At 37.7% G+C, this 230,686-nt stretch carries 252 protein-coding genes, 7 tRNA genes, 2 pseudogenes and 3 riboswitches (2 of these 264 running past the window's edge); of the genes and pseudogenes, 39 read left to right on the top strand and 222 right to left on the bottom strand.

Features of this window, described 5'->3' with window-relative positions; all coding sequences use genetic code 11:
- The 7 genes in view from RGB74_RS08815 to RGB74_RS08785 are tightly spaced (at most 11 nt apart) and all read right to left on the bottom strand, a layout consistent with a single transcriptional unit that may run on beyond the window.
- Positions 1-224 carry the beginning of a biotin--[acetyl-CoA-carboxylase] ligase gene (locus RGB74_RS08815; protein WP_310762611.1) on the bottom strand. It extends 763 nt beyond the left edge of the window, so 224 of the gene's 987 nt are visible here — the first part of the coding sequence; the start codon lies at positions 222-224; the stop codon falls past the left edge of the window.
- The gene (locus tag RGB74_RS08810; RefSeq protein WP_310762610.1) at positions 209-1,393 is read right to left on the bottom strand and encodes a CCA tRNA nucleotidyltransferase; all 1,185 of its coding nucleotides are present in this window, start codon (positions 1,391-1,393) and stop codon (positions 209-211) included. Before RGB74_RS08810 ends, RGB74_RS08815 begins: the two co-directional genes overlap by 16 nt.
- Positions 1,394-1,400: 7 nt before the next feature.
- Positions 1,401-2,531, bottom strand: coding sequence for an N-acetyl-alpha-D-glucosaminyl L-malate synthase BshA (bshA, locus tag RGB74_RS08805; protein WP_310762608.1), 1,131 nt, complete (start codon positions 2,529-2,531; stop codon positions 1,401-1,403).
- A 10-nt stretch (positions 2,532-2,541) separates the two neighbouring features.
- Positions 2,542-3,234, bottom strand: a complete 693-nt coding sequence (gene bshB1 / locus RGB74_RS08800) for a bacillithiol biosynthesis deacetylase BshB1 (protein ID WP_310762607.1) — start codon at positions 3,232-3,234, stop codon at positions 2,542-2,544.
- A complete protein-coding gene (gene mgsA / locus RGB74_RS08795; protein ID WP_310762606.1) occupies positions 3,234-3,647 on the bottom strand; it encodes a methylglyoxal synthase in 414 nt (137 codons plus the stop codon). The genes bshB1 and mgsA overlap by 1 nt, the downstream gene beginning before the upstream one ends.
- A gap of 11 nt (positions 3,648-3,658) precedes the next feature.
- The gene (gene dapB / locus RGB74_RS08790; protein ID WP_310762605.1) at positions 3,659-4,462 is read right to left on the bottom strand and encodes a 4-hydroxy-tetrahydrodipicolinate reductase; all 804 of its coding nucleotides are present in this window, start codon (positions 4,460-4,462) and stop codon (positions 3,659-3,661) included.
- Entirely contained in the window at positions 4,455-4,835 is a 381-nt protein-coding gene (locus RGB74_RS08785) for a nucleotide pyrophosphohydrolase (RefSeq protein WP_310762604.1), read from the bottom strand. The genes dapB and RGB74_RS08785 overlap by 8 nt, the downstream gene beginning before the upstream one ends.
- Before the next feature lie 136 nt (positions 4,836-4,971).
- Between RGB74_RS08785 and RGB74_RS08780 the strand changes: the two genes are divergently transcribed.
- Positions 4,972-5,844, top strand: a complete 873-nt coding sequence (locus RGB74_RS08780) for a YitT family protein (protein WP_310762603.1) — start codon at positions 4,972-4,974, stop codon at positions 5,842-5,844.
- Between the two features lie 279 nt (positions 5,845-6,123).
- Here the strand turns inward: RGB74_RS08780 and RGB74_RS08775 are convergent, their stop codons facing one another.
- The 17 genes from RGB74_RS08775 to RGB74_RS08695 form a co-directional block, all read right to left on the bottom strand.
- Positions 6,124-6,804, bottom strand: coding sequence for a zinc metallopeptidase (locus RGB74_RS08775; protein WP_310762602.1), 681 nt, complete (start codon positions 6,802-6,804; stop codon positions 6,124-6,126).
- Between the two features lie 82 nt (positions 6,805-6,886).
- The gene (locus RGB74_RS08770; RefSeq protein WP_310762601.1) at positions 6,887-7,687 is read right to left on the bottom strand and encodes a sporulation protein YpjB; all 801 of its coding nucleotides are present in this window, start codon (positions 7,685-7,687) and stop codon (positions 6,887-6,889) included.
- Between the two features lie 63 nt (positions 7,688-7,750).
- Positions 7,751-8,329, bottom strand: a complete 579-nt coding sequence (locus tag RGB74_RS08765) for a lipoprotein heptaprenylglyceryl N-acetyltransferase LhaT (protein WP_310762600.1) — start codon at positions 8,327-8,329, stop codon at positions 7,751-7,753.
- A 58-nt stretch (positions 8,330-8,387) separates the two neighbouring features.
- Entirely contained in the window at positions 8,388-9,149 is a 762-nt protein-coding gene (locus tag RGB74_RS08760; RefSeq protein WP_310762599.1) for a menaquinol-cytochrome c reductase cytochrome b/c subunit, read from the bottom strand.
- A gap of 50 nt (positions 9,150-9,199) precedes the next feature.
- Positions 9,200-9,871, bottom strand: coding sequence for a menaquinol-cytochrome c reductase cytochrome b subunit (gene qcrB, locus RGB74_RS08755; protein WP_310257820.1), 672 nt, complete (start codon positions 9,869-9,871; stop codon positions 9,200-9,202).
- A 3-nt stretch (positions 9,872-9,874) separates the two neighbouring features.
- Positions 9,875-10,378 carry a Rieske (2Fe-2S) protein gene (locus RGB74_RS08750; protein WP_310762598.1) on the bottom strand — a complete coding sequence of 168 codons (504 nt, stop codon included), beginning with the start codon at positions 10,376-10,378 and terminating at the stop codon, positions 9,875-9,877.
- Positions 10,379-10,497: 119 nt separating this feature from the next.
- On the bottom strand, positions 10,498-10,971 hold the full coding sequence (locus RGB74_RS08745) for a YpiF family protein (protein ID WP_310762597.1): 474 nt from the start codon (positions 10,969-10,971) through the stop codon (positions 10,498-10,500).
- 208 nt (positions 10,972-11,179) lie between these two features.
- Complete coding sequence (locus tag RGB74_RS08740; RefSeq protein WP_310762596.1) at positions 11,180-11,731, bottom strand: ReoY family proteolytic degradation factor; 552 nt, start codon at positions 11,729-11,731, stop codon at positions 11,180-11,182.
- Between the two features lie 90 nt (positions 11,732-11,821).
- The gene (locus RGB74_RS08735) at positions 11,822-13,075 is read right to left on the bottom strand and encodes a tetratricopeptide repeat protein (protein WP_310762595.1); all 1,254 of its coding nucleotides are present in this window, start codon (positions 13,073-13,075) and stop codon (positions 11,822-11,824) included.
- Positions 13,076-13,115: 40 nt separating this feature from the next.
- Positions 13,116-13,988 carry a hypothetical protein gene (locus tag RGB74_RS08730; RefSeq protein ID WP_310762594.1) on the bottom strand — a complete coding sequence of 291 codons (873 nt, stop codon included), beginning with the start codon at positions 13,986-13,988 and terminating at the stop codon, positions 13,116-13,118.
- Between the two features lie 352 nt (positions 13,989-14,340).
- Positions 14,341-15,447, bottom strand: coding sequence for a histidinol-phosphate transaminase (gene hisC / locus RGB74_RS08725; protein ID WP_310762593.1), 1,107 nt, complete (start codon positions 15,445-15,447; stop codon positions 14,341-14,343).
- A 14-nt stretch (positions 15,448-15,461) separates the two neighbouring features.
- On the bottom strand, positions 15,462-16,268 hold the full coding sequence (gene trpA / locus RGB74_RS08720; RefSeq protein ID WP_310762592.1) for a tryptophan synthase subunit alpha: 807 nt from the start codon (positions 16,266-16,268) through the stop codon (positions 15,462-15,464).
- Positions 16,265-17,470: a tryptophan synthase subunit beta gene (gene trpB / locus RGB74_RS08715; RefSeq protein ID WP_310762591.1), complete on the bottom strand. Its 1,206-nt coding sequence runs from the start codon at positions 17,468-17,470 to the stop codon at positions 16,265-16,267. Before trpB ends, trpA begins: the two co-directional genes overlap by 4 nt.
- Positions 17,471-18,097, bottom strand: coding sequence for a phosphoribosylanthranilate isomerase (locus RGB74_RS08710; protein ID WP_310762590.1), 627 nt, complete (start codon positions 18,095-18,097; stop codon positions 17,471-17,473).
- Positions 18,081-18,860, bottom strand: a complete 780-nt coding sequence (trpC, locus tag RGB74_RS08705; RefSeq protein WP_310762589.1) for an indole-3-glycerol phosphate synthase TrpC — start codon at positions 18,858-18,860, stop codon at positions 18,081-18,083. Before trpC ends, RGB74_RS08710 begins: the two co-directional genes overlap by 17 nt.
- Positions 18,850-19,878 carry an anthranilate phosphoribosyltransferase gene (trpD, locus tag RGB74_RS08700; RefSeq protein WP_310762588.1) on the bottom strand — a complete coding sequence of 343 codons (1,029 nt, stop codon included), beginning with the start codon at positions 19,876-19,878 and terminating at the stop codon, positions 18,850-18,852. The genes trpC and trpD overlap by 11 nt, the downstream gene beginning before the upstream one ends.
- Positions 19,879-20,207: 329 nt before the next feature.
- Complete coding sequence (locus RGB74_RS08695) at positions 20,208-20,981, bottom strand: CheR family methyltransferase (RefSeq protein ID WP_310762587.1); 774 nt, start codon at positions 20,979-20,981, stop codon at positions 20,208-20,210.
- 208 nt (positions 20,982-21,189) lie between these two features.
- Between RGB74_RS08695 and RGB74_RS08690 the strand changes: the two genes are divergently transcribed.
- Positions 21,190-21,372 (top strand): hypothetical protein, encoded by a 183-nt coding sequence (locus RGB74_RS08690; RefSeq protein WP_310762586.1) that lies wholly within the window; start codon positions 21,190-21,192, stop codon positions 21,370-21,372.
- Positions 21,373-21,566: 194 nt separating this feature from the next.
- Here RGB74_RS08690 and ndk read toward each other — a convergent pair whose 3' ends face one another.
- From ndk to prsW, 25 genes are all read right to left on the bottom strand, one after another.
- A complete protein-coding gene (gene ndk, locus RGB74_RS08685) occupies positions 21,567-22,010 on the bottom strand; it encodes a nucleoside-diphosphate kinase (RefSeq protein WP_310762585.1) in 444 nt (147 codons plus the stop codon).
- Positions 22,011-22,099: 89 nt separating this feature from the next.
- Positions 22,100-23,065, bottom strand: a complete 966-nt coding sequence (locus RGB74_RS08680; RefSeq protein WP_310762584.1) for a polyprenyl synthetase family protein — start codon at positions 23,063-23,065, stop codon at positions 22,100-22,102.
- A 22-nt stretch (positions 23,066-23,087) separates the two neighbouring features.
- On the bottom strand, positions 23,088-23,915 hold the full coding sequence (locus RGB74_RS08675) for a menaquinone biosynthetic enzyme MqnA/MqnD family protein (RefSeq protein WP_310762582.1): 828 nt from the start codon (positions 23,913-23,915) through the stop codon (positions 23,088-23,090).
- A gap of 6 nt (positions 23,916-23,921) precedes the next feature.
- Positions 23,922-24,512, bottom strand: a complete 591-nt coding sequence (locus tag RGB74_RS08670; protein ID WP_310762581.1) for a UbiX family flavin prenyltransferase — start codon at positions 24,510-24,512, stop codon at positions 23,922-23,924.
- Positions 24,509-25,411, bottom strand: coding sequence for a UbiA-like polyprenyltransferase (locus RGB74_RS08665; RefSeq protein WP_396136058.1), 903 nt, complete (start codon positions 25,409-25,411; stop codon positions 24,509-24,511). Before RGB74_RS08665 ends, RGB74_RS08670 begins: the two co-directional genes overlap by 4 nt.
- Complete coding sequence (locus RGB74_RS08660) at positions 25,389-26,093, bottom strand: demethylmenaquinone methyltransferase (protein WP_310762578.1); 705 nt, start codon at positions 26,091-26,093, stop codon at positions 25,389-25,391. Before RGB74_RS08660 ends, RGB74_RS08665 begins: the two co-directional genes overlap by 23 nt.
- A gap of 4 nt (positions 26,094-26,097) precedes the next feature.
- Positions 26,098-26,805 carry a heptaprenyl diphosphate synthase component 1 gene (locus RGB74_RS08655; RefSeq protein ID WP_310762577.1) on the bottom strand — a complete coding sequence of 236 codons (708 nt, stop codon included), beginning with the start codon at positions 26,803-26,805 and terminating at the stop codon, positions 26,098-26,100.
- Between the two features lie 112 nt (positions 26,806-26,917).
- Positions 26,918-27,136, bottom strand: coding sequence for a trp RNA-binding attenuation protein MtrB (gene mtrB, locus RGB74_RS08650; protein ID WP_066241872.1), 219 nt, complete (start codon positions 27,134-27,136; stop codon positions 26,918-26,920).
- An 11-nt stretch (positions 27,137-27,147) separates the two neighbouring features.
- Positions 27,148-27,714 carry a GTP cyclohydrolase I FolE gene (folE, locus tag RGB74_RS08645; RefSeq protein ID WP_310762576.1) on the bottom strand — a complete coding sequence of 189 codons (567 nt, stop codon included), beginning with the start codon at positions 27,712-27,714 and terminating at the stop codon, positions 27,148-27,150.
- 519 nt (positions 27,715-28,233) lie between these two features.
- Complete coding sequence (locus RGB74_RS08640; protein WP_310257842.1) at positions 28,234-28,506, bottom strand: HU family DNA-binding protein; 273 nt, start codon at positions 28,504-28,506, stop codon at positions 28,234-28,236.
- Positions 28,507-29,016: 510 nt separating this feature from the next.
- Positions 29,017-30,495 (bottom strand): stage IV sporulation protein A, encoded by a 1,479-nt coding sequence (spoIVA, locus tag RGB74_RS08635; RefSeq protein WP_310762575.1) that lies wholly within the window; start codon positions 30,493-30,495, stop codon positions 29,017-29,019.
- A gap of 261 nt (positions 30,496-30,756) precedes the next feature.
- Positions 30,757-31,467, bottom strand: a complete 711-nt coding sequence (locus tag RGB74_RS08630) for a hypothetical protein (RefSeq protein ID WP_310762574.1) — start codon at positions 31,465-31,467, stop codon at positions 30,757-30,759.
- A gap of 19 nt (positions 31,468-31,486) precedes the next feature.
- Positions 31,487-31,687 carry a DUF2768 domain-containing protein gene (locus tag RGB74_RS08625; protein WP_310257845.1) on the bottom strand — a complete coding sequence of 67 codons (201 nt, stop codon included), beginning with the start codon at positions 31,685-31,687 and terminating at the stop codon, positions 31,487-31,489.
- Between the two features lie 371 nt (positions 31,688-32,058).
- Positions 32,059-32,325 carry a stage VI sporulation protein F gene (locus RGB74_RS08620; RefSeq protein ID WP_396136038.1) on the bottom strand — a complete coding sequence of 89 codons (267 nt, stop codon included), beginning with the start codon at positions 32,323-32,325 and terminating at the stop codon, positions 32,059-32,061.
- Positions 32,326-32,447: 122 nt separating this feature from the next.
- Complete coding sequence (locus tag RGB74_RS08615; RefSeq protein WP_310762572.1) at positions 32,448-33,473, bottom strand: NAD(P)H-dependent glycerol-3-phosphate dehydrogenase; 1,026 nt, start codon at positions 33,471-33,473, stop codon at positions 32,448-32,450.
- An 88-nt stretch (positions 33,474-33,561) separates the two neighbouring features.
- On the bottom strand, positions 33,562-34,875 hold the full coding sequence (gene der, locus RGB74_RS08610) for a ribosome biogenesis GTPase Der (RefSeq protein ID WP_310762571.1): 1,314 nt from the start codon (positions 34,873-34,875) through the stop codon (positions 33,562-33,564).
- A gap of 139 nt (positions 34,876-35,014) precedes the next feature.
- Entirely contained in the window at positions 35,015-35,617 is a 603-nt protein-coding gene (locus tag RGB74_RS08605; protein ID WP_310762570.1) for a YphA family membrane protein, read from the bottom strand.
- Between the two features lie 248 nt (positions 35,618-35,865).
- The gene (gene rpsA, locus RGB74_RS08600) at positions 35,866-37,005 is read right to left on the bottom strand and encodes a 30S ribosomal protein S1 (RefSeq protein WP_310762569.1); all 1,140 of its coding nucleotides are present in this window, start codon (positions 37,003-37,005) and stop codon (positions 35,866-35,868) included.
- A gap of 69 nt (positions 37,006-37,074) precedes the next feature.
- Entirely contained in the window at positions 37,075-37,656 is a 582-nt protein-coding gene (locus tag RGB74_RS08595; RefSeq protein WP_310762568.1) for a lysophospholipid acyltransferase family protein, read from the bottom strand.
- Positions 37,657-38,331, bottom strand: coding sequence for a (d)CMP kinase (cmk, locus tag RGB74_RS08590; RefSeq protein WP_310762567.1), 675 nt, complete (start codon positions 38,329-38,331; stop codon positions 37,657-37,659). It lies immediately after the preceding gene.
- 134 nt (positions 38,332-38,465) lie between these two features.
- Positions 38,466-38,642 (bottom strand): DUF5359 family protein, encoded by a 177-nt coding sequence (locus tag RGB74_RS08585; RefSeq protein ID WP_310762566.1) that lies wholly within the window; start codon positions 38,640-38,642, stop codon positions 38,466-38,468.
- Between the two features lie 54 nt (positions 38,643-38,696).
- Entirely contained in the window at positions 38,697-39,356 is a 660-nt protein-coding gene (locus RGB74_RS08580) for a flagellar brake protein (RefSeq protein WP_310762565.1), read from the bottom strand.
- Positions 39,357-39,463: 107 nt separating this feature from the next.
- Positions 39,464-40,813 carry a germination protein YpeB gene (gene ypeB / locus RGB74_RS08575; protein WP_310762564.1) on the bottom strand — a complete coding sequence of 450 codons (1,350 nt, stop codon included), beginning with the start codon at positions 40,811-40,813 and terminating at the stop codon, positions 39,464-39,466.
- A gap of 18 nt (positions 40,814-40,831) precedes the next feature.
- The gene (gene sleB, locus RGB74_RS08570) at positions 40,832-41,695 is read right to left on the bottom strand and encodes a spore cortex-lytic enzyme (protein ID WP_310762563.1); all 864 of its coding nucleotides are present in this window, start codon (positions 41,693-41,695) and stop codon (positions 40,832-40,834) included.
- Between the two features lie 186 nt (positions 41,696-41,881).
- Positions 41,882-42,562, bottom strand: coding sequence for a glutamic-type intramembrane protease PrsW (gene prsW / locus RGB74_RS08565; RefSeq protein ID WP_310762562.1), 681 nt, complete (start codon positions 42,560-42,562; stop codon positions 41,882-41,884).
- A gap of 82 nt (positions 42,563-42,644) precedes the next feature.
- Between prsW and RGB74_RS08560 the strand changes: the two genes are divergently transcribed.
- Entirely contained in the window at positions 42,645-43,613 is a 969-nt protein-coding gene (locus RGB74_RS08560) for an asparaginase (protein WP_310762561.1), read from the top strand.
- A 32-nt stretch (positions 43,614-43,645) separates the two neighbouring features.
- Here RGB74_RS08560 and RGB74_RS08555 read toward each other — a convergent pair whose 3' ends face one another.
- The 6 genes from RGB74_RS08555 to RGB74_RS08530 all read right to left on the bottom strand — a co-directional run bounded on the left by RGB74_RS08555 (position 43,646) and on the right by RGB74_RS08530 (position 50,207).
- Positions 43,646-44,632: a YpdA family putative bacillithiol disulfide reductase gene (locus tag RGB74_RS08555; RefSeq protein ID WP_310762560.1), complete on the bottom strand. Its 987-nt coding sequence runs from the start codon at positions 44,630-44,632 to the stop codon at positions 43,646-43,648.
- Positions 44,633-45,178: 546 nt separating this feature from the next.
- A complete protein-coding gene (locus RGB74_RS08550; protein WP_310762559.1) occupies positions 45,179-46,462 on the bottom strand; it encodes a Glu/Leu/Phe/Val family dehydrogenase in 1,284 nt (427 codons plus the stop codon).
- 235 nt (positions 46,463-46,697) lie between these two features.
- Positions 46,698-47,615, bottom strand: a complete 918-nt coding sequence (locus tag RGB74_RS08545; RefSeq protein WP_310762558.1) for a D-alanine--D-alanine ligase family protein — start codon at positions 47,613-47,615, stop codon at positions 46,698-46,700.
- Positions 47,616-47,783: 168 nt separating this feature from the next.
- Positions 47,784-48,374, bottom strand: coding sequence for a genetic competence negative regulator (locus tag RGB74_RS08540; RefSeq protein ID WP_310762557.1), 591 nt, complete (start codon positions 48,372-48,374; stop codon positions 47,784-47,786).
- Between the two features lie 109 nt (positions 48,375-48,483).
- Positions 48,484-49,392: a MerR family transcriptional regulator gene (locus tag RGB74_RS08535; protein WP_396136037.1), complete on the bottom strand. Its 909-nt coding sequence runs from the start codon at positions 49,390-49,392 to the stop codon at positions 48,484-48,486.
- A gap of 50 nt (positions 49,393-49,442) precedes the next feature.
- A complete protein-coding gene (locus RGB74_RS08530) occupies positions 49,443-50,207 on the bottom strand; it encodes a metallophosphoesterase (RefSeq protein ID WP_310762555.1) in 765 nt (254 codons plus the stop codon).
- 173 nt (positions 50,208-50,380) lie between these two features.
- Here RGB74_RS08530 and RGB74_RS08525 point away from each other — a divergent pair, with 173 nt between their 5' ends.
- The gene (locus RGB74_RS08525; RefSeq protein WP_310762554.1) at positions 50,381-50,599 is read left to right on the top strand and encodes a hypothetical protein; all 219 of its coding nucleotides are present in this window, start codon (positions 50,381-50,383) and stop codon (positions 50,597-50,599) included.
- Positions 50,600-50,603: 4 nt separating this feature from the next.
- Here RGB74_RS08525 and RGB74_RS08520 read toward each other — a convergent pair whose 3' ends face one another.
- From RGB74_RS08520 to RGB74_RS08500, 5 genes are all read right to left on the bottom strand, one after another.
- Positions 50,604-51,056, bottom strand: a complete 453-nt coding sequence (locus RGB74_RS08520) for a DUF2663 family protein (RefSeq protein ID WP_310762553.1) — start codon at positions 51,054-51,056, stop codon at positions 50,604-50,606.
- A 113-nt stretch (positions 51,057-51,169) separates the two neighbouring features.
- On the bottom strand, positions 51,170-51,481 hold the full coding sequence (locus RGB74_RS08515) for a hypothetical protein (protein WP_310762552.1): 312 nt from the start codon (positions 51,479-51,481) through the stop codon (positions 51,170-51,172).
- Between the two features lie 6 nt (positions 51,482-51,487).
- The gene (locus tag RGB74_RS08510) at positions 51,488-52,090 is read right to left on the bottom strand and encodes a CPBP family intramembrane glutamic endopeptidase (protein WP_310762551.1); all 603 of its coding nucleotides are present in this window, start codon (positions 52,088-52,090) and stop codon (positions 51,488-51,490) included.
- Complete coding sequence (locus RGB74_RS08505; RefSeq protein WP_310762550.1) at positions 52,087-53,592, bottom strand: RecQ family ATP-dependent DNA helicase; 1,506 nt, start codon at positions 53,590-53,592, stop codon at positions 52,087-52,089. The genes RGB74_RS08510 and RGB74_RS08505 overlap by 4 nt, the downstream gene beginning before the upstream one ends.
- On the bottom strand, positions 53,582-54,643 hold the full coding sequence (locus tag RGB74_RS08500; RefSeq protein ID WP_310762824.1) for a YpbB family protein: 1,062 nt from the start codon (positions 54,641-54,643) through the stop codon (positions 53,582-53,584). The genes RGB74_RS08505 and RGB74_RS08500 overlap by 11 nt, the downstream gene beginning before the upstream one ends.
- Positions 54,644-54,876: 233 nt before the next feature.
- Here RGB74_RS08500 and RGB74_RS08495 point away from each other — a divergent pair, with 233 nt between their 5' ends.
- Both RGB74_RS08495 and serA read left to right on the top strand, forming a co-directional pair.
- Entirely contained in the window at positions 54,877-55,125 is a 249-nt protein-coding gene (locus RGB74_RS08495; protein WP_310257871.1) for a ferredoxin, read from the top strand.
- Between the two features lie 189 nt (positions 55,126-55,314).
- The gene (gene serA, locus RGB74_RS08490; RefSeq protein ID WP_310762549.1) at positions 55,315-56,889 is read left to right on the top strand and encodes a phosphoglycerate dehydrogenase; all 1,575 of its coding nucleotides are present in this window, start codon (positions 55,315-55,317) and stop codon (positions 56,887-56,889) included.
- Between the two features lie 96 nt (positions 56,890-56,985).
- Here serA and RGB74_RS08485 read toward each other — a convergent pair whose 3' ends face one another.
- The 17 genes from RGB74_RS08485 to RGB74_RS08405 form a co-directional block, all read right to left on the bottom strand.
- On the bottom strand, positions 56,986-57,798 hold the full coding sequence (locus RGB74_RS08485) for a histidinol-phosphatase (protein ID WP_310762548.1): 813 nt from the start codon (positions 57,796-57,798) through the stop codon (positions 56,986-56,988).
- A gap of 820 nt (positions 57,799-58,618) precedes the next feature.
- Entirely contained in the window at positions 58,619-59,164 is a 546-nt protein-coding gene (locus RGB74_RS08480; protein ID WP_310762547.1) for an ECF transporter S component, read from the bottom strand.
- Positions 59,136-59,537 carry a DUF4430 domain-containing protein gene (locus RGB74_RS08475; protein WP_310762546.1) on the bottom strand — a complete coding sequence of 134 codons (402 nt, stop codon included), beginning with the start codon at positions 59,535-59,537 and terminating at the stop codon, positions 59,136-59,138. Before RGB74_RS08475 ends, RGB74_RS08480 begins: the two co-directional genes overlap by 29 nt.
- A 147-nt stretch (positions 59,538-59,684) precedes the next feature.
- A riboswitch (cobalamin riboswitch) is annotated at positions 59,685-59,869 on the bottom strand.
- 104 nt (positions 59,870-59,973) lie between these two features.
- Entirely contained in the window at positions 59,974-61,764 is a 1,791-nt protein-coding gene (locus RGB74_RS08470) for an ATP-binding protein (RefSeq protein ID WP_310762545.1), read from the bottom strand.
- Positions 61,761-62,477: a response regulator transcription factor gene (locus RGB74_RS08465; RefSeq protein WP_310762544.1), complete on the bottom strand. Its 717-nt coding sequence runs from the start codon at positions 62,475-62,477 to the stop codon at positions 61,761-61,763. Before RGB74_RS08465 ends, RGB74_RS08470 begins: the two co-directional genes overlap by 4 nt.
- Before the next feature lie 149 nt (positions 62,478-62,626).
- Positions 62,627-63,814, bottom strand: coding sequence for a c-type cytochrome biogenesis protein CcsB (ccsB, locus tag RGB74_RS08460; protein WP_310762543.1), 1,188 nt, complete (start codon positions 63,812-63,814; stop codon positions 62,627-62,629).
- Positions 63,815-63,842: 28 nt separating this feature from the next.
- Positions 63,843-65,450, bottom strand: coding sequence for a cytochrome c biogenesis protein ResB (locus RGB74_RS08455; protein ID WP_310762542.1), 1,608 nt, complete (start codon positions 65,448-65,450; stop codon positions 63,843-63,845).
- Between the two features lie 12 nt (positions 65,451-65,462).
- Positions 65,463-65,987 carry a thiol-disulfide oxidoreductase ResA gene (gene resA / locus RGB74_RS08450; RefSeq protein ID WP_310762541.1) on the bottom strand — a complete coding sequence of 175 codons (525 nt, stop codon included), beginning with the start codon at positions 65,985-65,987 and terminating at the stop codon, positions 65,463-65,465.
- Positions 65,988-66,040: 53 nt separating this feature from the next.
- Positions 66,041-66,787 (bottom strand): pseudouridine synthase, encoded by a 747-nt coding sequence (locus RGB74_RS08445; RefSeq protein WP_310762540.1) that lies wholly within the window; start codon positions 66,785-66,787, stop codon positions 66,041-66,043.
- Positions 66,788-67,257: 470 nt separating this feature from the next.
- A complete protein-coding gene (locus RGB74_RS08440) occupies positions 67,258-67,791 on the bottom strand; it encodes a spore maturation protein (protein WP_310762538.1) in 534 nt (177 codons plus the stop codon).
- On the bottom strand, positions 67,792-68,385 hold the full coding sequence (locus tag RGB74_RS08435; protein ID WP_310762537.1) for a nucleoside recognition domain-containing protein: 594 nt from the start codon (positions 68,383-68,385) through the stop codon (positions 67,792-67,794).
- Complete coding sequence (locus RGB74_RS08430) at positions 68,379-69,551, bottom strand: serine hydrolase (RefSeq protein WP_310762536.1); 1,173 nt, start codon at positions 69,549-69,551, stop codon at positions 68,379-68,381. The genes RGB74_RS08435 and RGB74_RS08430 overlap by 7 nt, the downstream gene beginning before the upstream one ends.
- 80 nt (positions 69,552-69,631) lie before the next feature.
- Complete coding sequence (locus RGB74_RS08425) at positions 69,632-70,186, bottom strand: isoprenylcysteine carboxyl methyltransferase family protein (protein WP_310762535.1); 555 nt, start codon at positions 70,184-70,186, stop codon at positions 69,632-69,634.
- Between the two features lie 4 nt (positions 70,187-70,190).
- On the bottom strand, positions 70,191-71,270 hold the full coding sequence (locus RGB74_RS08420; RefSeq protein WP_310762534.1) for a type III polyketide synthase: 1,080 nt from the start codon (positions 71,268-71,270) through the stop codon (positions 70,191-70,193).
- Between the two features lie 497 nt (positions 71,271-71,767).
- The gene (locus RGB74_RS08415; RefSeq protein ID WP_310762533.1) at positions 71,768-72,127 is read right to left on the bottom strand and encodes a hypothetical protein; all 360 of its coding nucleotides are present in this window, start codon (positions 72,125-72,127) and stop codon (positions 71,768-71,770) included.
- 15 nt (positions 72,128-72,142) lie between these two features.
- Positions 72,143-72,736 carry an SMC-Scp complex subunit ScpB gene (gene scpB, locus RGB74_RS08410; protein WP_310762532.1) on the bottom strand — a complete coding sequence of 198 codons (594 nt, stop codon included), beginning with the start codon at positions 72,734-72,736 and terminating at the stop codon, positions 72,143-72,145.
- A 7-nt stretch (positions 72,737-72,743) separates the two neighbouring features.
- Positions 72,744-73,487 (bottom strand): segregation/condensation protein A, encoded by a 744-nt coding sequence (locus RGB74_RS08405; RefSeq protein WP_310762531.1) that lies wholly within the window; start codon positions 73,485-73,487, stop codon positions 72,744-72,746.
- A 130-nt stretch (positions 73,488-73,617) separates the two neighbouring features.
- Between RGB74_RS08405 and RGB74_RS08400 the strand changes: the two genes are divergently transcribed.
- Complete coding sequence (locus RGB74_RS08400; RefSeq protein WP_310762529.1) at positions 73,618-74,130, top strand: DUF309 domain-containing protein; 513 nt, start codon at positions 73,618-73,620, stop codon at positions 74,128-74,130.
- A 204-nt stretch (positions 74,131-74,334) separates the two neighbouring features.
- Here RGB74_RS08400 and RGB74_RS08395 read toward each other — a convergent pair whose 3' ends face one another.
- The 22 genes from RGB74_RS08395 to RGB74_RS08290 all read right to left on the bottom strand — a co-directional run bounded on the left by RGB74_RS08395 (position 74,335) and on the right by RGB74_RS08290 (position 93,112).
- The gene (locus RGB74_RS08395) at positions 74,335-74,769 is read right to left on the bottom strand and encodes a peptidylprolyl isomerase (RefSeq protein ID WP_310762528.1); all 435 of its coding nucleotides are present in this window, start codon (positions 74,767-74,769) and stop codon (positions 74,335-74,337) included.
- A gap of 68 nt (positions 74,770-74,837) precedes the next feature.
- The gene (gene lysA, locus RGB74_RS08390; protein WP_310762527.1) at positions 74,838-76,163 is read right to left on the bottom strand and encodes a diaminopimelate decarboxylase; all 1,326 of its coding nucleotides are present in this window, start codon (positions 76,161-76,163) and stop codon (positions 74,838-74,840) included.
- Positions 76,164-76,257: 94 nt separating this feature from the next.
- A riboswitch (Lysine riboswitch) is annotated at positions 76,258-76,434 on the bottom strand.
- 63 nt (positions 76,435-76,497) lie between these two features.
- Positions 76,498-77,973, bottom strand: coding sequence for a spore germination protein (locus tag RGB74_RS08385; RefSeq protein ID WP_310762526.1), 1,476 nt, complete (start codon positions 77,971-77,973; stop codon positions 76,498-76,500).
- A complete protein-coding gene (locus tag RGB74_RS08380) occupies positions 77,942-78,532 on the bottom strand; it encodes a stage V sporulation protein SpoVABEA (RefSeq protein ID WP_310762525.1) in 591 nt (196 codons plus the stop codon). The genes RGB74_RS08385 and RGB74_RS08380 overlap by 32 nt, the downstream gene beginning before the upstream one ends.
- A 7-nt stretch (positions 78,533-78,539) precedes the next feature.
- The gene (gene spoVAE, locus RGB74_RS08375) at positions 78,540-78,890 is read right to left on the bottom strand and encodes a stage V sporulation protein AE (RefSeq protein ID WP_310762524.1); all 351 of its coding nucleotides are present in this window, start codon (positions 78,888-78,890) and stop codon (positions 78,540-78,542) included.
- A gap of 1 nt (position 78,891) precedes the next feature.
- On the bottom strand, positions 78,892-79,908 hold the full coding sequence (gene spoVAD, locus RGB74_RS08370) for a stage V sporulation protein AD (protein WP_310762523.1): 1,017 nt from the start codon (positions 79,906-79,908) through the stop codon (positions 78,892-78,894).
- Between the two features lie 12 nt (positions 79,909-79,920).
- Positions 79,921-80,376: a stage V sporulation protein AC gene (spoVAC, locus tag RGB74_RS08365; protein ID WP_310762522.1), complete on the bottom strand. Its 456-nt coding sequence runs from the start codon at positions 80,374-80,376 to the stop codon at positions 79,921-79,923.
- Positions 80,377-80,402: 26 nt separating this feature from the next.
- Positions 80,403-80,825, bottom strand: coding sequence for a stage V sporulation protein AB (locus RGB74_RS08360; protein ID WP_310762521.1), 423 nt, complete (start codon positions 80,823-80,825; stop codon positions 80,403-80,405).
- On the bottom strand, positions 80,815-81,435 hold the full coding sequence (locus RGB74_RS08355) for a stage V sporulation protein AA (RefSeq protein ID WP_310762520.1): 621 nt from the start codon (positions 81,433-81,435) through the stop codon (positions 80,815-80,817). The genes RGB74_RS08360 and RGB74_RS08355 overlap by 11 nt, the downstream gene beginning before the upstream one ends.
- A gap of 475 nt (positions 81,436-81,910) precedes the next feature.
- Positions 81,911-82,669 (bottom strand): RNA polymerase sporulation sigma factor SigF, encoded by a 759-nt coding sequence (gene sigF, locus RGB74_RS08350; protein WP_310762519.1) that lies wholly within the window; start codon positions 82,667-82,669, stop codon positions 81,911-81,913.
- A 13-nt stretch (positions 82,670-82,682) separates the two neighbouring features.
- Complete coding sequence (gene spoIIAB, locus RGB74_RS08345; protein ID WP_310257901.1) at positions 82,683-83,123, bottom strand: anti-sigma F factor; 441 nt, start codon at positions 83,121-83,123, stop codon at positions 82,683-82,685.
- 1 nt (position 83,124) lies between these two features.
- The gene (spoIIAA, locus tag RGB74_RS08340) at positions 83,125-83,475 is read right to left on the bottom strand and encodes an anti-sigma F factor antagonist (RefSeq protein WP_310762518.1); all 351 of its coding nucleotides are present in this window, start codon (positions 83,473-83,475) and stop codon (positions 83,125-83,127) included.
- A gap of 105 nt (positions 83,476-83,580) precedes the next feature.
- On the bottom strand, positions 83,581-84,753 hold the full coding sequence (locus RGB74_RS08335) for a D-alanyl-D-alanine carboxypeptidase family protein (protein WP_310762517.1): 1,173 nt from the start codon (positions 84,751-84,753) through the stop codon (positions 83,581-83,583).
- Between the two features lie 174 nt (positions 84,754-84,927).
- A complete protein-coding gene (locus RGB74_RS08330) occupies positions 84,928-86,232 on the bottom strand; it encodes a pyrimidine-nucleoside phosphorylase (protein WP_310762516.1) in 1,305 nt (434 codons plus the stop codon).
- A 369-nt stretch (positions 86,233-86,601) separates the two neighbouring features.
- Positions 86,602-87,417, bottom strand: a complete 816-nt coding sequence (locus tag RGB74_RS08325; RefSeq protein WP_310762515.1) for a purine-nucleoside phosphorylase — start codon at positions 87,415-87,417, stop codon at positions 86,602-86,604.
- Between the two features lie 20 nt (positions 87,418-87,437).
- On the bottom strand, positions 87,438-88,622 hold the full coding sequence (gene deoB, locus RGB74_RS08320) for a phosphopentomutase (RefSeq protein WP_310762514.1): 1,185 nt from the start codon (positions 88,620-88,622) through the stop codon (positions 87,438-87,440).
- A 114-nt stretch (positions 88,623-88,736) separates the two neighbouring features.
- Positions 88,737-89,627 carry a site-specific tyrosine recombinase XerD gene (gene xerD, locus RGB74_RS08315; protein ID WP_310762513.1) on the bottom strand — a complete coding sequence of 297 codons (891 nt, stop codon included), beginning with the start codon at positions 89,625-89,627 and terminating at the stop codon, positions 88,737-88,739.
- An 11-nt stretch (positions 89,628-89,638) separates the two neighbouring features.
- Entirely contained in the window at positions 89,639-89,866 is a 228-nt protein-coding gene (locus RGB74_RS08310) for a YqzK family protein (RefSeq protein WP_310762512.1), read from the bottom strand.
- A 220-nt stretch (positions 89,867-90,086) separates the two neighbouring features.
- Entirely contained in the window at positions 90,087-90,554 is a 468-nt protein-coding gene (locus RGB74_RS08305; protein ID WP_310762511.1) for a ferric iron uptake transcriptional regulator, read from the bottom strand.
- A gap of 116 nt (positions 90,555-90,670) precedes the next feature.
- Positions 90,671-91,309 carry a stage II sporulation protein M gene (gene spoIIM / locus RGB74_RS08300; RefSeq protein WP_310762510.1) on the bottom strand — a complete coding sequence of 213 codons (639 nt, stop codon included), beginning with the start codon at positions 91,307-91,309 and terminating at the stop codon, positions 90,671-90,673.
- A gap of 65 nt (positions 91,310-91,374) precedes the next feature.
- Positions 91,375-92,562, bottom strand: a complete 1,188-nt coding sequence (locus RGB74_RS08295; protein ID WP_310762823.1) for an endonuclease Q family protein — start codon at positions 92,560-92,562, stop codon at positions 91,375-91,377.
- Between the two features lies 1 nt (position 92,563).
- Positions 92,564-93,112 carry an NUDIX hydrolase gene (locus tag RGB74_RS08290; protein ID WP_310762509.1) on the bottom strand — a complete coding sequence of 183 codons (549 nt, stop codon included), beginning with the start codon at positions 93,110-93,112 and terminating at the stop codon, positions 92,564-92,566.
- Between the two features lie 97 nt (positions 93,113-93,209).
- On the opposite strand from RGB74_RS08290, the gene mciZ reads away from it, so the two are divergent.
- Together mciZ and RGB74_RS08280 are read left to right on the top strand one after the other, a co-directional pair.
- Complete coding sequence (gene mciZ, locus RGB74_RS08285; RefSeq protein ID WP_310762508.1) at positions 93,210-93,344, top strand: Z-ring formation inhibitor MciZ; 135 nt, start codon at positions 93,210-93,212, stop codon at positions 93,342-93,344.
- A 426-nt stretch (positions 93,345-93,770) separates the two neighbouring features.
- Positions 93,771-94,685 carry an aldo/keto reductase gene (locus tag RGB74_RS08280; RefSeq protein ID WP_310762507.1) on the top strand — a complete coding sequence of 305 codons (915 nt, stop codon included), beginning with the start codon at positions 93,771-93,773 and terminating at the stop codon, positions 94,683-94,685.
- Positions 94,686-94,717: 32 nt separating this feature from the next.
- Here the strand turns inward: RGB74_RS08280 and RGB74_RS08275 are convergent, their stop codons facing one another.
- The 4 genes from RGB74_RS08275 to RGB74_RS08260 all read right to left on the bottom strand — a co-directional run bounded on the left by RGB74_RS08275 (position 94,718) and on the right by RGB74_RS08260 (position 98,898).
- Entirely contained in the window at positions 94,718-95,890 is a 1,173-nt protein-coding gene (locus RGB74_RS08275; RefSeq protein WP_396136034.1) for a thiolase family protein, read from the bottom strand.
- Positions 95,891-95,905: 15 nt separating this feature from the next.
- Entirely contained in the window at positions 95,906-96,559 is a 654-nt protein-coding gene (locus RGB74_RS08270) for a CoA transferase subunit B (RefSeq protein ID WP_310762505.1), read from the bottom strand.
- A 15-nt stretch (positions 96,560-96,574) separates the two neighbouring features.
- Positions 96,575-97,267, bottom strand: a complete 693-nt coding sequence (locus RGB74_RS08265) for a CoA transferase subunit A (protein ID WP_310762504.1) — start codon at positions 97,265-97,267, stop codon at positions 96,575-96,577.
- A gap of 431 nt (positions 97,268-97,698) precedes the next feature.
- A complete protein-coding gene (locus tag RGB74_RS08260; RefSeq protein WP_310762503.1) occupies positions 97,699-98,898 on the bottom strand; it encodes an acetyl-CoA C-acetyltransferase in 1,200 nt (399 codons plus the stop codon).
- Between the two features lie 145 nt (positions 98,899-99,043).
- Between RGB74_RS08260 and RGB74_RS08255 the strand changes: the two genes are divergently transcribed.
- Positions 99,044-99,949 carry a hydroxymethylglutaryl-CoA lyase gene (locus RGB74_RS08255; protein WP_310762502.1) on the top strand — a complete coding sequence of 302 codons (906 nt, stop codon included), beginning with the start codon at positions 99,044-99,046 and terminating at the stop codon, positions 99,947-99,949.
- A gap of 15 nt (positions 99,950-99,964) precedes the next feature.
- Here RGB74_RS08255 and RGB74_RS08250 read toward each other — a convergent pair whose 3' ends face one another.
- Together RGB74_RS08250 and RGB74_RS08245 are read right to left on the bottom strand one after the other, a co-directional pair.
- Positions 99,965-100,303, bottom strand: a complete 339-nt coding sequence (locus RGB74_RS08250; RefSeq protein WP_310762501.1) for an iron-sulfur cluster biosynthesis family protein — start codon at positions 100,301-100,303, stop codon at positions 99,965-99,967.
- A gap of 10 nt (positions 100,304-100,313) precedes the next feature.
- Entirely contained in the window at positions 100,314-100,853 is a 540-nt protein-coding gene (locus RGB74_RS08245) for a PadR family transcriptional regulator (protein ID WP_310762500.1), read from the bottom strand.
- A gap of 160 nt (positions 100,854-101,013) precedes the next feature.
- On the opposite strand from RGB74_RS08245, the gene RGB74_RS08240 reads away from it, so the two are divergent.
- Both RGB74_RS08240 and RGB74_RS08235 read left to right on the top strand, forming a co-directional pair.
- On the top strand, positions 101,014-104,133 hold the full coding sequence (locus RGB74_RS08240; protein WP_310762499.1) for an efflux RND transporter permease subunit: 3,120 nt from the start codon (positions 101,014-101,016) through the stop codon (positions 104,131-104,133).
- Positions 104,134-104,320: 187 nt separating this feature from the next.
- Positions 104,321-104,581 carry an HPr family phosphocarrier protein gene (locus RGB74_RS08235; RefSeq protein WP_310762498.1) on the top strand — a complete coding sequence of 87 codons (261 nt, stop codon included), beginning with the start codon at positions 104,321-104,323 and terminating at the stop codon, positions 104,579-104,581.
- 3 nt (positions 104,582-104,584) lie between these two features.
- On the opposite strand, the gene RGB74_RS08230 is transcribed toward RGB74_RS08235, so the two are convergent.
- A complete protein-coding gene (locus RGB74_RS08230) occupies positions 104,585-105,238 on the bottom strand; it encodes a TVP38/TMEM64 family protein (protein WP_310762497.1) in 654 nt (217 codons plus the stop codon).
- Between the two features lie 90 nt (positions 105,239-105,328).
- On the opposite strand from RGB74_RS08230, the gene RGB74_RS08225 reads away from it, so the two are divergent.
- Positions 105,329-105,577, top strand: a complete 249-nt coding sequence (locus tag RGB74_RS08225; protein WP_310762496.1) for an HPr family phosphocarrier protein — start codon at positions 105,329-105,331, stop codon at positions 105,575-105,577.
- A gap of 110 nt (positions 105,578-105,687) precedes the next feature.
- Here RGB74_RS08225 and RGB74_RS08220 read toward each other — a convergent pair whose 3' ends face one another.
- Positions 105,688-107,079, bottom strand: coding sequence for an N-acetylmuramoyl-L-alanine amidase (locus RGB74_RS08220; protein WP_310762495.1), 1,392 nt, complete (start codon positions 107,077-107,079; stop codon positions 105,688-105,690).
- Positions 107,080-107,218: 139 nt separating this feature from the next.
- Between RGB74_RS08220 and RGB74_RS08215 the strand changes: the two genes are divergently transcribed.
- Positions 107,219-107,950, top strand: coding sequence for a ZIP family metal transporter (locus tag RGB74_RS08215; RefSeq protein WP_310762494.1), 732 nt, complete (start codon positions 107,219-107,221; stop codon positions 107,948-107,950).
- A gap of 393 nt (positions 107,951-108,343) precedes the next feature.
- Here RGB74_RS08215 and RGB74_RS08210 read toward each other — a convergent pair whose 3' ends face one another.
- Both RGB74_RS08210 and RGB74_RS08205 read right to left on the bottom strand, forming a co-directional pair.
- A complete protein-coding gene (locus tag RGB74_RS08210) occupies positions 108,344-108,685 on the bottom strand; it encodes a YolD-like family protein (RefSeq protein WP_310762493.1) in 342 nt (113 codons plus the stop codon).
- A gap of 12 nt (positions 108,686-108,697) precedes the next feature.
- Positions 108,698-109,954: a Y-family DNA polymerase gene (locus RGB74_RS08205; protein ID WP_310762492.1), complete on the bottom strand. Its 1,257-nt coding sequence runs from the start codon at positions 109,952-109,954 to the stop codon at positions 108,698-108,700.
- Positions 109,955-110,113: 159 nt separating this feature from the next.
- Here RGB74_RS08205 and RGB74_RS08200 point away from each other — a divergent pair, with 159 nt between their 5' ends.
- Positions 110,114-110,314 (top strand): YqzH family protein, encoded by a 201-nt coding sequence (locus tag RGB74_RS08200; protein WP_310762491.1) that lies wholly within the window; start codon positions 110,114-110,116, stop codon positions 110,312-110,314.
- A 67-nt stretch (positions 110,315-110,381) separates the two neighbouring features.
- On the opposite strand, the gene RGB74_RS08195 is transcribed toward RGB74_RS08200, so the two are convergent.
- Together RGB74_RS08195 and RGB74_RS08190 are read right to left on the bottom strand one after the other, a co-directional pair.
- Positions 110,382-111,173: an SDR family NAD(P)-dependent oxidoreductase gene (locus tag RGB74_RS08195; RefSeq protein ID WP_310762490.1), complete on the bottom strand. Its 792-nt coding sequence runs from the start codon at positions 111,171-111,173 to the stop codon at positions 110,382-110,384.
- Positions 111,170-112,147 carry an MBL fold metallo-hydrolase gene (locus RGB74_RS08190; protein WP_310762489.1) on the bottom strand — a complete coding sequence of 326 codons (978 nt, stop codon included), beginning with the start codon at positions 112,145-112,147 and terminating at the stop codon, positions 111,170-111,172. Before RGB74_RS08190 ends, RGB74_RS08195 begins: the two co-directional genes overlap by 4 nt.
- Before the next feature lie 398 nt (positions 112,148-112,545).
- On the opposite strand from RGB74_RS08190, the gene proC reads away from it, so the two are divergent.
- Entirely contained in the window at positions 112,546-113,322 is a 777-nt protein-coding gene (proC, locus tag RGB74_RS08185; protein ID WP_396136057.1) for a pyrroline-5-carboxylate reductase, read from the top strand.
- 4 nt (positions 113,323-113,326) lie between these two features.
- Here proC and RGB74_RS08180 read toward each other — a convergent pair whose 3' ends face one another.
- Positions 113,327-113,665 (bottom strand): DUF3889 domain-containing protein, encoded by a 339-nt coding sequence (locus RGB74_RS08180; RefSeq protein ID WP_310762487.1) that lies wholly within the window; start codon positions 113,663-113,665, stop codon positions 113,327-113,329.
- Positions 113,666-113,800: 135 nt separating this feature from the next.
- Between RGB74_RS08180 and RGB74_RS08175 the strand changes: the two genes are divergently transcribed.
- The 3 genes from RGB74_RS08175 (at position 113,801) to namA (ending at position 116,281) form a co-directional block, all read left to right on the top strand.
- Positions 113,801-113,980, top strand: coding sequence for a hypothetical protein (locus tag RGB74_RS08175; protein ID WP_310762486.1), 180 nt, complete (start codon positions 113,801-113,803; stop codon positions 113,978-113,980).
- 110 nt (positions 113,981-114,090) lie between these two features.
- Positions 114,091-114,825: a glycerophosphodiester phosphodiesterase gene (locus tag RGB74_RS08170; protein ID WP_310762485.1), complete on the top strand. Its 735-nt coding sequence runs from the start codon at positions 114,091-114,093 to the stop codon at positions 114,823-114,825.
- Positions 114,826-115,264: 439 nt separating this feature from the next.
- Positions 115,265-116,281, top strand: coding sequence for an NADPH dehydrogenase NamA (gene namA, locus RGB74_RS08165; RefSeq protein WP_310762822.1), 1,017 nt, complete (start codon positions 115,265-115,267; stop codon positions 116,279-116,281).
- A gap of 51 nt (positions 116,282-116,332) precedes the next feature.
- On the opposite strand, the gene RGB74_RS08160 is transcribed toward namA, so the two are convergent.
- From RGB74_RS08160 to RGB74_RS08130, 7 genes are all read right to left on the bottom strand, one after another.
- Entirely contained in the window at positions 116,333-116,989 is a 657-nt protein-coding gene (locus RGB74_RS08160) for a phosphatase PAP2 family protein (RefSeq protein WP_310762484.1), read from the bottom strand.
- Positions 116,990-118,183 (bottom strand): DNA polymerase IV, encoded by a 1,194-nt coding sequence (locus RGB74_RS08155; RefSeq protein WP_310762483.1) that lies wholly within the window; start codon positions 118,181-118,183, stop codon positions 116,990-116,992.
- A gap of 193 nt (positions 118,184-118,376) precedes the next feature.
- A complete protein-coding gene (locus tag RGB74_RS08150) occupies positions 118,377-118,877 on the bottom strand; it encodes a MarR family transcriptional regulator (RefSeq protein ID WP_310762482.1) in 501 nt (166 codons plus the stop codon).
- A 194-nt stretch (positions 118,878-119,071) separates the two neighbouring features.
- A complete protein-coding gene (locus tag RGB74_RS08145; RefSeq protein WP_310762481.1) occupies positions 119,072-120,208 on the bottom strand; it encodes a M20/M25/M40 family metallo-hydrolase in 1,137 nt (378 codons plus the stop codon).
- A 17-nt stretch (positions 120,209-120,225) separates the two neighbouring features.
- The gene (locus tag RGB74_RS08140) at positions 120,226-121,773 is read right to left on the bottom strand and encodes an acyl-CoA carboxylase subunit beta (protein WP_310762480.1); all 1,548 of its coding nucleotides are present in this window, start codon (positions 121,771-121,773) and stop codon (positions 120,226-120,228) included.
- Positions 121,773-122,615: a methylmalonyl-CoA epimerase gene (mce, locus tag RGB74_RS08135; RefSeq protein WP_310762479.1), complete on the bottom strand. Its 843-nt coding sequence runs from the start codon at positions 122,613-122,615 to the stop codon at positions 121,773-121,775. Before mce ends, RGB74_RS08140 begins: the two co-directional genes overlap by 1 nt.
- Positions 122,616-122,637: 22 nt before the next feature.
- Positions 122,638-124,278: an acyl-CoA mutase large subunit family protein gene (locus RGB74_RS08130; protein WP_310762478.1), complete on the bottom strand. Its 1,641-nt coding sequence runs from the start codon at positions 124,276-124,278 to the stop codon at positions 122,638-122,640.
- Positions 124,279-124,452: 174 nt separating this feature from the next.
- On the opposite strand from RGB74_RS08130, the gene prli42 reads away from it, so the two are divergent.
- A complete protein-coding gene (gene prli42, locus RGB74_RS08125) occupies positions 124,453-124,545 on the top strand; it encodes a stressosome-associated protein Prli42 (RefSeq protein WP_310762477.1) in 93 nt (30 codons plus the stop codon).
- 165 nt (positions 124,546-124,710) lie between these two features.
- Here the strand turns inward: prli42 and RGB74_RS08120 are convergent, their stop codons facing one another.
- The 5 genes from RGB74_RS08120 to RGB74_RS08100 all read right to left on the bottom strand — a co-directional run bounded on the left by RGB74_RS08120 (position 124,711) and on the right by RGB74_RS08100 (position 128,515).
- Positions 124,711-125,214, bottom strand: coding sequence for a L,D-transpeptidase (locus RGB74_RS08120; protein ID WP_310762476.1), 504 nt, complete (start codon positions 125,212-125,214; stop codon positions 124,711-124,713).
- 39 nt (positions 125,215-125,253) lie between these two features.
- Positions 125,254-126,228, bottom strand: a complete 975-nt coding sequence (locus RGB74_RS08115; protein WP_310762475.1) for an aromatic acid exporter family protein — start codon at positions 126,226-126,228, stop codon at positions 125,254-125,256.
- Between the two features lie 110 nt (positions 126,229-126,338).
- Complete coding sequence (locus RGB74_RS08110; protein ID WP_310762474.1) at positions 126,339-127,052, bottom strand: amino acid ABC transporter ATP-binding protein; 714 nt, start codon at positions 127,050-127,052, stop codon at positions 126,339-126,341.
- On the bottom strand, positions 127,045-127,704 hold the full coding sequence (locus tag RGB74_RS08105) for an amino acid ABC transporter permease (protein ID WP_310762473.1): 660 nt from the start codon (positions 127,702-127,704) through the stop codon (positions 127,045-127,047). The genes RGB74_RS08110 and RGB74_RS08105 overlap by 8 nt, the downstream gene beginning before the upstream one ends.
- 22 nt (positions 127,705-127,726) lie before the next feature.
- Positions 127,727-128,515, bottom strand: coding sequence for a transporter substrate-binding domain-containing protein (locus RGB74_RS08100; RefSeq protein WP_310762472.1), 789 nt, complete (start codon positions 128,513-128,515; stop codon positions 127,727-127,729).
- 125 nt (positions 128,516-128,640) lie between these two features.
- On the opposite strand from RGB74_RS08100, the gene RGB74_RS08095 reads away from it, so the two are divergent.
- On the top strand, positions 128,641-129,114 hold the full coding sequence (locus RGB74_RS08095; protein WP_310762471.1) for an NUDIX domain-containing protein: 474 nt from the start codon (positions 128,641-128,643) through the stop codon (positions 129,112-129,114).
- A 61-nt stretch (positions 129,115-129,175) separates the two neighbouring features.
- Here the strand turns inward: RGB74_RS08095 and RGB74_RS08090 are convergent, their stop codons facing one another.
- The 9 genes from RGB74_RS08090 to RGB74_RS08050 form a co-directional block, all read right to left on the bottom strand.
- Positions 129,176-129,604 carry a BrxA/BrxB family bacilliredoxin gene (locus RGB74_RS08090; RefSeq protein WP_310762470.1) on the bottom strand — a complete coding sequence of 143 codons (429 nt, stop codon included), beginning with the start codon at positions 129,602-129,604 and terminating at the stop codon, positions 129,176-129,178.
- Positions 129,605-129,757: 153 nt separating this feature from the next.
- Positions 129,758-131,077 carry a dihydrolipoamide acetyltransferase family protein gene (locus RGB74_RS08085; protein WP_310762469.1) on the bottom strand — a complete coding sequence of 440 codons (1,320 nt, stop codon included), beginning with the start codon at positions 131,075-131,077 and terminating at the stop codon, positions 129,758-129,760.
- Between the two features lie 19 nt (positions 131,078-131,096).
- Positions 131,097-132,080 carry an alpha-ketoacid dehydrogenase subunit beta gene (locus tag RGB74_RS08080; protein ID WP_310762468.1) on the bottom strand — a complete coding sequence of 328 codons (984 nt, stop codon included), beginning with the start codon at positions 132,078-132,080 and terminating at the stop codon, positions 131,097-131,099.
- 15 nt (positions 132,081-132,095) lie between these two features.
- Positions 132,096-133,088 carry a thiamine pyrophosphate-dependent dehydrogenase E1 component subunit alpha gene (locus tag RGB74_RS08075; RefSeq protein WP_310762467.1) on the bottom strand — a complete coding sequence of 331 codons (993 nt, stop codon included), beginning with the start codon at positions 133,086-133,088 and terminating at the stop codon, positions 132,096-132,098.
- A gap of 13 nt (positions 133,089-133,101) precedes the next feature.
- Positions 133,102-134,523 (bottom strand): dihydrolipoyl dehydrogenase, encoded by a 1,422-nt coding sequence (lpdA, locus tag RGB74_RS08070; RefSeq protein WP_310762466.1) that lies wholly within the window; start codon positions 134,521-134,523, stop codon positions 133,102-133,104.
- A gap of 23 nt (positions 134,524-134,546) precedes the next feature.
- Complete coding sequence (gene buk / locus RGB74_RS08065; protein ID WP_310762465.1) at positions 134,547-135,659, bottom strand: butyrate kinase; 1,113 nt, start codon at positions 135,657-135,659, stop codon at positions 134,547-134,549.
- A 28-nt stretch (positions 135,660-135,687) separates the two neighbouring features.
- Positions 135,688-136,788, bottom strand: coding sequence for a branched-chain amino acid dehydrogenase (gene bcd, locus RGB74_RS08060; RefSeq protein WP_310762464.1), 1,101 nt, complete (start codon positions 136,786-136,788; stop codon positions 135,688-135,690).
- A gap of 12 nt (positions 136,789-136,800) precedes the next feature.
- Positions 136,801-137,703 carry a phosphate butyryltransferase gene (gene yqiS / locus RGB74_RS08055; RefSeq protein ID WP_310762463.1) on the bottom strand — a complete coding sequence of 301 codons (903 nt, stop codon included), beginning with the start codon at positions 137,701-137,703 and terminating at the stop codon, positions 136,801-136,803.
- 130 nt (positions 137,704-137,833) lie between these two features.
- Entirely contained in the window at positions 137,834-139,894 is a 2,061-nt protein-coding gene (locus RGB74_RS08050) for a sigma-54-dependent Fis family transcriptional regulator (RefSeq protein ID WP_310762462.1), read from the bottom strand.
- A gap of 149 nt (positions 139,895-140,043) precedes the next feature.
- Between RGB74_RS08050 and RGB74_RS08045 the strand changes: the two genes are divergently transcribed.
- Positions 140,044-140,280 (top strand): DUF2627 domain-containing protein, encoded by a 237-nt coding sequence (locus RGB74_RS08045; protein WP_310762461.1) that lies wholly within the window; start codon positions 140,044-140,046, stop codon positions 140,278-140,280.
- Positions 140,281-140,342: 62 nt separating this feature from the next.
- Here RGB74_RS08045 and spo0A read toward each other — a convergent pair whose 3' ends face one another.
- From spo0A to RGB74_RS07910, 27 genes are all read right to left on the bottom strand, one after another.
- The gene (spo0A, locus tag RGB74_RS08040) at positions 140,343-141,137 is read right to left on the bottom strand and encodes a sporulation transcription factor Spo0A (RefSeq protein ID WP_310762821.1); all 795 of its coding nucleotides are present in this window, start codon (positions 141,135-141,137) and stop codon (positions 140,343-140,345) included.
- Positions 141,138-141,395: 258 nt separating this feature from the next.
- On the bottom strand, positions 141,396-142,682 hold the full coding sequence (gene spoIVB, locus RGB74_RS08035) for a SpoIVB peptidase (RefSeq protein ID WP_310762460.1): 1,287 nt from the start codon (positions 142,680-142,682) through the stop codon (positions 141,396-141,398).
- A 130-nt stretch (positions 142,683-142,812) separates the two neighbouring features.
- Positions 142,813-144,504, bottom strand: coding sequence for a DNA repair protein RecN (gene recN, locus RGB74_RS08030; protein WP_310762459.1), 1,692 nt, complete (start codon positions 144,502-144,504; stop codon positions 142,813-142,815).
- Positions 144,505-144,529: 25 nt separating this feature from the next.
- A complete protein-coding gene (gene ahrC / locus RGB74_RS08025) occupies positions 144,530-144,979 on the bottom strand; it encodes a transcriptional regulator AhrC/ArgR (RefSeq protein ID WP_310762458.1) in 450 nt (149 codons plus the stop codon).
- Between the two features lie 388 nt (positions 144,980-145,367).
- The gene (locus tag RGB74_RS08020) at positions 145,368-146,186 is read right to left on the bottom strand and encodes a TlyA family RNA methyltransferase (protein WP_310762457.1); all 819 of its coding nucleotides are present in this window, start codon (positions 146,184-146,186) and stop codon (positions 145,368-145,370) included.
- Positions 146,183-148,081, bottom strand: a complete 1,899-nt coding sequence (gene dxs / locus RGB74_RS08015; protein WP_310762456.1) for a 1-deoxy-D-xylulose-5-phosphate synthase — start codon at positions 148,079-148,081, stop codon at positions 146,183-146,185. The genes RGB74_RS08020 and dxs overlap by 4 nt, the downstream gene beginning before the upstream one ends.
- A gap of 20 nt (positions 148,082-148,101) precedes the next feature.
- Entirely contained in the window at positions 148,102-148,698 is a 597-nt protein-coding gene (locus RGB74_RS08010) for a hypothetical protein (protein ID WP_310762455.1), read from the bottom strand.
- A gap of 704 nt (positions 148,699-149,402) precedes the next feature.
- The gene (locus tag RGB74_RS08005) at positions 149,403-150,284 is read right to left on the bottom strand and encodes a polyprenyl synthetase family protein (protein WP_310762454.1); all 882 of its coding nucleotides are present in this window, start codon (positions 150,282-150,284) and stop codon (positions 149,403-149,405) included.
- Complete coding sequence (locus RGB74_RS08000; protein WP_396136056.1) at positions 150,281-150,499, bottom strand: exodeoxyribonuclease VII small subunit; 219 nt, start codon at positions 150,497-150,499, stop codon at positions 150,281-150,283. Before RGB74_RS08000 ends, RGB74_RS08005 begins: the two co-directional genes overlap by 4 nt.
- Positions 150,489-151,874 carry an exodeoxyribonuclease VII large subunit gene (gene xseA / locus RGB74_RS07995; RefSeq protein ID WP_310762452.1) on the bottom strand — a complete coding sequence of 462 codons (1,386 nt, stop codon included), beginning with the start codon at positions 151,872-151,874 and terminating at the stop codon, positions 150,489-150,491. The genes RGB74_RS08000 and xseA overlap by 11 nt, the downstream gene beginning before the upstream one ends.
- Complete coding sequence (gene folD / locus RGB74_RS07990; RefSeq protein WP_310762451.1) at positions 151,874-152,737, bottom strand: bifunctional methylenetetrahydrofolate dehydrogenase/methenyltetrahydrofolate cyclohydrolase FolD; 864 nt, start codon at positions 152,735-152,737, stop codon at positions 151,874-151,876. The genes xseA and folD overlap by 1 nt, the downstream gene beginning before the upstream one ends.
- 20 nt (positions 152,738-152,757) lie before the next feature.
- Positions 152,758-153,153 carry a transcription antitermination factor NusB gene (gene nusB / locus RGB74_RS07985; protein ID WP_310762450.1) on the bottom strand — a complete coding sequence of 132 codons (396 nt, stop codon included), beginning with the start codon at positions 153,151-153,153 and terminating at the stop codon, positions 152,758-152,760.
- A gap of 175 nt (positions 153,154-153,328) precedes the next feature.
- The gene (locus tag RGB74_RS07980) at positions 153,329-153,733 is read right to left on the bottom strand and encodes an Asp23/Gls24 family envelope stress response protein (RefSeq protein ID WP_310762449.1); all 405 of its coding nucleotides are present in this window, start codon (positions 153,731-153,733) and stop codon (positions 153,329-153,331) included.
- A gap of 19 nt (positions 153,734-153,752) precedes the next feature.
- Positions 153,753-155,111, bottom strand: a complete 1,359-nt coding sequence (gene accC / locus RGB74_RS07975) for an acetyl-CoA carboxylase biotin carboxylase subunit (RefSeq protein ID WP_310762448.1) — start codon at positions 155,109-155,111, stop codon at positions 153,753-153,755.
- 11 nt (positions 155,112-155,122) lie between these two features.
- The gene (gene accB, locus RGB74_RS07970; protein ID WP_310762447.1) at positions 155,123-155,623 is read right to left on the bottom strand and encodes an acetyl-CoA carboxylase biotin carboxyl carrier protein; all 501 of its coding nucleotides are present in this window, start codon (positions 155,621-155,623) and stop codon (positions 155,123-155,125) included.
- A 261-nt stretch (positions 155,624-155,884) separates the two neighbouring features.
- On the bottom strand, positions 155,885-156,397 hold the full coding sequence (locus tag RGB74_RS07965; RefSeq protein WP_310762446.1) for a SpoIIIAH-like family protein: 513 nt from the start codon (positions 156,395-156,397) through the stop codon (positions 155,885-155,887).
- Between the two features lie 3 nt (positions 156,398-156,400).
- Positions 156,401-157,036, bottom strand: coding sequence for a stage III sporulation protein AG (gene spoIIIAG, locus RGB74_RS07960; RefSeq protein ID WP_310762445.1), 636 nt, complete (start codon positions 157,034-157,036; stop codon positions 156,401-156,403).
- Positions 157,033-157,653: a stage III sporulation protein AF gene (spoIIIAF, locus tag RGB74_RS07955; RefSeq protein WP_310762444.1), complete on the bottom strand. Its 621-nt coding sequence runs from the start codon at positions 157,651-157,653 to the stop codon at positions 157,033-157,035. Before spoIIIAF ends, spoIIIAG begins: the two co-directional genes overlap by 4 nt.
- Before the next feature lie 10 nt (positions 157,654-157,663).
- Positions 157,664-158,851 (bottom strand): stage III sporulation protein AE, encoded by a 1,188-nt coding sequence (gene spoIIIAE / locus RGB74_RS07950; protein WP_310762443.1) that lies wholly within the window; start codon positions 158,849-158,851, stop codon positions 157,664-157,666.
- Positions 158,852-158,868: 17 nt separating this feature from the next.
- Complete coding sequence (gene spoIIIAD, locus RGB74_RS07945; protein ID WP_310762442.1) at positions 158,869-159,294, bottom strand: stage III sporulation protein AD; 426 nt, start codon at positions 159,292-159,294, stop codon at positions 158,869-158,871.
- Positions 159,272-159,478 (bottom strand): stage III sporulation protein AC, encoded by a 207-nt coding sequence (gene spoIIIAC, locus RGB74_RS07940; RefSeq protein ID WP_310762441.1) that lies wholly within the window; start codon positions 159,476-159,478, stop codon positions 159,272-159,274. The genes spoIIIAD and spoIIIAC overlap by 23 nt, the downstream gene beginning before the upstream one ends.
- Positions 159,479-159,493: 15 nt before the next feature.
- Positions 159,494-160,006, bottom strand: coding sequence for a stage III sporulation protein SpoIIIAB (spoIIIAB, locus tag RGB74_RS07935; protein ID WP_310762440.1), 513 nt, complete (start codon positions 160,004-160,006; stop codon positions 159,494-159,496).
- The gene (spoIIIAA, locus tag RGB74_RS07930) at positions 160,006-160,935 is read right to left on the bottom strand and encodes a stage III sporulation protein AA (RefSeq protein WP_310762439.1); all 930 of its coding nucleotides are present in this window, start codon (positions 160,933-160,935) and stop codon (positions 160,006-160,008) included. Before spoIIIAA ends, spoIIIAB begins: the two co-directional genes overlap by 1 nt.
- Positions 160,936-161,382: 447 nt before the next feature.
- On the bottom strand, positions 161,383-161,940 hold the full coding sequence (gene efp / locus RGB74_RS07925; RefSeq protein ID WP_310762438.1) for an elongation factor P: 558 nt from the start codon (positions 161,938-161,940) through the stop codon (positions 161,383-161,385).
- A gap of 21 nt (positions 161,941-161,961) precedes the next feature.
- Positions 161,962-163,035, bottom strand: coding sequence for a M24 family metallopeptidase (locus RGB74_RS07920; protein WP_310762437.1), 1,074 nt, complete (start codon positions 163,033-163,035; stop codon positions 161,962-161,964).
- Positions 163,036-163,046: 11 nt separating this feature from the next.
- Positions 163,047-163,490, bottom strand: coding sequence for a type II 3-dehydroquinate dehydratase (gene aroQ, locus RGB74_RS07915; protein ID WP_310762436.1), 444 nt, complete (start codon positions 163,488-163,490; stop codon positions 163,047-163,049).
- 78 nt (positions 163,491-163,568) lie between these two features.
- Positions 163,569-164,084, bottom strand: coding sequence for a YqhR family membrane protein (locus RGB74_RS07910; RefSeq protein WP_310762435.1), 516 nt, complete (start codon positions 164,082-164,084; stop codon positions 163,569-163,571).
- A gap of 190 nt (positions 164,085-164,274) precedes the next feature.
- On the opposite strand from RGB74_RS07910, the gene RGB74_RS07905 reads away from it, so the two are divergent.
- Both RGB74_RS07905 and RGB74_RS07900 read left to right on the top strand, forming a co-directional pair.
- Entirely contained in the window at positions 164,275-165,216 is a 942-nt protein-coding gene (locus RGB74_RS07905) for a DUF1385 domain-containing protein (RefSeq protein ID WP_310762434.1), read from the top strand.
- An 18-nt stretch (positions 165,217-165,234) separates the two neighbouring features.
- Positions 165,235-165,606, top strand: a complete 372-nt coding sequence (locus tag RGB74_RS07900) for an SA1362 family protein (protein WP_310762433.1) — start codon at positions 165,235-165,237, stop codon at positions 165,604-165,606.
- A gap of 3 nt (positions 165,607-165,609) precedes the next feature.
- On the opposite strand, the gene RGB74_RS07895 is transcribed toward RGB74_RS07900, so the two are convergent.
- The 7 genes and pseudogenes from RGB74_RS07895 to RGB74_RS07865 all read right to left on the bottom strand — a co-directional run bounded on the left by RGB74_RS07895 (position 165,610) and on the right by RGB74_RS07865 (position 172,509).
- Entirely contained in the window at positions 165,610-166,533 is a 924-nt protein-coding gene (locus RGB74_RS07895) for a patatin-like phospholipase family protein (protein WP_310762432.1), read from the bottom strand.
- A gap of 85 nt (positions 166,534-166,618) precedes the next feature.
- Complete coding sequence (gene mntR / locus RGB74_RS07890; protein WP_310762820.1) at positions 166,619-167,035, bottom strand: transcriptional regulator MntR; 417 nt, start codon at positions 167,033-167,035, stop codon at positions 166,619-166,621.
- 111 nt (positions 167,036-167,146) lie between these two features.
- Positions 167,147-168,184: a spore photoproduct lyase gene (splB, locus tag RGB74_RS07885; RefSeq protein ID WP_310762819.1), complete on the bottom strand. Its 1,038-nt coding sequence runs from the start codon at positions 168,182-168,184 to the stop codon at positions 167,147-167,149.
- Positions 168,185-168,278: 94 nt separating this feature from the next.
- Positions 168,279-168,884: pseudogene (locus tag RGB74_RS07880) on the bottom strand (ribonucleotide-diphosphate reductase subunit alpha); the annotation flags it as partial.
- Positions 168,885-168,980: 96 nt separating this feature from the next.
- Complete coding sequence (locus tag RGB74_RS07875; protein ID WP_310762818.1) at positions 168,981-169,112, bottom strand: HNH endonuclease; 132 nt, start codon at positions 169,110-169,112, stop codon at positions 168,981-168,983.
- Positions 169,113-169,353: 241 nt separating this feature from the next.
- Positions 169,354-171,309: pseudogene (locus RGB74_RS07870) on the bottom strand (vitamin B12-dependent ribonucleotide reductase); the annotation flags it as partial.
- A 363-nt stretch (positions 171,310-171,672) separates the two neighbouring features.
- On the bottom strand, positions 171,673-172,509 hold the full coding sequence (locus RGB74_RS07865; RefSeq protein WP_310762431.1) for a lipoate--protein ligase family protein: 837 nt from the start codon (positions 172,507-172,509) through the stop codon (positions 171,673-171,675).
- Between the two features lie 151 nt (positions 172,510-172,660).
- Between RGB74_RS07865 and RGB74_RS07860 the strand changes: the two genes are divergently transcribed.
- The gene (locus tag RGB74_RS07860; RefSeq protein WP_310762430.1) at positions 172,661-173,038 is read left to right on the top strand and encodes a rhodanese-like domain-containing protein; all 378 of its coding nucleotides are present in this window, start codon (positions 172,661-172,663) and stop codon (positions 173,036-173,038) included.
- Between the two features lie 340 nt (positions 173,039-173,378).
- Here the strand turns inward: RGB74_RS07860 and gcvPB are convergent, their stop codons facing one another.
- The 3 genes from gcvPB to gcvT are packed head-to-tail and all read right to left on the bottom strand — an operon-like array spanning position 173,379 to position 177,301.
- Positions 173,379-174,836, bottom strand: a complete 1,458-nt coding sequence (gcvPB, locus tag RGB74_RS07855) for an aminomethyl-transferring glycine dehydrogenase subunit GcvPB (protein ID WP_310762429.1) — start codon at positions 174,834-174,836, stop codon at positions 173,379-173,381.
- Entirely contained in the window at positions 174,812-176,176 is a 1,365-nt protein-coding gene (gene gcvPA / locus RGB74_RS07850) for an aminomethyl-transferring glycine dehydrogenase subunit GcvPA (RefSeq protein WP_310762428.1), read from the bottom strand. The genes gcvPB and gcvPA overlap by 25 nt, the downstream gene beginning before the upstream one ends.
- A 24-nt stretch (positions 176,177-176,200) precedes the next feature.
- Positions 176,201-177,301 carry a glycine cleavage system aminomethyltransferase GcvT gene (gcvT, locus tag RGB74_RS07845; protein ID WP_310762427.1) on the bottom strand — a complete coding sequence of 367 codons (1,101 nt, stop codon included), beginning with the start codon at positions 177,299-177,301 and terminating at the stop codon, positions 176,201-176,203.
- 174 nt (positions 177,302-177,475) lie between these two features.
- A riboswitch (glycine riboswitch) is annotated at positions 177,476-177,562 on the bottom strand.
- 118 nt (positions 177,563-177,680) lie between these two features.
- Between gcvT and RGB74_RS07840 the strand changes: the two genes are divergently transcribed.
- Entirely contained in the window at positions 177,681-179,378 is a 1,698-nt protein-coding gene (locus tag RGB74_RS07840; protein ID WP_310762426.1) for a DEAD/DEAH box helicase, read from the top strand.
- Entirely contained in the window at positions 179,347-180,126 is a 780-nt protein-coding gene (locus tag RGB74_RS07835; protein WP_310762424.1) for a YqhG family protein, read from the top strand. The genes RGB74_RS07840 and RGB74_RS07835 overlap by 32 nt, the downstream gene beginning before the upstream one ends.
- A gap of 145 nt (positions 180,127-180,271) precedes the next feature.
- Here the strand turns inward: RGB74_RS07835 and RGB74_RS07830 are convergent, their stop codons facing one another.
- From RGB74_RS07830 to comGA, 9 genes are read right to left on the bottom strand one after another with little or no spacing between them, the layout of a single operon-like run.
- The gene (locus RGB74_RS07830) at positions 180,272-180,460 is read right to left on the bottom strand and encodes a YqzE family protein (RefSeq protein WP_310762423.1); all 189 of its coding nucleotides are present in this window, start codon (positions 180,458-180,460) and stop codon (positions 180,272-180,274) included.
- Positions 180,461-180,514: 54 nt separating this feature from the next.
- Positions 180,515-181,027 carry a shikimate kinase gene (locus tag RGB74_RS07825; RefSeq protein ID WP_310762422.1) on the bottom strand — a complete coding sequence of 171 codons (513 nt, stop codon included), beginning with the start codon at positions 181,025-181,027 and terminating at the stop codon, positions 180,515-180,517.
- A gap of 3 nt (positions 181,028-181,030) precedes the next feature.
- Positions 181,031-181,411 (bottom strand): competence type IV pilus minor pilin ComGG, encoded by a 381-nt coding sequence (comGG, locus tag RGB74_RS07820; RefSeq protein ID WP_310762421.1) that lies wholly within the window; start codon positions 181,409-181,411, stop codon positions 181,031-181,033.
- A complete protein-coding gene (locus RGB74_RS07815; RefSeq protein ID WP_310762420.1) occupies positions 181,408-181,866 on the bottom strand; it encodes a competence type IV pilus minor pilin ComGF in 459 nt (152 codons plus the stop codon). Before RGB74_RS07815 ends, comGG begins: the two co-directional genes overlap by 4 nt.
- Positions 181,829-182,161, bottom strand: a complete 333-nt coding sequence (locus RGB74_RS07810) for a hypothetical protein (RefSeq protein WP_310762419.1) — start codon at positions 182,159-182,161, stop codon at positions 181,829-181,831. The genes RGB74_RS07815 and RGB74_RS07810 overlap by 38 nt, the downstream gene beginning before the upstream one ends.
- Complete coding sequence (comGD, locus tag RGB74_RS07805) at positions 182,145-182,588, bottom strand: competence type IV pilus minor pilin ComGD (protein WP_310762418.1); 444 nt, start codon at positions 182,586-182,588, stop codon at positions 182,145-182,147. Before comGD ends, RGB74_RS07810 begins: the two co-directional genes overlap by 17 nt.
- The gene (gene comGC / locus RGB74_RS07800) at positions 182,585-182,896 is read right to left on the bottom strand and encodes a competence type IV pilus major pilin ComGC (RefSeq protein ID WP_310762417.1); all 312 of its coding nucleotides are present in this window, start codon (positions 182,894-182,896) and stop codon (positions 182,585-182,587) included. The genes comGD and comGC overlap by 4 nt, the downstream gene beginning before the upstream one ends.
- A 14-nt stretch (positions 182,897-182,910) precedes the next feature.
- Positions 182,911-183,942 carry a competence type IV pilus assembly protein ComGB gene (gene comGB, locus RGB74_RS07795; RefSeq protein WP_310762416.1) on the bottom strand — a complete coding sequence of 344 codons (1,032 nt, stop codon included), beginning with the start codon at positions 183,940-183,942 and terminating at the stop codon, positions 182,911-182,913.
- Positions 183,939-185,006 (bottom strand): competence type IV pilus ATPase ComGA, encoded by a 1,068-nt coding sequence (comGA, locus tag RGB74_RS07790; RefSeq protein WP_310762415.1) that lies wholly within the window; start codon positions 185,004-185,006, stop codon positions 183,939-183,941. The genes comGB and comGA overlap by 4 nt, the downstream gene beginning before the upstream one ends.
- Before the next feature lie 123 nt (positions 185,007-185,129).
- On the opposite strand from comGA, the gene RGB74_RS07785 reads away from it, so the two are divergent.
- Positions 185,130-185,204: transfer RNA gene (locus RGB74_RS07785), tRNA-Gln, on the top strand.
- A gap of 37 nt (positions 185,205-185,241) precedes the next feature.
- On the opposite strand, the gene RGB74_RS07780 is transcribed toward RGB74_RS07785, so the two are convergent.
- Positions 185,242-185,631 (bottom strand): Spx/MgsR family RNA polymerase-binding regulatory protein, encoded by a 390-nt coding sequence (locus tag RGB74_RS07780; protein WP_310762414.1) that lies wholly within the window; start codon positions 185,629-185,631, stop codon positions 185,242-185,244.
- 184 nt (positions 185,632-185,815) lie between these two features.
- Here RGB74_RS07780 and RGB74_RS07775 point away from each other — a divergent pair, with 184 nt between their 5' ends.
- Positions 185,816-186,064, top strand: coding sequence for a DUF2626 domain-containing protein (locus tag RGB74_RS07775; protein WP_310762413.1), 249 nt, complete (start codon positions 185,816-185,818; stop codon positions 186,062-186,064).
- 38 nt (positions 186,065-186,102) lie between these two features.
- On the opposite strand, the gene RGB74_RS07770 is transcribed toward RGB74_RS07775, so the two are convergent.
- A complete protein-coding gene (locus RGB74_RS07770) occupies positions 186,103-187,188 on the bottom strand; it encodes an SAM-dependent methyltransferase (RefSeq protein ID WP_310762412.1) in 1,086 nt (361 codons plus the stop codon).
- 3 nt (positions 187,189-187,191) lie between these two features.
- Positions 187,192-187,824 (bottom strand): MBL fold metallo-hydrolase, encoded by a 633-nt coding sequence (locus tag RGB74_RS07765; protein WP_310762411.1) that lies wholly within the window; start codon positions 187,822-187,824, stop codon positions 187,192-187,194.
- 70 nt (positions 187,825-187,894) lie between these two features.
- Between RGB74_RS07765 and RGB74_RS07760 the strand changes: the two genes are divergently transcribed.
- Positions 187,895-188,302: a hypothetical protein gene (locus RGB74_RS07760; RefSeq protein ID WP_310762410.1), complete on the top strand. Its 408-nt coding sequence runs from the start codon at positions 187,895-187,897 to the stop codon at positions 188,300-188,302.
- A gap of 110 nt (positions 188,303-188,412) precedes the next feature.
- Positions 188,413-188,598 carry a DUF2759 domain-containing protein gene (locus RGB74_RS07755; RefSeq protein ID WP_310762409.1) on the top strand — a complete coding sequence of 62 codons (186 nt, stop codon included), beginning with the start codon at positions 188,413-188,415 and terminating at the stop codon, positions 188,596-188,598.
- A 48-nt stretch (positions 188,599-188,646) separates the two neighbouring features.
- Here RGB74_RS07755 and RGB74_RS07750 read toward each other — a convergent pair whose 3' ends face one another.
- From RGB74_RS07750 to RGB74_RS07725, 6 genes are all read right to left on the bottom strand, one after another.
- The gene (locus RGB74_RS07750) at positions 188,647-189,840 is read right to left on the bottom strand and encodes a M14 family metallopeptidase (RefSeq protein ID WP_310762408.1); all 1,194 of its coding nucleotides are present in this window, start codon (positions 189,838-189,840) and stop codon (positions 188,647-188,649) included.
- 95 nt (positions 189,841-189,935) lie between these two features.
- Entirely contained in the window at positions 189,936-191,807 is a 1,872-nt protein-coding gene (locus tag RGB74_RS07745) for an LTA synthase family protein (protein WP_310762407.1), read from the bottom strand.
- A gap of 322 nt (positions 191,808-192,129) precedes the next feature.
- Positions 192,130-193,089: an ROK family glucokinase gene (locus tag RGB74_RS07740; RefSeq protein ID WP_310762406.1), complete on the bottom strand. Its 960-nt coding sequence runs from the start codon at positions 193,087-193,089 to the stop codon at positions 192,130-192,132.
- 21 nt (positions 193,090-193,110) lie between these two features.
- On the bottom strand, positions 193,111-193,302 hold the full coding sequence (locus RGB74_RS07735; protein ID WP_396136032.1) for a YqgQ family protein: 192 nt from the start codon (positions 193,300-193,302) through the stop codon (positions 193,111-193,113).
- 112 nt (positions 193,303-193,414) lie between these two features.
- Positions 193,415-194,902 carry a spore germination protein gene (locus tag RGB74_RS07730; RefSeq protein ID WP_396136031.1) on the bottom strand — a complete coding sequence of 496 codons (1,488 nt, stop codon included), beginning with the start codon at positions 194,900-194,902 and terminating at the stop codon, positions 193,415-193,417.
- Positions 194,903-194,978: 76 nt separating this feature from the next.
- Positions 194,979-196,022, bottom strand: coding sequence for a M42 family metallopeptidase (locus RGB74_RS07725; RefSeq protein WP_310762404.1), 1,044 nt, complete (start codon positions 196,020-196,022; stop codon positions 194,979-194,981).
- Between the two features lie 120 nt (positions 196,023-196,142).
- On the opposite strand from RGB74_RS07725, the gene RGB74_RS07720 reads away from it, so the two are divergent.
- Entirely contained in the window at positions 196,143-197,006 is an 864-nt protein-coding gene (locus RGB74_RS07720; protein ID WP_310762403.1) for a hypothetical protein, read from the top strand.
- Here RGB74_RS07720 and RGB74_RS07715 read toward each other — a convergent pair.
- From RGB74_RS07715 to RGB74_RS07670, 10 genes are all read right to left on the bottom strand, one after another.
- Positions 196,987-197,718 carry an HAD family hydrolase gene (locus RGB74_RS07715; RefSeq protein WP_310762402.1) on the bottom strand — a complete coding sequence of 244 codons (732 nt, stop codon included), beginning with the start codon at positions 197,716-197,718 and terminating at the stop codon, positions 196,987-196,989. The two genes, RGB74_RS07720 and RGB74_RS07715, sit on opposite strands and share 20 nt — an antisense overlap.
- 1 nt (position 197,719) lies before the next feature.
- Complete coding sequence (locus tag RGB74_RS07710) at positions 197,720-197,896, bottom strand: hypothetical protein (RefSeq protein ID WP_310762400.1); 177 nt, start codon at positions 197,894-197,896, stop codon at positions 197,720-197,722.
- Between the two features lie 63 nt (positions 197,897-197,959).
- Positions 197,960-198,562 (bottom strand): molybdenum cofactor guanylyltransferase, encoded by a 603-nt coding sequence (locus RGB74_RS07705; protein ID WP_310762399.1) that lies wholly within the window; start codon positions 198,560-198,562, stop codon positions 197,960-197,962.
- Entirely contained in the window at positions 198,547-199,335 is a 789-nt protein-coding gene (locus tag RGB74_RS07700) for a DUF92 domain-containing protein (RefSeq protein ID WP_310762398.1), read from the bottom strand. Before RGB74_RS07700 ends, RGB74_RS07705 begins: the two co-directional genes overlap by 16 nt.
- A complete protein-coding gene (locus RGB74_RS07695; RefSeq protein ID WP_310762397.1) occupies positions 199,336-199,893 on the bottom strand; it encodes a 5-formyltetrahydrofolate cyclo-ligase in 558 nt (185 codons plus the stop codon).
- Between the two features lie 536 nt (positions 199,894-200,429).
- Positions 200,430-200,579, bottom strand: a complete 150-nt coding sequence (rpmG, locus tag RGB74_RS07690; RefSeq protein WP_066242361.1) for a 50S ribosomal protein L33 — start codon at positions 200,577-200,579, stop codon at positions 200,430-200,432.
- Positions 200,580-200,698: 119 nt separating this feature from the next.
- The gene (locus RGB74_RS07685) at positions 200,699-202,663 is read right to left on the bottom strand and encodes a glycoside hydrolase family 15 protein (RefSeq protein ID WP_310762395.1); all 1,965 of its coding nucleotides are present in this window, start codon (positions 202,661-202,663) and stop codon (positions 200,699-200,701) included.
- Positions 202,664-202,666: 3 nt separating this feature from the next.
- Positions 202,667-205,078 carry a sugar phosphate nucleotidyltransferase gene (locus RGB74_RS07680; RefSeq protein WP_310762394.1) on the bottom strand — a complete coding sequence of 804 codons (2,412 nt, stop codon included), beginning with the start codon at positions 205,076-205,078 and terminating at the stop codon, positions 202,667-202,669.
- Positions 205,078-207,876: a 1,4-alpha-glucan branching protein domain-containing protein gene (locus RGB74_RS07675; protein ID WP_310762393.1), complete on the bottom strand. Its 2,799-nt coding sequence runs from the start codon at positions 207,874-207,876 to the stop codon at positions 205,078-205,080. The genes RGB74_RS07680 and RGB74_RS07675 overlap by 1 nt, the downstream gene beginning before the upstream one ends.
- 12 nt (positions 207,877-207,888) lie before the next feature.
- Positions 207,889-208,533 carry a DUF4912 domain-containing protein gene (locus RGB74_RS07670; RefSeq protein ID WP_310762392.1) on the bottom strand — a complete coding sequence of 215 codons (645 nt, stop codon included), beginning with the start codon at positions 208,531-208,533 and terminating at the stop codon, positions 207,889-207,891.
- Between the two features lie 372 nt (positions 208,534-208,905).
- Here RGB74_RS07670 and RGB74_RS07665 point away from each other — a divergent pair, with 372 nt between their 5' ends.
- Together RGB74_RS07665 and RGB74_RS07660 are read left to right on the top strand one after the other, a co-directional pair.
- Positions 208,906-209,097: a hypothetical protein gene (locus RGB74_RS07665; RefSeq protein ID WP_310762391.1), complete on the top strand. Its 192-nt coding sequence runs from the start codon at positions 208,906-208,908 to the stop codon at positions 209,095-209,097.
- 21 nt (positions 209,098-209,118) lie between these two features.
- Positions 209,119-209,574, top strand: coding sequence for a hypothetical protein (locus tag RGB74_RS07660; RefSeq protein ID WP_310762390.1), 456 nt, complete (start codon positions 209,119-209,121; stop codon positions 209,572-209,574).
- Between the two features lie 44 nt (positions 209,575-209,618).
- Here RGB74_RS07660 and phoU read toward each other — a convergent pair whose 3' ends face one another.
- The 8 genes from phoU to RGB74_RS07620 form a co-directional block, all read right to left on the bottom strand.
- On the bottom strand, positions 209,619-210,278 hold the full coding sequence (gene phoU, locus RGB74_RS07655) for a phosphate signaling complex protein PhoU (protein ID WP_310762389.1): 660 nt from the start codon (positions 210,276-210,278) through the stop codon (positions 209,619-209,621).
- A gap of 18 nt (positions 210,279-210,296) precedes the next feature.
- Positions 210,297-211,073 carry a phosphate ABC transporter ATP-binding protein PstB gene (pstB, locus tag RGB74_RS07650; RefSeq protein WP_310762388.1) on the bottom strand — a complete coding sequence of 259 codons (777 nt, stop codon included), beginning with the start codon at positions 211,071-211,073 and terminating at the stop codon, positions 210,297-210,299.
- 12 nt (positions 211,074-211,085) lie between these two features.
- Positions 211,086-211,895 carry a phosphate ABC transporter ATP-binding protein PstB gene (pstB, locus tag RGB74_RS07645; protein ID WP_310762387.1) on the bottom strand — a complete coding sequence of 270 codons (810 nt, stop codon included), beginning with the start codon at positions 211,893-211,895 and terminating at the stop codon, positions 211,086-211,088.
- A gap of 20 nt (positions 211,896-211,915) precedes the next feature.
- On the bottom strand, positions 211,916-212,803 hold the full coding sequence (gene pstA, locus RGB74_RS07640; RefSeq protein WP_310762386.1) for a phosphate ABC transporter permease PstA: 888 nt from the start codon (positions 212,801-212,803) through the stop codon (positions 211,916-211,918).
- Positions 212,803-213,741, bottom strand: coding sequence for a phosphate ABC transporter permease subunit PstC (gene pstC, locus RGB74_RS07635; protein WP_310762385.1), 939 nt, complete (start codon positions 213,739-213,741; stop codon positions 212,803-212,805). The genes pstA and pstC overlap by 1 nt, the downstream gene beginning before the upstream one ends.
- A gap of 94 nt (positions 213,742-213,835) precedes the next feature.
- Complete coding sequence (locus RGB74_RS07630; protein WP_310762384.1) at positions 213,836-214,735, bottom strand: phosphate ABC transporter substrate-binding protein; 900 nt, start codon at positions 214,733-214,735, stop codon at positions 213,836-213,838.
- A 211-nt stretch (positions 214,736-214,946) separates the two neighbouring features.
- Entirely contained in the window at positions 214,947-216,998 is a 2,052-nt protein-coding gene (locus RGB74_RS07625) for a penicillin-binding transpeptidase domain-containing protein (RefSeq protein ID WP_310762383.1), read from the bottom strand.
- A 124-nt stretch (positions 216,999-217,122) separates the two neighbouring features.
- Entirely contained in the window at positions 217,123-218,409 is a 1,287-nt protein-coding gene (locus RGB74_RS07620; RefSeq protein ID WP_310762382.1) for an MFS transporter, read from the bottom strand.
- Positions 218,410-218,511: 102 nt separating this feature from the next.
- Here RGB74_RS07620 and RGB74_RS07615 point away from each other — a divergent pair, with 102 nt between their 5' ends.
- A complete protein-coding gene (locus RGB74_RS07615; protein ID WP_310762381.1) occupies positions 218,512-218,751 on the top strand; it encodes a hypothetical protein in 240 nt (79 codons plus the stop codon).
- A 94-nt stretch (positions 218,752-218,845) separates the two neighbouring features.
- Here RGB74_RS07615 and RGB74_RS07610 read toward each other — a convergent pair whose 3' ends face one another.
- From RGB74_RS07610 to RGB74_RS07570, 9 genes are all read right to left on the bottom strand, one after another.
- Positions 218,846-219,457 carry a superoxide dismutase gene (locus RGB74_RS07610; protein WP_310762380.1) on the bottom strand — a complete coding sequence of 204 codons (612 nt, stop codon included), beginning with the start codon at positions 219,455-219,457 and terminating at the stop codon, positions 218,846-218,848.
- Between the two features lie 212 nt (positions 219,458-219,669).
- Positions 219,670-219,745, bottom strand: a tRNA-Phe gene (locus RGB74_RS07605).
- Between the two features lie 385 nt (positions 219,746-220,130).
- Positions 220,131-220,223: transfer RNA gene (locus tag RGB74_RS07600), tRNA-Ser, on the bottom strand.
- Positions 220,224-220,230: 7 nt separating this feature from the next.
- Positions 220,231-220,307: transfer RNA gene (locus RGB74_RS07595), tRNA-Ile, on the bottom strand.
- A 26-nt stretch (positions 220,308-220,333) separates the two neighbouring features.
- Positions 220,334-220,409: transfer RNA gene (locus RGB74_RS07590), tRNA-His, on the bottom strand.
- Between the two features lie 19 nt (positions 220,410-220,428).
- Positions 220,429-220,505, bottom strand: a tRNA-Met gene (locus RGB74_RS07585).
- Positions 220,506-220,509: 4 nt separating this feature from the next.
- Positions 220,510-220,584 (bottom strand) — tRNA-Asn (locus tag RGB74_RS07580).
- 140 nt (positions 220,585-220,724) lie between these two features.
- Complete coding sequence (locus tag RGB74_RS07575; RefSeq protein ID WP_310762379.1) at positions 220,725-221,213, bottom strand: DUF456 domain-containing protein; 489 nt, start codon at positions 221,211-221,213, stop codon at positions 220,725-220,727.
- A 505-nt stretch (positions 221,214-221,718) separates the two neighbouring features.
- Positions 221,719-223,338 carry a Na/Pi cotransporter family protein gene (locus RGB74_RS07570; protein ID WP_310762378.1) on the bottom strand — a complete coding sequence of 540 codons (1,620 nt, stop codon included), beginning with the start codon at positions 223,336-223,338 and terminating at the stop codon, positions 221,719-221,721.
- A gap of 175 nt (positions 223,339-223,513) precedes the next feature.
- Between RGB74_RS07570 and RGB74_RS07565 the strand changes: the two genes are divergently transcribed.
- A complete protein-coding gene (locus tag RGB74_RS07565) occupies positions 223,514-224,059 on the top strand; it encodes a DUF1189 family protein (RefSeq protein WP_310762377.1) in 546 nt (181 codons plus the stop codon).
- 29 nt (positions 224,060-224,088) lie between these two features.
- Here the strand turns inward: RGB74_RS07565 and RGB74_RS07560 are convergent, their stop codons facing one another.
- Positions 224,089-224,964: a DUF1002 domain-containing protein gene (locus RGB74_RS07560; protein ID WP_310762376.1), complete on the bottom strand. Its 876-nt coding sequence runs from the start codon at positions 224,962-224,964 to the stop codon at positions 224,089-224,091.
- 169 nt (positions 224,965-225,133) lie between these two features.
- On the opposite strand from RGB74_RS07560, the gene RGB74_RS07555 reads away from it, so the two are divergent.
- The 3 genes from RGB74_RS07555 (at position 225,134) to RGB74_RS07545 (ending at position 227,219) form a co-directional block, all read left to right on the top strand.
- Positions 225,134-225,466, top strand: a complete 333-nt coding sequence (locus RGB74_RS07555; RefSeq protein ID WP_310762375.1) for a LysM peptidoglycan-binding domain-containing protein — start codon at positions 225,134-225,136, stop codon at positions 225,464-225,466.
- 99 nt (positions 225,467-225,565) lie between these two features.
- Entirely contained in the window at positions 225,566-226,666 is a 1,101-nt protein-coding gene (ispG, locus tag RGB74_RS07550; protein WP_310762374.1) for a flavodoxin-dependent (E)-4-hydroxy-3-methylbut-2-enyl-diphosphate synthase, read from the top strand.
- A 124-nt stretch (positions 226,667-226,790) separates the two neighbouring features.
- Entirely contained in the window at positions 226,791-227,219 is a 429-nt protein-coding gene (locus RGB74_RS07545; protein WP_310762373.1) for an HIT family protein, read from the top strand.
- Positions 227,220-227,257: 38 nt separating this feature from the next.
- On the opposite strand, the gene RGB74_RS07540 is transcribed toward RGB74_RS07545, so the two are convergent.
- The 6 genes from RGB74_RS07540 to RGB74_RS07515 form a co-directional block, all read right to left on the bottom strand.
- On the bottom strand, positions 227,258-227,623 hold the full coding sequence (locus RGB74_RS07540; RefSeq protein WP_310762372.1) for a DUF308 domain-containing protein: 366 nt from the start codon (positions 227,621-227,623) through the stop codon (positions 227,258-227,260).
- Positions 227,624-227,761: 138 nt separating this feature from the next.
- Positions 227,762-227,974, bottom strand: a complete 213-nt coding sequence (locus RGB74_RS07535; RefSeq protein ID WP_310762371.1) for a DUF1540 domain-containing protein — start codon at positions 227,972-227,974, stop codon at positions 227,762-227,764.
- Positions 227,975-228,039: 65 nt separating this feature from the next.
- Positions 228,040-228,465 carry a Fur family transcriptional regulator gene (locus RGB74_RS07530; RefSeq protein WP_310762370.1) on the bottom strand — a complete coding sequence of 142 codons (426 nt, stop codon included), beginning with the start codon at positions 228,463-228,465 and terminating at the stop codon, positions 228,040-228,042.
- On the bottom strand, positions 228,462-229,310 hold the full coding sequence (locus tag RGB74_RS07525; protein WP_310762369.1) for a metal ABC transporter permease: 849 nt from the start codon (positions 229,308-229,310) through the stop codon (positions 228,462-228,464). Before RGB74_RS07525 ends, RGB74_RS07530 begins: the two co-directional genes overlap by 4 nt.
- Before the next feature lie 12 nt (positions 229,311-229,322).
- Entirely contained in the window at positions 229,323-230,099 is a 777-nt protein-coding gene (locus RGB74_RS07520) for a metal ABC transporter ATP-binding protein (RefSeq protein WP_310762368.1), read from the bottom strand.
- Positions 230,100-230,225: 126 nt separating this feature from the next.
- Positions 230,226-230,686, bottom strand: partial view of an HAD family hydrolase gene (locus RGB74_RS07515; RefSeq protein ID WP_310762367.1) — the 3' portion only. It continues 187 nt past the right edge of the window; 461 of the gene's 648 nt are visible here — the last part of the coding sequence; its start codon lies beyond the right edge, outside the window; it ends in the stop codon at positions 230,226-230,228.

The following is a 230,686-nucleotide window of genomic DNA, read 5'->3' as shown; positions in this document are numbered from 1 at the left end:
AGGGAAACTTCTTCAGGTGTTACGAGGTCCGGAGAGGTTAAAAGCCGGTAACCCCTTTTTTGAACTGCTTCAATGCTGTATCCCGATTTCCTTAATTCTGAAACATGCTTCCAGATCGCCGTTCGCGAACAATTCAGTTTATCGCTGATTTGCTGTCCCGAAACGAATTGTCCTTCATTTACGGTAAGCATATGTAATAATGCTTCTTTCATTTCTGTTCCCACTTTCTTACCCAGTCTGTAAGCAGGTCTTTAGAAAGAGACAGATTGCCTTCTACAATCTCTTTTTCCATCTCATCATATAGCTGGCCAAGCCAAACACCTGGAGTTTCTTGCTTAATACGTAAAATATCGACTCCATTTAAAGGTATTTCATTTCTAGAAGCGATAGGAATTTCCAAAGCTAAATCTTTTACTCGTTGTATATGATTTTCATAAGATATTAACTGATTGGCATACTTTAATTGAATTCCTAAAACTGCAGTTTCTAGTCCGAATCGATAAACGTCCATCTTTGTCCAATAATCAACGTTATAAGCATTCAATATTTTTAACACACGATTGATTACTGTATTGGGAAGCTTCCATTTTTTCAAGAACTCCCTATGATCTTTTACATCTCCTAAAATAAGAAAAGCTGCCCACTTTTGTTCTATTTCCTGCAGAAAATTCCAATTGAATTCCAGCATATCGCCTTTCGTTTTTTCTTCAACCGGAGAAGGAAGATACATAAAAATGCCAGCGTACTTCATAAAAGATAATGCAGGACCGGCCCATTCCCCTTCAAGAAGCTTTCTAAATTCATCTGTTATTCGTTCTACAGAGATGCGTTTTAGCAAGGGGGCGTTCTTTTGAACGGCTTTTTTCGTCTTTTCTTCGATCGTCAGATTATAAGTACTCATAAAACGGCAAGCACGCATAAGACGAAGAGGATCTTCATAGAAACGCTCATCAGGATGACCGACAGTCCGGATCTGCTTTTTAGCTAAATCCCCTCTTCCGTCGAATGGATCAAATAAATTGTATGATTTATCCATCGCCATAGCGTTAAAAGTGAAATCACGTCTGGCGAGATCTTCTTCTAAATCAGATACGAACCAAACTTTAGATGGTCTTCGGAAATCTTCGTATTTGTCTTCTTTCCGAAAAGTTGTCACTTCATATGATATGTGATTGTGCCTTACGATTACCGTTCCATGCTCTATCCCTACAGGAATCGTCTTAGGAAAAATTCTTTGAATCTCTTCTGGTTTTGCACTTGAAGCAATATCTATATCTTTAATCGGCTTATCCAGCCAGTGATCTCTTACACAGCCACCGACAAAATAAGCTCTAAATCCGTTTTCTTCAATTCTGTTTAATAAATATGAAGCTTCTTTAAACAACCCGTTCATATTAAACTCAACCCTTTACTAAAGAGTTATATATATCTTCATAGGCATTCACTATATTTTCAGAATGAAAGTTTTCTCTTACATGCAGTACCGCTTTTTGTGCAAAGCGTTTATGCTTTTCATCATCATTTAAAAGGTCGATCGCTTTTTCGGCAACCTCTTTCGTATTTCCTACTTCAACTAAATAGCCTGTTTCATTATCCACGATAACTTCAGGAATTCCACCGATGTTTGTTCCAATTACAGGAACACCGCAAGCCATCGCTTCTAATAATACGAGACCAAAGCTTTCTTTTTCAGATAACAAAAGCTTTAGGTCACAGATTGAAAACAGTTCACCCACATTTTCTTGCTTACCTAAGAATAAGACATCATCTTCAATTTTGAGCTTTTTGACCATCTCGCACGCAACCGTTAATTCCGGCCCGTTTCCGATCAAAAGCAATTTTGATTTTATCTCTTTTCTAATATGTGCAAAAGATTGTATAACATCTTGTATTCGTTTAACTGGTCTGAAATTTGAAATGTGAACGATTACTCTTTCATCATCACCGATTCCGTATGTATTTTTCAGTTCATGATTATTTTCACGTCTGTAATAGACGCGTTCATCTACAAAATTATGAACAGGTTTAATGTTGTTCTTTATGTTTAATAACTTTTCAGTATCTGCTTTCAGCTGATGTGATACTGCTGTAACAACATCGGATTTATCAATGCCGAACTTGATCATTTCACTTAGAGAAGGATCATAGCCTAATACTGTAATATCTGTACCATGAAGGGTAGTAACGATTTTTATATTGTCATCAAGCATCTGCTTCGCTAAAACCGCACAAACCGCATGCGGCACAGCGTAGTGCACGTGCAGAATATCAAGTTTTTCTCTTTTGGCTACTTCTGCCATCTTACTAGCTAAAGCAAGATCATACGGTGGATACTTAAATACTGAATAATTGTTCACTTCTACCTCATGGAAGAAAATGTTCGGATAAAACTTTCCTAAACGAAAGGGCACACTAGACGTAATAAAATGGATTTCATGTCCTCTCTCAGCAAGTAATTTCCCAAGTTCTGTCGCAACTACACCAGATCCTCCGACAGTAGGATAACATGTGATGCCTATTTTTAACTTCATATTGTTCTCCTTACAAATGGTTTGTAACATATATCTGTTCTGTAATAAATCCTTCCGCAAAAACTGTACCTGCATCAAAACCATTTAACCGGTCACGTGCTTCGACTCGCTCGATATATCCGTTTGTCAGTGGAGTATCCACGCTGTTCTCTGATTTGATGAATTGTGACGGGTACGCTTTTAAAGCTTCTATTTTTTCAGCATAGGTTTCGCTTACATCCACATAAAGAGAAGGTTTTTCGGTACTGTTAATCATGTAATAAAACATTTTTTTAACTTTGTGCGCCGGTAATTGCTGCAAATCTGTGATCTTTTTAATGCCTGCGGAAAATACAGCTTCTTTCACAAGCTTTGCACAATTCCCATGATCGGGATGCCGATCTACCCAATATGGTGCGAATACATATTCAGGTTTCTCCTTACGGATGCAAGTAACAATGCGCATAATATATTCGTCTATTAAATGAAGTCCCCGATCAGGAAGCCTTAAGTTCATCCTTTTTGATACTCCTAATATCTCTGCTGCCTTTCCTGCTTCTTTCTTTCGAGTCACAACATCTCCATTAGATGACCGTTCAGCTTCTGTCAGATCACATATAATTACATTGCGTCCTCTATTTGTTTCTTTTTTAATTGTTGCACCCATTCCGATTTCTACATCATCCGCATGTGCACCTATCGCCAGCCAATTAGAAAGTTCCATTAATTACCCGGCTCTCTTTCATCGATAATTTTTCGCCAGTCTAAATCTCCCCGGTCTAATGAACGGATAAACAACTCAGCACTTGCGACATTGGTAGCAAGCGGTATTTGATATACATCACATAAACGCATTAATGCCGAAACATCCGGCTCATGAGGCTGTGCTGTCAATGGGTCTCTAAAAAACAATACAAGGTCCAGTTCGTTTTCGGCGATTAGAGCACCAATTTGCTGATCTCCGCCTAGCGGACCTGATTGAAACCTTTTAATCGGTAAATTAGTTGCTTCATTAATTTTAAAACCTGTTGTTCCTGTTGCAAAAAGCGTATGTTCCCTCAGAATAGGAGCATATGCTACCGTAAAATTGATCATGTCGTTCTTTTTCTTATCGTGTGCAATAAGAGCTATTCTCATGTTTTCCCCTCTTATTCCATAATATTTTCAAGGCCGTATACCAGCCCTTCTATTTTCATAACACTTTCAGCCGCAAGCCTAACACCAGGCATAAAAGAAGTTCTATTCATAGAATCATGTCTTATTGTTAACAGCTGCCCTTCACCGCCAAATAAAACTTCTTGATGTGCAACAAGACCTGGCAATCTGACACTATGAATTCTTATTCCCTCTAGTTCTGCCCCTCTTGCACCCTGTAAATCTTCTTTTTCATCCGGGTGGCCCTGTGTTTTTTGCTGACGAACTTCAGTAATTAGCTGAGCGGTTTTTAATGCTGTACCAGATGGTGCATCTAATTTTTGGTCATGATGCTTTTCTATAATCTCAATATCTGGCAAATACTTGGCTGCCATTTGAGAAAATTTCATCATCAATATTGCCCCAATAGCAAAGTTTGGAGCAATGATGGCACCTGTTTTCTTTTCATGAGCAAGTTCCGATAACCTTTCAAGGTCATCGCTGCTAAAACCAGTTGTACCAATTACCGTTCTTAAACCATGATTCAATGCCAGCTCAAGATGTTTTTTTCCGATGTCTGGACGAGTTAAATCAATAAGAACATCCGCTTCAACAGACTGGATACAATTTTCTGCATCATCATATACGGGTGCTTCTATAGTAGAAGGACATCCATCGAGATCTTTTACTTGCATCCCATCATTTTTTGAATCAATAGCAGCTGCAAGTACAAAATGCGGAGTTTGTTCAATCATCTTTAATGCTTCCTGCCCCATTTTACCGCGTGGACCAGCTAAAATTATTTTTATATTATCCATTGTTTTTCTCCTCTTCATCAATACGTGTCCATCTATCTTTATCACGTGTATTGAATTTTTTCATTACTGCAGTAAGTGCTTCATCTATGTCAATATCCAATGAGTTTGCAAGACATATTAATACAAAGAATAGATCGCCAAGTTCTTCTTCTATTGTGTTGGCATCTTCAGTATTCTTCTTTGGTTTTTCACCATGATAGTGGTTAATTTCCCGTGCGAGTTCACCAAGCTCTTCTGTCAGTCTTGCAAGCATGGCTAAGGGACTAAAATAACCCTCTTTAAATTGTGATATGTATTTATCTACGATTTCCTGACTTTCTTTTAGTGTACGATTTGACAAATATCTCACTCCTACCTGATCAGACTGGTACATTTCTTATATATGAAAAAGATACTCTTTCTTTATGTTATCGGTATTTTTTTAGTTTGACAAATTTCATGGAATTTTGATTATAATAGGAAGGCATGAATTTTACACATTTGGCATTTTTACAGAAAAGAGGCATTATATGACTTATCCGATCAAACTCAAAAATATTTTTTTCATTCTTTTGGGATCAGCCATTTTTTCATTCGGCATTGTACATTTTAACATGACAAATAATTTGGCAGAAGGCGGTTTTACAGGGATTACCTTAATCCTCTATTTCTTATTTTCAATTGATCCTTCCTATTCCAACCTAGCTTTGAATATACCTCTGTTCTTCGTAGGATGGAAATTACTTGGAAAGAATTCGTTTGTTTATACGATTATTGGTACTGTTGCTGTATCTATATTCTTATATATTTTTCAGCATTATTCCTCAATTACAATCGATCTAAAAAAAGATATGACACTCGCAGCACTATTTGCAGGTGTTTTCATCGGCGTGGGTCTAGGCATTATCTTTCGATACGGAGGCACTACTGGCGGTGTAGATATAATAGCCCGGCTTGGTCATAAATATTTGGGATGGAGTATGGGAAAAACGATGTTTACATTTGATTTTGTCGTGATTGCTGTATCTCTTATATATCTTGACTATCGGGAAGCGATGTATACATTAGTAGCTGTATTTATCGGTGCAAGAGTAATTGATTTTATGCAAGAAGGTGCATATGCCGGCAAAGCCGTTATGATCGTTTCTGAACGAAATGCTGAGATTGCGGCGAACATCATGAAGGAACTTGACAGAGGAGCTACAATATTAAACGGTAAAGGAAGCTTTACAGGTCAACTTCGAGAAGTTCTTTATTGTGTAATTGCAAAAAATGAAATCGTTCGTTTAAAACAAGTTATTGAAAGAATCGATCCGCATGCATTTGTAACAGTAAACGATGTTCATGAAGTAATCGGCGAGGGTTTTACGCTGGATGCTGATAAAAATCCAATTGGAAGATAGAAAAAAAGACTCATTAATGTGTGCTATCACACTTAATGAGTCTTTGTTTTTGGCTCTTTTCTAAAAGATTGTTGCTACAAAGAGATTATTAAAAGTTCTTCATTGAATAGTTAATTGGAGTGGAAGGGTGAGACTCCTGCGGGACGAGTGGGACAGGTGAGACACTTAAAAGTGAAACGTACGAATGTGGCTCACCGCCCGCCCCGCGGAAAGCGAGCCACTGCAACGGAAATTAACCTCTTTCAAAAGCAACAAAGTTTACGAAAACAGCCTTGTTTTTTAATCGTCATTATTCATCCCCATAAACATAAAGATAAATCGTGCAAGTTCGAGCAGTGCTACAAGTGCTCCCGCAACATACGTTAACGCTGCAGCGTTAAGGACTTTACGAGCACCTCTCTCTTCATTGTTGCGGATTAAGCCAGTCGCTACAATTTGATCCATTGCCCTGCTGCTCGCATTGAACTCAACAGGAAGGGTGATCAGCTGGAATAATACAGCTGCTCCCATAAAGATGATACCGAGTAAAAATAAATTAGCGGCGTGCAGAAGCATACCACCCAATATTAATAAAAATGAAAAATTCGAACCGATGTTAGCTACAGGTACGAGCGCATGTCTAAAACGTAAGAAAGCATACCCTTCAGCATCTTGAATCGCATGTCCTACCTCATGGGCTGCAACTGCCGCTCCTGCAATCGAACTTCCATAATAATTTTCCTCTGATAATCGAACGACTTTTGAACGGGGATCATAATGATCTGAAAGTCTCCCTCTGACAGGTTCGATTTGAACATCATACAATCCATTTTGGTTCAATATTTCTCTAGCAACTTCTGCTCCAGTTCTTCCTGTAGAATTTGCTACTTTTGAATACTTTTTGTAAGTTCCTTTTACTCTACTTTGTGCCCATAAAGGGATGATGAGTAAAAAGGCAAAGTAGATTAAAAATCCACCCATTATTTGCATTCCTCCATGTATAAAGCTTTTGTTTAACAACATTTTACGTTTATTTCGTCTTTGTTGTCAAAGAATAAGCATGTTACCTCTTTTGAGGAACACGCAGCTCTTCTTCCTTATCACCTTTATATTTTCTCCATCCCACATAAAATAATGTAGATGAGATAATACCGCCAATTGAAAAGATCAGCCAGAACAAAGAAGGTTCAGAATCGTCCTTTTTTGCAAAAAAGAGGGCTTCAAAGTCTGCAGCAGCTACCTCCAATTGTTTTTGATGATTCTCGTCTGTAAGTATTGCAGATCGATTATGATCAACAAATGATACATGTTCATCGAGTCGGTCCATTTCTTTAGAACTTAGATCTACGGACAAGGCAGGCCGTACGGTTTCATAACGCTGAAGCAGTAAATTTACAGCTTGGTGAAAATATGAATAATCATTCTTATTTATACCTTTTTCCATGCTTATAAACGGTTCCAATATCATCAAACCGGTTTTCTTCCATAATGGCTCATAATCTGTTTGGAGAGCATCTACCAAAAGCCGGACTTCAGTTAATTTATTCATTTTCTTCTCTTTTGTCCATTCTGGGTTTTGAATAGACATTAATGCCTCAGATAACGTATATTCCACCAATCGCTGCTGATCCGGTCTGAGCGTAATTACTTCCCCGGTCTTTGAGATATCTGCTGCGGCAAATTCAAGCACATCAGCAGCCTCGTCGAAGCGTTCAATCTTTCCGAGTTCCCATATTTCAGCAGTAAGTTCATTTATTTCTGACCATTCTTTTTGTTCATTAGAAGTATGATTGCCAGCAATTGCTGGAATAGCAAGTCCAAACGCTAAACATAAAACAGTAAATGCCCATCCTAACCTTTTCATCCGTAGCCCTCCCGTACCCTTATACTAAAACGTATGAGTACTTGGACAAGGTTAGACCTAAATTCAATTTAATAGATTGCTGCGGCTCTTCATTCTCCACAATAATAGAATCGTTATCACAGACAGCCAGAATGTCAAGTAGCCGATTAAGTGTCCGTAAGGTGCTAACACTGAATAAGTTGGCATCATTCCATAGACATAGTCTATGATTTCATTATGTACTAACCAAAGTGCCGCCATTCCTACATGCCATTCTTTTATCTTATAATACCGCGCATATAAGATACCTTGAAGAGCCATGCCAAAATGCGAAAAGATCAGCATATAGTTTGTAGCATCTAAAGGAGTACCGACTAGTGCACCCCCCAGGTTCATTCCAACAGCCCAGATTCCATATTTAAACAACGAACCCGCTGCCAGAGCTTCAAACAAACCTGATTGCTTTTTCGTCAAAAAACCAATTAAAACAAATACAAAAAATAAACAGGCAGTCGGACTATCCGGAACGAAGGGCAAAAAATACCACGGCGTTTGCTCCAATTGATATCCATACCAGTAATAACCGTAAATCGTCCCTAAAATATTGACGAGAAGAAGAGTGGAAAGAAACCATTTCTCTTTCAATATCGTGAAAAACCACATACAGATTACTCCTTTGCAGTTAGAAAAAGCCGGCCCTAACCGAGCCGGCTCTTGCATATTATTTCTCAAGTTTTGAGATAAACTCCGCTAATTTCTTTAGATCTTCATCAGAACCTTTAAATGCATTAGCTGGCATTGCTGGCGGTTTACCTTCTTTAGCGATCTTCATAATCTCCTCAGGCTTTAAACCTGTACCGATTAACGAAGGACCGGCTCCACCGCCAAGTGTATTACCGTGACAGCCTACACAGCTTTGTTTTTGATAAATTTGATAACCAGGATCATTTTCATCAAAAGTCACATGAACGATTTTACCTTGAGTTTTTGCTTTTTCCCAATCATGGGTCACGACGGATTCCCATGTTAAATATGTAATGGAAATCAGACCTAATAGCATCAATCCAGTTGCAATCGGACGTCTGGATGGACGTCTTTCTACACCAGAATCAAGGAACGGCGCTAACATTAAAGCACCAAATGCTAAACCAGGTATAATTACAGTACCGATAAGAACATAATCCCCTGCCGCATACTTGTACTTCAAGAGCTGGTATAAAAATAGGAAGTACCAGTCTGGAAGAGGAATATATCCGGCATCGGTAGGGTCAGCTTTTTTCTCCAAAGGAGATTCATGAACGATGGTTAAAATTAAGTAACCGATTAAGAATACGGCACCAACCATCCATTCTTTTAAAAGAAAGTTCGGCCAGAACGCTTCCGTTTTTCCAGGATACTCCGAATAATCTTTTGGAATATTCGGCTTACGTTCTACTGGAACACGAGAGTCTCCGACAAACTTCATCCCTTTACCGCGATGCATATATTTCCCTCCTTTGCTCTTATGAAACTTTTAAAATTCGTGCTGGTTTTTTACAATGGTCCGGAAATACCTTGTTTACGAATCATTAAGAAGTGAGCTCCCATTAACCCTAACAATGCTGCTGGAAGGAAGAATACGTGAATCGCAAAGAACCGCGTAAGCGTCTGTGCCCCAATAATCTCTCCACCGGCAAGGAATGTTTTTGCAATAGGGCCAACAACAGGAATCGTTTCTGCAATCTGGATTCCTACTTTTGTCGCAAATAGCGCTTTCATATCCCAAGGTAAAAGATAACCTGTGAAACCTAAACCTAACATAACAAAGAAAATAAGTACTCCAACAATCCAGTTTAACTCTCTTGGCTTTTTATAAGCTCCCTGGAAAAATACGCGCAATGTATGTAAGAACATCATTACAATTACTAGGCTCGCGCCCCAGTGGTGCATACCACGTACGATCACACCAAATGCCACTTGATTTTGCAGATAATACACAGATTCCCATGCATTCACAATATCAGGTACATAATACATGGTTAAAAACATTCCTGATAAAATTTGGATGACCGTAATAAAGAAGGTTAATCCGCCAAAACAGTAAACAAACGCAGAAAAGTGATGCGCAGGGTTAACGTGTTCTGGTACTTCGTGATCTGCAACGTCTCTCCAAAGCGGCGTAATATCCAAGCGCTCATCTACCCAGTCATAAACCTTTTGTAGCATTCATTACGCCCCCTTTCTTGGTTTTGCCTTTCCTAAATAAAGCTTTCCATCTTTCACCTTGCTCTCAAATACATCAAGTGGTGCAAGTGGTGGGGTACCCTTTACGTTCGTACCATCCTTCGTATAACGGCCAAAATGGCAAGGACAGTAGAATTGTCCAGGGTGCGACGGATCTGTATTCCAGTCTACTGTACAACCTAAGTGTTTACATACCGGAGATAGTGCGATAACATCACCATTCTTCGCTTTATAAACCCAGGCAGACAGTGTTACATCAGACTCGTACCAGCCGTCTTTTTGTTTGACTTTGTAGTCAAAACGCTTCGGTTCGTTTGTTAGCTTATCCACTTCAGTAACCGCTACCATTTTTTGATCTCCGCTCGGTTCTAAAATCGGATCCAGAGCAAAACGGACCATTGGCATCAGCATACCGGCAGCCATAAATCCACCTACGCCAGTTAACGTGTAGTTTAAGAACTGACGTCTTGAAATATCTTCCTTTGACATTGTTTTCCCCCCCTTATGCTGTAAATGACGGTCCAACCGGACTTTACACACATATTACTAGGACATAAACATGATAGCCTAAGTTGTCTTTTACTGTCAATATGAACATGGAGTGAAAATCAAGAATTAACATCCCTCTGCCACTCGTTAAAGATAAGCTGAAAAAGCGGTTTCACTTGTTCTTTTATGACTTCGAGCTTATATTTTTCATCCATATTTTCTAAAGGCAATGCAGGTATCCAAAAAAGTTGTCCATTCATAGTATGCTCAAATTCCTTCCAGCTCACATCGCTCGTCATTAAAAAGATATGTTTAAAATGCCCGGAATCAGCTATATGTTTCAGCAAATTATTTAAATTTTCTAATGGTGAGGTGTCACTCATTTCTTTCACATATGTAAATTTCGGTCCTAAAAATAATCTTCCTTGCAGCTGCCTTTCAATTTCTTCACAGAGCAGATCTGTATATTCACCCATGGAGACACTGCTTTTAAAGTCTTGTTTGAAATCGACAGGTGTTAACGGGATTAATAGACTATCAACATATTCGCCAGATTTTAAAAACAAATCAGCATCCTTCGTTTTCCATTTCATGTAAACTATCTCCTTCACAAATAATTCCTGCTCTTTATCGTATCACATTTTACTCATGAAAATAGGCTGGAGTTTATATGTACACATTATTCTTTTTAGAGTTCTTTGTATGGGAATTTTTATCTGGTTCTTAATGTATATATATTTAAAAAAACAAAGCTGACTTAAAGTGCTGTATAAACACTTTAAGTCAGCTTGATAGGTTTATTTATGAAGGCTGTTTTTCTAAATCCTTTAACTCTGCGGTCCATTTTGTAAAACTTTCATAGTCTTTTTGATCTAGTGCTTCATCGATCTTAGCCATAAGATCATTTCTGCGATAAGTTTCTATCGATTTCTCCAATACCATTTCAGCCCAGATGCCATATTTTTTATCCATAGACATATTTTGCGGCAGGTGGGGATTCTCTTCTAATACAGAAGCGTATTCTGGGGTGAGCCGTGAAGCATTAAAATTCAGTTCCAAATAAATTTCTTCTTCTTGATTCAGTCGGATGTCATGAAATGATTTTTCGGCATCCGTAGTTAACACATTTTGTTTGTAAAAACGAAACGGAACTCCATCTGTACATTGAGTTGACATTATGATTGCCTTAGGACAATATTCGGCTTTTTCAACAAAATGAACTTTTTCCATCAACTGATCGTCACTAACTAAATAATTTAGCAACCATACACATTCGCGTTTCTTTAACTGATAATGATTAAGGAACCATTTTATAAAATCCTTTTTCTCTAGGACCGAAACGGTGCTGCTCATTGCAATCCCCCCATCATTTAAAACACGTCATTTTTATAAATATTTATATTCTCTTACTTACGTTAAAATCCTTCTTACCTTCAGAAAGTTTTAAAAATCTTCCAGTCTGGCTAAAACGTCTGAAATATCTTCCCTTTCCGGGTTTTTCTTCAGAAGTTTACCAAACATTTCTTTTGCCTCATTCTGATTCCCTTCTTCAATAAGAAAATAGGCATGTTCTTCTAAAAATAAGTCATCGTCTTGGAAAAATTCAGCGGCTCTTTTATACCAGTCCAAAGCTTCCTCAAAATGTTCCATTTCTTTACTTGCCGTTGCAAGATGCCAGTACATGAGAGGAATTTCTTCCTTCATCTCAGTAAGAGGTTTGTATAAGCTTATTAAATCTTCAAATCTTTCTTCGCGTAAATATTGATCGCCTAAACGGAGCAGCGGTTCAATACGTGCTGGATTTAGCTGAAGTGCTGTTTTTACCCATTCTTCACCTTGCTCTGGATTATGCATCTTATAGGCGAGCCTGGCAGCCTGAATGTAGATATTCTCGTTATGCTCGTCTCTCTTTAAGCCTTCTTGTATGACTTCAAAAGCTTCGGGTATAGCGCCTTCTTCTTCATATGACTCTGAAAGAATACTATAGAGAGTCGTGTAGTCAGGATCCATATCCTTTAATTCTTCTAGAGCTGCGATTGCTTCTTTAAACTCGCCTGCTTTATAAGCCGTTATGCCATGACCGAATAAACTGTATAAGTCTTTGTTATGTGCGAGGGCTTTTCTGTACATTGGAAGAGCTTCTTCAAACTTTCCTGCCCTGCTCAATGCCTCAGCTAGTTTAAGAGTAAGATCATCTATTTCATCTGTCCCTTTTTCAGCTTGATGAAGCAAAGGCAAGCTCGAATCAAATTTACCTTGTCTCAAGTAAAAATCCCCTAATGCATAAGCGAGAACTGGATGATTTTTATCTTTTTCATACGCTACAGTCAGTTTCCGTTCTGCTACTTCTGAAAGTCCAAGGCTTTCATATAGGTCAGCTTGTAAAATTAATGCTCGTAAATACTCATCATCAATTTCTTGAACCTGCTCTAGATAAGAAATTGCTTTTTCATCCATTCCTTCATCTAAACAGCATTCAGCTATGGACACCAGCAATTCACCATCACCAGGATACGATTCAAGCAAAGTATTAAAAATAGTCATTGCTTTTGAAGTGTGTCCCCAATTTAAATAAAGTTCAGCAATTTCAAATTGCTCGTCATCTGTTGCTTCATTCGTTAATTCTTCTAATAAAGAAATTCCCTTTTCAACTTCTCCGTGCTCAACAAGTCTTATTGCATCCTGGATTGTTTTCAAAACCTAAAACTCCTTTTTCCCCTGTTTTTACTTGCTTTTATTATACACGAGAAAAAGAGGATTCTCCAAAACGACGAGGTTGAATGATTGAAATTTCTTTTCCGTATCCTTGCTTGTTCTCAGCGAGATTTTGTGAATAAACAATCGTCCCTCTGACAACGACAGTTTGTGGCAGATCATCCTGTCCAGTATTTGAAACTAAACAATAGTCCACATCACTTCCAGTAAACAATCCGCCTTTTAAAGGATATATTCCTAGCAATTTCAGAAAAGGCAGAGGTATTGGCTCATCTTCTTGAAGTGATTTGTAGAAAGTCGGAATCATTTTACGGCTAGCAAGTTCATTCCATTTTGTTTGCCATGTTTTTTTCTTTTTCTCTTCTAGCGTATCTGGGAATTTTGGAATAATAACAGATTGATAAGGAAAATTGGCTTCAGCAATTCTTTCCCACACGACGGATGCTAATTGTTTGAAATCCTCAACGATTAATTCTATAAAAGGAACTCTTTGTTTTTTGCAATATCGTAAAATCTCAGGAGTCAATTTTTCGGGTGAGAGGGATAAACCAATACAATAGTCGATCGGACTTGATATGAGCATATGTCTTGCCCGCTTTAATTGATGATCTGCTTCATAAAGAAAATTAATTTCTGCTGAAGCTAATAAGGTAGTTGTACCATTTTTCATTTTTTGGGATATGCGTTGTTTAACAATATCAAGTTTCATCGTATTTATGGACATTAATGAAGTAATTTGGCCAGGAATCATTTTAAATCCGTGCATAGACATTTTTATCACATTCATCCTTAGAGGACCTTGAGAAACATATGATATTTTTTGAGAGTCTACTAGATAGGATAGAACAGTACTCGTTCCGAGTGAATCGATCGGCCGCTCTATTATATATTTCATAGCTCGCCTCCTTTTACTCTTTAAGACAAGCTATGATTTGATTTAACAATTTATGTGAAAAAGTAAAATTGGACAAAAAAAAGACCTGACATGTAAGCGTTGTCAGGAAAGAATAATATGGATAGGAGTGGAGAGAAACCATATTAACTACATTATAAAGAGAGCACGTATAAAATGCAATACTTTTTTGAAAATTAAGAAAATAATCAATCGACGTTTCGTGTAAACCTACTTAGTCTTACTTTTTATATACTTCGGGAAGGTTACGTTATAAGACATTACCAAGATCTCTCAAAATGAAAAAAGACCCAAAAGGAGCAAAAAAGTCAATCCATTTGGGTCTTTCGTTATTTTATTCGTTTACATTTTGAACAAGTGCAGCTAAATAAGACTCGAGATGAGCAATAATCTCTTTGTTCTGTTCTTCTTCTCCAATTGTGACACGAATCATTGTCGGGAAACCAAGAGCGTTTCCTGAACGAACGATATAGCCTTTCTTTAAAAGATAATTAAAGGCTAGGTCAGCATCAGATTGAATATCCAATAATATAAAATTAGCTTCTGAAGGATAGTATAAGAGACCTTTTTTATCACAAAACTCATAAAAAAGCTCAAGTCCTTCTCTGTTCTTTTGTTTGCAATCTTCGATAAAGCCGTGATCATCCAGTGCACCGATTGCAGCAGCTTGTGCAATTCGGGAAGTATTGAAAGGTTCACGTGCAGGTTCGATCGACTGGATGATTGTGCTGGACCCTATACCATAACCAATACGAAGGGCAGCAAGTCCATGTGCTTTTGAAAACGTTCTTAGGATCATGAGATTAGGAAAGTGATTTAAATAGGAAATCGTATTCGGATAATCAGATGCAATAACATATTCAAAATAAGCTTCATCACTGACAACAACAACTTCAGACGGAACTTGTTTCATAAATTGAACAAAATCAGCTTCAGGTATATAGTTCCCTGTAGGATTGTTAGGGTTGCACAGCCAAACGATTCTTGTGTTTTCGTCAATAGCCTTTAGCATAGCATCTAAATCATGATTGCCATTTATAAGCTGTATCTCTCTTACTTCTGACCCCTCAATCACGGCATTGTGACGATATTGTGGGAATGTAGGAGTTGCCATAACTGTATTTGTCTCAGGTGAAAGGTATGCTCTGCATAAAATTTGAACCACTTCATCAGAACCATTGCCAAATATAAGCTGATCATTACTTACACCTAAAAAACGCGCTAACTTTTCTCTTATTTCCGCAGAATATCCATCTGGATAGACATTGAGATTCGACAGCTCTTCGACAATCTTGTCTTTAGCAAGCTGTGAACAGCCATATGGATTTTCATTAGATGCAAGTTTGACAATTTTTTTTAATCCCAACTCGCGTTTAACTTCTTCCACCGGCTTCCCTGGTTTGTATGGACTTAAATGTAATAATTGCTGTTTCGGCTGCATGTTCCCTCTCCTTTTTAACGACTATACATAGGTATCAAAGACTGTAAAAATTCCTTAAACTCATAGATCGCGTTCTGTCTGTCATGTAACAGCTGTTCCTCTAAGGATTCGATCTTCTTTACGATGGCACTGCCTATAATATAGCCATCACTGTTTTCTTCAAACTTCTCAATCTGTTCTCTGGATGACAACCCGAACCCAACTAAGACTGGAACATTCGATTTAGATCTTGCTTCTTGTAAGAAATCATTCAATCCATTTCTAAACTCGCTTCGAATACCAGTAACACCTAATGAAGAGATGCAATACAGAAATCCTTCAGCTTCTGATGCAAGCTTATGAAGTTTAGCCAGCTGTGTAGTAGGAGCTGTTAGTGAAATAAGTGCAAGTTCATGCTCTTTGCACATTTCATTTAAATAGCCGCTTTCTTCATATGGCAGGTCAGGAACGAGTAATCCATCTGCACCGTTTTCTTCAGCGAGTTCCATGAAGCGATTTTCTCCTAATTGTAACAAAAGATTGTAATAAGTAAAGATGATAACAGGTATCTTTAATCCTCGTTCCCGAAGTTTCGAAACGAGTTTTAACGTTTTTTCAAGCGTCACATTCTGCTTTAAACCGCGCATACCTGCACGCTGTATAACAGGTCCGTCAGCAAGAGGGTCTGAATAAGGAACACCGAGCTCTAAAGCAGCCGCGCCGCATTCTTCTAGTGCCAGAGAGAGTTCGATCGTTGCTTCTTCACATGGATCTCCTGCCATAATATAAGGAACGAAACGAAAGTCAGATGTGTTTTGAAAAGTCTCCCATCTCTTATTCATTCAGGATCTCCCCCTTCCATTTTTTCCATAAGCGTATGAACATCTTTATCTCCTCTTCCAGAGAGACAAACGATAATTGATTCATTTTTGCTCATCGTTTTGGCAAGTTTTAGGCTATAAGCAACTGCATGAGCACTCTCAAGTGCACACAGAATACCTTCAGTCAAACATAATTGTTCTAGTGCATCGAGCGATTCTTGATCGGTTACTGCTTCATACTTCACTCGTTTTGTTTCATGAAGATAAGCATGCTCTGGACCAATGCCTGGATAATCCAGACCAGCTGAAATCGAATAAGGTTCTGTAATCTGGCCTTCGCTTGTTTGCAAAAGCTTTGTAAGTGATCCATGGATTACTCCGTTGCGTCCTTTTGAAAGTGTTGCAGCGTGCTTATCCGTTTCAACTCCAAGACCTGCAGCTTCTACTCCGTATAACTGGACATTTTTATCGATAAATGGAGCGAACATTCCAATCGCATTACTTCCCCCTCCAACGCATGCTACAACTGCTTCAGGTAATTTACCATCTCGTAGATGCGTAAACTGTTCCAGCGTTTCGTTACCAATCACTTGCTGGAATTGTTTAACCATCTTCGGATAGGGATGAGGACCAACAGCAGATCCGATCAGGTAAAAAGTATCCTCAACAGCCGCTACCCATTCTCTAATTGCTTCATTTGTCGCATCTTTAAGCGTTTGACTCCCGCTTGTCACTTCTACCACTTCAGCTCCTAAAAGCTTCATACGGAACACATTCAACGCCTGTCTTCTTATATCCTCTTTCCCCATATACACTTTGCATGTCAAACCATACTTTGCCGCAACCGTCGCTGCAGCGACACCATGCTGGCCAGCCCCAGTTTCAGCTATGATTTTTTTCTTCCCCATACGTACTGCTAAAAGGGCTTGTCCGATCGCATTATTTATCTTATGCGCACCTGTATGATTAAGATCTTCTCTTTTAAGGTAGATATTTGCACCATTGTTTGATTCACTTAATCTCGTTGCTGGTGTTAAAGGTGTCGGTCTGCCCGAATAAATTGCAAGCTCCTTCTGAAATAGTTTATTGAATCCATCATCTACTATCGCTTCATCAAAAGCCTTCTCGAGTTCTTCCAATGCAAACATAATTGTTTCGGGTACATATTTTCCGCCAAAATCACCGTATCTTCCTCGAAGATTTGGAACAGTTGTAGTTAACATTCAAATCATCCCTTCCAATTCAGTTATTCGTTGTTCGCATTTTCTACCATCTTTCTCGATTCCGCCGCTCAAATCAATTCCATGTGGCTTGTATTGGAGGAGAGCTGAAATATTCGACGGCGTGATGCCTCCTGCTATAAACACCGGAAGATTAAGTTTTTCAGCTTCATTTATAATCGCAGGCACTTTACTCCAGGAAAATGGAATACCAGTCCCGCCGAACTGTCCCTCAGACATACTATCGATGATAATAGCATCCGAACTTGAGGAATAATATTTGATCTGCTCAAACACTTGCTCATTAAAAGGAATAGCCTTATATATATCTGTACTTAATTTATTTTTAAGCTGCAAGAGTGTTTCGGGTTGTTCTTGTCCATGACATTGAATAATATCTAAAGGTATTTCATTTGCTGCGTTCACTATTGTTTCTACCGAAGCGTTTTGAAACACTCCCGCTAATTTCTTTTGTTTTCCATAAAGTTCAATCCAGCGCGAAACATCGTTGGTCGATACTCTTCGTTTACTGTCTGCAAATACAAAACCAATAATATGTGCCTTTGAAGAAGATAATAGTTTGTAGTCTTCTTCTGATTGACAACCACAATATTTAATTTGAAATGTCATTATATAACTCTCTTATTTTTTTCCCAATATGATCTGCACGCATTAACGTTTCCCCAATGAGCATTCCGTCTATACCTTCTTCCGATAACCGCCCAACATCTCCACTAGTTTTGATTCCGCTCTCGCTTATGACAATCGTTTCGTCTTTAATATAAGAAAGCAATGAGAAAGTATGGTCAATACTCGTTGTGAATGTATTAAGATCACGATTGTTGATGCCAATCATCGCAGGATTGCAAACCTCATATACCTTTTTTATTTCTTCCTTTGAATGAACTTCTACTAAACACTCTAATCCACAATCAACTGCAAATTCATGTAAAGCTTTTAATCTTTCATTAGGTAAGCAAGCTGCTATCAATAATATTGCATCTGCCCCATACTCAACACTTTCGATAATTTGCCGTTCATCCAATATGAAGTCTTTCCGCAGCAAAGGAATTGAAACATGACTGCGAATTTCTTTTAAATAATCCAAGCTGCCTTGAAAAAACTCTGTATCCGTTAATACTGATAAACAAGCTGCACCGCTTTTTTCGTATTCAACAGCAATTTTTACAGGATCAAATTCTTCTTTAATAATTCCCTTTGATGGTGAAGCCTTTTTTACCTCTGCAATTAATCCAGGTTTATGATTGGATTGCTTCAGTGAAGCAGAAAATGGACGATGATCTTTTGTTTTGTAGTGTAAATCCATCGTATTTGGAATATTTGGAAGTATAGCGATTTCTTTTTGTTTTTGTTTCATGATTTTAGTTAACAAGGGCTTTAGCCTCCTCCTTAGTAATCTGCAGCAGATGATTATAAGCCGTTTTAGAACGAAGGCAGTCCTCAATAATTCCGACACCATCTTTTATTGATGGAACACGATTAGATGCATATAATGCAGCAGCTGCATTTAAGATAACGATATTTTTAGCCGAATCACTGCTCTGTCCTTTAAAGATGTCAGTAATGATATGAGCACTTTCCTTTTTATCCTTAACAGTAATATCTTGTAAGTTTCCTCTTTCTAATCCAGCTTCTTCTGGTGAGTAGGTAAAGGATGAAATTGTACCATTATCGACGAGTATCATCTTCGTTTCGTTTGTGATCGAACACTCGTCTAAACCGTCTTTACCGGTTACTAGAAGCGCCCTTTTTATTCCCAGCATCGTGATAGCTTTTGCCATGCGTTCCGCTAGGCTTTCATCACTAACACCGATCAGTTGATAAGACGGGCTCATAGGATTGCATAATGGACCAACAATATTAAAGATGGTTCTGAAAGATAGCTGCTGTCTGATCGGAGCCACTTTTTTCAATGCTGGATGAAAATTAGGTGCGTGCAAGAAAGTGATGTCGTGCTTTATCAATTGTGTCTCAGCTTCATAACCATTTACAGCTGTATTAATTCCTAAAGCACTTAATACATCTGAGCTTCCACTGCTTGATGTCACGGCTTTATTGCCATGCTTGGCAACTTTAACACCAAGCGAAGATAAAATGAAACTCACAGCGGTTGATATATTAAAAGTCGAAGCTCCATCTCCGCCAGTACCGCAAGTGTCTAGCATTTCGTCGCTAAACTTGTTTGGAACTTGCTTAGAATACTTCCGGATCACTTTAACAAAACCGACGATTTCCTCTGGTGTTTCTCCACGAAAGTTCATAATACTTAGTAATGAACTTGCTTGAACATCTGAAACTGAACCAGTGATCAGTCCCTCCATTACTACGGAAGCTTCATTTTCAGTTAATGTTTCATGATTGATTGCTTTTTTCATTATTTTTCGGATCATATGAACACCCCTTAACGTTTAAATTTACGAATGACGCAATTAGACGTTCAAGGAGGTCTTTTTGAGAAGATTTTCAAAATCAAATACACCTCCGTAAATTACGGAGATTTGAGGGGTAAATAAGAGGATCGAATGCTAGGAATACAAAAAAACCATGCGGAAATAACCGCATGGCATATGTACAATCCCATTCTCGGCTCTGCTCCACTCAAACTCTCTCAACTTGTCTCAACTAGGCTCTAAAACTCAAACTATAAAAACTTATCAGTTAGAATAAACTATACAGCTTATTCTGTCAACTAAACAGATGGTTAACCTTTATTCAGCATTCATTTTTTCCTATAAAAGAAAGGTTCTTCTGATTCCAATCCATATAAACCAGGATTGAAAATTTGTTCTGTGCTTCCTACAAATAGTATTCCGCCAGGACGGAGCGCATTGCTGAATTTCTTATAAAGAACACATTTTGCTTCTTCCGTAAAATAAATCATGACATTCCGGCAAAGGATGAGATCAAAACCAGATATAAAAGGATCTGAAAGAAGGTTTTGTTTTTTGAAAACTACTTTCTTTTTAATTGACTCATCAATCCTATATCCCATTTCTTGCTTTGTAAAATAATTTCTTTTTTTGTCTATTGGAACATCTTGAATAGATCTTTCAAAATAGTATCCTTTTTTAGCACGTTCTAAAACAATTTCGTCAAGATCTGTAGCAAGGACTGAAAATTGAGAAAGACCTTTATAATCAGATAGTAACATGGATAACGAATAAGGTTCTTCCCCAGTTGAACAAGCTGCACTCCATACCTTTAATGACGTTTTATCATGAATTAAAATAGGCAGAATTTTTTTCTCTAACACTTCCCAGCGAGATGGGTTTCTGTAAAACTCTGAAACGTTAATAGTCATCCTGTCTAAAAACTCTTCTAGCATGTCTCTGTCTTTTGAAAGTGAAAAAAAATAATCTGAAAAAGACTGAAAAGAACGTTTTTCTCTTAAAGCAAGCAATCTGCGTTTCATCTGAGCTTCTTTATAGAGTGATAAATCAATTCCTGTTTTATCATATATGTTTTTCTTAAATCCTTCGTAATCAATGTCCAAGCTGCTTCTCTCCCTATAGCCACTTTCTTCCACTAACTTATTTCTATTGTATAAAGAAACGCAACGTTACTCCAGCTTTTTTCTGAACAAAATAAAAAACTAGCAAAAATGCTGTTTTTTTAAGATCATACATCATTTTCAACTGGCCATCTACTTCGAACATGTGAAACATGACCATAAAGACGGAAGAATATCGGATTGGTGTCGAATGTTGTGGGCTCGTGGTTATTCAGAAATTGACGGGGATATATTCGGGATTACCGTGGATAAATGGTTTGTAGAGCCTTACAAAGGCAAAAAAGTTCTTTTATTAAATTTTGAAATTGTAACGGAGCATCATCTTCCATTTTGGTCTGTTTTTTCACCTTTTTTGACTGGAATCTTGCTTTAAAATCCGAAATTATTATGATAAATCTTGAATGACTAGTTAGCAACGCTTTTGTATTTGTTATTACTCATATCGTTATCCAAATAATGATACGAATATTTTAAAGAACAACTTTCCATAGATCTAGTTTTTATAATTTCCTAAAAAAATAAAACCGGCAGGACGCCGGTTTAAAAACGCTTTCATTTATAAATAAATTAAATCCAAATAGAAACAGCTTTCTCATAAGAAACTAACTCTTCTTCTTTGAAGAATAAACCGATTTCGCGCTCCGCACTCTCAGCTGAATCTGAGCCGTGGATGATGTTATTGCTTACTTGAACGGCATAATCACCGCGGATTGAACCTGGAGCTGCTTCAGCTGGGTTTGTTTTGCCCATCATGTTACGAGCAGTTAAAATAACGTCTTTACCTTCCCATACCATTGCAAATACAGGACCAGATGTAATAAAGTTCACTAACTCTCCGAAGAAAGGACGCTCTTTATGTTCTCCATAATGTTCTTTAGCTAAGTCTTCTGAAATGTTCATTAGTTTAGCACCAACTAATTGAAAACCTTTCTTTTCAAAACGAGATACGATTTCTCCGATTAACGCACGTTGAACGCCATCAGGCTTGACCATCAAAAACGTTTTTTCCATGTATTCCCTCTCCTATCGTCTATGTATAGTTTATGTGGGACAAGTTCCCCAGAGAAATCGTACCAAAAATTTAAATAATTAGCAATGGCTCAAAATTTCCTGCCAGCGATAAAATCAGCTACCTTTATTAAGCTTTCACGTGCTGATGTTTCAGGCAGTGCACTTGCTGCTGACTTTGCTCTGTTTAAATAAGTAGCAGAAATTGATGATGCGTATTCAATGCCGCCATTACGTTTGATCAGCTTTAGAATATCGTTTAATAACAAGTTATCACCATTCTCGTAATAGAGATTCAGTTTCTCTTTAAACTCTGGAAACCGTTGAATCGTATATAAAGCTGGAAGGGTAATATTGCCTTGTTTCAAATCACTTCCAGCAGGTTTTCCGAGTTGTTTCTCAGATGCTGTGAAGTCCAGAATATCGTCAGTAATTTGAAATGCCATTCCAACGCTGTAACCAAATTCATACAATAATTTTTGAATTGGAATATCTGCTCTGGATGTGATAGCTCCTAGCTGACAGCTTAAGGCAATCAGCAAGGCTGTTTTTCGTTTGATTCTCTTGAAATATTTTCTTACATTTTGATCTGTATCATATTGTTCTTTAATTTGTTCAATTTCACCAAGACACATTTCTTTCATGCCTTGTGCCAATATTTGATGAGCTCTTGGAATTTCGATGTCAGTCATCAGTTTTAATGCCGAAGCAAAAATGTAGTCGCCCGTATACATAGCTACTTTACTATCATATTTAGCTTTAACTGTTTCTCGTCCTCTTCTCATATCAGCATCGTCTACAACATCGTCATGCACTAAAGACGCCATATGAATTAATTCCAGTGCAGCTGCGGTTTTCTTAATCTGATGAATATCATAAGTTCCAAATTGGGCTGAAAGCAGAACAAATACAGGGCGGATTCTTTTCCCCCCTGCTTTTAACAATTCCATGCCCGCAGTATTGATCAATGTTTGATCGGAACTTACTGATTGTACGAGCTGATCCTCAATTTGCTGTAAGTCTCTTTTTAAAAAGGAGTATAAGTCTTTTAACTTCACTTTTAGTTCACCCTATCGCCCATTACGTATAAGAAAATTTTAAAATAGAGGGGATTGTCTGCAACAAACCGCACTCGTTCGCTAATTGAAAATATAGGTTGAGTCCCTTTTCATGTTCGCCATTAAATTGATAATTTAACCCATTAAAATAGGAATCCCAAAAGTCATAATCCCCTCCATGCTCCAGCATGGCTTTATGAATAACAGGGGTGAATTTTTCAAACTGGCATCTTTCTTTACTTTCGATCATGCTCTTCATTACATAGGCTAGCAGATCTTTCTTTTCAGTTTCCATTACTTTTCTGTAGGCCATCACGGCAAACACCATCGGCAATCCTGTTTGCTGATACCAGATCTCACCAAGATCATAAACATGATATCTTGTATTTTTTCGATTAGCAGAAATAGCATCATCACCAATCAGCAAACATGCATCATATTGGGTCATCATCTGTTCAAAAAGAGGAGATTCTACTTGGTATGTTGCTGCTACATTATAAAAGTGGTGTAGGATTACTTTTAACAAAGCTACAGATGTCTCAGAACTAGAAGTAAGGGCTATACGCTTTCCGCTTAATTCTTCAATCGGATATTTTGAAAATAAAAAAATGGAGTTGACTTTACCGAACGCAGATACTGATAAATCAGGCGCGAGACTGTAACGATCCGCATTTTTTCCAAAAGAAAAAGAGGAAATTCCTCCAATATCCACTTTATCTTCTTCCATCAAGCGATTGATCTTTGATGGTACAGCAGCCTGAATCCTTACTCCTTCATTTATTAAACGTTCTCTGTCTAAATAATAATAAAGGGGTATTATGTTTGTATAGCTGATTTCCCCAATGTTCATAATCTATCAATCTCCCCAGCGTGTGAACAATTCGTGATGAACACCCAAGTTATCCAGCACTTTTCCGACTAAAAAATTAATAAGATCATCCATGGATTTCGGTAAATGATAAAAACCAGGCATTGCAGGAACAATCTTGCCTCCTGCATCTGTCACCTTAATCATATTTTCAAGATGTATCTTGTGAAGAGGTGTTTCTCTTGGGACTAATACAAGTTTTCTGCTTTCTTTCAGCATAACATCCGCTGTACGTTCCAATAAATTTCCAGATGCACCATGAGCAATCCCAGAAAGAGTTCCCATTGAACAAGGAACAATGACCATACCATCATTCTGATAGGAACCGCTCGCAATAGGTGCGTTAAAGTCACGGAGCGTATGGTAAAAGAATCTCTCTTTCCCAAACGATTCAAAATGTTCCTCTATAACAGCAGCACGATCTTTCGTATCCCACTGCAGTTCTTCCCGAAACACTTGCCAGCCAGCTTCTGTTACGACCAAGTGAACTTTATGACCGCTCTTAAGAATCTCTTGTACAAGTCTTACACCATATATAGCTCCGCTAGCCCCTGTAATTCCAACAGTAAATGTTTTCATAGCAAAAGGTCCCCTATAGAAAATATAAACATAACGATACTCAAAATTCCGTTCATCGTAAAGAATGCTACATCCAATTTGGAAAGATCATGCGGTTTCACAAGCGAGTGCTCATAAATCATGATCGCACCTGATACAGCAACACCAAGGAAATAAATCCATCCCATACCAGTAACTAAACCAAAGGAAATAAATGCTATGAAACTAGCAACATGCAGCCATCTTGCCGCAATAAGTCCTTTTGCTACACCAAAAAATGAGGGGATGGAATACAACCCGTGAGATTTATCATAATCAGCATCTTGTGTAGCATAGATCACATCAAAACCTGCGATCCAGAATAAAACACCAAAAAATAATAAAAAGGCCTCCAAACTTAAAGTCCCGGTAGCACCAACCCAGCCTCCTAGCGGAGCGATCGCAATTGTGATGCCTAATACTATGTGGCACAAGTAAGTAAATCGTTTCGTGTAAGAGTATATAACTAAAAAGAAAACAGCAAGCGGCAATAATTTCACAGATAGCATGTTTAATTGATAGCTGCTAACAAACAATAATGCCAATGATGCGAAGATAAAAAGATAGACTTCACTTTTTTTAAGAAGTTTTGCCGGAATTGCCCGATTGATTGTCCTTGGGTTGACACTGTCAATGTTGGCATCAATAGCACGGTTTAAAGCCATTGCTGAGCTTCTAGCACCTACCATCGCCAATGTGATCCAAATCCATTCGACTAATGTCGGCAGTGTCCCCTCTTCTACGATATTCCCTATAATTGCTCCTAAAAAAGCAAAAGGCAAAGCAAAAACGGTATGCTCAAATTTAATCATCTCTAATATTATTTTACATTTATTCCACACACTACAACGCTCTCTTCTATTGCGGTTTTTGGCCAGCATGCATGGCGGCAGCACCGCATGCGTAAGATTTAACTTCAACTTTTATTAAACCAGCCTGTTGAAAAAGCACTTTTAATTCTTCTTTCGTCAAGAAGGCTTCTGTAGATTCCTGAAGCCAGGAATATTCTTGATAGCTTTTAGCAAACAATCTGCCGAACAGTGGCATGATGTACGTAAAATAAAATTTAAATGCTTGCTTGAAGCCTGGAACAGTTGGATGAGATGTCTCTAGACAGATCACTTTGCCTCCGGGTTTCACAACTCTCGCCATTTCACGCAATACGGTTAAATAATCCGGAACATTCCGCAGTCCGAAACCGATTGTTACAAAATCAAATGAGTTATCCTCAAAAGGAAGTTCCATCGCATTTCCATGGATAAAAGAAACTTGTTTCAAAGGACGATTCTTTAATTTTTCACGACCGACTTTCAGCATATTTTCACTGAAATCCAGCCCAATAACATTGCCCTGTTCCCCTGTTGCCTGTGCAAGAGCAAATGTCCATTCACCTGTTCCGCAGCATAAGTCCAAACATTGATCGCCTTGTTGTACTTGCATGCGCTTCATCGTATCGTTTCGCCATTTCGTATGCTGTTTAAAGCTGATAAGGTCATTCATATAATCATATTGTTCGGATATCTTTTCAAAAACAGAGTGAACCCGTTCTTCTTTGCTCAACATCGGATTAACCCTCTCCTAACATTAAGTCATTTTCTATTTCTTCATGCATACTGCCATTTTCCCGTTCAACCAATTTTGGAATCTCTACATTCTTTTCTTTAATATCTGTTTCACATTTTTTTAAGTACGCTGACTGCTTCTCATTCAAACTATTTCTCATTCTATTATTTTGATAATGGGAGAGCAGTAAATAACGTTCAATAAAAGGTATATACTTTTGTAGACCTAATGACTCTGCTGCTTTTGTATACAATAAACTTTCAATCTGCCCGACGATTTCAATGAATTCCAAACCGCTATGCTGTTTAGAATTCTGATTATGGAGCATCGTTTTGTGCTCATTTATCTTCTGTACCGCTTGGGAAAGATAGGAAATCAATTGTAAATTCTCACATCGAGACAATAGCAGATAATAAAGACTGCTAAAGTAATCACCCGACAAGACAACGAGCTGACGTTTCTTTTTATTAGATATAACTTCCTGATTTAAAATCTCTTCATGACGGTCCAGTGCCGACTGGATCATTAAGATTGAACTGAAAATCTCTGTTTCAACCGCTTCTTCCATTTCTAGTTCTTGAAGCAGGCAATATGTAATGAACACTTTTGCTTCATTTAACGCTGGCAGCGGTATATATTCACTGACATAACTATGCTGCATGAGTAAAAGTGTATGCTGTTTTAACCGTTGAATATGTTCCATGGTGTTCATCATGTGCCTCCATTGATACAACTGAATATGCTCATTATTATACCATAGTAATCAATTTTTTAGTTTTTTTAGGCATAAAGAAAACTAGGCTGCCGCCTAGCATTATGTTTCTTTAGGATTCTGTATCCACTTCACCATGCTTCGTATAGATTACAGCTTTCCCTCTTACCTTTACTGCAGAAGTATGCTCCGTAAATTGAGCAATCATCACTTCTCCTTTGTCCAATTTTTCGGAGTGATGAAAGCGTGTTTCGGTTCCTCGTGTTAATCCAATTACATTGACACCGTTTTCTTTTGCTTTAATTACAAAAAAGTCAAATTCTGATTTCATGCCGAAACCTCCTAATTTCGAATTAAACTCAATACTTCTGCCCTTGCAGCTGCATCTTTCTCAAAAACTCCCCGAACGGCTGAAGTTACTGTCATCGACCCAGGTTTTTTAACCCCTCGCATCGTCATGCACATATGTTCTGCTTCAATTACGACGATGACACCATGCGGCTCCAGCGTTTCAAGCAAACTGTTCGCAATTGTAGATGTAATTCGTTCCTGCAGCTGCGGCCTTTTTGTTACGGCTTCAACAGCTCTTGCCAATTTACTTAATCCTGTAACTTTCCCGCCTTTCGGAATATATCCTATATGCGCCTTCCCGAAGAACGGTACAAGGTGATGCTCACACATTGAATAAAACGGAATGTCTTTTACAAGTACGAGTTCTTCATGATCTTCTCCAAAAATAGTCGCAAAATGTTCTTTAGGATCCTGGTTCATTCCTTGAAAGACTTCTTCATACATTTTAGCTACTCGTTTTGGCGTATCTAATAAGCCCTCTCTTTCAGGGTCTTCTCCAATTGCTTCTAAAATCATTTTTACTGCCAACTCAATTTTTTCACGTTGAACTTCTGCCACTCTCTTTGTCCCCCAATTCCAATAACACAATAGAAAAATTTTAGCATACCCATAAAAGAATAGCAAAACGGGAAAACCCTTACAACACAGCTTAAGCAAAATTGTGATTATCGAATCAAAATTGTAGAAATAAACCATTTATTGAACGAATTAGAACCGATTCATGGGCCAGTATGACTTAGTAATTAAATAATATCCTGAAAAAATACAGGAAGTAGCTAGCAGTTGTAGATTTAACATGATGGTGACTGACAAGAGATTGAGGTATTCTTTCTGAGAAAAACAAAACGGGTTAAGGAAGTTTACTAACAAACAAAAAATGGCTATAACAAACAAAAATCACCAACATTAAGACAAAAAAAGTAGTCTTTCAAACAAAAATGGGTTGATTTTAAACAAAACCACCAATCTGTTCCTTTGTATGTCCACCTAGTAAAGACATTTCAAAAAAATATGAAAAGAGGCTGACTCAAAAGTAATAATTACTTTTAAGCAGCCTCTTTTTGCCCTATGTATTAATTATTTAACAGCATCCTTAAGGGCTTTACCTGGTTTGAAAGCAGGAACTTTGCTTGCAGAGATTTCGATTTCTTCACCAGTTTGCGGGTTGCGCCCTTTACGAGCAGCACGCTCACGTACTTCGAAGTTACCAAACCCGATAAGTTGTACCTTGCTTCCGCTTTGAAGAGTACCAGTAATAGCTTCAAAAACAGCGTCAACTGCTTTAGATGCATCTTTTTTAGATAGCTGAGCTTGCTCAGATACTGAATTAATAAGATCAGTCTTGTTCATTACATTCACCTCCTCTCAAGGATGTTTCTAAAAATATATCGGCAATCAAATCATTCTTTGAAGTGTATTTATAGATGTAATATACAAGATTTTACTAATTTAATCTGTAACAAGCCTTATATTATACGATTCGAATAAGAAATTCAATCTTTTTTCGACGATTTTAGTGTTCCTGCCCTTAATTTTACTTATATTTTGACCTTATTTTACAAATTTTTTGTTTCACAAGGTAAAAAAGACCTCACCATTTCTAAAGTCATTCGTACTAATTTTTCACCTGATTTTCCCTGGCCATTCTAAATTTACCCTGAACCAATACTTAAAAAGAATTCCTGCTTATCAATCAAATAGTTTGTTGATTCAGAAGCAAGAAGGCCGAGGAAGTGAAGTTTTCGAGTAGCGGAGTTTAGTATACCTAAATGAGCAACGAGAAAATGAAAATGACGACGAGATTCGCTGCTTATCAATCAACAAAACAAAAAAAGACTCCTGTTGTAAGGAGTCTCAAAACTATAAAATAATGGCAATTAATCCACCTGATCCTTCATTAATAATGCGTTCAAGCGTCTCTTTTAATTTGTATCTTGCGTTTTCTGGCATTAAAGATATCTTACCTTGGATTCCTTCTCTTACAATGGAATTTAAGGAGCGCCCAAAAATATCAGAGTTCCAGATTGATAGTGGATCTTCCTCAAAGTCCTGCATTAAATATCTCAGCATTTCTTCACTTTGCTTTTCTGTACCGATTATTGGCGCAAACTCAGATTCTACATCTACTTTTATCATATGGATCGATGGTGCGATCGCCTTGAGTCTTACACCGAATCTTGAGCCTTGACGGATGATTTCAGGCTCATCTAAACTCATATCTGTAATGGCTGGAGCAGCAATCCCGTATCCGGTCTGCTTTACCATTCTTAGTGCGTCTGCCACTTGATCGTATTCTGTTTTTGCGTATGCAAATTCCTGCATCAGCTGCAGCAAATGATCTTTTCCTCGAATCTCTACACCTACAACTTCTTTTAGTATTTGATCGTATAGATAATCTGGTGCAAACAAATCGATCTCAGCTATGCCTTGCCCCATTTCAATTCCAGCAAGTCTCGCATCGTCAATGAAATCGTAGTTTGCAAAAAAACCAACAACTTTATCAACATCACGAAGACGCTTAATATCTTGAACTGTTTCTCTTACTGCCTCTTCATAACTTTGACGAAGCCAGTGATTCTCACGAAGTACCATTACCCAGCTAGGAAGGTTTACATTTACTTCTAGTACCGGGAACTCATATAGAGCTTCTCTTAATACATTGTTGATGTCATGTTCAGTCATGCCTTCTACACTCATCGCCAAGACTGGTATATCATATTTCTCACAAAGCTCATTGCGGAGCTGCTGTGTATCTGGGTGATGCGGATGAGTTGAGTTAATGAGCATAATAAACGGTTTGCCGACTTCTTTTAATTCCTCAACTACCCGTTCTTCTGATTCTACATAATCATATCTTGGAATTTCTCCAATAGAGCCGTCCGTTGTTACGACAACTCCTAATGTCGAATGTTCTTGAATGACTTTTCTTGTTCCGATTTCCGCAGCTTCATGAAAAGGAATCGGTTCATCATACCAAGGTGTGTTGATCATTCTAGGTCCGTTTTCATCCTCATAGCCTTTTGCACTTGGGACCGCATACCCTACACTGTCAACAAGACGGATATTTACATCAAGTCCATCTCCTACATTGATTTTTACCGCGTTGTTTGGAACAAATTTGGGTTCAGTGGTCATAATGGTACGTCCAGCTGCACTTTGCGGTAATTCGTCTTGAGCACGTTGACGTTCTGCTTCACTTTGAATATTTGGAAGCACAACAAGTTCCATGAATTTCTTAATGAAAGTAGATTTACCTGTTCTTACTGCTCCTACTACTCCCAAGTAGATATCTCCGCCCGTCCTTTCGGCGATATCTTTAAAAATATCGATTTTTTCCATTCGTTTCCCTCCCGATCCAAATAAAGTTCCGGATGCTAGTCTTGGACAATACATCGTATGATTTTGTCCTATGGATTATGACAAAGGAATGGAAATTTTTATTGGAACCTATCTCTTGGGGCTTTATATAGTTCCGAAAAATCGGGAGGGCGCACAATAGTGCCTACCGATGAAACTATGAAGCTTGTTCCGTTTAAGGATTTCCAAAAAAAATCTCTCCGCCTTTTCTATGAATGTATTAGAAAAAGGGAGAGTTCATGCCTATTTTATTAAAAAAACAGGTTTATTGTTTTCAACTGTATACGGAACAGAATAAATAGGAACAAAAAACGAGTGATCCGCAAGTAAATATCGGATATCTTCATGTTTCTTTATATCCTTTGGGTTGCTGCTCATAGCGACTCTTAAATCTTTTCGGTAATCTATGAAAAGTTTCGTATCGTTATTAATCATCAGCGGAAGCTGCTTCCCAGTGAAGGGACTTTTCACAGTTGGATCCTTTTTATACCCTAGTTTCTTATAATCAAGCGTATACCTTCCTGATGCTACGATTTCCTTAAATGGCGGATATTTATGTTTAGACATATAAACTTTTAGTGCGACCTGTATATCTTGAACTTTATCTGTCATGACTAAGTCAGCTAATTTTACTGTAGGATTTGTTTCTACATCTGTTAAAACATAAAGAAAGGTTCCGCCTTTTTCAAAAGAATTTCCTGGTGGTTCTTGCATATATTTAGGAACCAATTTATTAAAATCTATTACATATTTTTGAAAAACATCTGTATTTCCGTCTTTCGTTTCAATCGGCAATACCCCAGTATCTTTCTGAAAGCTGTCTATTGCTTTCTGAACCGCTGTAATCTGGTCTTGATAGGGTATTCTATTTTGCAGTTTACGCTCTTCCGGATATAAGCATCCTGAGAGAGTCAGCAGGATAAGACAGAAAGGAATGAACCACTTTTTTGACATATATTTATCCTCCTTCTCCTTAACCTTTGACGGGGCCGCTCAAGACGACTATTAAGATTAGTATTCCCGCTGTAATCATGCACAACCACGCAAATATTGATACGATAACTTGAATAATACCTGATAATTTAGAACGGCTGAACATAATTGAAAAAACTGCAATAAACATTAAACCGATGGACGAAAGCGCCACCCACATTTTCATTAAACCTTCACTCATATGTATCCTCCTTATCCACAGCGTACATTATAGCATAATCCTGTTCATTTCCTTTACTTTTTATGGACTAAAAAATATGGCTGTTTTCGAATTCATCGTTGCTTTTGAATGTAGTTGATTTCCGTTCCATGTTGCTCGCTTTCCGTGGGGCAGACGGTGAGCCTGTCCCGTAGGACAAGGAAAGCAACGACCGCGATACATCGCACGAAGAAAATGAATACCCTATTAATGCGGCCGTTGCTTTTTTTGCCACTCCTTTTAAAAACAAAAAAACACCTGGAATGCCCAGGTGTTTGACTAAATACTTCCCACTTATTTTGTTCAACATCAAAATGAATAGACGGACCCTTTAACTAACAGTTCGCATTTAATTATTTATTCCCATTTTCGAACATTTTTGATAGCGTAGCCATATCCAAAGGGATATTATTATTAAGCACCGCCTGCACGATTTGATCTTCCTTTTGTTTAGTGACAGCCACTCCAGCCATAGAAGATACTTGGGATATCAGCATTCGAATCATTCTTTCATCACGCAGATTGTACCCGCTTACGGATTGTGCAAGTTTGAAAATATCATCTTTTTTCACACTTGTTTTCTTTTCGATTTTGTCAAAAAACTGCTGTTCGCGTTCCAATTGAAAGTCCTCCTCCCGCTTCCTTTTCATCCCTATCGTATGCAAGAAAAAAAGAAGCGTGAAAAGAAAAAAAGGCGATTGCCTAATATTTTTAGACATTCGCCTATCATGATGCATGTGTGTCAGCTCTTTAAAGAGGATACATCTTCTACTTCATGAGTACGTGTTCGCTGCATCAGTTCATCTACCGCTTGCTTTGCACCTTTATTATTAAATAAAACATCAAATAGCACGGCAGTAATCGGCATTTCTACTTTTTCTCTTTTACTTAATTCATAAGCTGCTTGAGTTGTTCTGACGCCTTCAACAACCATTCCCATTTTAGATAGAACATCATCTAAATCCATACCTTTGCCGAGCATATTTCCTGCACGCCAATTCCGGCTATGTACACTTGTACAAGTAACGATTAAGTCACCAATACCTGTAAGACCAGAAAACGTGAGAGGATTCGCTCCCATATGAGTACCTAAACGGGCAATTTCAGCAAGTCCCCTTGTAATCAACGCGGCTTTTGCATTATCTCCATATCCTAAACCATCAGAGAGACCAGCACCTAAAGCAATAATATTCTTTAGTGCGCCACCAAGTTCGACACCTACAACATCGGGATTTGTATATACACGGAAATTTTGATTGATAAATAAATCTTGAACCTTTTCTGCTACTTCATTATTTTTTGAAGAAACTGTTACTGTCGTCGGCTGTCTCAAAGATACTTCTTCTGCATGGCTTGGTCCAGAAAGAACTACAACAGCCTTAAGAAAATCATCAGGAATTTCTTCTTCTATAATTTCAGAAATTCTTTTATATGTACCCGGTTCAATCCCTTTGCTTGCATGTACGATCGTAACTGGACGAGTCAGCAGTGATTTAAGCGGCCCTAGTACATCACGCATCGCTTTTGTGGGTGTTACAAGAACTAGGGTATCTGCATCTTGCACACAATCTTTTAAATCTACCGTCGCTTCTATGTTTTTGGGAATCCCGATGCCAGGCAAGTACCTTTCATTGCGATGCTCTTCATTTATCTCCTGCACCTGTTCTTCTCTTCGTCCCCATAAACTTACATGATGGCCATTATCAGCTAATACAATAGCAAGAGCTGTTCCCCAGCTGCCTGCTCCTAATACAGCAACTTTCTCCATACACGTCACACTCCATACGATTTAATTTTCCCATTTGCATATAAAGCCGAATAAGAAAAGAGGATGATATAAAATCACCCTAATCTTCTTAATCATTCTTTTTTCTTGCGAAGATTTTAATCGGTGTTCCTATAAAACCAAATGTCTCACGGATTCGATTCTCTAAAAATCTTTTGTATGAAAAATGGAACAGTTCAGGGTCATTTACAAAAATAACAAATGTCGGCGGTTTTGATGCAACTTGAGTAGCATAGTTAATTTTTAAACGTTTCCCATTATCCATCGGTGCAGGGTTCATGGCAACTGCATCCATTATTACTTCATTAAGCACATTCGTTTGTACTCTTAATGAGTGATTTTCAGCAACTTGGTTAATTACAGGGAACAACTGATGCAAACGTTGTTTCGTCAATGCAGAAACAAAGACAATTGGTGCGTATGACAAATACAAGAAGTGATCACGAATTTTTTGTTCAAACTTCTGCATCGTCTTGTCATCTTTTTCAACAGCATCCCATTTATTCACAACAATAACAACCGCTTTTCCTGCTTCATGAGCAAAACCGGCTACTTTTTTGTCTTGTTCAATAATGCCTTCTTCAGCGTCTATTACCATAAGAACAACGTCTGAACGTTCAATTGCTCTCATCGCACGCATTACACTGTACTTTTCTGTAGTCTCATATACTTTTCCGCGTTTACGCATACCTGCAGTATCAATAATTACATACTTTTGGCCTTCACGCTCAAAGTTTGAATCGATCGCATCTCGTGTCGTTCCGGCAATGTCACTTACAATTACACGGTCTTTACCTAAGATAGCGTTCACCATAGAAGATTTACCTACGTTCGGTCTTCCAATTAATGAGAAATAAATCGTATCTTCGTCTTTTTCCTCTTCGGCATGTTCAGGAAAATGACTGACGACTCGGTCTAGCAAATCTCCCAGTCCAATACCATGTGTACCTGATACCCCTACAGGTTCGCCCATCCCTAAACTATAGAATTCATATAAAAGTTCTTTACGTTCAGGGTTATCAATTTTATTTACACCTAGAACAACTGGCTTTTTCGAACGAAAAAGCATTTTAGCTACTTCTTCATCCGCGGCAGTAATGCCATTCATACCATCTACTAAAAACAAAATCACATCTGCTTCTTGAATGGCTAGCTCTGCTTGCTCTTTCATCTGACTCATAAATGGCGCATCGCTGATCTCAATTCCGCCCGTATCGATCATATTGAACTCTGTATTCAGCCATTCAGCGGAACTGTAAATACGATCACGTGTTACGCCTGGTATATCCTCTACAATAGAAATACGGTCGCCCGCAATTCTGTTAAAAATAGTAGACTTTCCAACGTTCGGTCTTCCTACTATTGCCAAAACTGGTTTAGTCATGTTGACACTTCCCTTTTTTCCTGATCAGATCAATCATCTTTTTCCTATTAAATATACATCATACCATTTTTCAGACTATAAAAATTGACAAGTCCATTTATTTTAGCAAATAACACTTTTCCAGACAACTTAAAATCTTTTAAATTTGTTTTGCAGAGCCTGTCTTTTTATATGCAGGGGATTTCATTTTTTTCAGCATATCAAGTGACGAGAGGATAGTAATGAGAACAGAAGAGTTAAGTACGAGTAGATCCAACACATAATCCGAACCTATGTCAACGAATCCTTGAAGCTGATAAATTAACATCTGATATAAAAAGTCACCAATAAATAGCCCTATAAAAAAAATAAAAAGAGTATCATTATTTCGTTTAGATATGAGCAGAAGTACTATTATTAAAATAAAAATCAAAAGATATTTCTTATTCACGATCAGTTTGACCGGGTCGTAAAGAGCGAATAACTGCAAAGTAACATACGAAGTTGCCACGACAAAACTGCTGATTAAATAATTGCTTAGACGCTTATGATTCCTGATAGCATAAACAAAACCCATACATAAAATAAAAAGGAACGCTGCATTTATTTTACCTAGTGAAAAGGATACAGAATGTCCAGATAAAATAATTCCAAGCAAAATAAAAAAAGAAAGTTTTGATCTAAAAGGGCTCTTCTTCATTAAGAAGGTAGAAAAAGCCCAACCCATCCACATTATCCAGTAAAAAAGGACACCCTCATTCATGTTTTTCACCTCGGTAGCATTATGCCACTTTCCAGCTACTCTTAACCTTTTATATGGCTGTTTCCCTAAACTTTAGTGCCATAAAAAGGTGGTGTGTCCTTATATCCGCTTCTTAACGCTCGCTTTTCTTAGAGATTTGTTATGAGCATCCTCCGTCCCATCAACATTTTTTAACGGGAAGCTCTCACAAAACTAAATAAAAATACAAAAACAGCTCGCGATCAAGACGAGAGCTGTTTGTTTAAAACTTATTTATATTCTTTAAGCTGATCACCGATCATTTCGGCTAACGAGAAGCCTTTCTCTTCTTTCGGCAAGTTTTGCTTTAGATTTTCTTTATCTTTTTCGTCTTGAACGGCTTTCATGCTCAAGCTCATTCTCTTTTCTTGGCTGTTAACCTCAAGTACTTTCACAGAGACTTTTTGGCCGTCTTTTAGAACTTCACCAGGATTGCCAATGTGCCGGTTTGCAATTTCAGAAATATGCACAAGTCCTTCGATTCCTGGTGCCACTTCTACGAACGCACCAAATGAAACGAGTCTTTTTACAGTGCCTTCAACAACACTTCCTGCTTTTATTGAAGTACTGGCTTCCTCCCATGGTCCCGGCTGTGTTTCTTTAATTGAAAGGGAAATACGGTCATTATCGCGGTCAACTGACAGAACCTTAACTCTTACTGTTTGTCCTTCACTTAACACTTCAGAAGGACTCTCAACACGGTTATGTGAAAGCTGAGAAACATGGACTAATCCATCAACGCCTCCAATGTCTACAAAAGCACCGAAATCAGTCAGTCTTTGGACTTTTCCTTCTATTATCTCACCTGGAGATAAACGATCTAGAATCTCCTGTTTTCTGCCCGCTTCTTGCTCTTCCGTAACGGCTCGGTGAGAAAGAATAACACGGCCTTTTTCAGGATCTAATTCAACAATTTTAACAGAAAGCTTTTTACCTTTGTAATCAGAAAAATCTTCAACAAAGTGTGATTCGACCATAGAAGCCGGAATGAATGCACGGATTCCTAAATCAACTACTAGTCCGCCTTTTACAACATCATGAACTGCGATTTCAAAAGTTTCTTTTGCATCATATTTTTCCTGTAATTCAGACATTGATTTTTCGCTATCTACTGCTTTTTTCGATACGAGCAGTTTGTCCTCTGTATTGGAAAGAACTCGAACAGTGATTTGATCTCCTTCATTTAACACATCACTCACCTTTTCGATAAAAAGGCTTGAGACTTCATTAATTGGCAAAAACGCGTCTTGTTTAGCGTTGATATCAACCAATGCATGTTTTTCTTCTACTTTTAGTACCGTACCAGTGACAATATCACCTTCTTCGGCCATAGCAGCATTTGTTAAACTTGTGCTCATTTCGTCTGTCATGATCGTGCCCTCCTCAAAAATTAGAAAAGTAATTTATTGAACTTTCACTATGAAAGAACATAAACGCAATTATTCATTTTCCTTTTTCAACTGAGCTATATGATCCATTATAAGCTGAGTCGCTTCTTTTGCGGAAGCTTTTTGCTCTCGTAAATCTGTAAAATCGATCGGTTTACCGAAAATGACTTTTAACTTTTTGCCTCTTTTATACTGGCCAACAATCGCACATGGAACTATATGTGCTTCTGATTTCAGGGCAAAAAATCCTGCCCCTGCAAGTCCTTCACCAATTTCTCCAGTCTTGCTTCTTGTTCCTTCAGGAAAAAGGCCAAAAACTTTTCCATTTTTTAAAAGCTGAATTCCAGTTTTCAGAGCTGTTTTATCACTCATCCCCCTCTTAACTGGAAAAGCGTTAACTCTTGGCAAAATACTTTTTAAAACTGGAATTGAAAATATTTCAGCCTTCGCCATAAAATGAACATCACGCGGAGATGCTACCCCAACAAGCGGGGGATCAAAGTTATGGATGTGGTTGGCACAAAGCAGTATACCGCCTGTTTCAGGCATGTTCTCAACACCAATAATTTCAGGCTTATACACCGCTTTAAAATAAGTACCACACAACCATTTCCCAAAAGAATAAAGATTCATCTATATGGCCCTTTCTTTAGCATAATGAAGGATACTTAGAACAACTTCATCAATACTCATGCTTGTTGTGTCGAGCTCAATGGCATCCTCTGCTTTTTTAAGGGGAGCTGTTTCCCTCTCACTATCTCTTTTATCCCTCAATGCGATTTCACTTTTTAATTGTTCAAAATCAGCTGAAATACCTTTTAAACTGATCTCCTCGTATCTTCTTCTCGCACGTTCTTCAACTGAAGCGATCAAAAAAATCTTAAGTTCAGCATTAGGCATAACATGTGTTCCGATATCACGACCATCCATGACAACCCCGCCTGATTCTGCAAGCACTTGCTGCCTTTTTACCATCTCAATACGCACTTCTCTTTGCCGAGCAACAAACGATACATTATTTGTAACTTCTCTAGATCTTATTTCTTCCGATACATCATTTCCATCAAGAATTACAGACTGGCCAACTTCTGTTTTCACTAGTTCGATTTCGGTTTCGTTAAGGACAGATTCAAGCGCTTCTCCATTATTCAAATCTGCTCCAAGAGTAATGGCTTTATACGTTAATGCCCGATACATAGCGCCAGTGTCGATATAAATAAAAGATAGCTTTTCTGCAACTTGCTTAGCTACCGTACTTTTTCCCGCTCCAGCTGGACCATCGATGGCAATTGATATTAATTTTTTCATGTTTCCTCCTACCCGTACCTTTACAATGCATACATAGCAATAAAAGCAGGTAGATTGCTCCCTGCTTTTTCTCTGTACTTAACCTGTTTTTTATCAACAGATTAATTCTATATCTATATTACCACAGTTATTCCTCAGTGGTCTATCGTTTCCAAAGTTGGTTCTTTCTTGTCTTTGATTACTCCTTCATAATAGATACTCTTATTAGTAACCAGTTTAAAAGACGGAATTTCCAATAAAAATTGAGCGATCATTAATATAAAAAAATGAGCGATCGCCAGCTGAATTAGTAATTTTTCTACGCGTTTCATATGTATTGTCACCTTCTTTAAAGGAATATTTTTCCCAAAAAGAAGATAATTATGCTATATTTTCATTTCCTTTTTTTTCATTTGAAGCTGCTGTTCAAAACAAAACCGTATAATATGCTGCCTATCTCGTGCTGTAATTTGATTAAACTGCAAAGGTGCCCTTTGTCTATTATTATCCCCATCTAAAATTCGCAAAACGCTGCATTCAAGGTCTAAATACACTTTTTCCCCTGAACGCATCGGAAGAACTACTAAACAGTCCAGCACGTCTCCCTTTGCTACCTTGTGCCCGATAGGCAATGACAAGAGCATCCCGCCTGCACTCATATCAACAATTACTGAATTAAAAGCCGGATCAGAATTAGCTATAATGTCAACTGAGACATCCACCATAGTCTCAACTCTGACATATTCTCTTCTTTGAACTTTATGCACGTCTTCGTTTTTTGGTGCTGTAATAATTAATACAGGGATTTTCTCGATTTTTCGGCCTAATAGTTCTGTCCGGAATGTATAAACTACTTTTTCTTTATCAACAAAGGATACCTTAAATTGTGTACCATCAAAAAAGTATTCCGTTCTGTTTGTAGCCTCATTACTGGGATAGTCAATATATAAAACATCATCTTTCATTTCGTATATTTTTGATTTGTATGTATCTTTTTTATCTGAAAATAACGGTACTAAAGAAATTGATTCTCCAATTGCCAACATAAAACTTCCCCCATATACGTTCTAACCTGACACCTATATTATGACAGTAATGGAAAAAAAGAAAAAGCAAAATTTCATTAAGAAAATTTTGCTCTTTCATCATTTCATTAAATTTCATTATAAGAAGGCTCTGCTTCTTTTAATTTTTTCACTTCTTCTTCATTGCCATTCTCTGAGTTTATAAAAACTTGATAAGTTTCATTTCCGAGAACACCAAGGAATTCATAACAAAATACTTCTTCATTGATATCATTTCTAATTAGCGCTTTACTGACTTCCTTCACTTGGAACTTAGGATTTAAATTTGTCCGAGCTTCTTTTTCTGAAATTTTAAATACTGGAATGCGGCGATCTTGGTGCGACAACAAAAATTCAGTACCCTCGTACCCCATGATATCCCCGTTATCGAGAGCTACTTTCACAGTTACGACTTCTGGATAGATCCGGACTCCATCTTGTTCCCTTGCATAAGTAAATACAGCAATATTATCATATTGATTACTTGATACAACCACCATTTTGCTGTCCATATGTTTTTTCAGGAAGTCTTGAGCTTGGAACATAGCTTGGTTTAATGAGATTTTAGGTTTTCCTACTTTCCGATCATATAATTCCCATAATGGATAACCGCCTTTTTTCGTTAAATCCATATAGGTAGTTCCTTTAGTTTCAGGATTATACAAAGTAAGTGAATAAGCATCATATTTTGCTTTTTTACCTGATTCCTCAACTGTAATCTTTACGTTCTTTTTCAAATCAAAGAATTTTATCGCAATATTTCTTGCATCTTCTTTCGTTATCTCTTTTCCTTTTAGTTGATTAAAATTACGATTTTTCATTTTCATCATATTGGATACTTCAGGACCAAAATTTGCCTCCGAATATCCTTCTGATGTTTTATCAACCGTTTTGAATCCATCAATAATTGTGTTGTCTTCAGCTGTTTTATTCGTTGCCAAAGCCATTTCGACATCCATCCAGCGCAGATTGTTCTTTTGAGCTAAAGCTTCAGTTTTTCTCAGTTCATTTTGTATTTCCGTTGCGTTCGCATACAGCTCTTTTAACCTGTTATGTTCTTCGCCGCTTAACGGCTTCTTTTCTAAGTCACGTACTGCTGTACGATAACTGAACTCTCCCATTTTTGATAAAAATTCTTCTGTTTTGTTAAATGGAAGTAATGCTAACGGCAATTGCCCTACATCATTATGTGCTTCAGAAGTGAGTCTCCATACTTGAGCAAGTGCTGGAGAAAGCTGGCTTCTAGAGTTCATGGCAAGAGTTTCGCCGATTTTGTCATGCAATGAATCCACATGAAAGTTTAGATCATGAAAAGCCCGCTGATAGTTATTTTCTGCCTGCAAAAGAATAGCATTTTTTTCTTGGTGCTCTGTATAACCCCAATAGCCTGTTCCTGCAATAGCAACGAACAAAAGTACAATAAGGATTGTGCGTATCATTTATATGTCACCCCTTTATTAGTTGCAAAAAATATGCTTTCCGATTTTCTTGATTTGAGGACGTCCCCAAATCCATCCTGATGTTGCGGTATCCGGGTTAAAGTAATAAATAGCTTCACCTGTTGGATCCCATCCATTTAAAGCATCCATTACAGCTTTTTTTGCTTGATTATTAGGCGTTAAATAAATTTGGCCATCCGCTACAGCCGTAAATGCACCAGGTTCAAATATTACCCCAGAGACAGTATTAGGAAAAGCAGAACTTTCTACGCGATTAATAATAACTGCAGCTACTGCAACTTGCCCGATATACGGTTCTCCTCTGGATTCACCATAAACAGCATTAGCCATTAGATTAATATCATTTTGAGAATATCCATCTGGTATGTTTTTTGCAGGTTTTACTTGAGCCGGCGCAGCTTGTTTAGTTTTACCTTTTACAGCTGTTTTTCCTTTAGGTGCAACTCCTTTAGCAGTTCCTCCCTTTACTTGATTGTTCTTAGAAACTCCTCCATAATGAGTAAATTTCTTGCCTGAACGAATTTGTTTATTCACCCAAGCTTTGTCATATTTAGATGCTTTAACAAGCTTTTGTTTAGCTGTAGTCCCTGCTAAACCATCAATATCTAAACCAAACTCGTATTGGAAGTTTCGTAAAGCCCAATATGTTCTCCATCCAAATACGCCATCAATATTTCCCGTATAGTATCCTAAATACTGAAGACGTGATTGAAGTTCTATAACATCATCACCCGTTGCACCTTTTTGAATGACCTGGTTTGAAAACGCATGTGCTGCGCTTTGCCCAAATCCAGCAAAAAAGCCAAAACAAAGGGCGATTGCAAAAAACGCTCCTCTTATGTAAGCTGAATTTCTTTTCATGAGAAGTCTAGCCTCCTGTAATTTTTTCTCCATTTTCTTTTAATACTTGTATCATTTGTAATCCGTATTTTTTTATTCAATTTCAAAGACTCATTGTAAAAACATTTGTTCAAAAAAATATGTACACGAAAAAAACGTTGCTGACCTAGATATATGACATATATCAAGGAATAAAAAAAAGACCGGCTATATACCGGTCTTCGCATCCGCGTGTGCAAAATGTTTCATTGATGAATTGGCGAGTTTTACTTTTCGTAATGCAAACCACCATAAGAAAATCATGAATGGAAACATATAAAAGAAAATATATTTGGTGTTTGATAGGAGCAAGAAGTTAAAAGTACCATGAAGAAGTACGGGCACAAGCAATGATAAAACCAGATAGACAACTTTTTTTCTGCCGGAAGAGAACTTGCCTTTCCCTAAGTAAAAGCCCATGATTACACCGAATAAAGCATGACCGCTAACCGGCAGCAACGCGCGTACCAATGCTTCTTCAATCCCGAAAGTATATAAATAAAAAATATTTTCTAATGAAGCAAATCCAAGCGAAAGTGCTGCCGCATAAACAATGCCGTCATATGGTTCATTGAATTCCTCATGCAGATAAGCACCATAAAAAATTAAAAACCATTTAAAAAATTCTTCTAGTAATCCACTAGTTAAAAAAGCATCAGCAAATAAAGGGATATTCAACTCTTCTTTAAACCCGAATTGAAGCACCATAATGGGAAAAACAAGGAGAACTCCAAATATATAAACCTTTACAACTAATGATAAAGGTTCTGTTTCGTATTTATCTTTCAAATAAAAAAATGATAATAGCGCAATGGCCGGAGCCACCGCTGCAGAAATTACAGCCAGCATGTCCTGCCTCTTTTCTACTGTTTTTTTCTATCGTAACATGATATTTTAAGAAGTGGAATAGTGAACAAGGAGGGCAGCACTTATGAAAAAAATATTACTGATACACACAGGCGGTACAATCGCGATGGAAGAAAACAAAAACACAGGCGGCGTCAACACGAAAGAAACCCATCCGCTTGAATCAACCATTGCAGAACTGGCAGATATTGCAGAGGTCATTTCAAAAAATTATGTTAATCTGCCTTCTCCGCATATTACTCCTGTACACATGCTTGAACTGGCATCTTTCATCAAAGAACAAACGGAAACAGAGCATTTTGACGGAATTGTCATTACTCATGGAACAGATACACTAGAAGAGACAGCTTACGTCCTTGACCTTGTACTCGGAGCAACAATACCTGTAATCGTTACAGGTGCGATGCGATCAAGCAATGAACATGGCTCTGATGGGCCATACAATCTAATATCCTCTGTCAAAGTAGCGTCTGATCAGCAATCATTAGGCAAAGGCGTTCTTGTTGTTTTTAATGATGAAATTCACACTGCAAAAAATGTAACCAAAACACATACCAGCAACATTGCGACATTTCAAAGTCCACAATATGGTCCTATTGGAATTGTAACTAAAAGAGGCGTTCTTTTTCATCATACACCTCTACAATCGAACCGCTTTCAAGTAAAAAGCGTTTCTAAAAATGTAGTGTTATTAAAAGCTTTTGCAGGTATGGATGGGACTTTAATAAATGCAGCTGCTCATGGAGCTGATGGTATCGTTATTGAAGCACTTGGACAGGGAAACATGCCTCCAGCGACAGTGCCTGCTATTGAAAATCTCATTAAAAAACAAGTTCCTGTAGTACTTGTATCTAGATGCTTCAACGGTATCGCCCAAGATATCTATTCTTATGAAGGCGGAGGAAAACATTTAAAAGAATTAGGCGTGATTTTCTCTAATGGATTGAATGGTCAGAAAGCGCGGCTGAAACTCATGATTGCATTAGAAAACACAAATTCCTCTGAAAAATTGCAGCACTTATTTTTTGATTAAGATTAAAAAAAGCCGATATCCGCAATGCAGGATTATCGGCTTTTTTCTCTTTCATGAATGGTTCTGGCAATCATATCTCCATGAAACCTTCCATTTTCAATAAAAATTTCATTGGCGTTGTTACCTGCTGCAATAACTCCTGCAATAAAAAGTCCATCTACATTTGTTTCCATTGTTTCTGGAGAATAAATAGGTCTTCCAGTATATGAATCAATTGATACCCCAATTTTTCTTAAAAAAGCGTGATCTGGATGATAGCCAATCATAGCAAAAACGGAATGAAATGGATAATATTTCTTCTTTCCTGAAATGGTTGCTAACAAACCATCTTTTGTAAGTTCTTCTACTTCCGCATTAAATGACATTTGTATCGTCCCGGCTTTCACACACGCTTCAAAATCCGGAAGAACCCATGGCTTAATACTCGGAGAATAATCTTTTCCTCTATAAAAAACATGAGGTCTTGCACCACATTTTTGAAGTTCTAATGCAGCGTCTATCGCTGAATTCTTACCTCCAATAACTGCAATATCCAAGTCGTAAAAAGGATGGCCCTCTTTGAAATAATGATATACATGAGGCAATTCTTCCCCTTTAATATTCAGTAAATTAGGGTTGTCATAGTATCCAGTTGCAATGATTACCCAGCGAGATTTATAGATGGTTTCATTTTTATAACGATCCGTCGTCTTAATAATAAATAGTCCCTTTTTATCTTTTTCTACAGATTCTGCTTTTTCGAACGTCCGGATCATTAACTCTTTTCGCTTCACTACTTCTCTATAATAAGTTAATGCATGTATGCGGTTCGGTTTTCTTTGTTCATGAACGAACGGAAATTGACCGATTTCTAATTTCTCGCTAGAACTAAAAAAGGTTTGATGTGTTGGGTATTTATAGATCGTATTGACTACGTTCCCCTTCTCAATAACACAATAGGAAAGACCTTTTTCTTTTAGTGCAATAGCTGCAGCTAAACCACAAGGTCCGCCGCCAATAATACAAACATCTATATCCACTGCTTCACCACTTTCAATAACGCTTTATCTAATAAGTATAGGTTATACAAAGGCTGTTTTAGCATACATTGTTGGTTTTGTAGGTAGTTGATTTCCGTTCCAGGTTGCTCGATTTCCGCAGTGTAGGCGGTGAGCCACATTCGTAATTTTCACGTATAAGTGTCTCACCTGTCTAGCTGCAGGGGTTAGACCCTCGAGGTCAAAAGTTTATTGGTCCCGAAGGCAAAAAGCGCCTTCTTAGTCCATTTCCCTTTTGCATGTCGGGGCTGATCAAACCGTTTCCGCTTTTCGGACTGTGCGCCAGTCCCACAGTACAAGAAAATCTAGTGCAGCGTAACATCGCACGAAGAAAATGTGATTTTTATTTTCGAGGAGTTTCGCACCTTCCCCTTTAACCAACTTTACAATGAAAAACTTCAAAATCTCTTTGTAGCAATAATCTTTTAGAAAAGAGCCTTTTAAAAAAAGCCTGTGTAAAAAAGTCTATACATACAAAAAATCTCCTATCATCATATGATAGGAGATTTGCGTTAGGTTTGCAAAAAATTAAATCCAGCCTCTGAATCTAGATGCTTCGGCCATCTTACGTACACCAACCATGTAAGCGGCTAGTCTCATGTTTACTTTTCTGTTCATAGCAGTTGTATAAACAGTCTCAAACGATTTCACCATTACTTTTTCAAGCTTTTCTTCTACTTCTTCTTCTGTCCAGTAGTAACCTTGGTTGTTTTGTACCCATTCAAAATAGGATACGGTAACACCGCCTGCACTTGCTAACACATCAGGTACGAGCAGAATTCCTCTCTCAGAAAGAATTCGAGTCGCTTCGAGAGTAGTAGGACCATTCGCAGCTTCAACAACGATAGTCGCTTTAATATTGTGTGCATTTTTTTCAGTAATTTGATTTTCTATCGCAGCAGGAACTAATATATCACAATCAAGCTCTAACAACTCTTGATTCGTAATCGTGTCTTTAAACAATTTCGTTACTGTACCGAAACTGTCTCTGCGTTCTAGTAAATAATCGATATCTAACCCTTCAGGATCGTAAAGTCCGCCATAAGCATCAGAAATAGCAATGACATTAGCCCCTGCATCATGCATAAATTTAGCTAAGAAGCTTCCTGCATTCCCGAAACCTTGTACAACTACACGCGCTCCTTCAAGCTGAATACCTCTTTTTGCTGCTGCTTCTCGGATACAAATCGTAACACCTTTTGCAGTCGCTGTTTCTCTTCCATGCGATCCGCCTAATACTAATGGTTTTCCAGTAATGAATCCAGGTGAATCAAACTCTCTGATTCTGCTGTATTCATCCATCATCCAAGCCATAATTTGTGAATTTGTAAAGACGTCTGGCGCAGGAATATCTTTTGTTGGCCCTACGAGCTGACTGATCGCTCTTACATAACCGCGGCTTAATCTTTCGAGTTCTCTGAAAGACATCGTACGTGGATCACAAATAATTCCACCTTTTCCGCCACCGTATGGCAAATCTACAATTCCTGCTTTTAAACTCATCCAAATCGATAATGCTTTTACTTCTGTTTCAGATACATTCGGATGAAAACGAACGCCGCCCTTTGTTGGACCAACAGCATCATTATGCTGGGCACGATATCCTGTAAATATCTTAGTGCTTCCATCATCCATTTTTACCGGAATTCGAACTGTAAGCATGCGAATCGGTTCTTTTAACAACTCATAAACTTCGGAAGAATATCCTAATTTATCGAGCGCATCCGCTATAACGGACTGCGTGGATGTCAGCACATTGTCATTTTCATGATGATTGTCGGATTTTTGGTCTGTAGTATTTTGGGCTGTCATTTGTTTACCTCCCATATTTGTCACCTCTAAAGTTTAGTCAAGCTTCAGAGACAGTATACACCTTTGTACGAGTATTGAGAAGAAAAATTTAGTGATTTCCGCCTAAAAAGAAAACGCTTTCTTATATACCGACAGTTAAGAAAATAGCTAATATTCTGCCAATATAATCAGCTCTTGTGCAGTCTGGGATAAAATAGAGAAGCCCCATGCAAAAAATAAATGGGGCTTGAAAGTTTTATTTTTTTAATGAAATTTCGATTAATTTCTCAATCATGGATGGATAGTCTAATCCGATCTCTTTTGCAGCATCGGGATAAAGACTTGTCGGAGTCATTCCAGGCAAAGTATTCACCTCTAAAATGACAGGTTCTGATCCATCATGAGGAACGATAAAATCTACGCGGGAATATACTTCACATCCTAATACTTCGTGAGCAAGCACTGCATTTTTTTGCAGAAGTGCTGTGGTTTGATCATCGACTCTTGCCGGTACATAGTGAATACTTCCGCCTTCTGCATATTTTGACTCATAGTCATAGTAAGCATTCTTTGGAACGATTTCAACTACAGGCAATGCCTGCATATCTCCATGCTCACCCATTACTGCAACTGTCACTTCTCTTCCGCTTACAAACTGTTCCACAAGAATAGTATCGTCGTGAAGAAATGCTTCCGTAATCCCTTTTAGCATTTCTTCTTTATTTTGTGCAATGGTTAATCCGATTGTAGATCCTTCTCGGTTCGGTTTTACGACTACTGGAAAATCAAAAGACAAATCAACTTGTTCTTCTGAATATGACTTTTTATAAAGTACTTTTTCTTTTGCAATCGCTATGCCGATCTCTTTAAAAAATTGTTTTGATTTTGCTTTATCCATTGCAATTCCAGATGCTAAAGCACCTGAACCTACATAAGGAATATTCAGCATATCCAACAACCCTTGAAGACGTCCATCTTCTCCGTATTTACCATGAAGTCCAAGAAATACTATATCAGCTTTCAGTTCTAACAATTCGTGCAATCGGGAAGGATGAAAATCAATTCCAATCACTTCATGCCCTTTGCTTTCAAGAGCTGCTATTATTTGTTTTCCAGTAGATAGTGAAACTTCTCTTTCAGCAGAAACTCCGCCATATAAGACTGCAATTTTCATTTATGGTCACTCCTAGCCCAAATATTATGTATATATTATATTCCCTGAAATATTTCCTGTTCAGCGGATAAAAAATATTACTTATCATATCATGTTTTGCAGTTAAAATCAGTAACAGGACAATAAATAAAAAGAGCGCATATAAAATTGCGCCCTTATCTGTGTTTGTTATTTAAAATAATGAACCAGCTGGTCTACAGCTCCTTCTTTCATAAGCTCTTTCCCATACTCAATCACTCGATAACTCGTAATTGTAGATGAACTTCCGAATTCAGCCAATATTGCAATAAACAAATCAAGATCCAGCTTGTTTAATTCTTCTTCTTCAAACTTTAAGTAAAAATGATTATTATATGAAAATAATCTGCCTCCGCCAATATTCATGGTATGCAGACGTTTTGCAAGCAAAATTACATCTTCAAATGATGAAAATTCATAAAAAATTTCATCATTTTCATCTAACGTAACTTGCATTTCTATATAATCTTCATCATATTCGTCATCAATTTCATATTCATTAATGCCTTTCGTCACAATAACGACCATACCTTGTGCCGGAAGCGAAAAAACTTCAACTGCAATAGGACCGTCAGCTTTAAATCCAACCTCATCATCAGCTTCAGTCATCATGTCGCGAAAAAGCTGATGTACTTTCGGAATGTCCTGCCATATTTCTTCCTTTGAAATACCTCGTTCATTCAGATCATCAAAAGTTAGGAAGATTTTTATTTTGTTATAGGTTAACCGTTCTACCCGCATCTATGGTCCCCCTTACGATCGGCTCTATTATGTCTTTGTAACAATATATGAGTTTGTGAAAAGTTGGTGATTACTAGACAAGATAATTCTTATACGATAATTTATATAGCTAACTCTTTAGCTTACTTGTTATCCAACTATCCCATTCTTCTTTACTGTTTCCGATTAAGAATTTCTCAAAAGTTTCTTGTAAAGTCAGCGTTAAATGATTGAAAGCTGAGCCGCCAATACCAAAAGATGTTTCCGGAAATTTTTCATAAATGGTATTAACCCATTCGAGCGTCTTCAATGCAGGATCACTTAAAGTACAAGATAAGAAAACCAGCTTAGGCTGGACTTCATCGATTACTTTTTCAAAATCTTCTTCTGGAATGCCATGTCCTAAATAAATAACTTCGAAACCTCTTCTTCTTAAAAACAATGTAAACATAAGAAGCCCCAGTTCATGCTGTTCATCGATTCCACACCCGACAATAACTCTCGGTAAATATGGATCTGAAGGCAGCCAATGCATAAGTTGTCCTATTTTCATACGCAAAAAAGAAGAAGTAAAGTGTTCGTGCGCAACTGTAATTTTCTGTTCTTCCCATAAATGGCCAACTCTTACTAATAATGTGCCCAAAATATCAATAATGACTTTTTCCAAATTATACATACTAAAAGCCTGACTTAATAAATCACTGGCTTTTCTCTCTTGAAAAGATAACAAAGATTCTAATATTTGATCAGACATCTCAATAGCACGATCAGTATTTTCTACTGAAAAAGGAGAGGTTTCCTTGTAAAGATCTCCATTCTGAGCAACGTCGACCGCCTGACTGATTGTAAAACCTTGATTCACTTTATTTACAAGCCACTTTAAGATATAGACTTGTTCATCCGTATACAATCGGTGGCCCGCTTCATTTCTATGAGGTTGAACGATAGAATAGCGTCTTTCCCAAGCTCTTAACGTTCCAGCCTGTATGCCAAGCATCTTGGAAACGGCTTTAATATTATATTTCCCTTCACAAGGCATCAAACTTCCTCCAATTGATAAGTTAAGAAAAGTATATATGAAAAAACATTCTAGTGTAAACTTTTTACCTGTTTTAGGGTGATAAGGTTCGTTTCACTCTGCGCTCCAAGACGTAACGGCAAATGTCTTGTTCCATACCCATTGCTAATAAATAGTTGACAGCTGTCTCCAGCATACCAGCCCCCTCTTTTAGCAATTCCTAATGGCCCTAGACGGATTTGTCCACCATGTGTATGTCCCGATAACACTAAACTTATATTGTCTTTTTTGTTTATTTTTTTTACTATATCAGGATTATGACTAATTAAAATTTTGCAGGAAGAATAACTTGTGGCTAACGCTTGCCTCAGATCATCTTTTTTCAAAGACAGGTCGTCAACCGCTGCAATATCTATTATTTCATTCCCTTGCTCCAATGAAATACACCCATTTTTTATTATTTTAACACCACAATCTTGAATGGTATCACATAATTCAGTCGTATTTAACTCGTAATCATTATTTCCCCAAACAAAATAGGAAGGACCGATTTTCTTTAATTTCATTAAATTATGTTTAACTCTTTCAATAGGAACTCCTTTTTCTGCTAAATCGCCCCCAATAATAACGATATCTGCCGCACGTGCCTTCTCAATAACAGAATCTTGGATGATTCTCCGATGAATATCAGATACAAAAAATATTTTAAAATCGTGAAATGACACCGGTAATCTGTTTATTTCCGTATTAATTTGATTAACACGATTTCTATTCGCTTCTATATACATGTAGATAAGCAGAAATATACAAACGATAAACAATATTAAAAAAAGCATGGTTTCCTCCAGTAAAAGATTGAAATGATCATACCATAAAACAAGTTGTTCTAATAAAACAACAGCTTGTAAATTTTTAGAATATTTAAAAAGATTAGTTGAAAAATTTGTAAATTTAACATATGATAATAGTATGTTAATTAAAAATATTTTTAAATTGGAGAGGAAACATCATGACGTTAACTAAATTAAAAAATAAATCTCTCGTGACAGACCTTGAGTTATCATACAGCCTGAGACTTGGTCTTCCTATAGAAGTATACTGCCCCGATAAACATGAAACTGTTGCATTTGGAAGAATCGATCAATTTTGTGACAGCACAGTTGTGATTCAAGGTAATCACTTTAAAAGGGATTCTAGTCTTTTCTTTGGCTGTCCTTGTCAATCATAATTCATTATTTATGAAAAATATTTATATTATATTGCTTCTTCATAAATTCAAAAACAATATGCCTCTTATCCCATTGCTTTTCATCACTCCACCATTCTTCATTTCTGTCAATAAAATCAGTCCGTATCGCTTCATAATCATCATCTGCTTTTTTATATTTCTTTTTCATCCAAATCATTTGAAAACCAGAATAAATTAAGAATATGGTACAGATCCAGACCATTTCATCGCCAAACAATAATGTAACTGGATTAACATATGAAGAAGCGGTTCTCACTCTAAAATAATATAGGTACACAAAGGTAGCAATTACGACAAAAATCATAGATGCACCCCATTGATTTAAAGCTTTTTTCCATCTCTCTTTTTCTGCCTTTTTTTCCACAAGCTGACCCAGTACGATACTTGTCAGTTCATTCACAAAAGGTTTTATCTCCCAATGATTTATTGTCTTCATACGCAAAACCTCCTGTAAAATAACTATGCAAAAATAAGCTTGTTCATGCATGAGATAGTTACATGTCACATAGTTATCAAAAAAAACCGTCAAAGATTTACCCTGACGGTTTTTCATCGTTCAATTTTTACTTGTTCTATTCCTTTTTTTATGTTGCTATGTACTGGTAAAAATATTTTGTCGGACCAATATTGATAAGTTACCATCACACCCACTAAAGCAATGAACGCAACCAATAAGATCTTTGTCAATAGAAAAGTCGGTTTAAATGATTTTTTATGATTTTTAGATTTTTCTTCTGTTTCTTCCTTTTTTCGATCATTTCTTCTTTGATGTACTTCTCTTCTAGAAGGTAATGAGGTCGTATGAAGAACATCATAATTTGCCGTCTTATTTCTCAGTTGTTCTGCTTGATCATTTTCCATCTTCAATCACACTCCATCAACGCTGTCTGACAAACTTTTTTTGAATTGTCCTGCGATCCAGCAGCCAGAAATGAAATCAATTAAAAAATGCGCCAAAAAAGGAATCCAAATGGTATTGCTTATTTCATATAAAAGCCCCAGCCAAAAGCTGATCAATGTAACGAAAATAAATAAAACCGGTTTTTTTATATATCTCACATGAAGAATCGAAAATATAACACTTGTTATAAATAAACCTGCTAAATTTTGAATAACACCTCTGAAAAGCCACTCCTCTGCAAATGCAATAAGAATCGTAAGTACAAAAACATGAGAATAAGAAAGTGGTCCAAAGATTTTTTCATTAATTCCACCGTCATCAAAATACTGATCGGAAATCTTTTTCTTAAGCTGTATGGACAATATGGGTAAAAGTATCCCTGTCATTACTGCAAGAATAAAATAGAAAAGAGGCATCGGAAAATCATTTGTCCATGGAAATGGGACTTTAAAAAATAAACCAATTCCAATTGCGATTAACAAAAATAGACCTTGTGAGACATATACATTTAACAGCAATTGTTTGGATGTAAATTCTTCAATCCTGTTCTTTTTTTCTGGCTGGCTCATACTTGCTGTAACACTTCCTGTCTGAATAAACGTTTAAGTTCTTCTTCCCATACTTCATATGATACACTTTTAAATTCATTTTTCCCAAAGAAGTTTTCTATTTTGGCGCGGCAATTACTGCAGCAGTCCCCTTTTTCAACTCTGCTATTCTCTCCAAAATAGTTAAGCAACCCTTCACGTTTGCAGGCATCTTGATTAATCCATTTGTCCATTTTTCTTAGTGATAATAATTTATCCATTTTTCGGTTCTCAATTTTTTCATTTAGTTCTTTTTTTAATATTTCACCTTTTTCTGCATTTAGATGTTTTTGAAATAAGATTCCTTCTTTTTGAAGATGGTAATCCAGAAACCTTTGACCTGTTTCAGAAAGTCCAGTCATAGATATTCTTTCCTTTAGTGAATAACCAATTAAAACCTCATCTTCTGAGAAAATATAGTCTAAGTGATTCATATCGGGAAGTTCATTATCAATAAAATGTAACGGTATATCCATGTCTGCTGGGTGATAAAGCATAATGGCTGCTGAAGGTTTCATATCTCGGCCTGCTCTGCCAATTTCCTGCACATATCCTTCTATCGTTGAGGGGGCTTGATAATGAATAACATATCGTATATCTGATTTATTTATTCCCATACCAAATGCGTTCGTACAAACGATCAGTTCCAGTTGGGAATGAACAAATTGTTTTTGAACGAGCAATCTCTCCTCTTGCTCCATACCTCCATGATAAAAGGCAACTTTGGAAATCCCGTTTTCATGAAGTAATGACACGAGATGTTCTGCTGCATTTCTAGTGTTCGTATAAACGATTCCGGGACCTTTTAATTTTTTAATAAGATCAATGATTCTGTTTTGTTTTTCTCCCAAGTCTGAAAAAGATTCAACAAACAGCGTTATATTTGGTCTGTTTACACTGTGAACATGAATTTTCGCCTGATTCATACCTAAATGATTCAGAATATCCTGCTGAACTTTCTTAGTTGCTGTTGCGGTTAGCGCCAAACATACAGGATTCCCCATTTCTTCTTTCATTTTCATTAAATCCAAATAATGCGGACGGAATTCATGGCCCCATTGCGAGATACAATGGGCTTCATCTACAACAAAAAGGGACCATTGGATGGATAACAATACATCCCTTACATAAGAATTTTGAATGATTTCGGGACTAACAAATACGAATTGATAGTTTTCTATCCTACTTAAGATTAATAGTTTATCAGAGTAATCGAGAAAACTATTCAAAGCGATCGTATTCTTAAATCCCGCAAGCTTAAACTGTTCAACTTGATCTTCCATCAATGATACCAAAGGAGAAACTATCAATGCTCTGCCTTTTAATAAAGTTGCAGTTAACTGATAAATAAGTGTCTTACCTGTTCCAGTCGGAAGCATTCCTAATACATCATGACCACTTAATAAATCAGTAATAATCTCTTTCTGTCCTGGTCTGAATACATCAAAAGAATAATAGTGTTTGAGAGCTTCTTCAAGTTCCATTACTTCCACCTTCCTTGGCAAGAACAAGCCTGATTTGCAGATAAGATAAGTGAGGAAAAGCTTCTTTAATCGGACGCAGTTTATTTTCCTTATTCGTATAAAAATAAGTGACCACCTGTTTAATTTCCTCTTCGCTTATGAACGGCTGAATTGAAAAACTTGGAATGGTACGAGCTATTTCCACAAGATGATCTTCCAATGTACTCATCTTTAACCTTCTGATTCTCATAATTTCTGAAATTGATTTTTTCTTCCTCAGCAATTCATAAGTAAGTGAAGCAGAATTTGTTAATGGCGGAGCTGCAATAAACATACTTATAAGAGAGAACAAAACTGGAAAAGATTCAGGATCCTGGTCTGTTAGGCTTATCAGCTGGTGCAGAACAGCACGAAACCGAAGCATACATTCCAATTTAGTAAGATCTAATTCTTCTGCAATTTGCTCATATGTAAATCCGATGCGATCATAGCCTGATAGTTTTCTTACAAAAACTTCTGCAGAAACGCCATCAGCTTCTGAGAGAACTAGAAACAATTCAGAAAAGAGCTGTTTTGCAACCGTTTCTCTATTCTGGGCAGATTTCGGAAAAACTTCCTTGACTTGCTGTACCGCAAATCTTTCTCGTACAATTGGAGAATATTTTTTAAATCCATAAATAGAATTAGATAATGCCTGGCAGTATAAAGAAATAACTTGCCAGCAAAGCCGATCAATCGAAGAATACTTTAACCCATTCAGCTTTTCCAAAAAAATGAAACGTTCTTTCTCAGCTTCTAATGCAGAAACCCCAAGTTCAGTAACAAAATACTTGTCTTCTTCTCCTTTTGTTTCAATCCAGTTTAAGTGTAGTAAACGTTCAAGTTCCTCTTGAAAATTTACGATTGATATCCCTTTTAAAGAAGAATAATAAGGTTCAAGTCCGAACCATTGGCTATCTGATAATGATTGGGATGTCTTTTTACCTGTTAGTATATAATAGACACCTGACCATTTTCGGCTTCCGTTAATTTCCCGTAATACGTTCAGAATTATGGTATTGCAAATATTCATTTTGATCACCACACTATCACCTATTTTATCAGATTATACGGATTTAAGAGAATGAGTTTCATTCAATGGGTTTATTTCAAGGGAGGTTGGGATATAGAGATAGATGAGGAATCTAATTTTCTATTGAAATGTGTACTGATACTTATTACAATATGATTAGTACACACTTATTTAAAAATGGTTAAATATGTATTATCGGATCAGTTTTCCAATTCCATAGGAGGTAATTTTTTATGCCAAAGTACACGATTGTTGACAAAGAAACTTGTATTGCATGCGGAGCTTGCGGAGCAGCTGCACCAGACATTTATGATTATGATGATGAGGGGATTGCATTTGTTACTCTAGATGATAACCAAGGAATTGTGGAAATTCCAGATGTGCTTTTAGAAGATATGCAAGATGCTTTTGAAGGCTGTCCTACTGATTCTATTAAAGTATCAGATGATCCTTTTGATGGTGATGCACTAAAATTTGAATAATTCATATTATGCCCTCTTTTTATAAGAGGGTTTTTTATTTATTTTATTAAGGATGATTCTCATTGTCAATTAGTTTTCTTTTTTTAAATGAAAGCGCTATCCTTAAAAAACATGGTTGTACACCCTCTAGGAATGTGTTAAATTATCAAAATATTGATACTACTTATAAACAATACAAGGGGTGGAAACGTGACAACTACTGTTTTAGTATGCGATGGAATAAAGAAAGATGGCGTAGAACCTTTAGTAAATTTAGATGGAGTCAAACTGATCTTCGGAAAACTCGACGAAATAAAAGAACCGGAGTCAATTAACGGCCTCATGGTTCGAAGTGCGACAAAAGTGACTGAAGATGTATTAGATAAGCTGCCTAGCTTGAAAATAATCGCCCGTGCTGGGGTAGGTGTTGATAACATCGATGTAGCAGCAGCCACAAAAAAAGGGATACTTGTCGTAAACGCTCCAGAAGGTAATACGATTTCAACCGCTGAACACACATGGGCCATGATGATGTCTTTGCTGAGAAATATTCCGCAAGCAAACCACTCTTTAAAGACCGGAGAATGGAACCGAAAAAAATATACTGGGCAAGAACTTTATCAAAAAACACTTGGCATAGTAGGAATGGGAAGAATCGGCTCAGAACTTGCTAAACGGGCAAAAAGCTTTTCGATGAACGTCCTTGTTTTTGACCCTTACTTTCCGCTTGAAAAACAAAAAGAACTCTCTGTTACATCTGTTGATCTTAACACACTCATTCAGCAAAGTGACATTATTACAGTTCATACTCCATTAACGAAAGATACCCATAAACTTTTAAATGCCGACAACCTGAAAAACGCAAAAAAAGGGGCATTTATCCTTAATTGTGCACGCGGGGGCATCATTGACGAAGAAGCTCTTCTTTATTACTTAGACAATGGTCACCTAGCAGGCTGTGCTCTCGACGTGTTTGAACAAGAACCACCTGTTAATCGGTCATTAATTGAACATGAGAACGTTGTCGTCACCCCTCATATTGCTGCATCTACCGTTCAAGCACAACTGAACGTAGCATTTATGGCCAGCGATGAAATAAAATCATTTATTCTCAACAAACCTTTGAAACATGCAGTTAACTTCCCTTCCTTATCAAAAGATACGTATGAAAAACTAATCGCCTATTATGATTTTTCTAATGACCTAGGTTCCTTTACTACTCAATTTTTTAAGGAGCCAGTTCAGGAAATTTCAATCGGTTATGGAGGAACTTTATCTGAAACAGATACAACTCCATTAACACGCAGTTTTCTTTGCGGATTTTTACAAACGAGACTAGGCAGACCAGTTAATGATGTGAACAGTATGATCGCTGCAAATGAACGAGGTATTGTAGTCGGAGAAAAACATGGTACAGACGATTTTGGCTATCCAAACATCATCCACGTAAAAGTAACCGGTCAAAACCATACTTTCACACTTTCCGCCACTTTAGTAAAAGGGTTTGGAGGACGAATCATTCGATTAAATGGCTATACGGTTGATTTTGTGCCTCAAGGTTCACTTTTATATATCGAACATCGTGATACACCAGGAATCATCGGTAAAGTAGGAGCTTTTTTAGGGCAAAGAAATATAAATATCGCAACTATGCACGTTGGAAGAAAGACAGCCGGAGGAGAAGCAATGATGGTGCTGACGTTTGATAGCCAGCCATCAGAAGATATTCAAAAGGAACTTGCGGGGATCGAGGATCTAATAGTCTGCAAACCTCTTGAACTTTAAATAAAAATGTTAAAAGGAGCTGCTACACATCATGTGGCAGCTCCTTTCTTCTCTAGTTATCGTTGATTTTGCTGTTTTAATGATACTTTATTTGTTTTACCCTAATTCAACTTCTTTGCGTCTGCCTTCTTTAAATGTCATGAGAGATTTGTAGCCTGCCTCTTTTGCTAATTTGATAGACGCTGCGTAGTTTTCACCGACTTGATGCGGCTCATGTGCATCTGAGGAAAGAACGATTGGTATTCCTTTTTTATAGCACATAGATAAAAGCTCTGGCTCAGGATATAATCTTCCAACAGGTTTTCTCAAACCCGCTGAAGAAACTTCAACACATGTTTTGGAATTCTTGATAGCATCTGTTACACGCTCATATTGTTCCTGCATAAACTCTTTATCTTTTGGTACATAATTAAAAATTTTCACAAGATCAATATGCCCAACGATATCAAATAAATTGGATTCAGCAAGGGTTACAATCTGATCATAATAAGCTCTGTAAGTCTCATATAGATCCCTGCGGTCCCATTCTTTTCTGAATTCTGCCAAATCAATGCCAAAATCGTCTACCCAGTGAACAGATCCAATGACATAATCAAATGGATAGCTGCTAATGAAAGCTTCCATCTCATCATGACTGCCTGGCGTATAATCCATCTCGATAGACATCCTAACATCCATTCCTAGGTCATTTGCTTTGCTGAACAGCTGTACATAATCATTCATCGCATAATATCGTCTTTCTTCCATCCAAGGTTTAGAAACGATGTTTTTGGTTTCATAGAAATGATAGGCATGTTCAGAGATTCCGAATTCTTTAATTCCTTTTTGTCTTGCAGTCTCAACAAATTGCGTTAAATAATCGATTGACAAGGTACCTTTTTCCAGATGAGCATGATAATCTGTTAGCATATTGGTCTCCTTTTAAAAACGTTTTACCATATGTAACATGAATATAGCTATCTATCAAGTCTTTTATGCTCCAAGTTTCCCTCCCAAAAACAATACACTTATACATAGAGTCAAAAACAATACAGCAAAGAAACGGTTTAAATAATCTCTCATTTTGTCCTCCTAGGTTCTAATCATCAACTTTACTATCCTATTCACCAAAGAAGAAAATTGAACTACTTTTTTGTAAAATTCATATAAAAATAGGCTGTTATCGTAAACTTAGTTGCTATTTAAAGAAGTGTAGTTGATCTTCGCTGCAGGATGCTCGCTTTCCGTGGGGCGGGCGGTGAGCCACTGCATATGCTTATTAAATCCTACTCCTGCGTCTGCACGAAAATTCTGATGAATCGAGCTTCCTCGTCGCATGCCTTGCGAGAAGAATACTCAAGTGGCTGGCACGCTGATCCCGCAGGATAAGGAAAACTTCAACAGCGTTACATCGTACGAAGAAAATATGATTTTCATTTTCGAGGAGTCTCGCATCTTCCGCTTCAATCAACATCTTTATTATCGGTTGATTTAAAAACCAAAACCATCAAGAACTAGGCCAAAAAAAAAGCTGGAGATAAGCTTCGGTGCTTCACTACTAAACCCTTTGTTAATTCAGAAACGAGCGTACTTGCACGAATACTCCGAATTGCGACGAGTAGCAAGAAGGTCGAGGAAGTGAAGTTTTCGAGGAACGGAGCGTATTACAATACGTGAGTACCGCAAAAACGAAACTGACGACGAGATTCACAGCTTATCAATTAACAAATAAAAAAAAGAACTGCTATTATTAAGCAGCCCTTCCATGTTCTCTTCCTTTCAAATGCCGTTCCATTACAATCAACAGTGGTTTATATAAAACAATGAAGAAAATGACATTGCCTATTGCGTGGTTAAAATCAAAAGGGAGACCAGATAAATAATATGGCCAGAACTTTTGAACGACTATACCGCCCATGATCAATGAAATAATAAATCCAAACAGAAAGCCGCAAAAACCTGAGTACAAGCTTAAAATCCACCAAGGTGTCTTATGTCTATATTTGCCTAACAAACCACTCATAATCGCAATAAGACCCCAGGCAACCATTTGACCGATAGACCATAAACCATGCCCTAAATAGAGATTTGTCGTTATTGTACTCAAGATTGCAAGTATAAGCCCCTGTATAGGTCCTAATACGAAGGATGCAATAATCAATATTGCCGTATTTGGCTGTACATTAGGAATGATGGCAAAGGAAATTCTTCCTACAGTTAACAATGCTGTCAATAGTGCTAGGAGAGTCATTCTTCTGAGTGTTAATTTATTCATATTTATGTAAGTCGAATTCAATCACATCGCCTGGTTTTACTTTAATTTCCTTTGCACCTTTCATTGCTTCTTTACCATTGACAGAAAGAAACCATGATGTTTTGTCTTGTTCACTTCCCTTTACTCCATCAATGCCGCTGATAAAAGAATCATCATACATCAAGTCTAGTTTGAAATTATTTTTCATTACATCCATTACGGTTTCATCTTCTTTAATGGCTACTTTCTTTTCCGTTACTTTTTCCTTGCCGTTATCTTTTGTAATTTTAACGGTAACTTCTTGTTTTTTTGCTTGTTCTGTTTTTGGCTGATCGGATGTTTTTTTCGTTTCATCTGTTCCGCACCCTGCTAACATCATCATTAATACTGCGAATACTGCTACTAATTTTTTCATTTGATACCTCTTCCCCATTTTTTATCCTTTTTGTTCACTAAACCAAAAAAAGCACCTTCAGCTACGAAGGGGCTCAGAATTTTGGTATACAGGCAAAAAACATATGCCGCTAATCGGCACTGTTTAACACCCCCCTATCCTCGTAGGTCATGTTCATGATTAACAGGCAGGTCTCCTGGCTCTTGCTCATCGTTCCCTAATGCCTTCCCGTATACACAGTGGCTCATTATTAGGGTTCTCACAATTACAGTGGCGGGACCGCAACGGATTTAAACCGTTTTCCCAATTATGCTTGTCTGTGAACAGACAGCACCTGTTTAACATTATTATGAAATTAATTTTCTCATTTATTATATCGTATTGGAGAAATTTATGAAATCATTTTTACTAATAATTGTTCCTTATGAAACAAGATTAATCGGGAAAGTTTGATCTTTTATTCCATCATTCGAGGGATTACAAATGAAAATGTCGTACCTTCATTCATTTTACTGTGTACATTGATTTGCCCGCCATGTGCTTCGACAATGTTTCTGGCTATCGCTAAACCAAGTCCTGTCCCCCCTGATTTCCCTCTCGTCCTTGCTTTATCACCTTTATAAAAACGCTCAAAAACAAATGGCAAATCTTCTTCTTTTATTCCAGTACCATTATCTCTAATGTAAAAAGAGACGGTTTGTTCACTTATTTTTATGGAAAGATTGACAGAACCTTCATCTAATGTGTGCCGAATTGCATTGTCAATTAAATTTGTCAGAACTTGCTCAATTCTGTCAGGGTCGATATCAAGCTCTTTTGGCTCACCATTTATTTGCAGGCTTAATTGAATATTCCGTTCTTTTGCTGGCCCTTGAAATTTTCTGATAATCCGTTCGGCAAATGGCTGTATGGATAAATGTGTATAATGAAGCTTCATATGTCCAGCTTCCAGCTTTGCCAGATCTAGCAGTTCATTTACAAGTCTTCCCATTCTTTTAGATTCATCCAATATGATGCTAGCTAGTTCTTTTTTCTCTTTTTCTGATTCAGCAATATCATCAACGATTGCTTCACTGTACCCTTGCAGCATACTGAGCGGTGTTTTCAATTCATGTGAAACATTCGCAACAAAATCTTCTCTCAGCTTATCCATTCTTCGTTCCTCAGTCATATCTCTCAGCACGGCAACTGCTCCTCGAATAACAGAGTTATCATATAACGGAGTCATGACAACAACCCAAGAGCGGCCTTGTATATCAATTTCGGTCAGCTGCTCTTTTTCGAGAGAAACAACCTTTTGGAACAATTGAATAACAACTTCCGGCAAAACATTTTCCTTTTTCTGCGACTTCATGCCTGATTCATAATAAAAGGCTTGCAAAAAACGGTCTGCTGGGGGATTCGTAACCAAGATATTCATTCTTCTATCAAATGTAATAACACCGTCTGCCATTGAACTTAGAACACTAGCAAGCTGTTCTTTCTCTTGATTTAAGGCTGTAATGTTATTTTTTAGCTGTCTGCCCATCCGATTAAAAGTCATTCCCAATTCTCCAATCTCATCATGTGTTAAGATTGGAACTTTCATATCAAATTCACCTTTTGCAACAAACATTGCCGCTTCTCTCATTTTTCGCAAAGGAGCAGTAATCCTTGTTGATAAGAAGAAGGCAAAAATTGTTGTTAAAATAATGGCTATTCCAGCAGCTAAAAAGATCAAATACTTCGTATGATTGGTTGTCTCTTCTATGTTCTCAATCGACTGGTACACATATACCCCGCCAGCTTGTCCATTCACGCTGTAAGGTTCTCCATAAACAATCATTGTATGCGATGATCTTTCATTATTCTTTATGACAGGAAATTCACCTTTTGTATAAATTTTTTCCTTTGATTCCATCACAGATGACAGTTTCTCATTTTTATTAAAAACCGAAACTGGAATATACGGTGAATTTTCAAAAGAATCTGTTGAAATAAATGAATGATGATTTTCATCAATGATCATAACAGACATTGAATACGCCTCAGCCATTTCATTTGTAATTCGTATTGCTTCTTCTTTGTTCTTATCATTCTCCATAATAAGAACAAGTCTGTCAGCCATTTTCGTTAACTGTTCTTTCGCTTGGCTGTCATAGAAGTTTTCAAAGAATTGAGTAAGCAAGATTGTCAATAAGGTTAGCACAACAGATACTAACAGCAATATTGTGATCCAGAGTTTCCCTACGACACTTCTCCAGATCATTCATTCCCCGCCTCAAACTTATATCCTACTCCCCAAACTGTCGCAATCATTGAAGCTGCTTCCTGCGAAACTTTATTTAACTTTTCACGTAATCTTTTTACATGTGTGTCAACCGTTCGCAGATCGCCAAAAAACTCATAGTTCCATACGTCTTTTAATAGCTGTTCTCGTGCATACACTTTGTCTGGTGTTTTAGCCAGATAATAGAGCAGTTCATATTCTTTTGGGGTCAGGTTCACTTCTTTCCCCCCTGCTGTTACACGGTGTGCATCATGATCTATCGTTAAGTGGTTAAATACAATCACGTTTTTCGCTACCGTCTCTGTTTGAAGGAACTTTGTTGGTGATGATCTTCTTAAAAGAGCCTTAACTCGCAACAAAACTTCCCGGGGACTGAATGGTTTTGTTATATAATCATCTGTTCCTGCTTCAAAACCTTGAATACGGTTTAACTCTTCTCCTTTTGCTGTCAGCATAATGACAGGTGTAGCTTTTTTCTCCCGCAATTTTTCACATACTTCTACTCCGTCCATTCCGGGCAGCATGAGATCCAAAAGGATAAGATCGAAGTTGATGGAAACAGCCATCTGCAATGCATCTTCACCATTTTCAGCTTCATATACTTCATAATTTTCTCTTTCCAAGTACATGGTTAACAGTTTACGAATGCGTTCTTCATCATCTACAACTAAAATTTTTGCTTCAGTATTCATTCTTCAATCCTCCATTATCATTCAAAAATAATGTTTACATAAGCCGTTTATCCTCTTCTATCATACATGAAGTAAACAGGTACAAACAAACTGGGAACATTGTATGAAAAAACCCCTCTTGAATAAAGAGAGGCTTTTCCTTCTTGCTGTTATGCATATGAATGTAATCCAACTAAAACAAGGTTAACAGCAATCAAGTTAAACGTAATGATCCAAAATCCGACTACACAAAGCCAGGCTGATTTTTCTCCGTGCCAGCCCCTTGAAAGCCTTAGATGCAAGTATGCAGCGTAAAATAAGAAAGTAATCAGTGCCCACACTTCTTTTGGATCCCATCCCCAAAACCGTGACCAAGCTTGCTGTGCCCAAATCATCGCAAAAATGAGTGCTCCTAATGAAAAGATCGGGAATCCAATCGCTACTGCTCGATAACTAATTTCATCAAGCAATTCTGGGTTTACGTTTTTTACTTTTCTTTGAAGTGCTGCTGAAATTCTTTTTCTAAGAATAAGACGCAGAAGCCAGTACAGAACTAAACCAGATAATAATGACCAAATAAATGTATTCAGTTTAATAGATGCATTCACACCTTGCATCCAGGATGGTGTATTGAAAAGAGGGCCAAAACCAGAATCTAGATGATCACCGTTAGCCGGTCCAGCTATTGCAGGCAATTCGTAAACAATTTTGACAGGCTGGTTTTGTTTGTTCAGTACTTCAAATGTAGATTCGTAGCCTGCCCCTTTAAACGCTAGCGAAATGATAACAAATCCAACAACACTTATTAAACTGTACAAAATAATTTCTAGCCATTTTGTTTTCTTTGTTGAAACAGCCTGATCAACAGTACGAATTAAATAGATAAGCCCTGAAACAAATGAAATGGCTAGAATTCCTTCACCTAAGGCAGCTGTTGTGACATGAATTTTCAGCCAGTCACTTTGCAGCGCTGGAATTAACGGTGAGATATCCTTTGGGAACATGCTTGCATACGCAATGACAAGTAGTGCCACCGGCATTGCAAACACACCTAATCCGTTCGTACGGTATATAGAATATAAAACAATAAAGCCCAATACCATCATCATGCCAAAGAAAGTTGTGAACTCGAATAAATTACTTACAGGTGCATGTCCGCTAGCGATCCATCTTGTAATGAAATATCCAAGCTGGGAAGCAAAACCTGCACAAGCAGTTATAAAACCAATTTTCCCCCATTTTTTCGTATAAGCTGCCTCTGAGCTCTTTTTATCAGATAGTGACATGGAAAAGAAAAGGGTTGAAAACAAATAAATGATAAATGCACTATATAGCAACGTACTGCTAACTTCTGACATTGTAAGTTCCTCCTGCCTGAACGGTTACCTATTTTTCAGAGCTGTTTGCCTGATCTACTAACGGAGTTAATTCCGTTTTCCCTGATAAAAACTCTAAATCTCTTTTTAAGCCATACCAGTTTTTATTTGTATGAGCCGCCGCCCAAACTTCTCCCTGATTTTGCTTGATCCAAATCCTTCTATAATTCCAATACAACCCTTGAGTTACTCCTATCATAAAGATGAATCCGCCAAGAGCAATAATCCATAAGGTAAGATCCTTTTTGACAGTTAATGCCGTCAAATCCTTTGTTTCGAGTCCTGCAAACGACATTTTTAATTTGTTGTCTCCAGAATCTATGTTTTTCATTATTCCTACAAACGCTTTTTCTCCTTTTGGTATTTGAGGAGAATACATTGCAAAAACAAATGCAGGGTTATCCGGCAAATTGTTTACAGTCGCAGGTTCGTCTTGATCATTAAGTATAAAGTTAGGATAATAGTCTAAGATTTCAACTTTGTAACCATTACCAAGATCATACTTTGTCTCAGGCTCATGTAAATCAATCGTTAATTTACCAAACGATTTTCCAGAAGCTTTGTCTTCTAAATTAAAGCTCATTTTGTTTAATTCATCCAATTTGAAATCCGTTTGATAGAGTGCGAATGAATCAAATTTAAAAGGTTCATTGACACGGATTACCCCATCTTTTACCTTCTCTAATTTTCCTTTTTCTCCAATTACAGACCCTTTATTTGATTTAAACAATGTAACATTACTTTGATAATTTTTAGCCACATCTCCATCTACGGAGTTTAGAGCTTTATTAAACTTCTTATCTCTCTTATCATATTTCTCAAGAATAAATTCATTATTTCTTAAGTAGAATTGACCAGTATCATCCTTCGTTCCTGGAATAGACGTTGTCTCGCCTTCTCTTACCCAAACTATTTCATCCACATACATCCCTGGGAAGAATCTAAGCATAGCCCCTGATAAAAAAATAATGAGCCCCACGTGGTTTACGTATGCACCCCAGCGGGAAAAACGTCCTTTTTCAGCAAATAAATTTCCGTTTTCTTCTCGAATCTTATATCTTAATGAGCCAAGCGTGTATTTTATTTCATCAAAATCAGCTTCTTTACTGACTGAAAATAGACGCTGATTTTCCATAAACTTATCATGGCGTGTCACTCGTTGTGATTTAAGCGCTTTATATAGCGGAATACCACGGTCAAGACTCGCAATAATAAGAGATAATCCTAACATTCCTAGTAAAACAATAAACCACCATGATCCATAAAGATTATGAAAGCCCAACAAAAAATAAATCTTTCCTAACGTTCCGTATTCGCTTTCGTAATGAGTTGCAGGATCTACATTCGGCGGGATAAACGTTTCTTGCGGAAAAATCGTTCCAATTGCCGCAGCCACCAAAATGATGATGATTAGCCAAACCCCAACTTTAACTGACGAAAAAAAGTTCCAAACTTGATCAACAATTGTTTTTTTATAGACTTGAGATCTTCTGGCACTTCCTTCATAACGCATGCTTGTTAGTACCTCTACGTCACTTCCCAGCGGTTTACCGCAGGCCTGACAAAGACTTGTACCGTACGGATTGGAGTGGCCGCATTCACAAACTATCGTTTCCATCTTTTCACCCCGTTACGGCTTAATTTTTTCCATGAATGACACTATTTTTTTTGATGATAATGACTCGCTCGTCCTGCCAACAACTTTTCCATTTTTATCAATCAGTATAGTAGTTGGAATCGGACCGATACCGTAAGCTTTTGTTACTTCTCTGTCCTTATCCATCGGTATCTGAAACGTTAATCCATACCGATCAGCAAAATTTTTCACAGATACATTCGTTTCACTAACATTTACAGCAAGAATCTCGACACCTTGTTTTTTAAAGGTTTCGTATTGGCGCTGCATAAAAGGCATCTCACGTTCGCAAGGTTTGCACCATGTTCCCCAGAAATTCAAAAATACTCCTTTACCCCTATAATCGTTCAGTTCTACACGATTTCCTTTTAAATCTGTAAGAACAAAATTAGGAGCCATTTCTCCTTCACTTACATATGTACCGCTCTCTTCATTTATACTGTTGTAGATCGTGTATCCGATCGCAAGTATGATAATGGCAAGTAGAACTGAGCGAAACACTAGTCGTTTCTTTTTCAAAGATATCCGCTCCTTTAGACCGTTTCCATTTTACTATAACTTGAAAAAAAAGCCTATCTACGGCTTTTTTTTGACGTTTGTGTGACAGCCATGTTTCTGAGCTGTTTCACCTCATGTGGAGTTAATTCTCTAAACTCACCCGGATTAAGGCCTTTTAAGTCCAGATACCCATATCTTTCCCGCTTTAATTTCATTACCGGGCACCCAATTGCTTCAAGCATCCTTTTAACTTGACGATTTTTGCCTTCATGGATGGTTAACTCCACTATAGCTGTTTCCTTTTTCTTGTCGATTGAAGTTACCTTTACTTTTGCCGGCGCTGTTTTTCCATCTTCAAGCTGGATTCCGCGTTCTAACAGCTTGATTTTTTCTCTTGCAGGAATTCCTTTTACTTTTGCAATATACACCTTGTCCAATTGATAACGGGGATGCATAAGTACATTTGCGAATTCTCCATCGTTTGTCATAAGCAGCACACCTGTTGTATCGTAATCTAACCGGCCTACTGGGAACACACGCTGTTCAATGATATCTCTGAAATAATCAGTAACGACTTTTCTCTTTTTATCATCTGAGACAGCTGATATTACGCCAGATGGTTTATAAAGCAAAAAATAAACGGGTTCTTCCCGTTGAATTTGGATTTCATTTACTTCAATTTTATCTTTTGGTGCTACTTTTGTTCCTAATTCAGTAACAACATTTCCGTTTACTTTAACTTTTCCTTCACGTATTAATTCCTCTGCTTTTCTTCTGGAAGTAATTCCGCTTTGAGCAATTACTTTTTGCAATCTATCCATGATTTCACCTCAAGTCTCATCATACATTCATTATTCGTAATTCACAACCTCGTTAAACGCAAAAAAGAACCCATTAGGACTCTTTTGTTTATTTTAGGCTGTTTTCGTATACATTGTTGCTTTTGAAAGTGGTGGATTTCCGTTCCAGGCTGCTCGCTTTCCTCGGGGCGTGCGGTGAGCCCACTCGTCGCTTCGCGAAATTGAGTGGTCTCTCCTGTCCCGCTAATCCCATAGGAGTCTCGCACCTTGCACTCCAATCCACTTTTAAATGAATGAACAAGATAAAGACAAAAAGCGACTTTTTAGCCGATTTCCCTAATGCTTTCGGTGCTGTGCAATCCGGCTCTATTTTTCGGAATAGCACCCTGATCCTAGCCCTAGTCTCGCACCTTGCACTTCAATTTCATTTTCAATAAAGAGAATTGAAAACATTCGTCAAATGCAACAAAAACTTAGAAAACTGCCCTATTTTATGAGTGAAATAGGAGGGATACAGCTGCGATAGATGCAAGAAAACCGATCAGGTCTGCTAAAAGTCCAACTTTTACTGCATAACCCATTTTCTTGATTCCTACTGCTCCAAAATAAACAGTCAGTACGTAAAATGTCGTATCTGTACTCCCCTGTATCGTTGAAGCTAACCTTCCTATAAATGAATCAGGTCCGTGTGTTGCGATCAAGTCAGATGTCATTCCTAAAGCTCCTGTACCAGAAATTGTCCTCATTAGCCCTAATGGCACGACTTCTGCGGGAATATGAAACAATGAAAATAGCGGCTTCATTACTAGCATAATATAATCCAGTGCACCTGATGCTCGAAATACGGAAATTGCTACTAGCATTCCGACTAAAAAAGGGATGATGTTTATGGCGATTGAAAAACCTTCTTTTCCACCTTCAACAAACGTTTCATACGTTGGTACTTTTTTAAACGTTCCATATAAAATAATAAAACCAATCAAGAAAGGAATAAACCAAATCGAAAAAGAATGCACGAAAGACATTTATTTCCCTCCTTTATGCAGTGATCGGTAATAATAAAAACGATCAATTGTAATTGCACCGATCGTTGCAATAGCAGTTGCTAATAAAGTAGGTGCCACAATATCTGTTGGCGTCTGGGAATGATAAGTCATTCGAATTGCAATAATCGTAGTCGGTATCAAGGTGATGCTCGAAGTGTTAATGGCTAATAATGTAATCATGGACCGGCTTGCTTCATTTTTGCCGCCATTTAAAATTTTAAGTTGTTCCATCGCCTTAATTCCCATAGGTGTTGCTGCATTACCAAGACCTAAAAGATTTGCAGCCATGTTCGATAAAATGTACCCTTGTGCAGGATGATCAGGAGGAATATCAGGAAATAGACGTTTAACGACCGGACGGAATAGAAAGCTTAAAACTTCTAAAAGACCGCCTTTTTCTGCTATTCTCATAATCCCTAACCAGAATACGAGAATACTAATCATGCCAAAACTTAACGTGACGGCTTCTTTCGCACTTGTAAATATAGCTTCATTTACTTTGTCCATGTTCCCATTGAATCCGGCAACAACAAAACCAATTACAAGCATCCCCACCCATATATAATTTACCATAGGCGGTCATTCTCCTTAGCTATAAAAAACAGCTGTTCCAACATGTTTTTAAACGTTGTCCAAATTCCATTTTTGCTGCTTTTAATTAATGTATTTCCATCATAGTAGAGTGGCAGATCTGCAATTCGCTCGCCATTTAGATCTATAAAATATTTTCCTGCTGGTATCGGGACATCTTCTTTTTTCCACTCACCCGACTTTGGAAGTTTAATTAATTCGATGGAAGAAGAGATAAGGCCAATCTCTTCTTTCCGCAGCGGAAAGTAAAAAGACCGGTCTGCTTCCACTTTCCCTTTATAGCCTTTTTCTTTAATACTTGATATTTCTCCTTCTTTAATTAATTCCTTAAGTGTATAGTTTCGAAAACCCCACTCAAATAAATTTCTATGATCTTCCCAATCATCTGGATCATCTAATGTAACTGCTATAAGCTCCATGCCGTCTTTTTCAGCAGTAGATACAAGCGTTCTTTTTGCTCGTTTAGTATAGCCTGTTTTGCCACCGGTAGAGTTTTTGTATAGCTTTAGCATCTTATTTTTATTACGCCAAACCCTGTCCCATTTTTCCCCCGATTGTTCAGATCGGTATACCTTTGTTGAAGAAATTTCTTTAAATGTTTCATTGTTCATTGCGTATCTTGTTAGTAGTGCCATGTCATATGCAGTTGAATAATGGTCTTCATGATCGTCAAGCCCATGAGGATTTCGAAAACGAGTATGCTTCATACCGATTTCTTCTGCTTTCTGATTCATTAAATAAGAGAACCCTTCTAAACTCCCCCCTACATACTCAGCGATCGCGACGGCAGAATCATTTCCCGAGCGCAGCATCAGCCCGTAAACAAGATCTTCTAAAGGGACTTTCTCCCCTGGTTTAAGATATAGAGAAGAACCTTCCGTTCGTGCAGCATGTTCTGTAATTGTTACTTTATTCTTCAGCTTCCCTGATTCTATTGCTAGGATAGCGGTCATAATCTTTGTAATACTGGCTATCCTCATCGGTCGATGTTCATTTCTGCTATAGAGCACTCTACCAGACGATTGTTCCATCAGAATCGCCGCCTTGGCTGCTACACCAGGTTGCACAGCTTTAGCTTCTTGCGGGAAGAAAGCAAGGAAAAGGGTGCAAATAACAATATAAATCAAATGTTTAGTTCTCTGCGTCATTCATAATCCCGCCCTTAGGGTACTTTGTTAAAGTTTATGCAAACAAGGACAGGTTATGAATGGGATTTAATTCCGTACCTTTACTGAATAGGAAAAAAACGTTGTTTTTTGCCGTGACTTTGATTGTAATCTGTGAGTTCTATAAGCGCTTTTTCTTCTGCCGTAATTCTAACTCGAAGCATTAGCATATTTAAAATTGTGAACAGGATAGCTGTAATATAAGCACCAAAAATTAGCGGAATTACGATAAGTTCGATTGTTACAACTAAATAGTTCGGGTGTCTAATAAATTTATAAGGACCTTTTGCAACTACAGCTGCACCAGGCAGTAGTATGATTTTCGTATTCCAATATACGCCAAGTGAAGTTATTGCCCAAATTCGAATAACTTGAGCGATTAAAAAAAGAATAAACGGGACGATCCACCATTTCGGTGGTGATACTTCCAAAAACAAAACTTCTCCTAGAAGGAACAAAAAGAAGGAGACATGCATAGTTACCATCCAAAAATAATGATCTTTTCCCGCTTCAATAGCACCTTTTTCTTTTAGAATCCGTTCATTTCTTTTAGCGATCCTCACTTCACTTAATCTCTGGATTGCAAGAAAACAAATGAAAATGGCAAACAGCTTCACCTTGCTACCTCCATTCCAACAACAAAAGCTCGGAAGAAAAACCCGGCCCTAATGCTGCCATAACACCTAAATCCCCGTTTGTTAATTCGCCATCCATGAATTTTTTTAAAACATAGAACACTGTTACTGAAGACATGTTGCCATTTGACATCAGCACTTCTCTTGAAATATCTGTTTTTGAAATCGGCAATCCAAGAGCATCTACATAAGCTTGAAGTACTTTCTTTCCGCCTGGGTGTGCAACAAAATGAGTGATTTGTTCTCCATTAAGTTTATTTCTTTCTAAAAATTCATTTACGTTTGGTTCGAGCCATGTTCTTATAATGTTTGGAATATCTCTCGAGAATACGACATATAACCCCGTATCCTTCACTTCCCAGCCCATCACATCCTCTGAATGAGGTTTGAGTGTTGACATCGTATCTAAAATATATGGAAATATTTCTGGTTTTTCAGCTAAATGACTTGATTCATCTCCGCAGATTAATGCACAAGCAACTCCATCTGCAAATAAAGAAGTTCCTACCAGATTGCTTTTCGATAAATCTTCGTGCTGAAAAGTAAGGCTGCACAGTTCTACACTCAAAACGAGGACATTCGATTTTGGGTATGCTATGCAGTAATCATTTGCCCTTGAAAACCCTGAAGCCCCTCCTGCACAGCCAAGTCCCCATATAGGTATTCTCTTTGTATGAGATGAAAAGGGGAGAATATTCATTATTCTTGCTTCAATGCTAGGAGTGGAAAGACCTGAACTAGAAATAAAAAAGATCGCATCAATATCCTCATAAGAAAGATTATGGTTCTTCGATTTTTCCATACACTTTCTTATACATTCAGAACCAAGATTAGTAGCAAAATCTATGTATAAATCATTTTTTTCCTGAAAACTTTTTTTCTCTTTGAACCAGTCAATAGGCATAACAAAATAACGAGAAGAGATTTCCCCGTTTTGAAATACCTTTAATAACCGTTCAATATCTGAAAAAGCACCTTTAAATAAATTTCTTGCAAATTCCATCGTTTCATTTTGAGAAATCCGGTGGGGGGGATTAACGGTTTCGACTGCTGCAATTTTAGGCAATAGGTTTCTCTCCTTCAACACGATTCATTTCCATTAATTTACCCTTAAACTGTTAAATAAAACGGCGTTAAAATATTTAGTAAACAACAATGCTGTTTTCCGTGTTGCACTTGGTAGTAGTTGTTTCCCCCACACGTGCTCACTTTCCGCGGGGCGCGCGGCGAGCCAAATTGAAAGACGTATGAAGTGCTGCTCTTGGGTCTGCAAGAAAACCAACATCGAACGAGATTCCCCGTCGCAAGCCTTGAGAGAAGAATACTCAGGTGGTCGGCACGCTAATCCCGCAGGGCAAAAAAAATACTCGACAGCGTAACATCGCACGAAAAAAATTTGATTTTCATTTTCGAGGAGTCTCGCATCTTGCACTTCAATCAACTTGTCTATAAAAGTTCTTTACAGAAATGATCCAAAAGCAACAATCTTTTAGAAAACAACTTTTAAAAGACAGCCAAAAATAAAAAGGACACCCCGATTGAGGTATCCTCTAAATAACATAATTATATAAATGGCTTTATAAGCTGATCTAAAACATTTTCGTCAGGATTGATAAAAATGTTCCTAAATTCATCGTAGTCGTTTATATATACTCTTTTTCTCTTAATAAATTTGTCATTTTTGGCAAGTGCCGCTAATGCTGCTAGGTCGCGAATCTTAAAAGTTTGAAGATAAGGTTTCCAAAAGGAATCGTTTGTTAATTCAGCTTCCAATTTTTCTTCAAAAAATCGGACATATAGCAGATGAAACGTATGTTTTTCTCCATTCCATTCATATGAAGCTTCAGAACGATTAAAAAAGTCTTCAGATGTATTCGGTTTTTCTTTCACAAGTTCATTTCCCTCTATATGATGAATCAACAAAGCAGAACTCCCCCTTTATTCTTCTTCAACAGTTATTGATTCTTGAAACTTTGAAAAAAATAAATCCGCTTCTTGCTCTACGTTTTCTTCCTGAATATTTTCAGGAAGTGGTGGTAACTCTTTAATATTCTCTAAACCAAAATGGTCCAAAAACGCTTTTGTAGTTCCGTAAAGAATCGCTCTTCCTGTTCCTTCAGCTCTCCCCACTTCTTTAACCAGACCTTTGGCAGAAAGTGTCTGAAGCGGTTTTTCAGTTTTCACACCTCTTACCTCTTCAATTTCCGACCGGGTAATCGGCTGTTTATAAGCAATAATAGCGAGTGTTTCGAGCGCAGCTTGTGAAAGGGTGGAGTGACCCGGTGTTTCAACTAAGCGTTCATAAAATTTTGCATGATCAGGTTTTGTTACAAATTGCAGAGATCCTGCATACTCAACGATTGTCATTCCCCGATTTGGAGAAGAATAGCTTTCTTTTAACTCATCGATGTATACATCTATTTCTTTACTTTCTTTTTCCAGCACTTGGGCAATCTGCTTCCGGTCGATTCCTTCGTCTCCACTGACAAAGAGTAAACCTTCAATGACAGCTTTTATTTCATTTCGTTCCAATTCTATTTTACTCCTCTATCAATGTAATATATATATCACTGAAATGGTTTTGTTGTTCACAGTTGACAGTTTTCACTTTCATTAATTCAAGCAAAGCAAGAAAAGTAACTACCATATGCTCCTTGCTTCCTTGATTAAAAAGATCCTTGAATTTTTTTTTGCCCCCGAAAGAAAGCAGTGTTTCTTTAATTTGAGTCATTCTCGTTTCAATAGGAATTTCCTGCCGCTCGATTGTTGTTTGTCTAGGTGCTCTAACCACTTTTTCTTGAAGAATTTTTTGCATGGCTTGAAGCATATCAAATAATGAAACATTTGTAACCTGTGTATTGGTTTCTTCTTTTTCAAACGAGCTTAAATCTAAAGGTTCTCTCGTGTAGATTAAACTTCTTTCCGCTTCTCTGCCCTTAAGTTCGTCAGCAGCATGTTTGTACTTCCTATACTCAACCAGTCTTCTTACAAGTTCGTCCCTTGGGTCGTCTTCTACATCTAATTCCAGCTGCTGATCAAAAAATTCTTCTTCGTGTTTTGGCAGAAGCATTTTACTTTTAATGGCTAGCAATGTAGCAGCCATCACTAAAAATTCACTTGCAACGTCCAGTTTTAATTCCTTCATCGTATGTATATATTGAAGATATTGTTCTGTAATGATAGCTACAGGTATATCATAAATATCCACTTCATATGTTTGGATTAAATGAAGCAGCAAATCCAGAGGACCTTCAAATCCATCAAGCTTCACACTATATTGCATAACATTTCCCCAGTTTTTCAACAATTTTTATCATCTAAAATTATATCACATATTCAAATTACAAGGATTGCATTTTTATTGTTCAAAACCATATGGTAAACTTAGTATCGAATATAAAGGGGTGTGGAATTTGATTTATCCGAAGGCTTGGATTGATTATTTAACTTTTTTTCATACAGATCAAGATTTCTTTGAATGCCACGAAGTTCTTGAAGAACATTGGAAAGAAGAAGGAATGACTGGGAACCTATGGCCTGGACTGATTCAGATCGCTGTTGCTCTTTATCATCAGAGAAGAGGAAATATGAACGGTGCAAGAAGAATGTTAACGAGCGGAATCAAAAAGCTTTCATCTGAAAAATCAGCATTAAACAATTTAGGAATAGATAGTGAACATTTACTCGAGAAATTAAAAAATAGAAAAAAAGAAATCGAACAGGGTCTTGATTACAAGACTTTTATCCTGCCATTAACTGACGAACTATTAGAAGCTTGCTGTGTGGAAGCAGAAAAAAGGGGCAAAGTTTGGGAATTGAACAGAAATCCTGATGAAACGATCGTTCATAAACATAAATTAAGAGACCGTACACAAGTTATTGAGGAACGAGACCAGCAAAAGCAGATTAAAAATCGTTTGAGCTAATTGGGAGTGCTAACGTGGATATAATCTGATTTTTCGTAGTTATATACTAAAACACTGCTTCAAATGGTATAAAAAATGAGTTAAATATGAACTTAGAGAATGTGTGTTTAAGTATTCGTTAAAATACAATAGATAAAATAATTTTAGAATTAAAAAGAAGGCGCAAACGTGTATAATACACGTTTGCGCCTTCTTCTTTTTATTTTATTCTTCCCAGACTTTAACTTCTTTCATTACGTCGCCTTGCTTAATACGTAAAACAGTTTCCATACCTTCTGTTACTTGTCCAAAAACAGTGTGAACACCATTCAAGTGCGGCTGCGGCTCGTGCACGATAAAGAATTGGCTCCCACCAGTATCACGGCCAGCGTGAGCCATTGATAGAGAACCCGCTACGTGTTTGTGAGGATTTCCTTCTGTTTCACATGGAATAGAATATCCTGGACCGCCTGCACCAGTACCCGTTGGATCTCCGCCTTGTGCTACAAATCCAGGGATAACACGGTGGAAAGTTACACCATTATAGAAACCTTCGTTAGCAAGCTTTTCAAAGTTTTCTACTGTTCCTGGTGCTTCTTCATGATAAAGATCGAACAAGATTTTTTCGCCATTTTCAAATTCAATTGAACCTTTTTTCATCGTTAACTACCTCCTAAACTTCATTACAAATACCATTGTACGGTGAAAAGGCATGTCCGTAAACTAATTTACACAAAAACCTTCGTTTTTAAAGGCAGGTCTTGTCTGATAAGGTCCTCGTATGTCTCACGTTTTACTACTAGCTGTTCTTCTCCATCTTCAACAAAAACTACAGCAGGACGCTGTATGCGGTTATAATTGTTAGCCATACTGTATCCATATGCACCCGTACAAGTAACAGCTAAATAATCAGAGTCATTCACTTTCGGAAGTGCCAAATCCCAGATCAGCATATCTCCGCTCTCACAGCATTTACCTGCAATAGAAACGATATTCGTAAGTTTTTCATTCATTTTGTTTGCTGCATAAGCATCATATTTCGCCTGATAAAGTGCTGGACGAATGTTGTCCGTCATTCCGCCATCAACAGAAACATAATGGCGAACACCTTCAATCTCTTTTTGAGAACCAATAGAGTAGATCGTTGTACCAGCATCTCCTACAAGCGACCTTCCTGGTTCAATCCATATTTCAGGCATTTTTTTCTTTTTAAACTTGCTCATTTGATTTGTAACTTCTTCAATCATCGACATAACATATTGTTCTGGTTTAAGGGGTGTATCTTCAGAAGTATATTGAATTCCAAATCCACCGCCAAGATTCACTACTTTTGGAAAATAATCATAAGCATTTTCCCAAGTCTTAAAATGACTGAACAGTTTTTCAATTGCCAAAGTAAATCCTTCAGTTTCAAAAATCTGTGATCCAATGTGGCAATGAATCCCCAAAACGTTTAAATAATCACTATTCATTACTACTTCCTGTAAAGCTTTGTCTGCCTGACCGTTTCCTAAATCAAAGCCAAATTTTGAATCTTCTTGGCCAGTAATAATATAGTCGTGTGTATGTGCTTCAATGCCAGGTGTTAAACGAAGCAGTATATTCACTTTATGATCTAGCTTTTTACATAACATTTTTAATAGTTGGATTTCATGAAAGTTATCCACCACAATACACCCAATATTAGATTTAAGAGCAAATTCCAGTTCATCAGGACTTTTGTTATTGCCATGGAAGTGGATTCTTTCTGCAGGAAATCCAGCTTTGAGTGCGGTGTAAAGCTCTCCACCTGAAACTACATCCAGACTTAATCCTTCTTGCTCCATCAACTGAAAAATAGCAATTGATGAAAATGCTTTGCTCGCATAAGCAACCTGATAACCGATACCTTTTTCCTCAAAAGCTTTTTTGAAGCCTCTTGCTCTGTTTCTTATAAGTGCAACATCATAAAGATAAAGTGGAGTTCCGTATTTTTTAGCCAGTTCAACGGTATCTGCTCCTCCGATCCAAAGATGTTCATTTTCTCCTACCTGTGCTGTACCATGTAAATTCATGACTCTTTCCCCTCTCCATTTTGCTGGAGACTTCAATCCCGACAATACAAAAAGACAGCCGCAATTAAGGCAGGCTGTCATTAACCGTACCCTCAGTCGGAATAGCTCTCCACTACAATTGTAGTGACAGTCCATTGCTTGTTCAGCAATGACCCAGCATAAAAAGAAATGGATCTCTTTTTACACTTCGGCAAATTGACCTTTCGTCATATTTCATCGTCTTCCATAAACTCCATATGCTACTTATTCGTTTTGCGCCTCTACCTCATATGAGGCATAATATTGAATTAGTTATGAATTTTATCACATATTTTTATTCTCGGCAACCAGCCATCTAATTTGTTGGCTGTTTTTTCTGATCTTGAGGATGTAAAATACTGGGTCTGCTTTTGGATAATGGAACAGCTACTCGAATAACAATCTGCAAGAAAGCTTTCGGATTAAATGGAATGAACGGCCAAAGATAAGGAGTATTTAAATTTTTTATTGTACCTAAGTACAATATGAAAACCGTAATTCCTATCATATATCCCGGAACATTAAATAAGACGACAAGTAAGATTAACCCAAGTCTAATTACTTTATTAGCAACACTCAGTTCATAACTTGGCGTAGAGAAAGAACCTATTGCAGCTATCGAAACGTATAATATGACTTCCGGGACAAACAAACCTACGTCAATCGCAATCTGTCCGATCAAAACTGCTGCGATTAATCCCATAGCTGTTGAAAGGGCACTAGGTGTATGAATAGCTGCAGTTCTTAATATATCAATTCCTATTTCTGCAAAGATAATTTGCACGAATAATGGAATATTTGTTTTTTTATTTGGACCGATAAAATCAATAAAATCAGGCAGTAATCCTTTATGCATGGAAAACAATAACCACATCGGTACTAAAAAAATCGACATAATCATACCGCTGAAGCGGATCCATCTTAAAAATGCACCTATAAATGGTGTCTGCCTGTATTCTTCAGCATGCTGCACATGATGGAAAAGGGTAGTAGGTGCGATAATGACGCTTGGAGAAGTATCAGTGATAATCAGCACATGGCCTTCCATTAGATGCTGTGCGGCAACATCCGGTCTTTCTGTATATCGGACAAGCGGAAAGGGGTTCCAGCCTTGTTTAACAATAAATTCTTCAATCGTTTTATCCGCCATCGGAATACCGTCTATCTCAATACCGTTTAATTCTTTTTTAATCGTTTCCACTAGACCCGGATCAGCAACATCCTGAATATAAGAGATACATACATCTGTCTTTGATCGTTCACCAACCTGTAAAATTTCATGTCGAAGCCTCTCGTCACGAATTCTTCTTCTAGTTAAAGCCGTATTGATGATAATATTTTCAGTATAGCCGTCACGAGAACCACGTACCACTTTTTCGATATCGGGCTCTTCAGGTGACCTCCCAGGATAACTTCTGACATCGATAATGAATGCTTCTTCTTCACCATCTACAAAAATAACAATCAATCCAGACAGCATTCTGTCAACCGCTTCATCAAGTGATTTTGTGAGTTCCACTTGCTGATGAGCAAGATGATTATGTACAAGATCTTTTACTTTTGACGGAGAACGATGACCATGATCCATGTCCATGAGTTCCCTGTAGATCATGATAATAAATTCACTGTCACATAAACCGGTACAATAGTATAATTGCAGCTCTTTTTTTAAAACAAAGATCTTCCTTACACCAACATCAAAACTTACTCCGATACCTAGCCGTTCTTTTAAAAATTTCTCATTTTCATGTATGTCTTTACTAATTGGTGTTTTCTTTTTTGTGTTTGCCATGTCCTTTACTCCTTTCTAAGATTAGATTGATTGCTTTCATCGTAATAGGAGCTCCCTTTTCCACGGAATCATGACCTGCCATTTTCCCTATATCACCCATCCCAATTACAAACGGTAAATTTAATTCGTCTAATATATAAACCGTGTCACCATTTATTCTGCCAGTTTCCAAGTCAGGCAAGCCGCTTTTATCGATACCGAATTCGGTAAGTTCACCATAACGGTCTATAGAACAATGAACTTTAGTCCATTCTGCGAAATGTGTCTTAGAAGCAACCGCTACAGCTCCAATAACCTCAAAATCCGGCTGCCGGTGAATAATTCTCATCGCTTGTTCCCCTGGTCCCTCGCCTTTATATCCGCAGTCATCAAACATAACCAGCACGGGATCATTTGGTGTTTGCCGGATCATTTCAACAAGCTCTTGCCCAGACTTTCTTGTTGGATTACCCCAAGATTGAGAAATGCAGCGTCCTCCGATTTGTTTCGCCGCATGCTCAGCTACCCGAAGGGCATACAGATCTCCATCGGTAATAAAAATGACCCTTTTTTTCACCATTCTAAAATCACCCCTTTGGCTTAAAGATGACTGCTACAATAAAACCGAAAAGAATAGCAGATGAAATACCTGCTGAAGTCAATTCAAATATCCCCATAGCAATGCCAATAAAGCCGTGATCTTCCGCTGATTCCATAGCTCCATGCAGCAAGGAATGACCAAAGCTTGTGATCGGAACGGTTGCACCTGCCCCAGCAAATTCAATTAATTTATCATAAATACCAAAAGCATCAAGCAAAGCTCCAATTACGACAAATGATGTTGTAACATGGGCAGGCGTCAGTTTCAAAACATCCATCATCAACTGTCCAATCACACATATGAACCCACCAATAATAAATGCCCAAACAAATTCCATATTAGTTCCCTCCTTCCGCTCGCTCCAAAACAACTCCATGAGCGACAGTTGGGATTGATTCTTTTTGCTGTACCATTACAGGACTTAATAATGCTCCTGTCGCAACCATAAGCACCTTGCTTAAATTGCCTTTGCGTATTTCCTCCAAAATATAGCCGTAAGTAACAACTGCTGAACAGGCGCAGCCGCTGCCTCCAGCAAAAACAGGCTGATCCGGCCGATAGATCATTAATCCGCAATCACGGTGATTATCAGAAATGTCTATCCCTTGTTCTTTCAGCAGCATTTTAACAATTGGCGCCCCTACCCCTGATAAATCACCAGTAGCAATCAGGTCATATTCATCTGCAGAAACATTCATTTCTTTTAAATGAGCAGCAATTGTATCTGCAGCGGCTGGTGCCATCGCAGAACCCATATCAAAAGGATCCTTTATCCCTAAGTCCACAACTTTTCCGATCGTTGCAGAAGTAATTCTAATGTCAGACACTTCTTTACTGACAAGAGCTGCTCCAGCCCCGGTAACTGTAAAAGTTGCTGTATCAGGTTTTTGTCCGCCATACTCTGTTGGATATCTAAACTGCCTTTCTGCAGTAGCATTATGTGAGCTTACAGCTGCAATGACCCGGTTCGCATAGCCTCCGTCTACTAACAAAGCGGCTAAAGCTAAAGATTCCATTGAAGTAGAACAAGCACCAAAAACACCTAAATATGGAATACCGTTACCTCTCGCTGTATAATTAGCAGAAACGATTTGATTTAACAGGTCACCTGCCAATAAGAAGTTGATATCTGAAGGCTGTAATTTTGTTTTTTGTAAACAGATCTCAATCGCATCTTCCATAAGCTGTCTCTCTGCAAGCTCCCAATTTTTTTGATTGCAATGAAGGTTGCTGTACGTTTTATCAAAAAAACTGCCAAGAGGTCCTTCACCTTCTAATGGACCTACTGCGGTTCCAGCGGCATTCAAATAAATATCATTTGCAAATTTCCATGTTTGTCTGCCTTGTAAATTCAATGTGCTCACTCCTTACAGTAAGTGCTGAAAAATATATCGGATCATTCCAAAAATGTAGGCTGATACGGCACCGAAAACAATTACCGCTCCAGCAAGTTTAAATAAATTTGTCGCTACCCCAAGAACAAGTCCTTCACTTTTGTGTTCTAACGCAGCACTTGTAACAGCATTTGCAAAACCAGTAACAGGAACAACTGATCCTGCTCCAGCAAACTGACCGATTTTATCATAAACACCTAACCCCGTTAACAATGCTGCTACTAAAATAAGGGTAGCTACAGTTGGGTTCCCAGCCGTTTCTGCTGAAAAATTAAAATACGTCATATAAAACTTTTGTATCGCTTCACCTATTAGGCAAATGACGCCGCCTACCAAAAACGCTTTTAAACAATTAATGAAATAAGGCGGTTTAGGCTGAATTGGTTTAATCTTTTCGGCATATGCCTGCTGTTCTTCTTTTGTTGCCATTGAAATTCACTTCCTTTAATAGTTTTTTAATGGTTAATGTAATATATCCAATGAAACAGCGACCCTGATATCTTTCCAAACACAATGGCCATTAGGATAATAATGATTTTCTCTCCAAACCCTACCCTTTTTGCCAAAATAGGAAGTACGTTAAGCACTTCAGTCAGTGCTGCTGCCAGCATTCCTACAAAAATACCTGCCATCAAACCAATCGGTACCAATATAATTGAAGGAAACGAAAGGGACGCATCACGTAAGTTCATCCACCCGCCAAGCACTGCTCCTAATATAATGCTGATTTCATAACTTCTTATATAGCTATATGTCTTTGATAACTGCATCAAGCGCGGCACAATTCCAAGAACAGTAAGAAATGCGACCAAACCAGATCCAACCGTTATTCCGCCGCCTAGTCCTACAAACATAACAAGCAATACTTTAATCGTCATTGATCTTCTTCTCTGTTTCTTTGTTTTCGTGCACAATGACATATTGATCTAAATCCTGCTGATAATTAAACATTTCAACTTCTAGTGGGCTTGGCTCCTCGTTGAACCGTTTTCGGAAAAGATGATTAAAGAACAGTATCATACCAAGACCTAATCCGAACGAGTATGGAATCTGAAGCAATAGTGGCTGTTCTTTATAATGGCCTGTCATCATGTAATATATTTTTTGATGAACAAGCTGCATGCTTACATCCTCATGAAAGTTCATGATTGCAAGAGCTGAACCAATAAAAAGTAAAAGCCATACAAGTACAAAATAAACAGGAGCTAATTTTTTGGGTTTCATTTGAATTTCTAAAATAGTTTGTGCCGGCCCTATCGTTTGTACATCAGCACCTGGATCTTGTCTTTGAATTGAACTGATTACTTTCATTACATCAATGACAACTAAATGTTTGTCTTCAGGAGTTATTTCATAAACAACAAGCTCCTTTACTTGCTTTTCTTTTTCATCTGAAGATACAATTTGCGCAACATCGCCAATCGTTATTTTTTGATGCTGAAGGACTTGTACGCGTTGCCGCATGCGAAGGTATATGCTTTTATCCAAATGACTCCCCCTCTTTTCTTCAGCGCATTTAAAGTTAGTATGCGATTCGTTATTTCTTATCATGCTTAACAGAAGAACACATCCAGAAACTACCATAAAAAAACCGATCTGTATTTTCAGATTGGGTTATTGTGTTCTTTAAAAAGGGTTTTCACGTAAACTTTGTTGTCCTTTAGAATCGTTGATTTCCGCTCCAGGTTGCTCGCTTTCCGCGGGGCGTATGGTGAGCCACGTTTAAGTTTTAGCTTTTATACGTTAAATGTACTTAATGGAGGAAAATATTGACTTAGAAACTGAAAGACGTTTTTGCGTATTAAGTCTAATTGTTGAGGAATTGAGTCTAATTGTTGAGTAATTGAGTCTAATTGTTGAGGAATTGAGTCTAATTGTTGAGGAATTGAGTCTAATCCATGAGGAATTAAGTCTCATTTTTAAAAAATTAAGTCTAAAAATAAAAAAATCAGATGGCGACTGATTAAGTCTCCATCTGGCTTTTCATGAACAGCAGTATTTTCTTTTCTAATCTGGATACTTGAACTTGTGATATAGAAAGCCGATCAGCTACCTCGGATTGTGTTTGGTCTTTAAAATACCTTAAATAGACAATCAATCTCTCACGTTCATCAAGTCTGTCCATCATATCTTTTAGTGCAATTTTGTCAAACCACTTGCTTTCACTATGATCTGAGATCTGATCGAGTAATGTGATCGGATCACCATCATTCTCATAAACGGTTTCATGGATTGATTGAGGTGCCCGGACTGCGTCTTGTGCCAGCACGACATCTTCAACTGCTAAATCCAAATATTGAGCAACTTCATTAATCGTAGGTGTTCTTCCAAGAGATTTTGACAGCTCGTCTTTTGCTTTCCTAACTTTATTACCTGTTTCTTTAAGGGAACGGCTTACTTTTACCGTACCATCGTCCCTAATAAACCGCTGAATCTCACCAATGATCATCGGAACAGCATATGTTGAGAATCTTACGTCATAAGAAAGATCAAATTTGTCCACTGATTTCAATAAGCCGATACTTCCAATCTGAAAAAGGTCATCTGCTTCATAGCCTCTGTTTAAAAAACGTTGAACAACAGACCAAACGAGTCTCATGTTTTTTTCAACTATAGTGTCTCGCGCCTCTTGATCACCTTCTTGACTTCGCTTAATTAAAAGTTTAATCTCCTCATCCTTTAGAAACGGTTCGCCTTTGCTGCTTCTCACCTCGACATCCATTAGACATACTCCCTTAATTGCACAATGCTTTATTTTTGGTTAAGTATTTCGTCAAGTGAATCGTCGTACCGAATGATGGCTCTGAGATGACTTCTACTTCATCCATAAAATTTTCCATAATCGTAAAGCCCATGCCAGACCTTTCGAGTTCAGGCTTTGATGTGTACAAAGGCTGTCTCGCTTGTCCTAAATCAGTGATTCCATGCCCCTCGTCACGAATCGTTAAATGAATCGTGTCTTCTTCTATAGCAGCTTCGATATAAACCATTCCTGTCGGCTTATTATCATAGCCATGTATAATCGCGTTTGTTACGGCTTCTGATACTACCGTTTTAATTTCTGTTAATTCATCTACTGTCGGGTCTATTTGAGCAATAAATGCTGCCACAGTCACACGGGCAAACGACTCATTTTGACTTAACGCAGAAAACTGAATTTTCATTTCATTTCTCATTTTAAGCCACCCCCAAAGCCTGCAGGGCAAGCTCTTCATCTTCTTCTAAACGAATGATTTTAAAAAGCCCTGACATTTCAAATAGTCTTCGGACAGGCTGTGAAATTGCACATACAACCATCTCCCCATTCTGACTTTTGATTTGTTTATACCGGCCCAATATTACTCCTAGACCTGAGCTATCCATAAAACTTAAACCTTCGAGATTTAGAACAATGTGATTTACGGTATGCTTTTTCAGATAATCTTCTACTTGTGACCGCAATACATCAGCAGTATGATGATCAAGTTCACCTTCTAACCGGATGCACAGTACGGAAGTTTTCAGTTCAAGATTGACAGCTAATCCCACGCTATCCTCTCCTTCTTATTTGGATAACGTGAAGTTCTATAAAAAGAGACGAATTCCTTCACTGCTGACAAAACTAGTGGGAATTCGTCTTTTTATGCTAAGTGTTTATGAAGATTTTGACATCTGCCCAGCTGATCGTTTAAACAATTTCCACCAAGATGCCTTTTTAATCGTTTCAGATGCTAAAACTGGTGATTCTGTTATCAATTTTTCGCCGTTCCAGATTTTTAAAGAACCTACTTGCTGACCTTTTTTGACTGGCATTTTCAAATCATTTTCCACTGTCACTTCAGTTTTAACTTTTTTGGCAGTTTCGCCTTTTTTAAGCAGAAGTGAAATATTTTCTGAAGTCACTACAGGAAGTTTTGCTTTATCGCCTTTTTGCACTTTTACTTCTTTAATGATTTCATGACGTTCATATAATTTTTTCGTTGCAAACTGTGTAAATGCATAGTCAAGCATATTCGTTACTTGGGCATTCCGTTCTTTTGGTGTAGGTGCACCCATAACAACAGCAATTACCCGCATGCCGTTTTTGTTAGCTGTTGCAGTTAAACAGTACTTCGCTTCATTTGTAAAACCTGTTTTTAATCCATCAACACCAGGATAAAATTTTACAAGTCTATTCGTATTTACAAGCCAAAATTTTTTCTCGGTGTCTTCTCTTAAATAATCTTCATATGAGCCTGTAAATTTTGTCACTTCTTCATGTTTTAAAAGCTCTTTCCCCATAATTGCCATATCATGAGCAGATGTATAATGACCCGCAGTCGGCAATCCAGTAGGATTCTTGAAGAAGGTATCATGCAATCCAAGCTTGTTTGCTTTTTCGTTCATCATTTTAACAAAGGATTCCATTGACCCTGCAATATATTCAGCCATCGCAACAGATGCATCATTTGCACTTCCAATTGCGATTCCTTTAACCATGTCTTCCACATTCATTTCTTCGCCTGGTTCAAGAAAAACTTGCGATCCACCCATACTGGCAGCGAATTCGCTAACACGAACTTTGTCATTCCAATTTATTTTTCCTTTATCAATGGCCTCCATCACTAAGATTAATGTCATGATTTTCGTCATACTTGCTGGCGGAAGTTTTTTATGACTATTTTTCTCAAATAAAACACTTCCACTGTCTTGTTCCATTAATATAGCTGAAGAACTTTGCTCCGCTAGCTTCATTTTTTCTTTCACTTTTTCTGCTGCATCCACTCTTGGGATGGCAAAAGATGCCAGCAAACAGATGCTTAATAAACCAGAAATAACGGCTTTCATGCTTTTCCCTCCATTCATATAGCTTTATTTTTTCCATAATTTTTCACTTTATACCGCATTTACCAACCTGGTTGGAGAATAAAAAAAGACTGCTCAAAAAAATGAGCAAGTCTTTTAACAAAAAAAATGACGCAAAAGATCACTTAACGTGTTCTAATGCGTCATCAACTACTATTATTGTTTAATTTCTTTATAAACCAATGGTGGAGCTGTTACTGGATCTTTAGAAATTGTGTATGCTTCACGAATTCGCTTCTTAGCATCCTCAACATCCTTAGTGTTGCTGTAGATGGTTACAAGAGAATCACCTTTTGAAACTTGATCTCCTACTTTTTTATTTAGCATTAGACCAACCGCTAAATCAATTTCTGATTCTTTCGTAGCTCTTCCTGCACCCAAAATCATAGCTGCAGTACCGATTTCGTCAGCAACGATTTCAGAAACATAGCCATCTTCATCAGCCGTTAATTCAAAAGTATGTGCTGCTTGAGGAAGGTTCCCTGGATGATCGACAACTGATTCGTCCCCGCCTTGAGCTTTCAAGAATACTTTCAATGTTTCCAGTGCTTTACCTGATGTGATCGCTTCTTTCAGCATCTCACGTGCAGCTTCAAGAGAATCTGCTTTTTTAGCTAAATAAACCATGTGGGAACCTAAAGTCAAGCAAAGTTCTTCAAGATCTTTCGGTCCGTTTCCGTTTAGCGTATCAATCGCTTCTTTAATCTCAAGAGCATTACCAATCGCGAGACCTAAAGGCTGGCTCATATCAGAGATTACCGCCATCGTGTTACGCCCAACAGCGTTTCCGATCTTAACCATTGCATTAGCTAATTCTTCAGCTTCCTCAGGTGTTTTCATGAATGCACCCGCACCTGTTTTTACATCAAGGACAATCGCATCCGCCCCTGCTGCAATCTTCTTGCTCATGATCGAGCTCGCAATTAACGGAATTGAATTAACCGTTGCAGTTACATCACGAAGACCATATAACTTTTTATCCGCAGGTGTAAGATTACCACTTTGTCCGATAACAGCCAGTTTGTTCTTATTTACAAGATCAATGAACTGCGCATTGTCGATTTCAACGTGGAATCCTGGAACAGCTTCAAGCTTATCGATTGTTCCACCAGTATGTCCAAGTCCTCTTCCTGACATCTTCGCTACAGGGACTCCTAAAGCTGCAACTAAAGGTGCCAGTACAAGTGTAGTTGTATCACCAACACCGCCGGTTGAATGCTTATCAACTTTAATGCCTTCAATAGCCGATAGATCTATCTGATCTCCTGACTCAACCATAGCCATCGTAAGATTTGCACGTTCTTCGGTAGACATGTCTTTGAAATAGACTGCCATAGCAAACGCAGACATTTGATAATCTGGAATATCTCCGTTTGTGTAATTTTTGATAATATAATTGATCTCTTCTTTTGTCAGTTCTTTTCCATCACGCTTTTTTTGAATTAAATCGACCATTCTCATTATATAAACACCACTTTCTTATAAAGCTAGATCTGATTAATGGCTGTTTTCGTATTAATTGTTGCTTTTGATAGTTGTTGATTTCCGTTCCAGGATGCTCGCTTTCCGCGGGGCAGACGGTGAGCAACATTCGTACGTTTCACGTATAAGTGTCTCACCTGTCCAGCAGGACAAGGAAGGACACGGCAGCGATGCATCGCACGAAGAAAATGTGAATTTCATTTTCGAGGAGTCTCGAATCTTGCACTCCAATCAACTGTCAAAGAAGACAATAGAATGTTCAGCAAAGCAACAATCTTTTAGAAAACAGCCTTATGAATTGATTTCAGGTTCTTACGATTTGCTGCGGCTTCGTGTGCCAACGTATCCTTAGATCTTGTTAACAATTCCTTTTACTAAGGAAAGGAAATTAGCTTTTACTTTTTCTGTTGTTTCCATTACTTCATCATGAGTAAGGGGCTGATCTAAAATTCCTGCAGCCATGTTAGAAATACATGAAATACCTAGTACGTTAATACCAGCATGTCTTGCGATAATTACTTCCGGAACAGTTGACATTCCAACTGCATCTGCACCTAAAATTCTTAGCATTCTTACTTCTGCAGGAGTTTCATAAGAAGGACCAGTGTTCCCAACATATACCCCTTCTTTTAAGGATAGCCCTAGATCTTTGGCAACCTTTCGGGCAATATCCTGCAACGAACTCGTGTAAGCTTCACTCATGTCCGGAAAACGAACACCGAAAGAATTATCGTTTGCACCAATTAAAGGATTATCCCCAAAATTGTTGATATGATCTGTAATCAGCATCAAGTCTCCAGCTTCAAAATCTTCATTTACTCCGCCTGCTGCATTTGTAACAACAATCGTTTCAACGCCGATTAATTTCATAACACGTACTGGGAAGGTTACTTTCTCCATAGAATAGCCTTCATAATAATGAAAACGGCCTTGCATAACTACTACTTGTTTACCAGCAAGTTCTCCTATTACAAGCTGCCCAGCATGTCCCTCAACAGTGGACACTGGAAATTCAGGTATATCCGAATAAGGAATTACCGTTGGATTTTGAATTTCATCCGCTAAAATACCGAGTCCAGACCCAAGAATCAGTCCGATTTTTGGAGTTGTTGTTAGTTTAGATTGAATAAATTCTGCAGATGTCTGCAATTGATTTGTTTTCATGTTTTTATTTCCCCCTCAACTTACAGCTGATTTAAAAAGCTGCTGCCGATTTCTGGTTTTTTCACATCATAAATTTCTGCAATGGTTGCACCAATATCAGCAAATGTGTTTCCAACGTTTAATTCTTTACCTGTTTCTATTCCCTTATGAAAGACTAATAAAGGGACATATTCACGTGTATGATCTGTACCATGATGTACTGGGTCATTTCCATGATCGGCTGTTATCATAAGCAAATCATCGTCTTGTAGTTTATCTAATACTTCAGTAAGGCGATTATCAAACTCTTCTAATGCTTTTCCATATCCTTCAGGGTCTCTTCTATGTCCAAATAATGCATCAAAATCTACAAGATTTAAGAAATTCAACCCTGTAAAATCATCGTCCATGGATTGAATAAGCTTGTCCATTCCATCCATGTTTGATTTTGTACGAATCGCTTTTGTAACACCTTCACCATCAAAAATGTCTGAGATTTTCCCAAGTGCGATACTGTCAAATCCGCCGTCTTGCAGTTCATTCATTATTGTTCTTCCAAAAGGTTTTAGTGCATAATCATGCCTGTTAGACGTTCTTTCAAAAGCTCCTGGCTCACCAACAAACGGACGGGCAATAATTCTTCCGAGCATGTACTTGCCATCTCTTGTCATTTCTCTTGCTGTTTCGCAAATTTTATATAACTCATCAATTGGCACAACATCTTCATGAGCTGCAATCTGTAAAACGGAATCAGCTGAAGTGTAAACAATCAGCTTACCAGTCTTCATATGCTCTTCTCCTAGCTCTGTAATAATTTCAGTTCCAGAAGCGGCTTTATTTCCTAATATGCCACGGCCCCACTTTTCAGTCAGCATATCGATTAGTTCATCCGGGAACCCATCAGGAAAAGTTTGGAATGGTTCTTTAATATGAAGTCCCATGATTTCCCAATGTCCTGTCATCGTGTCTTTTCCATTTGATAACTCAGGAAGTTTTGCATAGTTAGCATCTGGTTTAGTAGATGGAGAAACCCCTTTAATGGACGGATCGATATTTCCAAGTCCCAACTTTTCCAAATTCGGCACTTTTAGTCCATTCATGCGTTCAGCAATATGACCTAAAGTATGAGACCCTTTATCACCAAATTTCTCAGCGTCTGGTGCTTCACCAATACCTACTGAATCCATTACAATTAAAAATGTACGTTTAAAGCGTGTTTGTTTCATATTTTCCTCCTGAAATATCATAACTTCACTGTATTTACTATTTCCTTTAACTTAAACCTGCAAACAAGTCCAAGGTGATGTCGGAAGTCTGACAACTGAAAATAAAAAGAAATCTCACGCCCTCGGATGGAAGGCGGAGTATACATCTTTCAATCGTGTTTTTGTAACGTGTGTATAAATTTGAGTCGTTGAAATGTCAGCATGTCCTAACATTTCCTGGACTGCACGCAAATCAGCTCCATTTTCTAAAAGGTGTGTGGCAAAAGAGTGTCTAAGCGTATGCGGTGTAAGTTCTTTATCTATTTTAGCCCTTACAGCTAATTGCTTCAATATTTTCCAAAAACCTTGCCTCGATAATCGATTGCCATGATGGTTCAAAAACAATGCTTCTGTCTTTTTTCTCTTAAGCAATATAGACCTTCCAGCATTTAAATAACTTTCAATTGCCTTTTGAGCCATTTTACCAAGTGGAATGATTCTTTCTTTATTACCTTTACCCATACAGCGGATAAATCCCATTGACAGATGAACATCTGAGAGATCCAGCTGCACCAATTCCGATACTCGAATTCCTGTTGCATAAAGAAGTTCAAGCATCGCTTTATCACGCTTTGACAATGGTTCATTAGTGGATGGAGTTTCTAACAAGGCTTCCACTTCATCAGTAGATAATACTTTTGGTAATTTTCTTTCTGTTTTTGGCGTTTCGATATGTAAAGTTGGATCTTGACTCGTAAACTTCTCACGAAACAAAAATTGATGAAACGCTCGAATCGATGCAATGTTACGCGCAAGTGTTGTGGAAGCCTTACCATTTTCTTTTAAAAATAAAAGATATCCCATAATGTTATTACGGTCAACCTTATGAATGGATTCAATCGATTCTACTTTTTCTAAAAAACGTACATATTGAATTAAATCTCGCTTATAGGAATCTATTGTGTTTTTTGAAAGGGCGCGTTCCACAATAATATATTGAAGAAAATCCTGAACATGGTCGTTCATCATAGCCCTCCTTATTCACCGTTTTGATAGAAATAAAAAAGCCTTTTCACAAAATTCGAATCTTTATCTGAGTCCAGATTAAAAACCTTTACTGCTTTCCCTTTCGGTTCATCATATCTATGGTAGTTTTCGTATTCTTGGTTAATCCAAAGTAAACCAAAATAAAAAACAAGTGTACAAATTGAAAAAGCAAAAAAAACCTTTGCTGTATTCCATACTAGTTTCAACCAGGAAATCATCGTGTTCACCCCTGTCCTCATATAGTACAGGTTATGCCCACATGTCCCTAGTTTATACGTAAAAGTTATCGATACATCACTTACGTTACCCCATTATTTCAGGTTTGTAAATATTTCTTTACATTGAAAAAGAATGACACCCAAAAAACACTTGGGATGTGTAAAGTTTTATATGTCAGCTATGCATTGTATCTTAATAAAAGAGCAAAAAAAGAAAGCGCTATTCTCCGCTTCCTTCATTATCATTATCTTTAGGATGGCATCTGTGACAAATACCATGAAATGTCAGGCGATGATCTTTAATTTTAAAATTCCAGCCTTCTTCAACGACTTTTTCTACATCACCAAGAAGGTCTTCCTGTATTTCATCCACCGCACCGCATTCGATACATACAAGATGATGGTGAAAGTGATCTGCACCTTCCGTTCTTAAATCGTAGCGGGATACTCCATCACCAAAGTTAATTTTATCTACAACTTTTAATTCTGTTAAAAGTTCCAGCGTGCGATAAACAGTAGCCAGACCAATCTCTGGTGCCTTTTCTTTCACGAGCAGATAAACATCTTCAGCACTTAAATGGTCTTCTTCATTTTCGAGGAGGACTCTCACTGTCGCCTCACGCTGTGGAGTCAGCTTATAACTTTGTGAATGCAGCTGTTTTTTGATACGGTCAATTCTGCTTTCCATACCCGTTTCCTCCTTATGTATACACAAGTCAATTATAAGCATGGAAAAAAAAGTTGTCAATTAAAGTCATTTTAAATAACGATTTAAACTTATTATAAATAGATAATAACTATTAATTAATGAATGGACCATTTAATAACCTGCTCCATTAATGCCGGTGTAAAAAAAGCTTCCAGTGAAGATGCTAAAAAAACCATAACACCTACACCTGCAACAAGCATTGTGTATCGGAGCAACTGCGGAAAGAATGGTACATGATGATGTTTAAAAGCTAACTGTCGGATTATTTTAATAGAAAAAGCAATGGCCGCTACCGAAACGATAATAAACGCAGGAATCAACAGCACATTTTGAGGAAGTACGGATACAAATGATAGTAAAAAACCATACCATCCCATTTGATTAACTAAAAACCCAACAGTAAATCCCATTACAACTCCTTTTAGAAACAGCATAATAAGGATGACAGGAAGGCCGATTACAGATAACCCCAAAAGCCACATAAGACCCATATATTTCAAATAGTGGCCAAAACTCTGAAAAAGCATATCTGATTTACTAGCGAATCCACCTTCGGATGCTTGAACAAAAAAACGCGATAAATACGTATAAAGATCTTGCTTTTGATTCGGGCTCAAACTGTTGACAATAATGGCTCCAAATATGACTCCCATTAAAAATAATACACAAACAAATGCATACAATGTACGATTTTCCTGAAGATGACGCTGCATGTAATATCGAATACTTTCCATTGTATATTACCTCCTCCACCTAAAACTCTTAGTTTTATTCTATGAATTTAAGTGGAGGGTATGTCCTAATTTTTATTAATAGTTTTGTCCGCCATTATCTTTCCGTAAGTACCGCCGCCCCCAATTTGAATAGAAACATTCCCTTTTCTTGCAGCAGAAATTGCTTCTGCAAGAGCTGGCTTCACTACTCTCTTTAAATTTTCCACCGGTACAGAATGAATGATATCCATGTCCGTACCAAATGCTTCACGCAATTTCCGAAGACTTTTAGGTCCAAGACCAGGTATGAACTCTAATGGGAATTGATGTATATAAGGAGGTCTCGATAAATCGCTGTTTTCTTTCTGTTTTAATTCTTGAATTCTGTCATATACCCCTTTAATAAAGGTACTGCTCATGCAATTGTCACAAGCGGAATCTTTGTAAAATGCATTTGGATGCAAACATTTTTCACAAACCGTTCTGTAATATTTACCTAGATAAGGATTGAGTCCATAGTTTGCGACTACGCCCCGTCCCTCTTTTCCTTTGATTGCCAATTTGAATTCATCAAATGTAGCTTCTTTTAAAGCAAGCATTTGATACTCTCTCCCGATTTTCTCCAGTGAATGTGCATCAGAATTAGACAGGAAGGTATAAGGCGAAAGCTCAGAGATCATTGAAGCCATTTCTGTATTAGAACTTAACCCTAGTTCTACCGCATCTATTAAATCCGGATCAAACACTTCACTAAGAGAAAACTTTACACCCTTTCCATATAAACTTTTAAAAGGAGTAAATATGTGAGCGGGTATGAAGAGTCCACCAAGATCCTTCACAAAATTTTGTAATTCCACTGCAGTTCCATACATACGCTGCGAACTTAAATGTATATTTTTCATCCGGCTCGCGAGCCAGCCGCTGAGCATCTCCATCTTTACTAAGTCAGGCATAAACACCAATACGTGAATTGGTCCGTTACACCTTTCATCATTTATTTCAATTTCTGAACCCGGTATTAACGTCAACCCTTCAAAAAAAAGACCGCCGCCATCTTTTACAATAAGTGAGCCTTCCCGTTTCATTTCATTTAATTCTTCTAAAACCTCTGGCGAGTGACAATCAATAACACCGATTAGGTCCATACCCTTTTTATGCTTTGCTTCTGATAATATATTAGTCAATGTTAAAGATCGCGACCCCGTAATCTTAATCGGTTTTCCTGATTTGGAAGCACCAATATGAATATGCATATCAGCAAAAAAGGTACTGATTTTATTTTCCTTTTGCATGATTAAGCTCCATATATAAAACACCGTATACGGTTTTAGCATCATGAATTTTTTGGTTTTTCATCATTTCTTTTGCCTCAGCAATACTAATCTCTAAAACATTTACAAATTCATCTTCATCAGTCATTTGTTCACCTTTATGAATTAACGTATCCGTAAAATAAAGATGAATTAGTTCATCTGCAAAACCAGGAGAGGTATAGAACGAGCCAATCGACTCTATCTTTTCACAAGAATATCCTGTTTCTTCCAATAGTTCGCGTTTTGCACACTCTAACGGATTTTCTCCTTTTTCAAGTTTTCCGGCCGGTATTTCCACGATTGTTTTTTCCAGCGGTTTACGAAATTGTTCCACCATTAAAATCTTTCCATCATCGGTTACAGCCAGAACAGCCACAGCACCAGGATGTTTTACGATCTCTCTTTTGCCTATTTTTTTATTAGGCAGTTCAACCTCTTCTACAAATAGATCTATTATTTTTCCATTGTAAATTTGTTCTCTGGATACCGTTTTTTCAGTTAAATTGTCCATCCTGCACACTCCAATGTTCTATTTATTTCTCTTCATACATAAAGTCTATCATACTTTGGAAAACTTCCATTAATAGCAGTCAAGGGGGCAGAGATTGATGAAAATATATTTACAGCCAAAAGGAATTACCCTCGTCGGGAAAGCCTGGCAAATTAAATATATGCTCAAAAGCTATATGAAACAGCACGAACTCGTTTCAGACTGGATTCATGCGACTGCACCAAAAAAGTAACCTTCCATCAATCGGGAGGTTTTTATTTTTGCATTCTTGTGTGATACGTTATTTATAAGTAAAGGCTGTTTTCGTAACCATTGGCGCTCTTAGATGTAGTTGATTTTCGTTTTAGGTTGCTCGCTTTTCGAGGGGTGTAAGGTAAGCCACGGTGGAAGATGGATGAAGATCAGTATTCGAGGAAGCTTATGTGTTCCTGCGTCTGCAAGAAAAGCCTGCTCAAGCGAGCTTCCTCATCGTATGCCTTACGAGAAGAATCCTCAAGTGGCCGGAACACTTCTCCTAGCCTGAGTCTCGCACCTTGCACTCCAATCAACTTTTCAATGAAGTCTCTTTACAAAAGTGACCTAAAATTCAACAATCTTTTAGAAAACAGCCTAAGTAAATTAACTACAAGATACCCAAAAACAAGAGGTGAATTATCCAATGAACAAAAGAAAGATAGGTAAATCAGATCTCTATGCCAGCGAACTTGGACTAGGCTGCATGTCGCTTTCTCCTGATCTCGGAAATGAAAATGAAAAAATAGTAAAAACTGCACTTGATCATGGAATCAACTATTTTGATACGGCTGACCTTTACGGATTCGGCTGGAATGAGGAATTAATCGGGAAATTATTAAAAGATATAAGAAAAGACATCATTTTAGCTACAAAAGGCGGGAATGAATGGAATAAAGAAAAAGATAATTGGAAATGGAACCCTACAAAAAAATACATAAAATCTGCTTTGAAAGAAAGTCTTCTTCGCTTACAGACCGATTATATTGATTTGTATCAGCTACACGGCGGAACAGTAGATGATCCAATGGATGATACGATTGAAGCCTTCGAAGAACTTGTACAAGAAGGTCTTATCCGCTATTATGGCATCTCATCTATCCGTCCAAATACGATTCACTATTTTGCCGAGAACGCGAATATACAGAGTGTGATGATGCAATATAGTCTATTAGACCGCCGTCCGGAGGAACTGTTTACCTACTTGAAATCTAAAAATATCAGCGTAATTTCACGAGGGCCGGTTGCAAAAGGGTGGCTAAGCCAAAAAGGATATTCAAAAAAACCTGAAGATACGTATTTATCCTATAAGGGTGCTGATATACAAAATAAATTGACTGAAATCGAGAAAAATATTCGCCCTCATGAAAAGTTGACAAACACTTCACTGCAGTTTGTAATAAATCATTCTGTTGTGGCTGCGGCAATAGCAGGCGCAAGTACAACAGAACAGCTATTAGAAAATATTGAAGCCTTTAAACATGGTTCTTTAAATGAAAATGAACTGCACAAATTAGAGGAACTGTTTCCTGCAGAAGTTTATGAGACACATCGCATATAATTAAAAGAGTCCTGACCGGCGTCAGGACTCTTTTAGTTTACAAGTTTCAATACCATTGCGATTCCTTGACCGCCGCCGATACAAAGACTAGCTACTCCATATTTTTCATTTCTTCTTTTCATTTCATATGCTGTTGTTAAGACCAGCCTCGCTCCGCTCGCGCCGACTGGATGCCCTAACGCAATTGCACCCCCGTTAACATTTGCAAGGCTGCGATCGAGTTTAAGTTCTTTTTCTACGGCTAAATACTGAGCACTGAATGCTTCATTAATCTCGAATAAACCGATATCCTTTAATGAAAGCCCTGCTCTTTTTAGTGCTTGATTAATTGCTGGAACCGGTCCAATTCCCATAATGGATGGATCAACACCCGTAACAGACCAAGAGACAATTTCTACAAGAGGCTTCAAATCTTTTTTCCGAACGGTATTTTTATGAGCAAGAATCAAAGATACTGCTCCATCATTAATGGTAGAAGAGTTTCCTGCAGTGACCGTTCCGTCTTTCTGAAAGGTAGGTCTGAGCTGGCTTAGCTTTGAAACCGTTGTGTCTGATTTGATACCTTCATCTTCTGTTAGGGATTTTTCGCCTTTAAGCAGGACAGGAACAATCTCTTCGCTCAGCCTTCCTCTATCCAGAGCCTCCGCTGCTCTTTTATGACTTAAACTCGCATACTCGTCCTGCTCTTCTCTCGAGATTTGATATTGCTTAGCTAAATTTTCAGCTGTAATTCCCATTCCGTAACCTAAATACTCATCACTTAGTGTATTAAGCAGCATATCTTCAAAAGAAATCGCACCAAATTTTTGACTTTGAAAACGGTGTGAGAAGGTTGCATGCGGAGATTGAGACATATTTTCAATTCCCCCGCAAAGAGCAATTCCATCTTCAGAATCACGAAGGTTTTGCACAGCAGAAACAACTGCCTGCATCCCAGAGCCGCATAGTCTGTTCACAAGCAAAGCCGGAACCTCTGCGGGAATACCCGTCTTCAATGCCGTATGCCGGGCCACATAGGCTGCATTTTTACTGGAATGAATTACATTGCCGTACACCACATCCTGAATGTCTTCTGATGAAACGTTAGCACGTTTTATCGCTTCCAATGCTGATACTGTACCTAATTCCGTTGGCTGAATATCTTTTAAAGATTTCCCGAAAGAGCCAAAAGGTGTTCTTGCACCATCAATTAAATAAATACTCATATTCATTACACCCCATTAATAGGCGTTTAATTTAATATCTTCTGAGACTGTAAGTTTTGCTTCAGTCGAATTTAATACATCGTCTACTGTAAAGCCTTCTGCAACTTCTTTTAATACAAGGCCATTTTTAGAAACGTCCATTACTGCACGGTCTGTAATGATTCTTTCTACTACTCCTTTTCCTGTTAAAGGAAGCTGGCATTCCTTTAAAATTTTACTTTCACCTGCTTTATTGACATGCTCCATAATTACGATGATTTTTTTAGCACCATGTACAAGATCCATCGCACCGCCCATACCTTTAATCATCTTACCCGGAATCATCCAATTGGCTAAATCACCATTCTCTGAAACTTCCATGCCGCCTAAAATCGCAATATCGATATGTCCTCCGCGGATCATGGCAAAAGACTCAGAACTATCAAAATAAGAAGCCCCTTTTATGGCCGTTACTGTTTCTTTTCCCGCATTGATCAGATCTGGATCAACTTCACTTTCTGCTGGGTAAGGTCCGATTCCAAGCAAACCATTTTCAGATTGTAAAACAACCTCTTTATTATCAGTAATGAAATTGGCTACCATTGTCGGCATACCGATTCCTAAATTCACGTAAAATCCGGATTCTATCTCTTTTTCAGCACGTTTTGCAATTCTTTCTCTAATATTCATGACGTATTCCTCCCCTTACCCTTGTTTTACTGTTAGACGTTCAATACGTTTTTCTTGTGCACCAACAATCATTTTTTGAATATAAACACCAGGTGTATGGATGCAGTCCGGGTCTAGCTCTCCTATTTCAACTAATTCTTCTACTTCAACAATTGTTACTTTACCTGCTGCAGCGATCATCGGGCTAAAATTTCGTGCCGTTTTGTTATAAATCAAGTTTCCAGCTTTATCACCTTTAGCAGCGCGGATTAAGCTGAAATCAGCTACAATACCTTCTTCAAGCAAGTATTCTTTGCCATTGAAAGTTCGTGTTTCTTTTCCTTCAGCAATTGGTGTTCCGACTCCAGCTGGTGTATAAAATGCAGGTATTCCTGCTCCTCCCGCTCTGACTCGCTCAGCAAGCGTGCCCTGTGGAATGAGTTCAACCTCAATCTCGCCGGATAATACTTGTCTTTCAAACTCTTTATTTTCACCTACGTATGAACCAACCATTTTTTTAATCTGCTTGTTTTTCAGCAGTAAGCCAAGACCCCAATCGTCGACACCACAGTTGTTTGAGATCACTGTAAGGTCTTTTGTACCTTTTTCAACTAAAGCTAGTATTAAATTTTCCGGTATACCAACTAATCCAAATCCTCCGACGAGGAGTGTGGATCCATCTTTAATTTCTTCTACTGCTTTTAGTGCTGAGTCAAGTACTGGTTTCATGTTCTACCTCTCCTTTTATGGTGTTTGATAAGTGTCGAATCTCTTCGTTAATTTTGTTCTTCCGGTACTCATGCAGGAGTACTGCATTCCGTGCCTCAGTACTTCATTTCCTCGACCTTCTCGCTTCTAAAACACCATCTATTTGTTTGATAAGTGTCGAATCTCTTCGTCAATTTTGTTCTTCCGGTACTCATGCAGGAGTACTGCATTCCGTGCCTCAGTACTTCATTTCCTCGACCTTCTCGCTTCTAAAACACCATCTATTTGTTTGATAAGTGTCGAATCTCTTCGTCAATTTTGTTCTTCCGGTACTCATGCAGGAGTACTGCATTCCGTGCCTCAGTACTTCATTTCCTCGACCTTCTCGCTTCTAAAACACCATCTATTTGTTTGATAAGTATCGAATCTGATTGTCAAATCCGTTTCTTACTTCAATTTCCTTCGTTTTCAAAAATGGAGGCTACTCCCTGCCCGCCGCCAATACAAAGTGTTGCTAAGCCAAATTTGGAATTTCTTCTTTTCATCTCATGAAGCAATGTCACTACGATTCTTGCGCCGCTTGCACCAATAGGATGGCCAAGTGCAATCGCGCCGCCGTTTACATTTAATTTTTCTTTATCAAACCCCAGATCTTTTCCAACAGCGAGTGATTGACTTGCAAATGCTTCATTAGCCTCGATCAGATCCATGTCGTCCATTTTCATGTCTGTTTTGTTTAACACTTTCTTCACTGCTTCAACAGGACCAATCCCCATTACTTCTGGAGCAACTCCTGCACTAGCATTTGCTTTTACAACTGCTATCGGTGTTAAGCCCAACTCTTCTGCTTTCTTTCTGCTCATAACAACAAGTGCTGCTGCTCCGTCATTGATCCCTGATGCATTACCAGCTGTAACCATACCTTCTTTTTTGAATGCTGGTCTCAACTTGCCTAATTTTTCTGCTGATGTGCCAGCCTTTGGATACTCATCTTTATCGATAACGATACTGTCACCCTTGCGCTGCGGAATCTCTACTGGTGTAATTTCATCGTCAAATTTGCCTTGTTCTTGTGCTTCTGCACATTTCCGTTGGCTTTCTGCCGAAAAAGCATCTAATTCTTCACGTGTCAGTGCGTGTGTCTCACATAAGTTTTCAGCTGTAATTCCCATATGATAGTCGCCAAATGCACACCATAATCCATCCTGAATCATGGAATCTACCATTGGGGCATTACCCATTCGCAGCCCATCTCTTGCACCGTTTAAAAGATAAGGAGCCTGGCTCATATTTTCCATTCCGCCCGCAACAACAATATCAGCTTCTCCCAGCCAGACAGATTGACATGCAAGGTGAATTGCTTTTAAACCAGATCCACATACTTTGTTAATTGTCATACTGGAGACTTCATTTGGTAATCCAGCTTTAATTGCTGCCTGACGAGCAGGATTTTGTCCTAATCCAGCCTGCAAAACATTTCCCATAATGACTTCATCAACTGAATCATGAGGAATACCCGCTTTATTTAGAGCATCTTTAATTGCAATCGCTCCTAATTCTGTAGCTGCAACTGTTTTAAAGCTGCCCATGAAACTTCCGATCGGTGTTCTGATAGCGCTTACAATCACTGCATCTCTCTCTCTTGAAACCATTTGTTAGTCTCCTCCTTAAAATCTATATATAATTCAGAAAATTCCTTTTTATCATACCATAAGAAGTGAAATTTATTGCAACCTGTGCTTTTTTACAGTTAAATTAAATAATAGTAAACGCTTTCAAGGAGGGGTATTTTTTTATATGGAACTACCTGAAAGAGTCGCACTGATTGAAGTTGGTCCTCGTGATGGTCTGCAAAACGAGAAAAATTTTATTCCCACAAAAAATAAAATTGAATTTATTTCTCTTTTAAAAGATGCTGGTTTTCAGGAGATGGAACTGACTTCATTTGTATCACCCAAATGGGTTCCTCAAATGCAGGATGCTGGTGACGTAATCGAGAATTGCCTTGATGACTTGCGCAATTTTGTGCTTGCACCAAATCAAAAGGGTATTGATATGGCTGCTCAAGCCGGTATAAAGCATATTGCCGTTTTCGTCGGAGTCAGCAATTCCTTTAACAAAAAAAATATTAACAAAACGACTGAGGAAAGCATGAATGAACTGCGACCTCTCATCGAAGATTTAAAGCGAAAAGGGTATTTTATTAGAGCTTGCATATCAACTAGCTTTTATTGTCCTTTTGAAGGCAAAATCGATGAATATGAAGTTCTTAAAGTTTGTCAGGAATTCGAAGGAATGGGTGTGGACGAACTAAGTGTTGCAGATACAATCGGTATGGCAAACCCTAAAGAATGTTATGAGCTTTTCAGTTTATTAAAGCATCACCTGCGTGCTACTACATTAATTACAGCTCATTTTCATGATACGAGAGGAATGGCACTTGCTAATATTTTCGCAAGTATGCAAGCTGGAATCGACCGATTTGATACTTCAGCTGGAGGACTTGGAGGATGTCCATTTGCACCTGGTGCATCAGGAAACGTAGCTTCGGAGGATGTCGTTTATATGCTGGCTCAAATGGGAATATCAACAGGAATACAGCTTGATAAATTGCTAGAAGCTGCATCATACATCTCTCCCCTGCTCTCTAAACCAGTATCCAGTAAACAATTTAAATTACAGCAAAATGCTGTACAGAAATAAAAAAACACGGACTATTTATCGGTCCGTGTTTTTTGCTGTTTGATCATAAAATTTCATGGCTGGATTAAGCATTTCATTCGGGCTCTTCAAAGTAAAATGATTTCCTGCTGCTGTATCAATTGTCATTTCTTCATTAAAAAAGACTTCTGTATTATATTCCAAATATAGATCCAGGCTATTCGTTTGAATTTTTGTATCGGACTCTTCTATTTTATCAACTAGAACTAAGGCAGCAACTCCACTCACTACACACCCGCAGCCTTCAGTGTCATGCTTTAGCTTCAGATAACCTGTTTTTCCTTGCATTTTTTGCTGTAAACGAATCAATGCAGCATTTGTAAACGTAAGTTCCATTCTCGTTGTTTCATCCTTTCTTTTCTAACACTTTTATTGCCCAATCACACCAGGACAACCAGCTTTCCATATAACGTATTCCAAATTCACTTGTCAAATATTCTCCAAGTTCATTTTCCTTATAAATGCCTTCCGGAAAATTTTCTTCTTGCCACTTTTTCGTCATCATCAGTCCTATCTGATGGTGCTCCTTGCTTTTTTCTAGAAAAGCGATTGCCTGTTCAGATGGGATAAAATGAAACATCGATACTCTCAGCAATAGATCGTCTTTAAGTTTTGGAATATTTACAGGCTTATTCAGCATCCATTCCAGCAACTGCTCAAATCCCTTGTCTGTAATTGTATATATTTTTTTATCTGGAAAATCATTTTGTTGAATGGTCTTGGATTGAGCAAGTCTCTCTTCTTCCATTTTTAGCAGTTCTCTATATATTTGTGTATGGTGAGCTGTCCAAAAATGAGTAATGGTTTCTTTAAATTGCTGATTCAGTTCATAGCCCGTAGCTTCATTTTTCGCTAATAATCCTAACAGCGCATACCTTAACGCCATTTATTACCCTTCTTTCTCTTCTATTCATAGTCTGTTTGAATTGTAACATATTTTTCACAATTAAATGAGTCAAATGTCTTGCTATAAAACTGATACTATTATTATATTATAGTTATACATATGTGAAAATACACATATGAAATTTGGATAGGAGGCAACCATGAACTGGTTAACAAAATTCAGCCTGAAAAATCCTGTTGCTATTTTCATCTTTTCATTTTTGTTAGTAGTTGGAGGAGTTTATTCTTTTACAAACTTAAAGGTGGATTTATTGCCTAATGTCGAGTTTCCCCAATTAACCATTCAGACAGTTTATCCTGGGGCATCACCTGAAGATGTTAATAACCAAATCACCGACAAACTTGAAAAAGAGTTAAAACAAGTTGAAGGTGTAAAATCTGTAAAAAGCACTTCTCTTGAAAGTGTTTCGGTAATCAGCCTCGAATTTCCTTTTTCAGCAAACATGGATGATGTAGAAGATCAAGTAAATTCCATTATTCAAGATACAGAATTACCAGAGAACACAGAGCCCGAGATTAGCCGCTTTTCTTTCGGAACGATACCCATTTATAACATTTCGCTTTTTCCGGAAAAAGACGGAGAAGACATCCAATCCTTTGTAGGCAAAGAACTCGTTCCTGAACTAAAGAAAATTCAAGGTGTGAACAATGTATCCGTCGGCGGGGTTAAAGAATCATTTGTGTCTATTCAAATTGATCGCGAAAAGGCCCAGCAAGCTGGCATTTCCCTAAATACGATTAAAGAAGCAATTAATGGCAAGGATCTTTCTTTTCCTGCAGGAACAGTAACTGATGACACAATAACTGTACCGGTGCGTGTTGAAGAAGCAGTCGAAACCGTTTCTGAATTAAAAGAAATTTCTTTAACAAACAGCAGCCAGGCTCCCTCGAGTTCAAAGTCAGGGTCATCTTCTTCTGGACCTGGTTCACCGGGCAAATCTGGAGCTCCCGTTCAACAGCAAGCGGCTCCTGCGAATGGAATTAAACTCGGTGATATTGCCACGATTAAAGAATCAGAAGATGTAAATGAAATTACCCGTTTCAATCAAAAAGCTTCACTATCAATGGCAGTAACTAAAAAACAAGATGCCAATACGGTTGAAGTAGCCGAAAAAGTGATCCAAACGTTAAACAAAAGCAAATATGATGATAAGTTAAATTACGCAATAGGGTTCGGTCAGGCAGAGGGTATAAAAGATTCCGTAAATACGCTCGTTAAAGAAGGCTTGTTTGGTGCATTGTTCGCCTCACTAGCTGTCCTTATCTTTTTACGGAACTTCCGTGCTACCATTATTGCGATTATATCCATCCCTTTATCATTGCTAGTTTCAGCGATTTTCTTAGATCAATTAGATATTACGCTGAACATTATGACTCTCGGCGGAATGGCTGTAGCTGTGGGCCGTGTTGTAGATGATAGTATTGTTGTTATTGAAAACATCTTTAGACGGATCAGAAAATCAGACGGTGTTTATAACCAGGATGAATTAATAATTGATTCAACTAAGGAAATTTTAAAAGCAATCGTGTCCTCTACCATCACTACTGTTGTTGTATTTTTACCGCTGGGACTTGTTGGCGGGGTAACGGGTGAATTTTTCCTCCCGTTTGCCTTAACAGTCGTTTTTGCACTACTCGCTTCTTTACTTGTTGCTGTCACAATCGTGCCTATACTCGCCAAGTATGCCTTTAAAAAGGTTAAACCGGAAAATAACGACGGACCACTTCAACGCGGTTACGAAAAAATGATTAAGTCTTCTCTTAATCATAAATTCATCGTTCTGTTTACATCATTTGTTCTGCTTGGAGGCTCCTTCTTCCTTGCATCAAAACTAGGAATGGTCTTCCTTCCGAATGAAGAACAAAAAACATTAACAGTGAATATCGAATTACCAGCAAGCACAAACATAACGAAGACAAACGAAATCGCATTAGAGGTAGAGGATCTCCTTGCCGATCGCGATACTATAAAAGACGTTACAGCTGGAATAGGCTCACGTGATTTCCAAACCGGCCTGAAAAGACAAAACGTAGCTAATTACTTTATTAATCTCAAAAAAGGCACCAATGTTGAAAAAGAAATAAAAGAACTAGAATCCGGCATCAAAGAGATTACAAATGCTAAAGCAAAAGGTACAGTCATCAGCCTGCAAGAGCTTTCGAGCGGCGGTCCCCCTTCTAACAATGAAGTGAACATTGATCTGTATTCCAATGATTTAAATGCTCTTGATAAAGCGGCAGGCAAAGTTGAGACGTATATGAAAGGTCTCGATTCTATCAAATATGTATCAAATAACTTTAAAGATAAACAAAAACAATGGGCTGTCTCCATTGATACGAAAAAAGCTGGCGAGTTAGGAGTTTCAGGCTATGCGATACTCGGCGCTGTCTCTGATGCTACAAAGCCTGTTGATGTCGGGGAACTTAGACTCGATGGAAAAGAAAAGAGCGTCAAACTGGAGTATGATAAATCCGTTCAATCCCTGGATGAAATTAAAAATTTAACCATTTTTAGCAGTAAAGGGCCGATAAAGCTTTCTGAAGTGGCTGATGTAAGTGAAAAAGAAACATTTACAGGCATTCAAAAGCTGGACGGAAAAGTTTATGCTCAAGTTTCCGCACAAGTAAAAGGTGATAACGTTCAAAAAGTAACGAGTGACGTTATTAAAGGTGTAAATGATAAAGTTGATCTTCCTGCTGGTGTTTCCCTCGAAGGCGGTGGCGGAAGCGAAGATACAATGGACACTTTTTATGATTTAGGCCTTGCAATGCTTGTAGCGATCGGGCTCGTATATTTAACGATGCTTATAACGTTCGGACGTGCCCGTATTCCATTTATCATTTTATCTTCATTACTCTTTGTTCCTGTAGGTGCTATCGGTGGACTTTACGTCATTGGCGAGCCGCTTTCTGTAAGTGCTATGATCGGAGTATTGATGCTGATCGGAATCGTTACAACGAATGCGATTGTATTAGTCGACCGTATTGGACAAAATCGCGAATTAAAAGGTATGTCAGTTCGTGATGCGTTGCTAGAAGCAGGCAAGACTCGATTGCGTCCGATTTTAATGACAGCATTTGCTACAATTGCTGCTTTGATCCCGCTTGCTCTAACAACGTCATCAGGTACACTGATTTCTAAAGGATTGGCAATCGTTGTTATTGGAGGACTTACCACATCCACTCTTTTAACATTGATTATCGTCCCAGTACTTTATGAATTATTTTTTAGACGCCAAGCAAAACGAGAAAATAAATAATTTGCAGCAAATAAGAGGATGGCTCTAGTGAGTCATCCTCTTTTTCATACGTTTTTTTATTAATTCACTCTTTAATTCCTTCCATTTTCCTCTTCCCTATTAAATATTAGTACAATAGACCTGGTTTCGATTTAGTTTTCCATGGGAAATATATCTGAAATTCATTCATTTCAGGAGGCTATCAACCATGAAACAAATATGTTCAAAAAAAGTCAAAGTCAGCGCAAAATTCACTGTAAATAAAGCTCTTGAAATCATGCAGTTTATAAAAGATTTTAACAGTCAGCTATTTTTAAGCAAGAACGGCATGACAGTTCATGCAACAGGACTTTCTCAGCTTGTATCATTTTTTCTGACTTTAAAAGAAGGCGATTCCTTCCTATATATCATTGAAGGTGCAGATGCTGAATCAGCTATGGATAAAATGACGAATAAAATGGTTTATTAATAGTTATAAGCCGATTTTCGCCTTCATCTTCCTCTTAAACAGCATTGGTATTCCCACTAGAATAAAGAGCAAGGTTGTTCCGATCCACACCACTTCCTTGCTCCCAGCTGTCATTGATGTTCCGAGATACGTGTAGGCAAGCGTTCCAGGGATGATTCCAATCGCCGTAGCAGCCGCATAATCTTTAAATTTTATATTTGTGATTGAAGTTAAATAACTTACGAGATCATAATTAAGTACTGGAAGCAGTCTCAGCAGCAATACGTACCTAAACCCTTCATTTTCAATTTTACTGCGTATTTTCTCATATCGTTCATTCTTCCATTGTTTGCTTTTCTTAAAGCGCCCTAACCGATTAATAGCAAAGTATGTGATTAAACCTCCTCCAAGAGAACCGAGATATGTATATAGACATCCCCAATAAAACCCAAAAGAAAGCCCGCTCGTTATTGCAAATATGGATGACGGAAACAGTACAAACGGTCTAAGCGTATAAAGTACAATAAATAAAATCGGTGCCAGCAGTCCCCATGTCATAATCCAATCTCTAAAATCACTCGGACTGAATTGTTTATAGTTTCTTTGCAGCCAAAAAATTAATAAAAGTATTATTGTTGTACATAAAATAATAAACAGCCATTTTTTACTGATTTTCATAATACCTCCATGAAAAATCTATTTAGTATGCATTTTTCCTTCTTCTGCACATATCCATACATAATGTGAATGGCAAAGGAGGTATATATTGTGATTGTTAAAGCAACAGAGCCTATTTATGCAAAATCTGCTGCAAAACTAGTTGCAGTTACAGGAAGTTTCAAAGAGTCCGTTTATCTAAAAAAAGGTGACCGTACAGCTGATGGAAAAAGTTTTCTAGGCATTATAGCCCTATCCATCTACCCGGATGACCCAGTTGAAATCATTTGTGATCCACCTTCGATTCAACTTGAAGAAAAGTTGTTATCATCAGGACTTTTCAAGAGTTTTAATAGCTAGTTTATAATTTCATTCTGCAAAAAAATATACACCCGCTCAATTATAATATGCGGTTTCATTTTTTACTATTTTTTCCTTATTAGTTAAAAAAGCCGGTATCTTCCGGCTTCTTAAATTTCTTTTATTCGATTTTTAATGACTTCAATTCTTTGTTCAAGCGGTACTTTTGTATCTGCTAGCATTTTCCGATAAATATCCAATATCATCATGCTATAGTTTGTACCAGGTACGGCCCATGTCCCGTTTAATTGATTCCATGCTGCGGCACTTCCCCTTTGAATCAATTGAAACCTAGGATCGACTATTCGAAATTGTGCAGGGGCCGGTTCAAGTGAAGAGTATGCAAATAAATGCTGGATATGTGCAAGAACTCCTTCTTTTGGCGATTTAAATACGGCTGATTCACCCTTGCCAGTTGCTCCGATTCCCGCAAAATTGTTTTGAGAAGCCTTTACACTGCCTTGAAAACGAAAGTAGCCTGTCTCATGAACAGCCTGCGCATAAGCTGTATCTGCTCTAATTCCGTATACTTGTCCGATTTCAATATAATAATCTGCCAATGTAGGAGCATTCGGATTTACTTTTCTAACGAATCTCTCCATTTCATCTGCAGTGAGCAATGATTGTCCTCTTATCGTTAATCCTTTTGGCGGTTCGGGTATTCGTTCAGGTTTCGGGTCTGGCTTTGGCGGTTCGGGTACGGGATTTTGAGCCTCTTCACCCTTCACCATCACATAAGCATCTTTTATTCCTGACGACCTGATTCTCAGTACTTGGTCTTCTGCATTTTTCCGTCTTCCATAAGCACCTGTTTGCACTCTGTAATACGTTTTGCTTCCGATTTTCACCTTATCTATAAAAGCAGATATCTTTTTCTCTGCCAAGATTGAAACTCTGTCCTCTGCATTCTTTTTCTCTTCAAATGCCCCCACGATTACTGCATATAGAACCTTTGAAACCTCTGTTAGTGATAATGCTTTTGCTGTCCCAACGGCTATTGCTTTTGCTGCCTCATCTTGAAAATCCGATCTTTTTAATAGAGCCATATTCTGTTCATTATCGATAAACACTACTTCCAATAAAACAGCAGGCATTTTTGTTTCGCGCAGCACATGAAAATTTGCCTGCTTTTCCCCTCTGTTTCTAACCTTATATTTTTGCATAACTTTGGCTGTTTCTGCATGTATTGCGTTTTGGATTGCTTTTGTTTCGGAGCAGACACCATTATATACATAACTTTCGAAACCTTCTCCGCCGCCGCTGTTTTGGTGGATGGACAAATAGAAATCGGCTTTCTCTTTGTTTGCATAATCTGTTCGTACATCTAACGAAACGTCTGCATCTGAATTTCTCGTTAGCTGTACTGTTACTTCGTAGTTGTTCTTTAAATATGCCTCAATCTTCTTAGCTAGTTCAAGGTTGTATTTTTTTTCATAGTTGTCTTTATAAACCGCACCCGGGTCACCTCCTCCATGACCGGGATCAATTATTAAAAGCTTCAAAATATCACCTTCTTAAAATCCTTTTAAACGCTCTTAAAACGCGCTTACTTCTATTAAAATCGAAAAGAATGTATACTTAAAGAGCCAAATGATTATATTTACAAAAAATGGTTACAAAACTAAGGGTGTGTCCTATCAAATGGAAGCTGCATTAATCGGAAGTGTTTTATCTGCATTAGCAACCGGTCTCGGTGCTGTGCCCGTTCTTTTCTGGTCACATGTTACTCATCGGTTTCGTGATATATTACTTGCTCTCACAGCAGGTATTATGGTTGCTGCATCAACGTTCAGCTTAATACCCCAAGCCTTGAAATTATCAAATCTCTATGTACTTACGATCGGAATTTCGTTGGGTACTTTAACTTTAATGCTTTTAGAAAAATTTGTTCCGCATGTAGACTTGGATCATTCCAGAATTTTTAAAGGGATTGATTCAAAAGCTGCCTTAATAATTGCTGCAATCACGCTGCATAACTTGCCAGAAGGTCTTTCAGTCGGTGTCAGCTATGCAAGTAACAATACTGGCCTTGGCGGGTTGATCGCATTTGCGATAGGTCTTCAGAACGCACCTGAAGGACTGCTCGTAGCCCTCTTCTTAATTCATCAAAAAATGAATAGATTTAAAGCTTTCGTGATTGCTACATTAACAGGGGCAGTTGAAATCATTACCGCCATGCTAGGCTTCTTGCTGACTTCTTATGTTGAAAACCTTGTTCCATACGGATTATCTTTTGCCGCTGGCGCTATGCTTTTTATTGTGTATAAAGAACTTATTCCTGAAAGCCACGGTGACGGTCATGCGCGTTCAGCTACTATATCCTTTATTGCAGGACTCTTGATTATGATCTATTTAACTGAAATTTTCGGCTGATTGTTTGCAAAAAGAAGCGACTCTAAAGGAAAAATTCACTTTTCGAGTCGTTTTTTTTATTATTTTATAGCCTCTTTTTCCACTTTTGCTTCCGATTTTATAGAAAATACAGTACAGGACTGTTAGACAGTTCGCCCTATCCTAAAATTCTTGTTATTTTTACTCTTTTGAAGCTCTCGTTTTTAATTAATTCCACGGTAATGCGTAATTTATCCACGTTATTTTCGATAATTCCACGTTACTCACAATTACTCGATTTTCGACATAAAAATGACCCAAACGACTAAATGATTATCTTTTGGGTTATGAGGCTGTTTTCGTAACCTTTGTTATTCTTAGAAGTAGTTGATTTCCATTTCAGGCTACTTTCATTCCGCCGCGAAAACAGCCTCTTTATGGATGACTGATATCAATATCAATATCAATAATATCTGCCATGTTTAAAAGCTTAACCTCAGCTCTTTCATCCATAATGCGCAGCTGCTTTTTCAATTCATCTACATAGTGAACATGACCCGCGAGCTGTTTGATTTCCCCTTTTTGATAAAATGTAAACTTCAGCGGACTGCTATCCTCCATCGCCATACAGATTGTTTCATTAAATTCCTCATATTTTTGTTCATCGAGAACCGGCTTCTTTCCATAACTCAAGCCATTTTGATGCTCTCTCAGCATCTTCACATGTTCAGGCAGCATCATTGCCGTCCATTTAATTGTTCCTCTGTCGCGAATCATCGTGCTCCCTCCTTATGCCTTATGTCCGCCTAGAAGACGGCTTCTGTGCAGGGCAGTTCCGCCCTTCGTATAAGAAACTGCACGCAAGAGAGCATTGGAACCGTGTTTTTGCCGGATGGAATCCATTACATAACCTATTTTCCGCTTTTGAGGATGATCTAAAGAAAAAAGGGTCAATTGGGTTTCTGCATCCTCACAAACATTCGACAGAGCGATGGAAATCTTCCGTACCGTCTGTCCTTGGTAAAAAGTTTGAAACAAATCCAGGCAAACTTGGTAAAGTTCCATTGTAATATTTGACGGCTGATCAATCGTCTTAGAACGATGAAAACCGCCGCCTCCTTCATCCTTGCTGTATCCTACCCCCAGGCTGATCGTCCGCCCTGCCTTTTCTGCTCTTCTGGCGCGTCTTGCTACCTCCTCGCACATTTCCAGCATAACGTGCTTAATTTCTGTAATATCTGTATAGTCCCGCAGTAAAATCTGACTTTTTCCATAACTGATCTGCCCTTGCAAAATGGGAGCCCCTATTTCGGATAAATCTATTCCCCAAGCATGATAGTAAAGCTGGTTTCCCATAATGCCGAATTTTTTTTCTAAAAGCTCGAGCGGATAATGCGCCAAGTCGCCGACTGTCACAATCCCCATTCTGTTTAAAGTACGCTCAACCCGTGATCCGATTCCCCACATCTGACTAAGCGGAGAAAGCGGCCAAAGTTTGTTTCTCACATCCTCATATGTCCATTCCGCTACACCCTTTTTTTTAGCCTCTAAATCCAAGCATAGTTTAGAAAGCAGCATATTCGGTCCTATTCCGATCGCACAAGGCAACCCAAACTCCCTCCAAATATCTCTGCGTATTTTTTGAGCTAAATTCGCAGCACTTCCCCATAGTCTTTCTGTGCCATCTGCCTGAAGAAAACTCTCATCCACACTATATGTGTGAATGGATTCAGGAGGCACATAGCGATGCAGAAGCTTCGTAATTTCCATCGACCGCTCCAGAAAGAACGCCATCTGAGCGTTCACTACAACAATATTTTTGTTTTTAGGAATTTCAAACAAACGGTTTCCAGTCCGGATACCGAAATCTGCTTTTAGCTGAGGAGAAGCTGCAAGAACGACGCTGCCTTGCCTCTCAGTGTCCCCTACAACCGCCAAATAACAAGTGAGCGGATTTAAGCCTAGACGGACAGCAGCACAGCTGGCATAGAAACTTTTCATGTCCATGCACATAATCGTCCGTTTTGGGTATTCATCATAGTTCATTTGGCACAACCTCCTTTTTGCGAACATCTGTTCTTTATATGTATACCCATTTTAACCGAATGTATGTTCTTATAACAATGGTAATTTTTTCAGCATTTTTCGCACATTGACGTTTTTAGTTCAAAAGTCTAGGATGTAAAAGGAAAGACAGGTGATAGTATGGAGGATATTTTATTAAGAAAGATGATTTTACGAACATTGAAGGATTATTTATGGGAAGAAGAAGATTGCATTTTAAACGAAGAGGAATGGTGCCAATTAAAGACGAAGATTATGAAACAGATTAAGGAAGAAAATCAGGAAGAAGCAGTATATGCCATCGTTCAAGACGTGGTATATGAGTATTTTACAAACAAATAAGCAGGATCTTCTTTTTGAAAAAGAAAAACCTGCATGATTTTGTTTACATAATAAAATTATGGTTTATTTATTTTTGCCGAAATGATTTTCCGCCTAACGCCTCTACTACTCTTGGCATCAATTGGTAAAGGGTGCTTCCTGCATTCATCCACCACGGCAGGTTCAACTCACGAACAGGACGCTCCATTGATTCAACGATTTTTTTAGAAACATAGGAAGGCTTTAGCATTAGCTTTTGAATATTTTTAACATAGTTCCCTGACTTATCAGCCAGCGTGAAAAAATCTGTTGCGATCGGACCCGGATTCACCGTGGTAACAGCAACTCCTTTATGTGCTACTTCTAGTCTAAGACCGTTCGAAAAACCAAGAACTGCATGCTTTGTGGCAGCATATACACTTGATTTTGGCGTTGAAATTTTGCCTGCTTGAGAAGCGATATTAATAATCTGGCCGAAGCCTTTTTGAAGCATGTATGGAAGAACAGCCTGTGTACAAGCCATCAATCCAAGCACGTTCGTTGAAAACATACTCTCTACAGTCTGCCAATCAGACTCAGCAAATTCCTCGAACACACCAAATCCAGCGTTATTTACTAGAATATGTACCTCTTGAAGATCTGTAAAAACATTCTGAAAGACATCTCGAACGTTTTCTTGATTTGAAACATCCAGCGTATAATAGGGTGCCTTAATCCCTGTCGCCTGAAAAATCGTTTCTTGAACAATTTTCAGCTGTTCTTCCCTTCTCGCAAGCAGAACCGGAAGACCTTTTCTTTTAGCAACATCCATAGCTAAGTGTGCGCCTAATCCACCTGACGCACCTGTAATCGCAACAATTTTATTTTCAAGTGAACTCATCGTATTGCTCCTGTCTGGCTGAAATAAAATAAACCTTGATTTTCATCCTTCATAATCCGGCCTTCCTCCAAAAGCAAATCCAGATGCCCGGCTATTTCTGAAACGACAAGCCCAAGCTGTCTTTCAAATAATTTAGGAAAAAGACGCACACAAAGATCAAAAACGGTTAATGAATCTTGACCTAACAAGTTTTCGATTGTTTTTGCCCGTTCATTTTGATCATGAAGTCGCTTTCGAATCAAATCATTGGCATTTGAAAAAGGCTCTCCGTGACCTGGAAAAACCGTTCTTAGATTTAATGTTAACAGATTTTTTAATGTTTCACGATATTGAAGCAATGTTTTAGGCCTCTCCGTCTCGCGAAGTGGAGGAGGTTCTAAGAGAGCGTTGGAAGAAATATGGGGTAATAGTACATCTCCTCCGATAAAAATCCCTTGTTCTTTATGATAAAGCGATAAATGGTCAGGAGCATGACCAGGTGTTTTTAGAAAGATAAAACCTTCATGGCCAGGTACTGGATCATCAGGAAGCGCTGTTAAATCTGGTGTAAAAGTGCTCATGAACGATCGCAATTTTCTTAATTTCACTAATTCCATTCTGCCCAATGCATCAGGTACACCAAAATGGCTGTAAAGCTTCGTATAAAAGGAGTCTGTCCACTCTAAAAATTCACTGTCTCCACTTACATACGGAACAGCTTCCTTCAGCATGATAGTCTGTACACCAGCATCTTGAATTTCTTTTGATAATCCAGCATGATCTGGATGATAATGGGTACAAATATATTGATTCAGATCTTTAAATTTCAAACCGTGCTCTTTTAAGGAAGCAAGAAGAGTTTCCCTCGCCTCTTGTGTTTTTGGACCGCAGTCTATGAGCGTTGCGGCATCGCCTTTAAGGAGAAAACAATTGACAGGACCTACATCAAAAGGAGTAGGGAGAGTTATTGGGATAATAGTATCAGCTTTTGTCATCTTTTCCTCCAAATTAAAATAACTTATTGACATACATATAGAAATCATAGCATAATGTCTTTTAAAATATAAAATGAAAATTGCCAATTGTTCGAGAATATAATTGCATTGAAAGGGATTAGTAAGCATTTATCCTCCGTTAAAGAGAGTGAGACCCAGAGGCTGCAAGGTTTCACCGGTCAGGAATTGCTGAACCTGCCCCTGGAGCATTCGGAGAAATCCGGCGCAGTTCTGTGATAAAGACACTTCGAGCGGGCAGCACTTTTGCCAATGAAGGTGGTACCACGGATCACTCCCATCCGTCCTTTAATACAAGGACTGGGAGTTTTTTTATACTCAAATTTGAGGAGGGATCTGTCGTGAACAAAGAAAAAATAGCGTTTATTGGTGCAGGTGCAATGGCTGAAGCAGTTATGGAAGGAATGCTGAAAACAAACAAGTGGCTGGCTCAGCACCTCACGATCAAAAACCGCTCCAACAAGGAACGGCTTCAAGATCTTCGATTAAAATACGGTGTCTCTTTGTCGGTAAATATTAAAGATACGATCAATGATGCTGATATCATCATTCTAGCTGTAAAACCTAAAGATGCTCGTGAAGCAATTAAAAGCCTGCAGCCTTTTATTCAAAAAGAACAACTAATTATTTCTGTGATGGCAGGAATCTCTACTTCAAATATCACTGAATGGACAAAAAAAGAAAATCCAGTGATACGGGCAATGCCGAATACTTCTGCAGCAATCGGCTATTCAGCAACAGCCCTATCCAACGGAAAGTTCGCAACCGATCAACATGTGAAAAAAGCGTTTGAACTGTTTGAGACAATCGGTACTGTCACACATGTCGCTGAAGAAAAACTTCATATTGTTACAGGACTTTCCGGAAGCGGTCCAGCTTACGTCTATTATATTGCCGAAGCGATGCAAAAAGCGGCTGAAGAACTGAGTTTGTCCGAGGAAGAAGCGAGAAACTTGATCTCACAAACATTGCTAGGTGCATCACTAATGCTAAAATCAACGGCTGTATCGCCGATAGAGCTCCGGAAAAAAGTAACAAGCCCTGGCGGAACAACTGAAGCAGGGATTGGCACACTCGATCAATACCAAGTTCAGGACGCTTTCTTAGCATGTATTAAAAAAGCAGTAAAAAGATCAGAAGAGCTAGGAAGCATGTAATTTTTCATCGAGCTGTTTCTTGGAATGTAATACTTTTAAATGTCCGCTGCGGTGTTAAAGTAATAGTGATCACGACTCCTTTTTCTGCTGAACCTTTTCTAAGCCATAACTTAAATCGTTCGACATTATCTCCGTTTTGTGCCAAATTTCGACCCATATATAAATAGTCTACAATCTGATAGTCAGGATAACGTTTTCCTGTTTCAAAAACAGCAAGTCTTCCCCATTTTGCATATGCCGGTTCTTGCATACCAGGATAGGCAGCATGACCAATTGGTGCTGCAATGGAAAACATTAGAAAAACAGCTAACAAAATTGAAAATAATTTGATTGAAATCTTCAAATAGAACCACTCCTTTTGTTTATTTTGTGCAATTTCTCTTTGTAATTCTGCAAAAATTGACGATTAGAAAAAATTGACAACCCCATTTCTGAATTTTATCATTTAAAGAAGAGCTAGATTTAGGGAGGGATAGTTGTGACTGAAACGGAAATTTCCCAAAGATACCTTGAATTGCGCATTCAGTTTGAAAAATTCACGAAACGGTCTCTAACAGAAAAAGAATTAGTATTCATTCGCTGGCTTACGGAAAAAGGAGCCAATGTTGAAGAACATAAAAAAGACGGAAAAAAATTACGGCGCAGACGCCGAAAGTAAACACACCCCTCCTTCGTATTTTCAGGAGGGGTTTCTTTTGTTTCACATCACATATATTTTCACCTATACTATCCATAATAAATTAAAAATAACAGGAAGGAGCTCAAAACATGACCTATATTTTTGCTCATAGAGGATCTAACAAGGATTGTCCAGAAAATACGATGGCTGCATTTAAGAAAGCGTATGAAGATGGGGCTGACGGCATTGAATTGGATGTACAGCTATCAAAAGATGGTATTCCTGTTATTATTCATGATGAGAAAATAGACAGAACAACAAATAAGAACGGAAAAGTAGCTGATTTTACATATGAAGAACTATTAGAAATAGACGCGGGGAGCTGGTTTTCAAAATCATTCAGCAATGAACATATCCCATCGCTCGAAATGTTTTTACAATGGATTGCCCCACTCCCCTTACTTTTAAATGTTGAATTAAAAAATAACGAGATCGAATACAAAGGGCTTGAAGAAAAAACATTGGAACTTCTACGCTATTATGGAATGGAAAAGCGGACAGTGATTTCTTCCTTTAATCATTATAGTTTATTAAAAATCAGAAAGTTAAACCCTTATATTGAAACGGCTCCCCTTTATTCAGCTGGGATCTATGAACCATGGGAATATGTGAGGGTTGTATGTTCGCAGAGTGCACATCCACACTATAAATCTCTTCAGCCTTACATTATGGAGGGCTTTAAAAGAAATAATATTCCGGTAAGACCATACACAGTTAACCAGAAAAAATGGATGCATTACTTTTTCAAATGGGGTGCGCAGGCTATCATAACTGATTACCCGCTTATCGCGAGAAGTGTGCTGCACGGCAATCCACCAAAATAATACGAGCAGATGTTTTTTAAAATGAAGGTGAAAGATTTACAATAAACCTAGCTTGCATAGTGCCCTTTAAATAAGGCTGTATTCGTAACCATTGTTGCCCTTCCGCTCCAGGTTACTCGTTTTCCGCGGGGCGTGCGGTGAGCCTCCCTGGCGGAAGATATATGAGGTGCTGCTCCTGCGTCTGCAAGTAAAACAACTTCGAAGCGAGCTTCATCGTCACATGCCTTACGAGAAGAATACTCAGGTAGCTGGCACGCTAATCCCGTAAGACAAGGAAAGCTTCGACAGTGTTACACCGCACGAAGAAATTGTGATTTTCATTTTCGAGGAGTCTCGCACCTTGCACTCCATTCAACTTGTCAATGAAGGCTCTTTACAAAAAGGACCAAAAGCAACAATCTTTTAGAAAAAAGCCTTAAATAAAAAGGAGTTGTTAATTATTCAATCTTTACTATTTCAACCACTTACAATTCGTGACGTAACGTTAAAGAATCGTATTGTGATGTCTCCGATGTGCATGTATTCTTGCTATGAACAAGATGGCCAAGTGACACCTTGGCACTTGGCGCACTATACATCAAGAGCAGTAGGTCAAACAGGCTTAATCATGACTGAAGCTGCAGCTGTCAGTCCTCAAGGAAGAATAAGCCCTGAAGATTTAGGGATCTGGGATGACAGCCACATAGAGGGCTTATCAGAGCTTGTTAAATCCATTAAAGATAACGGTGCCAAGGCGGCTATTCAAATTGCGCATGCTGGCCGTAAAGCGGTGATTGACGGGCCGATCATAGCCCCTTCTGCTATCGCATTTTCTGATAATATGAAAACACCTGAAGAAATGACATTAGAGCAAATAACAGAAACCGTCAATCAATTCCGAGCAGCTGCCAAGAGAGCAAAAGAAGCTGGTTTTGATATTATTGAAATCCATGGAGCCCACGGGTACTTAATTAACGAATTCCTCTCTCCACTTTCAAATAGAAGAACCGACTCATATGGAGGAAATCAGCAAAAGAGATATCGTTTTTTACAAGAAATCATTGCTTCTATAAGGCTGGAATGGGACGGTCCCTTGTTTGTAAGAATCTCAGCCAATGATTATCATCCAGAAGGAAACACGCCTGAAGATTATGTGACCTACGCTTCCTGGATGAAAGAAGATGGCGTTGATCTCATTGACTGCAGTTCAGGTGCTGTTGTTCCTGCGAAAATCAAGACTTATCCCGGTTACCAAGTCCCTTTTAGTGACTTGATCAAAAATAAAGCAGACATCGCGACTGCTGCTGTCGGGTTAATCACTTCTGGACGTCAAGCCGAAGAAATTCTTCAAAACCAAAGAGCAGATTTGATCTTTATTGCGCGGGAGTTCTTGAGAGATCCGTATTGGCCAAGAACAGCTGCTGAAGAATTAGGGGAAGACATACAAAGTCCAAAACAATATGAACGAGGTTGGTAATATAACGAAAGCTGGCTCAAGCACCGTATAAAAGGTGCTAAAAGCCAGCTTTTAATGTTTATTTGAACCAAATTTTATTTTTTGCAGCAATTCATACAACAGTATACATACTAATAACCAGGTACCTCCTGCAAAAAAACCTCCTAGAACATCTGTCGGATAGTGGACGCCTAGATACACACGGCTGAAACCAACTAAAAAAACAAACAAACCTGTCAATCCGTATATCAATTTTTTTCTGCGCTTCATAAAGGAGTAGTTTTGAACGAGCAAAAATGAAAGCATAGAGAAGAATGCGATGGAGATCATCGCGTGTCCACTTGGAAAACTATAACCGCTTATTTCGATGACAGGATGAAAAGCAGGGCGATCCCGATCATAAAAGTTCTTCAGCCAATGATTCCCATATCTGATACCCATAATGCAAATCCCTAACACAAGGGGTTCTCTCCACTTTTTTTCAGCAAATATCCAAATAACAGAAAAAAAGATATAAACAGCATATTGATAAGGACGGGATGCAAAATTTGACAAAGCAATAAATACGGAATTCAGACCTGAATTGTGTAGGCCAACAATATTTTTCATTACCCAAACATCCATCTGTCTTACAGAAGACTGTTTATAAAGTACAGAAAAAAGAAAAAAGAGCATAATAAAAACAGCAATAAAGACTACCGCTCTTACCTTGTTATTTTTAAGAGTCATTCATTCACAGCCCTTGCTATTTTTTCCACGTTTAATGATTCCTTCACCATGCTTCTTTTCGATAGTAGATAATACATCATACAGAAGCGCTTCTTTTTCATTTTTTGCAACTGAGAATAAATCAAGCTGAACAGTAGCATTTTCTTTCTCAATCACTTCTGTCGCTGTAATTCCAAGCAAACGTACTGCTGCTTTTGACCAATTCTGCCTAAATAACTTCATGGCGACTTTAAAAATTTCTTCCTGATTACGCGAAGGATTTCCAAGCATTTTGCTTCTCGTGATCGTTTTCCTGTCGCTATATCTGATTGTAATCGCTACGGTTAAGGCGAGGCACCCTTTCGATTCAAGCCGCTTGGTTACTTTTTCTGACAACCTTCTGAATACTGGTTCTGCCTCACTCACTGTCTCAATATCTTCACTTAAGGTCGTTGAACTTCCAATCGATCGATGATCACTTACTGATGATGGATCTACAGGCCGGGAATCGATGCCATTAGCTCTTTCTTTCATTTTTAAGCCGTTGATCCCAAAGCGCTGTTTCATTTCATAATCAACAGCATGTGCGAGGTCTTTTACAGTGATGATTTCATACTTATTCAATTTTTCTTCCGTCTTTTTACCGATTCCGTGGAGCTCTCCGACTTTTAACGGCCAAAGTTTATGAGGGATGTCCCGTTTTCTTAATACGGTAATGCCGAGAGGTTTTTTCATATCTGAAGCCATTTTTGCCAAAAATTTATTCGGTGCAATACCAATCGAACATGGCATATTTAGTTCATGGAGCAATCGCTGCTGAATTTCGTTTGCTAATTGTAGTTGATTTTGACATTCTGTAACATCCATATAACCTTCATCAATAGAAACAGGTTCAACCCATTCTGTATACTCAAGTAGAAGACGAAATATTTGAGAGGAATATAGCTTATACGTCTCAAAATCAGGAGGTACAACAATAAGATTAGGACATAGCTTTTTCGCTTGCCATAATGGCATGGTCGTTTTAACTCCTTTTTCTCTCGCTTCATAGCTGCATGTCACAATGATGCCTTTCCGTTCTTCAACATTACCCGCTACTGCCAAGGGTTTTCCTCTCAGGCTTGAGTCCTTTGCCATCTCAACGGATGCATAGAAGCTATTCATATCCACATGAAATATTATTCTTCTTTTTGGCATAGAGGATTGATGTAACATGACGACTCCTTTAATAATTCTATATTTATTAGTATATGATAGCGGATGAGCTTTCAAAACAAAACATAAATTGTTGTAAAAACCAAATCGGTAAGTTCCGAAATAAACATTGGAACAATCATCATTCCTTGAACATCGCGAAACAAAAAAACAACTCAAAAGTGAAATTAACCACTTTTGAGTCAACTGCCGATTATACGTTTGTCTTATGTAATCTTTTACCGGTATCTTCTACCCAATCCACAAAATCTTCCCCGTGGAAATGTTTGTTTAAATCCTTATGTAGTTGAATAAGTTCAAGATAAAATTCTCTTCTGTCCCCATCCTCAAGCCATTTTTGCAAGAAACCATATACTTGACAATTGAAATCGGCGGATTCCTTTTGCTTTTTCCAGCCCTTTTCTGTTAAATATACGTAGGATATGCGCCGATCATCATTCTTTTTCTCGAGTTCGACGAGTCCCTTTTCTTTTAACCTTTTAATGACTTGCATAACAGTAGACACATCCCATAAACCATAATACGCAATCTTAGAGATGGTAATGTCTTCTTCAAAGGAGACTATCCATAAGATATGCAATTCTGCTTGAGTTAAACCTAGCGCTTTAGCTGACTTCTGCCAGTCTTCTTCTAAAACTTTATATACACCGCGCATATAGTTTACCATCATATGTCTGTCTGATACTTGGCTCATCCCATTTCCTCCCCAATTGAAATAAGATTTATTAGTGAATTACCAATATTTAGATGATAAAAACATCTTACATAACGTTAGAAGTTACTGTCAACTTTAAACGCTAAATTTGTTAACTTTTTTAGCAAAAACAGGCAACTTTACCTATAAAAAACAAAAACCTGACAAAGTTTTTCGTCAAGTTTTTGTAAAAACTATTCTTTTTTGGATGCCGCAACCTCGATTACAGCTAGGACAATTTCTGCTGTTTTTGTAAGTTCTTTAATTGGCATTCTTTCGTTTGTAGTATGAATCTCTTCGTACCCCACTGCAAGATTTACAGTAGGAATCCCATGACCTGCGATAATATTTGCGTCGCTTCCTCCACCGCTATGAAGCAGTTTGTGCGGACGGCCAATCTTTTCTGCAGCTTTTTTTGCTACTTCAACAACATAATCTCCGTCACTAAACTTAAACCCTGGATACATCACTTCGATTTCAACTTCCGCACGTCCGCCCATTTCTGCGGCAACAGTTTCGTAAGCTTCCTTCATCTTAGCAGTTTGTGCTTCCATCTTTTCATGAATTAATGAACGAGCTTCCGCAAGAACGAATACTTGGTCACAAACGATATTCGTTTGTTCTCCGTGTCCGCCCCCATGAAAATGGCCGATATTCGCTGTTGTTTCTTCGTCAATTCTGCCTAGGGGCATGCGGGATATTGCTTTTGCAGCTATAGTAATCGCAGATACACCTTTTTCAGGAGCTACCCCTGCATGTGCCGATTTTCCATAAAGTGTCGCCCTTACTTTAGCTTGAGTAGGAGCAGCTACGATTATATCACCGACTGGACCGTCACTATCTAGAGCAAAACCATATTTTGCAGTGATTTTGGATGCATCCATAGCCTTTGCACCTACTAATCCGGATTCTTCTCCGACAGTAATGACAAACTGGATATCCCCGTGAGCAATATTTTGTTCTTTTAGCACTTTGATCGCTTCAAACATTGCAGCAAGACCTGCTTTATCATCTGCTCCAAGAATGGTTGTTCCGTCGGTTACAACATAACCATCCTTAATAGATGGCTTGATTCCTTTTCCAGGTGTAACCGTATCCATATGGGAAGTAAAATAAATTGTATCTACTCCCTCTTTGTTTCCTTTTAGTGTGCAGATTAAATTTCCTGCTGCATGCTCGGTTTTGGATTCAGCATCATCTTCATACACTTCTACCCCAAGCTCTTCAAATTTTTTCTTGAGAACAATTGAGATTTCTTTTTCATTTCTAGTTTCTGAGTCAATTTGTACGAGCTCCAAAAACTCATTTAATAGACGTTCTTCATTTACCATTATGTATTCCCTCGCTTTTATAGTGGTATATTCCCATGCTTTTTGTAAGGTCGGTCTTCTTGCTTAGTGCGCAGCATGTCCAACGCCTGAATACACTTGATTCTTGTATCTCTTGGATCGATGACATCATCAACCATTCCATTTGCAGCTGCAATATATGGATTTGCAAATTTCGTACGATATTCTTCTATTTTCGCAGCTCTTGTTTTCTCTGGATCTTCACTATTTGCAATATCCCGTGAGAAAATCACGTTTGCTGCACCTTGAGGTCCCATGACTGCAATCTCAGCGTTCGGCCATGCGAAAACTAAGTCCGCACCAATCGATTTACTGTTTAATGCTACATAAGCACCGCCGTAAGCCTTTCGGAGTATAATCGTAATCTTCGGAACTGTCGCTTCAGAATATGCATATAAAATTTTTGCTCCATGTCGAATAATTCCCCCATGCTCTTGTTTAACACCAGGGAAAAAGCCTGTTACATCTTCAAATGTGATAATTGGAATGTTAAAGGAATCACATAGCCTGATAAAACGGGATGCTTTATCAGAAGAGTCAATATCAAGTCCACCAGCCATGACTTTAGGCTGATTACATACTAATCCTACCACTTCACCCTTAATTCTTGCAAAACCTACGACAATATTTCTTGCAAATTGTGCGTGTACTTCCATGAATGAATCTTTATCAACGATTTCGTTAATCACATTTCTAACGTCATAAGGTCTTGTCGAATCAAATGGAATGATTTCTGTTAATTCTGGACGATAATCTTCTTCATCTCCCCATGGTAAAACAGGCGGCTTCTCTTTATTATTCTGCGGAAGGTAAGAAATTAATCTTCTAACCTCTTCTAGCACATCTGCCTCTGATGAGGAAGTAAAATGTGCGTTGCCGCTTTTCGAAGCATGAACCTCAGCTCCGCCTAAATCTTCAGAAGATATATTCTCGCCGGTAACCGTTTCAATAACTTTAGGCCCAGTAATAAACATTTGGCTCGTTTTCTCCACCATGAAAACAAAATCTGTTATCGCGGGCGAATACACAGCACCACCAGCACAAGGTCCCATAATAACAGAGATTTGCGGAATCACCCCAGAATATATGCTGTTTCTGTAAAAGATATGGCCGTATCCATCCAAAGACATGACCCCTTCTTGTATCCTGGCGCCGCCAGAGTCGTTCAATCCAATAAAAGGAGTACCGTTTTTTGCAGCCAAGTCCATAACAGCGCTAATTTTTTTTGCGTGCATCTCACCTAATGCACCGCCGAACACAGTAAAATCTTGCGCAAACAAATAAACAGGGCGTCCATGTATTTTCCCGTATCCTGTAACAACACCTTCTCCAGGTGCTTTCAACCCAGATAAACCAAAATCATGTGAGCGATGCTCAATGAAAGGATTTAGCTCAACAAACGATCCTTCATCCAGCAAAAGGTCAATTCGTTCACGAGCAGTGAGTTTTCCACGCTCATGCTGTTTATCGATTCGGTCATCTCCGCCGCCTAGTTCAATTTCGGTCTTCTTTTCATAAAGTTCATTAATTTTTTCGTAGATGTCCATTATACTTCCTCCTTTTTTATTTTTTCACATAGCTCAAATAACACTTTGTGAGTAGAGGAAGGATGCATAAAAGCGACTGAAGCACCACCTGCACCTATTACTGGTGCTTCATTGATCATTTTAATTCCGTTCGCCTTCATTTCATCTATGCGATCTTGTATATTCGAAACACCTAAAGCTATATGATGAACACCTTGCCCACGCTTTTGGATAAATTGAGCAATCGGACTTTCTTCTGAAAGAGGCTCTAGAAGTTCTAACCTTGTTTCGCCAATTTTAATAAAAGCAACTTTCACTTTTTGTGACTTAACTTCTTCTATAGCTTCCAATGATAAACCTAGCTGATTCACATAGAAAGGAAGCGTCTCATCCAGTGATGAAACAGCAATTCCGATATGATCTATTTTTTCTAGTGGTAATGCTTTTTTCGCTGTATTGATTCCGTCTCGTTCGTATACGGCTTTTTCAATAAATATTGCCGTTTCAACCGTAGGTGTTCCTGGTGTGAAAACCTTTTTTATTCCTTTATCCTCCAAGAAAGGGATGTCTTCCCAAGGGATGACTCCTCCTCCTACTACAATAATGTCATCAGCACCTCGTTCGTGAAGCAGACGCATAACTTCAGGAAAAAGTTCATTATGAGCTCCTGACAAACAAGATAACCCAATTGCATCCACGTCTTCTTGAATCGCAGCTGCTGCAATTTGTTCAGGTGTTTGTCTCAAACCTGTGTAGATTACTTCCATACCATAATCTCGCAGTGCTTGTGAAATAACCAGCGCTCCTCGATCATGTCCATCTAGTCCTGGTTTTGCTATTAAAACACGGATCGTTTTTTTCATACCTGTCCACTCCTCTTTATGTCTAAACGCCTGTATATTCTCCAAACTCTTCACGCAGCACACCGCAAATTTCACCGACTGTACAATAGGATTTGACACATGCCAAAATAATCGGCATTAAATTATCCTCAGTTTTAGCAGCCATTCTTAGTGATTCCAACTGAGCGCTCACTCGGTTTTCGTCTCTTCTTGCTCTTAATTGCTGCAGCTTTTCCCGCTGTTTTTCTCCTAAAGCTGGATCAACCCTTAATAATTCAGGCTGCGGTTCATTATCCACTGTGAATTTGTTCATACCTACAATAATCTCTTGTCCGCTTTCGATTCTTTTTTGTGTTTCATAGGAAGTATGATGAATCTCCCTCTGCATATAGCCCTGTTCTACAGCAGAAACTGCTCCACCCATCTGCTTAATTTTATCGATATATTCATTTGCTTTTCTTTCAAGTTCGTCTGTTAAATTCTCTACGTAATAAGAACCGGCTAGTGGATCAACCGTATCTGCAACCCCTGTTTCATGAGCCAGTATTTGCTGTGTTCTAAGCGCAATTCTTGCAGACTCTTCTGTTGGAAGAGCCAATGCTTCATCCCTGGAATTGGTGTGAAGGCTTTGCGTACCCCCGAGCACTGCCGACAATGCTTGAGTCGTAACCCTTACAATATTGTTGTCTGGCTGTTGTGCAGTTAACGTTGAACCGCCGGTCTGTGTATGAAAACGAAGCTGCCAAGACTTCGGATTCTTTGCGCCATATTCCTCTTTCATAAGCTTTGCCCACATTCTTCTCGCAGCTCTGAACTTTGCAGCTTCTTCAAAAAACTGATTGTGTGCGTTAAAGAAAAAGGCTAAGCGAGGTGCAAAATCGTCAATATTCAAACCTGCTTCTAAAGCTGCATCCACATAAGCAATGCCATTTGCAATTGTAAAAGCTAATTCCTGTGCTGCATTAGATCCAGCCTCTCGAATGTGATATCCAGATATACTTATCGTATTCCATTTTGGTACTTCTGCCTGACAATAGCCGAAAATATCTGTAATCAGCCTCATCGACGGCTTTGGAGGGAAAATATAAGTACCCCGGGCAATGTATTCTTTTAAAATATCATTTTGGATTGTACCTGAAATTTTATCTGAAGATACTCCCTGATTTTCTGCAACTGCAATATACATGGCTAAAAGAACTGAAGCAGGTGCGTTAATCGTCATAGATGTACTCACTTTATCGAGCGGAATATCTTTTAATAATGCTTCCATATCCTCCAACGAATCGATAGCTACGCCTACTTTTCCAACTTCACCTCTTGCCATTGGATGATCAGAATCGTAACCAATCTGGGTTGGCAGATCAAAAGCTACGGATAATCCTGTCTGACCTTGTTTCAATAAATATTGAAACCTCTTATTCGTTTCTTCAGCAGAGCCAAATCCTGCATATTGTCTCATAGTCCAAAAGCGAGCACGATACATCGTTGGCTGCGAACCTCGCGTATATGGATACTCGCCTGGGAGACCGAGTGAATCCATAGGATAATTATCATCCTCAGCACCATACAGTCTATCTATATCAATATCTGATGAGGTATGGAACCGTTCTTTTCTTTCGGGAAATCTATTCATTAATTGATCTGTTTTATCTTGCCAATCTTTTAACCGTTGCTGTTTATCCATTGGTGGCCTCCTGTTACAAACGAAAGATATTCTCAACATAACATCTTTCGTTTTGAAAGCGCTTTTTCCTGCTTGATTTCGCAAATTTTCGACGAAAAATGCAAGCCCCTTATCTTGTTTATCACTTTTAAACACGTTACAATTGGATTGGAATGTAATAGGAGGGGAATAACCGTGTCTCAAAAATTAATGAAAACCATTGTCTACATCATGCTTATTTCACTAGTTGTAAGCAGCCTTCTCGCTGGAGTAAGCTTGTTTTTTTAATATGAGATAAAAGAAAAGGATGGTTTGAGAGTGTTTACTCCTAAGCCATCCTTTTTTATTACTTTAGCTGGACGAACATTGCGTTTATTGGATTGCACTCTTCGTTTGTTGGATTGTCTTGTGGGATAATGCTCCCGTTAACAACTTTACGAGTATTTTTCCTCATTATTGATTTTTCAACGCGTCTAGATACTGTTGAAAGCTTTCTCTTGAATCAATTACATTAATTTTTGTTCCGATTTGAATATGTGCAAATAACTTCTGAACGTCCTTTTCATACATTCGGATACAGCCAGCTGTTACGAATCTTCCTATAGCAGAAGGATTATTGTTTCCGTGTATCCCATATGTACGCCCATCTGTATTTTTGGCGTCAAATCCAATCCAGCGGGTTCCGAGAGGGTTGGATTTATCACCGCCTTCAATATCTTTTTTCCGATAATAAGGATCAACCGCTTTAACAGTTACCGTGAATTCTCCCTCAGGAGTTAAATCATTCGATTTTCCGGTTGCGACTTTATAAACGCCCTTCACTTTTCCCTCTTCTATATAAGCTAATTTATTGTTCATTTTATTGACAATAATAAATGGATCTCCAAGCTTTTCAGCATTTCCAAGCGGCCATAAAGGAGAAAAAAATAAAAGGCATGCAAGATTTATCTTCAGCATGTGAGTTCACCCTGACTTTTTTCATTAGTATTTGAAATTTCAGGCAGGCTCATCACGATCAAGATCATTTTTTTTGAATTTCTTTTTAATGAGTAGATATTCTTCAATATCCTGAAGGAGCTGATACAGTTTGGAACGCGTCTCAAATTCTAATCGGTCCTTCGGCAGATGCATTTCTCTGAATTCCTGCCTCATATTATTTAATTCATTCAAAAAATAGGCAGCTGTGTTTCCTGGATGAATCGCAGCACCTAATCGTTCGAAAAAAGCACCAAGCTTTTCACCCTGTAAATACGTTTTATCAATAGAAGATATATTTGGAAGCATACGCTGAATGATCTCAAATTGTTTTTCTCTCATTTTAAAATAATGATAGTACTGATTTTCATATCGTAAAAAGTGGTTTTCAACATCACGGAATGCAAGGCTTTTTGCATGTGAAATCAAATTTGCAACCTCCGTTATTTCCTTGCCATCCCATTCATGCACGTCATGCGATAGATACAAGTAAAATTCTTGAAAAATCTTTTTGTATTTCATTTCCAATTCCTGCTGCATCGCTAATAGTGTCTTTTCCATAGATGGCATATACAGGTTCATGATCAGTCCCATTCCAATACCGATTACAATTATTCCAACCTCGTTTAGTACGATCGACCAGCTAATAGTTTGCAGAGTATATAGATGTAAAATAATTACAGAACTTGTAATGATACCTTCTTTAAAGTTAAAAGCTACAAGAGTCGGGATAAATAAAGTTAATAGAATAGTTAGCGTATAAAAATGATAGCCGATGATCGTAAAGAAGAAAGACGCAAAAAGGATGCCCAGAAGACATGCAGCAAACCGTTCCCAAGAACTAATGACAGATCGCTTTTTTGTTATTTTTATGCATAAAATAGTTAAGATACCTGCTGAGGTATAGAAATCGAGCTTCAGCCATTCTGCCAACGCAATGGCTAATCCAGCACCAATCGCAGTTTTTAACGTTCTGTATCCAATAGTAAATTTCATAGATTGACGCCTGCTTTCAGAGTTCTATCTTCATCTTTTCCCATTTCCATGGACTTTAATGTCTTTTATGAATATGAAAAAGAGGACCTCAATTGAAGTCCTCACTGTCATTATAACACTTTTTCTAAAAAGGCTTTAGCTCTTTCGGTAGTTGGATTCTCGAAAAACACTTGCGGAGCTGAATCTTCCACCAGCTGACCGTCATCCATGAATAAAACCCGATCAGCCACTTCTTTTGCAAAACCCATCTCATGTGTAACAATAACCATCGTCATACCTGTTTTAGCAAGATCCTTCATAACTTGAAGTACTTCTTTTACCATTTCAGGATCAAGCGCTGAAGTCGGTTCATCAAACAGCATGATTTCCGGATTCATAGCGAGCGCTCTCGCTATTGCTACACGCTGTTTTTGTCCTCCTGAAAGACTTGATGGATATGCTTGAGCTTTTTCACCAAGACCTACTTTATTTAGTAAGTCGAGCCCAATCTGTTCTGCCTCTTTCTTTGTCTTTTTTAACACTTGGAGAGGAGCAAAAGTGATATTTTCCAAAACCGTTAAGTGCGGAAAAAGATGAAAGTGCTGAAAAACCATTCCTACTTTTTTACGCAGATGTGTTTCCATCTGCTGAATGTCTGTTCCTTCAATCGTGATGGTACCTTCATTTCTCGATTCAAGCAGATTCAAGCATCGGAGAAAAGTTGATTTACCTGATCCTGAAGGTCCGATAACAGCAATAACTTCACCTTTATTCACCTTTGTTGTAATCCCTTTTAAGACTTCGTTTTTACCAAAACTTTTTCTTAAATTTTCAACATTAATCACTCTTTGCTAACCTCCTTTCCAATCCACGCCCAGCTATTGTTAAGAGCATAACTAAGAGATAATAAATCAGACCTGCGAGTAATAATGGTTCAAAGAACGCATAGTTGCTTGCTCCGACAATCTGTGCACGTCTCATGATATCTAGCGCACCAATTACAGAAACGATCGCAGATTCTTTCGTTAACGTAATAAATTCGTTCATTAGAGCCGGCAAAATATTTTTCAGTGCCTGCGGCAAGATAATTTTCAACATCATTGTTCGATAAGGAATGCCCAAAGCCATCGCGGCTTCTTTTTGACCTTTATCTACTGCATTGATTCCTGCACGAATAATTTCAGAAACATACGCAGCCGAATTTAATGCGAATGTCAGCACACCAGCCGTGAATGCCCCAATATCAACACCCGTTAATTGCGGAATTGCATAATAGATAATCAGCATCTGTAAAATGAGGGGTGTTCCTCTAAAAACAGAAGTATACGCATCTGCAAACCAGCGTAAAACACGTACTTTACCAATCTTAAAAAAAGATAAGATTGTTCCCAATAAAAAACCTAGAACTAATGAAACAGCCACAAACTGCAACGTAACCCATATTCCATACAAAATATAAGGAATAGAAGGCACGAGCTGGGCAAAATCCAAGTTCATGCCTATCACTCTCTTTCTTTACTTATTTTTTCACTCCGAACCACTTTTCAACAAGCTTGTCCATCGTTCCGTCTTCTTTCATCTTCTTAAGCTCTTTATTAAATTCATTTGTTAGTTCACTGTCTTTAGGAAAAGCAATCGCTGATCCAGCAGCATCTGTGTTTGGCAATGCAAAAGAGCTTAACTCTTTATTTTTCTTTAAAAATTCATATGCAACTGCATCTTCAATAATCGCAGCATCAACTCGATTTGATTTCATTTCTTGAACTAATTCAGTTACTTTATTGCGTTTTACAACATTAAACTTTTGTTCCTTTAATAGTTTGTCTGCTTCTTTTTCTTGGATAGAAGCCAATTGGACACCAAGTGTTTTACCTTTAAGGTCATTAACCGACTTGATTGACTTGTCTTTTGTAACGATTAACTGTTGAGCTGCATAATACTCATCAGAAAAGTCTACTTTTTTCTTTCTTTCTTCGTTTGGTGTCATGCCAGCAAGAACAAAGTCTGCCTTTCCGCTGTTAATTGCCGGAATTAAACCATTGAAATCCATATCTTTAATTTCAATTTTATAGCCCAGCTTTTTAGCAATGTGGTTGGCTACATCAACATCAAACCCTTGAACTTCTCCACCTTTAGCTGTATCTACAAATTCATATGGCGGATAATCAGCAGAAGTTGCCATGATCAGTTTTTTTCCAGACTCATCTCCACCACTGCTGTTCGATGCGCCTTTATCTTCAACAGCACCGCAGCCCGCTAACATTGCAATAATTATGATAAAATATATCATTAAGAAATTTTTCTTCATCGTTTATATCTCCTTATAAAATCATTATATTTATTCACCAAAATGAATTTTAACACAAAAAAGCCCAAAAATAAGTTTTTTGATAATTCTGAATGTATTTTTATTCAAAAAAAGGAGTGCTCAATATGGAATTTGGAGAGAAAAACCCAGGTACATTCTATAGAAATAGAAAAGCTGTTTATGCAGTCGTTTTGGATAAACAAACAAGCAAATTGGCAGTCATGATACATAACGATAAAGGTTTCTTGCCCGGTGGCGGGTTAAATGAGCATGAGAGCCATATGGAATGCTTAAAAAGAGAATGTATTGAAGAAACAGGATATACGTTGAATATTGAAAACCTTATAGGAAATGCCAAGCAATATTTTCAATCCCGTCAAAATGAATCTATTTTGAATGAGGGCTGCTTTTACGCGGGTACATTTGGTGAATTTGTACGATCACCAGTGGATAAGGATCATGAACTCGTTTGGATGGATATTAAGGAAGCAGAGAAAATCTTATTTCATCGTTCTCATATTTGGGCTGTACGGCAAGGTTTTAAAATACTGCACTCATGCATTAATGAACAGGATAGAAAAGAAAAAACGGAAAAATAATAAGCTGGCTCATTAAGGGAGCAAATCTCCCGAACGAGCCAGCTTAAGCTTTATGATCATTTTACTTACAATAAGTTTCAAATGCGCTTCTTAATTTATTTACTACTTCCATTGGTTCGTGTCCTTCGATCTCATGACGCTCAACCATCATTTGAATTTCCCCATCTTTTAAGAGAGCAAACGAAGGTGATGAAGGAGGATAGCCTGTAAAATAGGACCTTGCTGTTTCAGTTGCATCTTTATCTTGCCCTGCGAATACCGTTACGATATGATCAGGTCGTACGTCCTGTTTAACAGAATATGCAGCCGCCGGTCGTGCAATTCCTCCCGCACAACCACATACGGAATTAATCATAACAAGTGTTGTTCCTTCTTTTTGGAAAGCTTCTTTTACGTCTTCTGAACTAAAAAGCTGTGAATAACCAGATTCCACCATTTCTTTACGAGCCGTTTCTACTACATCGTTGAATAAATTAAATTGAAAGTTCATTTCATTCAGCTCCTTTCTTTTATATTGTACTCAATTATGGATATATAAAAAAGAAAAATGCCACTATTATACGGCATTTTTCTTAGGGGGTTATGGGGTTTGGAGGTGTTGCTGATAATCTCTACCCCGTATTAAACCCAACTAAACCACTTTTTAATAAATAGATGTGTTTTCATTTGTCATATTTTCAAGACGCTCTTTCACACGAGCAAGGAAACGTCCACAAACAAGTCCATCAAGCACACGATGGTCCAGTGACAAACAAAGATTAACCATGTCCCTTACTGCAATCATACCGTTGTTCATTACAACAGGACGTTTTACAATCGATTCAACAGAAAGAATCGCTGCTTGCGGGTAATTAATGATAGGTGTTGACATAACGGAGCCAAATGATCCTGTATTGTTTACAGTAAATGTACCGTTCTTCATATCATCACCAGAAAGTTTGTTCGTTCTCACTTTATCAGCTAGCTCTTTTACATCACGAGCAATGCCTTTTATCGATTTTTCATCCGCATTCTTAATAACCGGAACATAAAGAGCGTCATCGGTCGCAACAGCAATTGAAATATTGATATCTTTCTTTTGGATGATTTTATCTCCAGCCCACATTGAATTCAGCTGCGGAAACTCTTTTAATGATTCAACAACCGCTTTAATGAAGAATGGCAAGAACGTAATGTTGTATCCTTCTTTTGATTTAAAATCACCTTTAACAGAGTTACGATACTCAACAAGGTTTGTTACATCCACTTCAACCATCGTCCAGGCATGTGGAGCTTCATGTTTAGAACGTACCATGTTTTGTGCGATTGCTTTACGAATTCCTGTAACAGGGATTTCAATATCGCCAGGCATAGCTTCCACTGAGATCGGTTTTAACCCAGTAGAAGTTTCTTTTGGCTGAACTGTTTCTTGTTTCGCTGCAGCAGCTGTTTCACCTGTTGGAGCTGAAACAGTTTTAGAATCGGATGTTGGTATTTCACCAGAATCTATGAGCTTTTGCAGATCTTTTCTTGTGATTCTTCCGCTTTGACCAGTACCTTCAACAAGATTTAAATCAATCCCGTGTTCAGATGCCATTCGCACTACTGCTGGAGAATAACGTCCTCTTGCCTCTTGATCTTTTTTAGGAGCAGAAGCTGGTTTATCAGCCACTGATGGCGCATTATCCGTATGTTCTGCTTTTTTTTCAGCAGAAGCAGGTGATGCTGCATCTTCTCCGCTTCCTTCTGTATCGATATAACAGATTAATTCTCCGACAGAAAGAGTGTCTCCTTCGCCAGCAACTAATTCTTTAATTGTACCGCTAAAAGAAGATGGAACTTCCGCGTTCACTTTATCTGTCATGACTTCAGCTAAAGGATCATATTTTTTTACTGTATCACCAGGTTGAACCAGCCATTTACTGATCGTTCCTTCTGTAACACTCTCCCCGAGCTGGGGCATTGTAATTTTTTCTGTAGCCATTTACGTTCCCTCCTTTATGTTAAAATGCCGCTAGATCTCTCATCGCTTTTTCTACCTTATCAGGATTAACCATAAAATATTTTTCCATTGTAGGTGCATAAGGCATTGCTGGAACATCAGGACCAGCAAGACGCTGAATCGGAGCATCCAATTCAAACAAGCAATTTTCAGCAATAATTGCTGCTACTTCACTCATGATACTTCCTTCTTTGTTATCCTCGGTAAGAAGCAATACTTTACCTGTTTTAGAAGCTGCTTCAATAATTGCTTCTTTATCAAGCGGATATACCGTACGAAGATCTAGAACATGAGCAGAGATCCCGTCTTTTTCAAGCTTTTCAGCAGCCTGAAGTGCAAAATGAACACAAAGTCCATATGTAATTACAGTAATATCATCACCTTCACGCTTCACGTCTGCTTTACCGATCGGCAATGTGTACTCTTCTTCAGGTACTTCACCTTTTATCAATCGGTAAGCACGTTTATGCTCGAAGAAAAGAACAGGGTCTTCATCGCGAATCGCGGATTTTAATAAGCCTTTTACATCATAAGGAGTGGAAGGCATAACAATTTTCAAACCAGGTACATTCGCAAATAAAGCTTCTACAGATTGTGAATGATAAAGTGCACCATGTACGCCTCCGCCATAAGGTGCACGGATCGTAATCGGGCAAGTCCAATCGTTGTTGGAACGATAACGGATTTTTGCTGCTTCTGATACAATTTGGTTTACCGCTGGCATAATAAAATCAGCAAATTGCATCTCAGCGATCGGACGCATACCATACATTGCAGCACCGATCCCTACGCCCGCAATAGCAGATTCTGCTAAAGGAGCATCAATTACTCTTTGCTCACCAAACTCTTCAATTAAACCAGTAGTTGCACGGAAAACTCCTCCGCGTACACCAACATCTTCTCCTACAACAAATACTCGCTTATCACGCTGCATTTCTTCGCGGATAGCTTGTGTTACTGCATCAATATATGAAATTACCGGCATTTAATATTTCCCCCTTTACTCTGCGTAAACATGAAGAAGCGCGCTTTCAGGATCAGCATATTTTGCGTTCTCTGCATAGTCCGTAGCTTCATCTACTTCTTTTTGAATCTCTTCAATCATTTGCTTTTCTAACTCTTCAGACATGATTCCGTTTTCTTTTAAGTAAACAGCAAATGTGTGAATTGGGTCTTTTGCTTTCGCTTCTTCAACTTCTTCACGAGTTCTGTATGCACGATCATCATCATCAGAAGAGTGAGGTGTAAGACGATAAGCAACCGTTTCGATTAATGAAGGTCCTTCGCCTCGTCTTGCGCGGTCTGCAGCTTCCTTTACCGCTTCATATACAGCTAACGGATCATTTCCATCAACTGTAACCCCTGGCATACCATATCCGATGGCACGATCTGAAACATTCTTACAAGCTAATTGCTTAGAAATCGGTACAGAAATAGCGTATTTGTTATTTTCGCACATAAAGATAACAGGCAATTTATGAACAGAAGCAAAGTTTGCTCCTTCGTGGAAATCTCCTTGGTTAGAAGACCCTTCACCAAACGTCGTAAACGTTACAAGATCTTTTCCTTCCATCACTCCGCCTAGTGCGATTCCTACAGCATGTGGAACTTGTGTTGTTACTGGCGAAGAACCGGTTGCGATACGGAGTTTTTTAGACCCAAAGTGACCAGGCATTTGACGTCCGCCGCTGTTTGGATCTTCAGCTTTTGCAAATCCAGATAGCATTAAATCTTTCGCTGTCATACCAAATTGCAATACAACACCCATGTCACGGTAATAGGGCAGTACATAATCTTTCTCATTATCCAATGCCATTGCAGCCCCAACTTGAGCTGCTTCTTGTCCTTGACAAGAAATAACGAATGGAATTTTTCCTGCACGGTTTAATAACCACATGCGCTCATCAATTTTACGTGCCATCAGCATCGTTCTATACATATGAATTACATCTTCATTTGATAAGCCTAATTGTTCATGACGTGTTTCTGTCATTGGTTTAACCCCCTTAAAAATGAATTGCTTTTCCTTCAACAGCTAGAGCTGCTTCACCAAATACTTCAGATAAAGATGGATGAGGGTGAATTGTAAGTGCGATCTCCCAAGGTGTAGCATCGAGCACTTTTGCGAGTCCAGCTTCAGAAATCATATCCGTCACATGCGGTCCGATCATATGAACCCCTAGTAAATCATCATTGTCTTTATTCGCAATGATTTTTACAAATCCATCACTTTCACCATATACTAGTGCTTTTCCGATTGCTTTAAATGGGAATTTTCCCACTTTAACATTGAACCCTTGATCTTTTGCTTGATTTTCTGTTAAACCGACACTCGCCATTTCAGGGCTGGAATATATACATTTTGAAATGTTTGTATAGTTAATAGGTTCAACTTTCATGTTGTTTAGATGCTCTACTGCATTTATACCTTCATGCGAGGCAACATGTGCTAATTGAAGCCCTCCGATAACATCGCCTATTGCATAAATGTGGCTTTCAGCTGTCTGAAAATATTCGTTCGTTAAAATGTATCCGTTTTCAATTTTTATGGTTGTGTTCTCTAATCCGATTCCTTCAGTGTTTGCTTGTCTGCCGACAGATACGAGCATTTTTTCTGCAGAGAATTGTTTTGTTTCCCCTTTATGTTCTGCAGAAATCATAACGCCATTTCCCTTTTCTAACGTGTCAGGAAGAACTTTGGCAGAAGTGACTAATTTAATTCCTTTTTTCTTTAACACACGAGCAGCCTCTTTAGAAATATCTTCATCTTCAGTTGGTACAATACGGTCAGCATATTCCAATACAGTTACGTCCACACCAAGATCGTTTAGCATTGAAGCCCACTCAATACCAATGACACCACCGCCGACAATAATTATCGAACTTGGCAATGATTCCATTTCTAATGCTTCATCACTCGACATTACAAACGTACCGTCAATTTCTAATCCTGGCAAAGAACGAGGTCTAGAACCTGTAGCAATAATGACATTCTGAGGAATAAGAATTTCGTTTTCTGTTCCATCGTTAAATTCAACTGAAACCGTTCCAGGCATTGGTGAAAAGATAGACGGTCCAAGAATACGGCCCATTCCCTCATAAACTTCAATCTTCCCTTTTTTCATTAAACCTTGAACACCCATATGCAATTGATTAACAATGGATTGTTTGCGTTCCTGCATTTTTGTAAAATTAAGACCTAGCCCTTCAATTTCAACTCCGAAATCAGCTGCTTTTTTAGCTGTCTTATACACTTCAGCACTTCTAAGCAAGGCTTTACTAGGGATACAACCTCTATGTAAACATGTTCCGCCTAGTTTTCCTTTTTCAACGACAGCTACAGTTTTTCCTAATTGGGCTGCACGGATGGCGGCTACATAGCCGCCAGTTCCTCCACCCAATATGACCAAATCAAAATCTTTTGACATCGCTCATATCTCCTTTTTTGCTGCTAATCCAGCTGCAATCCTATAGATGCTTTCGCTCCGGGATATTCTTTCGCTTGTTCTTCATTTCTTAGAACACGAAGTCCGCCTTCCGCCAATGCTTGAAGCTCATTTTCACCCGGCTGAATAATACAATCTGAAATCCATTCAACACGATCTGTAATTTTTTTGACAAAGTCTTTTCCAAAAGCTAAGCCGCCTGTAAGAATTATCGCGTCCACTCGTCCATATAATACCGCACTTGCAGAACCGATTTCTTTCGCAACTTGGTAAGCCATCGCGTTATAAATAAGATCAGCTTTCTCGTTGCCGCTTTCAATCATTTCTTCTACTGTCCGAGCATCATTTGTTCCAAGGTAAGCAACTAGTCCGCCTTGTCCGACAAGTTTTTTCATCACTTCATCAGCGTAGTACTCTCCTGAAAAACACATTGAGACTAAATCACCGATTGGTACAGTTCCTGCACGCTCTGGAGAAAACGGACCCTCACCGTGAAGACCATTGTTAACATCAATTACTCTTCCATCCTTGTGCACGCCTACCGTTATTCCTCCACCCATGTGAACAACAATAAGACGCAATGACTCATAAGATTTACCGAGCATTTTTGAGACTCTTCTTGCCACTGCTTTCTGATTAAGAGCATGAAAAATACTTTTACGCTCCATTTCAGGAACACCTGAAATACGTGCAATCTCATCCATTTCATCTACAACAACGGGGTCGACTATAAAAGATGGAATATTAAGACCTTCTGCTATTTCATAGGCAAGTATACCTCCAAGATTAGAGGCATGCTCACCTGCATAACCAGTCTTTAAATCCTCTAGCATGGCAGCATTAACATCATATGTTCCGCCTTCAATCGGCCGTAGCAAACCGCCGCGTCCAACTACACAACTTAACTTAGAAATATTAATTCCCTCATAATCAAGTGTTTCAAGTATAGTTTCTTTCCTAAATGAATATTGATCGATAACCGACTCAAATTGGTGTATGGTCTCTGTATCATGACGAATTGTTTTTTCAAAAACCGGTCTTTCATTATCAAAAATACCAATCTTGGTAGAGGTTGAGCCCGGATTAATCACTAGTATGCGAAATTCTTTTTGATGCACGTTTCAAACCTCCATTTGCAAAACTCTATTAACGAGTTCTGCTAGACAGGATATGTCGTTCGTTTAATAAAAATTGACTTCTTGAATTTCTATTACGTTCAATACGCTCTTCTGCTAAACGGTCAGCAGCAAGATATGTCGGGATGTTATCACGCTTAGAAATTTCAATAACGCTTGCAATATTATCGTAGATTGTTTCTACTTTCTTCATTGCTCGATCACGATTGTATCCGTTAAGTTCATCTGCAACATTAATAACGCCACCTGCGTTAATAACATAATCAGGAGCATAAACGATACCCATCTCATGTAATGCATCTCCGTGTCTTGTTTCTTTAAGTTGGTTATTAGCAGCCCCTGCTACAACTTTCGCTTTAATTTGTGAAATTGTTGAATCATTAATAATCGCACCAAGTGCACAAGGAGCGAAAATATCACAATCTACACTGTAGATGTCGTCAATTTCGACAGCTTTAGCACCAAAATCTTCAACTGCACGCTGAACAGCTTCCTTGTTGATATCTGTAACAATTAATGAAGCTCCTTCTTCATGAAGGTGTTTGCATAACGTATAAGCAACATGTCCTACACCTTGAACAGCGATCACTTTACCTTCTAGTGAATCCGTTCCAAATGCTTCTTTCGCAGCAGCTTTCATACCGCGGTATACTCCGTAAGCAGTTACAGGCGAAGGATTTCCACTTGATCCAAACGCAGGGGATACACCAGTTACAAATGGTGTTTCTTGATAAATCAAATCCATATCTTCAACTGTAGTTCCAACATCTTCTGCTGTGATGTAGCGCCCGTTCAACCCTTGAATATAGCGTCCGAATGCACGGAACATTTCTTCGTTTTTATCCTTTTTCGGATCACCGATAATAACGGTTTTCCCACCGCCTAAATTGAGTCCAGCTGCTGCATTTTTATAAGTCATCCCTCTAGCAAGTCTCAGTGCATCTTCAATCGCTGCATCTTCTGAATCGTATGTCCACATTCTCGTTCCGCCAAGGGCAGGTCCTAATGTAGTATCATGAATACAAATAATAGCTTTAAGGCCGGATTGTTTATCTTGGCAAATCACCAATTGTTCGTAGTCGTAAGTCTCCATATATTTAAAAAGTTCCATTTTTGTTGCCTCCTAAAGTTTTTTATCAGTGATGACTGATTTAACAGCTAATGCTATCGAGTAATATTTACTTTCCGATGAATCCGCTCTGGAAGTCAGTACAATCGGCGCTTTAGCACCGCATAGAACTGCTCCGACTTTCGCACGGGCAAAATAAATAAGTGATTTATATAAAACATTGCCTGTTTCAATTGTCGGAACGAGCAGGATATCAGCAGCACCTGCAACATTTCCAGAGATCCCCTTATGCGATGCAGCTTCTTTGGAAATTGCGTTATCGAGTGCCAGCGGTCCTTCAACCATTCCACCTGTAATTTGCCCACGGGCATTCATTATTGTAAGGCTTGCGGCATCCAATGTTGCCTGCATGGCAGGGTTTACATTTTCTACTGCCGTTAAGACCGCAGCCTTCGGGTGTTCAACACCTGTTTGCAAAACAAAATTTATAGCATTTTGCAGTATTTGCGCTTTTTGATTGAGGTCTGGCTCGATATTCATCGCAGCATCAGTAATAAATATCAGCCTTTCATAGCCTTCAATTTCAAAAGCGGCGACATGTGATAATACTTTGCCTGTTCTAAGACCATATTCTTTATTTAATACTTCTTTTAAAAGAACAGAAGTGGGCACGAGGCCTTTCATCAGGATATCAGCATCTCCGTCATGGACAGCTTTCACAGCATTTTTAGCGGCTTTTTCAGTTGATACAACTTTTATACCAGGAGTAGATTCATTTCTTTCGTTTAACCATTCTGAAATTTTTTCCTCATCTCCAAAAAGTATAAAATGAGCTAAGCCATCTTTATAAGCTTTAAAAACACTTTCCATCACTTCTTGATCGCCAGCTTCCGCCACAGCGATGACTGGTTTAATTTTCTGATTTTCGGCTTGGCTAACCAAGTGTTCCAAACGCATTTTATCCCCCCTCAATAACAGCATTACTTATATGCAAGTTTCGTGCCAAAACTAGAAAACGGGAATCTGCATATTTCACTTTTTATTTCATGAAACTTCTTGCATACACCATGCAACTTTTTTCATGAAATTATTTGCGCGCTTTTTCATCAACACCGAATTTTTCTAACTTATAATAAAAATTACGCAGTGAAATCCCTAAAGATTTAGCTGCTCTCGTTTTGTTCCCATCAAATGTTTTTAAAGCTTCTATTAAAAGACCTTTTTCAAATTCATCCATTCTATCCGTTAAAGACTTTTCAGAAATAAGGGAATCCATAACTTTTATAGAAGCAGAATTGGGTTTGTTATGATTATTGGACAGCAGTGAAATATGACTTCTATTAATTTGGGTATCTGTATGACTCATGTGTATAATTGCACGTCCCAATATATTTTCAAGTTCACGAACATTTCCCGGCCAATGATAATCGAGCAAAAACTCTTCAGCATCTTTATTGATCACTTCAATATTTCGTCCATAATCTTGATTTAGTTTCTGCAATAAATGCTTGGCTAATAATAAAATATCATTATTTCTCAAACGAAGCGGTGGAATATAGATAGGCATTCTGTTAAGCCGGTAATAAAGATCTTGTCGGAAAGTACTCTCCGCTATCATCTTTTCAAGGTTAACATTTGTCGCAGCGATAACCCGGACATTAATCGGAATTGCCTTTGTACCTCCCACACGGCGAATTTCATTTTCCTGCAGTACCCTCAATAATTTAGCTTGTGTATTCTGTGAAAGTTCTCCAACTTCATCTAAAAAAATACTGCCTCCGTTTGCCTCTTCAAATAATCCTCTTTTACCGCCTCTTAAAGCACCTGAAAAAGCACCTTCAACATAACCAAAAAGTTCACTTTCCAATAAAGACTCTGATAGAGCTGCGCAGTTCACCCTGACAAACTTATTGAACTTCCTATCACTTGCATTATGTATGGCATGTGCAAAAAGTTCTTTTCCAGTTCCAGACTCTCCTCTAAGAAGTACTGTAGCAGGAGTGGAGGCAGCTAGTTTGCCTTGATCAACCGCAAACTTCATTTCCTCAGATTCACCAATAATATCTTCAAATGAATATTTTGCTTCAAGCGTACGGATGATTTGACGGGCACGATACAATTCCTCAGTTAACCCTTTTATCTCAGATACATCAAGGATAACACCGACACTCCCTTTAATCAGCCCATCCACAATCATCGGCGCTACATTCACAATTACGTCTTTTCGGCTGGGACCTACCTTTAAACGCGCACCTCTAATTGGCTTTCTCGTTTTGAGTACTTGCATATGAATACTCTCGCCTTCAGAAATATCAGTAGTTGCGGGCTTTCCAATCACTTGTTCAGCAGTATATCCAGTAAGTCTTGTGTAAGCAGGATTAATTAATATCCCTTTGCCTTGTTCATCCACCACAGAAATTGCTTCTTCTGATGACTGGATGATAGAAGTAAGCATACTTTGAATACTCTTCAAATTTGTAACTTCTTCGGCCAAATTTACAATTTCAGTTATGTCTTTAAAAACGGCAAATGAACCGAGAACTTTTGAATTCTGGTCAAATATTGGTGTTCGTGTCGTAAAAATCTTAGTACCGTTTTCTAATATTTGTTCCTGATTAATTTCTTCGATTCCCGAATCCAGAACACGGGGCAGCTGACTATTCGGCATTACCTTAAGTATTGATTTCCCTATCGCTTCTTCTTTAGATATACCTGTCATTTTTTCGGCACTTTTATTAAAAATTGTGATCTCTAAACGATTATTGATAACAATCATTCCATCATGAGTGTTATCTAATACCGTTTTCAATTGATGCAAACTGCCGTTTTTATTTTTAAGTGACACAGATTCCATATGGTTTAACAATCCATTAAACTGATCGGCTGTAATCATACAAGAAGCAGGGAAGTGTTTATTTAACTGATCTGCCGTCTCTTTATTCAGATGTGAATAAACCAAAAACTCAGCATCAATATCAGGTATGGATGATAAGGTGAAAGTTTGTACATTATCGAATGAATATGTATCTGCAATCTGATCGTCTGATACAAAAAGACCGACAGTCTTAAAAACATCAGAAGATCGTATTAATTGGAGCAGCTGGAATGCTTCATCATGATTTACTACTAATATAACCCTTTGCAACATCAACCCTCCAAATAAATAGATTGTTTATTTTGTATGCAAAATTCTTCATACATTAATCATACCTTAGCATGAAAGGGTTTGCAAACTCAAAATTAATCGACAATAAAATAAACTTTATGTACAATGGAGACGGTAAGGGAGATGACGGTATGAGTCGATACATCGCTTTAATCATTGTATTAATACCTGGAGTTATGGCTGTTATGGGGATTAAATGGATGAGAGATACTTTATTTGGTGTTTTGCAATTTCCATTTCCTGCTCTTTGGCTTCAGTTTTTAGCAGGTTTTCTAAGTTTTGCTGCAGGACTTTCTTTTGTTGGAGGATTTATATTCTATCGGGATAGAAAGAGAAATAAAGTACAATTAAAGTTCAAAAAAAAATGACTTGCTGATCTTATTGATCATACAAGTCATTTTTAATTTAATTTAATTTATTTGAAGGCAAATCAGCCAGCCTTGTGTTCGATTCTTAATTTATCAGCGACCATTGCGATGAACTCTGAATTCGTTGGTTTCGCTTTAGACATGGAAACCGTGTAGCCAAATAGCGATGAAATACTGTCGATGTTCCCTCTGCTCCATGCAACTTCTATCGCATGACGGATTGCTCGTTCAACACGGCTAGATGTAGTGTTGAATTTCTTAGCAATGTCCGGGTACAAGACTTTCGTTATCGAACCTAGAAGTTCAATGTCGTTGTAAACCATTGAAATGGCTTCGCGTAAATACATATATCCTTTAATATGTGCAGGCACTCCGATTTCATGAATAATACTTGTGATACTTGCGTCTAAGTTACGCGGTTTATTAATTGTTTGGAAATTGCTGCGAACATTGTTTGATGCACGTTTAACGCTGGATTTTTCGGATCCGCAAATCTGACGAATCTGGTTTGCTAAATTTTCCATATCAAAAGGTTTAAGGATAAAGTAAGAAGCACCAAGATCCACAGCCTTCTTCGTTACATCTTCCTGTCCGAATGCTGTAAGCATAATTACATTAGGTTGAGGCAGATCATCACTGGATCTAATTTTCTCCAATACAGCTAAACCATCTAAGTGCGGCATGATAATATCAAGTACGAGTACATCAGGATTTTTTCCTTCTAAAACAGATAAGCACTCCTGACCATTATAAGCTACACCAATTACATCCATATCATCTTGGCTTGAGAGATATTCCCTCAATAAACTAATTAACTCGCGGTTATCATCAGCTAAACATACTTTAATGTTTTGCACCATTATTTCCTCCCCATCCAACAATTTCTTGTTTTTCCCAATGTAAGATTTCAACAATTAATCGTAAATCCCTTTATTTTGTTGTAAATTTTTTAAAATTATTTTATATTTGCTGTAGAAAAAGCTGTTTTCTCCATTTTACTTTCGATTTCGACAGTTATTGATATGTAGAGAATGACGTTTGTCGAATTTTCTTTATATCCTTTATTATACAAAATTTTCTTGGGAATGTCTAAAAAAATAAAAAACAGGCTGATTTTAGCTCGCCTGTTTTTTTTCCTCATAAATATTAATACCTGCCTCGTCCAGCATCCATTCAATATGGACCCCATATCCGGAAGTTGGATCATTCACAAACACATGGGTAACCGCACCAATAATTCTTCCGTTTTGGATAATGGGACTGCCGCTCATCCCTTGCACAATTCCACCTGTTATTTTTAACAACTCAGGATCTGTTATTTTTATTACCATTCCTTTTGTTGCAGGAAATTTCTGAGGAACTGAACTTACTACATCCACATCAAATTCTCTAACTTTCGAACCGTCAACTACAGTTAATATTTTTGCCGGACCCTCTTTTACTTGATCCGAAAGAGCAATCGGCAAAGGTTTATTCCAGCTTCCATTCGTAAGCTTTTGGTTTAAGGTTCCGAAGATTCCAAAGGGGCTGTTTTTATTGATGTCACCTAGAATCTTTTGATCATCAGAAAATCTTGCTAATTTTTCCCCCGGATGACCATTTGACCCTTTTTCGATCGAAGTTACTGTAGATCCTAATATTTCTCCTTTATTCACCTTTATTGGCTGTTTGGTATCCATATCTGATATTACATGTCCTAATGCACCATACTTATAAGAAGAAGGATCATAAAACGTTAATGTGCCAACGCCGGCTGCTGAGTCTCTTATATATAACCCAATACGGTAAGAACGATCATTTTTATCTTGAAGAGGAATAAGCGCCTTATGCATTGTTTTTCCATTTCTGATTATGGTAACGTCTAATGGTTGACTCGATTCCCCAGATTCTCTTACAAACGGACTGACATCACCCATTTTCTGAATAGATTTACCATTTATTTTTGTAATGATATCTCCGATTTTAATATCAGCTATTTCCCCAGGTGATCTTTTACCTTCTGCTGTATTAACTAGGTGATGACCAACAATTAGTACTCCGAGTGTATTTAATTTTACACCAATCGATTGTCCGCCTGGTATTACCTTAAATTCAGATAATACTTTTACGTTCATTTTTTTAATTGGAAAATTTGATGCTTCGAGAGTTGCCATATTATCACCATATTTCTTGGCTTTAATCGAAACGACTTTCGAACTTTTGATCTCAGTTGTATATAATTCCCTGTTTTCTTGCTGAAATGCAGTACCTGCAGGAATCGTTTGTTTTAAATGCTGCCCTTTAAAAACTGTTACTGAATCAGGCATTTTAACATAATCTTGTATTGGAGATAAAAAACCGATCCCCATTAAGCTCCCAAGGAGAATAACGCCAATCATTCGCCGAAGAAAATCCTTATACATCTTTCACTCTCCTCGCTCCTAGCTCACACCCTCACCATGGCTGTACCTTTAATTTAGCCTACGGAGGATAAGATTATAACCGATAAAAAAGAAAAAGCTATTCCTTAAATGGATAGCTTTTCTTGAATAATTAAGATGATTTTTTTATGGATTCGGCCAGATGGAGAAGTTCTTTTGCATGTTGTTTTGTTAAGTCTGTTATTTCAACGCCTGATATCATTCTTCCTATTTCATTTACCTTTTCTTCCGTTTTTAGTGAAAGTACTTTCGTAACAGTTCTGCCTTGTGCAGCAGTTTTAGTAATATGAAGATGTGTGTCTGCCATCGCTGCAACTTGTGGAAGGTGGCTGATACATAAAACTTGAGATCCAACTGATACTCGATAAATTTTCTCGGCAATTGCTTGTGCTACTCTGCCGCTAACACCCGTATCTACCTCATCAAATATGATTGCAGTTATGCCCTGTTTTTCAGAAAAAATGGTTTTCAAAGCTAAAATCACACGTGACAATTCTCCGCCGGAAGCTACTTTGGATAAAGGCTTCAGTGGTTCTCCCTGGTTGGGGGAAATATAAAATTCAACATTATCCATTCCTGTTTTTAAAAATTGATTCTCATCAACATGACTGATGATTACCTCAAATTCAGTTTTTTCCATGTAGAGTTCTTTCAGCTGCTGCTGAATCGAATTTTTTAATTTTTTTGCAGTTTCTGTACGTTTTTTTGTTAACTTCTTTCCAGAGACAGTTAACTTAGAAAGAACTTTTATCTGTTTGCTCTTAAGTTCCTCAATATGATTGTCTTTATTTTGAATAAGTTGAAGTTCTTTAGAAATCTTTTCACCGTAAAGAATGATTTCTTTAACAGAATTCCCATATTTTCGTTTCAGCTTGCTTATTTCATCTAATCGCATTTCAATATTGTTAAGCCGATCTGGATTATATTCTAAAGAATCAAACATATCACGTATCTTGTAAGTGAGCTCCTCAAGAACATAGTAACTGCTTCCGAACTGCTCCTCATCTGTTTTTAATGACTCATCTAAAGCAGCAACTTGCGAAAATTCTTCCAGTGCTTTAGAAACCAGCTCAAGTCCTTTTCCTTCTCCATATAAACTGTAATAAGCATCTTGAAGATGGTCGTGGATACTCTCGAAATTTGAAAGCATCTTTTTTTCATCTTCCAGTTTATCATCTTCATCCGTTAATAAATTGGCTCCTGTTATCTCTTCTAACTGATATTCTAAAAGATCGATCCGCTGAGCGATTTCTTGTTCATTTCTCGATAGTTCAGATAATTGCTTATTAATGTCTTTAAATTCCTTAAATGCATTTTCGTATTTAACTAAATCTTCTTTAAAATCCCGATCGCCAAAACTGTCTAACAAAAATAGATGTTTATCAGGCTGCATTAAATACTGTGTCTCATGCTGCCCATGAATATCAACTAAAGCTTGTCCTATTTCTTTTAAAATGGACAGTGTTACAAGCTTTCCATTTACTCTGCATATACTCTTCCCGCTATCGGTAATATCCCTTTTTAAAACAACCATCTCATCAGTAATATTTATTCCAACTTCGCTGCATTTCTCATAAACACGATGTTCAGAATGGATATGAAACAAACCTTCAATTTCCGCTTTCGGTGTTCCATAACGGACAAATTCAGTTGAGCCTCTACCACCGATCAAAAGACCGATCGCATCAATAATTATGGATTTTCCTGCACCTGTTTCACCAGTTAGTACGGTAAGACCTTTATTAAATGACACACTCAATTCATCAATTATAGCAAAATTACGAATACTTAATTCTGCCAGCAAATACATCACACCTTATTAAAAAATTTTACAGCATATCTAAGAAACGCTGTGAGATATCTTCACTTACATCTTTGGAACGGCAAATAATCAATATTGTATCGTCACCGCAAATCGTTCCCATTAATTCTTCCCAATCCAGTTTATCAATTAAAGCACCAATTGCATTCGCATTCCCAGGCAGTGTTTTCATAATAATCAAATGGTCTGCATGATCGATACTTATAAAACTGTCTGTCAGCGTTCTTCTGAGCTTTTGAAGCGGGTTAAACCGCTGATCTGCAGGGAGACTATATTTATATCTGCCATCCATCATCGGAACTTTAACAAGATGCAATTCTTTAATATCGCGAGAAACTGTTGCCTGAGTAACATTAAAGTTTGCATTTTTCAGCAAATCAACAAGATCATCTTGCGTCTCTATATCATGGTTTGCAATCATTTCACGAATCTTAATATGTCGTTGTCCTTTATTCACCTGTAATTCCACCTCAATTTTCACACTGTCACATTCTGCCTTTATCTTATACTATTGTGCAAAGGATGTAAATTTCCTTTCCACTTTGTTGCTCTAGTCAGTGGTTGATCTCCGTTTCAGGATGTTCGCTTTCCGCGGGGCAAGCGGTGAGCCACATTCAAACGTTTCACGTATAAGTGTCTCACCTGCCCGCCTATCCCGCAGGACAAGGAAGGCTTCGGCAGCATAAACATCACACGAAGAAAATGTGACTTTCATTTTCGAGGAGTCTCACATCTTACACTCCAATCAACCTGTAATTGAAGCCTTTTAGGAAAATAACATAAAAGCAACAAACTTTTAGAAAACAGCATTTAGAAAAAAAGAAACACAAAGAAGGAGCGAGGAATTATCCCCGCTCCTTTTTGAATGTATCATGAGCTTCACGAACAACTTGTGAGATCTTTTCATCAGTCATCGCTGTTCGTTCTTCTTTATTTACTTCACCATGAAGCAAAAATTCTATGTTGCCGTCGCCGCCAGTAATAGGCGAATAAGATAAGTCTATAGGATTTATTCCATTTGCTTTTGCATATTCAACAATCTCAGAGATAACTCTTGCATGCACTTTCTCATCTCTTACAATGCCCTTTTTCCCAACTTCTTCTCTACCTGCCTCAAACTGAGGTTTTATTAGTGCAATCACCTCACCTTGATCCATTATCTGCGCTAGAACAGGCAGGATGATCCGCAGAGAAATAAAAGAAACATCTATTGTTGCAAACTTAGGAGTACCGTTTGTCAGCTCGTCGGGTGTAACATAACGAAAGTTTGTTCTTTCCATTACTGCAACACGTGAATCATTTCTTAGTTTCCAAGCTAATTGATTGTATCCTACATCGATCGCATAAATATAGCTGGCTCCGTTTTGAAGGGCGCAATCCGTAAATCCGCCTGTTGATGCCCCTATATCCATACCGATTTTGTCTTTTACATCAAAAGAAAATACCTTCAATGCTTTTTCAAGCTTCAAGCCGCCTCTTCCAACGTAAGGAATAACATCCCCTTTTACATGCAATGGTGCATCGAATTCAATTTTTTCACCAGGCTTGTCTAATCGTGATGTGCCGGAAAAAACGAGTCCTGCCATAACAGATCTCTTCGCTTTTTCTCTCGTTTCACATAATCCGCGATTCACAAGCAGAACATCTACTCGTTCTTTTTTCATGTAAAAAGGCCTTTCTCTGTCTTTCTCTTCATGAGAGATTTTACGCGATCTACAATATCTGGCGTTGTTAAACCAATCTCTTCAAGAAGCTTTGTGACGCTTCCATGTTCAATAAAGCAATCTGGAATACCCATACGGTCGATTATAGCATTTGCATGATGATCTGATGCATGTTCAAGTACTGCGCTTCCAAACCCACCTTGCAGCACAGCTTCCTCAAGAGTTAAAATCGGCATGTTTTCCGCATACAATAAATTCAGCATTTTTGTATCAAGCGGTTTAATAAAACGAGCGTTAATAACACGAGCTGAAATTCCAGATTTCGCAAGTATTTCCCAAGCTTCCAGCGCCATCGGTATCGTTGTTCCAAATGTCAGGATAGCAACATCATCGCCCTCTTTAAGAACTTCCCATGAGCCGATCGGAATATCTTCAAATTCTTCATCCATAGGAACACCTATTCCATTTCCTCGAGGAAATCGTATAGCAATAGGGCCATCATCATATTTTAATGCAGAATAAACCATGTTCTGCAGTTCGTTTTCATCTTTACCCATCATCAATACCATATTTGGAATATGGCGTAAGAAGGCAATATCAAATACTCCTTGATGTGTTTCACCATCTGCGCCTACTAAACCAGAGCGGTCAATGGTAAATAAGACGTTCAGATTTTGTCTTGCAACATCATGAACTACTTGGTCATATCCTCTTTGTAAAAAAGTTGAGTAAATCGATAAAACAGGCTTCATGTTTTGGGTTGCTAAACCTGCAGCCATTGTTGTTGCATGCTGTTCTGCTATTCCGACATCAAATAATCTTTCAGGAAAAGCTTTCCCATAATCCACGAGCTTAGATCCTATCGTCATTGCTGGTGTAATGACGACTACGCGCTCATCTTTCTCAGAAATTTTTTCAAGCGTTTTACTTACAACCCCACTATAAGAAGGACCGACTTGCTTTGGCTTAATCTGTTGACCCGACTCAATTTTATATGGACCAACACCATGCCAGCTGTCATTTTTATCAAGTTCCGCCGGCTCGTAGCCCTTGCCTTTTTTTGTTAGAACGTGAATGATAACTGGTCCTTTTGTCTTTTTGGCATATTTCAGATTATCAATTAAATCATCCAAATCATGTCCATCAACAGGTCCCAGATACGTATAGCCGAGTTCTTCAAAGAACATTCCAGAGACCAGCAAGTATTTCAAGCTGTCTTTTACTCGCTCTGCTGTTGATGCGAGCTTTCCGCCGAAAGCAGGGATTTTACGAATCAATGATTCCAATTCATCCTTGGCTTTGTTGTACTTTCTTGCTGTTCTCATTCGTCCAAGAACATTATGAAGGGCACCTACGTTTGGCGCTATTGACATTTCGTTATCATTTAATACAACGATTAAATCCTTTTTCTCATGCCCAATGTGGTTTAGTGCTTCTAGGGCCATCCCGCCCGTAAGTGCTCCATCACCAATTACAGCAATGACTTTATCATCTGACTTCTTTAAATCCCGCGCAACAGCCATACCCATTGCTGCAGAAAGAGAAGTGGAGCTATGACCCGTTTCCCATACATCATGTTCACTTTCGATCCGTTTTGGAAATCCACATAGCCCTTTATGCTGTCTTAATGTATCAAATTGTGCAGCTCTTCCTGTAAGGATTTTATGCACGTAAGCTTGATGCCCAACATCCCAAATAATTTTATCTTTCGGACTATCAAATACTTTGTGAAGGGCAAGAGTCAGTTCTACGACCCCTAAGTTTGGTCCTAAATGCCCTCCAGTAACTGAAAGTCTTTCAATTAGAAAGGAACGGATATCACTTGCAATTTTGTTTAATTCTTCAGTCTCATAAGTTTTTAAAAAATGAGGATTTTGAATATCTTCCAATTTCATGGAATAAACCTCTCTTTCCATTAACGCCTTTTCTTCTCTTTTTTAGCAGGCGATAGCAGTTTAATTCTTAATTTTTCCTCAATGAAATATAATAAACGCCCAACCTGAAAAATAATAAAGGTTGAGTGATTAATCGCATATGATTTCCCAAGTGCTTTTCCACCGACTGTAATAGCAGCAACTACACTTGTAAATAGGATAGTAACGATGTATTCCAAATTGGAACTTGGGTTGTTTCCGATTGAAATCGTTAATTCTGCAACTACAGCGGCCGAAGCTGTACCGCTCACAATACCTGAAATATCACCGATAACATCGTTGCAAAAGTTCGCTACCCGATCTGCATTTCTTGTAATTAAAATTGCGTGTTTGGCACCAATCACCCTTTCAGATGCCATTGCATGAAACGGAACTTCATTGGCAGCAGTGGATGCAACTCCTATAATATCAAAAATAACACCTGTTAATACAATTAAAAAAACAATTCCCATCCCAATGGCCCAAGAAACACCATTTAGGAAAAATGAAGAGACAACTGTAAAAATAGCCGCTAACACAAGAGTGATAACGGCAATGCTTGTACTCCATTTGAGTGTTTTTGAAAAGGAAGTCTTCATGCATAACTCCTTCTTTTTTGGTCACTTTATGTAATAAGGGAGTGGTCACCAAATTAAGTAAAGACTGCGGCTTAGGTCCAGTAGGTTTTCCCAGAAGAGTACGAAATGTCGCCATATTCGCGGTTTCCCTTTATTCTCTTCTTAACGCTGTCACCAAACGTTAGACTAGATTACCACTTAGTCCGCACTATAATCCCTAATAGGTGTCAAAATAACAGAACAGTCTAGGAGTTTTCCTCAACAGCCTTTTGCACATTCCCTAGCCTCTTTTGCAGAGAAGATTTCATATGGTATAAAGCTCAAAATCAGCGGCCAACCGAAACTGGCTTTTCACACCATAATCCCCTCAAGCTCCACTCAAGGCAGGCTACGCTGCTCGCCTTTTCTTTTCCTGAAATCAAGAAAAGCGGCATTGCAGGTTCAAACCCCATTTCGCAGTAAGGTCTTTTGAACACGAACCGCAAATATGGGGGCCTCCGCGGAAAAAGGGTCATCGCCCACATGCCATTGTGGATCGCCCTTCAACCTTAACTCCCAGCGTTAACCCAAGGCTGGGCGCCTCAAGCCAACACAAGGAACTTCATCGATGTGCCCTTTGGCGGATTTTTAGGCCCGCCTTCAGGAATGGGGGGCTGACTAGAATACTGCACCACTCCAAAGCAAATAATATCATACCATAATTACAATTGCTCAACAACAATCCTTTAGTGGTTTCTTTTTATAATGTAGTCAGCAATAGAAGCTAATATGACTGTATCCGCGTTAATTTTCCTTAAATATTGCAAAGAGATTTCTATGTGATTTTCCATTTCTTTCTTTGCACCTTCGAGACCAAGAATCTTAGGGTATGTTGTCTTACTATTTGCCTCATCACTGCCTATCGGTTTACCAAGTTGTTCTTGATTTCCTGTAACATCAAGTATGTCATCCTGAATTTGGAAAGCGATCCCCATATGCCTTGCATAATTCCTTAAATATGTAAGCTCATCATCTGTGGCACCAGCCGCAATTCCGCCGGCCAAAACAGAACATTCCAGCATTTTTCCAGTTTTCTTCTCATGAATACTCTCAAGTTCATGCAAGGAAAGTTTTCTGTTTTCTCCCTCTATATCCTCTACTTGTCCGCCAACCATACCACCAGATCCCGCTGAAACAGATAGAAGGGAGATTAATTTGACCTTTTGATCGGCATTAAGATACTTATTTTCTGCAATCAGTGTAAAGCTCTCAGTTAATAATGCATCACCTGCTAAAATAGCATTGGCTTCACCGAATACTTTATGACTTGTTAATTTACCCCTTCGATAATCATCATCATCCATGGAAGGCAAATCATCATGAATGAGTGAATATGTATGGACGAATTCAATTGCACAAGCTGCATCGAGAACATGTAATGGATTATGTTGGAAAGCTTCCACTACAGACAGGGATAATATTGGGCGCAGCCTCTTCCCTCCAGCACTAATAGAGTACATCATGGCTTTTTTTAGAGTTTCAGGAATATGAAGCTCTTGTAAATAATTCATCATCCTGTTTTCGACTATTTTTTTCTTTTGTTTAAGATATTGTTCAAATTCGCTCAACGATCTTCCTCCTGAATGATGAAGGGTTCTTCTTCTCCATCTTCATGTAAAATCGTATCCATTTTTTTCTCAACATTCTTAAGTTTTGTATGACAAAGTTTTGAGAGCTTCATGCCTTGCTGATAAAGGTCAATACTTTCTTCCAAAGGAACATCTCCTTGCTCGAGTTTCTCAACAATCTCCTCGAGCTGCTCCATAGCTTCCTCAAACGTCATTTTTTTGCTCGTTTTTTCTGCCATTTTTTAAGGATCCCTCCGTTCCGATTATATGACAATCGATTTGTCCATCTTTCAGCTTAATCGTTAATGCTTCTCCAGTTTTTACTTGTTTAATAGATTTCACAAGTTCAGTTTTTCCTTTTTTATAAGTTAGACTGTATCCTCTTTCCATTATAGCCAATGGATTAAGTGAAGATAGCCGAGATATCTTATGAGAGAAATTTGTTTGATGCTGTTTTAGATACCTGTTTGATTCTTTAATTAATCCTTTATGCAGAGATTCCACTTTTTCACTTGCTTTTTGCAGCTGTCCAGCTGGCGAGAATAATGCTAAATGCCTTTCAGTTTGCAAAAGATATTTCTGGTGTTCTCCTACAAAACCCGCCACTGTCTTCTTTAACTTATCAATACTCCTGTCCAGCTCTTGTTCTTTTTGTCTAATAAGCTGTGTTGGATATTTAAAAGCGTAGGACTTTTGAAGACGCATTAAGTTTTGCTGCTGTCCTGAATAATATTCTTCCATAACCCGTTTTAATCTTACTTTCCTGTGCTGAAGTCTGTCGCCCAATTCATCGAGGTGAGGAACGGCTAATTCAGCAGCTGCCGTAGGTGTAGGGGCTCTCAAATCAGCAACAAAGTCTGCAATCGTAAAATCCGTTTCATGACCTACAGCAGAAATTACTGGCAAATTGGAATTTGCTATAGCCCGCGCTACTATTTCTTCATTAAATGCCCACAATTCTTCAATGGATCCGCCGCCGCGTCCAACAATTAACAAATCAGCTTTATTTACTTTATTCGCTTGACCGATCGCCTTAACAATAGAAGGTGCGGCTCCTGGACCTTGTACCAGAACAGGAAATAATGTAATTGAAGCTAATGGAAACCGCCTTTTAATAGTCGTGAAAATATCTCTGACTGCTGCTCCTGTAGGTGAAGTAATAACACCAATACGAACTGGAAACTTTGGAAGCTGCCCTTTTCGCGAAACATCAAATAAGCCCTCAATCTCAAGTTTGTTTTTCAAAGCTTCATAAGCTAAAAATAAATTACCGATACCATCTTGCTGCATTGTTTTTGCGTAAAGCTGGTATTGACCCTGTGGTTCGTAAACGGAAAATGAGCCTTGAATGAGAACTTTCATGCCTTCTTCAGGCTGGAAATTCAAATATCTGTTATTGCCAGCAAACATGACTGCACTTACTCTGCTTTGTTCATCTTTTAATGTGAAATATAGATGTCCTCTGCTATGCATCTTCACATTTGAAAGCTCACCCTTAACCCAAACTTCTTGCAGATTGCCGTCATTTTCAAAAAGCCTTTTAATATAACGCGTAACAGCAGAAATTGGAACATAACGATTGTTTTGCATTAATGAACTTCCTTTGTCTTCTTTCTCCATTTAGATGCGAGCACTGTATTATTCATAAGCATTGTGATTGTCATTGGTCCGACTCCACCTGGAACTGGGGTTATATGTTTTGCTTTTGGTTTAATGGCTTCAAAATCAACATCACCGCACAATTTACCACTCTCAAGCCTATTGACACCTACATCTATAACTACAGCACCAGGGCGAACCATATCTTCTGTAATAATATTGGGTCTTCCAACAGCCGCTATTAATATATCAGCTTGTAAAGTCTGTTCTTTTAAATTTTTCGTTTTTGAGTGGCAATAAGTAACAGTAGCATTTTCTTTAAGAAACAATTGACCAGCAGGTTTCCCAACTAAATTACTTCTGCCCACAACCACAACATGTTTACCTGAGATATCTTCCCCGGTTTTCTTAACCATTTCTAAAATTCCGAGCGGGGTACATGGTATAAAAGCATGCTTATCACCTGCGTGCATTCTTCCGATATTTATAGGATGAAAACCATCCACATCTTTTTCAGGTATTATTGCTTCAATAATTTTTGTTTCATTAATATGAGAAGGCAGGGGAAGCTGAACAAGGATACCATCAATTTGTTCATCACTGTTATAGGATTGGATGCAGGCTAATAAATCACTTTCAGAAATAGTTTCTGGTAATTCTGTCAAAACTGAGTGCATTCCCAGTTCTTTACACGTTCTTTCCTTAGCAAGGACATATGAACGGCTGGCGGGATGGTCACCCACCAAAATCACCGCTAAACCAGGAGTATTCCCTTCTTGCTTAAGAACTTTTATTTCCTCAGCAAGCTGTTCTCTAATCTCTTTTGCAATTTGCTTTCCATCTAAAACAGTCATTCTATTTCCCCCTCAAAAAATTATTTTTTGCGGATTTCAGCAACGATCTTTCCTAATACTCCATTTACAAAACGTCCGGCTTCTTCACCGCCAAATATTTTTGCAGTCTCAATGGCTTCATTTAACGTAACATTCTTAGGTGTATCGTCCATAAACAGCCATTCATAGGCAGCAATTTGCAAAACAACACGTTCTACATTCGCAAGTCTAGAAAAGCTCCATTTTTCTAAATAAGGAGTAAGAAAACGTTCGATTTCTTCTTTATTTTCCACAGTTCCTATAACGATTTTCTCCAAAAATTCATCTGATGGTTCACCATCTAACACATGTTCCATTGCCTCTTCGGCGGTAATATCACTTACTTCTATTTGAAAAAGCGATTGAAATGCTTTTTCTCTGGCAAGTCTACGTTTCATCTTTCGACTTCCTTTCTATTTGCGAACAATTTCTATCTAGCATAATACCATACTAAGAGCAGAGGTTACAATCCGAACAAAACAACTAAAATCCTTCAAAACATTCAGTTTTTTAGAAAAAAAAGAGTAGATTTCCACAATAGGAATTCTACTCTTTCGCATATTTTCCTTTTAATCAGTAAACTTCAGGTGCTTCTTGGTGTTTTTCTTTTGATTCAAACTGTACACCAACTACAAAAACGTTGATATCCGTTGCTTCAAGAGCTGTCATGTCTAAGAGAGCTTGTCGGATATGATCCTGAATCTTTTGTGCCACATCAGGAATTGAAACGCCATATTTCATGGATACATATACATCAATGGAAATACCCGTTTCGGTTAATTCAACTTTTACACCCTTGCCATGTGATTTCTTTCCTAAACGCTCTACTACTCCACTTGCAAAACTGCCTCTCATCGCAGCAACACCATCAACATCAGAAGCTGCAATACTTGCAATGACTTCAATAACTTCTGGGGAAATTTCTACTTTTCCTAATTCAGAAGCATAACTTTCCATTTCAAAAGATAGTTCGTTCATCTCATGCACCTCCGTACAATTATTTACTTTTTGATGTTAGATCATGGATTTCTAAAAACTTAGTATTAAAGTCTCCATTTACAAACGTTTCATGGTTTAACAAACGCATGTGGAAAGGGATAGTCGTGTGTACGCCTTCAATAACAAATTCACTGAGCGCGCGCTTCATTCGATCTATAGCTTCTTTCCTAGTATTTCCATAGGTAATAACTTTAGCAATCATCGAATCATAAAATGGAGGAATCGTGTAGCCAGGGTATACAGCTGAATCGATACGAACTCCTAAACCACCTGGAGGAAGATACATTTCAATCTTTCCTGCTGAAGGCATAAAGTTTTTATCCGGGTTTTCAGCGTTAATTCTGCACTCAATGGACCAGCCATTAAATTCAACATCTTCTTGTTGATATTTTAATCTTTCCCCTGAAGCTACTTTAATTTGCTCTTTTATCAGATCTATTCCTGTAACCATCTCAGTTACTGGGTGTTCAACTTGAATACGAGTATTCATTTCCATAAAATAAAATTCGCCTGTGTTATGGTCAAAAATAAATTCTACTGTTCCTGCACCTGAGTATTGTACAGCCATTGCAGCTTTAACGGCTGCATCACCCATCTCTTGTCGTTTTTCAGGTGTTATAGCAGGTGAAGGTGTTTCTTCGAGCAATTTTTGCAATCGTCTTTGAATACTGCAGTCTCTTTCACCCAAATGAATCACATTTCCGTGATTATCAGCTAAAACTTGAATTTCAACATGACGGAAATCTTCAATAAATTTTTCGATATAAACACCAGGGTTCCCAAATGCAGTTGCAGCTTCTTGCTGGGTGATCGCGATTCCTTTTAGGAGTTCAGCTTCGTTCTTTGCAACTCGAATCCCTTTTCCTCCACCGCCAGCAGTCGCTTTTATAATTACTGGATAGCCAATTTCATTGCTTAGTTCAATGGCTTCTTCTTTCCCGCTAATAATCCCGTCTGAACCGGGAACAATCGGTACTCCAGCTTCTTCCATAGTTGCTCTGGCCACATCTTTTATTCCCATTTTGTTAATGGCTTCTGCACTAGGTCCAACGAAAGTGACATTGCATTCACGGCAAAGTTCTGCAAAATCAGCATTTTCAGCCAAAAATCCATATCCAGGGTGAATAGCGTCAGAACCGGTTAAAGTGGCCACACTCATTATATTTGTAAAATTTAAGTAACTGTCTTTTGAAGCAGTGGGTCCAATACAATAAGCCTCATCCGCCAAACGGACATGCAAGGCATCCTTGTCGGCTTCTGAATAAACGGCTACTGTTTCAACACCCAGCTCTTTGCACGCTCGAATAATTCGTACTGCAATCTCACCACGGTTTGCTACTAATAGCTTATTAATCATAAATATACCCCCTATTCTGCTTTCACAAGGAACAGAGGCTGTCCATATTCCACTAATTGTCCATTATCAACTAAAACCTTGACAATTTCACCGTTTACTTCTGATTCAATCTCGTTGAACAGTTTCATTGCTTCAATAATACAAACAATGCTGTCTTTGGATACTTGATCACCTGTTTTCACAAAAACATCAGCATCTGGTGATGGAGAGGCGTAAAAAGTACCAACCATTGGCGATACAATCTTATGTAAAGAAGCGTCATCTTCTGCTTTTACCGTTTCATTTTTTGTTTCAGGTTCTGCCTTTGCAGGTTCAGCGGCCTGTACTTGAGAAACAGGTGCAGCTTGTTGGACTACAGGATGATCCTGAGATTCTTCCAGCTGATATGAAGATACTGTTAGATTGTTCTTTTTCAAAACAATCTTTGCACCGTCATTTTCAAATTTAAATTCATTAATGCTTGATTTGTCGATTAGTTTAATTAATTCACGGATTTCTTGTATTTTTAGCATAAAATTTCGACTCCTTTAAAATCCTTAACATATTTTAGTACCTTCTATTGTGACTAGGTATTAGCAAAAGTAATATATCATATTTTTCTGTTAATAGATAGTAAGAATCAGTATTACTTCACTTGCAGAATGTAATCTTACCCTCTGTGAAAGCGTTTCCTGAAAATAAAAGAACTTTTCATCTATTTTGACCTATTATAAAGAAATACAAACGATAATAAAAGAAAAAAGCCGGATAAATATCCAGCTTCCTTCTTTTTCTTATTTTGCAGCTTGAAATTCAACAGCTACTGTTTTACTAGTTCCTAAATGCTCATTTGCAAGATTCATGATTTGAACTACATCTTTTTTGGATAGTTTATCGGCTTTAACGATTACCTTTACTTCATGATCCATTGAATTTACTAGTGCATCTTTAAACCCTTTTGCTTTAATTAGCGTTTCTACGGTTTGTTCTTTCATAGAAAGTGACTGCAGTTCGGAAAGTTTTTCCCAAGCTTCGGCTGCTACCTCTGCTGACGCATCTTCTGATCCTGCAACAGATACATAATCAGACTCCATCTCATCACGAAGTTCATCTCTTTCAAGACGAAGCGCCGTGAACATGTCGTCATTTGCTACTCCAGAGACCGTTGCATCTTTACCTGATTTCTTCCCTGCTTCAAGGTAAGCTAAATCATCTGAACTTCCTGGAGAAGTAATGTAATAGACTGATAAAACAATAATTAAACTAAGCATTGTCAAGAGCCATACCGTTTGTTTCTTTAATAACATTTTTTATTCCCCCTCAGAATTTTTTGGGCCTACAAAAACTTCGTTGCTCCCAATATCAAAAACCTTTGTAACTAAATCAATAATCATTGCTTTTGTTTGAATATTTTCAGCACCTTCTGCCAGTACAGCAACCCCCTTAATCTTGGGTTTTTCTGTAGTAACAACAATCGGTTCTTCTTTTCCGTCGTTGGATACAATTACTATCTTTTCATCTACTTTTTGATCTTCTATTGTTCGTTTCCCGCCGTTTTTATCATTTTCAGACGTTGTTTGACGCTGTGTACTGTCATCGGTAGCGAATGCTTTTTGCTCCGTTCTCGAAAGTTCAACCCAAACAGATACTCTTCCAACTCCTTGCATCTGCTCCAGCAAATCCTTCAGTTCATTTGAATAGCGATCTTCGTATGATTTAATATTTTTATTCGTTACTTCTTTCGCTTCCTTAAAAACTGCTTTTGTATTAGTCTCCGTATTAATTGTTTCCAGAGAGTTCGTTTGTGCAGGGGAGTCAATCATTTTACTGATGAACATGAGAGCGATTCCCATCAGAAGCAATATTAGTAAGTATTTTTGTTTATTCCCTGCTTTGTCACTTAGCTGCAGCCATTTTTTTATCCCTTCCCAAAATGAGTGTTTCATTGGGATGACTCCTCTCCCCCTTCCATTTTCACCACTATTCGCTCAGATTCCAGCTGCCACTCTCTTGACAAGAATTGGAGAATCTCATCTGGAACAGCATCTTGATGCATTTTTTTCGAATCAGAAACATGAACATCCACTTCCGAAACTTCTGATATTCCTTCTTGTTTTTTATAACGGGCTAGTACCACATCTGCTCCAGAAATATCTTCAGGATTTAACGGTTCACGAATACGATCCGTTTGGATTTGAAGATCGACAATTTCTACTCCATACGTCTTTTTCAACTCCTCCTGAACTTGTTCTCTCAATGGGACAGCCATTTGCTTTAATATATATGCACGTTGTGTATCTTGTATTTCACTTTTATTTGTTTCTATCGAATTTTTTATTTCGTCCGCGTCTGCAGCAGCGGGCAGGTCCATTTGTTTAAACACTTGATCAAAGTTTGTGTTCAATATTTTAAATACAGGTGAGAGCATAGCCAGAAGAATGAGGAGTCCTATCACCATTTTGATATAGCTTTGAAACTGATTGCCGGGCAGTAATAGTTCAATAACACCTGCTAATAGTACAAGGACAATAATATTGGTGACCCACTCCGTCAATAAGCTCATACAGCACCCCCTAACGAACCATCATAGTTACATTCCCTGCAGCTATGATTATAGTTATCGCGAGAAAAAACATGATGGATACCGTCATCAGAGCTGCAAAAATAAACATGACACTTTTACCGATAATTCCTAAACATTCAACGATCGGCCCTCCTCCTAATGGCTGGAGAAGAGCTGCTGCGATATTATAGATAAATGCCAATATTAGTACTTTAATAGCTGGAAAGACGGCGAGGAGCAAGAGAACTACGACACCTATTATTCCAACAGAGTTTTTCAGCAAGATCGAAGCACTCATCACTGTATCTGTAGCATCTGTAAACATACGTCCTACTACCGGTATGAAATTACCGGTTATGAATTTTGCGGTCTTAATTGTAATCCCGTCTGTTACTGCAGCTGTTGCTCCTTGTACACTCATAACGCCTAGAAAAACAGTGAAAAATAAAGCTAAAGATCCGATCCCGATATTTCTTAATAGTTTTGCGAGCTGGGTAACTTTGTGATGTTCAGACATCGTAGACACAATGCTTAATAAAGCGGATAAAAACAAAAGTGGAAGTACAAAATTTTTGATAAGCAATCCACTCGTATTTACAAGAAATAGAATAACAGGATGAAAGAAAGCAACTGATGCGATACTTCCTACTGTCGCCATTAAAGCGAGCAGCAGAGGGATAAGGGCAATCATAAAATTAAGCATATTATCGATTGCATCTACAGCATAGGTAATTGCAACATGAAAACTGTTAAGAGCAAGTATGATAAGAACCATATATATAATGCCATAAGCTACTTTCGAGATCGCTGACCGATCAAATGCATTTTGAATGGATTGGAGCAGCATGCTGAACACTGTGAGTAAAATTAATGTCCCTAAAAGCTTGCCGTGTACAACCAGCTCATGAAAAGTGAACTTAAGCAGCCCTAACATATAGGCTTTTAATGAAAATTGCTTATCTCCTTTCACAAACTCCAAAAAGGATCCTTTTTGACTTTCGGGCAAGAAGCCTCCATATTCTTTCGTAATGCTATCCCAATAATCCTTAACCTCATCCAGCTGCATCGAATTGATTTGATGCTCTACAATTTCTTCCGTAAAAGAATTATTTGATGCAGCAGCAACTGTTTTAGCATCTGAGAAGAATAAAAAGAAGATAAAAACTACTAAGCTTGTCCGCATCATACGATTTGTCATTCTTACAACCCGCCTTCTTATTTGGGAATAAGCGTTAGAACCGTTTCAATAATGACGGTTAGTATCGGAATAGCCATTACTAGAATAAGGATTTTTCCGCCAAGTTCGATCTTGGATGCAATCGCTCCCTGACCTGCATCTCTTGTAATCTGTGCACCAAATTCGGCGATATAAGCGATTCCTATTATTTTTAAAAGCGTTTCTACATACATCATATTTACATTTGCATTTAAAGCAATCCGCTCAAGCATCGATAAAACCTGTCCTATTTTATCGATTAGAAACAGGAATATCCCCACCCCAACAACAAGTGTTATTAAAAAAGCAAAATTAGCTTTTTGTTCTTTAAGGACGAGTGCTAAAAATGCTGCAACCAGTCCAAACCCAACAATTTGGATGATTTCCAATCGATCTCCCTCCTTAGTTGTGGAACAAAAAGACATCCTTTACTTTTTGAAACAAGTCATCTAGCAATGAAATCACCATAAATAGAGCAACAACAAACCCCAATAACGTTACCCAGTGTGCGTAATCCTCTTTCCCAATCATTTTTAAGACGGTATGCAGCATCGCCACGATAATACCTAATCCTGCAATTTGAAATACTGTATTTACATCTAATCCCATACCGATTTCCTCCTGTTACATTAAAAGGATAACGATTAAAAGTCCCATTAAAATTCCAAGACTTTTGCACATTTTTTCATAACGCTCCTGAATGTCTCTTGCTTCCTTTTCTTCACGATTAAGGTGAGCAAGCGTCAATTGAATTTGTTTTTGCTGATGTTCTTTATCATGTCTTCCAAGTGTTGCGCCAAATTGACGAAGCACCTCTATTTCTCCGCTTTTAAAAGATGTTTCTTTCGCTAAAACCAGCAATTCCTTTTCCCAAGCCTCCTGAACGGAGAGATCTCCTTGATCCAACAGATCAGAAATCGTTAGAAAAAAGGACGATAGCGGTTCCTTCAATGGTCGCCCGATATGCTGAAATGCCTCATTCAATGGTGTTGAGCCATACATAATCTCAGCTTCAAGTGCCTGGAGCGTTACTTTTAATTCTCTGAGACGTTTTGGTCTTTCTCTCACTCTCTTAGCGAACTCAAAACCCGTGATCGTAGTTGCAGTCAAAATAGCTAATGCACCAATCCAGCTCATCAATATGCACCGCCAGACGACCGGTAAATCTCTTTAAATTCACCATCATAAATCTTTTGTATCGTTCCTGGTCCTTTTTCTCTGCTTAAAATAATGTATCTCTGAAACAATGAAAGACCAGATAATGGAGACATTACAGGTCGCTTTAAAGCATCTTCCAAACTGCTTCCATGAGCTGTGAAAATCATCTGCACACCCGCATGCATCGCCTCTAAAATGGCTTCACCATCTTCTTTTCTTCCGATTTCGTCCACAATCAAGACTTGAGGGCTCATCGAACGGATGAGCATCATCATCCCTTCAGCTTTTGGACAGGCATCGAGTATATCGACTCGTCTGCCAAGTGAGTGTTGTGGAACACCTTTTATGCATCCCGCTATTTCCGATCTTTCATCAACAATCCCAACTTTAAACGATGGGATGTTTTTTTGATGGACTCCACAACTGACTAGTCTTGCAATGTCTCTAAGCAATGTTGTTTTTCCGGTTTGAGGAGGTCCAATCAGCAAAGTATTCATCCAATTTTTTTGAAATAAATAGGGCAGCAGCGGTTCTGCGATTCCTATTTTCTGACGGGCAATCCTTACGTTAAAAGAGCTGATATCTTTAATGGCTTTCACAAAGCCATGCTCTGTTATAACTTTTCCAGCTAATCCGACGCGATGTCCGCCTGCAATAGTGATATAACCGCGTCTCAATTCTTCTTCTAAAGCATATAGTGAATGCTGGCTTAAACGATTCAAAAGAACTTGGGCTTCCTCAGCAGAAACCGGCCGTTCAGAAGGATAGACAGGTTTTCCTGAACATAAAATTTCTAACGGCTGTCCGATTCTGATTCGGAGCTCTTCTATGGATTGAAGAATTTGAACAGGCTGTGTTTTTAATAGATGCTGCAATTCATCTGGGAAAAGTTTAAAAATATTTTCCATAACCGGCTCTCCTTTTAAAGGCTCGTACTTTAAAGGTATGGCTTATCCTTATGCTTTATGCCAATAATGAGCCGTTTAGAAGAGTTAAGAGAATAAACTTCTATTTAAAGGAGTAAAGAATGAAATAATATGGTTTATCACCATAAAAATTGGGGGTTGCATGCTTTTTTGATTATTGTGTGAGGTATTAAACGGGAAAAATTAATTATCAGTTCAATAGGTAATGAGGATAGAGGAAATTATTGTGAGAGGGTTCGTGTTTTAAGTCTAATTTGGAGTTTATTAAGTCTAATTCACGATGAATTAAGTCTGATTCTTATTAATTAAGTCTAAGCAACAGAAAATTAAGTCTAATTGAAAATAATTAAGCCTTTCTACAATTTTCGAAAAAGCAAACCGCATAAAAAAACCTCACTCCATCACTGGAATGAGGCTGATTTCTATTAATTAAGCGCGAGAAACATAAGCTCCGTTTCGTGTATCGATAATAAGCTTGTCCCCTTGATTTACAAAGAAAGGAACTTGTACGATTAAACCTGTTTCAAGAGTTGCAGGTTTTGTTCCGCCTGAAGCTGTATCACCTTTAATACCAGGCTCTGTTTCAGCAACTACTAGCTCTACAGAATTTGGAAGTTCAACGCCAATTGTTTCACCTTGGTAAGTCATGATATGAACCGTCATATTTTCAAGCAAATATTTCAGTTCATACTCAATTTGAGATGCATTTAGTTCAATTTGTTCGTATGATTCGTTATCCATGAACGTGTGAGTATCACCTGATGCATAAAGGTACTGCATTTTGCGATTTTCAATGTGAGCTTTAGCTACTTTTTCTCCGCCGCGGAATGTTTTTTCTTGTATACCGCCTGTTCTAAGGTTGCGCAGCTTTGAACGAACAAACGCTGCTCCTTTACCTGGTTTAACATGCTGGAATTCTAGCACTTGCCAAATTCCGCCATCTACTTCAATGGTTAATCCTGTTTTAAAATCGTTTACTGAAATCATGTTTTAATCCTCCTGATCTGGTTAACTAATCGTTAAAAGAGTTTTTGTAGATTGAGTTAGTGATTCATTTCCATCTTTCGTAATCAGTGCATCATCTTCAATACGCACTCCGCCTAATCCTGAAACATATATGCCTGGTTCCACTGTAACTATCATCCCTGATTCAAGAATTGTGTCTGATTTAAATGACAATGCAGGACCTTCATGAACATCTAAACCAATCCCATGTCCTGTCGAATGACCAAAATAATCTCCATATCCTTTTGAAGAAATATAATCACGCGTTAAAGCATCTGCTTCTTTTCCGGTCATACCTGGTTTAATGCCTTTCATACCCAGGATCTGTGCATCATAAACAACTTGGTAGATTTCCTTTAGCTCGTCGGATACGTTTCCAATCGCTACAGTACGCGTAATATCCGAACAATAACCTTCGTAGTATGCACCAAAGTCTAAAGTTACTAATTCACCTTTTTCAATGACCTTAGAAGATGCAACACCATGCGGAAGTGCTGAACGGTAACCTGAGGCTACGATAATGTTAAATGAAGAAGAAGCTGCTCCGTTCTTTCTCATAAAGAATTCAAGCTCATTCGATACTTCCCGTTCAGTCTGACCTGGCTTTATAAACTCAATAATATGTGAAAAAGCGGCATCAGCAATTGACGCTGCATCCTTTATTATCTTAATCTCTGAATCATCCTTTATCAAGCGCAACTTTTCCACAAGGCCCGATACAGGTACAAGCTCTGTATCAGAAGATGATAATTGATCCTCATATGTACGGTATCCGGCAAACGTAAGATGATCTTGCTCAAATCCAATTTTCTTTATAGAAAGCTCTTTAGAAATCTTAGCAATTTCTTCTGGAATAGGAGCAGTATGTATAACGATTTTATAATCCTTAGCTTGTTCTCGAGATTGATCACTATATCTAAAATCAGTAACAAGTATCGCATCATTTTTGGTTATCAGCAAAACACCTGAACTTCCTGTAAAGCCACTTAAATAAATGCGGTTTGCGTTTGATGTAATTAACAAAGCATCCATATCATAATTCTCGAATAGTTCTCTCGCTTTTTCAATACGATTCATTAGATTTCCCCCTATTGATTATTGTATACAAATACTTGAAGAGCCAGCTTATAGCTGGTAAAACCAAATCCGGAAATTTGCCCGATTGTCTCTGGGGCAATAACCGACTCCTTACGAAAATCTTCTCTGGCATGGACATTCGATAAATGTACTTCGATAACCGGGACATCCACACTGGCAATTGCATCCCTGATTGCATAACTATAATGTGTATAAGCCCCTGCATTTAATATGATCCCTTGATAGACATTTTCTGCACCATGTATCCAGTCAATAATGTCCCCTTCACTATTACTCTGTTTAAAAGATACATGCAAAGAAAGTTCAGACGCTTCTTTTTCCAGATTCATTTGAAGATCATCAAGTGTTTTGGAACCATATACGGCTGGCTCACGTTTACCTAATCGATTTAAGTTGGGACCATTAATGATCAGAACTTGTTTTCTTTTCTCCATATATTACACCTACCTTTTTGGCAAAAAAAATAGAATGTTCTTACAACATTCTATCATAGCTTTTAATTTTTTGGATAGTTACGTACTTTGTAAGGACTGTTTCTTTTCACCCTTTTTACCGTAGCGTTCATTATATTCAAATGAGATAGAATATCCAACAAAAACACCATATAATATATAAATACAAATCGTTGTAATAATCGTATTTTTACCGATAGTATTCATCGGTTCAAGTCCTGGATATATTGGATGCAGCAGATAAAATACGATTGCCCACAAACCTACTCCAAAAATAATGCCTGCCCACATCGAGTTTATTTTGGCAAAAGCAAATCGATATCCAATTGCTACTAATATAGAAAGCAAAGCTATAATAAAAATACTGATCAACTGACCAAGCCATTCTGCTTTCCACTTGCCAAGTGCCCATGGTGCTAAAACTAAAGCTGGCCCCACTTTTGAAAAGTTCAAATAATAGGCAATAAATCCAAACATTGACCAAATTAAACCTCCAAAAAAACCGATACCTGCTACTCGACTCAAAAAAGAAGATTGTGACTCTTTTTTATTTTGCTCCAGATTATTTTCGTTCATTTGAACACACCTCCGACTTTTTCTAGTATTGCCATAAATATTACAACCCATTACGAAATCGAATCATTCATATTCAGTGTAAATCCTGTATAAAATGGGAAAAATACAAATAATTCAATCCATCTGGAGGATTACCCTGCTTTCCTGTAGAATAGAAAGTACCTACAAAATATTAAGCTGGGGGTCTAACATGACAAAAGAGAAAAAACCCGCATATGGCGGCCAAGCCGTCCTAGAAGGGGTTATGTTTGCCGGGAAACATACGTATGTTACCGCAATAAGGAGAAACGATGATTCGATCGAATACTTTGAAATAAAAAAGGAACCCGCTCCAGTGCTCAGCAAATTAAAAAAGATACCTTTTTTAAGAGGTGTTATTGCAATCATTGAAGCAAGCATGAACGGAACACAGCACTTAAATTTTTCAGCTGAGAGATTTGGTGTAGAGCCTGGTGAAGAGCAAAAAGAAGAAGAAAAACAATCAGGTCTTTCTTTATACCTCAGTATGGCAGTTATCGGGGTACTATCCTTTTTGTTCGGAAAGTTTGTTTTTACACTCGTACCCGTATTTCTAGCTGCATCACTAAAGTTTATCGTCCCAGGTCATCTTGGACAAAATTTATTAGAAGGTATGTTCAAATTATTATTTTTATTAAGCTATATTTATTTTGTTTCATTAACACCTGCCATTAAAAGAGTATTTATGTATCATGGTGCCGAACATAAAGTAATCAACACATTTGAAGCAGGTGATGAACTTACTGTTGAAAATGTAAAACGTCATTCAAGACTTCATTACCGGTGCGGAAGCAGTTTCATATTATTTACGGTAGTGGTAGGAATGTTCATTTATTATTTTTTCCCGGTCGACCCGCTATGGCTGAGAATTTTATGCCGACTTGCGCTTATTCCCGTCGTTTTAGGGGTATCATTTGAAGTATTACAACTGACAAATAAATTACGAGAAATACCTGTATTAAGATATTTAGGTTATCCAGGATTGTGGCTTCAATTAATAACAACAAAAGAACCTGATGAAAAACAAATCGAAGTATCGATTCTTTCTTTTAATGAAATGTTAAAACGTGATGCATCCTATGAAAACGAGAAAAACGCAACTCAAATCGTATAATATGAGGAGGTGAGCCTGTTGCAACAAAATAGCAGAAGATTGCATCCTATCATTTGGTTTGTCATATTACTTGCTGTGGTTGGAATCCTTTATCAGTTGATATCAAAGCCTGGCCAATTAATAACAACCCTTCTGATCGGAGCAGCAGTGATCGCCGTTTTTTACTTTATATTCAATAGAACATCATCGTCAGGAATTAACGGCAAATACAAGAAAGCTGTGAAACAATCGAAGAAACGTTATGGGTCGAACAATAAACAACCCAAAGCTTCACCTTTGTCATCCAATAAAAAAGCAAAAAGTGCTTCACAGAAAAAAAGAGTTAGAGAGCACAATTTAACCGTGATTGAAGGAAAAAAAAGCAAGAAAAAAAATCGGGCCTCCTTTTAAGGATCAGGCTCGATTTTTGTATGAAGGGTATGTTTTTTCGTTCATCCAACCTTGCAAAAACTGTTCTGCACGTTCATATCCAAATTGGTACAGCTCATTTTTGGCTTCTGCAGACAATTGAAAATCAATAACAGATACTTGTTTAACAGGCATAAAAATAATATCTCTCGCATCGTGGGCATCAATATACCGGTTATCATGTGCTTGCATCATTGTTTCAAACAGCGCCTTAAACAAATCAAAAGCATTTTTCACATAATGAGCAGGTATATGGTCATTGAGATAAGAACTTAACTGAAACCCTAAAACTGGCCGTATAGGAATCCTATCTTTCCTTTGAAAAAGCCACATCGGAAAATTACTGAGTACACCTCCGTCAACGATGTAGCTTTTTTGTCCAACCCGATTAAAAAGTTTAATAGGATAGAAAAAATAAGGAAGGCTGCAGCTCATTCTAACAGCCCTGGCAATTGGAAAACGTTCTGGCAAAAGGCCATATTCTTCTAAATCATCAGGAATTACGACTAACCTCCCTCGGGAAATATCTGAGGCGATAATTTTCAAACTGCCTGCCGGTATATCTGCAAATGTAACAATCCCTCGATTTGCAAGTAATCCAGCTACCCAGTTTTCTAAGTAATCTCCCTTAAATAAACCCAGCTTCCAATAAAGCTTCAACCAATTTGTAAATGGAACAGGTACAATCTTATGACTTTTATCCAAAAACTTTCTAAAATCAAGCCCGTCGATAACTTCTTTTAATTCAGATGCCTTGTAGCCAGCTTTAATTAGTGCAGCCATCAGTGCACCTGCACTTGTCCCTGCAACTCTCTCAAAACTAAGACCTTTATCTTCCGCAGCCTCCACCGCACCTATTAATGACAAAGCTTTTATTCCGCCGCCTGAAAAAACGCCGTCTATTCGCATTCAGCATCTCCTCCACTATTATCCTAATAAACAGAAGATGTCCTTTATGCCCCTTTTTCGCAAATAAAAAAACAACCATAATAAATTATGATTGCTCTTGGTCTTCATTTTTCGCTTGAACTTCTCTCAAACCTTTAATACGATTTTTGTCTTCTTCAAAAAACTGAACAAGATCTCCTATGCGGTCTATAGCATTCCAACTTAAATGATGCTCGATTCCTTCAACATCTTGAAAGATATTTTCATCATCTACACCGATAACCTTTAGAAAGTCTTCTAACAATTCATGTCTGTATACTAGGCGCTTACCGAGTTTTTTCCCATTTGGAGTTAAAACAAAGCCTCTGTATTTTTCATAAACGACATACTTGCCTTTGTCGAGTTTTTGAATCATTTTCGTAACAGAAGAGGGATGTACCTCCAGGTTTTCAGCAAGATCAGATACTCTTGCATAACCTTTCTCTTCGATCAGGGCATAGATGCGTTCAATATAGTCTTCCATACTTGGGGTTGGCGGCAAAATGTTCCCTCCCTATACTAGAACCTTAATGGCGTCTAATAAAAGTTTACTATAGAACTAAAAAGGTGACAAGGGAAGGTCCTTTACCTGCAATTAGGTGAAATATTCAATCTTTGCCTCCGGAAACATCGTATGAATGTAATTTTCAACTGTCTCGCGCAATCTCGCAGCTTGATCATCTTGATACACATACTTTCCGATTCCATATCTTCCCCACTTATATTTCCTTTCTTCTTCATTCATCTCCAGCTTGCTTTTGGGATAATTCTTTTCAATAACCCTTTTAGCCGGTTTTGTGAAACGATGCTGAATGAGCTCAAACGTAATATCATGTGTTAAATGCTTAGGTATTTTCGCTTCTAAAATATCAAAAAGCTCTTTGTATCCTTTTTCCCAATCCTTATGAAGGTAAAGAGGAGCAACGATAAATCCAAGAGGGTAACCCGCCTCAGCAACTTTTATTGCGGCATTAATTCTTTCTTCTAAAGGACTTGTACCTAACTCAAAATTCTTAATCACATAATGAGAGTTCACACTAAAGCGAAATCTCGTTTTTCCTTGATGATTGGCATCCAGCAGATGGTCCACATGATGATATTTCGTAGTGAAGCGCAGTCTTCCGAGTTCAGTAGCACCAAAAAATTCGATTGCCTTTTTTAATGAATGTGTTAGGTGGTCAATTCCCACTATATCCGATGTACACGAAGCCTCAAACCGGGTGATCTCTGGAGCCCTTTCTTGCATATATTTCTCGGCTTGAGCAAAAATTTCATCTGTATTCACATAAGTTCTTAAATAGGGTTTACTCCCCAACGTCGTCTGGAGATAACAATAATGGCAGTGACCCATGCATCCCGTTGCTAGCGGAATCGCATATTCAGCAGATGGTTTTGAAGAGTCAAATTTTAGTGTCTTTCTTATCCCAACGACTAATGTTGATTTAGCTGTTCTATATTTTTGAAAATCATTCTCTCCTGGCAGATCACGTATTTGGTTATGTGATGTTGTTTCTCGAATCTCGACTTCCAGCTTGCTGAATTTTTCAAAAAGCTCTTTCCCTAAAGGGTACTCAAGTGCTCTTGGCTCAAAATAAATAAGCTGCGGCATAAACGGTTTATTAGAACCAGCCATGTATCCACCCCAATCTATGAAAAATGATGGAGTTAGTATGTGCGTTTTTTCCCAAAAGAAAAGGAAGGAACTCATTCCAGTTCCTTCCTAAACTTTATAGACCGCATTTAAGCTGTGCATTGCAATTAGTACAAGTGTTGCAGCCGCCGATTTCTTTTACCTTACCTTTTCGGCAAACCGGACAAGTGTTGCCTACCTCATTACCAATCGTAACGTCAGTCGCCCGCAAATCCGTGATCGTATTTAAAATAACAACTTTACTTTTTTCTTCTTCCATTCCTAAATCAATCTCGGTTTGTTCGAATGCCTCTTCAGCTTTTAGCGTAAGAACTTGTGCGTCGCGAGAACCGTCAACATAAACCGTTCCGCCCTTTGCACCGCCTTTGTATAGGCGTTCATATACTTTTTGAACTTGATCAACCTTATATCCTTTAGGTGCATTAACCGTCTTGGAAATTGAGCTGTCAACCCAGCGCTGGATGACACATTGTGTATCAGCATGAGCTTCAGGTGCAAGTTCCATAGCGGCAACAAACCATTCAGGAAGTTCATTTTCATTCGCTTCTGGATTATTATCCAGATACTCTTTTACAATATCCGCTTTTACTTCAATAAATTTACCTAGTCTTCCGCTTCTGAAGTACGAGAAGGAGAAGTAAGGTTCTAATCCTGTGGAGACTCCAACCATGGTTCCTGTGCTCATTTTTGTTACTCTCTAATAAATTTATTAGAGGGTGGGGCTATTAGTACCCACTCCCTATGTCGCCATAAGGATCAGACTATATCATCAACCAGTTTAACTGTTTGAATGTCTCTTTCTGTGACAAGGGTGTTCACATAAACTTACCAAATTAGACAATCGATTTGCTTTTTGCGAATCGCCTTTAAATTGTCTAAAAGGAACAATATGATGTACAGAAAGTTCAATTCTTCTCCATATTTCATCACCTTTTTATATAATCATTCCAAGGTGTTAACACATGAAGTTTCTGGTGCTCGGCATGTAGTCGTTGAGGGGTCAGCCACGACTTCCCTGCGGATTGTCTGCACCTTTTGATTTTTACCATTATATCGTACTGGCAATGTACTGGTACAAAAGGATACTCAGAGTTTCCCGCATATAGCCAAGTTTACGCAGCGCTTTTACAAACACTGGGGGCAATCCGTTTACCCGTAGGAGCCACAGTTAATAAGTGAGAATTTCTAATTCCATTTTCTAAAATCCCTTCAAGCACATCTTGAGGCAGCTTTTTCATGTAGCCCGTCTCGATAAATCGGTTTCGAAGTAATGCAGTTTCTTCTTCAGATGTACCTTCTAAGAATGGGAAGCTTCCCTTTTCTTTCGCAAGTTCAATCGATGTTCGATAAGCAGTTACGGCAATCGTTTCAAAAATTTGATCAACGAGTGCGTTTCCTTCTTCTGATCCATACACAGTCTCACAATAAATCAACAGATCATGAAGTCCCATTACACCTAGACCGACACGACGCTCACCTAGAGCTTGTACACGGTTAGGCTCAAGGAAATATGGTGTTGCATCGATTACGTTATCTTGCATGCGCACACCGACTTCAACCGTTTGTTTCAACTTATCAAAATCAACCGTTTTGCTTTCTTTATCTGCCATGTTCCCGAGGTTAACTGCGGCTAAATTACAGACAGAGTATGGTGCAAGCGGCTGCTCCCCACATGGGTTAGTAGCTACAACCTTCTGTCCATATGCTGTAGCGTTCGTCATGTCATTCGCATTGTCGATAAAGAAAATGCCTGGTTCAGCTGAGTATGTCGCGCATATGTTGATCAGGTTCCATAGTTCAGTAGCTTTGATTCGTTTATAAACGCGAATGCCATAGCCTCTTTCTTCCCATTCACGAACATCCCCAACTTCATGCCACTCGTTGTTGTAAGCTTCCATTTCTTCCGTTGTATAGGACTCTACACTCGGGAAACGGAGTAAGTAGTCATCATCGTTCTCGACCGCTTCCATGAATTCTTTTGTAATCGTAACAGAGATATTTGCCCCTGTAAGGAATTCAGAATTATGAACGCTGTATGTTCCGCCGTCACGAAGCATTGTTTCAGCATCTCTTAATACGTCTGAATCGAAACCACCTGTTCCCGGAATATCCTTATATCGGAGAATTCCTTCATACATTGCTTTTTGAGCCGGTGTTAAAGGAGTAAATTTAAGCTTATCTTGAGCAACTTGCTTAATTTTTTCATCGTTTGTGTTTTCAATTAAATAACGAAGAATTCTAGGATTTTGCATCTTAGAAATAATAAAATCAATGATGTCAGGATGCCAGTCCGCAAGCATGATCATTTGCGCGCCGCGTCTTGATCCGCCTTGCTCAACTAGATGTGTCAATTTCGCAATATCATCCAGCCATGAAACCGATCCAGATGACTTTCCGTTCACGCCTCGCGCCAGAGCATTCTTCGGTCTTAGCGTTGATCCGTTCGTTCCAACACCGCCGCCTCGGCTCATGATCTCCATCACTTGTTTACGGTGATCAGAAATTCCTTCACGCGAGTCTTTGACGTAGGGCATTACATAACAGTTAAAATAAGTAACGTCTGTTTCTGCGCCCGCTCCATATAAGACTCTTCCTGCTGGAACAAAATTCATTTCTGAGAGTTCTTTATAAAACTTCTCCAATGATTCTTGTCTCTTTTCTTCCGATGTTTCTACTGATGCCAGTCCTGTTGCATTTCGGAGAGCAATCTGCTCGTAATAAACTTCCAACGGCTTGTCCATCACATCAAGTGAACGAGTAATCAGACCGCTTTCCGTTTCTTCTGGCTTTTCAAGCACTGCTTTAAATTCATCTTCTACTAAAACAACTGCACTTTTGTCGTCCCAATTAATAGATTGAATGTATCCAAGACCTCTTGCTGGAAATTTCGGATCCTCTTTGACGGTTAAAACGACAAAGTCACCTGGCTTTAGTGTTTTCTTTTCCGTATCTTTAAAACTGTATCGATCAAGCATCACCAGTCTGGAAACACCTTTGTGCGTTGTTTTCATAGCTGATGTTACGGGATGAACTTGTGGAAAATGGGCTATATCTGCATTTAAAGCATCAAAATTGATACCTTTTTTGTTGGTTGCAACTGTGTCCATTTTACTCCTCCTTTTCCATTATGGTACATACGCTGACATCTATATGTTGTATGTATATTCTCTACCCTTATACTATATATACGTAAACTGCCTGTCAAAGAAAAAATCTTGTCAAACTTGAAATCAGGAGTAAACACTCGAAAATTAGTGAAAATAAATCATTTATAATGATTTTATGAAAGATTTGGCTATAAACTAGATTTGTATTATTTGGAATTAATCGTAACCCGCATCAAACCAAACTTTTGCAAAAATCCTTCTTTTGCTTATAAAAAAATTAATTTCTTGACTCTTTTTTTTCAACAGAAGTTACCAAAATAAAAAAAATCGAAGCCTTTGTTTAAAGGTTTCGATCTTCTCTTGTTACCGTCTATATGTCCATTCATCGTTTCGATAACGATTATTTGCGATTTCTTCTACCTCAGCCCATTGTTGATCGGTAAGCGTCATAGGTATTAAATTAACATTAAGCCCTTCTTCAAAACCTTTTTGAAAGGCTGCTTTTGCTTCATCTATTGTAATTGGCTGCTCTACTAAATCATTAATCGCAACAGCTTTTTTCTTAAAAGCAGTCTGCATTCTTTCACGTACCCGATCGCTCGAATACTTGAAGAGATCAAATAACTTGTCTTCTTCCAAATCCAATAAAATAGAACCATGCTGCAAGATAACACCTTTTTGTCTTGTTTGTGCACTTCCAGCCACTTTTCGTCCTTCAACGACCAGTTCATACCAAGAAGGTGCATCAAAACAAACAGCTGAACGGGGATTTTTTAACCCCTCACGTTCTTCTTCTGTTTTAGGTACTGCAAAATAGGCATCTAACCCGAGATTTTGGAATCCTTCCTTAATCCCCTCAGAAATGACTCTGTAGGCTTCGGTAACGGATTGAGGCATCGCTTCATGTTCTTCAGAAACAATGACACTATACGTCAGTTCTTTATCATGAAGAACACCGCGTCCGCCTGTCGGGCGTCTTACAAACCCAAGATTATATTTTTTTACAGCATCCAGATTTATTTCCTTTTCTACTTTTTGAAAATAGCCAATGGATAAAGTCGCTGGATCCCACCCATAGAAACGGATAACTGGAGGGATTTTCCCTTCACTATGCCACGTTAATAACGCCTCATCTAATGCCATGTTAATCGCTGGTTCACAATTCCCTGAATCAATAAAATACCAATTTTCTTTTTGCATGTATTTTCGTCTCCCTGCACTTCATTCGTAACTAGTTTACCAAATTCACTCGAAGTGTCAAAAACAATCGCTTAATCGCTATTTTTCTTTTGCCTATATGGCTTGTCATCGCTATAATTGGAGTAGATTGTTTAAAGGAGTGCAAGTTACAATGGAATGGATTATTTTATTAGTTATCGCAGTAGCTGTTATTGGCTATATGGTGGGTATGGCTTTTTACCAAAAGAAATATTTAAAAACATTAACGGAAGAAGAATTCAAGGCTGGTTATCGTAAAGCGCAATTAATTGATGTGCGTGAGCCAGAAGAGTTTAAAAAAGGACACATTCTTGGAGCACGAAACATTCCTCTTTCTCAAATGAGACAAAGGTTAAAAGAAGTGAGAAACGATCAGCCTGTTTATTTATATTGTGAGAGCGGATTTAGAAGCGCCCGTGCCGCACAATTCTTAAAAAAGAAAAAATACGTTCAGCTCCATCATCTTCAAGGCGGGTTCAAAAAATGGACTGGCCGCGTAAAAAATTCATAACAGCATAATAAAAGCTAACTCTAAGGCTCGTTATTGGCCAATGGAGTTAGCTTTTTTCATTTAATCACTTAATTTCTCCATAAATAATACAGATTAAGTAAATAGAGAGGTTCACCAAACAAAAAAAGGGTCACTTTGACAATAAAAATACCTCTAACAAACAAGCAAGGGGGCTTTTCAGACAAAAAAGCTCCTCTATCAAACAATATTGCAGGCTCTTCAGACAAAAATGCTCCTCTATCAAACAAAAATGCTCTTCTATCAAACAAAAATGCTCTTCTATCAAACAAAAAAGGCTGTTCAAAAGTATCAAATACTTTTGAAACAGCCTCTTTTCATTTTATTTGCTGTATTTCAAGATTGGCTTTCTTGCAGCTGTTGCCTCATCCAATCTTTTTACTACAGTAGTATGTGGAGCTTCTTGAACAATTTCAGGACTTTCTTCCGCTTCTTTTGCGATTTGAATCATCTTATCGATAAATTCATCGAGTGTTTCTTTTGATTCTGTTTCAGTCGGCTCGATCATGATCGCTTCTTCTACACTTAATGGGAAGTAGATTGTAGGCGGGTGGTAACCAAAGTCTAAAAGACGTTTTGCCATATCCAATGTTCTGACGCCTAACTTCTTCTGACGTCGGCCGGATAATACAAATTCATGTTTACAATGCTGTGTAAATGGCAGATCAAAATACGGTTCCAATCTGCGCATTAAATAGTTCGCATTCAATACAGCATTCTCAGACACTTGATGTAAGCCATCAGGACCCATTGTCATGATATACGTAAACGCACGGACATTGATTCCGAAGTTTCCGTAGTAAGGCTTAACACGGCCGATTGATTGCGGTCTGTCGTATTCAAACTTGTAAATATCATTTTCTTTTACAAGAACCGGTTTTGGCAAGAACGGAATCAAGTCAGCTTTTACACCAACTGGTCCTGATCCTGGTCCTCCTCCTCCATGTGGTCCAGTGAACGTTTTATGCAAGTTAAGGTGTACGACATCAAAGCCCATGTCTCCTGGTCTTGCAAATCCTAAAATAGCATTTGCGTTGGCTCCATCATAATAAAGCTTCCCGCCTGCTTCATGGACGATTTTGGCCATCTCAAGGATATGTTCTTCAAAAAGACCAAGTGTGTTTGGATTCGTTAACATTAGAGCTGCAACGTCATGATCTACAACACGCTTCAAATCTTCTAAATCAACCAGCCCGCGTTCATCCGACTTAACGGTAATCGAATCAAATCCTGCAACTGTAGCAGATGCTGGGTTTGTTCCGTGTGCTGAGTCAGGTACGATTACCTTTGTACGGTTAAAATCTCCATTTGCTTCATGATAAGCACGGATCATCATCAGACCTGTCCACTCACCATGAGCTCCCGCAGCCGGCTGCAGCGTTACTTCATCCATTCCAGTAATTTCTGCAAGAGAAGTTTGAAGACGGTACATCATCTCCATAGCACCTTGAACAGTCTCTTCATCTTGAAGCGGATGAATATTAGCAAACCCTGGGAAACGAGCAACATCCTCATTGATTTTCGGGTTATATTTCATCGTACATGAGCCTAGTGGATAGAACCCTGAGTCAACACCATGGTTGCGGTTTGACAATGCTGTATAATGGCGAACAATCTGTAGTTCTGATACTTCCGGAAGTTCCGGTTCTTCCGTACGCAAATAATCTGAAGGAATAATGGATTCCACATCTACTTCAGGAACGTCCAGATCAGGAATGCTATAACCTACACGGCCTGGTTTTGACAATTCAAAAATTAATGACTGATGTTCTGTACGCATGATAATCCCTCCAAAACATTTGCAAGTTGGTCAATTTCTTCTTTTGTTCGCATTTCTGTTACGGCAAGCAGCATATGGTTTTTCAGCTCAGGATAAGATAAACCAAGGTCATATCCGCCGATCATACCTGATTCTAGCAATTTTTGGTTTGCTTCTTTAGCTGAACATTTTAATTCAATAACGAATTCGTTGAAGAACGATCCTTCGTAAGCTATTTTCAAGCCTTTTTCTTCAACTATTTTTTTTGCATAATGTGCCTTTTGAATGTTTTGATAAGCTACTTCCTTCACACCTTTTTTACCTAGTGCTGTCATAGCTATTGAAGCAGCAAGTGCATTTAACGCCTGATTCGAACAGATGTTGCTTGTTGCTTTATCGCGTCTGATATGCTGTTCGCGCGCTTGAAGTGTTAATACGAATCCACGCTTTCCATCTTCATCAACTGTTTGTCCTACTAAACGACCTGGCACTTTACGCATGAGTTTTGCAGTGACTGCAAAATAACCACAGTGAGGACCACCAAAACCTTGCGCGATTCCAAATGGCTGAGCATCACCCACTACAATATCCGCTCCAAATTTACCTGGAGGCGTAATCGCTCCTAATGCAAGTGGATTTGAGGAAACAACGAACATCCCTTTTTGGGTGTGAATAATTTCTTCAATTTCTTTTAACGGCTCAATTTGTCCTAAGAAGTTAGGATACTGTACAATGACACATGCTGTATCTTCATTAACAGCTGAACGCAGTCCGTTAAGTGAAGTGACCCCATTCTCTGTATCTACTTCAACTACTTCCAAATGCTGTCCTTTTGCATACGTTTTCAGCACATCACGCGATTCAGGGTGAACAGATTTAGAAACAACGATTTTCTTTCTGCGTGTTTGAGCAGCAGATAGTAATCCTGCTTCAGCAAGAGCCGTTCCGCCATCGTACATAGAAGAGTTTGCTACATCCATGCCCGTTAGTTCACAAATCATCGTTTGAAATTCAAAAATAGCCTGCAGCTCACCTTGAGAAATTTCTGGCTGGTATGGTGTATAAGCTGTATAGAACTCAGATCGTAAAAGCATATGATTCACGATTGATGGTGTGTAGTGGTCATATACACCTGCACCTAAAAATGAAGCATATTCTTTTGTATTTTTGTTTTTTGCTGCAAGGCGTGACATTTCTTTTACAAGAGCAGGCTCTGACAGAGCTTCTTCAATTTGCAGTCTTCCTCTGAAGCGCACTTGCTCGGGAATATCCTGAAAAAGTTCTTCTGTCGTTTCAATTCCGATCGTTTCAAGCATTTCTTTTTTGTCTTGGTCTGTCATAGGTAAATAACGGAACGTCATTGGTTTCTCCCCCTTAGCACAGGATTATTTTCCTCGTTTATAAAATGGTGAAGCTACTACTTTTGCTTTTAAGCGCTTTTGGCGAATTTGAACTTCAACTTCAGTTCCCAATTCACTGTATTCTTTTTCTAGAAGAGCCAACCCTAGGTTCTTTTTCAACGTTGGTGATTGTGTCCCCGTTGTCACTTCTCCGATTTTCACGTCACCTTTAAACACTTCATAATGAGAACGCGGAATACCTTTATCGATCATTTCTATTCCGACAAGCTTTCTCGGTGCTCCCTCTTTCTTTTGTTGAGCAAGGACATCTTTCCCGATGAAATCAGCTTCCTTATCCGTTTTTACAGCAAATCCAATGCCTGCTTCAAGCGGTGTAATATCCTTTGTTAACTCTTGCCCATAAAGTGCAAGCTTTGCTTCGAAACGAAGCGTATCACGAGCTCCTAATCCACAAGGCAGCAAACCATCTTCGCTTCCTGCTTCCAAAATCTGAGTCCATAATTTCTCTGCTTCTGCTTGGTTAAGATAGATCTCAAAGCCGTCTTCTCCGGTATAACCTGTTCTTGATACAAGAGCAGTTATTCCTGCTAATGAAACGTCTTCCTTAAAACGGAAAAATCCGATTTCAGATAGATTAGTATCTGTTAGTTTTTGCAGTATGTTTTCGGCATTTGGCCCTTGGATAGCTAGCTGAGCGTATTCAGGAGACACGTTAACAAGTTCCACGCCTTCAGTAACATGACTTTGAAGCCACTCAAAATCTTTTTCAATATTTGAGGCATTCACAACAAGCAGGTAGTCGTTATCTGCTCTTTTGTATACTAAAAGATCATCTACTGTACCGCCATTCTCATAGCACATCGCAGTATATTGAGCCTGGCCGTTTTGCAGCTTGGACACATCATTTGTCATCGTATACTGAAGGAATGACAAAGCGTTTGGCCCTTTTACATCAAATTCACCCATATGTGAAACATCAAATAATCCAGCCTTTGTTCGAACTGCTTCATGTTCCTCTTTAATACTTGAGAATTGAACAGGCAATTCCCAACCACCGAAATCAATCACTTTTCCACCATGTTCTTTGTATATATCAAACAGCGGTGTACGCAGTAATGTAGCCATGTGAACTCCTCCTTTTTCATAACTTGAAATTTTCAATTATTTCTGGACAAAAAAAGGACAGAAAGACCCCTAAGTTTTTAGGAATCCTCTGTCCTGCAACCTGTAAGTTTCTCAAAAAACCTTGAGTTTCTTCGTTGGTGGCTTTCATTTATAAAAAAGCACTCTCCAGAGATGCGTCTAGTAAGAGTCTTTTTGCCTGAGAGTTTCACATAAGTTTGCTCCTTCGGCGCCGCTATTCGCAGTCTCTCCTCTTACTTTCATTCGCGAGTATGTTATTGTCCAAGGTCGCACATACTATTACTATGTTTACTACATTATTATCCTATCATTTTTATAAAAGGAAAGGCAATGAACTTTTTTATAAGAAAGGAAATCCGGTATGAAAATCGACGTTCAGTTTCAGCGTGACTGGCATGATGAATTCTTAAAACGTGTTGAAGAAGATGGACCTTGGGCAAATTGGGAGCTGTATAATTTAGCTCTAGAAGCAGAAAACCATTTAGCAATCCCTGAGTTTTTAGGCTTGCAAGCACCCAATCATCTTCCTGATATGACATTCCTTCCACATCAGCTGGACGTTGCAACGACCGTAATTGAACAAATGAACGGAAAAGCCATCCTTGCAGATGAAGTCGGACTCGGTAAAACAATAGAAGCTGGTTTAATACTAAAAGAATATATGATACGCAGGCTGGCAAAGAAAATACTAATCTTAGTTCCTGCTTCTTTAGTCATACAATGGACAAACGAGCTTAACTCGAAATTTTTCATCCCTGCTATCGCTCAAAAAAAGGCTTACGTCTGGGAACAGTGTGATGTTGTTGTCTCTTCTATTGATACAGCAAAACGAGCACCGCATAGAGATATTGTTCTTAATCAAGACTATGACTTAATCATTATCGATGAAGCACATAAATTAAAAAACAAGAAAACCAAAAACTATGAGTTTGTTCAATTACTAAAAAAGAAGTTTTGTCTTCTATTGACTGCTACACCAGTTCAAAATAGGGTCGAGGAGATCTTTAACCTTGTTTCTTTGCTAAAACCTGGTCATTTAGGCAACAGAGAGAATTTTGACAAGGACTTTAAAGAAGATAAACACTCTTTAAAGAACGAGGAAAAGCTTAAACAATTAGTAAATAAAGTTATGGTTCGGAACCGCCGTGAAGAGACTGGTTTAGAATGGCCGAAACGAATCGTAAAAACCATACCTATTACATTATCAAAAACGGAAAGGGATCTTTACGATGAGATCACCACTTTAAAAACCGATTCTTATTTTGACCGCAGTAAATTTTCAATTGTGACATTGCAGCGTGAAGCATGCAGTTCCAGAGAAGCTGTATTTCTCACATTAAAAAATATGCTTCAAAAAGATGTCCCATCTCCAGCTATGGAAAATCGAATTGTGAACTTAATGAAAAAAATTGAATTAGTTGATCAAAATTCAAAGGCATTAAAAGCACTGGAATTAATACAATCCATAGATTCAAAGGTCATTATTTTCACGGAATACCGGGCTACCCAGCTTTACCTTCAATGGTTTTTGCAGCAGCATGGAATCTCATCCGTACCTTTTAGAGGCGGATTTAAACGGAGCAAAAAGGACTGGATGACACACCTCTTCAAAACGCGTGCTCAAGTTCTTATCGCAACCGAAGCTGGAGGCGAAGGGATTAACCTGCAATTTTGTCAGAATATCATTAATTATGATTTGCCATGGAATCCTATGAGAATTGAACAGCGTATAGGACGGATCCATCGAATTGGGCAGCAGGGTGATGTTCATATTTACAATTTCGCCACACAAAATACCATAGAAGAACACATCTTGAATCTCTTGTATAACAAAATAAATCTGTTTGAAAGTGTAATCGGAGAACTCGATGAAATCTTAACAAAATTCGAACTTAAAAATATAGAACGACATATCGCTGATATTTTTAGCACATCGGATAGTGAAGGTGAAATAAGAGTAAAGATGGATAATCTGGCTTCTCTTATAAACTTGGATGGAGGAATTAAACAGAAAGGATGGGAAGAGCATGCAGCAGCACGAGATTCATCGATTTCTTGAAAGATACTTTGATGCTAATGAATGCCGTATACTTGAGAAAAATTTCAGTTATATGAAGGTTCAGCTTACCGTTGATCTTGATAAAGTGCTCATGAACCGTCCTTTCTATTGGCACTACCTAGAAAAAACCGGCGGTACTCCAAATCCGATGACACTTACATTAGTAACCGGACAACAGCAAGCACCAGATGGCAAAGGAGAATTTGTACATTTCGGCTCTCCGCGTCTTCATCAAATTTTTGCAACTTCAAAAAAGCTTGCTTCATTTATCCGTCTGTATGAATCTGTACCGCAACAAGGTGCTCAAGTCCCGCTAATTCCGTGGGCTTGCTTAAATGTGAAAGTAACCTATCAATGTGATCAGAAAAAAGACCAAGTGTTGTCTTATGGAATTCAACTGATTAATGGAATGATTGAAGATCAATTTCATCTGCGACTACAAAAACTGTTGCTAACAAAACGAATACCCGACTTTTGTTATACCCTTTCTCCTTTTATTAAACCTGAGAGTGCATTAAAGAGAATTGAAGCAAGAATACAGGAAAACATAAACCAAAATGAACACACATGGGCAGATGAAGCAATGAAACGGTGGAAGGAAGATGAAGATCTGCTAGAAAGTTTTTATGAAGAAATTGAAACAAAGCCAGAATCTTATCATGTTGAAAAAGAAGCACTGAGAACTCAGTATGAACCTAAAATTATGGTTGAGATCATAAATGGCGGACTGTTTTATTTATCACAATAACATAAAGTTCCGATCAGCTGCTTTTTCAGCCGATATCTTTTACAAAACCTACCTAAAAACCAGAATAATTTAAAAGAATGCCTTAAATAAAAACGAGGATGATCTCTATGCGGATCATCCTCTACCCTTTTTCCAGCCTCTTCAATTACTTTTTCCGTTTTTTTCGAATTGCCAGTCCCAAACCCATCGGAACCATCCCGAATAGGTATGAGAGCATCGGTTCTTTTTCATTCTTTTTTGCGCGCTTCCTTTCCGTTCTTACAGCTTTTGGCTCATCTAAATATTTGATTATTTTTTGTGTAAGATATTTCACTACATCAGTTCCAGCAGCCATCTCTTAACCCCTTTACAAAGACATCACTGTTAGTTTTGTCTTAATTTTAAGGAATTAAACGATTTTATTTATTTCATTCAATATACGGAGGCAGACTTCCTCCGTAGTTAATTCATCCGTAACGATCGTTACATCACTTTTTTCATAAAATTTATTCCTCATTTGATAAAGTTCAAATACTTCTTCTTTAGTTTTAGTAAGAAGAATTGGTCTTTTATTTCTTTCCTCTTCCTTCATCAATCTATTCCATAATACAGAAAAGCTTGTTTTTAAAAAGATGACTGTTCCTTTGCTTTTCATGTAAGATAAATTTTCTTCGCGAACAACAGCACCTCCTCCTGTCATAACGACAGCGTGTTCGAGTGGCAGCTGTCTTATTGCAAGAGACTCATAATTGCGGAAAGCTTCTTCACCTTCACTTGCGAATATTTCTTTTATCGTTTGACCGCGAAGTTTTTCAACGGTGGTATCTACATCATATGGCGGCACTTCCAATTTTTTTGATAAAAGCTGTCCTACTGATGATTTACCGCACCCCATAAAACCTACTAAATATATGGTGTTCAAATCTTAACCCTCCACCCATTTCGTAACACGATTCTGGTTTACATTATAATATACTTCTACATTTTTTGTATGTTGATGATTCGTAACGGCATTTATTTGTAAAAGGCTCTCTTCGGCATTTAATTTGTTGACAGTAACTTTAACATTGCCCTCATTCCAAGTAAAATAATATTCTTTTGGATAAGATTCATTGGATTCCATCAATAGATCAGCTGTTTTTTCTACAGCTTGTCTGCAAAGCCTTTCTTCCCGCCTTAAATCTTCTTCATAGTAAACAAACTGTCTTTCTGAATATACTCTTTCAATTAAATAACCAAAGAAAAGAATGACAATAAAACTTAGTATAACGATCAAAGGATAAATCAAACCCCTTTGATTATTCATTTATTAATCCTTCTAAAAACACGGTCAAATTGGCGGTCAAATAAATCTTGAATTTTAACCACTATAAAATCTTCTGACAAGATTTCAACTTCCAATGAACGAATATTTTGTAGCCAAACTTCGTGCCCAAGCCCATTGATTTGTTTACGAATAAGAGAATGATATTTCGAAAAGCTCATTACGTTACCATCATCTTCAGTAATGATTAATTGATCGTTTTGAATTTCAATTGAAGAAGCTTCTCTAATTTCTTTTCCGAGCATCGAGAAAAATAGAATGGTGTCTTCTAACTGTGAAGATGAGGGAGCTTTTTGGATAGGTATTAATAACAGTGGAATTAAAGAGGTAAGCAAAAGCATGACACCTAAAGCGATGATAACTTCCAATAAAGTAGTGCCGTTTTCCCTTTTTACAGTTTTAAAAATAGGAAGCACAGGTTTTATATTCTTTTTCATTCTCCCCCTTGAAAACAATACAAATTTCATATTCATCTGAAACACCCTTTTTCTGAAATAATGAATAGGTTGTCCCTAATTTTTCCCATTCGGCATTTTCTAAGATGATTTTAGCAGTATCATATTTAGCTGCAGTAAAATCTGCTTCGTTGATTGCATATAATAACTGTTTTGTAGTTTTGCTTTCCTTATAAATATCATATATGAAGTGAATGCTCATAGCTGAAACAGCTGTAAATAATACAAGACCCATCATGCATTCGATTAAAAGGTATCCCTTATTGTTTCGATACATTAAATTTTCCTTTTCCGATTTGAAAAACCATCTTATACGTTTGATTTCCCGAATTAATATACAGAGTTCCTGCACGATTTATGTTTCCAAATTGATTGTATTGAATGATTAATGACATCGAATAAGTTACAAACGTTATAAATTCAGGAAAATACTTCTTAACGGGCTGACCTGATTTGTAACCGCGTATTTCGTAAAAATGATTTTCGTTATTAATAATCAAACGGTACGTACTCCCTTCCAAAATTGCTCTTTGCTGAATGTGAAGAAGATCTTTTTGAAACGAAGCAATAAAATATTCCGTTTTTCTATTTTTTTGAAACGCATCAAATTTAGGAAACGCAATTGTAACCATAATTGATATGATTAAAAGCACTATCATCATCTCAATTAGAGAAAATCCATACTGACCTTTATTTAATTTCACCCTCCAGGAGTTTCCTCATTTACGCTAACGTTCCCTTCGCTATCAATTATTAACTGGCTCTTATCAGGACATACAATTGTATCAACATATCCTCCATCCTTTAGTTCTTCTGGGGTTGGTATGCTGCCCGTTTCTGCCTCATATGCACCAACTTGTCCTTGTACAAGGTCTATAGTAGCTTCACATCCAAGCGATTTCACGACTTTATTGTTCTTTGTCATACTTGGCAGAGCGATTAACATCAGTATTGAAATGATCAGAAGAACAATCATCATTTCGATCAATGTAAAGCCATCCTGATTTTTCATAAATAAAAACCTCCTCATAATGCTTCTATAAGATTAAACATAGGTAATAACATAGAGGCAAACAGCAAAAGGACAAATCCACCAATTAAGCCGAATAAAATGGGCTGTATTTTTTGCATGGCATTTAAAATCTTATCTTCTAATGCATTGAACAGCCATTCTCCATATTGGAGCAAGTCGGATCCTAAATTTCCATGAACTTGTCCAAAATGAACAATTTCAGCTAACTCCTGTACATAAAATGGAGTATCCCTTAATAAGTCAGGCAATGATTTACCATTTATCAGTCCCTTTTGAATTCTTACACTCTCATCCTTAAAAAATTCGATTTGCATTTGATTCTCCATTACGATTAAGGAATCTGTAACTGATAAACCACTTTTCAGCATAGAACCAAAATTAACACACAGAAAATGAGTGTTCAAAAGCTTAATATATTTTTTGACTATAGGTATTGAGGTTAACAAAGTCATTTTAGAAGATGGTTTCAATCTGCTTTTAACAATGATTGCACCAACTCCGCAAATTATCAGTATTACTAGTAAAGAAAGCAAAATTTTTGGAGTAAGCATTAGTAAATAAATCATGATTGAAGTAAATATAGGGGTCTTTATTTCAAGGGATGCAAAAAGGAGTGAAAACTGAGGAAACAAAAATTGATAAAAGAGAAAACCAATCCACACCGTAAGAAATAAGAGAAACAAAGGATATCGCAACGTTTTATTTAACCGCTCCAGCCATTCGGCTTTCTTCTTCATATATGTGCCATTTTCCATTAAACTTTCAACAATATTTCCATTTTCGCTGTTAATAGCAATTGAACTTAATACCTCGTTTGGCAAGTTCAATTTTGAGAAAAATTCAATCAGTAAATGTCCTTCATCCAGCCGATCTAAAGCAAGATCCAAGTACCGTTTTTCTTTATTTCTAAGCTGAGGTCTTAATACTTCTATACTTTTATTCAATGAATACCCTTGATTCAATAGCTGCCCTAATTTATACAGAAATTCTCCTTGAGAAGCCCTTTTCCATTGTTTTATGATCACTCAATCTCAGCTCCCATCCATTTCTCGTAGCTTTCTTTTGTAATGTATCCGGTAGCGTAAGCATGATTAAAATAATAGGAAAGGGATTTATACAATGGGCTAGTTGTGTTATAAGCTGTATTTGAATGGATAGCGCTATCTAAGTCGTTCCCGCTTAATATTTCATAAAGCCCTGCTCTTCTGAACGACCTGTGTTTAAAACAAAAATCTTTACATTCATTACCGCAAAAAGGACATGGAACTGATATAAGTCTTTGGGAAACGACTCCCATTAGTGTTTGCTTGAGTTCAGTTTCTTGAATCCCAAACTCTCTTAACCGTTCAATGCATCCTAAACAGTCGGTGGCATGCATTGTAGATAGAACTAAGTGTCCTGTAAGAGATGCTCGTATTACTAAACGGGCTGCTGCTTCATCACGTATTTCCCCAATCATAATCACATCCGGATCATGGCGAAGCAATGACTTAAACCCCTCTCTGTAAGTTACACCCGCCTTTTCGTTGATTTCCATCTGTAAGAAAGAATCAACTTTACGTTCTACGGGATCTTCCAATGTGACAACTTGCCGTTTGAATTGATTTTGAAGAAATTGGAGCAATGTATAAAGAATAGTAGTTTTTCCAGCTCCAGTAGGTCCTGAGAACAGCAAAAGTCCACTGGATCTTCTAATGAGTAAAAGAAGCAGCTGAAGTGTTTGAGGAAAAAGTGAAAGTTCACCTATTGATAATGTTTCTTGCTGAGGGAGAATTCTTATTACGAGAGATTCATTAAACGCAGAAGGTATTGAAGAAAAACGAAGGTGTACGTTTTCGTTGTTTACCATAGTATCCATTGAGCCGCTTTGGGGTTTTCTAATTTCTCCGATATCCATACGTGCTGAATATTTGAAATGTGAGATAACTCGTAAGTATTCCTCTTGAGTAAGTGTCTTGAATTCGAGTAGTCTTTCGTCGATCCGAAATTGAACGATCCCCCCTTTTTTTATTGGTAAAAAGTGAATATCAGATGCTTTTTGTTTAACAGCTTCAGTTAAGATAGAACGGCTCAACAATTTTATTGGCAATCGATATCAGCCTCCTTTCCTGGCGTATAATAAGAAATACTTCACTTTTCAAAAAAATCCTGCACCTTTTTTCAATTTCAGCGCATATAAAATTCGACACTGCTCATACTACTATTGTTGCATTGGGCTATAGCCAAGCGGTAAGGCAACGGACTTTGACTCCGTCATGCGCTGGTTCGAATCCAGCTAGCCCAGCCATAAAAAAACACTCTTAAAAACTTAAGAGTGCAAAGCATCAGGACACATGACTTGAAATGTGTTCTTTTTCTTTTTTCCTGCAAAGCTTCTTCATCTCACCAGGACTATACCCTGCAATTAATTTTGTACCATCTGTAACGATGGGGCGTTTCAACAATTTAGGGTTATCAACCAACAATTGAAGCATTTCGTTCGTTGATAGCTCATCAATATCTACTTTTAAAGATTTAAACGATTGGCTTCTTTTAGCTAAGATTTCTTCTGTTCCGGCTTTCGTTAATTTTAATATTTCTCTTAATTCTTCAACCGATGGAGTGTCTTTAAACAAGTGTCTCTCATCAAATGTTACTTTATTTTGTTTAAGCCACATTTTAGCCTTCCGACAAGATGTGCAGCTAGGATATGTGTAAAAGGTTATTGAATTCATCCGTACTTCACTCCTTTTAGTTTACATTACCTTTAATTGAGTCATACTAAACTCAATTCTGCTAACATAATGTAATATTTTTCAAATGAGTAATGGTGAGTAAACAATAGTCATTTACAACGTAGTGGAATCTCATATATAATACTAAAGGATACAAGTATTGGCTAAAAAAGGAGGGATACATATGTCAAGAATGTACAAAGTGTTGGGCTTTTGGACAGGAATTATCGGTGTCATGGCTTATCTTGGAGATTTGCAAGACATGGCGTTATTGTTCTTAGGACAAACCATTATGTTCGTTTCATTAGGTTATTTGAACTTATCTGAACGTATGTATATTTATATCTTTGGTGCGTATTTAACAGTTTTCTTTGTAGGTTTTACATACTGGTCAACATTTATGATGACTCCTGGTGCTGGCGGAGGCCACTAAAAGCAATTTTAATAACGGTTACAAAAAAAACGGACCCGCTAGTTAACGGACCGTTTTTTTTGTTGGAGAACTTGAAAACCGCCAGCAAGTGAATGATCAAGAAGAAAAGTACGAATCGCCCTGTTTCTCTTGTGCTCCATAGAAAAAGGGTCCCTTTGAACAGAGTTCGTCAAAAATTTTAGCAAACCTTCTTGTAATAAGAAATCTCCTTGTGAATGCAGCGCAATCGTCTCAATATTATTCATACTTGCTGTTTTTATTACTTGATCCCAATCGACATGATAAGTTATATCCATCTCACCAGTATTTGATAATGGGTCATTTACTAATTGATGACGAAAGTAACCTCTTATACTTCCTTCTTTTAAGCTTTCCATACTCCATTGTTCGTTTATGTATCCATAATCTACAAAGAACAATAAAGAATCTTCTTTCACCCATCGATACACATCCTCTAGCCACTCAAGCATTTGAAAAGAAACTTCGAGGTCAAAATGCATCGGTCTGGAATTGAATATACTATTTAATTGCTTAAAAAGACTGGTTTCCGTCTTTACATATTGAAATTTAAAACGATTATCAGCTTGATTAAACCATACTGTTTTCTCAAACCAGTTGTCTCTTCTGTTTTGAAATATTCGCAGCGGAAATGCATCTAAAACTTCATTCGCAAAAACAATTCCTTTGAATAATGGAAATTCCTTTATCAAATCATCCAATGTGCTAATGATAGTAACGGGCAGTTTCTTTAGTTTCTCTTTTAAAAGTTCACGGTGATAAGGACTTTTCTCAACAATGATATAAGATAATGACTCACCATACTCTTCTCTTTTCCATGTCTGCAGCACTTGTTTCGCGAAATTCCCGTTTCCTCCGCCAAATTCGACAACAATTGGATCTAATTTATGGGCTTTAATACTTCTTACAAAAACTTTTGCCCACACTTCACCAAAGACTTCAGAAACTGAACTGGATGTATAAAAATCTCCTTTTTTTCCGATTTTCTCTTGATGGTTCATATAATACCCAAAATCAGGATGATAAAGTGCGAGCTCCATATATTTTTCCATCGTTAAGTACATATTTTTATCTAACCGTTCTTTAAAAATCGTTTGGAGTGACACGATTTAAAACCCGCTTAAAAAAGGGTTAGAATCCATTTCCATTCCAATAGTTGTTTCTGGCCCATGCCCGGACAATACTGTCGTTTCCTCTGGTAATACAAGCAGCTTATCGTGAATGCTTTGCAACAATACTTCCTGATTTCCTCCATGTAAGTCTGTTCTGCCTATACTGCCTGCAAAAAGTGCATCTCCGGAAAAAACTGCGTTAGCACCTTTTAAGTAAAAAGAAATACTCCCGGGAGAATGACCAGGTGTTATGAGAATTTCAAATGAAAAAGAACCAATTTTTAATAACTTATCATTATCTGATAATACATGGCTCGCCTGTTTCGCTGTAATTCTTTGGCCGAAATACAAAGAACCATTTTTTTTTGTGTTCCCTAACCAATCTGCCTCTCTTTTATGAATATAAAGTGGTAGATTATAATGTTCTCTCACTTCATCAACTGCTCCTATATGATCAAAATGCGCATGGGTTAAGAGTATTGCCAATGGCTTTAATCCAAGAGAACCTATATTTTGAATAATTCGCTTTCCCTCACTCCCCGGATCAATGATAACCGCTTCGTTTTTTGAATTATAAATGATATATGTATTTTCCTGGACTGGCCCTACAGTTATTTTTTTCCACTTCATAAGCGTTCCTCCATTGCAACTTATTTCTTTCTATCTTACACTAAAATCATTAAAATTACGGAGGATATGCATGATTGTTTATTATGGGTATGAAAAAGGGGAAGACTGTTCATATATCGAAGTTGTTGATAAAGAACAAGATTTAATCATTGTCAGTGAGCCATTATCATTACAAGAAAGTGTAGAAACGATACCCTTATTACTTATTCAACCTAAAAAGACTACAATCCTTTTTGAAGATTACGGGTTTTTCTCGGACAATCAAAATTGTTATCTGTATTTGGATATGATTTGCGCTTTCTCCATTACAAGGGGGAATGAACATCAGATTTCTATGTTTTTACTGCAAGTTGAAGAAGAGTTGATTGCAATTCATGAAGAAAAAAGTACGATTTTTCTTTTAGGAAGACACCATGAACCATTGATTAAAAAGTGGGCATCTTCTTATTTGGTTGAAATAGATTTTTTAATATCATAAATGTTCACTCGACAAATCTGGATAAAACAAGTAAAATAGTACTCGGGTTTACCTAAGTGAAAGCGTTATACATAAGATTGGAATACTCCAGAGCAAGGGGGCACTTATTCATGGGATTAGCCATTATATTTGGTTTAGTAGCTATATTAGCTGCATTCGGATTATTACGTTCATTAAAAATTAAAAACTTAATGGCTGCTGGCTTTGCGTTCTTAACATTTGCTGTTTTTGGCTGGTTTACAGTTATGACAGTATTAGACGTATTTCTCGGCAGCGGTGGATCGACTGGCCACTAAAATTAAAAAGCCGTCCGGCTTAAAAACGGATGGCTTTTTTCTTTTCTTCTACATATATAACCCCGCAAGCAAGAGACCTCGTGTATCCTTATATATTTGATCAAACTGCCTGAGTGGCAGAGGATTGACACCTATCCCAAGTTCGACTGTAAACCCCGGTCTTTTATATTCTTGAATATACCAGTCTTTATATCCTGCATAACTATCTAAATAACGGATCGCTTTATAACCGCTAGCTTTTTCAAATTCATCCACAATTTCTGCAGATACAGGCATTGGTTCATCACCTTCGAATCCCCAATAAATTTCCTTGCCCTGTGTATGAAGTGCAATTATCCGATCAAATTCAAATCTATCAGCTGCATCAGCCATGGCGATTGCCTCAGGTTCAGTAAGAGGTTTCTCTCCTGGATAATCTCTTGATGCGGGTTTATGAGGTTTACGTTTTTGTTCAATTTCCCATTTTGCAGGGAACTGATTATTTAAATCCACTCCTCGAATATTTGCTTTCCAATCTGAGAAATCACGATTTCCATTATTAATTTTTAATACCAGCTCTCGGTATTCTTTATTTTCAGGTGGTCCGTTTATGGCTAGATCAACACCATCCGGATCAACCATAGGAACAGCTAACAATGTAGTATCTTTATATAGACTCAGTGGCTCTATCTCATTGAGCAATCTATTTGAGGTTAATGCTTGAAGATACTCGTTTATAAAATTCATAAGTATACCCGATGTTATCCATTCATTACCATGAAACGATCCATTAACATGTACTTTTTTTTGCCCATTCCCTATGGATATCATTTCAATTGGTTTTCCTAATACCGAAAATCCTATGGTTTGTTTTTTTATAAAAGGATAATGATCCATCAACAATTCTATATCTTGCTTTAAAGCATTGAAATCGTATTTACGTCTTGCCTTGATTATTGGAAAAGGCATACACTTTGGAATGAATATTTCGTCGTTCGGAAAAATTTTTTTAGGATTCACTGATTGATTGAACAAATATAGTGCATCGACAGGTATACCCTTCTTTTCAGCAATTGCAAAAAAAGAATCTCCTTTCTTAATTTTGTATCTTTGAATCGTTATCCCCGGAATACGAACCTTTTTTCCAGGTTCTAATTCAAGGGACAATAATTTAGGATTAGAGTCCTTAAGCAAAGTAAAAGGGATCGACAAAAGTCTAGAATAATACCAAAGTGAATCCCCGTTACGAATAGTAATTTCCAATCTGAACCCTCCCAAAATACGTTCTCTTAAAGATGTATGTTTAGGAAGTGCAGATATGCAAAAAAGTGCCTAGCCGAAGCTAAGCACTTTTCATTTTACTTATTTTGTTTTGCTTTGTCTTTATCGTAAAACCTTAATAGGTCTCCGTACACAATTCTGTCAGAAACATCTAGATCTGACTTCGCGCGTTCTGCACCAGGCTTACATGCTTTCCCATCAACTGGTTTACCAGTCGCTTTGTCGTAGCACTTACCGTCAGTGAAAACATTACTCTTAGTAATATAAGAATTATCTCGAAGAACTGCAAAATCTTCACGATCTTTGGAGAATAAATCAGTACCTAAATCGATATCACCTTTTGTTTCATTTCCAAGCAAATGTTGAATCGTTGGTTTGATATCAATTTGTCCGCCGACTGTATCCATCACTTTCCCTTTGTCACCAGGAATATGAATAAAGAAAGGTACTTTTTGCAGCTGTGTAGATTCAAATGGTGTAATTTCTTTTCCTAAGAACTGACTCATTGCTTCATTGTGATTCTCTGAGATACCATAGTGGTCTCCGTAAATCACGAAGATGGAATCCTCATATAATCCAGCTTTTTTAACTTCATCAAAGAACTCCTTTAAAGCTGCGTCTTCATAATTGACAGTTGTAAAATATCTATTTACCGTTCCGTCATTTGAAGTCCATTCAGGTATCGTTTCATCTTCCTCATTTAAAGTGAAAGGAAAATGGTTTGTTAACGTAATAAATCTTGTGTAGAACGGTTTTGGCTGTTCCTTCAGGTGTGGGATGGTCTGCTTAAAGAATTCTTTATCTTTTAAGCCCCAACCGACTGAATTTTCTGGAGTTACATTAAAATCTTTTAATGAATAGTATCGATCATAACCTAAATTATGATACATAATATCACGATTCCAGAAGCTCTTATTATTTGCATGCATAACGGATGTATAGTAACCCTTATCTTTGAGCAATTCTGGCGCAGCATTGTATTCATTTTGTGAATGTGTGAAATATACAGCTCCACTTGGAAGCGGGAATAACGAATTATCCACTAAAAACTCTGAATCAGATGTTTTCCCTTGACCAGTCTGATGATAAAAGTTAGGGAAATAGTAACTGTTTTTAGTAAGATCATTTAAAAATGGTGTAATCTCTTTACCGTTTACTGATTCGTTAATTACAAAGTTTTGTGTAGACTCCAAAGAAATAACGAATACATTCTTGCCTTTCGCCTTACCAAACATCTCTGGATTCGGTTCCTTATAATTTGCACGTGTATAGTTTTCAATGTCAGTAATTTCACTGCCATCAGCAAAAGCACGCTGTGCTTTCGCTTTAGATTGAAGAATGGAATCATAAATATGGTAGTTATATGTTCCAATGTTCTTTATAAGCATCTCACGGTCAAATGTACGAGTTAGAAGCTGAGGACGCTCAGTTTCAGCAATTCCTACATTGACGATAAATAATACTAATGCAGCCATAAAAGTGAGTGTGACCTGCTTGCGTGAAGCTCGTGCAGGGCGGTAGTCATAACGTCTCATGAAATAAGCAAGTACAATAATATCTACAAATAAAAGAATGTCTGTAGGCTGAATCAGTTCAAATATACTGTTTCCTAAGTCACCCATGTTACTTGTTTGGAATAATACCGGAATGGTAATAAAGTCTGTGAAAAACCGGTAAAATACCATGTTCGCATACATAACAAAACTCATGATCGCACTAATAGCAACAATCATTCTTCTATGTGCTTTCCCTTTAAAGTAAAGTGTTACCCCCAAGAAAAGAACAATTGAACTAATAGGGTTGATAAACAGGATAAATTCCTGCATTTTGTTGTCCATAGGCATATCAAATGCTGTCTTATAAACGATATATGTTTTGATCCAAAGTAATGCAATTGCTATAAAGAAAAATCTATATTCAGCAAATGCTTGTTTCATTTTTTCTTTCATATGTTCTCTGACCTCCTCAATCAAAAAGAACTCTTGTTTTTATTTCCCATCATATACTCAACCATCACCATTAATTGTTAAAAGCATGTTTACAAAAACTTAATCAAAGGATTACATAAAGAGTATAATAAATGGTTTTGAACAAGAATTCAATACCTAAAAGCACTATTTCAAGATTCTGACAAATTTTTCACAAAAACTATATTAATATTACCCTGCTTTTCGCACTCATAAACCATTAGACGAACTTCCCGTAAAAAAGTTTCAAAAAAAACAAAAGAACTGCCTGAAAAAGCAGTTCTTTTTACCACATAAAAAGCTATTAAATATTATGTTTTGCAAGCCAGGCTCCACCAATAATACCAGCATCATTCCCGAGGGTTGCGACTTTCAGTTCTGCTCCTTCTGCAACTCTTGGAAGAGCAAAACGTCTAAACTGTTTTTCAAGTCTGGACATTAAAATGTCTCCAGCTTTGGAAACCCCACCTCCGATTACTATCTTCCCGGGATTTATACTATTGGAGAGATTTGCAATCACAAGTCCCAGATGAAATGAAACTTCATCCAATGTTTCAATGGCTGCATTATCTCCATTTTCTGCAGCTTCTGCTACATCTTTCGCTATAAGCTCGCCAGTATCTGACAAGATTTTGTAAAGAGCAGATGACTTATCACTTTGTGCTTTTTCTTTCGCGATTCTTGCTATGCCTGTTGCAGATGCGATGGTCTCTATACATCCTGTTTTTCCACAGTTGCAGGATGCTCCGCCTTCGGGAATTGAAGTAATGTGTCCAATTTCACCTGCCATACCATTTGTTCCATGCATGATGTGTCCATTAACGATGATACCGCCGCCAACACCCGTTCCAAGAGTTACCATAAGCAGGTTTCCTTCTCCATCACCTGCACCGCGCCACATTTCACCGATAGCAGCAATATTTGCATCATTATCAATAATGACAGTAAGTCCTGTTTCTTTTTCAAGTTCTTCTTTTAGCGGGTAATCTCTCCACCCGATATTAACTGCATGGTAAATAAAGCCGGTTTTCATGTCAATAAATCCAGGTGCCCCCATTCCGATTGCTGCCAGCTTTTCTTTAGTCTCTGAAAGCAGCTCTAATTGATTCTTTATGGATTCGGCAATATCTTTTACGATGCTTTTTCCGTCATTCTCAATATTTGTAGGTATCTCCCATTTTTCTACAATATGACCATCCATTGTAATAAAAGCGATCTTGATTGTAGTTCCACCTAAGTCTACGCCAACTAACCATTTTCCCATCTTTATTTCATCCTTTTTGGTTTATTGTAATTTGTTTACTGCAGCACGAATAATTATAATAGCTTGTTTGAAATCGTTTACATCTATCATTCTTTGATTGTACAGTTCTCTAACCTCATCTTGAATTAATTCTAGGTCTCCAAGTGGATTACCTGTATAGATGATCGTCCCGAATCTTTTTAGAAGCTGCTGTACATCATAAACTGTCTTCATCATCATCATCACCAGTGTCATTATAACAAAAAATATGACTCAATGTTGCATGCCTTTGCACTAATTTTCTACAAAAAAAACACAGCTGCATTTAAACAGCTGTTTTCATTATTCAGCGGTCAGGATCTCTTGGATGAAGGACAATAGGTCTTCTGTTCTTCAACGGCATCGGGATACGAAGAATTACATCCCTAATCGCTTTAGGATTAAACGGAATAAATGGCCATAAATATGGAATGTGAAAAGATTTAAATGAAACAAAAAATAATACAGTGAGCGTTAATCCGATTACATAACCAGGAACTCCCAACAAAGCCGTAACAGTTAATAACGCTAAACGAAGCATTCGGTTGGCAAGACTCAATTCGTACGTCGGTGTCGCAAAAGTACCAATTGCAGCTATCGCAATATATAAGACGACTTCATTCACAAACAGTCCGACTTCTACCGCAACTTGACCAATTACAATAGCGGATACTAATCCAAGGCCAGTTGAAACGGACGTAGGTGTGTGAATCGTCGCCATGCGCAGCATATCCATACCAACCTCTATAAAGATAAATTGTAAAAACAATGGAATGTTCCCGATTTCTACTGGTCCAATAAATGATAATCGATGTGACAGCAGTTCTTGATGTGTAGACATTAAATACCATAACGGCAGCAGAAAAATCGATAACCATACCGCAAAGAAACGAACAAACTTTAAATATGATCCTACAATCGGCTTCTGCCTATATTCTTCTGCATGCTGTAAATGATGCCAAAATGTTGTCGGAGTAATCAGGACAGATGGAGATCCATCGACGAATATTAATACATGGCCTTCAAACAAATGAACCGCAGCAGTATCAGGACGTTCTGTGTACCTTACGAGCGGATATGGATTCAGGTGACCGCCGCATATAAATTCTTCAACAGTTTTTTCACCCATCGGCAATCCATCCGTATCAATTTTATTTAGAGATTCCTTAATACGCTCAACAATATGAATATCCACGATATCTTCAATGTAGGAAACACATATATCCGTTTTTGAGCGCCTGCCAATACTTAAATATTCCATCCGTAAAGACCGATCACGAACTCTTCTTCTCGTTAGAGCTGTATTAAAAATAATCGTTTCAACAAAACCGTCCCTTGCACCTCTAACTACTCGTTCGACATCAGGTTCTTCTGGTCCGCGAACTGGATATGTCCTGGCATCGATCTGAATAAATTCGGTAAGACCTTCAACCAATAAAATGGTTGGACCAGCCAGTACCCAGTCAATCCCTTGATTCAAGTCATCAGATTTAGATATTTCAACATACGGAATATATGTTTTCATTAACTTTATTAAAGGGTCAGGATCTAATTGGCATGGTTCAATATCCGCTAATAAATTCATTAAATAATGAAGAATGTCGTCTTTTCCAAAACCATCTATTAAAAAAATCGCCATTTTTCGACCAGCATATTCCAAATCAAGGTGCAGACAGTCAAAACTTATATCAACTCCGAGTTGTTTTTTCATATATTCAACATTTTCTTCATAATTGGGTGAAAGAGGTTGTTTTTTGGGCAGATATGTCATTTTCATCACTCCTCTGCCTATCATCCTTCTCTTCCTATAGTTTTTTCATACCTGAAAAAAGAATAAACCCTAGCCAAAGACCAGGATTTAATTTCTCATTTTATGCAAGAGGAGATAATAAGTATTCTTTTATAAGTGAAGCGGTTTGTTCAAGAGAAGTTATATGTGTACGCTCATATGCATGCGATGCATCAATTCCAGGTCCGATCAGACCGTGAACCACATCTGCACCAGCTCTGATAGCAGCCGTTGCATCGGAACCATAATACGGATAAATATCCACTTTGTATTCAATGTTATGCTTTTCAGCTAAAGCTGTTAAATGCTTTCTTAATCCAAAATGATAAGGACCGCCAGAATCTTTCGCACAAATACTAACTGTAAACTCATCTGTTGACTGCCCATCCCCAATCGCACCCATATCAACCGCTAAATATTCAACAGTTGCTTCCGGAATGTTGGAATTTCCGCCATAACCGATTTCTTCATTATTACTAATTAAAAAATGAGTAGTAAATGGCAGTGAAAGAGAAGATTGCTTAAACCCTTTAATCAAGTGCATAAGTATTGCTACGCTTGCTTTATCATCCAAATGACGGGATTTGATAAAACCGCTCTCTGTCTCTTCATATCTAGGAGTAAATGATACAAAATCTCCAACGGAAATTCCTGCTTCCACTGCATCTTTTTTAGATCTAAAAGACTGATCTACTCTCACTTCCATGTTTTTTTCATCACGTTTAAGATCATTCATTCCTTTATAGACATGTGCAGCAGTTTGGTGCATAAGAACGGTACCTGAATATGTTTTTCCGTTCGAAGTATGGATATTACAATACTCACCCTCAATTGTATTCCAATAATAACCGCCGATTTGATCTAATTTTAATCGTCCATCACTCTTGATTTCCTTGACCATTGCCCCTAATGTATCAACGTGCGCGGTAAGAAGGCGATGCTTAGAATCATCTTCCCCTTTTATGGTGGCGATAACAGCACCCTTATTAGTTAAACAATAGGATATTTGGTTTTCTTCAAAAAATCTCTTCATATAATTGATCGCAGCTGCTGTATCCCCTGAAGGACTCGGAATATGTACAAGCTCTTTAATATAACCTACTATTTCTTTTGTTTGAATTTCCATAATGCACTCGCCTCGCCATCTATAATATTTAAAACTTGGATTTTGGACTTTCCATCTTCTAAATCTGTATTGGGAGCATAAAATTTTAACAATAAGTTTGTCCTAGAGGAGGCACCCTTAATGAAGTGGAAAATTTCAATCTTCATGCTCATAATTATACTGGTAATAGGAATCATCTACCAGCCGTTTATTAAAAAAGAAGCGAGAGAAAGCATTACTTTTTTTCCTTTAGACAGCACCTTTACTTTTGCTGACACATCTACAACACTAACATTTAAAAAAGGAACACCTGCAAATTACGTTTTAGATTGGATAGCCGAGTCCAAATCATCAGAGAAAGTTTATTTGCGGCAAGACATTTCCATGGTTTTTCAAAATGGAGTATTTAATAACAAAATGACAGAATGGAAAACTACTGCCAATGAGATTCATGTAGAAAAAGAATTAGAAGGAAAGTCACCCGGGCTTTGGGAAGCTGTTTCTTATCATCAAGGTGAAATTCATATTAATGAAGAAAAATATCGTTCTATGCAAGAAATGACGAACGATTATATTTATACAATTCTTCCAAACGGAACTTATACTGGCTTTAAAAACCCTAAAAATGCAAAAGAAAGACAATCAAAAAATCAACTAGATCAGCAAACGAATCAATTTCTTCAAAGATCGTTAAATGAGTCCACAAATCATTTTCAAATTGACAAAAATAAATATGAAATTATATCACTCGAGTCATTAACAAATTATAATAAAAAACCGCTCACTGGTTTTTCTCCCGCTAAAAGCCAGGAGATTATAGGTAAGCTATGGGAAGGTCTTTACAAAAATTATTTTGTAAATATCACTACGAAGTCTGGCCAAAAAGTAAGTCCAATAGGCAGCAGTATGCCTTATATATTAATCAGTAAAGATAAAACCCACTTATTTGTACTTTTTCAAACTGCTGCTAAAGAAAATATTCAACTTATTCAATATATTTCATAAAAGTGTTCCATAGATTTTCGGAAGTATGACATATTTGTATATTTTTATCCATTATATGCCCTTTCCTTTTTTCAGGGTTCCACCAAATTCCCGTCCAACCTGCTTGAACGGCTGGAAGTATATCAAATTCGTACGAATCACCACAATAGTAATAATTCTTTGCTGAACATTTGCTGGCTGCATAGGTGAAAACCTCTGCACTCGGCTTAGCAAGCGAAATTTCTGATGAAATATAAATAGTTGCAGTTGAAAGATTCAGACGTAATTTTTTCAGTTTTTCTCTTTGCAATTTTGAGCCGCCATTAGATATCACACCAACATGACTGCAAGACTCGTTTAGCCTATTCCATATTTTCCCGATCCAGGGATATGGTTCAACAAAAGCAGGAATACTCTCTTCGACTAGTGATTGATACCGTAAAAGCGCATCTTCTTTAAATGAAATAGGCAGATTCAATGCAATGAATGAAGCAATAAGGCGATTTCTGCGATATTCTTCCTTGGTTATTTTATTGGTTTCATATGAAGACCAGTACAAGTCACAAAACCCTTTATATGATCGAAACCATTTTTCCAGATCAACTAATTGATTCAATTGAGGAACAAAAATAGAATTAAAAGCAAATAAAGAAGCCTTCTTAAAGGAGGCTTCATAATTGAATAATGTATTATCTAAGTCAAAAAAGAAAGCACAATTATTCACAGGACGCATATTAAATCAATTCATCCATCATTTTTGAACGCATCCCGGGAAATGACATAGCGCTTCCAATTAGAAAGCGTCTAAGGAAAGATTGACCAAGTACCATATTTATTAGTCGATATCGCATTCGGTAACCTAGCATTAATGCTAGAAATATTAAAAATCCTTTAACAATGAATCCTTTCATAATAAAAACCTCCTTCCTCTTACTTTCTCATCAAGGAGGTATTTTTATTCGTGTACCAATCTGTTATAAAAGATTTAGCTGTTTTTTTGTATTTACATTAATGAAGAATTTTTCATCTTTCTTTTCCACTTCCATATAGAATGTGTTAACACGATCAAGAACTTCCATTACTTTGTAAGATTTAGAGCTTAAAGATAAAAATATTTCTCGTAAACACGTATGTTTGTAAATACCATTCAAGGGATATACCTTTCCATTAACAACTGGAATTACGCAATCATATTCATGTGAAATAGCAAATTCAAGCCATTTTTGATACATATCACTTACCATAAGTGGCATATCACATGGGACAACAAGATAAAAATCTGCTTTTTTTCTTATCATCGCACTGTATATTCCTGCTAACGGTCCTTTTTCTTTAAATCTGTCAACGTCCGTAATAATCAATGCTTCTTTAACTGAACTAGAATCAATATGTTTGATGTCCTGGATCAATTCTTCGCGTGTGATGACAATAACAGAATCAGTAACTGCAGACAGCATTTCTATTGATACAGCAATAAATGGTTTACCATGTAATTGTGCAAGTGCTTTTGGACTTCCAAAACGTCTAGATGCACCGCCTGCTAAAACTATGCCTGCTGTAATTAGCTGTTCAGACATAAATATATCCCTCCCCCTATACACCCGCCAATTAAAGTAGAAAGGAAATTCACAACATTATTAGTAAACCAGGAATATCCAAAAACCTTTAAAGTTTTTGTTTCACAATGAAAAGCAGCTTCAGTTTGTGTTTTACATACAGAGCAATAAAAACTTTGCTCAAACCACGCTCCTAAAAATGTATCTGTTAGATTACCCATAAAACCTGCAAACATAATAAGAATCACGATAGCAAAAGATGCTATTGGATACAAAAAATAGAAACAAATACCGATTATAGCTGCTCCGGCAATAGACGCAATAGTTCCAAGCCATGAAACTGCACCAGATAAACCGTTTTCAACTTTTCTCCATTTTTTAATATGGAAGGGTTGCCTTTTTGATAAAATACCAATTTCAGAAGCCCAGGTATCTGACATTGCAGCTGCAAAAGAGCAAACGAAAACAACAAGCCAAAAAGAGTTTTCAAAAAACAAATGAAAAATAGCAGCCATTAAAGCCACTCCGCCATTTGCTAACACTTGTCCAGAAGTTCTCCCTTTCCTTTCTTCTTCACTTGCTCTTTTATCCCGTTTCTTTTCTTTTTTCCATTTTGTTAATAATGAAGACGTAAGAAAAAAGGTCCCAAGAATAATAAGACCTTCCCACCCAAAAGATATATAAATAAATAATCCTGTAAAAAAAGCTGTAATACTTCCTTTCAATGTTAAAAATCCGTAATAAACGGATAAGATACATATTAAAACAATTCCCGCGATAAAGAAACTATCCATCTAAATCTGCAACCCTGTTTCAGAGATAATCTGTTCAACAGGAATATCAAATTTTTCATGAGGCAGATTTTCGCTAATTTGATCAATAAAGGCAAGGGATACAGTATTTCCATTAAAATTTGCAAGATACCGGTCATAATATCCTCCGCCATATCCAATTCGATAGCCCGACCGATCAAATACTAATCCAGGAACAACTAACAAGTCAATACGTTCAGGCTGAATCACTTCCGTCTTGTCAACTTTTGGTTCATATAAATCCATATACACATTTTCAAGATCTTCGAAAGAATGCAGTTCTCTAAATTCCATCTTACGGTTCTCTTTATAACATTTAGGCACACATATTGTTTTTCCTTCTTTCCATGCCATTTCGATAATCATGGATGTATCAAGTTCAAAATTCCTCGAAATTGTTATCCCAATACATTTGCTCTTTTTCCATTGTAATGTTTGTAAAAGAAGCTTCGAGATTTTAATACTTCTTTCTTTCCTCTCGTTTTCTTCAATGGAAACTAACAATTGTTTTATCTTTTTTCGCCATTCCGATTTTGTCATATGTAAACACCTCATTTTTTTCATACATTTATCTTATTATTTCATATTCTCCTATAAAAGCCTAAGAGTCTACTTTAGCAGGTCATTTATTTTAGCTGCTTTCGCAATCTTTGAAGCTCTTGAAAGGGGTTGATTTCGGTTACAGAATGCTCGCTTTCCAAGATGGTAAGGTGAGCACCGTGGAGGATATATGAAGTGCTGATCAAGCGCCTACAAGAAAAACAACAGCGAACCGAGCTCCCTGGACTTTTGCCTTGAGAGACGAACACTCAGGTGGCTGGTATGTACTCACACAGGACAAGGAAGGCTTCGACAGCGTTACATCGGACGAAGAAAAATGTGAAGTTCATTTTCGAGGAGTCTCGTCAATTCCGCTCCAATCAACTTTTTCATAAACGCTTCTACTTATAAAAAAAACAATAAACTTTTAAAAAACAGCCATATATTTATTTCTAGACTAATAATCTAGACTAATATGTAAATAAAAAACGCCTGATTCCACATGATGTCATGGGAGCAGGCGTCTTTAAGTGAAATTACTTAGTTTCACGGTGAACTGTGTATTTCTTTAAACGTGGGCTGTATTTTTTAAGCTCTAAACGGTCTGGATTTGTACGCTTGTTTTTTGTAGTGATGTAATTACGATCACCAGTTTCAGTACAAGCTAAAGTAATATTTACACGCATTGTTGTTTCCCTCCAAATCTTTACCAAAGTACATTTTCATGGTTACTAACAGTCATTTTCCATCTAATAAACCATACTTTAACATGATAACAAATTCTAATGTAACGAGCAAGAGAGATTTATGAAAGTTTCTCATAAACAGTTGTGTATTCATTTACTACGTCTACAAAAGTAGCATGAGACCATGTTAATGGCGCAACCGACAGTGCTTCTCCAGTGAATGGATGGAGCTGTTCCGATAAGACACCGGTAGAATAACTGTGTTTCTGTACCCAATCCAATATTTGACGCGGAGCTTTCAGATCTTCTTTGGATTTTGCACATTGAATGTACCACTTAGCAAGCCATAGCGTACATATCAGCCAAGGATTACCCGGTGCCTTCTCTATCTCATGTGTCTGCTGAAAGTAATAGTCGTTTGTATATCTTGCAAACCCTCCAACGTTCGTTTTAATGCTTAATTCTTTTTCCATCGCTTGCATAGTTCGTACAACTCGAACATCCTCTGCCGAAAATACACCAAAAGCAAACAAGGCATACATGCTGGACTCCATTGTAAAATCCTTTTTATATGCGTTATTATCCAACAGATAAATTCCCCTGAGAAATCTCCCGGAATCCTCATCATACAGATGTTTCTCCATACCCGACTTAACTTTCTCAGCACCTTTTTTGTAGCGTTCTGCACGATCATCTTCGCCAAAAAGTGTGGCAAATTTAGAAGCTGCCATCAATCCGCCGTATACACTGCTAGCCGTAAAGGTGAAGATACCGCGCCTTTCTTCCCAAAGATCGTAAGAAGGAAGCGGAAGTTCAAGCTCATCATGCATATATTGCAGCAAAAACCGTGCACTAGGTCTAACTAAAGAACGGTATAAAGATTGAGCAAACTCAATGTCACCCGTTTCATTATAATGTTCCCAAAACGCCCATAATACTAGGGCTGTCTCGTCTTCTTGAATAGGCAGCTGGCTTTCCCCTTCTTTATTTAACAAAGGATGCCATGACGAACCAATCGATCCATCAGGATTATATTTATGATGAAGGTACCCTTCTTTTGTTAAGACATCAGCACAGCGTCTATAAAAGTTTTTTACCATACCATGATATCCAGCTTTTGCAGCAGACACCGCGATTAATGCCCCGTCTCTCGGCCACATGTAGCTGTAATGGTCCCGATTATACTGCTGGATATCAGAATCATTTGCTGCTATGATATATCCATTTTCATTCGTTTGTGTGCGGATGATCAATAAACTTCTATTATATAAATCCATCAATTCTGCAGAAAGATCACAAGAGTTAAGCGTTGTTTTATTAACCCATCTGCGCCAGTACACATCGATTTTATCAAGTGTTAAAGACGGTCCGATTTCCATTAAATAATCAAATAGTGAAAAAACCTCATCCCGATTTCTTCCTACCGTTAAAGAATAGAACACATTTTTACTCTGATTTGGAGGAACGATTCCTTTAACAGAAAACGTACTGTCTACAGACCCTTGAGCAATCGGATTTACATGAAGGTACCCATCTTCAGCATCTTTCCAGGTTCCTTCTGCACTTAAGAATCGCTTTACACCTGTTGTATATTGATTCATTCCATTACCATCAAACATTCCATGAAAGAGAAAATACCGATTTTTCTTGTAGTGAATAATTACGGATCTTTCAGGATCATAGTAAGCCGTATCCCCTACCTCTGTTTCATAAATTGAAAGATCCTGGTGAAAAAACAGTTTAATTTCCTTATTCTCATCCGATTCATTCATAACTGTAATACGCCGCATGAACATATCTTCTCTTTGATGAACAGCATCTTCAATTTTCAAGGTTATTCTTTCTTTGTGATTAATTGCAAATGATTGTGTCACAAGAGAATCCTTATGATAACCTGGCTTGATCTCCCATTCATTCGAAGAAAGCCAAGAAAAGGAGCCATTGATACTGGCTCCTAAACGGTTAACATGACCCTGAACATGATTCTGCTGGCCCACATACGGGAAATAAATATCTCTTATCTGCAAATTCTGATCTAAATTAATTAACAGCTTTCCGTTTCCTAACACTAAATGTCTCGGCATTACTTACACCTGCTGATATAATTGGATTTTTTCTATATACTGCAAAGCTGATTGTTTGGCTTGTTCCGGATTTTTATTTTGTGAGTACACTGTAAAGATTGGCTGTTCTACGTCAGGTAAAATGAGTGTCCAGCCTCCTTCAGGATGAAAAACTTTTATTCCATCGAGCAGCTCTACATTATTATCCCGGATATCTTCCATCAGCTTTCGCATTACACGTCCTTTTTTATCTTTAGGACATGTTACATATTCTCTTAGCATGTGCACATCAGGAAGGAGCTTTACCAGCTCAGAGAGTGTGATTTGTTCGATCGCCATTACTTCAAGGATGTGAACAAATGCGTATTGTGCATCATATTGATAGTTCAACACTCCCTCTCCCACTTCCATTATCGATCGGGGGTTTGCTTTCGTTCGCACTAGCTTTCCGTTAAGGCGTTCTGCAATCGAATCTAAAGCTGACGAACCATAAACAGGGACCGCCATCTCTTTTTGTTTGCCATGCAAGAATGATGTAAATACATATAGAGCAAGCATCGTTTCTTCATCTAATACTTCACCGGATTCTGTTATGAGCCTTAGTGTTTCGCCAGATTCCCCAATTAGAACACCAATATTTGCGTTTGTTACCTTTACAAAAGATGCCATTTCATCAGCCTGTGTTTGATATGGAGCCGTTAATATCTCACAATTGAGCTGGTTATACAGATTAGGAATGAAATTTAGATAAGGTTGGTGATTATAGTTAACTACAACACGAAACTTGGTTTTCTGGATTCGTTCCACTTGTATATCACTTAAAAGGGCAGAAATATAACTTTCATGTTTGTTCGCTTGAACAGCCCCTTTTCCTATCCTGTCAAAAGAAGCACGCCTGTAATCTTCCTGCCAGTAGGCATTTTCAATTTTTCGTTCTAGGTCTGAATGAATCGGCAGCCCTTTATTATCATAGAATTCGATCATTAATTCTTTTTCACCTGTGTAATTTGAGAATCTAACATATACGCCACCTTGCAATATTTCATCTTCAATTGAAAATCTTACAACGGGTGCAACGGTTGGACTTATATCGAGTGTATGAACACCTGATGAATGAAGACCTTGTATAAATGATTGCTTAATCATAACTGAAAAATCGTGTGAATCACTCGCGATGAGGATTTTAGACCCATATGGAAGAACAGCTCCATACGCTGAGGCAAGTCTTGCGATGTAATCAGGTGTAATTTCTACATTCGCAATTCCTGAAACACCCCTGCTTCCAAATAAGGATTTTGTCGCTTTTTTACCCCATACAATTGAGGTATGTACAAGTGCTTCTTCATAAATTTCTTTTTCAGGCCAAATTTTCACGTCTGGCTTTAAAGTTGCTTTCTTGCCAATTGTACAATGATCACCGACTACTGCATGTTCAAATACAGAGACATCTTTTTCTATTTTCGTTCCATTAGCAATTGTAGCTCCTCTAAGCTCACAATGTGTCCCGACGAAAACATCATTCCATAATACTGACTTTTTCAATGAACTGCCTGCTGATATTACACTGTTCTTTCCTACAACTGAAAGCTTTCCGACGTGAGCTCCTTTTCGGATAACAGATCCGTCTGCAAAACTCACAGGCCCTTCAATCGTTACACCCTCTTCAATTGTTACATTTTCCCCCACCCAAATTCCCGGGTTTTGTTCTTTCCCTTGAATAGGAAGGTTAACAAGCCCATTTAACATGTCATAATGTGATTGGCGATATTGCTGCAGATTTCCGATATCTGACCAATACCCCTCTGCTTGATAGCCATATAGGTTTCTATTTTCTTTCATTAAAATGGGAAATAAATCTTTACTGAAATCAAATGGTATATCTTTTTCAATGTAAGAAAAGATTTCAGGCTCTAAAATGTATATTCCTGTATTGACCGTATCGCTGAAGACTTCATTCCAGCTTGGTTTTTCAAGAAATCTGATAATTTTCCCATCTTGGTTTGTCATGATAACACCATATTCTAATGGCGATTCAACTTGCTTCATAAAAATAGTTGCTAAAGAGTTCTTCTCTTCATGAAAACGGATGCCTTTTTCTAAATTAAAATCTGTTAATCCGTCCCCGCTGATTACCATAAATCGTTTATCAAGAAAATCTTCTGCATTTTTTATCGATCCAGCCGTTCCAAGAGGCGTTGTTTCAACAAAATAGTGTAAATTCACTCCAAAGCTGCTTCCGTCTCCAAAATAATTTTTTATCGTATCCGGAAGGTAATGGACAGTAACCGCAATGTCTGTAATTCCAAACTTTTTCAAGAGCTCAATACCATATTCCATTACTGGTTTATGAAGCATCGGAACCATTGGTTTTGGCATGTTACAAGTAAGTGGTCTTAATCGGGTTCCTTTACCACCCGCCATGATTACACCTTTCATTACAGCACTCCTCCTAATATTTCATTCTCGTTGTGGATTTGTTCGTATAAATAAGCAGTTCTTTCTGCAATGGAATCCCAGTTAAAAATTGTTCTTGCTGTTTTTTCTCCTAATTCAGCCATTTGTTTGCACTGTTCAGGATTAGACAGTATATATTCAACCGCCCACACAATACTTTGAGCATCATCCGGGTACACTTTTAATCCTGTTTTTTCGTGATCAATAATTTCTTTTAAACCGCCTGTATCTGAGACGATTGTTAATTTTCCCGATGCCATTCCCTCTAGAGCAACAATTCCAAAGGGCTCGTAATGACTTGGGAATAGAGCAGCATCCGCTTTATTCAGCCACTTGTTTCTTTCTTCGTCACTAACAAAGCCTGCTAGCTCAACATAATTATCTACTTGTTTGACTTTTATCAATTCAGCCAGCTCATCATGTAATGGACCCTTACCTGCAATTACAAATTTTACTGCTACTCCTTTTTGTTTTAAAAGTTCTGCGGCTTGAACTATTGTCTGGAAGCCTTTTTCTTTTACTAGTCTGCCAACCGAAAAAATAAGCAGCCCTTCCTTATTTCCAAATTCATGATCTTCCTGGTTTTTTTGGTTAATTTCAAGCAAATCTGGGTCAATCCCGTTAGGTAAGATGCTTATTTTCTCTTCAGGTATCCTGAACACGTCTGTAAGTTCATGTTTCATATATTTACTGCAGACGATCAGTTTATCAGAGCACTCCATCAGCTCCCATTCTTTTTGATTGATCTCATATTGAAGAGGAGAAGTGATTCCGTTGTTCCTGCCATGTTCTGTAGCATGAATCGTTGATATTAAAGGAATGTTTAATGCTTTTTTTAACGCAAGTGCAGCAACCGATACAAGCCAATCGTGCGCATGAATACAATCAAATTCAACTTTTTTGAATACTTCCAATGCTTGATCGGCCATTGCCATGTTTAAGCTGCCGGCCCAATGAAAGAAAGACTCAAAATTTGGCTGTTTTCCTAAAACTCTATAGACGTGCACACCGTTGTTAACTTCATATTCTGGATATCCATCAACAAATGATGTAATGACATAAACTTCATTACCTAATGAAACGAGTTTTCTAGATAAATCATATACATGTCTCGATAGCCCGCCTACAACCATAGGAGGATATTCCCAAGTCAGCATTAAAATTTTCTTAGCTTCACTATCTTTATTAAAATTTTGTTGAACATATTGATCATGAGGACTGGTGAAATAAGACCATAAAGGAATGTTCATAAAGGGATATTCTTTTTCATATTCCATAATTTCATTCATGTTATATTCAGTATTTTTAATAGACTCATATAGAGCATGGAATCTTTCAATGTGCTCTTGAAATCTGTTCTTTGCATATTGAGAAGCGCTATTTTGATCCACGATAAATGCCCAATCCGAACTCGCAGCCAGCATCCACTCTCTTACCATTTGGTCTGCATAACGCTCCACGATCATGTTCGAGTTTCTTCCATGAGAAAGATATGCAGCAATTTCAACCAATTTCTTTTCACAATGATGAAGATGGCGATACATCCAGGCATTTGTTTCGTTCAGCCATACTTCTCCAGTTCCATTTCTTCCCCATGTCGAAAAGTGAGGTCTTACCGTTTCAAGGTCTTGATAATGTCTGTGTAAAAATTCTTGAGGTGTAATCCAATTGACGTTATTTTCTAGTGCAACTTCCATTGTTTTTGCTAAAAACTCTGGACCTTCAAACCACCAGTGTCCGAATAATTCTGCATCAAAAGGTGCGGTTATTAATGTAGGAGGAAAAAATTGATCATGCTTATGTAAATAATCCATGAGGCGATGATTAAAATCCCAAGCATGCTGATTTATTTTGTCTTCTGCGCTTTTTCTGTTATACCACTCTTTTTCTTCAGTCTTTCCTGTGATCCGCCAATACTTGAGTCCTGTGTCTATTCGAATACCTTCTGGATGGATAAATCCTTGAATATATTCAAGCTCTCTCTCATACGCAACGTCACGGTAAAATTCACGGTAATCATAGTCACCTGGGTAACCTAAAGACGAGTTCCAGATGGTTTCTGAGATATATTGATTTCTTGGGAATAATGCCACACCATGCGGAGAATAAACTGGTGTGTCTATTCCTTTATTTGGTTGTGGCTTACTCAATAATAATGTTTGTTCGTCTACAAATGTATAACGAATCCCTGCATCAGCTAATCGTTTATCTATACCTGGTGCATACGCACATTCAGGCAGCCAAAAACCAGCAGGCTTTTCCCCGAAATATTTTTCGAACGTTTTAATACCTGCATCAATTTGTGCATTCACCGCTTGTTCCGTTGCTGTATAGGGAAGAAAAGCATGAGTAGCTGATGAGGTTATGCAAGATACCTTTCCTTCCTTCATGAAGGATTTAAATGCTTTAAGTATTTGACAATCCGTTTTTTGATACGTATCCATTATTCTCCGATAGCGTTTTTCATAAAAGTCAATAATTTCTGCTTCTTTTTTATTTTTAGTATGTTTCTTTTCTTTTTGAAGTAGTTTAAGAGTAGTATCGAGGTGCTCTAAATATCTTTTTTGTATGACGGAATCACTAAGTAATTCAAGTACTGGAGGGGAAAAGGATATCGTCCATGATATCGATTCTGGCTGTTCGTCAAGAACCCAAAGCAACGGGATATAAGTCTCTGTCATTGCCTCATATACCCATCTTTCCTCTAACCGATTCGCTTCTTTATGCCTTACATAAGGAAGGTGAGCGTGTAAAACCAATGAAAAATACCCGTTATTCATTCTGTACCTCTCCTATTTGATTTTTTGATAGTACGAATAAGTCGAAAAATTTTCTAGCCATTCAGGCTGACTCACATTTTGCTGTTTCCATCGTTCTATTTTTTCATCAAAAGGTGCACTATTTTGAGAAGGATCCGTTTCTGCTGGGTTAGATCTTAAAAGAGTAAAGAAACTGCCGTCGTACGTACGTGTACCAACATCCACAATATACGTTCGGTCTGGTTCTAGCGAGTGAATAAACCAATTGTTTGTCATTGGCGGGAGATCAACTTCGAACGTACGGTGTGCGTTATGTCCAAAAAATATGATATCTGTAACATCATATATTTTCAGCACGTTTGGAAGGCTATCCCACTCTGAACGGAAATGCTGTTCGGCCATATTTTTAATCGCATCAGAAAAGCTCCAATAAACGTATAAACGATTTGACGAAATAGGCATTAAACAGATACTAGCTTCTTTATATTCAAAAGGCATTTCCCACTTTTTTTCCTTGTGTTTTTCGATAAAGGGGATAGATGCTATTTCTTCAGGTACAAGATCCTTTCTATATTTATTCCAGCGATATTGTACCTTGCCTAAAGACATCTCCATCTTTTCAGCAATTTCTTGAAGTGTGAGTCCTTTATTCTTCAGTTTCACAATTTCTTCTATCAAATTAATCACCTCATCTACATCAAATATTCTATAGAAATATTTTTATTCCAACATTTTTAATAATCGTAACACCAGCTATTTTTTTAAACAATGTGTCAAAAAAGTCGAAAAATGACGCTTCCAAATCCCGCAAGAGATAACAGTTTATGTAAAGTTTTTGAAACCGTTTGCTTCGACTGATTATTCTGAAAATACGACAAAATAATACATGATTTTCGACTATTTCAGCTTTTCATTTTCTATTTCAATATCTTCAGCACAACAATAGTCGAATTGTAGTATTTTATGTGTACTTTTGCGAAAAAAACTATACCCAGATTAAATACTATGATATAAAAGTAAAGGGAAAAGCTTTAAATTAGGAGGGTATTTATGGAGTTTGCCATCGTTGGATTATTAATCATTGGAATTGTTCTATTGATTCTTTCCTTTAGAAAAAATCGTGAAACTTCTGTTGAAACTCAGCTGGAAAATTTTTCGATTCAATTAATGAAAGAAATCTATCAAATTAAAAAGAAAATGAAAGTGTTAGAAGACGAAATGATGATCAATGATAAGAACTAATAGATTTGTGAGGGGAAACGTATGACAAGCAAAAACCTTCGCGGATTTTCAGCAGGTATTATCATCTCTACTGGGATATTAGCTGGAGTTTATTTCACTAACAGCTCCAACAATAATCCTGAATTAACTGAAGAGACAGTAGAGCAATATCTTTCTGAAAAAGGCGAGCTAGCAATCTCAGAAGATGAGTACACATCATTAAAAGAAACGAAAAGCGCAGCACCCGTTTCAGCGAACAAAACTGAACCGGTTAAAGAAGAAGAAAAAGTAACAGAGATGAACCTAACGATTACTCAAGGAATGAGTACTGGAGAGGTATGCGATCTGTTACAGCAAGGAAAAATTATTAAAGACGGCAAAGAATTCTTAAAATATTTACGTTCACATAATCTTGAAGGTTTAGTTAGAGCGGAAACTCACCAAGTAAACAGTAAGATGAGTTTTGACGAGATCGCAAAAGAAATTACGAGTTCATAATTTGAATATACATAAAAAAGAGCGGACATTTCGTCCGCTCTTTTTTAATCGTTTAAACCAAATCTTTTTCCTTTTACAAGGTATATCACATTTTCACCTATATTCGTAGCATGGTCTGCTGTACGTTCAATGTATCTGCAAACAAATAATAACTGAGTAATTTGTGACAGGCTATCTTCGTGCTTTGTCATAAGACTAAGCAGTTCTTGAATAATTTTCCCATACATTTCATCAACTTCATCATCAATTTCTGAAAGTTTTTTTGCAAGTGCTACATCTTCATCAATGTATGCTTTAATTGCCTTCGTTAGCATTTCGATCGCTAATTCGGCCATTTTAGGAAGCTCTTCTAACGGTTTGATAAATTCTTTCTCACCGATTCTTATGGTAGATTTGGCGATATTCACGGCAAAATCCGCCATTCTTTCAACATCTGCAGAGATTTTTATGGCTGCAATAATTTTTCTCAGATCAGAAGCTACAGGAGCTTGCTTTGCTACAAGAAGAATAGCAAAATCATTAATCTCATCCTCTAATTCGTTTATTCGAGCATCGTTTTCAATGATTTCCAAAGCTTTTTCTACATCTTGAGTTTTTAGTGCGATAAGACTCTCTTTTAAAGCAGTTTCTGTTAATGTGCCTAACTCAATTAATAATCCCTTTAACTCATTTAATTGAGATTGAAAGTTTTCTCTAACGACCATTTTATGTCACTCCTTAATTTATCCAAACTTACCTGTAACATAATCTTCCGTTCTTTTATCTGACGGTGTAGAAAATATTTTTGCGGTATCTGCATGTTCAATAAGTTCTCCCATTAAGAAGAAGGCTGTTTTGTCAGATACTCTGGCTGCTTGCTGCATATTATGAGTAACCATTACGATAGAAAACTTTTTCTTTAATTCCAAGACTAATTCTTCAATTTTAATTGTAGATATTGGATCAAGTGCTGAAGTAGGTTCGTCCATTAATAGAACGTCAGGTGTAGTTGCAAGTGCACGAGCGATACATAAGCGCTGCTGCTGTCCACCTGATAGCCCCATTGCGTTAGTATCTAATCTATTTTTTACCTCTTCCCACAAAAAAACATCTTTTAATGACTTTTCTACAATCTCATCAATTTGTGATTTCTTTTTAATTCCATGAACTCTTGGTCCATATGCCACATTTTCATAAATTGTTTTCGGAAACGGATTTGGCTTTTGAAATACCATACCCACTTTTTTGCGAAGTTCAACTAAATCCACCTTATTAAGAATATTCTTCCCATCAAAATTGATCTCGCCTGACATTCTTACAGAAGGAACCATCGAAACCATTAAATTTAACGTTTTGATAAAAGTTGATTTACCGCATCCAGAAGGTCCGATGATTGCTGTAATTTCATTGTTATAGATAGGGAAATCAATTTCTTTTAAAGCAATATCTTCACCATACCATAGGTTTAATTTCTTTATATTAAAGATCTCTTTCTTATTCGTATCAATCACTTGATTCAAATGATTACCCCCTTAACCAAAACGACCTGTAATATAATCTTCTGTTTCCTTTTTCGTAGGATTAGTAAAGATTTTATCCGTTTCATCCATTTCAATAAGATCACCATTTAAGAAAAAAGCAGTGTTGTCTGATATTCTTGATGCCTGATGCATATTGTGCGTCACAATAATGATTGTGTAATCTTTTTTTAATTCTACAATTAAGTCTTCTATTTTTGCGTTTGAAATTGGATCAAGCGCAGATGCAGGTTCGTCTAATAATAAAATATTTGGTTTCATCGCAAGTGTTCTCGCAATACACAAACGCTGCTGCTGCCCGCCAGACAAAGATAAAGCTGAGTCGTGCAATCGGTCTTTTACTTCATCCCATAAAGCAGCTTTCTTTAAGCTTTCCTCTACAATTTGGTCTAATTTATTCTTCGATTTAACTCCATAAAACTTAAGTGCATGAGTAATATTGTTATAAATCGATTTCGGAAAGGGATTTGGTCTTTGAAATACCATCCCAATCTCTTTTCTTAATGCCACAATATTTATATCATTTCCGACTAAATTTACATCTTCATATAAAATTTCACCTGTACTGCGTGCAATGGGAATTAGGTCATTCATTCGATTGATCGAACGCAGAAAAGTTGATTTGCCGCACCCAGAAGGTCCAATCAATGCAGTTACAGCATTTTGTTTAATATCTATATTTACATCCTTGATGGCATGATTGTTTCCATAATAGATATTTAAATCTTTTACTTTCAGTGCTAATTTATAGTCTTCACTTTGTTTAGTAACATTGTGGTTTTTTGTGCCAATTGAGACTTTCATGTAATCACCTACCTCAAATATTATTTTGAAGAAGTTATTTTCTTATGAACAATACTTCCTATCCATCTTGCTAATAAGTTAAAAATCAAAACAGCTATAACTAAGACCGCGGATGACCCATCTGCCACTTCACGCACGTCAGGAATCAATCCTTGTGTATTTACGGCCCAAATATGAACAGCAAGGGTTTCAGCAGGTCTAAAAACATTTAATGGTGAATTAGCATCAAATGGATTCCAGTTTGCAAAATCAAGCCTTGGTGTAGTCAGTCCTGCTGTAAAAAGTAATGCTGCAGCTTCTCCAAACACTCGTCCAGATGCTAAAATTGCTCCTGTCAAAATAGATGGAAATGCAGATGGCAGCAATACCTTCCGGATCGTGTACCAATGTGTGATTCCAAGCGCTAAACTAGCTTCTTTCTGATCGTTGGGTACTGATCTGATCGCATCTTCACATACCCTGACCATTACGGGCAGGTTAAAAACAGTTAATGCCAATGCCCCTCCAATAATAGAGTAGCCCCAGCCTGTTAAATTAACAAACATCAAAAGACCAAACATACCAATTACAATAGATGGCAATGAAGCCAAAACTTCAATACACGTTCGAATAATGTTAGTAACTTTACCTGGTTTCGCATACTCCGCCATATAAATACCGCCGCCTAGACCAAGCGGAATTGTAAAAAGCATCGTTAGAAACAAAATGTAGAAAGAATTAAATAATTGATTTCCTATTCCTCCCCCTTCTCTAAAAGAACTTGAAGGAGAAGTTAAAAAATCAAGAGTCAGCTTAGAATAACCATGAAAAATAATATATCCTAATAATCCAAAAAGTACTGAGGTAATTATAATGGCAATTAATATAAAAATACCGGTTGCTATCCGGTCCGTAACTTTACTGTTCATTAAAACTGCCTCCTAGAAGAAAGATAACGGATAATTATAATGAATACGAAGGACATCGCCAGCAGAATTAAAGCTAGTGACCATAAAACATTATTATCCACACTTCCAAAAGTTGTATGACCCATGTTCAAAGTAATGATTGTAGTTAATGTAGCTGAAGGGTCAAATAATGAATTAGGAATTCCTCTAACATTTCCTATGACCATTTGTACCGCGAGTGCTTCCCCGAATGCACGTGCCATCCCTAAAACAATAGCTGTTAATAATGTAGGTGATGCAGCTGGGATCAATACTCTCCAAATCGTTTGCCACCTTGTAGCACCAATTGCATAAGAAGACTCCCGTAATCCTTTAGGCAAGGAACTCATCGCATCTGTTGCAATACTCGTGACCGTTGGTAATATCATAATAGATAAGACAATCATACCTGCCAACAAACTAAAACCATTTCCCGCAAAATGATTTCTAATAAACGGAACTAAAACCGATAGACCAATGAAACCATAAACAACTGAAGGAATACCTACTAACAATTCAATAACCGGCTGTAAAATTCTTTTTCCCCAAGACGGTGCGATTTCCGTCATAAAGATCGCACTGCCGATACCTAGTGGTGCAGCTATAAGGGCAGCTAAAAATGTAACAGCAAACGAACCAAGAATAAAAGGGACTGCTCCATATGTGGGACCGCCACTTTCAGCACTTCCTGTAGGATTCCAATTTGTGTTCGTTAAAAAGTCAATTACATTAACACCATTTTGGATAAACGATTGTAGTCCTTTGCTTCCTAAAAAAATTGTAATCGCAATTGTGGCACTAATAATAATCAATGCTGAAAACAATACAAGAAACCTACCGCGTCTTTCCATATTAATAGCTAGCTTGTTCGAACTTTTTAGCAACCGGTCTCTAGCTGAAGAACCATTCATTTTATTCATCTTCGTACCTCCCAAAAACACCATAACAGGGCAAATATTCATATCGAATATTTACCCTGTAGTCTATCTTTGTAAATAATATATCATATTTTTCTTACTTTTCTGAAATCTTCCCTTCAGCATCTCGTTCAACTTTCATTGTGTCAGCACCAATATAACCTTGATCAGGTACTAACTTCCCTTGAACATCTTCAGATTGCATATAATCCAAGAATGCTTTAGTAAGTTCTTTAGGTTCACCTTTTGTGTAAGAATGCTCATAAGCCCAGATAGGGAATTTACCGTTTTGAACATTTTCATCTTTCGGTTCAACACCGTCAATACTTAAAGGTGTAACAGAATTATCGTTAAAATATGAGAATGCAAGGTAGCCGATAGCTCCAGGTGTTTCTTTTATTAATTTTTTAACTGTATTTGAAGAATCCTCTGTTGCCGCTCCATCCGCTGGAGTTTGTCCATCTAAACCATATTTTACGAATGTAGCACGCGTTCCAGAAGAGTCTGGACGATTTATTAATGCGATCTTTTGATCCTTACCGCCAAGCTCTTTCCAGTTCTTAACCTTACCAGTAAATACTTTAATTAAATCTTCTTTAGAAATATCCTTAATTCCTACTTCAGGGTTAACTGCTGCTGTCATACCAACTACAGCAATTTTATGATCTTTCAATTGATCAGCTGGAATTCCTTCTTTTTCTTCTGCGAAAACATCAGAGTTACCGATTTGCACTGCACCTTCTGATACTTGACTTAGCCCTGTTCCGCTTCCGCCTGCTTGTACTTGAATATCAGCTTCAGGATTTTCTTCCATAAACTGTTCTGCTGCTGCAGCAACTAATGGCTGCATCGCACTTGAACCAGAAACTACAATTGAACCGGAAACTTTTTCTTTGGAATCATTGGATGTTCCAGCACTTTTGTTTCCACAAGCAGCTGCAAATACTAAAAGCAGTGACATTACAGCTAAAAGATAAACTGACTTCATTTTCTTCATCTTAATTGGCCCCCTAATAGCTACTTTTTGTTTTTGTTAGATAGAATTTGTTTTCTATCCATTTCCTAAAAGCTTTTTCACTTACATTTACAACAATAACCTTCATTTATTAATTAGGTTTTAACTCATTGTAAAGAAATTATTAAGAACTATTACTTTTGTAGGATTTGTTGTTCGAATTAAATTATTCAAAAAAAGAACCACACTAATTTTAGCGTGGTTCTTTTTTCTCTTTCTTTTCAGATGTTGGTTTCGTGGAAATACCTTCTTTTTTCTTGTCAAAATAAGCATCCAAGGCACCTTCTGCAATTTCTAGATTCGTATAACCTTCACGGATATCCGGAACAACTACAGCAAATGCAACTTCAGGATCATCATTAGGCGCATAGCCAATTAATGTTTTGTTTACTAATCCAGATTCTTTATCCACTTCAGCTGTACCTGTTTTGCCGGCGGGATTATATTCTTTATTTTTAAACACCCATGAAGCAGTACCATTACTGCCGTGCATTACTTCATAAAAACCCTTATGAACAACATCGAGATAGCTATCTTTCATTTCTATCTTATTTAAGACATTAGGTTCAAAGTGATATAGAAGCTTCCCTAATTTATTAGGATCATCAGATGGTTCTCTTACTTCCTCTAATAGATGCGGCTGCATTCTTAATCCGCCATTTGCAATAGTAGAAACGTATTGAGCCATTTGCATAGGGGTATACGTATCAAACTGTCCAATGGAAAAATACATCGCTTGTGATAAAGCATCACTTACTCCCGTATGATAACCAGTAGCTTCAGAAGGAAGATCAATCCCTGTAGGAACTCCTAACCCAAATTCACTATATGAATTACGGAGAATTTGGAACGCTTCGTCCACTTTATGTTCATTGAAACGTTTGTGGGCATAATCATAGCCTGAAAGACGCATCGCTATATGCCACATGAAAACGTTAGAAGATCTTTCTAAAGCTTCAACAGCATTAACCGGCCCCATGTTGTTATGTGATTTTAGTTTCTTCCCATCTCCAAAGACTAAAGGAGCATCATAGATGACAGTATTAGGATTTATCACACCTTGCTGAAGTCCTGTTAGAACGGTTGCACCTTTAACAGTTGAACCCATTGCATAAGAATGATAAATGTTTCCGAATGGGATGTTGCTGAACTTCCCTGTCTTCCGATTATATTCTTTACCGGACATAGATAATATTGCACCGGTTTTTGGATTCATCATAACGATATAGGCTTTATTTAATTCTTTATTGTCATACGCATACTTGCCCTTAATCGCATCTTTCAGCTTTTCTTCTACTACTTTTTCTACTTCTTTCTGCAAATCCATATCTACTGTTAGTACTAAATCGCTTCCCCTAGCTCCATCTTCCTCCTTTGGATCTCCAACAGGGTTGCCTTTTTTATCAGTAATATATTTGATTTTCGATTTTGTACCTCTAAGAAGTGCCTCATACTGTTCTTCAAGAAAACTGGTACCCACCATGTCATTGCGGTCATTTCCTCTGGAAGTATAAAAATCCATTTTTGATTTAGGAATTTGTTTCACTTGACCAAACATATCTCGGAATGATTCACCAAAAGGATATGATCTTGATGCATCAGGTTTTATATCAACTCCAGGCAATTCCGGTAAGTGCTCACTTATCAGTGCCATTTCCTTTTGAGTAGCACCAATCTTTATTCGTTGTGGTGATAATGTATATCCTCTGTCCATTTCACTTTTAATAGCTAATACTTCAAGTTGTTTGTTGGAAAAAGTTGAAATATCCTTTTCCGTAACTTTTTCTAGCATTAAATCGTATAGCTTTTCAGGCGGTGTATTTTTTTCTTCAGTCGAAGATATTCTTTTTTCTACCTCTTTTTCATGTAATAAAATGTAGAAATCCTTTTTATCTCTGTCGGTAAGCTCATCTGTATTTTTATCTATTAAATCTGCGAGCTTTTTAGCAATCGCTAATCGCTTGTCCGAATCTGCATCACGTGTTCTCGTATATGTAATGGAGAATACAGGTTCATTATCTACAACAACCCGATAATGTGTGTCATACATTTTTCCGCGCGGCGCATCTAATTTTGTGGTTACATTCTCAGTAAGATAAGCATCCCTCTTATATTCTTCACCTTTAACTATTTGTATGAAGCCTAAACGAAGCACAAGAATGGAAAAGAGAAAAAATACCGTTAAGAAAAGGGCATTAATTCTGATGGGAACATGGTTTCTCTTTTTAGTGGATTTTGTTTTCATAATATTGTAAATCTCCCTTTAAAAAACAGCACAGACACCCAAATAAAGGTGTCTCAAGTTTAAAAACTTATTATTTTTACATAACAATAGTATCTCTAAAATGCCTGGTATGTCAAAAGATAAATTATTGTTTAGTTGAACTGTTGCCATCTTGCTGGGTTTCAGCAAGTTCAATTGATTCTGTAACTGAATCAACTGGATTTGCAGGTACTGGAATATTCCTCAGGCAGAAATAAATTAAGAAATGCCCTGCACCCAAAACAGGTAACAAAATAGGTATTCCGCGCTCTTCCGAAAGAAAATAAACCACTATAATAAACGTAAGAATGGATGTAATTCTTCCACTATTTAAATACAGTTCTCTTACTACAATATATTCGATTCTTTTTTCGTAAATTCCCCGGCACTTCCCTATAATATCGTAAGTTAAAGAAACATAAGGAACTAACAAAAGCGGATAAGCAACAGATACAGAAATACCATAGGTGAGCAGCAATGGGTAAGAAATTGGGAATAACAGCATTAATGGGGAAATCAATAAGAGCAAACCTCCAGCAAAGATTGCTTGTTTTCGCTGCCAAGGCTTTAAAAAATGCGAAACTACATAATAACCAATAAATGAGACGATGGACTGAACAAATCCAAACGTTCCTAATGCAAACTCACTTTTTGTTGCCGTATAAACCCAAATAACTATTAAAAACAGAAATGTTCCCTCTCGCATCCCTTGAAAAAAATGAGCGCGTAAAAGCTGCTTCCATGCATGATTTACTTTTCGCTCTTGAAAAACTTCTTTTAAACCATAATGTCCATCAGCTTTTCGACGCTGCAAAAAGAAACTAATGACCACTGCCATTAAAAACAAAATCATAGAAATACTAAATATGGTTTCATATCCCATTTGTTTGTCCATTCTTGTAATAATAAAACCTGCACTTAATGGTCCAAGCATACCTGAAAAGGAATTCAGAATACCTAAATAACCATTAAAAAAATCCCGAGTCTCAGGTTCCGTTACTTCTAGTGTAAGGACATTAAAAGCAAGCCAATAAAATCCCAATCCGAGACCGAGCATAGCCCCTAAAGCGAGTAAGAAACTGCTGGCTAAAGTACCCATAAAAAGTACACCTATATAAAATAGCGCTAAAAGTAAAACACCTATTCTTAGTACAATAACCCGATCCACCTTTTTTGCTGCCCAGCCTGCCCAATTAAAAGCGATTGGCTGCATGACTACGATGGCTAAATTATAGAACGCTATATCAGTTATTTCACCTGATTGCTTCCATAAAAAGATATTAACAAATGTATTTGATAAGGCAGTACTCAATGTAAACAGCCCGCCTACTAACAAAAGTAAAAAAAGATCTTTCGGGTACTGGTCGTTTTCCATGAACTTTTTCAATATCATGTTGTTCGCCCCTTTACATATCGTCGTTAGTGTCTTTCAAGACAAAAGGAGCTATTCACTTTTTAGCTAATTGGATTTTATTGTATAAAGGAGAATCTCTATATGTTTGAATACCGAATTTATAATGAGGATGTACAGACAATTATTTTTTCATTAAGAAAGGAAGAGTATCAATTGCATGAGGGGTTCTTACGGTATCATGGAGATTATATTTGGTATTTTCAAGCAAAAAATATTTTCGTAATACAATCTCAAAATCCATTTGGAGATGGAAACATGCTTCTTGATGAAATACTGCTTAAACTGGCAAAAACGTTCAGCGTGCATGATATCTGTTTATAATATAGAGCTCTTATTTCTCTGGTTCCGCATGATTTCTAATATTAAAAAAATGAACAAAAAAAGCTGCTGGAGATCCCAGCAGCTTTTTTGTAAATTATTTAGCCTCGTTGTAGCGTTTTTCAACTTCATCCCAATTTACAACATTCCAAAATGCATTAATGTAATCTGGGCGTTTGTTTTGGTATTTTAGGTAATACGCATGTTCCCAAACATCCAATCCAAGAATTGGTGTCTTACCTTCCATAACCGGGTTGTCTTGGTTTGGAGTACTTGTCACTTCAAGTTCGCCATTGTTAACTACAAGCCAAGCCCAGCCTGATCCAAATCTTGTTTTTCCAGCGTTTGCAAATTCTTCTTTAAAAGCATCAAGGCTTCCAAATTTGTTGTTGATTTTGTCAGCAAGTTCACCAGATGGAGCATTAGCACCGCCTGGAGCAATAACTTCCCAGAACAAGCTGTGGTTAGCATGACCTCCACCATTGTTTCGAACAGCGTTTTGAATGTCTTGCGGAAGAGCGTTTAAGTTTGAAAGAAGATCCTCAAGACCCTTGCTTTCAAATTCAGCTTTACCTTCAAGAGCAGCATTCAAATTGTCAACATACGTTTTGTGATGACGACCGTGGTGAATTTCCATTGTCTCTTTGTCGATATGCGGTTCAAGTGCGTTTGTTTCATAAGGTAATGCAGGCAGTTCAAATTTAGCCATGTTCATTTCCTCCTTAGAATATGTAGAATTTTTTTGATTTCAAGGGAACCTTGAAACGTGAAACCATTTAGTCAACTTACTTGTTTAAAAAGTGATGTAAATGATTAATTTTACCTTATCAAATTTACACTAAAACTTCAATTCTTAAACACTAATACATTTTTATATAGAAAAAAACCTTACGAAAATTCGTAAGGTATGATATGTATACATGGTGGCTCGAGACGGAATCGAACCGCCGACACGAGGATTTTCAGTCCTCTGCTCTACCGACTGAGCTATCGAGCCAAGAAGTATTATTTGTCCGCCGGTTCCCTGTCTCTTCCTCTAATAAGAAGCACTGCGGGAATATCCGTCGAGACAACTCGTAGTTTTAATCACGGTGTTTTGCTCGTGACTGAGCTATCGAGCCAAAAATTTCAAAAACTAAAATTTTTGATTTTTATTAAAATACTGTGTCTCTTCCTCTACCAGCTTATCTACTATGTGTATCCGTCGAGACAAATCGCAGCCTAATCGTGAAGTAACGCTCTTAGCTATCGAGCCAAGAAGTATTATTTGTCCGCCGGTTCCCTGTCACTTCCTCTAAAAAGAACCACTTCGGGAATATCCGTCGAGACAACTCGTCGTTCATTATGTTGTAAAGCTCGAAGCTACCGAGCTAAAAAAAATGTGGAGGAGGTAGAGGGATTCGAACCCCCGCGGGTCGTTAAACCCCTGTCGGTTTTCAAGACCGATCCCTTCAGCCGGACTTGGGTATACCTCCTCGATTTTGGTGGACCCTGTAGGACTCGAACCTACGACCAATCGGTTATGAGCCGACCGCTCTGACCAACTGAGCTAAGGGTCCATGAAAAAAATTATGTAAGTGATAAATGGGGCGGACGAGGGGAATCGAACCCCCGAATGTCGGAACCACAATCCGATGCGTTAACCACTTCGCCACGACCGCCATCGTGGTAAAAACATTTTGGTAGCGGCGGAGGGAGTCGAACCCACGACCTCACGGGTATGAACCGTACGCTCTAGCCAGCTGAGCTACACCGCCAAAATGGCTCCACAGGTAGGACTCGAACCTACGACCGATCGGTTAACAGCCGATAGCTCTACCACTGAGCTACTGTGGAATAATGAATTTACTTTGTTAAGGACAAGAACTACTATAGCATGTATTCGCAAACAATGTCAACAACATTTTCAAACGAACACATGTACTTTTTTAGAACAAAAATAATATAGCACGGCTCAAGGTTTTAATCAAGACTGTTTATAAAACTTGATAATAAAAGTAGCCGATCATAAGGGCTTGCGTTATCACTTTGATTACAGTTGTACCTACGAATGCCAATACAGTACCTATTCCAATTGAAACAGAAGACTTAAATCCTTTTCTATGAAAAATGAGCTCGGCAAGTACCGCTCCTAAAAATGGTCCAATAATAATATTTGCTACAGGGATAGGAATTACTAATGGACCAACAAGCAAACCTATCGTACTGCCCCACATAGCCGCTTTGGATCCTCCCTTTTTCTTAATTGCATAAGCATTTCCTGCGTAATCAATCACGAATAGACTAATGAACAACAAGACTTGGATTATGATAAATAACGGGGTAAATGGATCAAATGAAAAGGCAAACCCATAAATCAAAAAACCACCCGCTAAAAATAAAACACCAGGTAAAATTGGATATATTAAAGCAATAAAACTAATAACAAAAGCTAGTGCAATCAATATCCAGTACAATATATCCATTGTTTTCCCCTTTCTTTCATAATGAAAGGCTGTTTTCTAAAAGATTGTTTCTTTTCAAATCTCGTTTTTATTATCTTCTTAGACAGTTGATTGGAGTGGAAGGTAGCGAGACTCCTCGAAAATGAAAATCACATTTTCTTCGTGCGATGTAACGCTGTCGAAGCTTTCCTTGTCCTGCGGGACAGGCGGGCAGGTGAGACACTTATACGTGAAGCGTGCGAATGTGGCTCACCGCCTACCCCGTGGAAAGCGAGCGACCTGGAACGGAAATCAACTACTTTCAAAAGTAACAATGAATACGAATACAGCCTTTCTAAAAGATTGTTGCTTCTGGCTCGAGAATTGATCCTCCAATATGGATCTTCATCTATCTTCTACTGTGGGCACACCGCACGCCCGATGAAAGCGAGCATCCTGTAACGAAAATCAACAACTTCCAAGAAGAGTGACAATAGTTACTAATGAGCTTTAAAAGTTATCAAGTGAAGCTCTCTTGATTTTTAGTTTACTTTTCTAAAACGGCTTCTGCAATATTAACAGCGTGATCTCCAATTCTTTCTAAGTTGCTGATGATATCAACAAAGACAATTCCGGCATTTCCATCACATGCTCCTTCGTTCATACGGAGAATGTGCTGTTTGCGAAGTGTGCGTTCCATTTTATCGATTTTATCTTCTAATCCTAATACCTCTTGAGCCAATTCAATATTATTTTTTTCTAAGGCTGTAATGGCTCGCATTAATGTCATTAGTGTAAGATCAAACATTTCATTAATTTCATTGTTTGCTATCTCTGTTAGACGTACGTTGTTTCGCAGCTGATAATCCACTAGTTCAATGATGTTTTCCATATGATCACCAATGCGCTCTATATCACGTGATGCATCAAGAAGCATTGAATGTTCATTAGATTCTTGCTTCGTTAAGGGGTGAACAGATAGTTTTATTAAATAAGAAGTAATTTGACGGTCCAAATTATTTATAGCCTCTTCATATTGGAGAGCAAGCTCTGCATTCTTCTTTTCTTTTACATTCAAATACTGAATGGCTTCTTTTAAACCAGTTTCAGCATAATTAGCCATTCTCAAAATCTCCAGTTTTGCTTGTCTTATTGCCATAACTGGTGAAGTCTCTAATATGATTTCATCCAGATGTTTAGGTTTGTGCTCAATTAATTGATCTTCACCTTTTATGATTTTAGTAACTAGCATAGCTAAGAATCCAATAAACCAAAATTGAATAAGTACATTCGTAATGTTGAATGTTCCATGAGCAAAAGCAATTTGCATGGCAGGCTGCAAATGAAGTTTCAAAGCCAAAAATTCGATATATTTACGAAATGGTTCAAGGAAAATAATAAAAATTAATGTACCAATTAAATTGAAAATGACATGTGTTAAAGCCGCCCTTCTTGCAGCAATCGTTGTGCCGATTGCTGCTAAAACCGCTGTAACAGTAGTTCCGATATTATCACCGAACAAAACGGGCAAAGCCGCTTTCAAATCAATCATGTTTTGTGCATATAACTCTTGCAATATCCCGATCGTAGCACTTGAAGATTGTACAACGCCTGTAAAGATTGTTCCTACGATAACCCCAAGAATAGGATTGTCACTCATTGACACTGTCAAATCTTGAAACGTTCGAAAATCACTTAATGGTTTCATACCTTGGCCCATTAAGTCTAAGCCTAAAAATAAAGCGCCAAATCCGAAAATGATTTGACCGACATAAATCCATTTCAAATTTTTAAAAAAGAAAATAAAAATGGAACCAACAGCCATAATCGGCAAAGCATACCCACCTACATCAATCCCAATGATGAACGAAGTGATCGTTGTACCGATATTCGCCCCCATAATAATGCCGATTGCTTGACGAAGAGTTAAAAATCCGGCGTTAACAAGACCAACTGTTAGAACAGTGGTTCCCGAACTGCTTTGAATCAATACAGTTACAAATATCCCTGCCAATACTCCCATAAAAGGGTTTGTCGTTAATTTATCAAGAATTTCCCGTAAGCGGTCTCCTGCTGAATTTTGCAACCCTTCACCCATATATTTAATTCCAAATAAAAATATCCCTAATCCACCTATAAATTGAAAAATGATATCTTGTAAATCCAAGGTTTGCAGCCCCTTTTCCTAACTTCTACTGACCGTTGTCATTATCCTAAATTTGTTTATACAGTGTAAAGAAAAATCAAGAAATGTAACAATACCTTTACAAAGTATTAGTCATTGTCCATTTCATAGGCATCATGTAAACTTATTATTGCCATACGAAAAAAGGAGCACAAGCATGAAACTACATAAACGATTTCTTAAAAGTTTATATTCTTTAAATTCAATTTCACACTTCCGGTTATTCGGTGTTGGCAGTACGATTATGTATGTATTGCTACTAACATTTATTTGTATGATTCCAATGGCCTTTCTCTTTTTAATTAACCTTTTTAGTAACAGCAAAGGACAGCTCCTGAGCAATTTTCACAACTACGGCTTAAATCAAGAACAAATGCAGCAATTTGCCGAATCGATGAGTGGCATAATGCCTATTGTATTAGTTGTCATTTATTTTACTTTGTACATTCTTTTATCAGGTATTTTATTTTCAGGTGTATCTGTTTTATCATTCGTCGGATTGATCTTTTCTAAATTAGGAAATAAGAAGCTGACTTACAGACATCTCTGGGTTATATCTTGTTATTCTATAACCCTGCCTGTTGTTTTACTGACGATTATATTTGCTTTTAACGTGCAGATTCCATATTCTTTCCTATGGTTCTGGATGATTTCCTGTATCATTTTAGTATTATCCATTAATAATACTCCTGTAAAAAAATAAAGCGGCTGATTAGCAGCCGCTTTTTCTATTTACTTAAACAATGACTTGATAGCATCAATCAACTGCATAAGTAAGTCAATCAACTTTTGAATAAAAGATTGTGTTTCTGGTTTATTTAAAAAATCACCTAAATTATCACTAACATTTTTAAGATCGTTTTGTACTTGGTCCCAATTGATATTTAAATCTTTCATGCGATTAAACAGATCAACTAAACCGTTTAATTCATTGTCTGTAAGCTCGATCCCCATATCTTTAGCAACTTTTTGAATAAGCGTCCGAAGATCATCCTCAGTTTGTACCGGATTTTTTGCTATTTCTTCTTTAACTCTACTCACAAGTTCAGTGGCGTCCTTAGCACCGATTCGTTCGCCTAACTTCGCTGTTTTTACCATTTCTTCATTTGCTACTTGCTTTTGAGCTTCTGGAATTTCAATTTGAGCAGTGGTTTCATACGCTTTTAAGATTCCAGTTAAAGCTGCTGTACCGGAAACTTCAAATGGCGCTGTTACATATACATCGGCATCTTTAACTCCCGCCGTAGATAAAGCATTCATATACATTTCTTCTGTTACCCAATTTATATTATTTGTTTTAACAGAAAGACCTTGATCTTTTTCACCAATCGTAATCTTCGATGAGGAAATTGCTTTTGTTCCGATTTGGGCTTTCGAAATATAATTCCCCAAATATTTGTGCTCTTCCTCATTCGTTACGGTTACAGTCTGTACGTCTGTTGGAACATCCATCTCTTTTAATAAAGAATTCTTTTGTTCCTCAGATAAGTTTTGTCCAAGTGTAACGATTACATCCCCTGGTGCTGCATCTGCAAACATTTTTGAAGGTGCCATTAATAAGGCAAGCATCATAACAGATAGCAAGGTAAGTACTTTTATTTTCTTCATACTCTTCACCTCTCCTATTCGGTACAACTACATTGATACGTATAAAAAATCATTTTTTGTCCATTAGACCTTTCCATTTTACACCAATGCTTATATTAAAGTCACTTTAAACCTGTCATAAAACGCTAGGACAAGCATAAAGTGTTACATAAGAAAGGAGAGGGAACAAATGAAAAAATTTCTTACAGGCTGCTTTATCCTGCTTATTTTATATGCAGTTGCTTATGATTTAAAAATTGGCACACTCCCTCAAAATCAACCGGTAAATGCAAAGGTTATTGATAATAAAATTAAGATTACACAAAATAAAGAAGAAAAATATCAAATGTATGAAGTCAAACCAGGAGACACTTTAATATCAGTAGTCGAGAAAGTAAATATAAATGGTAAATATACTATTGCCGGGATGTTAAAGGATTTCAAAGCTTTAAATCCAAGAACAGACCCTGAGCACATCCAGATAGGAAAAACATATAAATTTCCGCTTTATAAAAACAAGTAAAGGTAACAATACTTGTCAAAACAAAATAATCCCTGCTAAAATGAACTGATGATAGGACAGCATTATGCTGTCAATTTGAAAAAAGGAGCGATTCACCAAATGAGTGAAATCACCCACCGTTCAAAAACAAGACCTGTAAAAGTAGGTCCCTATACAATAGGCGGCACAGATCAGGTTATTGTTCAGAGTATGACAACAACAAAAACACACGACGTTGAAGCTACAGTAGCAGAAATAAAACGTTTAGAAGAAGCAGGATGCCAAATTGTCCGTGTAGCTTGTCCCGACATGAGAGCTGCTGAAGCCATCGCAGACATAAAATCAAGAATCAATATTCCGCTTGTAGTAGATATCCATTTTGATTACAAACTTGCGCTCAAAGCAATTGAAGGCGGAGCTGATAAGATTAGGATTAATCCGGGCAATATCGGCAGACGCGAAAAAGTTGAAGCGGTAGTTAAAGCAGCTAAAGCTAAAGGGATTCCTATTCGTATAGGTGTTAACGCAGGTTCTCTTGAGAAAAAATATCTTGAAAAATACGGTTATCCAACTGCCGAAGGAATGGTTGAAAGTGCATTGGACCATATTCGAATTTTAGAGGAACTGGATTTCCATGATATTATTGTTTCTATGAAAGCTTCAGATGTTAACTTAGCGATCGAAGCATATGAAAAAGCATCGAAAGCTTTTAATTATCCTTTACACTTAGGAATTACAGAATCAGGCACTCTATTTGCAGGTACTGTTAAAAGTGCAGCTGGGCTTGGGGTAATTCTTCATAAGGGAATAGGAAATACACTCCGTATTTCTTTAAGTGCTGATCCAGTAGAAGAAGTTAAGGTGGCACGCGAATTGCTAAAATCATTCGGACTGCTTTCAGATGCAGCTACATTAATTTCATGTCCCACATGCGGACGTATTGAAATCGATTTGATTACAATTGCAAATGAAGTGGAAGAATACATTTCAAAAATACGGGCACCTATCAAAGTTGCCGTTTTAGGCTGTGCCGTTAATGGTCCTGGTGAAGCTAGAGAAGCGGATATCGGAATCGCTGGTGCCCGTGGAGAAGGTCTATTATTTCGACACGGAGAAATCATCCGAAAGATTCCAGAAGATCAGCTTCTTGACGAATTGAAAAAAGAAGTAGATATTTTGGCAAAAGCTCATGAAGAAAAATTAAAAGCACAGCAAGCATAAAAAGCCTCCCTTAGTGGAGGCTTTTTACTTTTTATAAAATCAAAATAATGTGTCACCTAAGTCTACAACCTATGCTAAACTTTATTTAATATAAAATACCAATTTAATCATCGGATGTGTATAAATGGAATGTTTGGGATGTAATTTAGCAAATAAAAACGAATCAGTATACGTCGTTTATGAAAATAATTATGTTTGTTGTTTTTTAGATCATGATCCATACAACGATGGCCATGTGTTAATATTGCCGAAAAAACATTTTAAAGAGGCTGCAGACCTTGATGAAAGTACTGCCGATTCAATCATGAAAGCGTCTATTCTAATATCAAAGGCAGTACAAAAAATGTTTAATCCAGACGGTATTACGATATGCCAAAACGGCGGGATTTTTGATGAGTTAACTCATTATCATATGCACGTTGTACCAAGATACAAAAATCAGTCATTTTCCACTTTTTATTTAGAAAATGAATCCGGTTCAATAACAGAAAAAACTGACTTAACTGTAATAAAAACAAAACTGCGTGACGCTATAAGTGAAATAACAAAATAAAGAAGGAGCCAATAGCTCCTTCTTAGCTCCTTAATACATTAAAAGAACGGTGCAAAAAATAAGGAGATTAGAATCGAAGCAATACCGATTCCGATTGCCCAATTTCCAAAAGTATGTGCCCCTTGTCTTCGAGCAAAAAAACCAACGATGATACCAGCTGCACCAAACAATACAGGGATGATAAATAAAGATAGAACAGAGAGTATGATGGCGATCACGCCCGTTGCTTTCCCACCTTCTCTTTCATGTCTTTCTTCATCATCAATTCTGTGATCCCTTTCAGCAAAACGCGGATGTTCGTTTTCCGGATAAGTTAGATCACTTCTAAGCGGTGCTACTTCAGCTGCTGTTTCTTCCCTATATTCACTATCATTAAAATCGTTTGTATTTCTTTCATCTGCCATTTCAATTCCCTCTCTTTCAGCTTTAAGGAGCGTTCTTATTATGGCTTTAATAGAGATTTTTCATAGATGTTAAGATATGGACATCTCAAAAAAATCACTAATAAAAGCAAAAAAAGCCCCTGAATAGAGGCTTCTTAATTAATGTTTTGCTCTAAACGTATGGCAGCAAGTTTCAGCAGTATCTTCAGCACGGTCTTTGTGAGAAGCATCACCTTGGAGACTTCCATCCGCACTCATGTCATATGCATTATTTGCATGTCTGTCAATTTCCACCAAAATCGCATCTGCCACACAGCTGTTTCCTTCTCCCCAATAAGTGCAGTTTGAGACATTACATTTTACTTCTGGCATAAAAAAACCTCCTTTCTTATTAGCTTGGCTAAAAAAAGGAGGAGCATACTTAAAAATAAATTTATTTAGTTCTTACATTCACCGCAATATCCATAAACCTCAAACTTATGCCCCGTCACATTAAAACCGCTTAATTCACTGTTTAGCACTTCCATTGGACATGTATGAATTGATTTCGTACTTCCGCAGGTTAAACAGATCAGATGATGATGGTGTTCATTGTGAGAACAAGTAAACCTGAATTTTCTTTCCCCTTCCCACTCTGTTTCTTCAAGTAATCCGAGATCGACAAAGGTGGTTAAGTTTCTATAAATCGTATCAAAGCTTAGTCCTGGATATTGTTCCTTCAATCCTTCCTGAACTTCTTTCGCAGAAAGGTATCTTTTTTCTTCAGCAAAAAGTGTGAGAAGGTCTTTTCTTTTTTCAGTATGTTTAAAGCCTTTTTTCTTTAAAAGTTCCATTGCTTCTGCTATTGAAAGATCGTATTTCATGAATGCGCCGCCTTTCGTGAACTCGTGAACTTTTTATAAAATATACAAACACATAAAATGATGACGAGACAAACAACAATGGTACCGCCAGAAGCAAGATCTAAATAATACGACAAAAACATTCCTGAAATAACCGCAATCTCTCCAAACAGTATGGATAACCAGATCGTTTGTTTAAAGCCTTTTGCAATTCTAATACTTGCAGCAACAGGTAAAGTCATAAGAGAAGAAACAAGAAGAATTCCAACAATTTTCATGGAGGCAGCGATGACTAATGCTGTGATGGCCATAAAAGCAATTAATATCCAATTGCTCCTTATTCCAGATAACTTTCCTTGTTCTTCATCAAATGAAAGGACAAATAATTCTTTATACATAAAAAAGACAAATAAGAGGACGATGATTAAGATTGCAAAAACGGTTATAACATCAGATTGTTTAACAGCAATGATACTCCCAAATAAATAGTTGAATAAATCAGTGTTAAACCCATCTGCCATCGATATAAAAATGACACTTAAACCGATACCAGCAGACATAATAATCGGAATAGCCAACTCTTCATAATGTTTATACACCTTGCGCAGCTGTTCGATAAATATGGCGCCTGCCACAGAAAATAACATGCCAAAGTAGATGGGATTAGCTGAAGCAAAGAATACGGACCACTTTCCTAACAATAAATTAGCTGCTATTCCCGCAAGAGTGATATGGGAAAGAGCATCGGCTATCAGCGCCTGTCGTCTAACTACAAGAAACACCCCTAAAACTGGTGCAAGAAGTCCTACCATAATCCCTGTTAAAAATGCATTTTGTAAAAATTCATATTTTAAAAAAGGTAACATGTATTTATCCCCTTAATCATGATCATGGTCATGGTGAAGGACATGGACATGATGTCCATAAAATGCAGAAATGTTATCCAACGAACCTTCTTCAAATTCTTGAGTATTTCCATGAAAATGTATTTGTTTATTTAAACAGGCTACATCCGTAACATAATCTGTCATAACACCAACATCGTGTGTGACCAAAACGAGAGTCATTTTTTTTTCTTGATGCAGCTGTTTTAGCATTTTATAGAACGATGCTGATGACTCTGCATCGACTCCAACCGTGGGTTCATCTAAAATCAACAGTTCGGGATCACTGGCAAGAGCTCTGGCAATAAAGATCCGCTGCTGTTGTCCCCCAGAAAGCTCTCCAATATTTCTACCGGCAAATTTCTCCATATTAACAGCCTTTAAGGCAGACCATACTTTTTGTTTGTCAGAGTCTTTCAGGAAACGAAAAAGCCCTACCTTCCCAAATAGCCCCATTGAAACCACTTCGAATGCTGTGGCTGGAAAAGCTGTATTAAAACTATTTGCTTTTTGGGATACATATCCGACTTTATCCCATTTATTAAATTTATTTACTTTTTCCCCAAACAAATGAACACTGCCATTCTGGGGTTTTTGGAGTCCTAATAGACATTTAATTAATGTAGATTTCCCAGATCCATTTGGTCCAACAAGTCCTAAAAAAGAACCTTGTTTTATTTTCATTGTCACATGTTCCAATACGTTTTTCCCTCCATAATGGAATGACAAATCATTTATTGTAACAGCTGGGATTTGTAATTTTTCATCCAAGGCAAATCTCCCCTAAAAATTGATAAGTAGTAATGAGTACGATTTAGACTGTCTCATAGTATACACGAAAAAATAAGAAAGTAAAACAACATGTCCGCTAGACATGCTGTCATGTTTAAATAAGATCTACTCATTAATGAGACTTTTCACAATTTGCAACAGCATAGATGGCTTCACGATTACATCAGCTGCCTCCAAGTATTTTTCACTCAGTGTTGTTTCCACTGCCAAACAAAGCGCACCTGCTTTTTTAGCAGATTCTATTCCAAGCGGTGCATTTTCTATAACAAGCCATTCTGAAGGGTTGTAAGAAAAATGACTCATAGCTTTTTCATATGGTTCTGGTAATGGCTTCCCGTGATTAACATCATCACCTGAGATCACATAATGAAATTCAAAAGAAAGTGTTTTCAATACTTCGTCAACAAATTCCCTTCTGCTTCCTGTTACTAAACAGCAAGGTATATTTCTTTCTTTTAAATAGTGCAGTAAACTTATCGTTTCTTTAATAAATGTGTATTTAGCGTGCTTTTTAAAATATTTCCTTTTTTCTTTATAGATATCTTCTATTTCTTGTTCTGCAGCGT

This window comes from Bacillus sp. NEB1478, from assembly GCF_031582965.1.
Taxonomy (GTDB): Bacteria; Bacillota; Bacilli; order Bacillales; family Fictibacillaceae; genus Fictibacillus.
This window is presented reverse-complemented; position numbering and strand designations above follow the sequence as displayed.

Excerpts from the sequence above, each read along its gene's own strand:
- RGB74_RS08810 (WP_310762610.1), bottom strand. The coding sequence starts at position 1,393 with ATGAACGGGTTGTTTAAAGAAGCTTCATATTTATTAAACAGAATTGAA.
- bshA (WP_310762608.1), bottom strand. The coding sequence starts at position 2,531 with ATGAAGTTAAAAATAGGCATCACATGTTATCCTACTGTCGGAGGATCT.
- bshB1 (WP_310762607.1), bottom strand. The coding sequence starts at position 3,234 with ATGGAACTTTCTAATTGGCTGGCGATAGGTGCACATGCGGATGATGTA.
- mgsA (WP_310762606.1), bottom strand. The coding sequence starts at position 3,647 with ATGAGAATAGCTCTTATTGCACACGATAAGAAAAAGAACGACATGATC.
- dapB (WP_310762605.1), bottom strand. The coding sequence starts at position 4,462 with ATGGATAATATAAAAATAATTTTAGCTGGTCCACGCGGTAAAATGGGG.
- RGB74_RS08785 (WP_310762604.1), bottom strand. The coding sequence starts at position 4,835 with ATGTACCAGTCTGATCAGGTAGGAGTGAGATATTTGTCAAATCGTACA.
- RGB74_RS08780 (WP_310762603.1), top strand. The coding sequence starts at position 4,972 with ATGACTTATCCGATCAAACTCAAAAATATTTTTTTCATTCTTTTGGGA.
- RGB74_RS08775 (WP_310762602.1), bottom strand. The coding sequence starts at position 6,804 with ATGGGTGGATTTTTAATCTACTTTGCCTTTTTACTCATCATCCCTTTA.
- RGB74_RS08770 (WP_310762601.1), bottom strand. The coding sequence starts at position 7,687 with ATGAAAAGGTTAGGATGGGCATTTACTGTTTTATGTTTAGCGTTTGGA.
- RGB74_RS08765 (WP_310762600.1), bottom strand. The coding sequence starts at position 8,329 with ATGTGGTTTTTCACGATATTGAAAGAGAAATGGTTTCTTTCCACTCTT.
- RGB74_RS08760 (WP_310762599.1), bottom strand. The coding sequence starts at position 9,149 with ATGCATCGCGGTAAAGGGATGAAGTTTGTCGGAGACTCTCGTGTTCCA.
- qcrB (WP_310257820.1), bottom strand. The coding sequence starts at position 9,871 with ATGCTACAAAAGGTTTATGACTGGGTAGATGAGCGCTTGGATATTACG.
- RGB74_RS08750 (WP_310762598.1), bottom strand. The coding sequence starts at position 10,378 with ATGTCAAAGGAAGATATTTCAAGACGTCAGTTCTTAAACTACACGTTA.
- RGB74_RS08745 (WP_310762597.1), bottom strand. The coding sequence starts at position 10,971 with ATGAAATGGAAAACGAAGGATGCTGATTTGTTTTTAAAATCTGGCGAA.
- RGB74_RS08740 (WP_310762596.1), bottom strand. The coding sequence starts at position 11,731 with ATGAGCAGCACCGTTTCGGTCCTAGAGAAAAAGGATTTTATAAAATGG.
- RGB74_RS08730 (WP_310762594.1), bottom strand. The coding sequence starts at position 13,988 with ATGAAATATATAATAGAGCGGCCGATCGATTCACTCGGAACGAGTACT.
- hisC (WP_310762593.1), bottom strand. The coding sequence starts at position 15,447 with ATGCAGCCGAAACAGCAATTATTACATTTAAGTCCATACAAACCAGGG.
- trpA (WP_310762592.1), bottom strand. The coding sequence starts at position 16,268 with ATGAATAAGAGATGGGAGACTTTTCAAAACACATCTGACTTTCGTTTC.
- trpB (WP_310762591.1), bottom strand. The coding sequence starts at position 17,470 with ATGTTAACTACAACTGTTCCAAATCTTCGAGGAAGATACGGTGATTTT.
- RGB74_RS08710 (WP_310762590.1), bottom strand. The coding sequence starts at position 18,097 with ATGACATTTCAAATTAAATATTGTGGTTGTCAATCAGAAGAAGACTAC.
- trpD (WP_310762588.1), bottom strand. The coding sequence starts at position 19,878 with ATGATCCGAAAAATAATGAAAAAAGCAATCAATCATGAAACATTAACT.
- RGB74_RS08690 (WP_310762586.1), top strand. The coding sequence starts at position 21,190 with ATGTTGTGGGCTCGTGGTTATTCAGAAATTGACGGGGATATATTCGGG.
- ndk (WP_310762585.1), bottom strand. The coding sequence starts at position 22,010 with ATGGAAAAAACGTTTTTGATGGTCAAGCCTGATGGCGTTCAACGTGCG.
- RGB74_RS08675 (WP_310762582.1), bottom strand. The coding sequence starts at position 23,915 with ATGAACATTGGGGAAATCAGCTATACAAACATAATACCCCTTTATTAT.
- RGB74_RS08670 (WP_310762581.1), bottom strand. The coding sequence starts at position 24,512 with ATGAAAACATTTACTGTTGGAATTACAGGGGCTAGCGGAGCTATATAT.
- RGB74_RS08665 (WP_396136058.1), bottom strand. The coding sequence starts at position 25,411 with ATGCTGGCCAAAAACCGCAATAGAAGAGAGCGTTGTAGTGTGTGGAAT.
- RGB74_RS08660 (WP_310762578.1), bottom strand. The coding sequence starts at position 26,093 with ATGTTGAGCAAAGAAGAACGGGTTCACTCTGTTTTTGAAAAGATATCC.
- RGB74_RS08655 (WP_310762577.1), bottom strand. The coding sequence starts at position 26,805 with ATGAACACCATGGAACATATTCAACGGTTAAAACAGCATACACTTTTA.
- mtrB (WP_066241872.1), bottom strand. The coding sequence starts at position 27,136 with ATGAAATCAGAATTTGACTTTTTTGTAATTAAAGCAAAAGAAAACGGT.
- RGB74_RS08640 (WP_310257842.1), bottom strand. The coding sequence starts at position 28,506 with ATGAACAAGACTGATCTTATTAATTCAGTATCTGAGCAAGCTCAGCTA.
- spoIVA (WP_310762575.1), bottom strand. The coding sequence starts at position 30,495 with ATGGAAAAAATCGATATTTTTAAAGATATCGCCGAAAGGACGGGCGGA.
- RGB74_RS08630 (WP_310762574.1), bottom strand. The coding sequence starts at position 31,467 with ATGTCAAAAAAGTGGTTCATTCCTTTCTGTCTTATCCTGCTGACTCTC.
- RGB74_RS08625 (WP_310257845.1), bottom strand. The coding sequence starts at position 31,687 with ATGAGTGAAGGTTTAATGAAAATGTGGGTGGCGCTTTCGTCCATCGGT.
- RGB74_RS08615 (WP_310762572.1), bottom strand. The coding sequence starts at position 33,473 with ATGGAGAAAGTTGCTGTATTAGGAGCAGGCAGCTGGGGAACAGCTCTT.
- der (WP_310762571.1), bottom strand. The coding sequence starts at position 34,875 with ATGACTAAACCAGTTTTGGCAATAGTAGGAAGACCGAACGTTGGAAAG.
- RGB74_RS08605 (WP_310762570.1), bottom strand. The coding sequence starts at position 35,617 with ATGAATGAGGGTGTCCTTTTTTACTGGATAATGTGGATGGGTTGGGCT.
- rpsA (WP_310762569.1), bottom strand. The coding sequence starts at position 37,005 with ATGACAGACGAAATGAGCACAAGTTTAACAAATGCTGCTATGGCCGAA.
- RGB74_RS08595 (WP_310762568.1), bottom strand. The coding sequence starts at position 37,656 with ATGAATCTTTATTCTTTTGGGAAATGGTTGTGTGGTACTTATTTTAAA.
- cmk (WP_310762567.1), bottom strand. The coding sequence starts at position 38,331 with ATGAAAAAATTAATATCAATTGCCATCGATGGTCCAGCTGGAGCGGGA.
- RGB74_RS08585 (WP_310762566.1), bottom strand. The coding sequence starts at position 38,642 with ATGAAACGCGTAGAAAAATTACTAATTCAGCTGGCGATCGCTCATTTT.
- RGB74_RS08580 (WP_310762565.1), bottom strand. The coding sequence starts at position 39,356 with ATGTTGGCAATTGGAGAATCAATTTCTTTAGTACCGTTATTTTCAGAT.
- ypeB (WP_310762564.1), bottom strand. The coding sequence starts at position 40,813 with ATGATACGCACAATCCTTATTGTACTTTTGTTCGTTGCTATTGCAGGA.
- sleB (WP_310762563.1), bottom strand. The coding sequence starts at position 41,695 with ATGAAAAGAAATTCAGCTTACATAAGAGGAGCGTTTTTTGCAATCGCC.
- prsW (WP_310762562.1), bottom strand. The coding sequence starts at position 42,562 with ATGCTGGCTGTAATTTCTGCAGCGGTGGCTCCGGCCATTGCGCTATTA.
- RGB74_RS08560 (WP_310762561.1), top strand. The coding sequence starts at position 42,645 with ATGAAAAAAATATTACTGATACACACAGGCGGTACAATCGCGATGGAA.
- RGB74_RS08550 (WP_310762559.1), bottom strand. The coding sequence starts at position 46,462 with ATGACAGCCCAAAATACTACAGACCAAAAATCCGACAATCATCATGAA.
- RGB74_RS08545 (WP_310762558.1), bottom strand. The coding sequence starts at position 47,615 with ATGAAAATTGCAGTCTTATATGGCGGAGTTTCTGCTGAAAGAGAAGTT.
- RGB74_RS08540 (WP_310762557.1), bottom strand. The coding sequence starts at position 48,374 with ATGCGGGTAGAACGGTTAACCTATAACAAAATAAAAATCTTCCTAACT.
- RGB74_RS08535 (WP_396136037.1), bottom strand. The coding sequence starts at position 49,392 with ATGCCTTGTGAAGGGAAATATAATATTAAAGCCGTTTCCAAGATGCTT.
- RGB74_RS08530 (WP_310762555.1), bottom strand. The coding sequence starts at position 50,207 with ATGCTTTTTTTAATATTGTTTATCGTTTGTATATTTCTGCTTATCTAC.
- RGB74_RS08525 (WP_310762554.1), top strand. The coding sequence starts at position 50,381 with ATGACGTTAACTAAATTAAAAAATAAATCTCTCGTGACAGACCTTGAG.
- RGB74_RS08520 (WP_310762553.1), bottom strand. The coding sequence starts at position 51,056 with ATGAAGACAATAAATCATTGGGAGATAAAACCTTTTGTGAATGAACTG.
- RGB74_RS08515 (WP_310762552.1), bottom strand. The coding sequence starts at position 51,481 with ATGGAAAATGATCAAGCAGAACAACTGAGAAATAAGACGGCAAATTAT.
- RGB74_RS08510 (WP_310762551.1), bottom strand. The coding sequence starts at position 52,090 with ATGAGCCAGCCAGAAAAAAAGAACAGGATTGAAGAATTTACATCCAAA.
- RGB74_RS08505 (WP_310762550.1), bottom strand. The coding sequence starts at position 53,592 with ATGGAACTTGAAGAAGCTCTCAAACACTATTATTCTTTTGATGTATTC.
- RGB74_RS08500 (WP_310762824.1), bottom strand. The coding sequence starts at position 54,643 with ATGAATATTTGCAATACCATAATTCTGAACGTATTACGGGAAATTAAC.
- RGB74_RS08495 (WP_310257871.1), top strand. The coding sequence starts at position 54,877 with ATGCCAAAGTACACGATTGTTGACAAAGAAACTTGTATTGCATGCGGA.
- RGB74_RS08485 (WP_310762548.1), bottom strand. The coding sequence starts at position 57,798 with ATGCTAACAGATTATCATGCTCATCTGGAAAAAGGTACCTTGTCAATC.
- RGB74_RS08475 (WP_310762546.1), bottom strand. The coding sequence starts at position 59,537 with ATGAAAAAATTAGTAGCAGTATTCGCAGTATTAATGATGATGTTAGCA.
- RGB74_RS08470 (WP_310762545.1), bottom strand. The coding sequence starts at position 61,764 with ATGATCTGGAGAAGTGTCGTAGGGAAACTCTGGATCACAATATTGCTG.
- RGB74_RS08465 (WP_310762544.1), bottom strand. The coding sequence starts at position 62,477 with ATGAATACTGAAGCAAAAATTTTAGTTGTAGATGATGAAGAACGCATT.
- ccsB (WP_310762543.1), bottom strand. The coding sequence starts at position 63,814 with ATGTCAGAAGTTAGCAGTACGTTGCTATATAGTGCATTTATCATTTAT.
- RGB74_RS08455 (WP_310762542.1), bottom strand. The coding sequence starts at position 65,450 with ATGGAAACGATAGTTTGTGAATGCGGCCACTCCAATCCGTACGGTACA.
- RGB74_RS08445 (WP_310762540.1), bottom strand. The coding sequence starts at position 66,787 with ATGGATAGATTGCAAAAAGTAATTGCTCAAAGCGGAATTACTTCCAGA.
- RGB74_RS08440 (WP_310762538.1), bottom strand. The coding sequence starts at position 67,791 with ATGTCTTTCGTGCATTCTTTTTCGATTTGGTTTATTCCTTTCTTGATT.
- RGB74_RS08435 (WP_310762537.1), bottom strand. The coding sequence starts at position 68,385 with ATGGTAAATTATATATGGGTGGGGATGCTTGTAATTGGTTTTGTTGTT.
- RGB74_RS08430 (WP_310762536.1), bottom strand. The coding sequence starts at position 69,551 with ATGACGCAGAGAACTAAACATTTGATTTATATTGTTATTTGCACCCTT.
- RGB74_RS08405 (WP_310762531.1), bottom strand. The coding sequence starts at position 73,487 with ATGCAATATAGTGTGAAGCTTGATGGATTTGAAGGTCCTCTGGATTTG.
- RGB74_RS08395 (WP_310762528.1), bottom strand. The coding sequence starts at position 74,769 with ATGAAAAAAGGTTCAATTGAATTTGAAAATGGCGAAAAAATCTTGTTC.
- lysA (WP_310762527.1), bottom strand. The coding sequence starts at position 76,163 with ATGAATTTACATGGTACAGCACAGGTAGGAGAAAATGAACATCTTTGG.
- RGB74_RS08385 (WP_310762526.1), bottom strand. The coding sequence starts at position 77,973 with ATGGCAAACACAAAAAAGAAAACACCAATTAGTAAAGACATACATGAA.
- RGB74_RS08380 (WP_310762525.1), bottom strand. The coding sequence starts at position 78,532 with ATGGTGAAAAAAAGGGTCATTTTTATTACCGATGGAGATCTGTATGCC.
- spoVAE (WP_310762524.1), bottom strand. The coding sequence starts at position 78,890 with ATGGAATTTGTTTGGGCATTTATTATTGGTGGGTTCATATGTGTGATT.
- spoVAC (WP_310762522.1), bottom strand. The coding sequence starts at position 80,376 with ATGGCAACAAAAGAAGAACAGCAGGCATATGCCGAAAAGATTAAACCA.
- RGB74_RS08360 (WP_310762521.1), bottom strand. The coding sequence starts at position 80,825 with ATGACGATTAAAGTATTGCTTGTTATGTTTGTAGGACTAGGCGGCGGA.
- sigF (WP_310762519.1), bottom strand. The coding sequence starts at position 82,669 with ATGGATGTCGAGGTGAGAAGCAGCAAAGGCGAACCGTTTCTAAAGGAT.
- spoIIAB (WP_310257901.1), bottom strand. The coding sequence starts at position 83,123 with ATGAGAAATGAAATGAAAATTCAGTTTTCTGCGTTAAGTCAAAATGAG.
- RGB74_RS08335 (WP_310762517.1), bottom strand. The coding sequence starts at position 84,753 with ATGAAAGCCGTTATTTCTGGTTTATTAAGCATCTGTTTGCTGGCATCT.
- RGB74_RS08330 (WP_310762516.1), bottom strand. The coding sequence starts at position 86,232 with ATGAGAATGGTCGATTTAATTCAAAAAAAGCGTGATGGAAAAGAACTG.
- RGB74_RS08325 (WP_310762515.1), bottom strand. The coding sequence starts at position 87,417 with ATGAAAACAAATCAATTGCAGACATCTGCAGAATTTATTCAATCTAAA.
- deoB (WP_310762514.1), bottom strand. The coding sequence starts at position 88,622 with ATGAAACAAACACGCTTTAAACGTACATTTTTAATTGTAATGGATTCA.
- xerD (WP_310762513.1), bottom strand. The coding sequence starts at position 89,627 with ATGAACGACCATGTTCAGGATTTTCTTCAATATATTATTGTGGAACGC.
- RGB74_RS08310 (WP_310762512.1), bottom strand. The coding sequence starts at position 89,866 with ATGATTTCCTGGTTGAAACTAGTATGGAATACAGCAAAGGTTTTTTTT.
- RGB74_RS08305 (WP_310762511.1), bottom strand. The coding sequence starts at position 90,554 with ATGGAAAGCAGAATTGACCGTATCAAAAAACAGCTGCATTCACAAAGT.
- spoIIM (WP_310762510.1), bottom strand. The coding sequence starts at position 91,309 with ATGGAAAGTATTCGATATTACATGCAGCGTCATCTTCAGGAAAATCGT.
- RGB74_RS08290 (WP_310762509.1), bottom strand. The coding sequence starts at position 93,112 with ATGGACAATTTAACTGAAAAAACGGTATCCAGAGAACAAATTTACAAT.
- mciZ (WP_310762508.1), top strand. The coding sequence starts at position 93,210 with ATGAAAATATATTTACAGCCAAAAGGAATTACCCTCGTCGGGAAAGCC.
- RGB74_RS08280 (WP_310762507.1), top strand. The coding sequence starts at position 93,771 with ATGAACAAAAGAAAGATAGGTAAATCAGATCTCTATGCCAGCGAACTT.
- RGB74_RS08275 (WP_396136034.1), bottom strand. The coding sequence starts at position 95,890 with ATGAGTATTTATTTAATTGATGGTGCAAGAACACCTTTTGGCTCTTTC.
- RGB74_RS08270 (WP_310762505.1), bottom strand. The coding sequence starts at position 96,559 with ATGAATATTAGAGAAAGAATTGCAAAACGTGCTGAAAAAGAGATAGAA.
- RGB74_RS08265 (WP_310762504.1), bottom strand. The coding sequence starts at position 97,267 with ATGAAACCAGTACTTGACTCAGCACTAAAAGCAGTAGAAGAAATTAAA.
- RGB74_RS08260 (WP_310762503.1), bottom strand. The coding sequence starts at position 98,898 with ATGGTTTCAAGAGAGAGAGATGCAGTGATTGTAAGCGCTATCAGAACA.
- RGB74_RS08255 (WP_310762502.1), top strand. The coding sequence starts at position 99,044 with ATGGAACTACCTGAAAGAGTCGCACTGATTGAAGTTGGTCCTCGTGAT.
- RGB74_RS08250 (WP_310762501.1), bottom strand. The coding sequence starts at position 100,303 with ATGGAACTTACGTTTACAAATGCTGCATTGATTCGTTTACAGCAAAAA.
- RGB74_RS08245 (WP_310762500.1), bottom strand. The coding sequence starts at position 100,853 with ATGGCGTTAAGGTATGCGCTGTTAGGATTATTAGCGAAAAATGAAGCT.
- RGB74_RS08240 (WP_310762499.1), top strand. The coding sequence starts at position 101,014 with ATGAACTGGTTAACAAAATTCAGCCTGAAAAATCCTGTTGCTATTTTC.
- RGB74_RS08235 (WP_310762498.1), top strand. The coding sequence starts at position 104,321 with ATGAAACAAATATGTTCAAAAAAAGTCAAAGTCAGCGCAAAATTCACT.
- RGB74_RS08230 (WP_310762497.1), bottom strand. The coding sequence starts at position 105,238 with ATGAAAATCAGTAAAAAATGGCTGTTTATTATTTTATGTACAACAATA.
- RGB74_RS08215 (WP_310762494.1), top strand. The coding sequence starts at position 107,219 with ATGGAAGCTGCATTAATCGGAAGTGTTTTATCTGCATTAGCAACCGGT.
- RGB74_RS08210 (WP_310762493.1), bottom strand. The coding sequence starts at position 108,685 with ATGATTCGCGACAGAGGAACAATTAAATGGACGGCAATGATGCTGCCT.
- RGB74_RS08205 (WP_310762492.1), bottom strand. The coding sequence starts at position 109,954 with ATGAACTATGATGAATACCCAAAACGGACGATTATGTGCATGGACATG.
- RGB74_RS08200 (WP_310762491.1), top strand. The coding sequence starts at position 110,114 with ATGGAGGATATTTTATTAAGAAAGATGATTTTACGAACATTGAAGGAT.
- RGB74_RS08195 (WP_310762490.1), bottom strand. The coding sequence starts at position 111,173 with ATGAGTTCACTTGAAAATAAAATTGTTGCGATTACAGGTGCGTCAGGT.
- RGB74_RS08190 (WP_310762489.1), bottom strand. The coding sequence starts at position 112,147 with ATGACAAAAGCTGATACTATTATCCCAATAACTCTCCCTACTCCTTTT.
- proC (WP_396136057.1), top strand. The coding sequence starts at position 112,546 with ATGGCTGAAGCAGTTATGGAAGGAATGCTGAAAACAAACAAGTGGCTG.
- RGB74_RS08170 (WP_310762485.1), top strand. The coding sequence starts at position 114,091 with ATGACCTATATTTTTGCTCATAGAGGATCTAACAAGGATTGTCCAGAA.
- RGB74_RS08160 (WP_310762484.1), bottom strand. The coding sequence starts at position 116,989 with ATGACTCTTAAAAATAACAAGGTAAGAGCGGTAGTCTTTATTGCTGTT.
- RGB74_RS08155 (WP_310762483.1), bottom strand. The coding sequence starts at position 118,183 with ATGTTACATCAATCCTCTATGCCAAAAAGAAGAATAATATTTCATGTG.
- RGB74_RS08150 (WP_310762482.1), bottom strand. The coding sequence starts at position 118,877 with ATGAGCCAAGTATCAGACAGACATATGATGGTAAACTATATGCGCGGT.
- RGB74_RS08145 (WP_310762481.1), bottom strand. The coding sequence starts at position 120,208 with ATGGTAAATGAAGAACGTCTATTAAATGAGTTTTTGGAGCTCGTACAA.
- RGB74_RS08140 (WP_310762480.1), bottom strand. The coding sequence starts at position 121,773 with ATGGACATCTACGAAAAAATTAATGAACTTTATGAAAAGAAGACCGAA.
- mce (WP_310762479.1), bottom strand. The coding sequence starts at position 122,615 with ATGAAAAAAACGATCCGTGTTTTAATAGCAAAACCAGGACTAGATGGA.
- RGB74_RS08130 (WP_310762478.1), bottom strand. The coding sequence starts at position 124,278 with ATGGATAAACAGCAACGGTTAAAAGATTGGCAAGATAAAACAGATCAA.
- RGB74_RS08120 (WP_310762476.1), bottom strand. The coding sequence starts at position 125,214 with ATGCTGAAGATAAATCTTGCATGCCTTTTATTTTTTTCTCCTTTATGG.
- RGB74_RS08115 (WP_310762475.1), bottom strand. The coding sequence starts at position 126,228 with ATGAAATTTACTATTGGATACAGAACGTTAAAAACTGCGATTGGTGCT.
- RGB74_RS08105 (WP_310762473.1), bottom strand. The coding sequence starts at position 127,704 with ATGAACTTGGATTTTGCCCAGCTCGTGCCTTCTATTCCTTATATTTTG.
- RGB74_RS08100 (WP_310762472.1), bottom strand. The coding sequence starts at position 128,515 with ATGAAGAAAAATTTCTTAATGATATATTTTATCATAATTATTGCAATG.
- RGB74_RS08095 (WP_310762471.1), top strand. The coding sequence starts at position 128,641 with ATGGAATTTGGAGAGAAAAACCCAGGTACATTCTATAGAAATAGAAAA.
- RGB74_RS08090 (WP_310762470.1), bottom strand. The coding sequence starts at position 129,604 with ATGAACTTTCAATTTAATTTATTCAACGATGTAGTAGAAACGGCTCGT.
- RGB74_RS08085 (WP_310762469.1), bottom strand. The coding sequence starts at position 131,077 with ATGGCTACAGAAAAAATTACAATGCCCCAGCTCGGGGAGAGTGTTACA.
- RGB74_RS08080 (WP_310762468.1), bottom strand. The coding sequence starts at position 132,080 with ATGCCGGTAATTTCATATATTGATGCAGTAACACAAGCTATCCGCGAA.
- RGB74_RS08075 (WP_310762467.1), bottom strand. The coding sequence starts at position 133,088 with ATGACAGAAACACGTCATGAACAATTAGGCTTATCAAATGAAGATGTA.
- lpdA (WP_310762466.1), bottom strand. The coding sequence starts at position 134,523 with ATGTCAAAAGATTTTGATTTGGTCATATTGGGTGGAGGAACTGGCGGC.
- bcd (WP_310762464.1), bottom strand. The coding sequence starts at position 136,788 with ATGGAACTTTTTAAATATATGGAGACTTACGACTACGAACAATTGGTG.
- yqiS (WP_310762463.1), bottom strand. The coding sequence starts at position 137,703 with ATGCGTTTGGAACACTTGGTTAGCCAAGCCGAAAATCAGAAAATTAAA.
- RGB74_RS08050 (WP_310762462.1), bottom strand. The coding sequence starts at position 139,894 with ATGTTGCAAAGGGTTATATTAGTAGTAAATCATGATGAAGCATTCCAG.
- RGB74_RS08045 (WP_310762461.1), top strand. The coding sequence starts at position 140,044 with ATGAGTCGATACATCGCTTTAATCATTGTATTAATACCTGGAGTTATG.
- spoIVB (WP_310762460.1), bottom strand. The coding sequence starts at position 142,682 with ATGTATAAGGATTTTCTTCGGCGAATGATTGGCGTTATTCTCCTTGGG.
- RGB74_RS08020 (WP_310762457.1), bottom strand. The coding sequence starts at position 146,186 with ATGAAAAAAGAACGAGTAGATGTTCTGCTTGTGAATCGCGGATTATGT.
- dxs (WP_310762456.1), bottom strand. The coding sequence starts at position 148,081 with ATGAAATTGGAAGATATTCAAAATCCTCATTTTTTAAAAACTTATGAG.
- RGB74_RS08010 (WP_310762455.1), bottom strand. The coding sequence starts at position 148,698 with ATGAAGACTTCCTTTTCAAAAACACTCAAATGGAGTACAAGCATTGCC.
- RGB74_RS08000 (WP_396136056.1), bottom strand. The coding sequence starts at position 150,499 with ATGACGTTTGAGGAAGCTATGGAGCAGCTCGAGGAGATTGTTGAGAAA.
- xseA (WP_310762452.1), bottom strand. The coding sequence starts at position 151,874 with ATGCAAAACAATCGTTATGTTCCAATTTCTGCTGTTACGCGTTATATT.
- folD (WP_310762451.1), bottom strand. The coding sequence starts at position 152,737 with ATGACTGTTTTAGATGGAAAGCAAATTGCAAAAGAGATTAGAGAACAG.
- nusB (WP_310762450.1), bottom strand. The coding sequence starts at position 153,153 with ATGAAACGTAGACTTGCCAGAGAAAAAGCATTTCAATCGCTTTTTCAA.
- RGB74_RS07980 (WP_310762449.1), bottom strand. The coding sequence starts at position 153,733 with ATGAACGAACTATCTTTTGAAATGGAAAGTTATGCTTCTGAATTAGGA.
- accC (WP_310762448.1), bottom strand. The coding sequence starts at position 155,111 with ATGATTAATAAGCTATTAGTAGCAAACCGTGGTGAGATTGCAGTACGA.
- accB (WP_310762447.1), bottom strand. The coding sequence starts at position 155,623 with ATGCTAAAAATACAAGAAATCCGTGAATTAATTAAACTAATCGACAAA.
- RGB74_RS07965 (WP_310762446.1), bottom strand. The coding sequence starts at position 156,397 with ATGTTATTAAAGAAACAAACGGTATGGCTCTTGACAATGCTTAGTTTA.
- spoIIIAG (WP_310762445.1), bottom strand. The coding sequence starts at position 157,036 with ATGAAACACTCATTTTGGGAAGGGATAAAAAAATGGCTGCAGCTAAGT.
- spoIIIAF (WP_310762444.1), bottom strand. The coding sequence starts at position 157,653 with ATGAGCTTATTGACGGAGTGGGTCACCAATATTATTGTCCTTGTACTA.
- spoIIIAE (WP_310762443.1), bottom strand. The coding sequence starts at position 158,851 with ATGACAAATCGTATGATGCGGACAAGCTTAGTAGTTTTTATCTTCTTT.
- spoIIIAD (WP_310762442.1), bottom strand. The coding sequence starts at position 159,294 with ATGTCTTTTTGTTCCACAACTAAGGAGGGAGATCGATTGGAAATCATC.
- spoIIIAC (WP_310762441.1), bottom strand. The coding sequence starts at position 159,478 with ATGGGATTAGATGTAAATACAGTATTTCAAATTGCAGGATTAGGTATT.
- spoIIIAB (WP_310762440.1), bottom strand. The coding sequence starts at position 160,006 with ATGAGCTGGATTGGTGCATTAGCTATTTTGACTGCAACTACGATCACG.
- spoIIIAA (WP_310762439.1), bottom strand. The coding sequence starts at position 160,935 with ATGGAAAATATTTTTAAACTTTTCCCAGATGAATTGCAGCATCTATTA.
- efp (WP_310762438.1), bottom strand. The coding sequence starts at position 161,940 with ATGATTTCAGTAAACGATTTTAAAACAGGATTAACCATTGAAGTAGAT.
- RGB74_RS07920 (WP_310762437.1), bottom strand. The coding sequence starts at position 163,035 with ATGAATCGTATTGAAAAAGCGAGAGAACTATTCGAGAATTATGATATG.
- aroQ (WP_310762436.1), bottom strand. The coding sequence starts at position 163,490 with ATGGAGAAAAGAAAACAAGTTCTGATCATTAATGGTCCCAACTTAAAT.
- RGB74_RS07910 (WP_310762435.1), bottom strand. The coding sequence starts at position 164,084 with ATGAACGAAAATAATCTGGAGCAAAATAAAAAAGAGTCACAATCTTCT.
- RGB74_RS07905 (WP_310762434.1), top strand. The coding sequence starts at position 164,275 with ATGACAAAAGAGAAAAAACCCGCATATGGCGGCCAAGCCGTCCTAGAA.
- RGB74_RS07895 (WP_310762432.1), bottom strand. The coding sequence starts at position 166,533 with ATGCGAATAGACGGCGTTTTTTCAGGCGGCGGAATAAAAGCTTTGTCA.
- mntR (WP_310762820.1), bottom strand. The coding sequence starts at position 167,035 with ATGGAAGACTATATTGAACGCATCTATGCCCTGATCGAAGAGAAAGGT.
- splB (WP_310762819.1), bottom strand. The coding sequence starts at position 168,184 with ATGGCTGGTTCTAATAAACCGTTTATGCCGCAGCTTATTTATTTTGAG.
- RGB74_RS07865 (WP_310762431.1), bottom strand. The coding sequence starts at position 172,509 with ATGCAAAAAGAAAATTGGTATTTTATTGATTCAGGGAATTGTGAACCA.
- RGB74_RS07860 (WP_310762430.1), top strand. The coding sequence starts at position 172,661 with ATGGAATGGATTATTTTATTAGTTATCGCAGTAGCTGTTATTGGCTAT.
- gcvPB (WP_310762429.1), bottom strand. The coding sequence starts at position 174,836 with ATGCGTACAGAACATCAGTCATTAATTTTTGAATTGTCAAAACCAGGC.
- gcvPA (WP_310762428.1), bottom strand. The coding sequence starts at position 176,176 with ATGACGTTCCGTTATTTACCTATGACAGACCAAGACAAAAAAGAAATG.
- gcvT (WP_310762427.1), bottom strand. The coding sequence starts at position 177,301 with ATGGCTACATTACTGCGTACACCGCTGTTTGATATATACAAAGAACAT.
- RGB74_RS07840 (WP_310762426.1), top strand. The coding sequence starts at position 177,681 with ATGAAAATCGACGTTCAGTTTCAGCGTGACTGGCATGATGAATTCTTA.
- RGB74_RS07835 (WP_310762424.1), top strand. The coding sequence starts at position 179,347 with ATGCAGCAGCACGAGATTCATCGATTTCTTGAAAGATACTTTGATGCT.
- RGB74_RS07830 (WP_310762423.1), bottom strand. The coding sequence starts at position 180,460 with ATGGCTGCTGGAACTGATGTAGTGAAATATCTTACACAAAAAATAATC.
- comGG (WP_310762421.1), bottom strand. The coding sequence starts at position 181,411 with ATGAATAATCAAAGGGGTTTGATTTATCCTTTGATCGTTATACTAAGT.
- RGB74_RS07815 (WP_310762420.1), bottom strand. The coding sequence starts at position 181,866 with ATGAAAAAGAATATAAAACCTGTGCTTCCTATTTTTAAAACTGTAAAA.
- RGB74_RS07810 (WP_310762419.1), bottom strand. The coding sequence starts at position 182,161 with ATGTATCGAAACAATAAGGGATACCTTTTAATCGAATGCATGATGGGT.
- comGC (WP_310762417.1), bottom strand. The coding sequence starts at position 182,896 with ATGAAAAATCAGGATGGCTTTACATTGATCGAAATGATGATTGTTCTT.
- RGB74_RS07780 (WP_310762414.1), bottom strand. The coding sequence starts at position 185,631 with ATGAATTCAATAACCTTTTACACATATCCTAGCTGCACATCTTGTCGG.
- RGB74_RS07775 (WP_310762413.1), top strand. The coding sequence starts at position 185,816 with ATGTCAAGAATGTACAAAGTGTTGGGCTTTTGGACAGGAATTATCGGT.
- RGB74_RS07765 (WP_310762411.1), bottom strand. The coding sequence starts at position 187,824 with ATGAAGTGGAAAAAAATAACTGTAGGGCCAGTCCAGGAAAATACATAT.
- RGB74_RS07760 (WP_310762410.1), top strand. The coding sequence starts at position 187,895 with ATGATTGTTTATTATGGGTATGAAAAAGGGGAAGACTGTTCATATATC.
- RGB74_RS07755 (WP_310762409.1), top strand. The coding sequence starts at position 188,413 with ATGGGATTAGCCATTATATTTGGTTTAGTAGCTATATTAGCTGCATTC.
- RGB74_RS07745 (WP_310762407.1), bottom strand. The coding sequence starts at position 191,807 with ATGAAAGAAAAAATGAAACAAGCATTTGCTGAATATAGATTTTTCTTT.
- RGB74_RS07740 (WP_310762406.1), bottom strand. The coding sequence starts at position 193,089 with ATGGGAAAATGGTTAGTTGGCGTAGACTTAGGTGGAACTACAATCAAG.
- RGB74_RS07735 (WP_396136032.1), bottom strand. The coding sequence starts at position 193,302 with ATGAAGACAGTTTATGATGTACAGCAGCTTCTAAAAAGATTCGGGACG.
- RGB74_RS07730 (WP_396136031.1), bottom strand. The coding sequence starts at position 194,902 with ATGATAGGCAGAGGAGTGATGAAAATGACATATCTGCCCAAAAAACAA.
- RGB74_RS07725 (WP_310762404.1), bottom strand. The coding sequence starts at position 196,022 with ATGGAAATTCAAACAAAAGAAATAGTAGGTTATATTAAAGAGCTTGTA.
- RGB74_RS07720 (WP_310762403.1), top strand. The coding sequence starts at position 196,143 with ATGAAGTGGAAAATTTCAATCTTCATGCTCATAATTATACTGGTAATA.
- RGB74_RS07715 (WP_310762402.1), bottom strand. The coding sequence starts at position 197,718 with ATGCGTCCTGTGAATAATTGTGCTTTCTTTTTTGACTTAGATAATACA.
- RGB74_RS07710 (WP_310762400.1), bottom strand. The coding sequence starts at position 197,896 with ATGAAAGGATTCATTGTTAAAGGATTTTTAATATTTCTAGCATTAATG.
- RGB74_RS07705 (WP_310762399.1), bottom strand. The coding sequence starts at position 198,562 with ATGTCTGAACAGCTAATTACAGCAGGCATAGTTTTAGCAGGCGGTGCA.
- RGB74_RS07700 (WP_310762398.1), bottom strand. The coding sequence starts at position 199,335 with ATGGATAGTTTCTTTATCGCGGGAATTGTTTTAATATGTATCTTATCC.
- RGB74_RS07695 (WP_310762397.1), bottom strand. The coding sequence starts at position 199,893 with ATGACAAAATCGGAATGGCGAAAAAAGATAAAACAATTGTTAGTTTCC.
- rpmG (WP_066242361.1), bottom strand. The coding sequence starts at position 200,579 with ATGCGTGTAAATATTACTTTAGCTTGTACTGAAACTGGTGATCGTAAT.
- RGB74_RS07685 (WP_310762395.1), bottom strand. The coding sequence starts at position 202,663 with ATGCCGAGACATTTAGTGTTAGGAAACGGAAAGCTGTTAATTAATTTA.
- RGB74_RS07680 (WP_310762394.1), bottom strand. The coding sequence starts at position 205,078 with ATGAAAGGTGTAATCATGGCGGGTGGTAAAGGAACCCGATTAAGACCA.
- RGB74_RS07675 (WP_310762393.1), bottom strand. The coding sequence starts at position 207,876 with ATGAATAACGGGTATTTTTCATTGGTTTTACACGCTCACCTTCCTTAT.
- RGB74_RS07665 (WP_310762391.1), top strand. The coding sequence starts at position 208,906 with ATGGAGTTTGCCATCGTTGGATTATTAATCATTGGAATTGTTCTATTG.
- RGB74_RS07660 (WP_310762390.1), top strand. The coding sequence starts at position 209,119 with ATGACAAGCAAAAACCTTCGCGGATTTTCAGCAGGTATTATCATCTCT.
- phoU (WP_310762389.1), bottom strand. The coding sequence starts at position 210,278 with ATGGTCGTTAGAGAAAACTTTCAATCTCAATTAAATGAGTTAAAGGGA.
- pstB (WP_310762387.1), bottom strand. The coding sequence starts at position 211,895 with ATGAAAGTCTCAATTGGCACAAAAAACCACAATGTTACTAAACAAAGT.
- pstA (WP_310762386.1), bottom strand. The coding sequence starts at position 212,803 with ATGAACAGTAAAGTTACGGACCGGATAGCAACCGGTATTTTTATATTA.
- pstC (WP_310762385.1), bottom strand. The coding sequence starts at position 213,741 with ATGAATAAAATGAATGGTTCTTCAGCTAGAGACCGGTTGCTAAAAAGT.
- RGB74_RS07630 (WP_310762384.1), bottom strand. The coding sequence starts at position 214,735 with ATGAAGAAAATGAAGTCAGTTTATCTTTTAGCTGTAATGTCACTGCTT.
- RGB74_RS07625 (WP_310762383.1), bottom strand. The coding sequence starts at position 216,998 with ATGAAAACAAAATCCACTAAAAAGAGAAACCATGTTCCCATCAGAATT.
- RGB74_RS07620 (WP_310762382.1), bottom strand. The coding sequence starts at position 218,409 with ATGATATTGAAAAAGTTCATGGAAAACGACCAGTACCCGAAAGATCTT.
- RGB74_RS07615 (WP_310762381.1), top strand. The coding sequence starts at position 218,512 with ATGTTTGAATACCGAATTTATAATGAGGATGTACAGACAATTATTTTT.
- RGB74_RS07610 (WP_310762380.1), bottom strand. The coding sequence starts at position 219,457 with ATGGCTAAATTTGAACTGCCTGCATTACCTTATGAAACAAACGCACTT.
- RGB74_RS07575 (WP_310762379.1), bottom strand. The coding sequence starts at position 221,213 with ATGGATATATTGTACTGGATATTGATTGCACTAGCTTTTGTTATTAGT.
- RGB74_RS07565 (WP_310762377.1), top strand. The coding sequence starts at position 223,514 with ATGAAACTACATAAACGATTTCTTAAAAGTTTATATTCTTTAAATTCA.
- RGB74_RS07560 (WP_310762376.1), bottom strand. The coding sequence starts at position 224,964 with ATGAAGAAAATAAAAGTACTTACCTTGCTATCTGTTATGATGCTTGCC.
- RGB74_RS07555 (WP_310762375.1), top strand. The coding sequence starts at position 225,134 with ATGAAAAAATTTCTTACAGGCTGCTTTATCCTGCTTATTTTATATGCA.
- ispG (WP_310762374.1), top strand. The coding sequence starts at position 225,566 with ATGAGTGAAATCACCCACCGTTCAAAAACAAGACCTGTAAAAGTAGGT.
- RGB74_RS07545 (WP_310762373.1), top strand. The coding sequence starts at position 226,791 with ATGGAATGTTTGGGATGTAATTTAGCAAATAAAAACGAATCAGTATAC.
- RGB74_RS07540 (WP_310762372.1), bottom strand. The coding sequence starts at position 227,623 with ATGGCAGATGAAAGAAATACAAACGATTTTAATGATAGTGAATATAGG.
- RGB74_RS07535 (WP_310762371.1), bottom strand. The coding sequence starts at position 227,974 with ATGCCAGAAGTAAAATGTAATGTCTCAAACTGCACTTATTGGGGAGAA.
- RGB74_RS07530 (WP_310762370.1), bottom strand. The coding sequence starts at position 228,465 with ATGAAATACGATCTTTCAATAGCAGAAGCAATGGAACTTTTAAAGAAA.
- RGB74_RS07525 (WP_310762369.1), bottom strand. The coding sequence starts at position 229,310 with ATGTTACCTTTTTTAAAATATGAATTTTTACAAAATGCATTTTTAACA.